Source organism: Bacillus sp. FSL R5-0443, assembly GCF_038608285.1.
GTDB classification, from domain to species: Bacteria; Bacillota; Bacilli; order Bacillales; family Bacillaceae; genus Bacillus; species Bacillus velezensis.
In genome coordinates, this window is the sequence record NZ_CP152013.1 from 2204614 (window position 1) to 2430178 (window position 225565).

Genomic DNA, 225565 nt, shown 5'->3' on the forward strand with positions numbered 1-225565 from the left:
GGACGCAGTTTACAGAGAACATAAAAAGCGACCTCCATCGGAAGCCGCTCTCAGCATCATTTATTTTTCAGGAGAATATAAATGCCTAATTCTTTATTCCAGATAAGATCATCCTTAGACGGTTTTCCCTTCGCCACCGCTCGCACCTCCCACCATATAAAAAGCGCCTTCCCATATGGGAAAGCGCCTGCCTGTTTATTACCTATTACCATAATACCTTATCTAAAACAAAATGGTGTGCCGTTATCGTGCCATAATCGTGCCATTTTTCTCATTCTAGATACTATTCTTAAATTCTTAACTCTAATTGGCTAACAACAACTACGATCTTTCTTAACGCTATTCAGAATAGTATCGCGATCTCCTTTCTTAATCCCTATCTTTTTAAGAGTAATACCCGTAACCTCGTCCCAACCAATATTGTGATGAGTCTCTGAATAAAACCTATAGGCTTTTTTATACCTTTTAGGTTTAATCCCCATATTTTCTAATACAAAAGTTAATCTTAATCTATCCATTATTTCCGTACTTGGACCATAGCGAGTTGCCAGAATGCGCCATATAAAATAAAATGCTCTATATCTTTCTAGTACTCTTTTACTTTCATCATCATCTATTATCTTAAGTTTTAAAACTGAATTTAACAGTTCTTCAACTAATTCAAGCAATCTTTCTTCTTTCAATGTTCCTTTTCCGTCCTCTATAAATTTCAAGCTTTCTATTGACTCACAGATTGAAAGTATTTTAGGCGTCGCATATTTCAAATTATTTCTTGTATGGAAGTATATATCTTCTAACCAATGTTTATAAATTTGTTCCACTGAAATATCACGTCTAAATAAAGAATTGTATTCATAAAAACTAAAGATCTTATAAAGAATAGGCGAATATAGTTTTTCATATGTATTCCTTTTAGAAGCAGAGCTCTCTCTCCTTAAAAAAAAGAAGTGTGCTAAAAACCCGCCCAAGCCTGCAGAAAGTAAAGTTCCTACAGAAGTTATAAATGGTTGCCAAAAAATTAAATCATCCACATGTTTACCCCCTCTAAAAATCAATTATAACATTTTCCAATTAATCATAACTTATATTGTGTCCAATTCCCCGAATCGCTGAATCCTTTGCCATCACTATGTTTAATTCATTTCTCTAAAATGAGTTTGACATTTTCTCAATATGGTTTATTCATAGGAAAAGGCATAAAAAAAGCCCGTCTGTTTTTTAAACAGATGAGCTTATAAGCTGAATGCATCCATTGTTTGATCCATGGTGTCTTGAGTAATTCCAATGTATCTGAGCGTAATGTCAGGACTTGAATGATTAAATATCTCCTGCAGCAAGGCAACGTCTTTAAATTTCTTATAGTGCCAGTATCCGAAGGTTTTTCTCATTGTATGGGTCCCGATACCATCAAGACCAACATAATCAGCCGCTTCCCTTAAAATATTATATGCCATACTGCGGCTTATCGGTTTATTTAGTCCTTCGCGGCTTTTGAATAAGAATTCTTGATCGTCCTTGTCCTTGATATAACCGGCAAAAGCCTTCCTTAATGCTTTATTGATTTTGATTCGCTTTTGTTTACTGGTCTTTTGCTCTCGCAGGTCGATATACATGCGCTTCACGTCCCTAACCCTTAAAAGCCGCAAGTCTGATATACGCAGACCTGAATTAATTCCGGCCACAAAAAGAAGGTGATTCCGTTCGCTCCGTTCTTTCAGGTACTTTTTAATATAATAAATCTGATCTAAATCCCTTATAGGTTGAACAAAATTCATTACGACGCGCCCCCATCCTTATAGACTTCCGCGCGAAGGGCAAAGGCCAACCGGTAAAATGCTTTTGCTTTCGTCCGGTAGTAGCTGCGCTGGCTGATTCTCATTTCTGCATAGACTTCATAATCATACATCTCTTCATTCTGCATGTAGAGCATGACAAGAATTTGCCGCTCCTTTTGAGAAAGTCGGTTAACCGCTCTTTGCATTCTCTTTAAAAACCGTTCCCTTTCAATCTCCCAATCCATGCGTTTTATTGCTGCGTCTTCTGTGGAGGAATGAAATTCATTCGAAAAGCTGGGAGGGACAAGGCTATATGTTGCGGTCACTTTCGGCAAAAAATCTTCCGGCACTTGTAGCAAGTACATGCGATATTTTTCGAGCAGCTCTTCTGTCTTCGTTTTCGTTGCTTCTTCGTCAATTTGAGGTATGTTCAGTGTCATTTGATTCATCAAAATCCCTCCCGTTATTATTTCTGTCTAAAAGCTCCGCCACGGCCTCTTTTGTAGGTCGGTCTGTTTACCCCCATTAGGTCTTCTAAATCGCGCTTGCTGAGCTTCTGCGATTTTTCAGATGGCTTTAAACAACATTCTTTATTAATAATCGACTTAGGTTTGGGTAAACACGTTCCGAATTTTCTTAGGTTTTCCCCCAGTTCTTCACACGCCCGTTGCATTGTTTTCATTTTTTAACCTCCATTCAAATAAAAACGGACACCAACCAGAGCACAGTGATTCTGTGCAATGATCAGTGTCCGCAGGCTCTCCGTCTTGGACATATTGTTTTTTGATTACTTCACGTAAAATTTTGCTGATTCAAATGTTCCTATATAGTTCCGCTTGCTGGAATCAGCATAGCGATTCAGATCATTGATAAACCTTTTTTTTTCATTTCCATCATAGGTATCTGATTCACATCTAAATAATCATGAAATAAAAAACAGACACCAAACAAACAGCGCTAAAGCTGTAAGTTCAGTATCCGCAGGCTTTCCGTCTTGGATTTTTAATTGGATTTATGGTCCTTTAAATTTTCAATTGCTGCTTGTATCAATTCCTCTAAAAGTTTGTTTCGCTTGTTATTAGAATAAAACCCAATTACAGCTATAGACACAAAAAAGATAAACATAGTAAAAATTGTTATGATTGTTGTTATGTCCATAACAACTTCATTCGCCCCAGATTGATTTACTTTTAGAGCGTCAACAATAGCTGGGTTTCTGATAACAAATAAAAATATAGGTCCAGATAATATTGTCAGGATAGTTCGGAGTAAGATTTCATAGCTGCCTTCTGTACTCCTGGTTTTAATATATCCACCTAACATTCTTAATTTTGCTAACTCAAAATTACAATACACTAGTAGAGCTACTTGTAACCTTTCCAGATTTGTTATTAAATCTTTAACATCTAATTTTTTCAGATCAGTTAAAAATCCTTCACCTTCACAAATAGGATTGTCCAACCATTCCTCTAAGTTGTTTGGTTTTTTCTTTGAGGAAAACGCAGATTTATGGACTATTAAAATCGATATCCAAACTATTAGGTTTGATCCTATAACATAAACATCAGCACTTATACTTTTAAGGCCAAGACTATCTAAAAACGAACATATAATCGAAACTAGCAGAAGTAATCCAGTAAAAATCCCCAGAATCTTCAATGGAATTATTAAGTTCCTCCTAAAAAAACTCATCATAATTGCACAGATCCTAGGTAATTTAATGGTTTCAATTGAATTTTTCGAAGTGGATTCCTTAGTTCTATTCCTACTTCAATTTTATTAATATCTCCAACATTTTCGACTAGTACTAAAACATATTTATCTCCAAATTCTTCAGCAACAAGTCTTTCTCGTTCTGACAAATAAAAAGTGCAGTTCTTATTTTTGAATTTGGTTCCTTTAACCTCGATAAACTTCTCTGTGCCATCAGGAAAATAAGATTTAATATCATAGCCATGTCCATCTTCTCTGCTAGAAACCCAGTCAACCATCTTAGCCAGATCACTTTTTCCTGACGTTCTTAAATACTCTTTTTCATAATTATAAACAAACTCTTCGGCAATTTTCCCAGTGATTTCATTTTCAATTTCTTTTTCTCGACGAAGTTGTTTATATTTATCTACGTTAATTACTCTTCTAGGCAGCTTCTTTTTTGTTGATTTTGATTCACCAATTAGAGCTTCGACTTCTGTTAAATAGAACTCATAAACATAATCATAAAATAGATTATTTAATGCCACTAAATCATTTAGCATTTGATTTTCATCAAATGTGAATAAATTATATTTCTTGTTAATAAGAGCACTGGCAGCATACTTTTTGGGCCTCTCAGATTTACCCAAATAAAATTCATTTGTATTAAAACCTAATAACTCATCATTCAATTGAATTTGTTTTGCAAAAAATTCTCTACCTTGTTTAGCTTGTTCTCTAATTTTTGATAGACTGAATTTTTCAGTGCCTGTGGCAATGCTCAAATAAAAGTTTTGACCGTCTTCTGAAAACAAAATAACAATATAAATCCCTACTTGTGTTGATACTCTATTCCCTTTAGTTGTTAAACGATCATCAAGAAAAGCAATCCAAAATGAATCTGAAATTCTACCAGTACCTGTAGAGGCTTTTATGCTGATATGGTCTAGATTTTTGAATTGCCTTTCCTTTAAGGCTTTTTCAATAGATGCTGGAATTTCGTTGCGAAACAGTTGAAAAAAATCATGTTCTCTGTTGTCTACTTTGAGCTTTTTATAATCATTAAAACCTCTCCAAAATCGATCTACATCAAATAAGGTATATTTAAAGCTATCCAAAATAATACTCCTTTTAATCTAGGACTTAGTAATCACATTATACCTCATTCTTCTAAAATTTTCATAATTAATCAACACCTTAAATTTACCCTGTAATCCAATAAGGCATAATAGCTATAACAAAAAAAACACCTATTACAATCAATAATATAAGCCAGATATTTGTTTTATCCCGTTTAGCGATAATGGTATCGCCGATCATTTTCAGATCGTCAGACCGAGCGACCAGCGTCGGAATGTAGTCCGGGTGAACCTTTAAAAGCTCGGCCGCCTGCTCGACGGTCATTGCTTCGTCCTTCGTGGCCTTCACGTTCCGTTGTAGTTCTACTTGTAATGGCATCATTTTTCTTCCCCCTCGCAATGGCATTCACTTTTTTCATGACCGCATTCTTCGCATATTTTTTCAACCTGCCAACCCTCAAAGCGATATTGGGGCATTGAATAATATTCTTTGTAGCAACTCGTACATGTTACGATCCCGTCGCTGTCTGAATCCCAGTTAGAAAAGGATGCTTCTTCTGTGCAATAGCAATACGGACAAGTTTGTTCTTGGGATAATTCGCTCATTCCGCGTCACCTACAATCTGAAGATTTTTATAATGAGCTACATGTCCGCAGGGATTTTTCCAAATATGAACCTGTCCAAAGAATCCGTCTTCAGCGTGCTGCGTGAGCTGAGGATTTCCCATTTCCCCGCCACAAGTAGGGCATTCCCAAAGTGCATTGACTTCCTTGAACCCGATCAGGAAACCATTGGTATCGTGGGCGGGAATCGTTACTTTTTTTGTCTTCATACCGCCGCACCGCCTAACAATTCCGGATTTTGATATACATTGCCGCTGATCTCGCATTCTTCCCAATCTATACAATCATCAAAATAAGCATGATTATCGAGGAATTTAAGACCAAACCGGCCATCTTTAAAGACAACAATCATTGGTTCATGGTCTGTCAAATCAATATCGCCTTCATAAATCTCTTTGCCGTTTTTGTCCTTCGTGCCGGTATATAAATCGCGGCTGATCAACTCGTAACCGAACTCTTCACAAAAGACGGGAGACAGTTTGCGCGCCGGGCGTTCTTCAAGCTGACTGATAAAGTATGTTTTCAATTCGACATTGCCTGTTTCCTTATGTCGGAACACATACCGGATTTTTATGTTATTCATTCCGCATCCCCCTCCCATTCAGCAGGAAACTGACCGTTTAAGGCCTTGCTTACCACTCCGAAAGGGTCGTCCTCTTCATCGGTGAATGTAGCAAGCAACCTTCTGAAATTGTCATTCTCGTATTTAAGCCGCTGAATCTCTTCTTGAGCCTGCCGAAACTGAATGACCGTGACTTCCTGCTGGCGTTGGTGTTCCTCAATGATTGCCTGCTGTTTTCTCATGTAGCCGATCATTATGTCTTTGACATAACTCTGCTCGATGATGTAGCAAGGTCCTGCATTTATATCGAGTGGCTTCAATTCCTCTTTTGAAGCTAAATGCCACAATGACAAGTCGCTTATAATTTCCTGTAATTTATCCATGTCCGTTCCTCCCCCGCAGGGGAAACCCCTGCTATTTGAATTTATGGCCGATCTCGTAATCACAACGAGCCAGGCCGCCTTTTATTGTTTGAATGATTGTTTTACCGTGTTCGGGTGCCTCAACGACATACGCGGCGTTTTGGTTGCCGTCTAACACGATGACGGACACCTTTCCAGGCTCAATAAATTGAGAAACACTTGTATTTTGATTGAGTGATATATGTTTTGGCTGCATGTTCAAAGCCTCCGTATGGTATAATAAAAGTGTCGAGTTTTTATTTACCATACGGTGGCGGTTGCTTTAGCGGCCGTCCTTACATCCAATAGTTTGACGGGAAGAGCTGCATACCAGCCTTTGGTTTTTCCGTCGGAATGATTGGGTGTTTTTTTATATACTCAAGGCGTTCCTCTTTGCTCATCACCCGCGTTGTAACTTCTCCGTGCCGACGCAAGTTTTTGTTTTCTGTCATGGTGCTGTCCTCCTATTCTTTATTCATGCCTTTGATTTGAAGATTATATAAGCGCTCAAGCTCTTCATCTGTCTGGCGGTTTAAAAAATCTCTGCCATAAGAACCGATAAGCAAAAGCCATTCCATTAAATGCTTTCGTTCTGCCTGTCCCAACGTCTGCCACTCCCTTCATAATCAGCATTTGTAAAGCCGCGTTCCGCACCTCCGGGGTACAGTCTTCATAACGCACGATGACCATAAGTTGCTGGACGGTTGCTTTTTCAAAATGGAAGCTTTTGTTTGTTGCGTTCATCTTCTAACGCTTCCTTTCCTAGCAAGCCGGATTCCCGAGGCTCTATGAGGTCTTTTTTTGCTTGGTCGATGATAAGAAATAATGTTTCGTCTTCATTCCGTTTCAGCTCTTTTGCTATGTTCAGATAAGACTCATTTGCCGCCCATAGCTCCCGGAAACGCCTGATTTCGCTGTCATAAAACATGAAGTTTAGCTCCTGAAATGGGATATACACCGGGCCTTCTTCAAACAAATAGCGCAGCCGAATCATTTTCTCTTTCATCGTTTTCTCGGATATTCTAATTCTTTTGTTAGCGCGTAAACCGTTCTTACGGGCCGGCAGGATGTTTTTTCTTGCAAAATCCATGACCAACAAAATGATTTCATCCGAATCCCTGTTTAATAATTCCGACATATCAAGAATTGATTTCCCATCATGCCAGTATTGAACGACCTTTTTCAGCTGGACCATTGACCATTCATAATTCATATTTTCTAAAGCTAGTTCAAACCGTTCGGCATTGACTGCCTGACTCATGCTAAACACTCCCTTTTGTAATTCATATAGCGGTGAACCAGTATGAGACGGTGCTCGTGCTGCAAGTGCTCCAAGACAAGCCAGTTCTCAATGGTCAGGCCGTTTGCCTTAATGATTGCCTTTTGCGCACGCGTCGGAGATTTGCCTCGTTTCACACTGCATTCCCCCTAAAGTTCTGGTAATCTGCTATTTTTTGATCAAGAACCTTGATAAGCTCGTCTATTTCTTTTTTGCGCTGGTCATCCGTTAATTTGCGTTCAGGGACGATCTGCAGCACGCCGGGCATGATTGCCTGTATCAACTGTTTTCACCTCCTTAAAAGGACAGGGCGGGCGCAGTACGGCCTTTTCTTTCCTTCTGCTTCTCTTCGAATTTGACTGTTTCCAAGTGTGCCGTGAGCCGGCTTACGACTTTCTTGTCATAAAGTTTAGTGAGAGCCACGCCGGATAGATTAGTTGTAACGATCGTGAATTTGCCTTGTCGCCCCGTAGAGACGCCGTACCATACGCGATGAATAAAATCATTTGCCGCCCTGTTTTCGTTGTCTGTGTCGCCCACCTCAGCCCCCAGATCGTCGATGACAAGGTAATCAACCCGTGTCAGAAGTTCGATCGCGAAAGCTTCCGTAAGCTTCTCTGAACTATCCTTGAACGAATTCTTTATTCGTCTCATAAGGGCGTCACTGTTTACAAACAACGCTGATTTAGCGTATCCTTCGGCGTCCCTCTTGTTCAGCTCTTTAATGGCTGACATAGCAAGATGGCTTTTTCCTGCGTTAGATTCACCCGTTAAGAAGATATTCATGACGGCTCCTGCCTTCACTTGATTAACAAGCTCCATCATCCGGCGCTTGTTCCGCTCGTCTTCATGGTTATAACTTTGGAATGTTGAGAATGTCGCTTCTTTGAGTGTTGGATCAGCGATTAATGAATACATAGATAAAACCTTTTGATCCATCCGGCGGCGCCATTCCTCGGTTTCATGCTCAATCTCCTTATTGCGCTGTTCCCGTTCGCACATAGGACACTTTACAGAGCCGTCCCGAAGTTCCATGAGCTGAACTGGATACGGTTTTTCTTCTCCGCCGATTATCCGTGTGTGTTTGTCGCAGTAAACAGGGTTGCCGTGCTCATCAGTATGGAATGTCATCCTCCGAGATATTTCGCCCTTGACCGCGGCTGCTCGCTCCCTTGTGAAGTCCTCCATGTGATAAGCCTCCTTTTTGGTTTAGGTAAGATTCAAATTTTGTCCCGAACAATGTTTCAGGGCGCAAAAATCTATTCATAGCAGGATCATTGAGCCATTCCTCAGTTTTTACTAGAATGACATGTTTAAAATCTTCAAAGCGAAAACCTTCGTTCCAGCGTGCCTTGATGTCTTTTTTTGTTTTTGGTGTAGTAGGTCGGTATCGTTTGCCCGCTACTTTGTTCAGTAAATCAATGATCAGTTTGTAAGGAATCTCGTCCTTTTCGTTTTTGGAAGAAGATGCGTCGTCGGGTTTACCCGACAATATATCTTTTAATTCTTTTTCTTTATCTAATTCTTTATCTATATCTGTACCGTCACGTGACGTCACGCTAACGTCACTCTCTTTTTCTGGTGCAGAAAGTTGCAATTGCTTCTTTCGTTCCCTGTATTGTCTGTTTCTTTCAGCAGCTAATTTCCTTACCCTATCCATACCTTCTACGTTCTGATGTTTCTCCCAATTTGCGATGGAAATAAATTTATTTTCGTCAACTTCAATCATCCCAAATTGTTGAAAGGTGTTGAGAGCCATTCTAACGATTGGCAAAGGCCTGTTGAAAATAGTTGCCAGCATCTCATCTGTATACGGAATATTTTGATTCAGGTAAATGTAACCTGATGCATTGGTCTTACCGGCTTGAGCAAGGAGTTTAACCCAAATAATTAGGATCGTGTCTGACTCTGGCATTTGCTCAATGAGCTTGATTTTTTCATCCTCGAACATCTTGGTACTTAACTTGATCCATTTAACCTCAGACAATAGGATCAACTCCTTCCGCCTTCGTCAAAGGCCATACAGACCGTTTGCCGTTTACAATTACAGAGCCGAGGGTGTTTTGCTGACATTGATCAGATATGCAGGCGCCGCCTTGAGCTTTTAGTTCGGCAATAGCCCTTTCATGAGTATTAACAGACTCACTTATAACTACGTGAATTTGATTATGTAGCCGGATGCGGCTTTCTAAAATCACATGTATTCTCCTTTCCGTTATTTGTTGAAAATCTCAGCAAAGTGTTTATCTAAAAAGGCAGCCATTTTAGAAGCTTGAAAGCTCCAGTTTTGCCCTTTAGCTTGCGGATAAAATACAAAACCCCCGTTTGCTGAATCTAAAAATTTGCGGAACCGACTTGGGTATAAAATGTTTTCTTTAATCCACTCGCTTTTGCGCGCTGTCTTTTTCTCAAGGTCTTTCATGTTCCAATAGACCCCGGATAACGATTGTTCTCTTAGTTCCTGAAGTTCCACCTTGCTGATGAGAATTTTGTCAGCAGGGATCGGAATTGACAGGCTAACATCAAGAAGTTGTTCCATAAGTTTCTCCTCTCATGTTTTTTAAAAATTTTACTCACTTTCATTTTGTTCCTGTCAGTACCATTATTATTCAAAAAAAAATCGGATTTTAATATTAAGTTTCTTCGTGACCTTTTCAATCGCCTGCATAGAAAGATTCGCTTTCCCTCTCTCAACTCTTGAGATGTATGAAGCTGTGTACCCTAAGAATTGAGCGAATTCGATTTGAGACATTTTCCGCTTTTTTCTGATTTTTTGGAGCAGACGTCCAAACTCTTTCAGATCGAACATTTGTTTTAACACATCCTTTTTGTACCTGAAAGGAACAATTCGATCTTAACATAGCGATTTTTTTTACACAAGTGCTTTTTAAAAGAATTTTCTCGTGAGGTACACGATATGGTATAATTACCTATGAGGAATAAGGTTAATTTTTCAAAAGAGCAGGTGTTATTATGGGAAATATGAAAATGGGAGAAGCGATTCGGCGTATTCGTAAGGAAAAGAAAAAAACATTAGATGAAGTTGCCGAAGCTGTGGGAATTACACACAGCTACCTTTCAAGAATAGAAAGAAATTTACAACAGCCATCAATACAAGTAATAGAAAAAATCGCTGACTATTTAGGCGTTCACAAATCATACTTATTTTTTGATGAAGAGAGCCTAGAAAAGTATTCAGAACCAGAGAAGCAACTTCTTTCACAGAAGAGTATAACAATAGATGATCTCAAGAAACTAAACATTGTCCACGATAACGGAAGTAAGATAACAGAAGAAGAATTGCAAATGGTTATAAATTATTTAAAGGAATTAAGGGAATTAAAAGAACGACATTTGAAAGATTTAAATTAACCAACTTTAAGTTTTTTTGTGTCCACATTTTTCTCCTTTTCAATTTCCTTTTTTAGATTCCCGATGATGTTCTCGAATGTAATATGCATGATGTGTTTCCCCTCTCGAAATAGAACGTTTGTTCCTATTATATTTAATAACAATTTTAAAATAAATACTTTTTCAGGAATTTCCTATTTTCGTTTTTCCGGAAAACAGGAAATATCCCCGAAAAGTACGAAAGACGTTGCCAGTCACGGCAGCGTCTTTGTGTTTTTTTATGTACTTTTCGGGAGTCAGATATACTACATGCCTACTCTTATCTCAGTCGTTTGAAAACTTCCGCCTGCTTCAGAATGGTTTAACGAAACACCCACAAAAGCAGTAGTCAGTATACCGAACGCTAAAACTAAGGTCAATGACATTTTTCTCATCTGCAACACCTCCCACTTCTAAATATTAAAATTAAATCCTAATTTTATCAAGTCAATTTTAGGAAGAGTTGCTCTAAATTGATCTTGCTGTTGAGAAAAATAATAAAGGGATAGCAATAATTTTTCAGCGTTTTCTTCTCTTTTCCCATCAAAAAGAAGAGCATATTTTTTATAAAAGGAATCCGAATAGAAAGAGTTTAATGGCTCGGATCTTCCTAAAGCCTTTGCGAATTCAGTCACTTGAAACTCCTTTGAAATTTCTTTGTTCCAATAATATTGTAATATGGCTATTTCCTCTTTATTCTGGACCATTTCCTCACTGCGATCAGGGAAATTTGCAAGTAAGTTCAAACACCTCAAATAGTACCTATAAGAATGGCAATATGATTCATTCATATAAGACAATGCCAATATGTACAAAGCTGTCATATTCAAATTGATACTGAGGTCTTTTTCAAGGAGAGAGAATGCCGCCTCTCTCGCCTTATTAACATCGTTGTTTTGTTTTAAATATATATTCACTAAGACTTCTTCTATACGAGCAGTAAATGCGATTTTCAAAAATGGATCTGATAGATTTTTAATAAGACTTCGAATGGATCGAATATGGTATAGAGTGATCTCATATCTGCCATTATAAAAGTACCCATACATTTCTAGTATACTCAACAACGTTCTCATTTCGTCACAAGAAGGACTAAACTTCTTTAATCCTTCGGTATACTCAATATTCCCAAAAGAGAATCTTGAATTAAGAATAAATCTATAAATATTAGACCATAGATCGTATTTGCCATCCCTTTCAATCTGGGCGCTTATCAATGCCTCTATAACAGAATATAATTGCTTAGTGTAGCAATATTCCAAAGCAGAAGCATAATTTTTCTTTTTCACTCCAGTTAAGCAGTGCTGTTCCATCAATGCAGTTTCATTTTCTGGATCAACATACCTTATGATCTCTCGAACCATCCAAAAATTAATTTCTTTTCCGCTAAGAAACTTACTTAAATAGCCTTCGCTAATCCCGATTTTAGCAGCTATAACATTCTGCTTTTCATCAGAGGATTTTATTAATTCTTTTAGATGAATCCTTATATCTCTAGTTGCTACTGTTTCCATATGATCACCTTTTCACCTCAAATTTAACATAATCACAAAGAAAATTTTGTCGAACGATGGCGATAAGATTTAGAATTTTTTGATTTTTTACGTTATAATTTATTCCTTCTAATACTTATTATACCTTATTTTACAATGGTTAACTAAACGAAAAGCCTTATTTGGAACAATCTTTTAAATAAATTAAGATAGTGCTATCCTATTATTGGAGAATTAAAGTTCCCCCTATAGGAGTGAATGAAATGGCTAGTTTCTTAAAACGCGGTAAAACGTGGCAGTATTGCGTTAGCGCTAAACCCAAGCCCATCAGGAAAAGCGGATTTAAAACTAAGAAGGAAGCTCAAGTGGCTGCCGCAGAGGTTGAAGAAAAATTGAGGAAATATAAAACGCCGGGCACAAAAAAAGTCCTCTTTGATGAATACTTTAAAAGTTGGGTAAATGTTTATAGAGCTGATATTGGTGCCATCACTCGTGAAGGTTACTATATTACACTTAGAGAAATTTCAGAGAATTTTGCAGGAAGATATATCAATGACATCACTAAACGAGAATATCAAGAGTTTTTAAATAAGTTTGGATCTGAACACGCAAAAGAAACTGTTAGAAAAATAAATACGCACATTAGAGCTTGTGTACAAGAGGCAATTGAAGAAGGGATTATTTCGTTTGATTTTACCAGGAAAGCAAAATTGATTGGAAGCGTGGAATCAAAACGCCCGGAAGAAAAACACTTGAATTATGTTGAGAGTCAAAAGCTTTTAAATGAATTATATGTGCGCAAGGATCAGTCTATCGGATATTATTTATTAATACTGGCCCTCACTTCAGGAATGCGGTTTTCTGAAATGTTGGGATTAACACTCGAGGATTTCAACTTTGAATTAAATGAGATTACAATCAACAAAACCTGGGATTATAAAAAAGGAACGGGTTTTGCTAAGACAAAAAATGCGTCTTCAAATAGGACCATTAAAATGGATTCTAATACAATGGATTTATTCAAAAAGTTGTTTTCCGAAATGCCTGATAACATACATAATCTTGTATTTTATAGTCCTCGCAGTTCTAGAAAAGTCATCACTAACGAATTTGTCAACAAAATATTGAAAAAGACATTGACAGACTTGAAAATAGAACCAATTTCGATACATGGGTTGAGACATACACATGCCAGTGTGTTGCTCTATAAAAAGATTTCAATTTATTATGTCTCGGAGCGTTTAGGTCATGCCAAGATAGATACCACGCTTAATTATTATTCACATATAATTAAAGAACTCCGTGAAGAAGATACACGAAACACCCTTGATCTGTTTGAAAAAATGCCTGACGTGAAAACATCTGTTTAAAAATGTGCAAAATTTGTGCAAAAAAAAATAAAATCACATCGTTTTTCAGCGGGTTCTTACACAAATAAAAAACTTAAAAAAACGACAAAAACCCTTGTTACACAAGGGTTTTTCTGTTTTGCCGACATTATTAATCTGCGCCTATCTTATACAAAAAACGCTCTAGGAGAGATTCGAACTCCCGACCTGCAGTTTAGGAAACTGCTGCACTATCCGCTGTGCTACTAGAGCCTGCTTCTATTATAGTAACGCTGGCGGCCGTTTTTTTCAAGTCTACAGCCCTCCGAACACTTTATAGGCGGCTCTCGTCGTATCTTCATCTATTCCGATATAACGCATTGTAATAGACGGAGAAGAATGATTCAAAATCCTCTGCAGTTCAGCAATGTCTTTTGTCCTCTGATAAAAATGATACCCGAACGTCTTTCTAAGCGTATGCGTCCCGATTTCCTCCAATCCGCAAGCGGCAGCCGCTTCCTTTAATATTCTGTATGCCTGAATCCGGGATATGGGCTTATTCGTCCGTTTCGATTTAAACAAATAGTCATCTTCTTTCATGTCTTTTGTATAAGCGTATATGTCGGCCTTTAAAGACTCCAGTATCAGAATTTTTCTTTTCTTTCTCGTTTTGCTTTCGGTTGCCCACACGTGGTCTTTGTTCCTTACATCCCTCACGCGAAGCGGCAGAACATCTGAAATCCGCAGTGCGCTGTTCATGCCGAAAATAAATAAAAAATAATCACGATCACTTTTCTTCATTAAATACTGTTTGACTTCCTGGATCTTCTCCAAACTTCGGATCGGCTGTACGATATGCATCAAAAAACCCCTTATAATAGTAAAGTAACATATTGAGCTTTATGTTACTATTATAGACGAAACCCGTTGAATGATAAAGGATAAAGGGTCTTATGTAACATAATATACATAGTGTTACATAAGGTGAATCAGATACGCAGTTTCAATAAATTCCTCAAAAACATCATTTTAAGCCCGGTGACAAGCTTTTAAACAAATAGAGACCCAAGGCATTAAAAAATGAAAACAACGTCCTTAAAAGGAAATCTGAGCATCCGTTTTTTTGTGAGCAACCGAAAAAAATGAAAAAAAAGACACAATATGAAATTGTGTCCTAGTCTTCATCTTTTACATCAATGTCTTCAGGAAGCGGCTCATTTAAAAACTCTTGAATCATTTCCTTATATTTTTCCAGCTGTTCGAGATGGGTTTGAAATTGTTCCTTGTTGATTAAATATTGCTGCCCGTCATGGACGGCCCTTATTTTATTCGTCAAAACAAGATTGTGCACATATTCTTCAGGAAGACTGGTAAACTCAGCTGTCTCTTTGATCGTTAAATACATGGCTCACGTTCCTTTCATATGTCATGTGAGTGAATTCTGTTTTGTTTATTGTAGCTTATTTTTTGTCTTTATGCTTGTTTCACAGCTTTTTCAGTCCGGTTTCCCATTTAGCCTATTTGCGACTGATTACATTCACACAGAAACTCCGGCTTTTTACGCACCGGACTATTCCGTTTGTCACTTGTGAAAACAGCACATTTTACTTACTCTATAATTGTAAGCGGAAAACAAAGGAGGCAGACTATGAAAAAGAAAAAGTTTATGAATCTCTGTTTTATCGTTCTGCTCAGTACGTTGCTCGCGGCCGGAAGCATCCCTTATCACGCTCAGGCTAAGAAACACCCGTTTTCCTATGACGACTACAAACAGGTAGATGTCGGCAAAGACGGCATGGTTGCCACCGCCCATCCTCTCGCTTCGCAAATCGGTGCAGACGTGCTGAAAAAAGGCGGCAATGCAATTGACGCCGCGGTTGCCATTCAATTCGCATTAAACGTAACTGAACCGATGATGTCGGGAATCGGCGGCGGCGGATTTATGATGGTTTATGATGCGAAGACGAAAGACACCACCATTATCGACAGCCGGGAACGCGCACCGGCAGGCGCAACACCGGATATGTTCCTTGACGAAAACGGCAAAGCCATCCCTTTCTCCGAACGCGTTACGAAAGGGACTGCAGTCGGTGTTCCGGGAACATTAAAAGGACTTGAAAAAGCGCTCGACAAATGGGGCACACGCTCCATGAAACAACTCATCACCCCTTCCATTAAACTTGCCTCAAAAGGCTTTCCGATCGATTCGGTTTTAGCTGATGCCATCTCAGATTATAAAGACAAATTATCACACACTGCTGCAAAAGACGTGTTTCTTCCGGACGGAGAACCTCTGAAAGAAGGAGACACACTCATCCAAAAAGACTTAGCCAAAACATTTACAGCTATTAAGTACAAAGGCACAAAAGCATTCTATGACGGAGCATTCTCCAAAAAGCTTGCGGAAACAGTGCAGGAATTCGGCGGCTCAATGACAGAAAAAGATATTAAAAACTTCAATGTGACGATTGACGAACCGATCTGGGGAGATTACCAGGGCTATCATATCGCAACTGCTCCTCCTCCAAGCTCGGGCGGTGTTTTCCTGTTGCAAATGCTGAACCTCCTGGATGATTTTAAGCTTTCTCAATATGATATCCGTTCTTGGCAAAAATATCAGCTTCTCGCAGAAACGATGCATTTGGCTTATGCTGACCGCGCCGCATTTGCCGGGGATCCAGAATTCGTCAACGTCCCTCTCAAAGGCCTCTTGAATCCAGATTATATCAATGCCCGCAGACAGCTGATAGATATTGATAAAGTCAATAAAAAACCGAAAGCCGGCGACCCTTGGGCCTATCAGGAAGGTTCTGCAAACTATAAACAAGTGGAGCAGCCGACTGACAAACAAGAAGGCCAAACGACTCACTTCACGGTAACTGATCGCTTCGGCAATGTCGTATCTTATACGACAACGATTGAACAGCTGTTCGGTTCCGGCATTATGGTTCCCGGATACGGCGTTGTGTTGAATAATGAGTTAACAGACTTCGATGCGGTGCCTGGCGGCGCAAATGAAGTGCAGCCGAATAAACGTCCGCTCAGCAGCATGACTCCGACTATTTTATTCAAAAATAACGAACCTGTCCTGACTGTCGGCTCCCCCGGCGGAGCAACGATTATTTCTTCCGTCCTGCAAACGATCCTGAACAAAGTTGAGTACGGCATGGATCTGAAAGCGGCGGTCGAAGAGCCGAGAATTTACACAAACAGCATGACATCCTATCGATATGAAAAAGGAGTGCCGGAAGAAGCCCGCACAAAACTGAACGAAATGGGGCATAAATTCGGCAGCAGCCCGGTTGATATCGGTAATGTGCAAAGCATCCTGATCGACCGTGAAAACGGCACCTTCACCGGAGTCGCCGACTCAAGCCGAAACGGAGCCGCAATCGGCGTAAACTTGAAAAAACATACAAAATAACAAGATAAAAAGCCTCGTTTCTCAAGCTGAGAAACGAGGCTTTTGTTTATTCTGCACTGTATTCAGATGAGGTTTTTTCAGACGTTAATGACGCAAGCGAAAGCACACCGCACATCGCGATGACAACACCCGCTGATCCGATCCATGTCACTGATGCAAGAGACAGATGAGTGACAACAATGCCCCCGATGCCCGCCCCGGCCGCCATAGCCAGCTGCATCACAGACTGGTTGAGGCCAAGTAATACACCCGATGATTCAGGCTCCATCGTTGCCAAATGATACTGCTGAGCAGGCCCAGATGACCAGGCGGCGAAGGACCAAAACATAAGCACTGCCGCCGCTCCGAAAGCAGAATGTGTGACAAACGGCAATAACATGAGCATGATAGCATGAAGCGCCATTCCGCCGGTTAATGTCATACGCGCCCCCCATTTGTCTGCGCTGAAACCGCCTGCTTTAGAACCGGCAAGACTTGCAACACCGAAAATAAGCAGCAATGTACTCAGTATTCCGCTGCCGATATGAGTGACGTTCAGTAAATACGGAGAAAGGTACGTATACGCAACCGAATAGCCTCCGAGCCAAAAAAACGTAATGGCCAGCCCGACAGCCACCTTTCGTTTCTTCAAAAGAGAAAATTGCTGAATGAGCGGCACCGGTTTATCTCCTTTTATCTCAGGCAACGCGAAACGTATAATAAGCATGGCAATGATTCCGATTGCCGCAATTCCGGCAAAAACCACCTTCCACCCAAAAGCTTCAGACACGGTTCTTCCGATCGGAACACCGATAATGAGCGCCGCCGTAAACCCCATAATGACGGTTGCGAGAGAACTTGCCTGTTTTCCCGGGGGAGCGATTTTTGCTGCGATCGTAAGCGCGGTGACCACCACGGTTCCTGCTCCAAGCGCCATGATCACCCGCGCTCCCGCAAATAAGCCGAATCCCTGCACAAGGAAAGAAATGATATTCCCGATAACAAACAGCCCAAGAGCATAGATCATAAGCTTCCTTCTATCCAGTTTTGCTGTAAGGGCCATCATGACAGGCGTTCCGATTGCATAAACAAGTGAAAAAATCGTAATCAGCTGCCCTGCCGCTGCCACAGTAACTCCCAAGGAACCTGCAATTTTATCAAGCATCCCTGATATCACATATTCAGACGTCCCCACTAAAAAACTGATAATTGCCAAAATGTAAATCTTCCAGGTATTTTGCACCTGACACACTCCTTCATTGATGATTTATATAAAGATATATTGTGATATATCGATATAAAGAGTTGAACAAACAGAAACAAATCGCAATATGTCGATGTGTAGTCGGAAAAAGAAACTGAATCCCTCTTCTAAAGGATTCAGCCCTACATTTCGCGCTGAAAATAATCGGCCATCGCCTTTATCGCGTCTTCATCTCTTTTATAATAGGTGTATTTGCCAATCCGTTTTGTTTGGATAAGGCCCGCCCGCTGAAGGATGGAAAGATATTGAGACGCCGTTGACTGTGTCATCTGAAGCTTATCGGTGATCTGGCTGACACATACTCCGATCTCATTCATATCAATGCCATCATGCGGGGCGAAGTGACGGTCCGGCTCTTTCAGCCATTGCAAAATCTCAAGCCGTGACTCATTAGACAACGCTTTAAAAACATCAATAGGTTTCATACGCTTTATTATATCGTGATTTTACGATATGTCAATATTGTTTTTATTAAATCTCTATTTTTTGTTTTGCCTCTCTTATGATCCGGGAAATAAAATCACTCACATTCTCTTCAAATGTGTCTTCCCGCCCGTATTGCCTTACATGTACAGATTGATGGCGGCACTCTCGATCTCCCACAACAGCAATATACGGTATTTTTTTCATTTGTGCTTCTCTGATTTTATAGCCGAGTTTTTCATCGCGCTGATCAAGCTCAGCCCGGATACCCGCTTTCTTCATTTGCCGGTGCACCTGTTCTGCGCAGTCCCGGTGTGCGGTGTTTGATACTGGGATGATTTTTGCCTGTACCGGTGCAAGCCATAAAGGGAACGCTCCCCCGAAATGTTCTGTAATGATTCCGAGAAATCTGTCGAGAGATCCGAATACCGCCCGGTGAATGACAACAGGACGGACTTTTTGGTTTTTTTCATCAATATATGTTAAATCAAATTTCTCCGGCATTTGAAAATCCAGTTGGACAGTGGCGCATTGATGGCTCCGGTTCAGCGCATCTTTTATATGAATATCAATTTTCGGTCCGTAAAATGCACCATCTCCCCGATTAAACCGAAAACGATATCCCTGTTCTTTTAATACTTTTTCTAATGCGCTCTCAGCCCTGTCCCACAAGTGTTCGCTTCCCATGTAATCTTCCGGTCTTGTTGACAGCTCAATATCATAGGAAAAACCAAATGCGGTGTACACCTCGTGAATAAGCTGCAGCGCCGAAGCGATCTCACTCTCGATTTGATCCTGCGTTACAAAAATGTGTGCGTCATCCTGGCAAAAAGATCTGACGCGGAGCAGGCCATTAAGCGCCCCGCTGAATTCGTGACGGTGCACCTGACCGAACTCAGCCATCCGAATCGGAAGATCACGATAAGAACGAAGCTTTTCTTTAAATATGAGCATGTGGCCGGGGCAGTTCATCGGCTTTAACGCGAAGCGCTGATGATCGGCTTCTGAGAAATACATATTCTCTTTATAATGTTCCCAGTGACCGGATTGCTCCCAAAGACGCTGGTTCATCATCATAGGGGTGCGCACTTCCTGATAATGATAGGCATCCTGCTTTGAACGCAGAAATGATTCAAGCGTGTTTCGGATAAACTGACCGTTCGGCAGATAAAAAGGCATACCCGGCGCTTCTTCCGAAAACATAAAAAGTTGTAACTCCGCTCCCAATTTCCGATGATTTCTCATCTCCGCCTCTTTCAACAGCTGAAAATGTCTGTTCAGCTCCTTTTCTGAGGAAAATGCTTTTCCATAGATACGCTGGAGCATTTTTTGGTTGCTGTCGCCGCGCCAATAAGCCCCTGATACATGAGTGAGCGAAAAAGCTTTTATCTGTCCGGCAGACGCCAAGTGCGGACCCCGGCATAAATCAATGAATTCGCTCTGGCGGTATATACTGATTGTATCAGTCTGCGGAATACCGGCTAAGAGCTCAAGCTTCAGCGGTTCATGAGCAAACAGCTGCTCTGCCTCTTCTCTGGAGATTTCTTCTCTGATAATTTCCGGATTTTCCGAAATGATTCGGTTCATCTCTTTTTCAATGACGGCCAGGTCTTTTTCAGTAATTGTTTCATCCATATCAAAATCATAATAAAAGCCATTTTCAATAACGGGTCCGATCCCTAAACAAACCTTCGGATACAGACGTTTTACCGCTTGCGCCAATACGTGTGCTGCTGTGTGTCTCATCACTTCCAGTCCCGCTTCAGACTGAAAACTGCACAGTTCAATCGCCGCGTCAATCTGAATGCTTCTTCTAAGGTCAAATAACGATCCGTTTATCTTTCCGGCGGCAGATGCCTTTTTCAGACTCGGACTGATTGATTGTGCGATCTCTTCTAACGTAACGTCTTTCCGGTATTTTTTTTGTTTCCCATCAGGAAAAGTAATCACAATGTGTGGCTCCTTCACGGTCTGATCTCTCCTTTATTTTTAATAAAATAAAAAACACACTCATCCCAAAGCAAGGGACGAGTGTGTGTCAGACCCGCGGTTCCACCCAAATTCCCGCCACTTCAAGTGACGGCTCATTTTTGCCGTAACGCGGCTATACGGTATCGGCTGCTTTCGTTCACCGATACAGCTCAAAAGGCGGTAAGCCCATTCTTCGTGCCGGGAAGGTCTCAGCCGCGCCCTCCCTCTCTGTATGGCCGGTTAAAATGTCTCATGTCCTTATCATTGCCATTTTTCTTATATAAACATAAAAACACACTCATCCCAAAAGAAGGGACGAGTGTGTGTCAGACCCGCGGTTCCACCCAAATTCCCGCCACTTCAAGTGACGGCTCATTTTTGCCGTAACGCGGCTATACGGTATCGGCTGCTTTCGTTCACCAATACAGCTCAAAAGGCGGTAAGCTCATTCTTCGTGCCGGGAAGGTCTCAGCCGTGCCTTCCCTCTCTGTATGGCCGGTTAAAATGTCTCATGTCCTTATCATTGCAGATACTTTATCCGAAAAACTTTCTTTTATTATACATAAATTTTCCGAAAAAGAAAGTTTTTTTAAGAAAAACCAGAACGAAAAAATTGGCGTACACAGCTGTCCTGTTTTCTCATCTTCCGTTCGGTAATGCTTTTAATCCATTCAGCAGTTCTTCAAACGCCGATGTCAAAAATAAATCACTCCGGTAGATGAATGATATATTCATATCCCGAAACTGTTCAGGAAGCTCATGAAGAAAAAGATTTTTCCTGTTTTGAAAATAACGGACGGCTGATGTAGGCAGAAAGGAAACCCCCATCCCCGCCTGCACCGCCCCAATAATGGCTTCCAACGTACCGAATTCAATGATTTTATGTGCGGGTACTGCTTCTTCTTTCAGTATGTTTTTTATTTTGCGGCGGTGCGAACAGCCCGTGGCAAAATACAGAATCGGCTCTCGCAACAAGTCTTGCAAACTGCCTTCCCGCTTATTTGAAACCAAGACCAATTCTTCTTGAAATACAGCGACTTGCTCAAGATCCTCGTATTCGACCGGACCATAAACAAAAGCGCCGTCCAGCTCATAGTGTAAGACGCGCTGCACTAAGGTATGTGTATCACCGGTTGACAGAGACAGCTGTACTTTCGGGCAGCGGCTGCAATACTCCGTGAAAAATTGAGGGAGATGGACGGCTGCCGCCGTTTCAAGAGAACCGATTCGAAGCGGGCCGTTCGGATCGCCTGCCTCTTGCGCCGTTTTTTGCGCCTCATGCAGCAATTGAAGGATTCTGTCTGCGTCTTTCAATAAGTTTTCACCTGCGGGCGTCAGCGTCATCCCCCGATTTGTGCGGTAAAAAAGCTGTATTTGCAATTGCCGTTCCAGCTGCTGAATCCTGTTTGTCACATTTGATTGAACATAATGCAGGCTTTCTGCCGCCTTTGAAATACTTCCTTTGCGGGCGACAGCCTGAAAAATCTTTAAGTCTCCGCTTTCCATGTAAGGGCACCTTCTTGCTATGATTTTTATTGATAGCCGGCTATCAATTTTCATTTATTTACTGCAGCTGATCCAGCCTGTAAAATCTTTCTCATCAATCATAAAGGAGAGAAGAATGATGAATGCCCTTATCATACACGAAAATGGCTTTGATTTCAGGCAGGCACCTGACAAAAGGCCGGGAAACGGCGAAGTAAAAATAAAGCTGAAAACAGCCGGATTAAACCATCGTGATTTGTTTTTAATGAAAAACCACGAAACCGGAAACCATGAATTTACTCTCGGTTCAGACGGCGCGGGAATCGTAACCGAAATAGGACACGGCGTCCGGTCTCATTTACTGCATGCAGAAGTCATCATCAACCCGGTGCTGAATTGGAAGACTGTTGAGGACGTACCGGCCGTCCCTGACATTTTAGGCGGTCCGAGCGACGGAACATTTTCACCTTATGTCATCGTTCCTGAGGAAAATGCCGTTTTAAAACCCGAACACCTGACTTGGGAGGAAGCGGGCGTGCTGCCGTTATCAGCATTAACCGCTTATCGCGCCTTATTTACAAAAGGACAATTAAAAAAAGGCGAACATCTTATCCTTCCGGGCATCGGAAGCGGCGTGGCAACATACGCTTTATTAATGGCAAAAGCTATCGGAGCGACAGTCAGCGTCACCTCCCGCAGTGAAAACAAAAAACAAACCGCACTGTCATACGGTGCAGACCGGGCGATTGACAGCTACGGTGACTGGAATGAGGCGCTGAATGGCGAAAAAGCAGATATCATACTTGACGGTGTAGGCCCCGCCTTGTTTCAACACTATCTTGACATTATGAAACCGAATGGCCGGATCGTAACATTCGGCGCCAGTTCAGGCGATCAGCTCGGATTTCCTATTCGCTCGCTGTTTTTTCCGCAGATTCATATTCTCGGTACATCAATGGGAAGCAATGAGGAATTTGCGGATATGCTGAAATTGGTAAACCGCTGCGGCATCCGTCCCCTTATCGACCGCATGTACCCTCTCAGTGAAGCAGCTGCCGCTTTTAACAGAATGCGGGAAGGACGGCAGTTCGGCAATATCGGCTTTTGTTTGGATGTCTAAAAAAGAGGAGCGGACCCGTCCGTTTCCTTATTTGTTTATAAGCGTTTCCGCTTGAAATTCAATATGTTTTTCTTCATCAATTAAAATCTGCCCGCAAATCGACTGCATACACACAGAGCCCGTCAGCAGCACCGTGGTCGACTGCTCAAGGCTTGCAAATCGTCTCAGTCTGCGGAAGAAAACAATCTCTCCACTCTGTAAAACAAAATTCCATATATTATCTTCCACGTTACCTTTATATGACCAATAAAGGAAGAAGGAGGTTTCATTTCAATACGAAAAACCGGCTGATCCCAGCCGGTTTTATAAATAAACCCCTTTATTTACGGTAAAACAGTGCTCCCCATTAAATAACTGTCGACTTCGCGCGCTGCTTCCCGGCCTTCATTAATCGCCCATACAATCAGGCTTTGGCCCCTTCTCGCATCCCCTGCGGCGAAAACACCGTCAACATTCGTTTTATAATCCCCATATGCCGCCTGAATTTTATGATTTGCCGAATCGACACCGAACTGTTTCAATAATGGCTGTTCCGTCCCTTCAAAACCGATGGCGATGAACACCAGCTGAGCAGGCCATACTTTTTCTGTCCCGGGCAGTTCATGAAATTCATACTTTCCGAATTCGTTTCTGACTTTTTCCATTTGAATGGTGTGAATCTCTTGTAAGCGGCCCTGCTTATCGGCCACCATTTTTGTCGTCTGAATTGAATATTCTCTCGGGTCTTTGCCGAACTTTGCCTGCGCTTCTTCATAGGCGTATTCAAGGGTAAAGACGTGCGGCTGTTCAGGCCACATATTGTCGTTCGTGCGCGTTTGAGGAAGTTTAGGATGTTTCCCGAACTGGTGCACGCTGCGCGCTTTTTGGCGCAGCGCGGTTGCCACGCAGTCAGCTCCTGTGTCTCCTCCGCCGATTACGATGACGTCTTTCCCTTTAGCGTCTATATATTGTTTGTCTTTAAAGTTGGAATCTAAATAGCTTTTCGTCGCCAGTGTTAAATAGTCCATCGCATAATGGACGCCTTTTGCTTCCCGGCCTTCAATCAGCAGATTGCGCTGCTTTTGGGCGCCTGTGCACAAAATGACGGCATCAAATTGATCTTTCAGCTCATCTGCCGTTATGTCAACGCCGATTTCGGTATTTGTTACAAAATCTATACCTTCCTGCGTCAAAAGTTTAATACGGCGTTCGACGACACTTTTCTCAAGCTTCATGCTCGGAATGCCGTACATCAGCAGGCCTCCCGCTCTGTCAGCACGCTCATAGACCGTTACGGAATGACCGGCTTGGTTCAGCTGATCAGCGCTTGCCAGACCTGCCGGGCCTGAACCGACGACAGCGACTTTTTTACCTGTGCGTTTCGCTGGAATTCTCGGCTGAATCCATCCATTTTCAAAACCTTTGTCAATGATCGTCCGCTCGATGTTTTTAATTGAAACAGCCGGATCTGAAATAGCCAGCGTACAAGATCCTTCACAAGGAGCGGGACAGACCCGCCCTGTGAATTCAGGAAAGTTATTCGTTTTCAGAAGGCGCTCCAAGGCTTCTTTCCAGCGCCCCCGATAGACGAGGTCATTCCACTCCGGTATCAGATTATAAATCGGGCAGCCGGACGTAAAACCGTTGATATCAGCGCCGATTTGGCAAAACGGTGTGCCGCAATCCATACACCGCGCCCCCTGCCGCTTTGACGCTTCATCTGAAAACGGAGCCGAATACTCTTTCCAATCCTTTAAGCGAGTGAGAGGGTCCCGCTCAGCCGGTTTTTCTCGTTTTTCTTCCATGAATCCAGTTGGTTTCCCCATGTTCCTCTCCCCTTTCTTACTGTACTACCGCTTGTTTTTTATCTTTGGCAGGCGTTTGGAGGACCTTTGTATTGGCTTCAAAAGCATACATAATTGCGTCTTCTTCTGATAAACCCGCCGCTTTTTGTTCTTCGATGCTGAGGAGCATTTGTTTATAGTTTTTCGGAATGACTTTGATAAAGGTTTCTGCGGCTTTTTCCCAATTGTCCAGGAGATCTGCGGCTTTTTTGCTGTTTGTCAGCGCCGCATGCCGTTTGACCATTTCTTGCACTTCTTTGATTTCCGCCTCATCCATCAGCTTTTCAAATGAAATCATTTCCATGTTGCATTTGCGTTTAAATGCTTTGGCATCATCACTCAGGACGTATGCGATACCGCCTGACATTCCCGCCCCGAAGTTTTTGCCGACTTCGCCGAGGACAACAACCCGGCCGCCTGTCATGTATTCACAGCCGTGGTCTCCGATACCTTCTACAACGACATTGACTCCGCTGTTACGGACTGCAAAACGTTCACCTGCGCGCCCGTTAATGTACGCTTCCCCGCTTGTTGCTCCGTAAAATGCGACGTTCCCGATAATAACGTTATCGTGTGTTTCACAATTGAAGGCATCAGGCGCTTTCACGATGATTTTTCCGCCTGAAAGCCCTTTGCCTACGTAGTCATTTGAATCCCCGTTCAAATGAAGCGTCATCCCTTTAGGGACAAATGCTCCGAAACTCTGTCCGGCTGATCCGGTAAAATGAAGTCTGATCGTATCATCCGGCAGGCCTTCCGCTCCGTAGCGTTTAGAAATTTCACTTCCCGTCACGGTTCCGGCTACGCGATTTGTATTATTGATCTTGATTTCAGCTTCCGCTTCCTGACCGGCTTCAATTGCAGCCTGCACCGCCGGAAGAATAACCGTCATATCAAGCGACTCGTCGATTTTATGATTTTGCGCCGTACGGAAAGTGCGTACGCCTTCAGGCTGGTACAGCAGTGTGGATAAATCAAGCTGGCCCGCTTTCCAATGCGCTTTCGCACGTTCGCTGACATGAAGAACGTCCGTGCGTCCGATCATTTCATCAAGCGTCTTAAAGCCTAACTGCGCCATATATTCACGCACTTCTTCTGCGACAAACAGCATGTAATTTACGATATGGTCAGGATCGCCCATGAATTTTTTGCGAAGCTCCGGGTTTTGCGTCGCGACACCTACAGGACATGTATCTAAATGGCAGGCGCGCATCATGACGCAGCCGAGAACGACAAGCGGCGCTGTAGCAAAGCCGAATTCCTCCGCACCGAGCAAGGCGGCCATTACGACATCTCGGCCTGTCATCAGCTTACCGTCCGTTTCCAATACCACGCGATCCCTTAAACCGTTCAGCATCAGCGTTTGGTGAGCTTCTGCAAGACCAAGCTCCCACGGAAGACCCGTATGTTTAATACTTGTTTTCGGCGACGCGCCCGTTCCGCCATCGTAGCCGCTGATGACGATGACATCCGCAGTGCCTTTTGCCACACCGGCCGCAATCGTGCCGACGCCGGCTTTTGACACGAGCTTGACGCTGATTCGCGCGCTTCGATTTGCATTTTTCAAATCATGAATCAGCTGCGCCAAATCTTCAATTGAATAAATATCATGGTGAGGAGGCGGTGAGATCAGCCCTACACCTGGTGTAGAACCGCGGACATCCGCGACCCAAGGATATACCTTGTTGCCCGGAAGCTGACCGCCTTCTCCCGGCTTCGCCCCTTGCGCCATTTTGATCTGCAATTCATCCGCATTGACGAGATAATGGCTCTTTACGCCGAAACGGCCGGAAGCAATCTGTTTAATCGCACTTCTTCTGTCGTCGCCATTTTCATCCGGAACGAAACGTTTCGGGTCCTCGCCGCCTTCTCCGCTGTTGCTTTTTCCGCCAAGCCTGTTCATCGCTATCGCTAAAGCCTCATGGGCTTCCTTGCTTAATGAACCGAATGACATCGCTCCTGTTTTAAAACGTTTCACGATGGAGGCAGCTGATTCAACTTCCTCTAATTTTAAAGGCTTGCGGTCTTCTTTGAAGGCGAACAGATTGCGTAAAAATCCGATTCGTTCTTCATCCGCTGCATGAGAATACTGCTTAAACAGGCTGTAATCATTTTTGCGGCAGGCCCATTGCAGCGTATGGATGGTTTTCGGGTTGAAAGCGTGGTGCTCTCCTCCGTTCCGCCATTGGAATTCACTTCCCGGATCAAGGGTTTGGCTGTAATCATCCTTGTACGCCGCTTGATGGCGCTGTTTCGCTTCTTGCGCAATCGTCTCGATATCGATTCCGCCAAGCTGAGATGCAGTACCGGTAAAGTATTTAGCGATAACGTCTTCACCGATGCCGACCGCTTCAAAAATTTGGGCGCCCCTGTAACTTTGCACAGTTGAAATCCCCATTTTTGACATCACTTTCACGACGCCTTCTGTTACGCTCTTTCCGTATTTGCTGACAGCTTCTTCATACGGAATATCAAGCCGGCCTTCATCGATTTCCTGCTTGTACGTAGCGTAAGTCAAATACGGATTGACAGCATCGGCACCATATCCGATGAGAGCCGCAAAGTGATGAACTTCACGCGCTTCTCCGGATTCAACGATAATGCTTGCTTTTGTTCGCAGACCTTGGCGGATCAAATGCTGATGCAGCGCACTGACGGCCAAAAGTGGCGGAATCGGTGTCAACTCTTTACTCATTGCCCTGTCAGATAAAATTAACAGAGATACGCCTTCCTTGATCGCTTTTTCCGCCTGCTGAAACAAATCCTTCAGGCCTTTTTCTAGGTCATCGGAAAACAGCGTGCGGATGTTCTGGCTCTTAATGTCAGGATGCACAAGTGTTTTCAGCGCATAAAACTGTTCGTTTGATAATACAGGAGTATAAAGCTTTATGCGGCGTGCATTTCTTTCACTCGGATGCAGCAGATCACCTTCAGCTCCAAGCCAGGTCACCGTAGAAGTTACCAGCTGCTCGCGGATCGCATCAATCGGCGGGTTTGTGACTTGCGCAAACAGCTGTTTAAAGTAATGAAACAGTGATTGGGCGCGGTCGGATAAAACGGCGAGCGGCGAATCATTTCCCATAGAGCCGAGCGGGTCCTTGCCTTCTTTAATAACAGGGATTAAATATTTCTGAATATCTTCATACGTATAGCCAAACGCTTTTTGACGGACGAGAAGATCATCGAATTGTTCCTCTTCCCGGATTTCCGGGTCAGGATTCACTTGAACCAATTCTTCTTCAAGCCATTTTTGATAAGGGAATTCATTGGCAATTTCTGTTTTCACTTCTTCATCTGAAATAATCCGGCCTTCTTCTAAGTCAATGAGCAGCATTTTTCCGGGCTCCAGACGTTTTTTATGAAGAATGTTCTCCTGCTCTACTTCAATAACGCCGACCTCAGATGAGAAAATAATATGGTCATCTTTTGTCACATAGTAACGTGCCGGACGCAAGCCGTTACGGTCAAGGATGGCGCCGATCTGTTTTCCGTCCGTAAACGAAATGGCGGTCGGCCCGTCCCACGGCTCCATTAAAGAGCTGTGATATTCATAAAAAGCCCGTTTCGCTTTAGACATGTGAGTGTTTTCCGTCCATGGTTCCGGAATCAGCATCATTGCCGTATGTGCCGGTTTCCGCCCTGCCATCACGAAAAATTCAAACGCATTATCAAGAATGGATGAGTCACTGCCCTCAGCATTTAGAATCGGCAGCACTTTGTGAAGATCGTCTCCGAAGCTTTCTGAAACGAACTGCTGCTCCCTCGCTCTCATCCAATTGATATTGCCCCGGAGCGTATTGATTTCTCCGTTATGAATCAGATAGCGGTTCGGATGGGCACGTTCCCAAGTAGGAAAGGTATTTGTGCTGAACCTTGAATGCACAAGTGAGAATGCAGATACGAAGGTTTCATCCTGCAAATCCAAATAAAATGCGTCAACCTGCTCAGGCGTTAACAAACCTTTATAAACAATAGTCTGGCTTGACAGGCTTGCGAAGTAAAAATCAAGCTGTTCTTGAACGCCCCAATTTTCCGCCTGCTTCCGGATGACATACAGTTTGCGTTCAAAAGCAAGGCTGTCTTTCAAATCGTTTGCGGCGCCGATGAATACTTGACGCACATATGGGCAAGTGCCTTGTGCCACTGTTCCGATTTTTCCGACATTTACAGGGACGGTTCTCCAGCCGAGAACGATCTGTCCTTCCTGCTCAATGAATGCATTCACCTGTTTTTCGATCTTTTTTCTTTCCTCTTCATTTTGCGAGAAAAAGACCATTCCTACCCCGTAACGGCCTTTTTCCGGCAGTCTCATTTCTCCGCACTCTTTCTTAAAAAAAGCATCAGGGATCTGAACCATCAGGCCGGCGCCGTCACCCGTATTCGGATCACTGCCCTGTCCTCCTCTGTGATCCAGCTGGCAAAGCATCTTCAGTCCTTTTTTGACAATGTCATGTGAAGGTTTCCCTTTTAAATGGGCATACAAGCCGATTCCGCATGCATCGTGCTCAAATTCCGGACGGTAGAGACCTTGTGCTTTCGGCATTTGATTGTAAGTCATAATTCCTCTCCCCCGATCAGTTTCCGTTAATTATCGGTCATAAAATCTGACAACTTTAAATTAATTGTAAGTTTTCAAAACAATATAAACAATATATAATTTAGATCAAATACATCTCAAAATGAGATAGATAGGTGTGAACGCAATGGAATTACGCCAGCTTCGGTATTTTATGGAGGTAGCAGAACGGGAACATGTGTCAGAAGCGGCTGATCATCTGCATGTCGCACAATCCGCCATCAGCAGGCAGATTGCAAATCTTGAAGAAGAGCTGCAAGTCACTTTATTTGAACGGGAAGGCAGAAATATTAAATTAACGCCGATCGGCAAACAATTTTTAGAACATATTAAAACGGCGATGAAAGCAATTGATTACGCGAAAGAACAAATTGATGAATATCTTGATCCGAATCGCGGAACCGTCAAAATAGGATTTCCGACGAGCCTTGCAAGCCAGCTTTTGCCGACGGTGATTTCGGCGTTTAAAGAGGAATACCCGAACGTTGAGTTTTTGCTCCGCCAGGGTTCTTATAAGTTTTTAATCGAAGCGGTAAGAAACAGGGATATAGATGCGGCGCTGCTCGGCCCCGTTCCGACGGAATTCCCCGACATAACAGGCAATATCTTATTCACGGAAAAGATTTACGCGCTTGTTCCGCTGCATCATCCGCTTGCCAAACAGAAAAATATTCATTTAATTGATCTGCGCGGCGACCAATTTGTTTTATTTCCTGAAGGGTTTATTCTCCGTAACATGGCGATTGACGCTTGCAGACAGGCCGGCTTTGCGCCGCTAGTATCGACGGAAGGCGAGGATTTAGATGCCATTAAAGGATTAGTCTCCGCGGGGATGGGAGTTACTTTATTACCTGAAAGCACCTTTGCAGAAACCACACCCCGGTTCACGGTCAAAATTCCGATTGAATTTCCTCAAGTGAAGCGCACCGTAGGCATTATTAAACCAAAAGGAAGGGAACTTGCTCCGTCTGCAAATGATTTCTATCATTTTGTCATTCAATTTTTCTCCAAACTTGAACAATATCAATAAAAAACAAACCCGAGCTTCAAAACGAAGCCTCGGGCTTTTTCATATTTTTATAGATCTTTCTCAGCCGATCGGAATGGATAGTTCAACGTGGCAGACAAAAGCTTCCGGATCAATGACTGATTGATCGGTCTGTTTGGGCGGCGTTTCTTTAAATGTCTTCAGCTGGGCTGAGGAATAGTTGACGATGCCGAGTCCGAGCTCTTCTCCCTGCTGATCAAGCAGCCTGACAACCGCTCCGCTGCTGAATCTGCCCTTAATCTGCTCGATGTCCTGCGGTGACAGCTCCATATTTCCGTTCGCGACATCGCGGCTGCTTTCTTTTTCCATCACAATTTCGCCTTCGGGGCCGGAATTAAATGCAAGCCATTGTTCTTTGTGGTTTAACGGCAGGGTTCCTTCCGCTTCAAAATAAGTTCCTTCAGCCGCCTCATCTACCGCTTGAAGCAGAATGTCCGGAATGTTAGCCTGCCCGAGAAAGCCTTTAATACCGGAGGCCATCACAATTTTAAAAGCATCCAGTTTCGAACGCATTCCGCCGGTTCCCATTTCACTCCCGGCATCTCCCGCGCTTGCTTCTATTTCCGGAGTGATGTCACTTACATGACTGATTCTTTTCGCTTTCGGGTTGCTGCGCGGATTATCATCATATAAACCGTCAATGTCTGATAAAATCACAAGCATGTCGGCATCAATTAAACCTGCCACCTTCGCTGCGAGTGTATCGTTATCTCCGAATTTCAGCCGGTTGACTGTGACCGTGTCATTTTCATTAATAATCGGAATAATGCCTCGTTCCAAAAGGACGTTCATCGTATTGCGCACATTATGGTAGCGGCATTCATCGGAAAAGTCGCTTCTTGTAATTAAAATTTGTGATGCGACATAACCGTGCGCTAAAAACAGCTTTGAATAAGCCTCCATTAATAATCCCTGCCCGATGGAAGCAGAAGCCTGTTTTTCAGGGAGGCTTTCCGGTTTCTGAATAAATCCGAGCTTCCGATAACCTGCCGCCACTGCGCCGGAAGATACTAAAATCACTTCATAGCCGCTGTCTTTCAGCTGTGCGATTTGATCCACCAATGCTTCCAGCTTTCTTCTGCTGATTTCCCCGTGCAGGCTCGTCAGTGAGCTGCTGCCGATTTTCACCGCGACTCTTTTGATCTTCGTCCGAGACGTCACTGTATCACTCCTGTTTTTTAACGATTATAGTGCTGCCGTTTTTTCAATTGTTTTGCTGATCTCAATAGAACGTTCGGTCGCGTGTTTAATGGCTTTGGCAATGGCTTCTCCGCCGCCTTCTGACCTGAGCGCATCGAGGCCGGCTTCCGTCGTGCCGTTTGGAGAGGTGATGTTTTCCCGAAGCACATCCGGTTTTTCACCCGTTTCCATCAGCATTTTAGCGGCGCCCAATAACGTTTGCGCGCCGATTTTGCGGGACAGCCGTTTGTCTAAGCCGGCTTCTTCACCTGCTTTTTCAATAAACTCCATTAAATAATAAAAGTACGCCGGTCCGCTGCCTGCGATACCGGTGAAAATGTCCATCTGATCTTCCTTGATCACGTACACTTCCCCGAGGCATTCCAAAAGGGATACCGCGGTTTTTGCTGAACCGTAAGAGACATGGTCTCCGAAAGCCGCAGCTGTTGCCGATTCGCCGATCATGCTGGATGTGTTCGGCATCACTCTTACAACTGGCTGACGATCATGTAATGATTGTTGTATAAATGAGGTTGTTATGCCTGCCAGAACAGACAGGATGATTTGATGAGGTTGAATACGCCGTTTCAGCGCAGCCAGAGCGATTTCAGCATCCTTCGGTTTCATGGCTAAAATAAAGACATCAATGTCTTCGGTTTTCATGCTGTCAAAAGCAATGCCCTGAATACCGTATTGATGTTCCAATTCAGCGAGTCGCTCTGTATTGCGGCGGTTTGTCACGCAGATGTTTTGGTTGGGAATTTTTTTTGCGCGGACCATGCCTGATATCATTCCTTCAGCCATTGATCCTGCTCCGATAAAAGCAACTTTCTTTTGATCTAAGATCGGTAACATCTCCCTTGTTCGTATTTTGTTCGTATTTTTCACACGTTTTTTATGTTACCACTTCAGGAGTTGATGTCAAGTTTGAAGGTATTATTGATATGTATTGTTCCAAGCCTGCTATTATGTATAATGAATCACAGAACAAACCTTTTGAGCCCGGGAGGCCGGGGGCGTTCCGGCCGGATTTAAAAATTATCTGAAATGGCTTTTTCTATCAGCTTTTTGCAGCGGTCAAGCTCTGTCTTCAGCTGTTTTTTGTAAAGCTTCGCAGCCTCATAGTCTTTAAATTGATAGAGAACGACTTCCTGGAGTTTGGCTCCCTCTTTTTTCACTTTTACTTGCTTTAAAATCCCGTCATCCAATAGTTCGTGAAGTGAACGGTACACCTCGGTATGATTCGGCTTAAAACCGATGGGTTTAAATTCCGAACGCAGCACCTCGAGAAGCTTCAGTCCGTAAAGCCGTTCCTGCTCTGTCATTGTAATCATGTAAAGCTTTAAAAAAGCTCTTTGTTTCACTAAAAAACCGGTTGAACTTCTTTTTTCTTCTTTCAATATGTGCACACCCTTTCCTCTAACAAATAATTCCATGTACTAAATATTCTCTATAGATGCCCTTTTCCCTTTTTATATGCTGTATCAGTTTTATTTGTATCTTGTTGTTTTTATGGATAGAGGGAAAAATTGAATAACTGAACATTTGGTACATAGTTTATTTAGTATAATTATAACCTGTTTGTGCCGATATTTCATTCTTCCGTTCAGGGGTAGTACCACATCACTATCAAGTTAAAAAACAAAATACCCCCTAAAATGAAAAAATACTGTAAAGTAATAATAAAGATTTGATATTATAATCAAATTATCGAAATGTTTATTTGGAGGTTTTATTAATGAACATTTTAAGTTCGTGGTTATATAACATGAAAATCATAAAATACTTATTGGGAAGGAGTTGATAATTTAAAACTAAAGGAGAGATATTAATGATATATAGAAAAGCAAATCAGAAAGATTATGATACAATTTTGAATATATGGGAAGAGTCGGTTTTAGCTACTCATCATTTTTTAAGAGATACCGATAGAGAAGAGTTTAAAAAAGAAATACCCTCATATTTCCCACATCTTAATGTCCAGTTATGGTATGAGAAAGAAGATTTAATTGGCTTTTCTGCTATAAATAAACAACACTTAGAAATGTTATTCTTAAAACCTAATAAAATAGGTAAAGGATATGGTAAAGCTATTATTAATTCTTTAATTAAAGACTTTGATATTACAACAGTTGATGTAAATAAAGACAATAAGAGTGCAACTAAATTCTATATTAATAATGGCTTTTTTATAGTAAGTGAAACGGAAACAGATTCTTCTGGACGTCCATACCCTATACTAGAGCTAAAGTTAAAATAAGGTAAAGGTGAAAATCCTCCCTTACCTTTGATTTTTGCACTAAACTGAACGTTAGTCCAATAAGAATTAAACAACTTTATTGTCACTTAAAAAATACGCTATTCTTTTCGTAGAATTATAGGAAAGGATGGCGTATTTGTATGTCTATTTCTATATCTGATGAATTACAATTATTTGCTCAAGAAATTCAAAGGTTTTTATCTCCAAACGCCTTACAGAATCTTGCTAGGGATGTTGGGTTTGTTCAGCGATTGAGTAAGTACCAAGCAAAGGATTTAATCGCTTTATGTGTGTGGTTGAGCCAAAAAGTTGCTACGACTTCTTTAACTCAGCTATCTAGCTGTTTAGAAGCATCAACTGATGTGCTTATCAGTCCTGAGGGACTGAATCAACGATTTAATCAGGAAGCTGTTCATTTTTTACAACAGATATTAGCCAAACTACTAAACCAAAAATTAGCTTCATCTGTATCGTTTTCTTCTCCCTATACTTCTGTTTTCAAACGTATTCGTATTTTAGATTCAACTGCATTTCAACTACCTAATTCCTTTTCAAGCGTTTATCCAGGTGCTGGTTTTTGTGAATTGATAGCTTTTAATCTTGGCAAAAGCTACTTCCCTTGACCGTGACTGTCTACACATACACAGCTTTTAAAGCTGTATGGTACCTACTGACCTATATAGGTTATTTCTTACGTAACCTGGGTGAAATAAATTAAAGATTTTGAATAATAAAAAACAAACATGCTATAAATTCTTATAAAAATCTTTAAAAATGCATATTTCACACAAAGAAAGCTGCTTAAAATGAAACCGTATTATAAACCTTTGTTATTGACTAACATGCTGCTTAATCGATTTTAAAGTATTTGTTAGCAAAGAAGGAGAAGATAGAATGGAAAAATTAGTTGGGAAAGTAGCCGTTATTACAGGAGCTGGCGGCGGATTAGGTAAATATATTGCACTTCGCTTCGCAGAAGAAGGTGCTAAACTAGCATTATGTGATATCAATGCAGAAGGGCTTAACGAAACAGCTGAATTATGTAAAAGCAAAGGTGCAGATGTATTTGCAAAAGCATTTGATGCTACTGATATTAAGCAGTCAACAGAATTTATTTCGGATACGGTTGTACAATATCAAACCGTAGATATTTTAGTAAATTTAGCGATGGCGATTGAGCCACCTCATTCATTTTTGGATCATACAAGAGAGACACTTGATAGAAGTTACCAGACTGGTCTCGTTACAACATGGGATTTTATGAAACTGTGCTATCCATACCTTAAAGAAAATGGTGGTAAAATCATTAATTTTGGCTCTGGAAGTGGTAATGAAGGACAGGAGGGCTATGCAGCTTATGCAGCGATCAAAAAGAGGGATATTGTATGCGTCATAAATCAATTGAGAGATATATTCTAAGTTGTTTTTCATTTTGCCACTCCTGATATATCAAATTTATAAAGCGCCTTCATTTTTGAATTAAAAATAAAGATGCCCCTGGATTGATGAGAGACTGTTCCTTAGAATTCATAGCAAGGTTAAAGTTGTAAAATATTTGGCGGTGTACGCAGGTGAAAAAATTGCTATACATTGTGCCATCACCAAGTTAGATAGCTACTTAGAATTGTAGTGATTATAGTAAAAATAAAAAACAACAGGATAATCATAAATGTATGTTATCCAACTTTTTTTATATTATCGCAGGATTGAATGTTTATATTATTAATTGTAATTTCCAAAGTTCCCAAAGCGTCTTTTGGGAACTTTATTTGCTTAACGTTGTAAATCCGCATTTTTCTGACGCTACCCCAATTATAACTTATTTTAATCTTGATATTTCCTTATTTCGGGTTGTGACAGCTTCGCTGGTACTCCCCCGTTCACGGAAATTCAGAAGACGAATCTTTTGATCTATTAACATTCCCTTCAAAAGATAATCAGAAGCGCCGATGGACCGTTTCGAATGGAATAAAAAAGACCCGTCATGAAGACAGGTCCCCTTTTGTTTAAGGATTGGTTGACCACAAACCGGCAGTTTTGATGAAAATGCGCGGATGTAATTTCAATTGAGCAACCATATATTCTGCAAGATCCTCAGGCTGCATGACTTTTTCCGGATTGCCGTCTGTCAGATTTAATTCAATAGACATGTCGCTGGCAACCGTGCTCGGAGTCATTGCGCTGACACGGATATTGTGTTTTCTGACTTCCTGCATGAGAGATTCAGTCAGACCGAGAACGGCAAATTTAGAAGCGCTGTACGCACTTGTCGCCGCGGCGCCTCTTTGGCCCGCCGTAGAAGAAATATTAATGATATCTCCTGATTTTCTCTCAATCATTTCAGGTAGAACGGCGCGTGTCACGTGGTATACACCCATTACATTCACTTGAATGATGTCTTCCCACTCTTCAGGCGTAAGATCCAAAAATCCGCCGAATTTGCTGATTCCGGCATTGTTAATCAAGATGTCAATCTCACCGAGTTCTTCTTTAATAGAGGAGACGGCTTGCTCTACCTCTTTTTGGTTTTTTACATCGGCAGCAGCGAATGATGCCTTTACACCAAGGGCTTTCACTTCTTCCGCAACCTTTTCGACATTTGCTTCTGTGCGGCCGATTAAACCGATATTGACTCCTTCTTTGGCTAAAGCGATAGCGGCGGCGCGGCCGATTCCTCTGCCCGCACCCGTGATAAGAGCCGTTTTGTTTTGTAAACTTTCCACGTCTTTCACCCTTTCTGAATGTCCTTATGTACGATTTCACATTATAAGCAGAAAAAAAACAATTAGCAAATAAAATGATTCAACACGATCCGTAAAGGGTACCTACTGAAAAAAAGGAGTGAAAAGCAGATGATCATCATTTTGTATATCAGTGCTGCCGTTGCGGCTGCCGCATTAATTTATGCAGCCGTATCCGCCGCGCATTTTAAAAGAAACACAGCGCCTGATATAAAGAAGATTAACGCCGCGACAGCGTCCATGCAGACGGCCGTTGATGAAATCAAAACAGAAACCGATCTGTTATCGCAAAAGCAGAAAGAGCTGAAAGAAGATTTTCTCACTAAAAAAACAGCCGTGCAAACGACGGCGGCCGAAGTTAAAGGAACGCCTCACGTCCTGAAGATGCTCTGGAACGCCGGTAAAAGTGATGTATGAGCCTGCATGTCATCCGACGTTTTTGATGACACTAAGAGAAACCGGCGGATTCAAGGAGGCATAACATGATTTGCGATCGTGAGCGGCTTGCGCATTTTTTGCAGCAGCTTAAAGCACTATCTTCTTCGGTAGGGTTTACAAAATCGGATTTGCTGACTCCGGCTTTCCATTTAGCTAAGGACGGAGATCTGGATTTGTATTATTCGCCTCATAATGAATATATTAACCCTTATGCAGTCGTTGCCATTTCCGGAATCACACCCGGTTTTTTTCAAATGCAGCTGGCTTACAAAAAAGCGGCACAGCTTTTAAAAGATGGCGAAACTCTTGAAACGATAGCCTATGAAACAAAAAAAGCGGCCGGACTTTCCGGTTCAATGAGACAGAACATCATCGAAATGCTTAATGAATGCGGTCTGCCGGCCGCGCTTCACGTTGAGGATTCATCCCGGTTATTTGATTCAAAACGGGAGCTTCTTCATACAACGTCCGTTATCAAACACCCTGTTTTTTATAAACAGAAAAACTATACGGGACATCGGCCGGCAATCAGCAGGTCAGCTCTTCTATGCCGTTACGCGCTGACATGTTTTCCGGATGAAATAGAAATGATGAAAAAGGACATTCTGCTTATCCCTCTCGGCAAAGCAGCAGAATCAGCCTGCCGCATGCTGAAGAAGAACGGCAGAATGGGTCATGCGGTCATTCTGGAAGGCTTCCCGCATCCGTCCGGAGCAAACGGACATCGTTTCAAACAATTTCACGAAAACAAACAATCGTTACGTGAACAAATTCAGCGCTTTGCCGGGTTTCTTCAGCAGCTGTAAAAAAACGCCCCGAATTTTCGGGGCGCTGCTGTTAAGAAGCGTATTCAGGCAATGCTTTATTGTGTTTTGCCGTTTTCTCTTCAGGTATTTTGATTTGATTTGTCAAGATTGCACTTACGAAATAGAGCGCTGCGAAAATCCATACAACGCCTTGTGCGCCGACAAGTCCGATGAACGCCCAGGCAAGCGCAGGGCCGACAAATGCCGACAGGCCCGCAGCCAGATTTAACACAGACATGGCAGCACCTTTATCGCTGCCGGCCGCCGTCGGCACGATAGCCCCGATCGGAACGAACCCGGCGAGGAGCCCTCCCCATATAAAACCGACAATGCTGACGAAAAGCAAGTTCCCATGTGATACAACAGGAGCATAATATAATAAAAGAGTAAAAATGCCGCAGCCCACTCCCCCGAACCACATGACAGTCTTCTTCCAGCCGAATGCATCGCCGACTGCGCCGAAGATTAAGTTAAAGACGATATTTCCGAGAAAGATCGTTCCCCAAATTTGAAGCCATACATTTGTAGAAATGCCGTGCTGCGCCATATGCATCGGAAGAAATACCGGAAATCCGTATGTACCAATGCTGTTAATGATCCGAATGATCCCCCCAGAGAGCACACGCGGATTTTCAGCAAGGATGGTGATTCCCTTCATTAATTCCTGCGCCTTTTCCCGCTTATCTGCCTTTTTCTTTTCAAAGCGGTCCCTATTTAAAATCAAAGCAAAAAACGCGCCGAGGCAGACCCAGAAAATTGAACTCCACAGTGTATTCAAATAGCCGAAGGATTTGATGGCCCAGCTTGAATACCAAGCACCGAATACAAACATCCCGCAGCAATATGCAATCCAGAACCAGCCGACCGCCGTACTGAGCCTGTTTTTCGGCGACCGGTAAATCACCCATGTCAAAAAAGAATAGGCAAACAGCGGATAACCCAGCCCTTTAATAAAATACGTGACATACATCACCGACAAATTAAGATTTTCAAATCCGTATGCGATAAACGCGGCTGTTCCGATAACGTAAAACAACAGCCCCATAAACATCGTCCGCTTTGCGCCGAAGGCTTCGAGGCAGACCCCTGAAAACCAAGACGCCACAGCGAGAGAAATACCGTAAACCGTAAACAGGGATGCTGATTGCTGTACCGTCAAGCCGTTTTCAACTAAAAACGGGCTGAGCCAGCCTTGTTCAAGGCCGTCCCCCATCATAAACAGCACGACTCCTAAAAATCCCCATGCGAGCTGTTTCGGAATTCCTATTTTATTAAGCATTTTTGTTCCTCCTCAGCAATCTTTCATGTTGTCATCTCATCCCCAAGTCAGGCTTTCACCGCCGGCTGAAAATGAGTAAATAATTTTTGCGTATATTTCCATTCTTCATATAGGAAGAGATCCGTCTGATCCGCTTCCGGCTCAATTACCTTTGTGCGGCTCGAAAGCTCTGCTTTCACACCGAGAGCTTCGTTGCAAATCATCGCCGCTCCCATTGCGGATGCCTGGCTGAACCCCTCTCTCTTATAGATTTTCTTTTGGAGAAGGTTAGCAAGAAACTGCGTCAAAGCATCACTTTGGAAACCGCCGCCGCACACCTTCACATCATCTTGTGAAAAGGAAGCCACCTCTGTTAACGCCTCATAGTTCCATTTGATTGAAAAAGCGATTTCCAGCAGGGCGGCTTTGACAAAATGGGCTCTGCTTAAGTTTTGGGACAGCGGAGCGTCAAAAATAAATCCGCCTTTTGCCAGTGCGTTTTTCTCAGGCGATAAATAGGAGCCTAACGCAGAAATACAGGCATGATCATGTTTCGGCAGACTTGCGATTTCCCGTTCCATAACGCCGTAGGATTCATTCGGATAAAAAATGGATTTTAATTTTTGATAATTGAGTCCTGTTACACCCGGATTCGTTTCAAGAAGCCATTGACCTTCTTCTGTATGGCAATTCAGCCATGCATTCTTTAAACTTTCGGTTCCGGTCTCCGCTGTTATCTTTGTAATCGGCGTCGTCGTGCCGGATACGATGACGATATCTCCCGGCTTTGCATCCGCACTTTTGATGGCAAGCTGTGTGTCTCCCCCGCCTGCAATCACAGGCACTCTTTCAGATAGACCGAGGACCGCCGCTTTCTTAAACGTTAACATTCCGACAACCGTCCCAGATCGGACGAGTGAAGGAAGAATGGCAGAAGGCACACCGAAGATGTTGCATAATTTCTCTGACCACGCCTTTTTCCTTACGTCAAACAGCAGTGTTTCAGCAGCCTGTGACGGTTCATAGCTTAAAATACCGCTCAGCTCAAATGTCACCCAGTCACTGATGCTTGTGATGTACTTCACTTCTTTCCATAAAGACGGCTGTCTAGCTTTTAATCCGACAAGTTTCATGGCGGAAAATAAAGCGCTCGGAAGACGTCCGGTTTGCTGATGCACTTCTTCTTTTGTCTCAATCCCGTCTTCCCATTCACGGCCTCTGTTATCAATGTTGGGCAGACCGAGAAATGCCTTTTTATCTTTATTGATCAGAACAATTCCCTGCCTCTGGCTCGTTGAGGTGATTCCGATTAATGTAATATGAGGGCTTTTGCCAATAACTTTCCTTGCCATAGCGCTGATTTGCTTCCATAACCCTTCCGGTGAGAAATATCGTCCGTCCGGATAAAGCGGATCCGTCACATATTCAATGTCTTCCCTTTCAAGCGCGGTCACTTCGCCGCCGGCAGTCACGACCGCGACTCGCGCATTCCCCGTCCCGATATCAAATACAAGGTAGCCTTTTTGTTCAGCCATTACAGCCTCCTCCTTCCGTTTCAAGTTCTCTTTTGTTATAAAGTTCACGTATTGAGCAGGTTTGATCTTGTTTCCATTTGAAAAGCGCTTCATTTAAAATCTTCACATGATGATCTTCCACTTCAAATGTTGCGCCCGCTAAATGGGGAGTCGCTAACACATTCGGCAAAGAGATCAATTCATAATCAGAAGATTCAGGCGGTTCGTGATAAAACACGTCAAGGATCGCTCCCTTAATCCGCCCTTCTTTCAGCACCCGCAGCAGCTCTTCCCTGTCTGTAACCGCCGCTCTTGACGTATTGACAAAAACAGCTTCCTGTTTCATCAATTGAAAGTGCCGGGCGCCGATAAGGCCGATGGTTTCTTCTGTGCGCGGCAAGTGAACGGAAACAATATCACTTTCAGAAAATACCCGTTCAATCGTCGTTTTTTCATACTCCCGGTTTTCATGACGGACAAATGGGTCATAGTAAAGCACCTTGCAGTCAAAGGCGGCCAATAGCCGGGCGATTCTCTGTCCGACAGCTCCGAAACCGATAAGGCCGACTGTTTTCCCTGTCAGCTCATTTCCTCTGAATTTGACGTAAGCCTGCAAATAATCACCATTCCACTTCCCGTCCTTCAGCCACTGATGGGAAGAATACGTATGACGCAAAAATGAAATCACATTTCCGATAAACATTTCAGCAACAGCCTGGGCATTGCGGGCCGGTGTAAAGAAAACGGGGATTTTTCTTTTAGTCGCCGCCGCAATATCCACGTTAGACGGCATTCCTCTGCAGACACCGATAAAAGCGGAATCGGGCAATATGTCAATAACACGCTCAGACACCTCATCAAGTTCAGTAATAAGCCCCGACGCGTTTGTCTCTTGAATCATTCGGATTAATTCATCTTCCCGATAGGCCCGGCCGTGCTTCTTCCACGGCCGGTGCACAGTCCGGCCGAACAGCTCAGTCAGCTCCTTCAGCCCCTCGTCGTGATATGGTGCGGTAATTAAAACCGTCATGGTGTAAAACATCCTTTTCACATAAATTTTTTCATAAAAAAATCTCTTTCCCCAAAGAAGGAAAGAGATTCATATACCGTCTTTATGCGCTTGAAGCGCACAAATATGTATAGATCATTCTTTCCTATCTTTCAAGCATACGCTTGCTGGAATTGGCACAATAAATGTTGCCGAGGTTTCGTAGGGCCAGTCCCTCCACCTCTCTGGATAGAAAATAAAATGATGAAATTGTCAGGCTGTTTAAAAGAATAAACTCATCATAGAAAAGTCTTTCCGTGATGTCAACACTTTTTTTCTGAATTGACGTTCGATTTTGAAATGTTATAATGCTTACAATATAAACAAAGAGGAGAAATGGGCTATGAATTCTGCTGCAACACAGCCGAACGGGGTCTTTAAGTCGGTATGCTCACTAGACTGTCCCGATCAATGCGGCTTGCTTGTGACAAAAAAAGACGGAAAAATCGTTAACATTCAGGGAGACCCCGATCACCCGGTCACATCAGGGAATATTTGCAACAAAGTCAGACACATGGCTGAGCGTATTTATGATGAGAAGCGCGTAACCGTTCCGTTAAAACGGATCGGTAAAAAAGGTGAAGCCGCGTTTGCGCCTATTTCTTGGGAGGAAGCTATCAATACGATCAGTGCGCGCTGGAAAGAGCTCATTGCCGAAGAAGGAGCGGAAAGCATTCTTCCGTACAGCTTTTACGGCAATATGGGAAAACTGGCGGCAGAGGGAATGGACCGCCGTTTTTTCCATCGTCTCGGAGCGAGTCATCTCGAACGGACGATCTGCAGCAAAGCCGGATCTGAAGGCTATAACTATACAATGGGTGAAGGAGCGGGTACTGATCCGGAGGAGACCATACATACAAAGCTCTTTATTTTTTGGGGGATCAATGCCGTCAGCACGAATATGCACCAAGTCATGATTGCTCAAAAAGCCCGGAAAAAAGGGGCTAAAATTGTCGTTATCGATGTACATAAGAACCAAACCGGCCGGCTTGCCGATTGGTTTATTCCCATTCGCCCCGGCACAGATGCCGCACTCGCCCTCGGTATCATGCATGTCTTATTCGACGAAAACCTTCACGATGAAGCATTTCTCACAGAATACACCGAAGGCAGTGACGAATTAAAAGCGCATGTCAAACACTATGATCCGGAAACAGTTTCTGCTATTACAGGCGTTAAAGCCGACGATATCAGACGCCTTGCGAGAATGTACGGGGAAACCTCCCCTTCCCTTATCAGGATCGGAAACGGCATTCAGCACCATGACAATGGCGGAATGATCGTCCGCACCGTCGCCTGCCTCCCGGCTGTTACAGGACAGTGGCTCAACACCGGAGGAGGCGCAATCAAGCACAACAGCGCGGTATTAAACTATAACAGACAAGCGCTTCAGCGGCCTGATCTGCTTTACGGCAGGAAGCCACGATCATTTAATATGAACAGGCTCGGAAGCGTTCTTTTAGAAACAAAACCGCCCGTGCGCTCCCTGTTTATTTACGGTACGAATCCCGCAGTGGTTGCGCCGGAAGCGAATAAAGTCAGAAAAGGCCTGCTGCGGGAGGATTTATTTACAGTCGTTCACGATCTGTTTTTAACGGAAACCGCCAAATATGCGGATATCGTGCTCCCTGCTGCATCCGCTTTTGAAAACACGGATTTTTACACGTCTTACTGGCATCATTTTATTCAGCTGCAAAAACCGGTGATCGAACCCTACGGGGACAGCAAATCGAATACGGAAGTGTTCCGTTTGCTTGCCGGAGCAATGGGATTTACCGAGCAGGAGCTTCAGGATTCCGATGAAGAATTGATCAGACAGGCGCTGGACTTTCCCGACAATCCGTATATCGAGGATATTGATTACGAATCGCTCTCACGCCATTCCTTCATGAAAGCCAAACGGAAAAAACCGCTTTTTCCGGGACAGCTCAAGACACCGAGCGGAAAAATTGAATTATATTCTGAAAAGATGAAACAAGACGGTTATCCGGCGCTGCCGACGCACATCCCTCTTGAGAGCGATGGCGATTTTCCGCTTTTATTTGTCCCGGGACCGAATCATAATTTTTTAAATTCGACATTTTCGAATAATGAAAAACACGTAAAACTGGAAAAAGCGCCAAAGCTTTTTATTCATACAGAAGATGCTGTACGCCGGAACATAGAAGACGGGGAAACCGTTAGAGTTTGGAATCACCGCGGAGAGTGTGAATTGACAGTTTCGGTCGGCGAACAGGTGCTTCCCGGCGTTGCAGTCAGCCAAGGTCTTTGGGCCGATATGGATGATAAAAAACAGCTCGTCAATTCGCTCACGCCCGATCGGCTGGCGGATATGGGCGGAGGCGCTGTTTTCTTCTCCGGAAAGGTGCAGGTGGAAAAGCTCAGCAATCAAAACCGCCCGCGTAAACGCCCGGCGGCCTTGCTGAAGGCTGAATCCTTTCGGCCGGCTTCACCGTATAAAAAATGATAACGTTTATTGGAGGTTTGCTGTATGGATATCATACCGGCATCGGAATCGCTTTAGCCGGATATTTCATCGGAGACGGATTGAAAAACTTTAAATCACCTGATCCTCATGAACACACTGACCACATTCTCATTAAAGAAAAAGATTTACACTTCTATATTGGTATTATTTCGGAGTTACCAAGGAAGAAGCGAAACAAATCGTGCCCGACACCTCCGACATTCCGCATATCACGAGAAACGGAAAGCTGTATGTACAGAAAACTGCATTAAGAGAATGGCTGACTTCCATGCTGGAAAAAGAATAACAGCTGCCATGAAAAGCGGGAAGAGTTTTTCTCTTCCCGTTTATTAAGATTCGCCGCCCTGCCTCTCTTCAACCCCAAACATACGAAGGATATCGTTCTTACGTAATGAAACATCCCCTTCTTTAGATTTCAAATAAAACCCTTTCTTATATAACCGTATGACTTCCTCATATGTAAGTTCATGACGAAGGAGCGCCATTAAACGCCCATCTTTTTCATCTTGTTTATTGAACCATTCATACTGTTCTGACCAGTTCACTTTCTGCATGTCAAACACCTTCTCACTTTGGATTAATGCCCTTTTCGCATTTATTATACTTATTTCCCCTTTTGTAAACACTCCGACTGCCTGTGACATTTTTGAAAACAGCCGCACCCGCTACTATTAGTCACCATATTGACTTGTTTCCCATTTCGTTGTATATTATAATTGTCAACATGGTGACAATTATAATAGGAGATACCTTATGGATATTAATTTATTAATGAAGGAACTGCATGTCATGCAACAAAGTTACGCATCATTATTTTCGGTTGTCAATAAAGTGCAGGCTCGGGGGGACGAATACTTAGAAATGTTGACTTCCCGACAGCACATGACTCTTATTGCTATTGCCCATTTACCGACGGAAGATACCACACTTATGAATATCGCTAAAAAGCTGGGCACAACAAAACAAACCGCTAACAAATTAATTTCAAGCCTCGCGAAAAAAGGATATGTTCACACTGTGCCAAGCAAACTGGATAAACGTGCAATCAATATTGAGATTACCGCTGAAGGAAAAAAAGCGTTAATTTCCTGTTCAGAAAAATCCACCTATTTTTTAGCGGATATGTTTCATGACTTCACAACTGATGAAATTGAAACATTCTGGAGGCTATTGCAAAAACTTTATCGTTTTGATGGTGAAGAACAGGATGGTTTTGAAGAAAAAGCACATTTGAAAGTTGAAGATCAGGCACAATTCATCTCAGATGACTATGAAGAAAAAATCATGACTGAATTTTCAAAACGGCGATATGGGAGTGCAGACGATGAATAATATGCTTTATCGAAAAGTAAAAGAAACAGAGGATAAAATGAAGGAAAAATGCTATGAGCTGAAAGATAAAATTGATCAATTTATTTCTCATACTAAATACAAAATTCATTGCAACCGTAAACTGGACCGAGCCGGCAATTATATATCAATTGCCATTGGACTCTTTATCCTAACTGCCTCATGGCTGACCGCAACACAATGGCTGCTTTGGATAGGCGCGGCGAGTATTTTGAGTAATGCCTGTTTGCTCATTATAAAGCCTGTTAAAAATTGAAAATCTGAAAAAAGCTCTCTAAAAGAGAGCTTTCTTTTATTAATCGTCCCAGTCTTCATCTTCTTCCCAGTCATCTTTCGCTTCCTGAATCTTATTATAAAAAAATTCGATAAAGCTTTCTGCAGCGATATCTTGATAGCCAATTATCCTATCCCATTCCACTACAGGGCATTCTCCGTCTTTCATTTTATTCGTATCTAGACAGTAAGCAAAGAAATCAACATCTTCTATGACAACAAGACCATCAGCAAGTCCATAATGTTGTTTATATTCTTTAGTTTTATCTGCAACTGACGCATGATCGAAGTTATAGCCTAAAACCAAAACCCCAAATAAACCACCAGCACCGTATTTTTCTAAGAACCATTTATAGCTAATAGGAAGTTCGCATTGGAGGATTTCTTCAATGCGAGTTATGTTTTCATGGCTTGCACCCTCTGTGAATATAGCATTTTGCTTGTTTTCATTAATAAAGTTTTCAACCTTTGAATAAATCATTTAATTTAAACACCTCAATTCTCATTCTCAAATTGTTTCGCTCTCCACTTCCAATATCTCTTTCGAAAGCTTCCATATTGTGCTTTTAAAACCTTATCATTTCTAAAACTTTCACCATCAGTCTTAAGCTTATGAATAACATCACTATATTTTGTATGTAAACTGTTTGGAATTTCAAGCATTGGCCCAGGTTCTTCTTGAATCAAGTGATGTAAATTAATCTGTGTGCCATCTTTTGCATAAGGAGCATTACCGTTTTTCGTAAGCTGAAGATTTGTTACGCCAAATTCTGTTTTTTGGTTCATATCAATATCTTTTATAGTATACACTCTGCGGCTTATGTCTTTAACTTTTCCCTTTGCTTTTACCTTGCCCTTAACCTCAAAGGCACCATACTTTTCTTTATTTAACCAAGGAAGGTTTATTTCTTGACCAGTAGACGGCTTTCTCGTTCCATCCGGGATTTTCTTTGCATTGGTCAAAAGTTCATTTTTAAGGTTTTGGCTGTCAACCACATTGTATGGTACGTCACCCGACAGAGCAAGATCATATTTAGAGTTATAAGGAAGGAGTTCTGGAAGTTTAACGTCTTTAATTTTCTTCCCTGCCTGCCCTGCCTTGTTTATGACTTTCCCCGCCGCATCAGCTTTGTTAACGGCTCCTGCGCCTTTCGTTCCGACGACAGCCACAGCTGCTGAACCGACCGCATATGTCACCCATCTTGATCTGGAATACGCATCTCCATTTACCATATCCTTTTGATACGATTCCTCGATTGCTGCTGAAACAGCATCATATGTTTAACAGGATGAAGTACTGCATTCCCCAGTGCTGACAAGGTTTCTCCCGGATCGGTTATGAAGTCCCATAGACCGGTTACCGTGTCTTTCCCGACATCATATAAACCAACGCCAGCTCCTTTTAATATATCCCAAGTCACTTCTCCGGCTTCTTCCAGCTGTTTTGCTTGTTCAAGCTGAATGACATATTGCTGCTGGGAAGGTTCAAGGTTTTCATAGCCGATCTTCTTCACAATTTCCAAATATTCATCCGGATCGGTCACACCGTCGGCGAGTTTTTTCTTCAGATCCTTGATTTCCCGCTCTTTCGCTTCTTCCTTTTTAAACGTTAAATATGTGTCTGAGTGTCTTGCAATCTCGTCTTTTTTCTTATGTATGTCGCTTTCTCGGTATGCCTTGGCGTTGTAATAAAGCGGAGTGGCGTTTTTTCCTTGGCCTGTTGCGTTTTGGAGCTGCTGAAAGTCGGCCTGAATGAAATGTTCATTTGCCTCGGTTTCTGCGTATTCTTTCGTTAGATCGTGATCAAGCTTTCCGAGTTTATGTATGGTATCGTTCCTTTTTTTATCTGCTGAATCCAGCTTTTGATCGACATCTTCTGTCGAGAAAACATCAAGATGAATGATATCACTGATTTCATCAAGGATACCTTTCATTTCATTGCGCTGCTCCTGCATGATGGCTTGTGATTTATTCTTCGCATGAATCAGCTCGTGTTCTAAAAATGACTCTTCCACAAACGAATCGGCCAGTCCCGCATCAGCTACTTTTCCAGAAATACTGTTAAGAAACGCAATCTTCATATCGATCAGATCAAGCCAGCTGTCTGTGACACCGGCGTGATCTTGAAAGAATGCTTTAATGTTGTCGGCGCCTTTGCCTGAAAACTCACTGTCATCTAAATCAGCCATTCCCTGAAATGCTTTTCTGAGATTGATAAATTGTTCTCTAATCTGATCGTATTGTTTTGCCCGCTTTTCTGCGGCTGAAATGAACGAGGCTGCTTCAAATACTTTCATTTGCGGCTCCTTTCCGCTTCTTTATTCCTAAATTTTACCACGGGATATAAGATTAAATGAATCTCTTGCATTTGTCGAACTGCTTTATTCAAGATCATAAAATTTCAAACAAAACCTTACACGAAAGATCGGGGATCGGCAAAACAAAGCCAGATATAACATATATTAAAAAATCTCTTGCATTTCTACACCCGCCATGCTATATTGATATAGCGATGAGCTGAATTGTGTAAGCCGATGCACATGCCCTTGCGGCACACACGAATGTGGCGTGTGGTGTATCGCCTCAATACGCAAAAGACGTTTGCTTCTGCAAACGTCTTTTTTTATTATCCGATTTTCGTTCCGTTCGGTACTGTCTGCTCTGGCGTAAGCAGGACAACGTCTCCTTTTTCCGGGATGCCGCCGAGAACGAGAACTTCTGACTTAAATCCGGCGATCCGCCGCGGCGGAAAGTTGACAATAGCTGTCACCTGTCTGCCCGTCAGATCACCCGGTTCGTACCGTTTTGTAATCTGGGCGCTTGATTGTTTCATGCCGATCTCTTCGCCGAAATCTATTGTCATCTTAATGGCCGGCACCTTTGCTTCCGGAAATACTTCCGCTTTTACGACCGTTCCTATTCTGAGATCAAGCTTGATAAAATCTTCAATGACTGCCATATCAAAAACTCCTTTTTTACAATCATGTTACCAAAAAAAGAAGCAGTTTATTTAACCGATTTTCAGGATTATTTATCAGATTGAAAGGTGTTTCGGAAGACACGCGGCGTTATTCCCTTATGTCTGACAAACCATCTGGTAAAGGAAGACAAATTTTGAAAGCCGACCTCCTGACTGATGTCTGTCAGCCGGCATTTTGTTTCAATAAGCATTTGTTCCGCTTTCTTCATACGGAGCTCAGCAATATAAGCTTGCGGGCTTTTCCCCGTCTGCTTTTTAAACCAGTCGGAATAATACGCCGGGTGGTAATGTTCCATTGCGGCAAGCTCTTTAATTGTAAAAGTCTTTGATAGATTTCGGCGGATATACGCAATTGAATCATTCGTACGGTTTACTTGTATCTTTTCAGCAATATATTTTGCAAGCAGACTCAATGAATGAGCCGACTGCTGCTTTGTCTCTTCTGTCAGCAGAAACCGAATCGATGTCCAAAAAGGATCAAGCTTATTCAGAACGCCGGGGGCAAATGAACCTTTGAAAAAATATGCCGGTATGTCGAGAACGAGACATTCATTTCGCTCCAAAGAACGGAACCGATGTTCATGCCCGGGCGGAATATACAGCATTTGATCAGGTTTTAATCTAATTTTACGTCTTTCTGTCTCCAGGTCCAGCTGTCCTTCGAGCGGAAAGAGCATTTGGCAGTATGTGTGTGCATGAGAATCAAAAATATGTGAATAGGTGCGCCGCTCACAAATGATATGTTGTAATGAATCCATTTGTCCCTCCTTTTTACATGATGCGTCTTTTTATTTAGTTTACATAATAATATTATTGTTCCCTCTCCTGCAAACCTCTTAGAAAAGCAACAACTGCAAACTTCCGGCTTTCCTTAATTGATTCGGTTAATTCAAATGCACTCTGTTTTCTCAACACGGCAAATCCGTGAAGAAGGCTCCTCAGTCCTCTCGCAGCATGAATCGCAGTGTCAGACTGTGCATATCCGTTAGCTGTCAGCTGCCTGACAACAAGCCCTACAAGCAGGCTTGACAGATTCTCAATCCGGCCATCTTTTATCTTTTGAAATGTTGCGTCATATAATCCGGGATTGGCTTCGGCGAAATTGATATAGGCATCGGCGAGAGCAAGCAAAGCCGTTTCGCCCGTCAGTCCTTCTGCAGAGGCCGCCATTTTTTCATATAACATAGTTAAACCGGAGACAGCCAGCTCTGTTTTAATTCCTTGAAGGCCATTGACAAAATTGTAAAGGGAAGGCGGTTTTACGTTTAAGGACTTTGCAACAGCCGCAAGCGTCACTTCGTTCAGCCCTTTTTCGTCAGCGATGCCTGCTGCAGCTCTCAATATCATGTCAAGGCTCATTCCGACTCTCGGTGACATTATGATCGGCCTCCCGGCAGGCTTCGTTCGGCTTCCTCAACAGCCTCAGCCATCATTTCAACGGGATTGCAGAGAACATTTCCATGTCCGGCGGCCAGACTGCTTGGTTGATGAGCGATAAGTGTTCTTGCTGTTTTTACAGCTTCTTCTTTATTCCACGTAGCAAAAGCCGGAAACGGAAATTTCCATTTCAGCTTCCCAGAAACAGCAAGGCCGCCCCGTACTTGAAAGGCATCTCCGACGATCAGCATATCATTTCTCATATCTTTAAAAGCGAGGCTTCCCGGCGTATGACCGGGAGCGGGAATGACAAGTAAAGATCCGATCCGCTCGCCGCCTTTCAGCAGGCGATCAGGTTCGGTCTGAACATTTTTCGGCACTCCCCCCTTTATCGGCGTTTGTGCTTCATGCTCAAATAATGAAGTGTCACCTTTCAGCAAGAAAGAATCCCGCTCAGAAATACAGACGGAAGCATCCGGAAATTCCGCAGCTAATGAGTCAAGCGAACCGATGTGATCCCCGTGCGCGTGGGTGAGTAATATGTCATTCAGCGGCTTCCCAAGCTGCCGCAATGCTTGTTTGATTCCTTTATGACTGTTAGGCAGTCCGGCGTCAATCAGGGTTACTCCTTCTTCTTCTTCAACCAAATAACAATTCACCGGGAAGAGCGCGGGAAAAAAAGTCAGCTGCCAAACGGTTCCGTATTGTAAGATTCTCATCAACATCCCCCTAAAAACTAATATCATTAGTTTTATTATAACTAATACCGTTAGTTTATCAAGAGTTTTCTGTTTAAATCCTGAATAAGGCGCGGGCGCTTCTCTTATGCAAAAAAAAGAAACGTGCATACTGTGATAAAAGATGCTTTCAGCCTGCGAATAAATCAGACTACTAAAACCAGCCGGATAAGCATACACTACTCAACGGAGGGGGAGTTCCACACCATGCATATCACACTTCAAAGCATCTGCCCTGTCTTAATGATTGCCTTTTTTCTGTATAAAAAGGTGAAACGGTCCGTCGGCTTTCAGCCTTTGAAACCCCGCTGGCTTTATACAAGAATGATTTTGTTTTCATTGCTGGCCGCAGCTCTGGCGTTTTTCAGCATCACACACCCGGCTTTATACGGCCATCTTATATTCGGCACTTTTTGCGGCTGGCTTCTGGTCCTGTTTGCAAAACGGAACATTTCATTTGAAGAACGCCGCGGAAAAATGTATTTTCGCACTCACCTGTGGATTGAACTTATTCTATTAACGTTATTCCTATCGAGATTTGTTTATCGCGTTATTGAAATGTACCGGATCACAGCGGACTTTACCCATCCGGAGGCATACAGCCAAACGGTCGGGGCCGATCCGCTGACCATCAGTATCTTTTATTTCATCGCAGTTTATTACAGCGGCTTCTCTTTTTATGTTTTAAAAACGAGCAGAGACCAAACCAATAACAGTCAGTACGGCTGACATCCCTGTCTAAAAAGCAGGGATGTTTTTTAATCGTGCCGCGTATGGTGAATCATTTGCTGAAGCACATCTAACACATGTTCATCCTCAGGAGAATAATAGATGGATGTTCCTTCTCTGCGTGATTTGACGAGGCGCAGATTTTTAAGAAAACGCAGCTGATGAGAAACGGTAGACTGCAGCAAATTCAGCTTTTCTGCGATATCATTTACCGCGTGCTCACCCTGTGACAGCAAATGGAGAATTCTGATTCTGGTCGGATCAGACAGCGCCTTAAAAGTCTGGGCAACCAAAAATAAAGTTTCCTCATCTAAATCGACAGCGGGGTCATTTTTGTTTCCGGATTCGTGAAATTCAGTCATATACCTCACCCTTCTTTTCTCAAGTAGCCCAATTATACCAAATGTCAATTGATGCAGATACATCCTGCGCCTGACAAAAGAACCGTTATTTTAAATTTATGTTTCAAATACGGGTTTCCGCTTGGTTTCGCGCATTCATCTGTGTCATAATGAAAAAGTCATAATGCTCCTGAAATTGAGGGTGAAACACAGTGGAGAAAAAGAAAAAAGGCTGTTTCGCTGCCGCGGGTCTTATGATGATATGTGTTTTTGTCATGGTTTCCTTCTTCCTCATTCTGTTATTTTCAAATAATGAATGGCTCAAAAGTCTTCCGTTTGATGTCAAACCGATCGTCCTTGAACGGCTGACAGATTACAAACCGCTTGTTGAAGACGAACTGGATGAAAAAGGACTCACCAAATATACATCGCTTGTACTCGGCATGATATATCAGGAGTCAAAAGGAAGAGGAAATGATCCCATGCAGTCTTCAGAATCTCTGGGTTTAAAGCGAAATGAGATTAAAAACCCTCAAACCAGTATCAAACAGGGAATCAAACAATTCACTCTCATGTACCAAACAGGCAAGAAAAAAGGCGTAGACTTGGATACGATTATACAAAGCTACAACATGGGAGCCGGCTATATTGATTTTGTGGCTGAACATGGAGGATCGCATACTGAGGAACTGGCAAAACAATACTCCGAGCAGCAGGTCAAAAAGAATCCGAAACTTTACACTTGCGGAGGGAACAAAGACAATTTCCGTTATCCCTACTGCTATGGTGATTACACGTACGCAGAAAAAGTAAAAGCAAAAACAAAAACCGTTGAACAATCCTTAAATGTAACAACACTTGAAACGCTTGAAGAGTAAAAGGCGCCCTGATGAGGCGCCTTTTTCAATCAATAGAAAAAAGCCGCGCAGAGCACGGCTTTTTTTAATAATACGGTGAGATCATTAAGTATACAATGACACCCGTCAGACTGACATACAGCCAGAGCGGCATCGTCCATCTCGCGATTTTTTTGTGGCGCTCCACCTGCATACTGAATCCTCTGATCAGCGTAAACAGCGCAAGCGGCACGATAATGAAGGAAAGGCAAATATGCGTAATTAAAATAAAGAAGTAAATCCCGCGCATGATGCCGTGGCCGCCGAATAAAGTATTCTCAGCTATCGAGTGGTACACGACATAGCAGATCAAAAACAGCAAAGTCGTCGTAAACGCCGCTAAAATAAAGCGTTTGTGCGCTTGAATGTTTTTTTGCTTAATCATAAAGAGCGCTGCCAGCAAAAAGATAAACGTGAAGCTGTTAAAAATGGCATTTAACATCGGCAGAATATGAATATTGGCAATGCTGACCTGTCCCGATTTCGGCATAAAAAACAGCACCGCAATTAATCCGTTGATCAGAACGGTCAATGTCAGCACGACACCGGTATAACTTTTAGGTTTGTTTTCTGTCTGATTCATCTTATGACCTCTCTCAATTTTACTGACTATCCAAATGGTATGAGAATTCAGCTTTGATGTCAACGGTTTCGCCCGCTTCGTCAGAAATTAGACAAACTTAAGCCCTAAAAAGACCGGGTGTTTGAGACCCGGCCTTTCGTCATATTATGCTTCCTTCAACAGTTCTTCTATCACCTTATGTTCGTTTTCATTCAACAGATTTTTTGGAATGATCCGATCAATCGGTTTATTCATGTGCTGATCGAGAATATCGGCTGTTTCTTTGTCCCCTGCGATTACGAGACGCTCCCATTGGTGTGAAGCGGCCTTCTGATCAAGGTTCGAAGCCAATCGTTTATACAGCCTGTTTTGGTTTTCTTCGACGTGGGCTTTGGCGGCGTCTTCGTCCATCGACGCGGAGCGGCTTCCGCTTACATCCTGCGGTTTCCACGATTCATTGATGACGTCGTAATGATAATGCTCCACTCCTTCAATTTTTCCGAGTACGGTTTCTATGATCTTCACTTCATTCTGCTGGGTGAGAATAAAAGCCGTGCTCGGAAATTGTTCACGAAGAATTTCTAATTGATCAAGGACAGCCGTCTCTTCCCAATAAAATCGTGTTTCAACAGGCACCTGCAATTCAATCGTCTCCCAAATACCGCCTTCTCCCGACGCAAAAAATACGAGACTTCGCGGCATCTCTTTACCAAGCCCATCGATATATTGATAGACACGTTCCATGATGCGGACGAGAGATTTTTCTTCTTCCGGATCACTGGCAGACAGATACTCTTTTAATCTCCGAAAACCGGTTTTCAAGGCGATTTTCCACTCTCCCCCCTGCTGATCCGGATTTCTCATATCCGTATTTACATATAAGGAAAGCATTTTATCAGGAGATTCCGTCATTACGTACTTCAATTTGCCGATGAGTGAGTCAATTGCCATTATAGATTCCTCCTTTTTCCGCTGCTCACTGTTCCTTTCCCTATCCGCACCGCCTTAAAAACGTCAATCCACATATAAACGGCAGACTTTTCTAAAAAAGTTTTTGCAAAACCCATTTACAAACCAAGACATCATTTACTACAATGGATACTTGTGTTTAACTAAGACTTTTACGCTGTGAAAGGAGTATGATTTTGTTTACTGCAGAAGAAAGAGATCAGAAAGAGCTGGAAAAAGAGCTTCATAAACTTGAATTTCAGATTTTCAGAATGCGGGAAAATCTGATAGATGTATCAAAAGACGCGCGAGTGCTTGGTATTGATCAATCGAACAATGACGATTGGATCATTGTTTCCTCGATTGATGATGGCCAAACATGTAAGATTATGCTGACTGATTGTGAATCAGCCTACCGGGGAAGAGGCTGTTTTTCACTGATCGCCTCTTATTATGACAATGCCATTCATATCGGGGACATTAAAGGCCCGCCGAACCATGGCTACGGCTCGATCTGCATGAAATTTTTAAAACATATCGCCAGAGAGCAGAATATCCCGAAAGTGACGGGCGACATCGCTAAGCGTGATTGGGATCATGTCGACAGACTCGTTCATTTTTATGAAAAGCATCACTTTGATGTCTGGATTGACAATGATACGCAATCAGGCGGCATTAAATGGGTCGACCTGTAAAAAATAATAGAGAAACCCTCTTTTATATGGTGTAATAGATTAAACCATATAAGGAGGGCTTTTTTTGTATCCGGAAAAATTGAAAAAAGGTGACGGCATTCGTATTGTGTCTCCGGCCACAAGCATGTCCGTTATGTCAGATGAAAATATAAATGCCGCGAAGACAAAATTGGAGGAGCTGGGCTTTTGTGTCTCTTTTTCAGAGCATGCGAAAGAAATAAATGAATTTGATTCATCATCCATTGAATCGCGTGTATGGGATCTGCACGAGGCTTTCGCTGACCCTGACATCAAAGCGATTTTGACGACACTCGGCGGGTTCCAATCAAATCAGCTGCTCCGCTATCTTGATTATGAAAACATCAAGCGGCATCCGAAAATTCTTTGCGGCTATTCAGATATTACCGCTCTCGGCCATGCCATATATCAAAAAACCGGCCTTATTACATATTCCGGTCCCCATTTTTCTTCATTTGCCATGAAAAAAGGGCTGGACTATACGATTGACTCTTTCTTGGCCTGCTGTGCTTCTGACAACCCGTATGAGGTAAAGCCTTCATCCGAGTGGAGTGATGATAAATGGTATTTGAACCAGGAGGACAGACGTTTTTATCGTAATCCGGGACCGCTCGTTATTCAACCCGGATATGCGGAAGGAACACTGATCGGAGGAAATCTATGCACACTGAATCTTCTGCAGGGCACCGAATACTTTCCGGAGATGGAGCAAGTGATTCTGTTTATAGAAGATGATCATATGTCGGACATTCATATGTTTGACCGGGATTTGCAGTCACTCATCCACCTTCCCGCTTTTTCAGCCGTGAAGGGAATTGTCATCGGACGTTTCCAGCATGCTTCAAATGTGTCTGAGGAGGCTCTGCGTGCCGTCATCCGTACAAAAGAAGAACTGTCATCCATGCCTGTTATCGCAAATGCTGATTTCGGCCATACCTCCCCTTTGATGACATTCCCGATCGGAGGAACATGCAGGATAGAAGCCGGCTCAGAAGGCGGACGGATATGGATCGATCGGCATTAATACATAAAGACGGGAAAACCGCCCCGTCTTTTTATTTTGACGCCTTATGCCGCGGCGTGCGCGGAGCGATCATAATTCGTCCGCCAGCCGCTGCCGTCACCCATACGGAAGCTCCTTCATAAAAACGGCTGATCTCTTCATTATATACGGCATGTGTCAGTTCACGTTTATCATGCGTTCCGTCTTGGTTTTTTACGTTTAAAATAAGCACAAGCTCGTGCCTGCCATTCTTCATCACGCCAGTACGTCTCACCTTTTCAATAACGGCTGGCCTTCCTCTCCCTCTGTCAAGCGCCTGAAACAGCCTGACAGCAGGCATAGACAGTCCGATAACGAGCACAATGGCGAAAGCGGTGCATATACCTGCTTGAAACACCGGTGATTCTGTGAAGGCATTCCATAAACATATAAATTCCGGCTCCATCAAATTCATACATCCCTTCAGATTCCGTTTTCACATCCATTCCTTATTATATTAGAGAAACGCTTTTTCTTTTTCCGCATATAACGATTATATACAGTCAAAAAAGGGAAGAAAAAAAGAACACAAAGCATTTCGCCTTGTGTTCTTCATCTCTATATGAAACTAGTCTAATACTTTAACATTTACTGTTCTGACGCCCCAGTTGTTAGCGTCACTTTTCTTTGCAACAAATACGTCAATTTTATTTCCTTTAATTGCGCCGCCTGTATCTGCTGCTGTTGCCACTCCGTAACCTTCAACATAAACCTTAGAGCCAAGCGGAATGACACTAGGGTCTACCGCGATGACTTTTGCATCAGGGTTTTTGTTTAAGTCAACACCGGTTGCCGTTACACCGGAAATGCCGCCGTCGTTAGCAGAGTAAGCAGTTGCAGTCATTGTCAGCTGCTTTTTAGGCTCTTGTTGGTTTGTATTTGATTGAACAGGCTGCTGTTTTGCTTCGACAGCCTTCGCTTCTTGTTTAGGTTGTTGTTCTTGAACAGGTTCTTGTTTAGGCTGCTCGTTTTTGACAGCTTCTTGTTTCGGCTGTTCTGTCTCGGCAGCTGGTTTTTGTTCAGTTTGCGGCTGGCTGGCTTCTTGAGCCGGCTGTGCAGCCTGAGCCTGACCTTTCACATTTAACGTTGTGCCTGCGTAAATTATATCTGATTGCAAGTTATTCAAGCTTTTCAGATTGCCGACTGATGTTCCGAATTTCTGAGCAATTTTCCAGAGGCTGTCGCCCTGCTTCACTGTGTACTGCCCAGATGTGGTTGTTTCTACTGAAGAAATAGTCAGTTTCTCTCCTTCAATGATTAAATCAGAAGATAACTGATTCCATTCTTTTAAGTCCTTTAGGTTCACTCCGTTTTTTTGCGAGATCCCCCAGAGCGTGTCACCCTTTTGCACCGTGATTTCTTTAGCAGAAGCGTGAGCTCCAAATGCAGTTGTTGAAATTGCTGCAACTGCGACAAAGGACATAATCGTCTTCTTCATAAGTAAATCCTCCCTTGTTAGCTTTTTATTGGCGGCTAACAGGTGATATCGTAACATATGAAAATGTCAGTTCAATAACAAAACGATTTGAATTAGATTACAGTTCCTTTACATGAAACATTTCTCTCGCTTGGTAAGTCTTGCTGAAACCTTGATACAGCAAGGGTTTTCAAGCTTCTGATTTTTCCGGCGCCAATGAAAAACACAATGTGCAAATTTCTAAAAAAACTTTTTTTCACTCTGTTTCTCTTACATAATTTCGGATTTCTTCTAAAAAAACCGCTCCGTATTTCAATCTTTTTTGTTCCCCGACCCCTTTTACGGAAAGAAGATCCTGATCCGTTTTCGGAAGTTTCGCCGACATTTCTTTTAACGTCTGATCTGAGAACACGACAAATGGAGGCACGCCCTGTTCAGCTGCAATCTCTTTGCGGAGACGCCGGAGAAGCTCAAATAATTCATCATTTTCGGTAACGGCGGCGGCCTGTAAGGCTTCTTTTCTCGCGACTGCGCTTTTTCCAAGCAGAACGTCCCTGCCTTTTTGGGTGACCATAAGCGTTGGAAATGTGCCGTCCGCCATTCTGATATATTCATCTGAAATAAGGAATTCGATAAAATCACTGATTTCCGCTGCGGATTGATGCTTCATAATGCCGTAAGTGGACAGGCTGCTGAAGCCGTTTTCCAGCACTTTTTTATTTTTTGACCCGCTAAGCACCTGCGCCACCATCGTTTTTCCGAAACGCTCATTCATTCTGATGATGCATGATAATACCATCTGCGCTTCTTTTGTGACGTCATGGGCGGTCCTTGTATCAGTGCAATTGCCGCATGCTTCGCAAGCTTCCGCCTCATTCTCGCCGAAATACTTCAGAATAAACCGTTGCAGGCAATCTTCCGTATGACAGTAATCCACCATCTGTCTCAGTTTTTTGAGATCCTGCTTTTGTTTTTCTTCTCCGGCGGCCGATTGGTCTATTAAAAAACGCTGCACCATAATATCCTGCGGCGAAAACAAGAGCACACACTCGCTGTTAAGACCGTCGCGCCCGGCCCGTCCGGCTTCCTGGTAATAGCTCTCCATATCTTTCGGAATCTGCGCGTGTAAAACGAACCTGATGTTGCTCTTATCGATTCCCATTCCGAAAGCGGACGTAGCTACCATCACTTGTATCTGATCGTTAAGAAACCGCTCCTGCTGGTCTTTTCTGTCATCATCCGCCAATCCGCCGTGATAACGGCCGGCATTGATGCCGCCGCGTTTTAATTTCTCATATAAACGGTCGGTTTCTTTTCTTGTCGCTGTATATATAATGCCGGCTTCGTGTTTATTTTTTTCGAGGTACCGCTCGATAAACCGGTCTTTGTTTTCGCCCTTTACTACTTTAAACGTTAAATTCTCTCTGGCAAAACCGGTATATACAGTTTGTTCTTTCTTAATATGAAGCTGCTTGCAGATGTCATCATGAACCTCAGGCGTAGCCGTCGCCGTTAATGCGATGATGACGGGCGGTTCTTTTAATTCATTAAAAAGGATTTCGATATTCCGGTAACTCGGCCTGAAATCATGTCCCCATTGCGATATACAGTGAGCTTCGTCAATGGCGACAAGAGGAACCGTAATATTCTGCAGGATGTGAATGAATTCAGAAGAAGTCAAACGCTCCGGTGTGATGTAAAAGAGCCGGTAAGCCCCTTGTTTCAAACCGGTCAGGCGCTCATGAATGTCACGGCTTGTCTGGGTACTGTTAATATAAGCTGCCGCGATACCCGCTTCTTCAAGCGCGTCGACTTGATCTTTCATTAAGGAAATAAGAGGGGAAATAACGATTGTGGTTCCTTCAAACAGCAGTGCGGGAATCTGATAGCAGATTGATTTTCCGCCCCCCGTCGGCATAATGCAGACCGTGTTTTTTCTCTCCTCTGCAACTGATTGTATCGCCTGCTTTTGGCCCGCGCGAAGACTGTCGTAGCCAAAATAATGCGCCAGAAGGGATTGGGCTTTCTCCAGCATATGTTGTAAAACCTCACTTTGTCTTTGATTCTTTCATTTTATCATACTGATAAAGTACGCTGCTCAATGGCAATTCAAAATAAAAAGCCATCTCCGCAAGGGAAATGGCTTTCGCTACGTATGCCGTACGCAAGTAAGAAAGTTTTAAACCACCACTCCTCAAAGTGGGTGTTTGCAGAAGCGTTCCTGTCGTCCTCTGCAATGGAGGCATGACATTCCGGCTTCGATATAAAACTCCCTATTACAGCTTAAAGGTTAAAACTTAATTAACAATACGAACAATGTAGCTTCTCTTATATCCTACACCATCAGTCGTATTTTGGCAAGAGGGTTAATTCTTTTACAGAAAACCTTTTTTCTTTGTGAAAAATGCTTTATTCTACATAAAAATTGTTTTTTCGACAAAATTTCAATATATCAATATAAGATCAGATCGAAAGCTGCCGCCAGTTTCTTCTATAATAGAAAAAACTCTCACACCCTGTAGGGGCGCAAGAGTTAATGGAAATTAGAATTTTGCAGCCAGATCTTTCGCTTCTTGCAGTCCTTTTTCAATGATCGCTTGAGCGTTATCCGGTGCAGCATTATGGCCTTCAACGACAACAGTGTGAAGATCTTGGACACCCCAGAAACCGAGAACGGTTTTCATGAAGTTTAATGACATTTCAAGAGATGCCATCGGTCCTTCAGAATATACGCCGCCGCGTGCGTTTAAGAGCGCTACTTTTTTATCTCCCATCAGACCTTTAGGGCCTTCAGGCGTGTATGTGAAAGTAACTCCTGCACGAGACAGGTAATCAACATAAGTATGAAGCACAGCAGGCACTGTGAAGTTCCAAAGCGGGAATGCAAACACGACTTTGTCAGCTTTGACAAATTGATTTAAGTAAATGTCAGCAGTTGACGCTTGTTTTTTCTCTTCGTCTGTCATTTCAATTCCTTTTGAAGCTTTGAATGTTCCGTTAATCATATCTCTTCCGAGGTAAGGAAGGTTTTCTTTATGAAGATCAAGTTCGATCACTTCATCATTCGGATTGTTTTCTTTATAAGCAGCCAGAAACGCTTCGTATAATTTTACGGATACGCCTTCTTCAGCCGTACGGTCACTTGATTTTACAAATAATACTTGAGACATTCTAAATTCCTCCCGGTAATCTTTTAATATTTACTTACAAATAGTATGTTACTTTCTTTTTTATATAAAGTCAATGATTTTATTTCGATTTTGAGATTTTTTATGGAATAAAAAAACAGGTACATATGAATGTACCTGCTGCTATTATTGTGAATCCTGCTCGCGATCCAGGATTTCGTAAGTTTGTGAGCTTTTTTGATCAACGGTTTCTTTATTTGAGAGGTCTTTCACCTGCTCGTGAAATTCCCTTTCATATGACGGAGCGTCTGTTTTCACATCCCCTTCTGTTTCTCGCTGCGCTTCGACGGTCATTCTGGCGTACGGCACGGCTTCAAGTCTTTCATAAGGAATTTCTTTTCCTGTTTTCTCGCAAATCCCGTATGTTCCTTTATCCATTCGTTCAAGCGCGGCGTTCACCTCATCTAAAAGATTCTGATCGACACCGTCCAGCGTCTGATTCGTGACCCTGTCCAAATAAATGCTTCCGTGATCAGCTAAGTGATTATCTACTCCGTTCGACAGTTCTCCTGTGTCTTCACTCATTGAATGATTTTCTTTTGATTCTCCCTGGAGACTTTCCTTTAAATCGATTAATTTATGATAAAGGCTGTCCTGCTGTTCTTTTGATAATGACATATTCATCATCTCCTTTTTCGTCTGTATTCTTCGCTGCATCTGTTAATACATACCCTCGAAAAAGGAGGCTGAAACAACGGGGTCAATGCTTTCTCCCCCTGATGGTGACATTGGGTGTCTGCTGCTTTGTCTGTCTTTTTTCTTTCGCAGCATCATTTTGCGGGTTGTCCCGAAATTCTTCAGCGCAGGCTTGTTTGAGCCTGTGCGCCGGTGTATGGTAAGTGGCGCCGATATTCAGCATACCGCTCAGCTCTTCTATACTCAGCTTTTCAAAATCAATATTGTACTCAACCTTGTCCACTTTGACGTGCTCAATATGGACATATGTTTTTTCCCCTTCCACCGTTTGCGGCTCAAAATGACACTTATCCTGAAGCTCATCAAGCTGTTGTTCCACTTTCTTAAGCCGGTCTAATTCTTCTTCACACACTTTTTTGAAAATCTCTTTCATTATTTTTTTCAAAGAAAATCACTTCTTTCCCCGTCACTCTTGGAAAGTTCTATGCGTCCCGCATTGCGAATATATAAACATGATATACAAAAAGGAGGCGAATCATGATGTTTTTTCCATCCGTTATCAATTTTGAGTATATAAAAATGAACGGAATAAGCGGCGGAGCAACTTTTAACACCGGCTCTTCCGTTATGGTGAGAAACACAGCAGCCAATAAAAGAAATGAAGGGTACGGTGAACAAAACGGTGATTGCACCGTTGTCGTCATCCCTATCATGAGTATCGATGATTCAGATCTGATAGATGGCACAGCAAACAAGATCAGCCTTCGATAATGATCTGGCTTGCATCCCCCAGATGTTTAGCAATCGATATATATAAAATCCCGTCTTTGAATACCGCCTGCATTCCCTTCGTACCTTGAGCGGAATGCGGAAGGTCGAGTTTTTTTTCAAAATCGCCGTATTTTCCGGTCTTCTGTTTAAAATCCTGTTCATTGAAAAAGGATTTTCTCGTGCCTTTTACGACGATATATTCTCCGTAGGACAGCAGCTGAACATCTTGTTTCCGGTAGCCGGGCAGATACAGCAAAAATTGGAGCTCATCATGGGTTTCCACAATATCTATAAGAGGAAAAGCACCCTCATTTCTACTCATTTGCCCATCTCCCTGTTGAAAGGGAAAATGAGAATGGCCGTTTTGAAATGATTTCAGTTGTTCATCATCAAAAACGTTTTTCCAAAAGTCGCCGCCGGACATGTTTTGCGCCATTTCCATCCATTGCTTCATCTTATCGAAATCCATTTTTATCGCCCCCTGTCTAAGCATACGGTCATAACAGCCGGCATACACCTGTATTAAAGGAGGTTTGCCTGTGGTTCAACCAACTCCATATATCAATATTAATATTTTCATGTTGAAAATTAATTCCTTTGAAAATGCTTCAGCGGTGAATGTCGGACAAAATTTACTGGCGGAATGGCAGAATTCTGATAAAAAGAATCAGGGATACGGACAGAACTTCGGAGATGCAAGCGGCTTCATCGGCACGAACGGCAAAGTGGATGACCGGGATCAAATTGATTCTCCATCTACCTTTGAGTCTGCATGCGATAAAATCCCTGCCGGAAAAGGAGGCCCATTATGATGTTTTCGCCGGTTTTGGTAAATGTAGGAGGCTTTAAAGTAAATGCAGTCGACCGCGGTTCTTCCATTACGATCGGCCCGTATCAGCAAATCGATTATTTTTTATCCAATAAGATCAACTACGGATTCGGTGAAGAGAATGGTGATTTGGCGCCGATTTATATCCCCATCAGTTCTATTGCTGATCCGGATCTCATTGATTCGAACTCCGGAAAAACAAGCATTATATAATAAAAAGGCCATCCGCATGCATTCGGATGGCTTTTATGTGATATTTAACTGCATAAGTATTTTGTTAAGATGGCTTGAACCTCAGTCAAGTCCGTTTCTTTTGCAAATTCCAATTCGAAAGTTTTTCCCCTTGTCATTAATACAAGCCCGGTATCTGGATCAAACATCCCCGCTTCTTGAATGGCGAAGCTTTCAATTGTTTTATATGGAAGAAATACGCGCACTTTCTTTTTGGAGAACATTTTATTATCAAAGAAAATCACTCGTTTATTCGTAAAGCATATTTGGTCAACCCGCAGTTTATAAATCGTTTCGATCCGTTCTCCCTCAACGAGCAAAGCCTCCAGCTTTTTTGTGTCGGTTGATCTGCTGACAGAAAAAATTCCCAATGAAGAACCCCACTTTCTGCTTCTATACTATTGTTTTATTACAATCATAAAAAAATAAGTTCTTTATCCCTATATAAGAATACGACATAGACGGCATTTAAACCATTACGAACAGATTACATTTTTAGAACGTTCATCAAAAAAGCCCTTCGCGAAAGGTGCCGCTGTTATGAAGTAGTACGGTTCAGCGAAAGAAAAGGTTTCAAGAAAACGGTATTTTTTTCGAAAAGTCAGTTTTTTATTTTCGCCATAAAAAACCGCGGCTTCTCCAATGCCGCGGTTTCAACAAAACATCAACGATCCGTATCTTCAATTGTTCCTTCTTTATAGGTATCTGAAATTTGTTCCATCGTCGTGTCGGTGCCTTCTTCAGTTTGCACTTGCTGAAGCTGATCTGATGTTTTATTTTGTTTGTCTTGCTCTGTTTTTTTCATTTTGCAGCCACCTTTTATATGTAGTCTTTTTTAGTATGGCTCAGGCAAAATGAATTCATTCAGCTTTAAACTTCTTCAAAATACTCTTTGTAGAAGCCTCCGACTTTGTTTGTATTGTCTACAACAAAAATGAATTCTTCTGTTTCATTTTTGACTTCATACTCTTTACCCGGCGTCAGCACATTTTTGACAATGTATTTTTTCGCATCTGTATGTACGCATTTGACCTTTTTGACGCTTTCTTTTGTCTGCCAATTATTATGAATCATTTATAAAACTCCTTTTCTTAATCGATAAGCTTATTGTAGCCGTTTTTTCTTGTGAATTGCAATAACGGTTATCGATTGATTTTACCGGAGGTGTTATTATAAAATGACTGTATGCGCTTACTTTGCGCGGACATCAAGATGCTCAAAACAGACCATAAAAAAATTTCGGGAGGTTTGTTACGAATGAGTTCTTTAACGATGCAGATCACAAAAAGGCTGGAAACATTTTTGCAGGGCACGAAAAAACTTTATATTGACGGAAAATTTGTTCCGAGCGCTTCAGGATCAACATTTGTCACACCGAATCCGGCAACCGGAGAAACGCTGATGACGCTTTACGAGGCACAGTCAGAAGACATTGACAGTGCAGTGAAAGCGGCACGCAAAGCCTTTGATCACGGCGAATGGCGCACTATGCCGGCCGCTTCCAGAAGCAGGCTGATGTATAAGCTTGCCGATTTAATGGAAGAGCACAAAACGGAACTCGCGCAGCTTGAAACACTTGATAACGGAAAACCGATTAATGAAACGACGAATGGGGATATCCCGCTTGCAATTGAGCATATGCGTTATTATGCCGGATGGTCTACAAAGATAACCGGACAAACAATTCCGGTCGCCGGCTCATATTTTAATTACACCCGCCATGAGCCTGTCGGCGTCGTGGGGCAGATCATCCCTTGGAACTTCCCGCTCCTTATGGCGATGTGGAAAATGGGCGCCGCCCTTGCCACAGGCTGCACAATCGTTTTGAAACCGGCCGAGCAGACACCGCTGACCGCCCTCTATTTAGCGGAATTAATAGATCAGGCGGGCTTCCCTGACGGCGTCATCAATATTGTTCCAGGGTTCGGCGAGACGGCCGGGGAAGCGCTGACCAACCATGACGATGTCGATAAACTCGCTTTTACCGGCTCTACAGAAATCGGCAAAAAAATCATGGAAAAAGCCGCAAAAAAAATTAAACGCGTGACACTGGAGCTTGGCGGAAAGTCACCTAACATCATTTTACCTGACGCCAATTTGAAGAAAGCCATTCCCGGCGCTTTAAACGGGGTCATGTTTAATCAGGGGCAGGTATGCTGCGCAGGCTCCCGCGTCTTCATTCACAAAGACAAATATGATGAGGTCGTCAGCGAAATGGTTTCATATGCGAAATCGCTTCAGCAAGGCGCCGGCCTTCACCAAGATACACAAATCGGCCCGCTCGTCAGTCAGGAACAGCATGAGCGCGTGCTTTCATATATTGAAAAAGGAAAAGCGGAAGGAGCCAAAGCTGTCGCGGGCGGCAGCTGCCCGTTTGAAGAAGGGTATTTTGTCTCCCCGACTGTATTTGCGGATGTGGATGACAGCATGACCATCGCAAAAGAAGAAATTTTCGGCCCTGTTTTAGCCGCCATTCCGTATGATACGGTAGATGAAGTCATTGAGCGGGCGAACCGCTCGGAATACGGCCTTGCAGCCGGACTTTGGACTGAGAATGTGAAAAACGCCCATTACATTGCTGACCGTCTCCAAGCCGGCACCATTTGGGTCAACTGCTACAATGTTTTCGATGCGGCATCTCCTTTCGGCGGCTATAAGCAGTCCGGCCTCGGGCGGGAAATGGGCTCTTACGCGCTGAATAATTATACAGAAGTGAAAAGCGTCTGGATCAATCTGGAAGATTAAATCAAACAAGAAACTGCTGCCTGTCAGCAGTTTCTTTCTTTTGTCATGCCGACTTTTACATATGAATATATATGCTTCTGAAGGAGTTGAGCGAGTGTGAGCACAATTCATGAAAACGTCAAAAGCCGCCAAAAGAAAACCATCTCTCTATTAAGAGAAACGCAAAATGCGGACGGCTCATGGTCATTTTGTTTTGAAGGACCGATTTTGACAAACGCCTTTCTGATCCTCCTCCTCACTTCTCTTGGAGACAATGATAAAGAACTGATCGCTGAGCTTGCAGAAGGCATTCGCGCTAAACAGCGCCCGGACGGAACTTTTGCCAACTATCCTGATGACCGGAAAGGAAATGTGACCGCCACTGTACAGGGCTATGCCGGCTTGCTGGCTTCCGGTTTATATAGCCGTTCTGAGGCGCATATGATTCAGGCCGAACGCTTTATCATCTCAAATGGCGGCTTGCGCAACGTACACTTCATGACAAAGTGGATGCTTGCGGCAAACGGCCTTTATCCATGGCCCGCGCTGCATCTGCCATTATCTTTCTTAGTCATTCCCCCATCCTTCCCGCTGCATTTTTACCAGTTCAGTACATACGCCCGTATTCATTTTGTACCGATGGCCGTGACGCTTAACAAAAGATTTTCGCTGAAAAATCCCAACGTTCCGTCTCTCGCGCATTTAGATCGGCATATGACTAAAAATCCGTTTACATGGCTTCGTTCCGATCAGGATGAGAACAGAGACCTCTCTTCTCTTTTCGCGCACTGGAAGCGGCTTTTGCAGATTCCTGCCGCTTTTCACCAGCTCGGTCTGCGTACGGCCAAAACGTATATGCTTGACCGGATTGAAGAAGACGGCACATTATACAGCTATGCGAGCGCCACTATTTTTATGGTGTACGGCCTGCTCGCTCTCGGTGTATCGCGCCACTCCCCCGTTATCAGAAAAGCGCTTGCCGGCACGAAAGCTTTGCTCACGTCTTGCGGCGATATACCGTACCTGGAAAATTCAACGTCGACCGTTTGGGATACGGCGCTTCTCAACTATGCGCTTATGAAAAGCGGCATCTCAGATAACGATCAGATGATAACCAGCGCCGCCCGGTTTCTGCGTGAACGGCAGCAGACGAAAGTCGCTGATTGGGCCGTTCACAACCCGCATGCTGAACCGGGAGGATGGGGTTTTTCAAACATCAATACAAATAATCCTGATTGTGATGACACAGCCGCAGTGCTCAAAGCCATTCCGCGAAAACTTTATCCCGCCTCATGGGAACGCGGACTGAGCTGGCTTTTGTCCACGCAAAACAGTGACGGCGGCTTCTCTGCTTTTGAGAAAAATGTCAATCATCCGCTGGTCCGCCTGCTGCCGCTGGAATCGGCTGAGGAAGCTGCCATCGATCCCTCAACAAGCGACTTAACCGGACGGGTGCTGCACTGTTTAGGAGAAGCGGGGCTTTCTTCTGATCACCCTCAGATTGAAAAGGCCGTCCAATGGCTGATCCGCCATCAAGAAGAGGACGGATCGTGGTACGGCAGATGGGGTGTCTGCTATATTTACGGCACATGGGCAGCGCTGACAGGAATGAAGGCTTGCGGCGTGAGCCAAAACCACCCGGCCGTGAAAAAAGCGATCCGCTGGCTGAAGTCCATTCAAAACGAGGACGGAAGCTGGGGGGAATCCTGTAAAAGCGCAGAAGAGAAAACCTATGTTCCGCTTTCTTACGGGACGCTTGTCCAGACGGCTTGGGCGGCCGAAGCTTTGCTGCAATACGAAAAAACTCATCATCAAGCCGTCACAAAAGGCATATCTTTTCTTATTGAAAACAGGCATTACGAAGGCGCCGCTTTCAGCTATCCGACCGGAATCGGCCTGCCGAAACAGTTTTACATCAGGTATCACAGCTACCCGTATGTGTTTTCTTTGCTTGCGCTCAGCACTTTTATGAAAATGAGTGAAAAGGAGGAAGAAAAATGAAACGGCACGCTTATCAAACCGAGATGCTGAATTGGTGTGAAACCTTGAAGGAACAAGTTATTCAGCAAGGTCGGTTCGATCGCTTCGCGGCACAAATCGACCGGATTTTTCACACCCTTCAGGATGATGGATTAACGGAGGCGGAATGGTACGAACAGGCATCGGCACTTTACCGGGACATTACTGAACCCGAAGAGCCCGATGAGCGCAGAGCTTATGTGCCGATCGGCAAGCATGTCCTCCCTAAACTGCCTTACAGTTATTCCGCATTGGAACCGTATATTTCAAGAGAGATTATGAAACTTCACCATACCAAACACCATCAGAGCTATGTTGACGGTCTGAATAAAGCAGAACTGGAGCTCAAAAAAGCGAGACAGACGAAACAGTACGACTTAGTGGCGCATTGGGAGCGGCAATTGGCGTTTCACGGCGCGGGCCATTATTTGCACAGTATTTTCTGGTTTTCGATGAATCCAAACGGAAAAAGACGGCCGACGGGGGCGCTCTTTCAAATGATTGATGTGTCATTCGGAAGCTACTCCGCTTTTAAAGAGCAATTTTCTCAAGCGGCGAAAAAAGTCGAAGGAGTCGGCTGGGCTATCCTAGTCTGGGCGCCGCGCGCCGGGCGGCTGGAGATTTTGGCCGCTGAGAAGCATCAGCTCTACAGCCAGTGGGACGTCATTCCTTTGCTTCCGCTGGATGTGTGGGAACACGCTTATTACTTACAATATAAAAACGACCGAGCGGCTTACGTGGATCAATGGTGGAATGTCGTTGATTGGCGGGAGGCGGAGAAACGGTTCGAGCAAGCGCACCGCGTGATATGGCCGCTTTATTAAAAAAGCCCCCGTCTTGAACGGGGGCCTGGTTCTTTTGGTTTAAAAAATACCAAGCACGTGCAGAAAAACGATAATAATGGCTACAGGAGCCACATAACGGATTAATAGGAGCCAGACTGCAAACCATTTTCGTTTTATACCGGAACCGCTTTTCAGTTCGTCAAACAGCATCTGTTTCGGGATTTTCAGCGGTACGAAAACGGCAATTAAAAGCGCGCCCAGCGGCATTAAGACATTGCTGACCAGAAAATCCGCAGCGTCAAAAATACTGCGGTGAAAAATAGAAACATCACTCAAAATTCCGTACGACAGCGCCGAAGGGACCCCGACAATAAATATAGCAAGTCCCCCGATCCATGCATACCGCTTCCGTTTTGCCGAATCGCCTTTTGACAAAACAGCAACTAAAATTTCAAGCATTGAAAAAGCCGATGTCAGCGTCGCAAATAAAAACAGCAGCAAAAAGGCGAGCAAAAACACGATGCCCAACGGCATTTGGTTAAAGACGGTCGGCAGCACGTTAAATAAAAGCTGCGGGCCTTGATCCGGCTTGAGGCCGAATGCAAACACCGCCGGAAAAATCGCCACTCCCGCCATCACAGCAACAAGGACATTTAATACCGTCACCGATACGGCGGATTGAACAATATTTTCTTCTTTTTCTAAATATGCGCTGTATGTAACCATTACGGACACTCCGACGCTTAACGAGAAAAATGATTGTCCCATCGCATATAAAATAGTATTGGCATCCATCGCGCCAAAATCAGGCATAAAAAAGAATTTTAATCCTTTTGCTGCATCATGCAGCGTAACGGAGCGGATCATTAAGAGAATAAACAGAATAAACAGAGCCGGCATCAGCACCTGGCTTACCTTTTCGATTCCGCTGCTCACCCCTTTTGCCACAACTAAAATCGTCAGCACGATAAACAGCAGCTGACCGAAAACGGCTGCATAAGGATTTGAAATGGTATCGATAAATAACGTATCAAATCCCGAAGAAAGCGATAAGCCGCCTGTAAAGCCTTTTATAATGTAGATTAATATCCATCCCCCCACTACGCTGTAGAAGGATAATAGAATAAAACACGTAATGATTCCGAGATATCCGATCCAGTGCCACTTTTTCCCCGGCGCGAGCGCCTTATAGGATTCAACGGCGTTTTTTTGTGTTTTTCTGCCGATAATAAATTCAGCAAGCAAAAGCGGCAGTCCGATTAAAACAGTAAATAAAATAAAAACAAGCAGAAAAGCGCCGCCTCCGCTGGTTCCCGCTACGTAAGGGAACTTCCATATTGCGCCGAGCCCGATTGCAGAGCCGGCCGTAGCTAAAATAAATCCCAGCTTAGATGACCATTGATTAGCTTCTTTCACTTCAGCACTCCCAATTCATTTCAGTATAAAAATCAATTGTAAGAATATATGTCTGAATAGTCAAGAAGATGTTAGTTTACATAATAATTTTATTGAAAACTTATATTTAATATTGAATTATTCAGAAAATTATTTATAATGGAATACAGAAAAGTCAGTCATATTTTCTGACTGATTGATTGAATGTAAAAGGAGCTGTGTTTATGGAATGGCTGAAAAAAATAAGCGGGTTTGCGGGCCAAACCTTTGGCTTGTGGGTTATCGTCTTTGCCGGTTTAGGATTCGCCTACCCTGATTTATTTTCTTGGATCAGTTCTTATATGACGATTTTCCTTGGTATTATTATGTTTGGGATGGGGCTTACTCTTCAAGCAGACGATTTTAAAGAATTAATCAGAAAGCCTTGGCATGTCGTGATCGGAGTCGCTGCCCAGTTTACGATTATGCCGCTTACGGCTTTCTGTTTATCAATCGGGCTCCGCCTCCCCGCAGAAATCGCCGCGGGCGTCATTCTGGTCGGATGCTGTCCGGGCGGTACGGCATCAAACGTCATGACGTTTTTGGCGAAAGGCAATACTGCGCTTTCTGTTGCGGTCACCACGATCTCAACATTGCTTGCTCCTATTGTAACGCCGGCACTTATTATGCTGTTTGCGAAAGAGTGGCTCCCCGTTTCTTTCGGTTCACTGTTTGTTTCCATAATGCAAGCCGTGCTTTTGCCGATCGTTCTCGGGGTGATTGTGAAGCTGTTCTTCAAAAAACAGGTCGGACAAGCCGTGCACGCGCTTCCTCTCGTGTCGGTAATCGGCATCGTAGCGATTGTATCCTCTGTCGTCAGCGTAAATCGTGAGCATCTGCTTCAATCAGGACTGCTGATTGTGTCTGTCGTCATCTTACATAACGGAATCGGATATTTGTTAGGATTCCTGACTGCAAAGCTGTTCAAAATGGATTATGCTTCACAAAAAGCGATTGCGATCGAAGTCGGAATGCAAAACTCCGGACTGGGCGCAGCGCTTGCGACAGCGCATTTCTCCCCTTTGTCAGCCGTGCCGAGCGCAATTTTCAGCATATGGCACAATCTGTCGGGGTCTGTTCTTGCCACCTACTGGTCTAAGAAAAAAGAGAAAAACAGCGCCGAAGAAGAAGAAACGGCAAAGATTCCGTTTTCATAACTGAACAAGGATAGGATAGGCTGCTGCCGCTCCTATCCTTGTTTATTCTGCAGATCACGAAACAGACGCAAAAGCGCTTTTTTTACATCCCCCTGAAATAAACCTCCATGATAACAAATCAATTGGCGGATATCGTAATCGAGCAGCCGCTGCACAGAACGGACCGCATCATCCATATGTAACGTATAGCCGGGATTAGCAAGGTTCAGCTTTCCGTCTTCAATGACGACCGCATCACCTGTGACCATAGTTTTTTCGGCAGGCAGATAAAGACTGATATGGCCGGGTGTATGACCCGGCGTGGCTACAACGCGAATGCCTCCGCACCAAGGCAGCAGCTCGCCGTCAGTAACTGTCCGGTGAACTGGAGCCGATTCGACTGATTGAAGCGAGCGGATGAACTGTTTTGCATAAGGCTTTGCATCCTCCGGCAATGAACAAAACGTTGATTCAGCCTGCTCAAGCCGTAAAGATTTTTTAGAGCCGTCAATATACGGCGCTTCACGCTCATGTACTGTCACGCTGACATCCGGGTGCAAACGGTGTAATGCAGCGAGTGAACCGATATGGTCTATGTCGTGATGCGTTACAATGATTTTTGTCAATGAATGAAGCGACATTCCATGCCGGGCAGCAGCATGTTGAAGATGGTTTGTAAAACCGGGATATCCGCAGTCTATTAATATCGTGTCATGTTCGTCTTGCAGAAGTACCGGAGTGATAGAATGCAATTCTTCATTATATTCAAATTCGATCTCAAGCGGATGACAGCTTTTCATATAAATTCTCCCCTTCTCTCAATAAAAAAAGTACACTGCTTGTAAGGGCAGTGTACTTTTTGTCTGTCTCAAATTATCCTTCCAGCAACAGCTGTTCCGGATCTTCAAGCAGGTTTTTAATGGTGACAAGGAATCCGACCGCTTCTTTACCATCTACAATTCTGTGATCGTATGATAAAGCGATGTACATCATCGGACGGTTTTCAGAGCGCTCCGCATCAATCGCTACTGGGCGCAGCTGAATTTTGTGCATACCTAAGATCCCAACCTGAGGGCTGTTTAGGATCGGTGTTGACATAAGCGATCCGAATGTACCTCCGTTTGTGATCGTGAAGGAGCCTCCTTGCAGCTCACCTAATGTTAATTTATTGTTTCGCGCTTTCTTCGCAAGTTCGCCGATCTCTCTTTCAATGCCGGCAAACGTCAGGCGGTCAGCGTCACGCACGACTGGGACGACAAGCCCTTCTTCAGCCGCGACAGCAATACCGATGTCATAGAATTTTTTCACGATCAGCTCATCGCCTTGAATTTCAGCGTTAAGGAGCGGGAATTTTTTCAAGGCAGCCACGACGGCTTTTGTAAAGAACGACATGAAACCGAGTTTTACTTCGTTTTGCTCAAGGAATTGGTCTTTACGGCGTTTTCTTAGATTCATAACGGCCGTCATATCAACTTCGTTAAATGTAGTCAGCATCGCAGAAGTCTGCTGCACTTCAACCAATCGTTTCGCGATCGTCTGTCTGCGGCGGGACATTTTTTGCACTTCGACAGGTTTGTCAAAGCTTTGCTGTGTTTTTGGAGCCTGCTGTTTCGGCTGTGCCGCAGGTTTTGAAGCCGGTTTTTCATAAGCTTCCACATCTTGTTTGCGCACGCGGCCGAGCGGGTCTCCCGTCGGAATTTGTGATAGATCAATTCCTTTTTCCCTTGCCAGCTTGCGTGCAGCCGGAGACGCTACCGTTCTGGATTTCGCTTCTGATTGTGCTTCCTGGCTGACTTCTTGTGCAGCAGGTTCAGCTTTTGCTTCCTCTTTCGTTTGTTCATTGGCTGGAGCACTTTCTGAAGGGGCGGGTGCAGAACTTTCGCCAGCGCCTTCTGTAATGGTACCGATAATTTCTCCTACTTGGACGGTATCACCCGAATCTTTCAATACCTCTTTTAGAACACCCGATTCTTCTGCTGTCAATTCAACATTTACTTTATCCGTCTCCAGTTCAAGCAAGTACTCACCCTGTTCTACATAATCACCGGGCTGCTTTAACCATTGGGCTATCGTTCCTTCTGAGATTGATTCTGCTAATTCAGGTACCTTAATTTCCGCCATTTTTTCATTTCCCCCTTAGTTTTTGCGAGTCAAGCTATCAGATACAATGCGTTCCTGTTCTTTTTTGTGGACTGTCGGATCTCCTTCTGCGGGACTGGATCGTCTTCTTCGGCCGATGTATTGGACATTTACTCCTTTTGGCGCGATTTCCGTCAGATACGGGCTGATATAACTCCATGCCCCCATGTTCTGCGGCTCTTCCTGAACCCAAACGATCTCTTGCAGGTTCGGCAGTTTGGCGAAAAGCTCCTTCGTATCTTTTGCCGGGAACGGATACAGCTGTTCGATTCTGGCAATATGAAGCCAATCCTTATCGCCTTCCATTTTGTTGAAGTGATCGCTGATATCAATTGACACTTTTCCGCTTGATAATACGACGCGAGTCACTTTTTCGTAAGCATGGGAAAGACCGGACTGCTCATAGACAGGCTTGAATCGGCTTTCGCTCAGTTCCTGCACTTCAGATACCGTATTCGGGTTGCGCAGCAGGCTCTTCGGCGTCATGATCACAAGCGGGCGGATTTCCTCACGAAGCAGCATTTTCGCTTGTCTTCTTAAAATATGGAAATACTGAGCCGCACTTGTCAGGTTGGCCACCGTCCAGTTGTTTTCCGCCGCCAGCTGCAGGAACCGCTCGACGCGGCCGCTGGAGTGTTCAGGGCCCTGCCCTTCGTAACCGTGAGGCAGCAGCATGACCAGTCCTGATTTTTGTCCCCATTTTGCCCGTCCTGCAGATATGAATTGATCAAAATAGACTTGAGCCGCATTGGCAAAATCCCCGTACTGCGCCTCCCACATCACAAGCGTTTCAGGCGAATACACGTTGTATCCATATTCAAAGCCGAGAACCGATCCTTCAGAGAGCGGGCTGTTATGCACCGTAAATGAAGCAGCGCAGTCGTCTAAGTGATGGAGGGCAACAAATTCTTCTCCTGTTTCGCTGTCATGCAGCACAAGGTTTCTTTGAGCGAACGTTCCGCGCTCTGAATCCTGTCCGGTCAGCCGGATCGGCGTGCCGTCTTTCAAAATGGAAGCAAACGCAAGCGATTCAGCCAATGACCATTCAACTTTACGGTCATCATCAAACGCTTTTGCACGTCTTTCCAGGATTCTTTTCAGCTTGCCGAACACGTTAAAAGATTCCGGCCAGTTGATAAGTTCGCCGTTCAGCTTGCGGAGAACATCAAAATCAATGGCTGTGTCAACGTCTGGAAAACCGTTGGACACCGGTTCCGGCAATTCAATTTCCCGTACGGCGTCTTCTTTTTTGGCGGGCACCTTTTTATAGGCGTCTTCAATTCGTTTTGTCACTGCCGTTTCGATGTTTTGCGCTTTTTCCTCGCTGATCAGTCCTTCACTTACGAGTTTTTCCGCAAAGATCCACTTGACAGTCGGGTGTTTTCTGACGGCTTCATACAGCATCGGCTGTGTCGTTGACGGCTCATCCATTTCATTGTGGCCGTACCGTCTGTACCCGATTAAATCGATTAAGAAATCTTTATTGAACCGCTTCCGGTATTCAACCGCAAATTTAACGGCTGACAGGCATGCTTCCGGATCATCCGCGTTGACGTGAACGATCGGAATTTCATAGCCCTTCGCCAAATCACTGGCATATTTCGTGGATCGTGATTCATCGCTTTCAGTTGTAAAGCCGATCATATTATTGGCGATGATATGAATGGCCCCGCCGACCTGATAGCCTTTCAGAGAGCTTAAGTTCAGCGTCTCGGCGACAATGCCTTCTCCCGGAAACGCTGCGTCACCGTGAATTAAAATGGCGAGCGATTTTGTTTCGTCTTGAACCGGGTACCCCTTTTGCGTTCTTGTTTCCTGTGCCGCCCGCGTGCTTCCTTCAACAATCGGATTGATGAATTCCAAATGGCTCGGGTTGTTTGCAAGCGTAATCCGCGCGCTTTTGGTTTCAGCATCCTGAAGCTGTCTGTCTGCACCGAGGTGGTATTTTACATCGCCCGTCCAGCCGTAGCTGATGCCGGTCGATCCTTCAGACGGCACAAGGTCTTTATTCGGCGCGTGCTGGAATTCTGAGAAAATAATCTCATACGGTTTGCCGAGCACATGCGCAAGCACATTTAAACGGCCTCTATGCGCCATTCCGATATTGACATTGGTTGTGCCCGCTTTCACAGACTGGGCGATAATGTCGTCAAGAACCGGCACAAGCGCGTCTAATCCCTCAATTGAAAAACGCTTCTGACCGACGAATGTCCGGTGTAAAAATTGTTCAAATCCTTCTACTTCCGTCAGTCTTTCTAAAACGGCTGACAGTTTTTCCGGTGAATTTTTCCGGAACAGTTCTCCGGATTCGACCATTTTTGTAATCCATGCGCGCTCTTCGAAATCATGCACATGGTCAAACTCGAAGGAGATGGTTCTTTTATAGGTATTGCGTAAATGCTGGATGGCTTCTAAGCCGTTTGTTATATTGGCAGGTGCGTCTTTACAGATGACAGACGCGGGTATTGCTTTCATTTCTTCTTCTGTAAGCCCGTACTCGGATAACGGAAAGAGCTCGCTCTTTTTCGGATCCTTTCTGAGCGGATTGACGGAAGCGTTCAGATGGCCATAGGTTCGAATATCTTCTGCAAGTTTAACTGCTGCTGCGATCTTTTGAATCAGATCTGCGGTGACGCGTCCCTGTTCCTTTGTACCCGATGCCTCTTTTATTTGGCTTGGCGGAGCGCCGAGTTCGTCAAACATGTCTTTCAGATCCGGATCAATGCTGTCTGGATCTTCAGCATATTGGTCGTACAGCTCCAGTGCGTAGCCGAGGTTCGGTCCGTAAAAATCTTCCCAATTCATTCTTTGTTTCATATTATTTTGAAACATTTGAATATTACCCCCAACCTAGATAATCAAGTGATCAATTCACTATCTTGAAATAACTTTTGAACGCTGTGCCCAAAATTATGTAATAAAAACGCTTCCAAGGATATTTTACCACTGATTGCGTTTGGATTCTACCTTGATTGTTCACAAAATAGTAAAAAAAACAGATCAATACCGAAAAAATTAAATCATTTTAAAATAAAAAGCGAAAAAGCATAGGAAAAAGCCTATCCTATGCTTTTATGAAGCAGTTTTTTCAAGAGCGGATACAGCACATCGGGCAGCTGATCGACATCCGGAACAAAAATACTGTACTTTCCGTACATATCCTGAATGGTTTTCATCTGTGATTCCTCTATCGCAGTATTGGACAGAAAAACATTTATGACTTCTATCCCTTTTTTTCTCGCTTCGATGACAGCCTCGCTCGTATCGACGATGCCGTTTTGTTCGTATCCGAATGCTGCCGGCTCTCCGTCTGAAAACACGATTAAAAATTTTTGCGCCTCACTCCGCCGCATCAGCTGTTTCGTCATTTGTCTGATGGCGTATCCGTCTCTGTTATCTTCTTCAGGCGCAAGCTGCATGATCAGCGGACCCGCCGCCTGCAGCAGCGACTCTTCAAACGGAATGACGGTATTGAAGAAATTCGGCTGGCTCGTTTCAGTCGCTTCGTTCGTATCCTCCCAAAATCCGACGATCTGGTGCGGTACGGACACTGATTTCAAGGCTTCATGAAAAAGAACGATCCCTCTTTTTGTTTCATCCATTTTGTCGAACATGCTGGCCGAACAATCGACAAGCAATGTAAAAACGGCGTCAATGTCTGAAGACGGGTCCTGCTTTTTAAAGAAAAGGCGCGGGTTCCGCTCCGTAAAATAGCGGATCAGTTTGCGATTCAGCCGGCCTGCGTGAAGGTCGGTCCGCGGGAGCGTCTTTTTGTGCTCAAGTGTTTTTTGTATCATCTGCTTCAGGCGTTTTTGATATGATTCTATCGTTTTTGCCTGTTCTTTATAAGACTGCTCCTCTTCAGGAGACGCTTTATGAGGCGTTTGATAAACCGGGAAGGCAAATTTGTTTTCTTTTCCGTCAGCCAGCCCCGCGCCCTCATGTTCATCCTGAATGGATTCAAGCGCTTCCAGTTTGGAGTAATCCTCTCTTTTCGTCTGACGTGCGGAACCTTGAACGGAGCCGAGCGCCTGGTCACCGTCATCGCCTTCTCTGGCCGCGTCTTTCCCAAGATCTGATTTCGCGCCGTGCTCAATATCAAATTGAAGGAAACTTTTTGACGGCGCTTCGGTTTCCCGGTGCCACGTATTCATTTTCTCTTCAAGGATTTCTTCATCTCCGTCGGAAGACTCAGGGAGCGTGAGATCGTCACTTAACGAAGGCGCTTTTTTTACACTTTCGAATAAAGGCTCTTCAGCCGCTTTTTCGTAATCAAGTTCCGGCAGAAAAAAGTACGTGTTCAGCATATCTTTCTCAAGCACTTCATCAAGGCCTTCCATGAGGTCTTCCGTTATTTTTGCGATTTGTTCCGTAGAATCCGCCTCATACACCCGGATGAGCTGACGTTCAATATACGGTATCATCATATCAATATGTTCATGCATGGAAGGTATGCCTTCAAGCGGAGACTCAGCCGTCAGCTTGACAAACATCGCGCAATACAAAGCGTCGGTGAAAATGCTCCGTTCTAAATTCAATGTCAGCTGCGTCGTGAAATATTTCCTGTACATCTCCCTCCGCTTCTGAAAAACACGTTTCGTTCCCGGCCGTTCTTTTTTGATCAGCTCTTCAATTCTGATATCCTCAAGCAGCATAAACAGCTGCTTGGCAAAGCTTTGGCGGGTGAAATGCCGGTGAACGTCATTTAAAAACCCCGCAAATTCCCGAAATGAGCTGCTGCGTGTTCCGACAGCGCGCAAATAGACATCGCTTTTCAGGCCGGCTTCCATATCCCCGGCTGATCGGTCTTTCCAAAAGTGGCTCATGTAAATTTTCTTTTCAAAGGGATTGTAGTAAGACTGCACGCCGTATTCCACTTCAACTTCACTGCTTCTGGTCAGTGTTTTGGCCAGATCAGTCAGCATCATGAACAAAAACGAATCAATCGTGCTGTCATTAAATTTGATAAACTTCATTGTATATCCCTCATTCGAACAGCGTTTCTGCAATATTTCTGACAGCGGCTTTTTCCCTGTCATCGTCAAGTTTTTCTACGATGCCTCTTTCAATCGCCCGTTTCGGCGGGATGTACGCAGCCAAGTCGCACGTATCAATGAGAGCCCTGATGGACGCCGCTTCTTCTGACACTTGTCCGTTATGCGCTTGTGCGATTAAATCAGAAGACAGCGTCATAAAGCGCTCAATTAATTTCTCATCTTTTAAGACAGACTGAGAGGTCAGCACCTGCTTCAGGAGGCTTCCTTTAATATACGGAACATCAATGATGACAAAACGGTTTTTAAGGGCTTCGTTCAGCGGAACGGTGCCGACGTAGCCTTCATTAATCGCGGCGATAACACCGAATCCTTCGCTTGCCTTAATCACTTCTCCTGTAAAGGGATTTGTCATCATTTTTCTGTAATCTAGCACGCCGTTTAGAATCGGAAGGGTTTCAGGCTTTGCCATATTGATTTCGTCAATGTATAAAAAATGTCCCTCGTTCATTGCGGTTGTTACAGGTCCGGGAACGAATTCAATTGTCGCCTGTCCCTGTTCATTTTCAATCGTTTTATAGCCGACAAGCGCTTCTGCATCGAGGTCTACGGAGCAGTTGACGCTGTGCATCGGTTTATGAAAATAGTTCGAAAGCGTTTCCGCCAATTTTGTTTTCCCTGAACCCGTCGGTCCTTTTAATAAGATATTTTTTCCCATAGTCAAAGCAATGACGGCATCGAATACAATCGCTTTATCTTCGGCCTCATAGCCTGATGATCCGATTAAATCCCGGAATTCTTGGGAAACGGGATGATTTTGATAAGCCTGCAGTTTGTTTTGTATATCTTCCGGAAGTGATAGGTGCTGTAATTCTGAAGTCATAGGTGATGTTTCCTTTCCATTTGTATTCCATAACCGAGTATACTAAAAAAGCCCTTGTATACTCAATACAAAAGGGCTCATTCCCTGCGGGCGCTTTTTGTCAGGGGAGCGCAGGCGATTCTGGCTCCGGAATTTCCGCTCGGGTTTGTCAAATAATCGTCCGTATGTTCATGAATGACGAACGCGCTTCCGTCCCGGTCGAGCAGGCTGAGTCTGCTCCCTTCTTTTAATGAAGTTTGCGGCGCGTTCATAATGACATCCACTTTACCATCAGCCCCCACTTCAAGATTGGGGAGATCCCCGGCGTGATGACCCATCGGATTGTTGAAGCCGTGTTCTTTGTTCAAAGGGTTGAACGGACCGCCGGCTGATTCGAAATCAGGTGCCTGACATGTCCCTTTTTCATAAATATGAAACCCGAGAGAAGTGCCGGGCGGCAGATGCCCCGCTGATATATGAATGTCTGACCCTTCATCATCAGATTCCCTCACTTCGATATATCCGATCGTTTTTCCGTTTTGATTGATGAGTCCGGCATGCTCACGGTATGCAGATGCTTCCAATGCGCGGCTTTCCCCATGTTTTTTGGGCGGAACAGGAGCGGGTCTCCCCCCGCAGCCGCAAAGCGTAATTGATGCGAGCATGAGAAAAAGCAAGAGACGATTCATGCTTCCTCCCCCTTATTTTTTACCCATCAGTCTTGTCAAAACGTGAAAATGGTAAACAAAAAAAGCCCCGAAAGGCTTTTTTTAAAAATAACTGCGCGCTCCTAAATAAGCTTTTTTCCAATACGGATTGCTTAAGTTTGAAACTTCAACCCCGGAGGAGCTTGCGTGAATAAAATCTCCTCCGCCTAAATACATCCCCATATGAGAAGGGCCCGCTTTATATGTCGTAAAAAAGACAAAGTCGCCTGCTGACGGCTGGCTGATATGTTTCATCGTATTCCAATATCCGGCTGTGCTCAGACGGGAAACAGAGCTTACCTTATTTAAAAGGTAATAGATGTAACCGCTGCAATCGAAGCCCGCAGGCGTATTGCCTCCCCAGCGGTAAGGCACGCCGACATGTTTTTTCGCCTCGCCTATCATTCTGTCAATCTTTGACCCTGTCACCGGAGGTTCGGGAGTATTCGGCTTGTTTGGTTTTGCCGGTTTGTTATCCGGCTGCCGCACAGGATCTTCTGTTTTTTCCGTTCCGTTAATCACCAGAACTTGTCCGATTTGAAGCACATCAGTTGTCAATTTATTTTTTTCTCTGATGAGCTGAGCGGTGATGCCGAACCGATTAGCAATTTTCCAGAGGGAATCGCCTGCTTTTACTTTGTAAGTGGATGGCTTCTCAGAAGGGTTTGAATGAGATGGCGGTGTTGTGCCGCTGTTTCCGTTATGTGAAGAACCTTTGATCTTTAACACTTGATTCGGATACAGCATGTCTGATGTTAATTGATTCAGCTTTTTCAGTTCGGCGATGGTGATCCCGGTTTGATTGGCGATTTTCCACAGCGAGTCACCCGGCTTCACAGTGTAAGTCCCTGATGCGCCTTTATAAGGCTTTGTCTGTCTGCCGCCTCCGTCCGTGCCGCCGGCAGACCCTTTAATTTTCAGTTTCTGGCCCGGATAGATGACATCTGAACTCAAACGGTTCAAGCTTCTCAGCTCAGAAACGCTCATTTTGTATTTTTTTGCGATCACCCATAATGAGTCTCCGTATGTAACTGTGTAGGCACCCGTGCTTCGTTTTCCCTTTTGCCCCGTTTTATGTGTGCCGCTGCCGTCGGGAATGTGCAGCCGCTGTCCTGGGTGGAGTATCGTTGATTTCAGTTTATTTTCCGCCTGCAGGGCTGAAATACTTGTATGATATTGCCGGGAAAGCTTCCAAAGAGAGTCGCCGCTTTTTACTTGAATGGTTTTTGCTTCAGCGGGATGCACGGCGAAGGTTGAAGTCATTACTGCAGATACAGCCAGTCCGGCTGCGATTTTTTTCTTCATATAACGAAAAACCTCCTATTTATCATTGCTGAAAGGGACGTTCCTTTTCTTTGGACGCCGCCTGTTATGCAGGATTCATTCAGAAGTCGACATTAATTCCGATTCATTTGGCCTTAGATCATCACCAATGCCACACATTTTACATAAATTGAGAACATTTCACAAAAGACTTTGGAATCATTTTCATAACATGGCTTTTTTCCGCGACATTCCACCTTTCTTGTCTGTTTTTCATACAATTCTCTTTACGGCGTGAAAAATCCTCCCGAAAAACAATCAAAAAAAGCCCGCTTCCTTTAAAGGAAGCGGGTGAGGGCTGATTACAGAACCCGGGTCTCGGCAGTTTTCACGTCTTCTGCTATCAATTCCGCTGCACGCTGTGCTCCGCCGGCCGCTTTCAGGGATTCTCCGATTTCAGAAGCTTTTGTCTGATATTCAGGATTTTCGCTCAATTCTTTTATTGCTTCAGTAAGCAGTTCCGCTGTTACATCTTCTTTTTTAAACATTTTGCCCGCGCCCGTGTTTTCCACTTGGCTTCCGACAGCGAACTGATCTGCGCCCATCGGAATGACGATCATCGGGGTTTTGTAGTAAAGCCCTTCGCTCGTACTGTTCATTCCGCCGTGAGTGATAAATAAGTCCGCTCTCTTCAGGATCTCAAGCTGCGGAACATAAGGCTTTACAATGACATTCTCAGGAATTTCATCAAGCTCCGCAGGATCAAGATGTTTGCCGATTGACATGACGGCTTTTCCGTTAAAGTTTCTGACCGCTTTTAAGCATTTATTAAACAATTCCTTCTGATTGTTAAAAATCGTGCCCATTGAAATAAACAGGACGTTTTCTCCTTCAAGCTGTTCAAACGGGAAATCTTGAGCTGCCGCCCTTTCGGTTATGGACGGACCGACAAAGAGATAAGAATCGCCAAACTCTTCTTCTTTCGGCTGAAACGCTCTTGAAGTAAATACGATGGTTTTTCTGCCGTCATTTGAGAAAATATCATACGGCGTTTTAATGTCTGCGCTGAATTCTTCATTGAGCCGGCTGACCGCTTCGGTATAAGCCGGATAATGAGATGATTCCTCTGATACAAGGTTTGTATTTGAAAACACTTCTTTAATAAATGCTTCATTCATTGCAAATGTCGTACAAAGTGAATATGCCGGCAGTTTCAGCTGGTTTCTCACAAGCCTTCCTGCCAGAAAATGATGATCATACAGGATGTAGTCGTAGGATTCATCTTTTACTTCCTCAAGAATACGGAGTGCGGCTTTTTTGGAAGTCTCAATCATTAATAGCAAAAACTCGGTAGCGTCCCGCTGTTCATCACCCGTTGCGTTTTTTCCGAATTCATCTTTACGGAAATCTTCATATTCACGGAATTCCGCTCCGCTTGACGCGATTTTGTTCTCATATTCCTTCACGCCGTAATATACGACATGTTCCCCTTTTGCCTTCAGTTCTTTTACGACGCCTAAAGACGGATTGATATGCCCTTCTCCCGGAAAGCCGATCATCAATACATTTGCCATCTTTCCACTCCCTATTCTTTTAAATTTTATGTATATTTAAACGATAACATCAATACAGAAAAAGGTAAAGATGTTCACCTTATTAATATTAAATGGGTACAATATTCCCATTTTCTTATTATTTCGTATGAAGCGCCCGCGTCGAAACAAGCGGATACAGTCCGCCGTCTTTAGCAAAGGACATTTTTCCCGTTTCTTCTGAAACAACGAGCACGAGTGCATCAGTCACGGCCGAAAGTCCCATCGCGGCCCTGTGGCGCGTCCCGTATTTGAGATCGACATGTTTTGTTGTGAGCGGAAGCACATTGGCTGCTGATACTACCCGGTTTTCTCTGACCAATACGGCTCCGTCATGAAGCGGATTGCCGGGATAAAAAATACTCTCAATTAAAGCTGCACTGATCTCGGCATGCAGGCTGGTCCCTTTTTGTATCATTCCGTCCAGCGGATCTGCACGTTCAATCACAATCAGCGCTCCGTGTTTTTCTTCCGCCAGATGCTGCACGGCCCTCGCCAGCTCTGTATAAGAAGGCGTAAAATGTTCGATATATGACTGCAGGTAAAACGACGAAGCGACAGCCTGCATTTCCTGAAACGTATGTCCCAGTTCATCTAATTCGCAAAGAAGGCATTGGTCTTTTTCATCCAATGTCCGCAGTATCATTCCGGCATCCTCCGTAATTTGTTTCAAATACGTTTGAACGGCAGCGGTAAACGCGCTTTCCGTCATTTGAGTGTGGCGCATGTCACATCAGCTCCTTTCCCTTATTTTCTGCATCGCGCGCATGGATATGCGCCGCTGTGTGCACCATAATCATGAAAGGAGGCGCACATCATATGGAATTCGCACGGCTGATGCAATATATCTGCACCTTTTTAGGGGTCATTTCACTTTCATTCATTTATGCCAAGATGTTTAAAAAGCCGAAACCGGACAAAAAAGAGTAGGCCGGCTTTCATTGCTTTTTATACATAAAATGTTATAATTTCTCTCGTTAAAATAAAGAAACGGGGAACCTAACTTGAGAGAAACGAACACGATCGGCCAAAAGGTCAGACAGCTGTTACATATCTTCATTCCGATTTTAATCACACAGGCGGGCCTTTCCCTGATCACCTTTTTGGATACGGTGATGTCAGGGAAAGTGAGCGCTGCCGATTTAGCCGGGGTTGCAATTGGTTCAAGCCTGTGGACGCCGGTTTATACGGGCCTGGCAGGAATATTAATGGCCGTTACGCCCGTTGTTTCGCAGCTGTTTGGAGCCGGCAGACAAAAGGAAGTGCCGTTTTCCGTCATCCAGGCCGTTTATGTAGCGGCCGTTCTCAGTGCGGCGGTTATCCTGATCGGCTTTTTCACCGTTGATATGATCTTGGGACATTTGGGCCTGGAACCTCGTGTCCGGACGATCGCCAAACACTTTTTAGGATTTTTATCCCTCGGTATTTTTCCTTTGTTTGTGTACACCGTTTTGCGCTCGTTTATTGATGCACTCGGCAAAACGCGAGTCACTATGCTTATTACGCTTTGCTCATTGCCTATTAATTTTGTTTTAAATTATGTATTTATTTTCGGGAAATTCAACATGCCGGCATTGGGAGGAGTCGGGGCGGGGCTCGCTTCCGCCCTGACTTACTGGTGTATTTGCGCCATCAGCTTTTTTATCGTCTGCAGATTTGAGCCGTTTGCCGGGTACTCTGTATTTCGGAAACTGTACCGTTTTTCTCCGTCTGAATGCAGAAAGCTTTTGAAAATCGGATTGCCTATCGGTTTTGCGGTATTTTTTGAAACGAGCATTTTTGCGGCTGTCACACTGCTTATGAGCCATTTTCAGACGGTGACGATTGCAGCCCACCAAGCGGCAATGAATTTTGCTTCCCTCTTGTATATGCTGCCGCTCAGCGTATCCATGGCCATGACCATTTTGGTCGGCTTTGAAGCAGGCGCAAATCGCTACAGGGATGCCCGCTCATACAGCTATATCGGGATCGTGATGGCACTTAGTTTTTCTTTATGCACGGCGGCTTTCATTTTACTGTTCAGACCGCAAATCGCCGGAATGTATACATCAGATCCGGCTGTGCTCATGTTGACACAGCACTTTTTAATCTATGCGCTGTTTTTCCAGCTTTCTGATGCCGTAGCAGCTCCGATACAAGGCGCTCTGAGAGGATATAAGGATGTCAACTATACACTCGGCGCGGCTTTTGTGTCGTATTGGATTATCGGGCTTCCGGTCGGTTACTCAGTCGGCACTTATACGGGCCTCGGGGCATACGGCTACTGGATCGGGTTAATTGCAGGACTTGCCGCAGGAGCTGCCGGTTTATTCTTCAGACTGATGAAACTGCAAAAACATTATGTGAAAAAAATGATTTCATAAAGGAGGAGCAGCAATGCCAAAACATAAACTGCTGTACGATTATTTAACTGAACGGGCGGAGGACATCAGTCAGACATGGTTTGATACCCTTCATGATACGGATCCTGATTCTGTTTATGCTTCTACTGACCCGGCTGTACTCACGAATCTGAAAAAACAAAATCTGGCGTTTAATTATCAGCTCAATCGGATTTTTTCTGAAGAGAAGGAAGTATATACAGCGGCATTGGAAAAGTGGGCGTTCGAAGCCGCACGGGATGAAGAACATTTAAAAACTCCCATCCATTATATTATTCGGGAGTTTATCAGAGTTCGTGATTTGTATGTCGGCCATGTCAAGCAGTTTACCAGACTTCATTCAGACACCGTGACAGAAGAAGATGCCGAAAATATATTCCATACGCTGATTAAATCGTTTGATGTGGTGATTCATATTTTCATAGAGGAAATGTATAAAAACACAAACATTCAGCTTGAAGCGCAAAAAGAATTGATCACCGAGCTGAGCTCGCCGGTAATTGTGCTTTTTGATAATGTCGGACTGCTGCCGCTGATCGGGGATATTGACACGGCAAGAGCCAAAATGATTTTAGAGAATACGCTGCAGCAGTGTTCAGAGAAGCGCATCACGCAGCTGTACATTGATTTATCGGGCGTAGCCATGATTGATACGATGGTTGCCCAACAGCTTTTCACCTTAATTGAATCACTCGGAATGCTCGGCGTGAAAGCGACATTATCCGGAATCCGTCCTGAAATCGCCCAAACCGCGGTGCAGCTCGGACTGAGTTTTTCAAATTTATCAATACGGTCTTCGCTTGCGGAAGCGATCGCTTCCGATCTGACACAAAAAAAGGGATAAGGCATTTCAGCCTTATCCCTTTTTTTATCAGTCTTTCCACGGATATGTCCAATACACTTCTTCTTCAAACCATGTCTGAAGAACCGGCTCGTTATTTTTTATTTTTTCTTCCAGCTCTCTCAGCATGCCTTCCGTTTGGGTGCGGTGCGCTTTTAACGCATTCATTTTAATATCGGCAACCTCTTTAATATCAAGAATGACATCAGGCTTGCCGACGGCTTCCTCCCTGTTGCGGGTGATTGCCATGCAAAGCGTACGCGGGCGGTCCTCTTTTTTCTTTCTGTAAAGCGCTCTGATAACCGCTTCGCCGCATGCATCATGATCCGGATGGACGCCGTGCTCCGGATAGAATGTGACAATCAGACTCGGTTTTACATCGTCGATAATCTCTTCCATCATATCCGCGAGCCACTCGTCATCTTCAAATTCAAGTGTTTTATCACGAAGCCCGAGCATTCTCAGGTCAGTAACGTCCATTGCTTTGCATGCGTCGATCAGCTCTTGTTTTCTTAACAGCGGCAGTGTTTCACGGTTCGCGAAAAAAGGATCTCCCATGTTCCGGCCCATTTCGCCAAGCGTTGCGCATGCATACGTAACGGGAATATCTTTTTGTCTGTGTAAAGCAATCAGCCCTGCCACTCCGTATGATTCATCATCAGGGTGAGGCAGGATGACGAGTACATGTTCTTTCATGATTTTCACCCTTTTCTTTAAACTGTAAACGGCTTTTCGCTGATTTGAAGCGAAATCGCCAATTTTCCGCCCGGCAGATGCCCTGCCATTAACAAGCGGTTTTCGTCATCTACTGTATATTCAGTCAGACCTTCTGCGTAAATCCAGCCTTCTTCCGTTTTCAAACCGACGCGGTACGGGCCGTTTCCTTTGATTTTCGCCTGATGGTACGTCACTTTTGCATTGCGTATATAGGCTACAACCGTCATGTTTTTCTCATTCAGATGCGCTGAATAAGAACCGGTCGTTGTTTCCAAATGGATATATACAGGACGATCGGCATATCGCTCTAAAGAAGTTTGCACATCTTCTTTTATGATCGCTTTCATAGCTGCTCCCCTCTTTCTTCTTTTAAAAATTGCAAACGCTTCGTATGTAGTTCAACCAATTCATATTTCTCAATCGGCCGCAGCCGGGAATCTACAATTCGCTGCACCGCCAGAGCAAACTTTTCCTCGGGTGACTTCCGGAGCCTCGGATGTGTTCTTTGATCAAGCAGTTCCAGATCAATTGCCTTCTCCGCTTCTTCAAGAGTTGAAGCCGGGAGAGTGCGGTTATTCCACAGTGCCTGATAGGCTTTTGCTATGTCTTTATCAGTGCCCATTGTACAGCTCCTTTACATACTCGTAATGATTATACATAATTTAAGCTATCGCTGGAAAGCGAAAGGCTTAGCGGCTTTTTATCGGCCGCTTCCATTTTATCTGTGAAAAGGTAAACAAAAGCAATGCTGCCCATATACAAATGAAGGTAAACGCTTTTTGCCCGGAAAACGGTTCATGATACACAAATACGCCGAGCATAAGGGTAATGGTCGGCGCTATATATTGCAAAATGCCGACTTGATACAGCGGCAGACGCTTTGCCCCCTCTGCAAACAGCAACAGCGGCAGGGCCGTAAATACGCCTGCGAAGAATAGGAGCGCCCATGTTCCTGCCCCCAAGGACCCGGAAGTGCTCCCGTCAGCTGTATATCCTAAATAAATAAGTGCAGCCGGGGTAATCAAAAGCGTCTCCAGCGTCAGTCCGATCGTGCTGGACATGCGGGTTCTTTTTTTACATAAGCCGTACAGGCCGAAGCTGAATGCAAGCAGCAATGCTATATAAGGAACCGCGCCATATTGAAACGCAGATATGATCACGGCCGCCCCGGCAATAGAAACGGCTGCTGTTTGCATCTTGTTAAGCTTTTCTTTTAAGAATAGGATGCCCAAAAGAACGGAAACGAGCGGATTAATGTAGTACCCGAGACTTGCTTCAAGCAAAAAGCCGTGATTGACGGCCCATATGTACACAAACCAATTAACGGAAATTAAAACGGAAGCGAAAAAAAGCGCCAGCAGGCCCCCTTCCGATTTCAAAAGACGCAGTTCACGCCATCCGGTTTTCCACTTCTTAAGCACAGTTAAAAGCACACACATGAAAACAAATGACCATAAAATCCGGTGAGCTAAAATGTCCAATGCGGGTATTTGTTCAAGAAGTTTCCAGTAGACCGGAAACAGCCCCCACATGGCGAAAGAACAAGCGGTATAAATGATTCCTTTTCTTGCGTTATTCCCTTGCACGGCCTTCCCCTTCCTTTCTGTAAACAGATTATATTATATCACGGGAAGCTTCCGGCGGGCATATACTATGTTGTCCGTTAAGAAAGGGTGAGATGCCGTGTTTGATTGGAACAGATATTTTCCCTTCCAAAATCAGTTCTCTAAAGAAACGTTTAAAAATGCTGATCCGAAAGATGTCGAGACATATGTCAACCGAGTGATGGAAAGCGTATTCGGCGCCGGTTATGCCGGACAATTCCCTTTTCGCGATCCCATGTCCAAAAATGCCGAGCCGGTCGAAGCGGAACCGCCCAAGCCGGAAATTGACCTGTTTGAAACATCCGATCATGTTTTTGCGAAAATTCCCGCCGAACAAGAGGAACTCGACCGTATCAGGATTAAGCATACATCACACAGCCTCGTTGTAGAGAACAGCAGTCTGGGAGAAGGAAAAAAAGAAATCGTCCTTCCGAGCCTCGTCAAACGGAAAGGAACAAAAGCAGTCTATAAAGACGGGATGATTGAAGTTATGTTTTCAAAACAGGAAGACTACAATCTATCGGAAGTGGAGATTTTAAGATAAAAAAAACGGCCCGCGCGATGCAGGCCGTTTTTTCTTTAATAAAATGGCGGATAACCGCCGGCTCCCGGCCCGAAACCGCCGTATGGGACGCCTCCGTATCCGTAACCGGCGAACCCGTACGGATAGCGGGGTCTTGTAAAGCCTGTGGCAATCACGCCTCCGAGAAGACCGCCTAAAAATCCGCCGAATAAAGGAGCGCCGAACAAAAAAGGACTTCTCGCCGGAAATCCGGCAGGACCGAAATTCCCGCGATACAATGCATGACGAGGGTACATGTTTTTCCTCCTTTATGTCTGCCTATTCTTAAGCGTATTCATAAAATGAGGAAATTGATTGGGCGATTGTAACAACATGTGCCTCTCTGTGATATTGCATTAATGTATAAATTTTTTGGTTATAATTTGATTACATTTTGATTAACTGTTATACTTTTTTACAAGTTGCGACATGATAAAAAACCATCAGGGGGAATAAAATATGCCATTACTTCGTTTTGACGTTATTGAAGGCCGGGATGACGCAGCATTAAAAAAATTACTGGATACCGCCCATTACGCCATGGTTAAAGCTTTTGACGTCCCTGTAACGGACCGTTATCAGATCGTTCACCAGCATCGGCCTCATGAGCTTATCATTGAAGATACCGGGCTCGGTTTCAAAAGAAGCAAAGATCTTGTCATCATCAGCATTGTCAGCAAAGCGCGCACCGAACATCAAAAAGAAACGTTATATCAACTGATGGCTGATCAGCTTAAAACAGAATGCGGCATATCACCCGAGGACATCATGATTTCCATTACAGAAAACGGGAACGCCGATTGGAGCTTCGGGCTTGGTGAGGCTCAGTTTTTAACCGGGAAACTGTAAAAGGCCTCCCCGCTTGTTCTGAATGATTGCAAACTGAATAAAAGAGGGATGTATGTTGGTTAGTGAGTTGTATCCTTGTTTGATATGCGGATTTAAAGGATTAGAGACAAGTCCCGTTTATAACGGCGAATATCAAAAAACATTTGATATTTTCCCCTGCTGCGGGTTTGAATTCGGCTACAGCGAGGACCATGACGTAAGCTTAGAGTTTATTGTAACGCCTGATCATTTAATTGAAGCGGCATTTCAGTTATACCGGAAACAGTGGATTGAGGGAGGAATGAAACTATTTTCTCCAAATGATGTCCCGGCGGAATGTAAAAATGATCATTTCCTTACATTCGATGCTCTATTAAAGCAATTAAAAGGCTTGAACCTCAATCTGAACAATTTTGATATTAATGGTTTTTATGACGAGTAAACATGATCATTAAGAAAAGGCTGCCTTGGGCAGCCTTTGTTATTCATCACATGTGTCGTTGGCAGATCCCCTGGGCTCGCAAAAACTGTCTGCCCATTTTTGCATTTCCTGAAAAACGGCTTGCAGGGCCAAGCCTTTATCAGTCAGTTTATAAATGACTTTGACAGGTGTTTCAGGCAGCACCTGACGCTCGACGATTTCATTTTGTTCCAGCTCTTTGAGCCGCTCCGCGAGCATTTTTTGGCTGATTGTCGGTATCGTTTCGGTCATATCTTTAAATCGTTTCGGCCCGTCCATCAGTACATGGATAATGAGGCCGTTCCAGCGCTTTCCCAAAAGAGAAAAAGCGGATTCCATTTTAGGACACATTGTATATCCCACGTGAGTTCATCCCTTCATCTATGAATTGACAAGTTTTTTGTGATCCATTAAAATTAGTTTTCGAGTTACATTTAGTAAGCTTCTAACTTTTCTATTATGATAACACGTTTATCCGAAGGAGGAAACATGATGACATCCGTATTAGACGTTTTAAAGGAACGCGCATCTGTTAAAGAATACGATAAAGACGCGGTCATTACAAAAGAGGAATTAACAGAACTCCTTGAAATCACAACGCAAGCGCCTTCCGCCTGGAACCTTCAGCATTGGCATTTTCAAGTCTTTCACAGTGATGAAGCAAAAGCTGCCCTGCTTCCGGTTGCTTTTAATCAAAAACAGATTATTGATTCATCAGCAGTTATTGCCGTATTAGGTGATTTAAAAGCAAATGAAAATGGTGAAGACGTTTATGCTGAACTGGCTGAGCAAGGCAATATCACAGAAGAGATTAAACAAACGCTTTTAGGCCAGATTAACGGTGCATACCAAAATGATCAGTTTGCCCGTGATTCAGCATTTTTAAACGCTTCTTTAGCAGCGATGCAACTGATGCTTGCCGCTAAAGCAAAAGGCTACGACACTTGCGCGATCGGCGGATTCAATAAAGAGCAATTCGTTAAGGAATTCGACGTGAGCGAGCGTTTCGTGCCCGTCATGCTGATTTCAATCGGTAAAGCCGTTAAACCGGCGCATAAAAGCAACCGGCTGCCTGTATCTAAAGTGTCAACTTGGCTGTAAGATGAAAGAAACCCTTAGTCCGCTTAAGCAGACTAAGGGTTTTTTATAGGAATCGCTCACTGTACCAGGTTCGTGCCTGCTCTGCTTCCTGCTGTGTGAGCTGATGACCGCCCTCCTGCCAAACAAGAGAAACGGATGCATGGGCATCTGTCAGATACTGATAAAGCTCCTCCGATTCTTCTTTTGTACATAGGGGATCGCGTTTTCCCGCACCGATAAACACAGGCAGCCCTTCCATATCAGGCAGCTTCACTCCGCGTATCGGCACCATCGGATGATGCAGAACCGCTCCTTTCAGTACATCTTTATAATGAAACAAAAGACTTGCTGCAATATTGGCGCCGTTTGAATAGCCGGCAGCAATCACGTTTTCTCTGCTGAATCCGTACATTTGCGCCGCTTCATCAATAAAATTCTTTAATTCTTCCGTCCGTTCAATTAAATCTTTCTCGTCAAATACGCCTTCTTTCAGCCGCTTAAAAAAACGGGGCATGCCGTTTTCCGACACTGATCCTCTGACCCCGAGCAGACTTGCGTTCGGATCGATAAAACGTCCGAGCGACAGAAGATCATGTTCATTTCCTCCCGTTCCGTGCAAAAGCAGCAGAACATTTTCTGACGTTCCCTGTTCAAACACATGTTTCATCATCATTCTCCTTTCTCCATTTTGGGCAGAACAGCTGTAATCTGGCTGCGATGCTCTTCCAGCCATTCCGGAAGCTTCAGCTCTGTTCCGAGATTTTCAAAGGATTCATCCGTCATAAACCCCGGTTCATCGGTTGCCATTTCAAATAAAATGCCGCCGCTTTCTCTGAAATAGATTGAAGTAAAGTAAGACCTGTCAAGAATGTCAGATGAAGCAAGATGAGAATCAGCAAGAATATCCTTCCATTCCGCCTGCTCTTTTTCGCTAGTGCGGAAAGCGACATGATGAACCGTCCCGTAACCGCCGATACCTGCTTCTTTCGGCGCGAGATCAACATCTATAATATGTCCGATCCGCGCCTCCGATTGCAGCCTGACAATCTGATGTTCTTCTCCTGTCTTTGAATAACCGAAGCGTTCTATGAGAAATTGAATGGTTGCTTCAGGACGGTACGAGTACAGAAGAACACCTCTCATGCCTGTGATCGCTTCTTTTTCAGTAATGCCCGCAGGAGTCCATTCACTCTGTCCGCTTCTTTCATCTTCCATTATGGCAAGCGGCAGGTCTTCTGTATCATTAAAGAGAAGGACTTGTTCAGACAGCATGATCTGTTCTTTTACAGACAAGCCATTTTCTTCAAGCCGGCGCTTCCAAAACGCGAGTGCTCCTCTCGGCACGGAGAAATAAATTCTTCCGGCCTGCCCTTTTCCCACGGTTCCCGGGCGGCTTCCCTGAAAAGGAAAAAATGTAATGATCGTGCCCGGCTCTCCGTTTTGGTTGCCGAAATAAAAGTGATAAGTGGCCGGGTCGTCAAAATTAACGGTTTTTTTAACGAGCCGCAAACCCAGCACTTCAGTATAAAACCGAAGATTTTCAGCAGGATCTTTTGCAAATGCGGTAACATGGTGCAATCCTTGCGTATTCAATGTATTCACTCCTAAATATCTTGATTTCGAGATATTAACTATTTTAATTTAATATGAATGAAGATGCAACTAAAGTGTTTCAGTTAAAAAAGTAATAAAATTCTTTTTTTTCTGAAAAATATCTTGTGATCTTATCTGACACCTGCTATGATAAGGAGCATTATCAAGTTTCAGGAGGAAAGTAAATGGTCAGAAAAGCACTAATTTTCGTTCTCATCTTAATCCCTTTCAGCCAGCTGGCCCTGCTGTCAGTCGCTAATCGGGTTCATCCGATCATTATCGGGCTGCCTTTTTTTCATTTCTGGCTGCTTTTATGGATCGCAGTCACTCCATTATGTTCGTTTCTTATTTATAGGCTGCAGAAGAAACAAGGAGGACTGGACTGATGCCCGCAAATATAACAGCATTGATCATTACAGCCGTCATCGTTTTAACCGTTGTCTGTATCGGCTTTATAGCCGGGAGAGACAAATCATCACGCACTTCTGTTGAGGAATGGTCTGTCGGCGGCAGACGGTTCGGGGGGCTCCTCGTCTGGTTTTTAGTCGGCGCGGATCTCTATACGGCTTATACGTTTTTAGGCTTAACAAGCACAGCCTACACAGGGGGAAGCGTTGCTTTTTTTGCAATCCCGTATTCTGTTTTGGCGTATTTTATCGCTTATTTCTTTTTGCCGAAGCTGTGGAAGGTGGCAAAAATACACAAATTAACGACGCTTGCCGATTATGCCCGTGAGCGTTTTGACAGTAAACTTTTGGCCAGTCTTGTCGCCATTGTCGGCGTTCTTATGCTCATTCCTTATATTTGTCTCCAGCTGAGCGGAATTCAAGATACGCTTCAGGTGGCCGGAACGGGTGTCATTAATGTCAATATGGTCGTCATCATCTCTTTTATTCTTGTAGCGCTGTATACTTTTTTCAGCGGAATTAAAGGGCCGACGTTTACGGCGATTATTAAAGACATTCTCGTGTGGGTGATTATGCTGTTTATGGTCGTGTCACTCCCGCTGATCCATTTTCACGGCTGGACGCCGATGATTCACACTTTGGCTGAAAAAGCGCCGCAAATGCTGACGATCCCGGGCTCGGGGCCGAAAGGAATTCCTTGGTTTATCACAGCTTCCATCGTATCTGCGCTGGCGCTCTTTATGTGGGCGCATGCGGCAACCGGCGTATTTACGGCAAAAAGCGCAGATGCCGTCCGCAAAAACAGCATGTTTCTGCCGCTTTATAATATTGTTTTGATTCTTGTTATTTTTCTCGGCTTTATCGCGTTTCTTGTCCTGCCGGAAGATACCAATCCGCGGCTTGCTTTATTGAAGCTGATTCAAACGTCTTACGGCGGAGTCGCGCAGGGCTTTGCTTACTCCACGATTGCCCTTGCGTCATTGATTCCCTGCTCTATCATGGCCATCGGAGCATCAAACTTATTTGCGAATAACTTATATCGGGATTTGATTCACCCGAATGTGTCACCAAGCAAGCTGACGATGATCACCCGTTCAATGGTATTTGTCGTCATCGGACTCGCGCTTTTATTCGGCATGCTGTTCCCGACTGCGCTCGTTACCCTTCAGCTTCTCGGTGTTTCCGGCATGGTTCAGATCTTTCCGGCTATCGCCGTCAGTCTGTTTTGGAAGAATCAAACGAAAGAAGCGACAATTATCGGTCTTCTCGTCGGTCTTATCGTGACATTCACGGTAAATATCACCCAATCCGCCCACGGTATATATGAAGGCTTTTGGGGTTTGACCGCTAACATGGCAGCCGTTATTATCCTTAACCCGTTTTTTGTAAAAAAAGCGGCTTCAAACGCCGTCAAAGACGGTTTATTCAATAAAGCGCCTTCTGATCAACTGAACCAAAAAGGCGCTTAACAGAAAGAAGCCGGCACGTAAATGTGCCGGTTTTTTACTTTTTTCACTTCCATTTGTAGGTAGCCACAGTTTTAGCCGGGATGACAGCTTCAAACTGCCGATTTTCTGAAACGACATGGAATTTTTGATCGGCGGATGTCTGGTTGATTATGACTGTCACAATGGATTGATCAGGATTAAGGAACGATACATTCGAGACTGTGTTTTTGGAGCCGTAATTACTTTCTATCCGCTTTGCTCCCCGGTCGATAAATTTTGAAAAGTTGCCTGTCATATGAAAGATCGGGATATTCCAATAGCGGTCAGGGTTTTTAGCATCCTGAATAAACAGCGTCGGGTCTGGGGTGCCTATCCAATGATGCGTCTTGATTTGACTGTCGAGCATCGTCACCCACGCATTGTAGCTCGACGCGCCGTTGCGGAAATACTGCGCGATCCGGTCCGCCCCTGCCGTCCCCCAGACAGACCGCTCCGTTAAGTGAATAGATTGATCAGGATATCTCTTTCCGATTTCCGACATGACGGAAAGGTCACCGTCATAATCGTGAAAAGCGATACCGTCTGCGGCCCGGTTTCCTTTTTTATCATCTAAAATCGGCGGAATATAGTTCCACGCCCCGCTCGCATTGTGATCATAAATCCAAATTTTCGTGTCAATTACATGTTGTTTCATTTCTTTTTTTAAGGCCAGTGCCAGTTTGCGCTGCTGAGACGGCGGCATATACATGCTCGGATAGTCGATTTCCAGCAAAGGTTCATTTTGAAGGGTCATGGCATAAATCGGAATTCCTTGCTTTTCGTACGCCTCAATAAATTTGCGGAAGTAAACGGCCAGTGCGCCGATATATTTATCTTTCAGCTTTCCCCGCTTGAGGTTTTCATTCGTTTTCATCCAAGCCGGCGGACTCCACGGTGAGGCAATGATTTTCAGTTCCGGATTTATCGCCAGCGCTTCCTTGATGGTTGCTGTAATGTGTAAATCAATATCCTTTTGGATCGAGAAATGACGGAGCTTAGGATCTATTTGGCCTTCAGGCATATCATCATACGTATAAAACTCCTGTGCCGTAAAATCAGATGTCCCGATCGTTATGCGCATAACGTCCATTCCGATACCATCTTTGGGATCAACCAGTTTTTTCAGCACTTCTTTTCTTTTTGCGGGTGTCATTTTTGATAAATTATGGATTGTGGATTCTTCCAGGGACGATCCTATGCCTAACACACTTTGATAGCGGCGCGACGGATCAATATACACAGCGGCGGAGTCAGAAGCCTTCTTTTTTGTCAATGCAAGCGGTGTTTGTTCGTCTAAGGCGTATTTCACTTCTAGCGGCCCGTCATACCACGTACGGGAAGCCGGGTCTTTTTCAGAACTGAACCACACCCTTACTTTGTTTTTGTCTGAAGCCTTCCGATCAGCCGCATACACTTCGGTTTCCATGCTGCTTGATATGAAAAAGAAAAACATAAGAAAAACCAGCGTCATGTGCAGACCTTTTTTAAAAAACATGAACCACCATCCCTTTCCTTATTTTTATAAGCGATTCTAAATGAAAAGCCGGACACTCACCTCCTTCCCGCTTGAATGAATACGCTTTCAAAATTACTGATAAAAAGCCGGCTTCACACAACGGTGAAGCCTTCCCTTTTTACACCTTTAGGATACATATGAGCCGTTTGTTTCAATCACTTTTTTATACCATTCAAATGAGTCTTTCTTAAGCCGCCTCATTGAACCGTTGCCTTCATTATCCCGATCAACATAAATCATGCCGTAGCGTTTTTTCATTTCTCCGGTTGTAAATGACACGATATCAATAATTCCCCATGGTGTATAGCCCATTACATCCACACCATCATATGTGATTGCTTTTTTCAAAGCTTTTATATGTGACGATAAATATTCAATTCTTGAAGTGTCATGAATTGAACCGTCCTCTTCTAATGTGTCGATGGCGCCGAATCCGTTTTCCACGATAAATAATGGAATCTGGTAGCGGTCGTATAAGCGGTTTAATGTGTACCGTAAACCGGTCGGGTCAATCGCCCAGCCCCAATCACTCGCTGTAATATAAGGATTTTCCACGCCGTTTGGCAATCCTCCGTTTACGACATCCCCGGTATTATCGTTTGATACATCACTTTTTACAGTTGTAGACATGTAATAGCTGAATCCGAGGTAGTCCACTCGGCCGTTTTTCAAAATCTCTTCATCACCGTCTTCAAAGTGTATCTGATAGCCTTCTCTTTCAAACTCTTTTAACGCATAGCTTGGATAATATCCGCGAACCTGCACGTCCGGGAAGAAAAAACGCTGTCTCATCGTTTCTTCAGCCAGCATCACATCATCGGGGTGAGATGAGTACGGGTAAATCGGGACATGTGATACCATCGCGCCGATCCTGAACTCAGGATTGATGTCTCTTCCCTTCGAAACAGCCAATGCGCTTGCCAGCAGTTCGTGATGGCCGGCCTGATACATGACTTCTTTTGCGTTTTCGTTTTCTTTGACGGCGACGCCCGAGTTCGTCCATAAAAAGATCGGATTATTCACATCCATCTTATTATTGATTTCGTTAAACGTCATCCAATACTTCACCTTATGTTTATAGCGTTCAAAACACACTTCAGCGAATTTTACAAAAAATCCGACTGTTTTTCTGTTTCTGAAACCGCCGTATTCTCTCGCCAAATGCAGCGGCATCTCAAAATGTGACAACGTGATTACCGGTTCAATCCCATGTTTCAGCAATTCATCAAACACCCGGTCGTAAAAAGCCAATCCTTCCTCATTGGGCTCGGCTTCATCACCTTTAGGAAAAATTCTGCTCCAGCCGATGGACGTTCTTAAACATTTCAGACCCAGCTCGCTGAATAATGCGATGTCCTCTTTATAACGATGATAAAAATCGATCGCTTCATGATTCGGATAAAATTCCCGCTCTTCAATTGTATCTGTTATTTTCCGGGGCACACCATGCGCGCCTGCCGTCATGACGTCCACTACACTCGGCCCCTTGCCGCCTTTATTCCATCCCCCTTCAAATTGGTGGGCGGCCAGAGCGCCTCCCCATAAAAAATCTTTTGGCAATGTCCCCATCGTTTATATCCTCCTTTATTTGACTGCCGCTTGCATGCCGAATAAATGCACTGCAGCCGCTTCAAGCATCCGCTTCGCAAGTGCAGAAGAATGCCTGCCTTTATTTTCATATTATACGTTTACATTATAATTGTACCGGTATAATTTATCAATACATAAACAATTATAGATAATTTACGAAATGGCTTTTAAAAACGATTATGCTATAATTCTGAAAGAAGCGGGACAATAAATGAATGAGGAATGTATATGTTAAAATACCAGCAAATCGCGATAGATATTGAAAAATACATAGAAGAACATCAGCTGCAGCAAGGGGATAAACTGCCTGTGCTGCAAACCTTAATGAGCCGGTTTAACGTGAGCAAAAGCACGATCACCAAGTCCTTAGATTTATTAGAAAAAAAGGGGATTGTGTTTCAAGTGAGGGGAAGCGGCATTTTTGTCAGACGGAATAAAAGAAAAGGGTATATCAGTCTGCTTTCTAATCAGGGATTTAAAGAATCACTTGAAGATTTTAATGTCACTTCCAAATTATTAGCGCTGGAAGTGAGAAAACCCACGCCTGAGGCTGCCCAAAATCTGAATATGCCGCCTGACGGCGACGTGTATTATGTCAAGCGAATCCGATATATTGACGGGCTGACATTGTGTATCGAAGAGTCATTTTACAACAAATCGATTATTACGTATTTGAATAAAGAGATCGTGGCAGAATCAATATTTGATTATATTCGAGAAGGTCTCGGGTTAAAGCGCGGTTTTTCAGATTTATATCTGTACGCGGGGATGTTAAATGAGGAAGAAGCGGAGTACTTAGGTCTATTTACAGGAGCGCCTAAGCTTTGTGTTGAAACGATTTTTCATTTAACCAACGGCCAGCCGTTTGACTTCTCAAAAGTCACCTATCACTATGAGCAATCACAGTTTTTCATTCAGGCGAACAGCCACCTTTTTGAACAGGAAACGACATAAGACGGGCTTTTCGCAAACAAAAAACACCCAATGCGCGAGCGGCGCATTGGGTGTTTTTTACTATTTCATATTCTTATTTAATGTTTCAACGGCTTTTTTCATTTGTGTATCGTTGTCCGCAAGCTGTTTTTGCAGATCCGTCATCAATTTTGCCGTTGTGTCACCCGTTATAATGCCTGTTTGTTTCAGTTTCTCTTTTGCTTGGAATTGTTTAACGGCTTGTTCAAATGCTTTATCATACGTGCCGTTTACTTTCACGCTGTACCCCAGCGCTTTCAGCATTTTTTGCGCATTGGTGACGGTGGTTCCGGAATCCCCGTATTTGTATGTTTTTTTCGCATCTAAATACGGCAGGTTCGCATATTCAGGAAGCTTAACCTGATATTGCGGTTTGATGCCTCTTTTATGAATCCACTCTCCGTCCGCTGTCAGCCATTTAGCGATTGTCAGTTTAACGGTAGAACCGTCGCTGTAATCTTTTGCCGTCTGCACGGTTCCTTTTCCGAACGTTTTCTCGCCGATCAGCGGAATGCCCGATGATTCATGCAGCGCAGCCGACATGATTTCCGCGGCGCTCGCGGTGCCGTCATTGACGAGGACGACTGTCGGTTTTGTCACTTTGCGCTCTTTCGTCGCTTTCATGACCTCTTTCGTGCCGTCTTTGTATTCGACCTGCATGATATTTTTCCCTTTATCGATAAACATGTTGCTCATTTTGATGGCTTCATCCATCAGTCCGCCCGGGTTGCCCCTTAAATCGAGAATGTATCCTTTCGCTCCTTGTTTTTCGAGGCTGTCAATGGCTGAATTCAGCTCTTTTGCCGTCGATTCGGAGAAGGATGTGATTTGGATTTCGCCGATGTCTCCTTTTTTCATTTCAGAGTACACCGTTTCAACCGGAATGGTGTCACGTTTGATCGACAGGTTCAGATCGCCGACACCCGCTCTGTGCAGCACAAGCTTGACGTTTGTTCCCTTTTTGCCGCGGATTAATGCGACGGCTTCGTTTACATTAAGGCCTTTAACGCTTTTGCCGTTGACCTTCAAGATCTGGTCATTCGGTTTAACCCCCGCTTTTTCCGCGGGTGACCCTTTAATCGGCGATACGATCAGGATGCTGCCGTCCTTTTCTTCCACTTGTGCGCCGATGCCTTCAAACGAAGCGGAAATGGTTTCTTCAAAAGACTTTCCTTCCTGCGGGTCCATATAAGAAGAATATGGATCATCCAGGGAACTGATCATGCCTTTTATCGCTCCGTCTACTAATTTGCTGTCATCTGTTTTTTGATAGTAATCACTTTTAATCTGCTCGTAGGCTTTATTGAATTTCTCAAATTTGCTGTTCGTCAAAGCAGCCGAGCCTTGTCCGAAAATGGTCGTATTGCCCGTGATAAACAGCGTAAGCGCCGAGGCTGCGACCGCGGTGATCAATATAATAAAAAACAGTTTAAATTGCCGCTTCAAGAAAACACCACCTTTTTATTCTTACATTATTATCATAGACGAACGCTCATTCGTCAACTTCAAACGTGAGGCGCCCTTCTTTCCCGTTTACCCAAACCTATGCTTTTCTCTCAACATATGCTGAGGAAAAAGGAGGATTCGGCCTTTGAGCAAATATTTAGAAATGCTGTCCTTATTCGGAGTCGGAGGGGCTCACCCCGGCGGGCTCGCTTTTTCCAAAGCCGTTCTCACAAAAGCGGCTCCTCCTCCTGGCGAACCGATTCTTGACGCCGGCTGCGGAACGGGACAGACGGCCGCTTATCTCGGCCACCTGCTGTACCCCGTCACCTGTGTTGATAAGGATCCCCTTATGCTTGAAAAAGCAGCAAAACGATTTGCCGCTGAAGGCTTAACCATTCCGGGCTATTTGGCGGAGCTTGAGCGGCTCCCGTTTGCTGAAAATCATTTTTCCGCCGTTCTTTCCGAATCAGTTCTCACCTTTTCAAATCTTGATTCATCGCTGTCTGAAATCCTGCGGGTCCTTAAACCCGGGGGTATGCTGATCGGCATTGAAGCTGCTTTACAAAAGCCCATGCCGGAAAACGCCATCACGCAGATAAAAGACTTCTACGGTTTTACCGTATTGCAGGATGAAACGGCATGGAAACAGAGATTGCTTCAGCAAGGCTTTCAGAAAGCGGATTTCATTCCCGCTGTCTTTGAAAACAATGCGCAGGAGCCGACTACAGAAATGGATTTATCGCCCGTTATTCAGCCGGTTCACTACGATACGCTGACGGCTCATTACGAGCTTATGCAGACGTACCGTGAATATATGGGACACTGCGCTTTTGTCGCTTACAAGTAAAACGGCGATTGTCCTCCTGTTTTCGTCCAACCTTTTTACCGCACTCTATCATAAGCTGACATAGAAAGATAGGTTGGATAGGAGGAGAAAAGATGCAAAACTATTATCATCTTTGCCGGCAGCACCAGGGAAAAGTAGCAAGAATTACAGAACGAAACGGCAGAGTCCACGTCGGAAGAATCGTACGGGTGACTAACAGCAAAGTGTATATCGCCCCTGTCGGCGGCCGTCACAGAGGATACGGGTTCGGCTATTGGGGAGGCTGGGGAGGCTGGGGAGCAGCCTACGGTATCGGCCTTGGTTTAATTACCGGATTTGCGCTTGGAGGTTTACTCTTCTGGTAATAAAGAAAGCCCGCTTTCTATTTTTCAAGCGGGCTTCTTCTTATTACACTTTCTTTACTTCATTAAAATATTCTTCAAGTGTTAATTGATGGTCATGGATGGCTTTTGCCGCTTTTTTGCCTACATAGCGTAAATGCCATGGTTCATACTCATACTTTGTGACATTTTCTTTGCCTTTAGGATAGCGGATGATAAAGCCGTATTCATACGCATGGTCTTTCACCCATTTGCCGTCCGCCGTGTTTCCGAACGCTTCATTCAGCTCATATCCGTTGCTTTTGCTGGAAATGTCCATGGCAAGCCCCGTCTGGTGTTCGCTTTGCCCCGGATATGCGACGGCTTCTTTCGCCTTTTTTTCACCTTTCAGACTGACTTCATTATCGAAAATAACTTTCTGTCTGTCATAAGAGCGGTATCCTGAAACGGCAACCAGGTCATAACCTTCTTTTTTCCCGGCGCTGAATAGTTCCGCCAAAGCATCGGCGGCAGGTTTGCGGATATATCGTTTCTCGATTTTCTCAGTAAAAGAAAATTCGACTTTCGGGATCACGAGATCATTCGGTTTATAATCTCCCGGCAGCGTGTATGTCTTATTCACGAGCGCAAGTGTATTTGTCGGGTTTTGAATGGTCTCAAGCCCGTTCACTTCTTTAATATCATTAAAATATTTGCTCTCCAATACAAAATCGCTGTTTTCTGCCTTCGTTGTTTTTTTGCTTGATGTGTCATCTGATTGTTTTGTTTCAGCTGCTGTTTTTGTGTCCTTGTGGCTGTCGCCGCCTGAAATGCTGCAGCCGGTTCCCACGATTGCGGTTACGCTGAGAGCGGCAGCGAGCGAAAACCATTTAGTGGATTTCTTCATTTTACACTTACCTTTCTTTTTTTGAATCAGGGCGATGCATAAAGAAGAGGGCTGCTTTAATCAGCATAACCCTCATCTCAAGTTTACGATACAGTATGCAGCGCCAGTTTAATCATATCATGAAAAGTCGTTTGACGCTCTTCTGCCGTTGTTTCTTCTCCCGTTAATACGTGATCGCTTACAGTCAGGATAGACAGCGCTTTTTTGCCGTATTTAGCGGCAAGCGTATATAAAGCAGTCGTTTCCATCTCTACGCCGAGAACGCCGTATCTGGCAAGCTTTTCGATTTGGGAGTCTTCATTGTAAAACTGATCGGCGGTGAATACGCTTCCGACCGCTACGGGAAGATTGTTTTTTTGCGCTTCCTGGTACGCTTTATGAAGCAGTTCGAAGTCTGCGCAAGGAGCATAATCTACACTGCCGAAGGCGACACGGTTCATCTGTGAATCCGTTGAAGACGTCATAGCCAAAATCACGTCACGCACCTTCACGTCATTACGGATGGCTCCGCATGAGCCGACTCTGATTAAGTTTTGAACATCATAGCTTTGAATCAGTTCATTCACATAAATAGAGATAGACGGAACACCCATGCCGGTGCCTTGGACTGATACTTTTTTGCCGTTATATGTACCCGTAAATCCGTACATTCCTCTGACTTCATTATAGCATTCCACATTTTCAAGATAAGTTTCCGCAATAAATTTCGCTCGGAGCGGATCTCCCGGCAAAAGCACTGTATCCGCAATTTGGCCTTTTTCTGCGTTTATATGTACACTCATTTCCTTTTCCTCCTGCCTATTCAAACTCCCACCCATTGTACACTGAATAACGGTAAGAGACAATCATCAGCATGATCAGGGCGATCTTGGGCAGAATATGCGGGATGACAAGCCTAAAGAAAAAGGAGTGAACATAATGGGCAAAAAACAGCGCAACCGGGTGACCGGCCAGAAAAAGAACAATCACGTGCCCGTTTCAGACGTCATTGCAGCTGATGAAGCGCATGGAAAAGAGCATTCCGCCGCTAAACGGAAGCCTTAACACTGTCTTTCCCAGACAATACGGAAGCCGGCTGAAGATTCAGCCGGCCCCGTCTTACCTCGGCTGGACGAGCAACCGGTTAATTTTGCTCCATCCCGCAGGGTTAAGCCTGTAATAGGTCTTTCCTTTTCTTCCTTCGTCTATGAGTATGACATCTCCGGTCGCTATGAATCTGGCTTGATAGTCGTTTGGGACCGTATCAGGCACATTAAAAACAGAAAATGCCCTTTCCAGTGCGTCTTGATGATTGTCAGCGGCCAGCTCTGTCCGATAGACGACCCTGTATCCCTTTTTCTCGCCGTAGCGGGGTGTTTGAAAAATCGTCACATCATAGGCGCAAGTCTTTTTTTTAAACACGGGCAGCGATAACAGCATCAAGATCCCTCCCTCTTATTTCTTAATAGTATTAGCGTTTTTTCTCATTTCTCCTGTCTCTATTTTTGTCGAAACGGATGATACTTTTCGTCAAAGAGCGCAAAAAGCGAAACGAGGCAAAGTCCGAGACTGAATCCGGCAAGCACATCCGTCGGAAAATGCGCGCCCAAATAAATTCTGCTGAATCCGATCAGAATGACGAGAACCCCGGTAAAAACGGTGACGGCCCGTTTTCTTTTCGTGAAAAACGGAACATGCTTGATCAAAAAGTAAGCGATGACGGGATACATCACTGCCGAATTCATGGAGTGGCCGCTCGGAAAACTGTATGAGGTTTCATGGACGAGCGGTTCAAAAGCGGGTCTGGCTCTTTCAATCAATTCTTTTATTTTTATGTTTACAATCCGTTCAATGAGAAAGAGAAGCGGCAAAAAAACAACATCCGGCGTTTTTTTGTACATATACAGAGCCGCGCCTGTCAAAAGAAGAAGCGGCAAAAGCACCGCGGTCGTGCCGAGCTCCGTTATCCATAACATCAATTCATTCAGCCAGGGAGCCCTGATCCTGACAGCCGCTTCTATGAGACGCTCATCAAAAACCTGGACGGCTTCTATCCGGATCGCTGCTGCGAGCAGAATAAACAATGCGAAAAGACTTGCTGGCTTGTACAACGTTTTCCCCCCATGTTTCATTCTCCCGAGCTGATTGAAAAAACCGAAGCTTTTTCACTTCGGTTCCGCAGTTTCAGTCTTCATCAAGCTCTTCGTCTATCATACATTTTTCTAATAAATAATCAAAGGTGATGTCGGCTATTTCGAAGATTTCCTCTTCACTCGGTATGTACCCGCGCATAGCAAGCTGACTGTAAAAATAATCAGCTATTTCTTCTGTGTCAATCACAAGATCTATTTCTTTCATGCAAACACCGCCTCCTTTTTTATGTTTTATGAAAAAACCGTTCAAATTATACCCGAAAGTTCTAAACGTTTTGTCCGCTCATATACTTTTAAAAAACAAGCCCCGGAGGGAGAAAAGATGATGACGAAAATGATGGCTTTATTGGACGGAGATGGATTTGATATCGTATTGGAAAAAGTGCTGAAAGGAATGTCGTTTGTAATCTTTGCCGGCTGTCTGCCCTGGTTTTTATATGTCACCGTCCGTTTTTTTGCCGGCTAGCTGAAATGCTCCCGCAGGCTTTCCAGCACAAAATTCATCATATCTTTATATTCTTCGTCACCGAACAAATGATAAAGAATCTTATAATCGTTATAAATATCAAGCAGCTCATCTACAATCGATACCGCCAGCACATGCAGGGCATCGGGATCATCAGCATCGCCTTCAAACTGAAGAAGAGCAGACGCGACGGTATCCTCGCCGATCTCATGAGATGCTTCCCCAACATAGTGGACAAACAGCAGCTGATGTACAAACTGATCCATTTCATATTTTCTCAGAACCAGCGTGAGATCCTCTTCCTCCGTTTCAAGCCACTCTCCGTCTTTCAGCCGAGTCAGCTCATAAATAATATCCTCCCAGCCATCCTCTAAATATCTCCATATTTCAGTTCTGTGGCCGATGACACGGAATAATTCCTTTCCGTAGTCCTTTACATATACTACGTCGCCGATCAGAAATTCATATTCAATATCCAATTTTTCCATATCGACGATCACGCCCTCATAATCTTTATAAAGCTGGATGGACGATTCAAAATAAAGCACTTCATTATGATTGACTTCGTAAAGATAATGTTTATCAATTTGATGAACCTTCGTAATGGTGCCGACGGTTCCGTACATCACGACGACCACGATGTCTCCCACTTGAAATTTCGGTTTATCTGGCTTCATGCTGTCTCCCCCTTGCCGCGGACTGTCATACGCTATCGTATGCCGGCCGCCATCATTTCGCATGGGCATGAAAACCACAGGAAATATCTATTTCTGAACCTGTTCAAAATGTCAAAAAGCGCAACATGCTTGTGCGTTTTTTCGCTTACCGTAACAGAAGCGTCCGATGACATTCCGCTCTCGATCGAATGAGCAGTAACAATGCTGAGACAAAAAGCTTCTATTTTTTATGAGTCTTTGTTTTTTTCTCTATGACGCAAAGGTAAATACCCGGCCCGAAGGCATGTTGACAATATCACCGCCGTGATGTTCAAGATTTGCCGTGAAACACATCATCGAAGGTGTATGGAGATTCAATTCAGGCTGCATATTTGCAACAGAAAAAAACCGCACAATGTGCGGTTTTTCGTCAGGCGTGATGCACCTCGGTCTCATATTTTTCCCAAGCTTCATCAAATGTCGCCATCGTTTCTAAATAGTCGGCGCTCAGTTCTAAATAAGAACTGAGCTCGTGATAATCGCTTGACGTTTTCGGAAAGCCGTGATCTTCGTATGCCTGATTCGCAAACTGGCTGATTGCGTCCTGCGGCTTGGGATGCCTGTATTTCATCAAATAGTGATAAAAGGATTTCATGGGTTTCCCCTCCTGATGACTGTCTTTTGTTGTACTATTATACAATTCAAGTGTGAAATTACAACAAAAGAAGACTAGGAGAAGTCAAAATAATTCCGTTTCAAGATCCGTTCTGTCTCCATCAGCTCTTGATATGTGAGTGTTTCCGGTAATTTTTTTGCATTGACTAAAAAAAGCTGATTTTCGATTTCCGCTATGACCGCTTCCTCCTGATAAGTCATGCCGCAGGAGGAACAGGCGAATGCGGGTGTTTCTGTAATTTCTATGGCCCTCGTACCGTCAGGAAGCTCCCAGTACACAGCCGCCTGACAAGCTGATGCCTTCTGATTGCCGCACCACTCGCATGGCTTCACGGCGACTCACCTCCGACTTCCGATCCTGCTTTTTGCTCTTTCTTTTGCTGTGCAATAAATTTCTTTTCTTTCAATTCATCTCTCTTTTCCCTGCGGTCTTTCAGCGTTTCATGATCAGGGTTTGATGTAAACGTTTTCCTCCTGTCGATCCTCGATACATTTTCCGGTGTGAACGAAACCTCTTTGTCCGCGAAAATGGCGCTCAGTCCGACCGGCTCGTGTTTGGCCATCGTTCCCGGAAAAACAGATTCAAAATAGTCGTCGGCTTGATTCGGGATATAGTTTTCCGGCTCGGGATAAGATGTAATCACCCCTTCGAAGTTTCTGATCACAACTTTCTCCGGACTTTGGGAGAGCAAGTAGTTCGGCTGCAGGGCGATTTTACCGCCTCCGCCCGGGGCGTCGACGACAAAGGTCGGCACGGCAAAGCCCGTTGTGTGGCCCCTCAGTCCTTCAATGATTTCCAGCCCTTTTGACACAGGCGCTCTGAAATGGCCGATTCCCTCTGACAAATCACATTGATAAATATAATACGGACGCACACGGATTTTCACTAAATCATGCATGAGTTTTTTCATAATCGGCACCGAATCGTTAATGCCTGCTAAAATAACGGCCTGGTTACCGACCGGAACACCTGCGTTAACGAGCTTTTCACACGCCGCAACCGATTCTTCCGTCAGTTCGATGCTCGTATTAAAATGAGTGTTCAGCCAGACCGGATGATATTTTTTCAAAATCTCACAAAGGTTATCCGTTATCCGCTGCGGAAATACAACGGGCGCTCTCGTTCCGATCCGGATAATTTCAAGATGGGGAATGTCACGCAGGTTTTTCAAAATATATTCCAGAATCTGATCGTTGATTAAAAGCCCGTCTCCGCCGGAAATCAGGCAGTCACGGATTTCCGGCGTTTCCCGGATGTAAGCGATTGCCGCATCAAGCTGTTTTTTCGGCACCCCCATTCCGATCTGTCCGGAAAAACGCCTTCTTGTGCAATATCGGCAATACATCGAGCATTGATTTGTCACCAGAAAAAGAACGCGGTCGGGATAGCGGTGCGTAAGACCGGGAACCGGTGAATCTTCATCTTCAAACAGCGGATCTTCAAGGTCATATTTCGTTTTGTGCATTTCTTCTGACAGCGGCACGGACTGCATGCGGATCGGACATCTCGGGTTATCGGGATCCATTAAAGAGGCATAATAAGGCGTAATATTCAGGGGAATGGTTTTTACAGACATCCTGACGCCTTCTTCTTCCTCTTCGGTCAAATGAATGACTTTTTTCAGGTCATCAACGGTTCTTACAGTATGGGTGAGCTGCCACAGCCAATCATTCCACTTGTCTTCCGGCACATCTTTCCACAATTCAATCTCCTTCCAATGACGCTTCGGCTGAAACCATTTGTTTGTCAAACGAATTCCTCCTTATGAATGGCCAAACGTAAAGTCTTGCACCATATATTCATATTTTCGAGCCCTTCTGAAATGCGGCAGTTGTTCAAAAGCCTGCCTCTGTAGCCGTATCCGGCATGATACAAAACGGTATTCATCCCGTAAGACGCTGCACGGGCCAAGGAAAAAAGATGGATGATTCCCCGGTCCGCGAGTTCCTGCTCCAACGCTTTAAACAAGTGTGCCGTTACGGAGTTCCCCCTGTAATCTGACAGAACCGCGCAATCGGTCATTTCAGCGTGCCCCAATACCGGATTGATATCTGCGCTTGCCGCCCCAATGAGACGATCCTGATCGAATGCGGCATAATAGATGGTGTTTTCTCTCATTGTTTTTTTAATATAAAGGGGATTAAAGACAGGAGTCGGATAGGTAAGAAAAACATGTTTATATAAGTGCGTTAAACGGTCTGCATCATCTTCGTCCGCTTTTCTGAACATCAGCGCGCTTTCTGTCTGAGTCAGTCCCCGCCGCGGTGTCTCATGTAAACGGTCAACAGTCGAATCTTCTGATACATATGAATCTGACCGTCTCCGTTCCTCTGCTAAATAGCGCACCATCACAACAGCCTCATGCCCGTTGTAATACCCGTCTATGACACCCTCAACAATAAAAAGATGCTTGACAAATTCCGGCTCATCGCCGCGCTTGGCAAAGAAAATTACCTTTTGGGCTCCTTCTTGCTTTGCTTCTGCCAAAACGGCCGGAATAAGCGCCGTGATCTGTCCGTCATAATGAATGACTCTGAGCCGCTCATTGAAACGGTCTGCATCAATCTCGGCCGCTCCCTTTTCAGCCCTCAGTTCCTTTATCAGCTCCGTCACCCCCATCTGCCACCCCGCACCATTCCATGATAAAAAGAGAAATGATTTTGACGGCATCGATTAACGCCCGGATTTCAATGTATTCATTCGCCTGATGCGCCGCCTTGACTTCTCCCGGCCCGAAGACGATGACCGGCGTCTGTCCTGCGTGCTGCAAAAGCCCTCCGTCCGTTCCCCACGGGGACGCTTCACGAACCGGTTTTGCCCCTTTCATTTTCTCAAAAGAAGATTCCAGAGCGGAAATCAGCGGATGCTCATCCGGGAGATCATTCGGAAGCCACTGAGCCCCAAACCATTCTATTTCCGCGGGGTGGTGTTTAAACCATTCATCCCGGTACTCCAAATCTTTCAGCCAGCTTGCCAGCTCTTCTTTTACTGCTTCGGGCGTTTCATCCGGAGCTATTCCGCACCTGCCTTCTATCACCACACGGTCAGCTACCGATGATGGCCACGTTCCCCCTTGGACGGTGCCGATATTAATGGGAACCGGGATCGGAACGTCCCGATAAAGCGGGTCTGTGATACGGGCGTTGCGGACGTGTTCAAGCTCTTTAAGGGCTGTGATGACATGCAGGCTTTTTTCAATTGCGCTCACCCCTTCATAGCGGGTGCCGCCGTGTGCGGACAATCCCCTTACCGTAATGCGGAACCACATAGACCCTTGCTGCTTAACAAACAGCTTTAAATTAGTCGGTTCGGGAATAAGCGCCCCGTCAGCCTTGTAGCCCCTCATAACAGCCGACAGCGTTCCCGCGCCGCCGCACTCTTCATCTACGACACTTTGAAACAGGACATCTCCTTTTAACGTAATCCCGCAGGCTTCAAGCGCTTCTAACGCAAACAAGAGGGCTGTATTGCCGCCTTTCATATCCGTTGAACCGCGGCCGTAAACTTTGCCGTCCTTTTCAACAGCGGTAAACGGTTCATACGTCCATGCGGCGGGATTTCCTTCCGGGACAACATCAATATGTCCGTTCAGTATCAGTGATCTTCCGCCCCCGGCCCCTTTCTTTACGGCTGTGATATTCGGGCTTTCATGGAAGTCTTCGCGTTCCGATACAAAATAAGGATGCTCTTTCAAATGTTTGACACTCGGCTCCCATACATCAATATCCATGTCAAACTGTCTCAGTTTTTCTAAAACGACTGCCTGTGCGTTAAATTCATGGCCGAACGTGCTTTTTTCCCCGATCAGCCGTTTCAGCAAGCTTACCGCTTTTGCTGTGTTTTCTTCCGCCCACTCAGTGACTTTCTTTTCTAATTGATCCATGGACATGCCCCCTTTTAAGAAAACATTCTCCCAATCTGATCTCGGCATCCGTTGTTTGAATGACATCGTCTATGGTCGTGCCATTCAGCAGTTCCTCAAGAACAAAAGCCCCATCATCTATGCTGATGACGGCTTTCTCTGTAATGATGAGATCTGCACAGCCCGCTGCTGTAAGCGGCAATGAACAGCTTTCGACCAGCTTCGGCCGTCCTTTCTGATCGGTGTGGCTCATGACGACAACTACTTTTTTCGCGCCTTGGGCAAGCTCCATCGCCCCGCCCATTCCAGGCACTTTTTTTCCCGGCACGAGCCAATTGGCGAGATCACCTGTCCTGCTGACTTGGAGCGCGCCTAAAATGGTAATATCTATCAGCCCTTTTCTGATCATGGCAAAAGACAGAGCTGAATCAAAATAGGAAGCTCCCTTAACTGTACTGACAGGAAATCCGGCCGCATTGCATAAAAGCTCATCCTCCTCTCCGCGCTCCGGACTGCCGCCGATCCCGAGGACGCCGTTTTCCGCCTGCAGCATTACCTCCATGCCGGCCGGCAGAAAGTTCGGCACTAAAGAAGGAATGCCGATCCCCAGGTTGACAATCATACCTGAGGTAACTTCACTGGCGGCCCGCCTCGCGATACTCTCTCTTTCCGCTATTCCCAAGCCCATTTCCACTTCACTCCTTCACTTTGCACGACACCCTCCACGAAAACGCCCGGCGTTACAATATGCTCGCTGTCAAGTTCGCCGGCAGGCACAATCTCTGCCGCCTCAGCAAATGTTCTTTCGGCCGCCGCAGCCATCAGAGGGTTCATGTTGCGCGCCGTTTTGTCAAACGTCAGATTCCCGAATTCATCAGCAGTATGTGCGGACACAAAAGCGAAATCAGCCGTCAGCGCTTTTTCAACTAAATAGGACTTTCCGTCAATCGTTACGGTTTCTTTGTTTTCACAAACGGTTGCGTTATCAATGCCGATATCAGTTAATATACCGCCTAGCCCCGCTCCGCCTGCGCGAATCCGTTCAGCAAGCGTCCCTTGCGGCGAAAATTCCACCTCAAGCGCTCCGTCAGTCATTTGTCTGCCCGCGACAGGATTTGAGCCGATATGGGAAGCGATCAGCCTTTTTACCCGCTTATGAACGATAAGCGGGCCGATGCCGATTTCCGGAAATCCGGCATCATTGCAGATGACGGTCAGCTCTTTAACGCCGCTTTCCAAAATCGCTTCGATTAATGACGGAGGTGAACCCACTCCCCCAAAACCGCCGAACATGATGACAGATTCGTCCTTGACATCGGCAATTGCTTCATGAATATCGATTTTTTTATGAAAAATAGACATATCAGCTCAATCCTTCTTCATCATTTTTTCAACTTCTTCTGCTGCCTGGGAAAATAGATCTGACAGCTCATCCAGCTCGGCATATGAAATCGTGAACGGCGGGGCGATGATGACGGCGTCTCCTTCTCCGCTGTCAATACCGGGCTTTGCAGGGTAAATAAGCAGGCCCCGTTTTTTTGCCGCTTTAATGATTTTTTCGGTGAAGGCCTGTTTTTTCGAAAAAACGTCCTTCGTCGTTTTATCCTTAACGAATTCAACCCCGATCAGGAGGCCTTTACCGCGGACATCCCCAATCACCCCGCTGCGCTCTTTGATTTCTTCTAATTTCCGCTTCAGCATTACGCCTTTCTCCTCTGACTGCCGAAGCAGCTCGTGTTTCTTAACATAGCGAAGCACTTCAAGCGCCGCTCTAGCACAGTATGGGTTGGCACTGTACGTATGTCCGCTCATAATGACCCCGGAGCCCCGCTTGATCGTTTCAATGATGTCATCAGACGCAACGGCTGCCGCTATCGGAGCGTAACCGGCGCCTAACCCTTTTCCGAGCACCGCGATATCAGGTGCGATCCTCCAATGCTCAGAAGCAAGCATCCGCCCTGTTCTCCCGAGCCCCGTCATGACTTCATCCGCGATAAACAAAATACCGTGCCGGCGGCAGACATCCTCAAGCGCTTCATAATAACCTGCCGGCGGAGTGATGGCCGCCCCGGCTGCTCCGACAATCGGTTCTGCGACAAATCCCGCGATAAATGAGGGACCGATCCGCTGAACAGCCGTTTCCAGTTCAGCCGCCGCAGCTTTCACAAATTCCTCTCCCTGCAGCTCTGAACGATACATATTAGGCGCTGAAACGGCAGGAAACCGTTCGAGCAACTGGGTGAAGCGGTATCTCCGTTCGTAGAACCCCGATAATGAAAGCGCTCCCAAAGTAATGCCGTGGTAACTGCCCCATCTTGATAGAAAGACGGATTTTTGGTATTGCCCTTTTTCCTGCCAATATTGAACGGCCATTTTCATCGCTGTTTCGACTGCCTCTGATCCGCTGTTTACAAAAAATGACCAATTCAGCCCGCCCGGCAGATGATCCGCCAGAAATAAAGCGAGTTCTTCTGCCGGAGTACTGGTGAATTGCGAGCGATACACAAACGAAACGGAGTCAAGCTGCTCTTTTAAAGCTTGTATAATATCCTCCGTGCCGTGGCCGATATTGCAAGTGACCGCCCCCGATGCTCCGTCAAGATACTTGTTCCCCTCCTGATCATACACATATGATCCCTTTCCATGACTGACTGACGGATAATTCCCGTCAAGCTCCGGTTTGATTAAATAGCTCCCCATATCTTTCCACCTCGAAAACCCATTTGCTTCATTGTATGAACAGATGAATAACCGCATTCTTATCCTTCAGAAAGTTTTTTGCAGAAAATACCTTTCTGTAAAACAGGCTGCCGGAGATGTCCCGACAGCCTGAAGAGCGTTCTGGAAATTCTATTCCTATTGTTGATTTTATTCTTTGCTCAGCTCATCATCCATCATTTTTGATCTGAATCAGTATAAGCAGAAGGCGGAAAATTCCCGTCTTCTTTACCGTATGGGAATCAATATTTCACACAAATGATGATTCACCTTTTGTAAAGTATACCTTTCGATAATGGGCTGCTCTCTGATTGATAAATTATTTTTTTCGATCTCAGAAAAAACAGTGTTCCAAAATCCACTGACTGCCTCTTTTGTATGATCAAGCAAGAAAACAGCGTACTTCCCTCCGGAAAATGTACCAATCCGGGCTGGTTCAGGCACATGGTCTTGATTGATAACAAGACAAACATCATAGCGGCATTTCTCTTTAGGAGTACGATTCGGATGATCTTGCGGAATTCCTAAAATGACAGAATGACAAAGCAGACCATTCAATTGCGCCCAGTTTTTAAATGACCTCCATCAGTTCTTTGTTTTGCTTTCCGCCATACTCTCCGATGTTTCGGAAATAAGCAATTTTTGATTCAGGTAATTCTTCAATCGTTATGTTCACATTTTCGCCCCCTTCTCCAGAAAGGTAGTATGTATTAAAATGTTTTTCAAGCTGATTTTTCAGCATGGAAATAACAAAAAGCCTGCAGAAAGTGATGTTCTCTGCAGGCTGATTTTCATTATAGGATTTTTTTCAGTCTAACAAATAAAAGCCGCACCGACGATGATTAATAAAATAAACAATACCACGATCAGCACAAAAGTGCTGGTTCCGCCTCCGCAGCCGCCGTGCCCGTAACCATAGCCAAAACTGCCGCAACCGTAGCCATATCCGTATCCGTACATGCGCAAATCATCCTTTCTTCTTACGATATACGGCATTGTATGCGGGCCAACTCCCAATTGGTTTATGCGAATGCCCAACTATGTAAGAAAATAATGAAAAATTGTATGCACGCGCCGAAATCTTTTGAAGCCGAGTTTTTCATAAAAGCGGTTTACACCGTCCATCCCGGACGTCACAAGGTATACGGTTTCCATGCCGTTCAGCTTTGCCGCCGCCATCAGCTCATTCATCAATATCGATCCGTAGCCTTTTCGTTGGAATTGGTCCAGAATTGCGACTTCTTCTATTTTTGCGGTTTTATCTGCTTTGTTGATGAAAAGCTCTCCGCAGCCGATCGGAATCGTTTGCGAGGCGTCGCTGTAGCACACGACAAGCATAACCGTTCCGTCCTTATACAAAGGATATTTCCGCTCAAGCTTTTGTTCGGCCGCCGCCTCGCCAATGTAAAGGGCATCATAGATGTTCATAATAGACGACCCGTCGGCGAGGCTTTTTTCCGTCCCCCAAGCAGTGAGCGGGTGTCCGGCCTGCAGGTCCCCATTTTCCAGTTTCCTTGCAAAAAACAGCTCATCTTCCACTACGCAGCCCTGCTTTACGAGATTTTGTTTCAGAAGAAGCGGAAACGCGTGCTCCGGAGCCGCTTTCACATGAATATAATTGGCTTGAAGCAAGCCCGGAACGGACGAAAAAAACGGCAGCAGTTTGTCTAACGGAAATGTACGGTGCAGCTGAACAAAGTTATGCGAAAAAATCTGCGGCAAAAAAGGGTCCGTATATACACTGAAATGCTCGAACCTCTGAATGCCGGAAGTAAGCTCTATATACTGCTTCTCGGTTTTATCAAATTGATCGGTCATAAAAGCTCTCCTTTTCCTTACACATCCAACTGCATCCCTCAACCTTTTGTTATATTGAGATTTCTCATAATTTCATCGTACACCGGATAGAACGGCATTCCAATTGGTAATTGTTTAATTTGCTGAAAGGAAATGGGTATCGCCTTCTGATTCGCAAAAAAGCGTTTCGCTACGTCATGACTGATCGGATGGAGAACCCCTCTCAAATAAACATAAAATTCCCGTTCAATGCGAAACAGCATTCTCCCGGGCAGATGTTGAATACAGCCCGATGTCCCCCGGCTGATCGGCGGACCGTCCGGAAGCGATTGTATTTCGGCCCGCTCTAAAGCCGGGATGTCATGCCGTTTAAATCGGTAAAAGCGAAATGCGCTATGATCAACCAGTCTTTTCTCCCCGTCTTCTATAAAATAAACATGAAACTGATCCCTGACGAGCTGAAAATTCGGAATACTGACGGAGTTCTCTTCCTCATATTGAAATAAAAACGGATCCGGAATGACGACGGTTCGCCCTTCATATAACGTATGCCAGCGCTCGTTTACAGGCTTCCTTTTATTTCGGTCAAGCTGATATACTTTCTGATCCGTCCCCTTTACAAAGGATCCGTCGATCAGGACAGACGGAAGCGATTGATACGTGTTTTGAAATGAGTGGGGTGTTTTATAGGTCGTATCCAACACTTCTTTTATCGGCAGAAATGATGTAAATGTGTTGAGCCTGCTCCAAAAAACAGAGTCTCCGTGATTCCAATGCATAACATCTTCGTCCCAAAAGCTGCCGAACTTCTCTTTCACACGCTCAAGCAATGATCTCCGGTGCATCACTGAACAGTGATCAACGAGAAAAGCGGCCTGATCAAGCACCTCTTCAGCAAAACGATAGAAGTGGAATTGTTCTGTTCCGCGCCCGTTTACATGTATCACCTTCTGGCTGGAATAGACGGCATCAAACTCGCTGTATTGATTAAGCGCTTCCGCCATGCGGCTGAGCCTATCCGGATGAAATACGGTGTCGTCTGTCAAATAAGTGATGTATTCGCCTTTAGCCCGTGAAAGCGCATCATTAATCAAAACGGCATACCGGGTGGACTTCAGCCGTTCGGCAGGATTGATAAAACTGTTGTCATAATATATGCGAGGATCTTTTATATACGTACTGATGGCAGCCGAGGTTTCTTCATTTGAATGATCATCCATTACAAACAGCTCCCAATTGCTGTAGGTTTGATGCAAAACACTTTCAATCGCCTGTTTCACAAGATCCGGTTTGTTGTAACTCGTTAAGATAATTGAGATCTTCTTTTCCATCCCATCACCCCTTCTGTAAAACATAAAAAACGGCTCCGAAAGAGACAGAGCCTGATATCCGTTATTAAAAAGCACCCCAGCTGACGATGCTTGAAATCGCGACGTTTGATCTCGTATTATTGAGCGGATTTTGAAAAACGGCCAAATCTGACAGCACTTCTTTGACAATTACGTTTTGCAGTGTGCTGCCGTTAATCAGATTGACGCGTGATACAGGAACCCCAAGCTCTTTTGCCATTACAAGCTGACGCCGCAAATCTGAATGATCTCCGGACGGCTGACGGGATAACAAAAGAAGAAGAAGCAGTACGAGCTGAAAGTCCTCCTCAAAACCCCCGTGTTTTACAGTTTCTTCTGAATCCAAAGTATTCCTCTCCTTCATTTTTTAATCTATACAACGTATGTCATACTCTTACAAACCGCATAGGCAAACAAAGCCTGATTCGAAAATTCAGCTGTTTGATTAAATATTGAAAAAAACACAAGCAAAACGGCATTCGACTTATACCAATCTCTTCAATCAGGAATATGAATAAACGTGAGGTTGAAATTGTTAAAGGAGGTGTATGTCCGCATGAGCGAAGATCGTTTGGAGCTTAAAAAGAACTTATTGAAAACTCTTTTAGCCCCTGTATTTGACAACAGCGCTTTATCTGGCGGTACAGATGGAGGAGATAACGTGAAAAACAGCGTAAAAGAATTATTGGAAGCGGCAATTGATGCAAAAGTAGATGAAGCAGCGGTGAAAGACAGTCTCAGCGCACAATCTGTATTGGGAAGCGGTATTTCATTAGCGGCGAGATGGATTTTTGCAAGAATTCAGCCCGGCACTGTCATCAGCATTGTGATGGATTCAGGAGACATGATCGGCCCGGTTCAATTTGTTGCCTTTGACGAAATTCACGGAATCGTTTTTGTTACGCAGGAAAATTCCGTTACACCGGCAGGCTCTGCTACAACATTGCTTGACGTCGACAAAGTTGAAAGTGTCACGTTCACTTCGTAACAGCATATGAACGTTTTATATATCCGTTCAGGATATAAAGGCATATACACGTATTTTGACCGCTGGATCGAGGAAGGCTTTTTACAATCTTCCGTCCGCTTTTTTTCTGTTTCTGAGTTTGAGGAAGATACCATCCGCAGTATACGGGCATTCAAACCAGACATCAGTCTGATGATGACGGGAGACCGTATTCCGTCTGAATGGCTTCAATGGCTGAAGACAGAACAGATTCCCGTTTATCTATGGATGACGGAAGATCCTTTTTATTTCGATGTGAGCATGACAATCGCCCCTTTCGCCGATGCCGTTTTAACGATAGAACAAAACGCGCTTGATGCTTACCGGCAAATGGGCTTACAGCACGTATATTATGTCCCGATCCCCGTTAATCAGCGGCTTTTTAAGAAACAACCTGCTGAAGCTTCTCTTCACACAAATCTGCTTCTGATCGGATACCCGTACCCGAACCGCGTTGAACTGGTGAAAGCAGCGGCGAAGCTTCCGTATACGCTTCGTATCATCGGTAAGGGATGGCGCAGACATCTGCCTAAAAAAATCGCCAGGCAGCAAAATGTGCTCGTAATGGATGAATGGATTGCACCCGAACGTGCCGCATTATATTACAACAGCGCAGACGTGGTCTTAAACCCTCACCGTTCTTATCGGTTTGCGCTCAATCAGAACGGACGCGGCATCGAAAATATCAGTTTAAATACGAGAAGCTTAGACATTGCGGCTTGTCAGGCCTTTCAGCTGACAGACCTTTCTCCCGCGCCCCCGTTTTCATCCTTTGTTTCTTACAGCGGGCTTGCGGATTTTGCGGATAAGATCCATTTTTATATGACAAACCCGGGTGAACGTAAACAAACCGCGGCGCTTAATTATCAAGAGACAGTCCCGGCGTACACGTATGACCAGATTCCGGCTGTGCTTGCGGCTATCCGTTCCAAGACTTTCTCATGAAACGCTCTTCACATCAAAAAGCAGCTTGGATAAGCTGCTTTTTTCATGTTTATTTTCCGCTTCTGTCAGTCAGTTTTCTCGGGTCAACCTGTTTATTGACCTGCGGGTGAAAGCCGATTTTATCAGCGATTCTTTCCCAAGGCACCATTTTAAAATTTTGATTGGCCTTTTGGCCGTGATCTATATTTTCTCCGTCCTGTGTGACAAAAAGGCCGAACGGATATTCAGGTCCCAGCCCGAAACCCAGAACGTCAATTCCGTCTGTATCGCTTGTGCCGTCTGTCTCAGGCCCGTCTGTTATCTGAAAGTCCGCAACATATTTGTTCTGTCCCTGTCTTTCATAAATCGCGTAGCTGCTGTTACCCTGGCTTGATGCAAGCAAATAACCTTTCCCGTCAACAGCGTAGTAAATCGTCAGTCCTTCAATATCAGGGGTTAAATGCCTGCCGTCGGCACGATCGATAACCGTTCCGTTACTGCCGCCGTCCGGCTCAGCGCTGAACTTCCAGATGGCCTCATCTTCTTCTGCGATATAAAGACTGCCGTATTCATCGTCTGCTGCCATCCCTTCTGTCTGAGAATTCATTTTAAACGCCCTTACCTTTTTGCCGGATATGTATCCATTTTTATCAGCATTTAATTCGTATTGTTCAAATTCGCCTTCTTTCCCTGTCACCATCGCGTAATATTTTCCTGTTTTTTGACTGTGGTACAAGCTGAAACCGTATACTTCATCAATTGCTGACGCAATCGGGCGGTCTGGGTTCGTAATGCTTTGTAATGTGCCGTTTTTCCCGTCAATGGCGTAAATCTCAATGGTATTCTTTCCTTCAGACCGATTGGATGCCGCCGCAATATCGACTTTTTTTCCGTTCAACGGAAAATCATAGCGGATATCAACATTGTTCAGCTTCCCGGTAGGATAGGAATGAAGCATCTTTCCCTCTAGGCTGTACACGACTAAGCCTGATTTTTTATTGGTTGTGATCAATTTGCTGTTCTGAGGATTCTTGGGGTCCAGCCAAATCGCAGGATCATCAGCTGCATCACCTGCTGTATCAACCGGTTCCGTTTCCGCCGCCGCATTCACGGTAAAATGATAAGGATCAGACAGCTTATGCTTGGCCTGGGAAGAAACCGCACCGCATGTGAGCATCAATCCGGCTGCCGCGGTTAACAAAAGTGTTTTTGAATGATTCATTTTCCTTCCTCCTTTTATGAAAGTGTACTTTAATTGTAAAATACATACAGGAATGTCAGTGTTAAGTTTTTGTGAAGATTGTCCGCATGTGAGAATTTATGAAGAGAAAAAATTGACGTGAGCAAATATTTAAAATGAACATTTAGTACAATGTTTTATTTGTGATTTCTAGTCTATTAATCGGGTAAAGCGATATGAAAGCGCATCAGATTAATGTTTTTCTCTAATTTTTGATTTATTGGTTTCTTTCATTAACTCGCTGAAATTGTTCAACATATGATGCATGGTAGAGAAACGAGAGTTGGAGGATAAGCCATGCCTAAACAGCAAGCAGTAGAGCTACAACCGTTTTTTCACGATAAAACTGTTCTCGTCACAGGCGGGACAGGATCAATCGGAAGCCAAATAGTAAAACGCCTTTTGCTCTTAACCCCTAAAGAAGTCATTGTGTTCAGCAAAGATGACAGCAAACAATATGTGATGAAACAAAAATACGCGGATGAACAAAGACTGTCGTTTGTGCTCGGCGATGTTCGTGACTACAGAAGAGTCAACCAAGTGATGAAAGGTGTTGATATTGTCTTTCACACAGCTGCGCTGAAGCAGGTTCCGACATGTGAGGATAATCCCTTTGAAGCCATTCAAACCAACCTTATCGGCGGACAAAATGTCGCAGAAGCCGCTTTGCTGCAAGAGGTGACGCATGTGATTAATATCAGTACCGATAAAGCCGTTTCCCCGGTAAACACAATGGGAGCTACGAAGCTGTTGTCCGAAAAGCTGTTTCATCAGGCAAATCATCATGTTCAAAACCGCGGTACGGTGTTTTGTTCGGTCCGCTTCGGCAATGTGCTCGGTTCACGCGGTTCCGTTATTCCTATTTTATTTGAGCAGTTGATGGCAGGCGGTCCGCTCACCATTACGGATAAAAACATGACGAGGTTTTTTATGTCGATTGATGATGCCGCAACGCTCACCCTGCAATCTGCGGCGATTACAAAGGGCGGAGAAACATTTATTTTTAAAATGGAGTCCCTGAGGCTTGAAGAACTGCTTCACGGATTTGAAGAATATGCGTTCAGGCACGGACTGCCTCGCCCCGCCGCTGTTGAAGTAGGAAAACGCCCCGGTGAGAAGCTTCATGAAGAACTGACCTCTCCTCATGAGACGGAATCTTTATATGAATGGGGCAATCTTTACGCAATATTGCCGGAACCCGCCAAACATCCGGAATTTCGGAAGGTCAATCTCCCCAGATATCAATCCGATCAGGCGCCGCTCATCACAAAAGACACAATCGTAAAGATTATTGAACGATTACATGAAGAAAAAAAAACATAGAAAAAAGGCCTGTCTGATAGGCAGGCCTCATTGCTGAGCTCTATTTTTCAAATAAATGCAGGCAGGCTTCATAGCCCTCTTCCTTCAGCTTGTCTTTCGGAATAAACCGGAGTGCCGCAGAGTTAATGCAATAACGGAGACCGCTTGGCCCCGGACCGTCATTAAATACGTGGCCTAAGTGGGAGTCAGCTGTTTTGCTTCTCACTTCCGTCCGGATCATCCCGTGGCTTGTGTCCAGTTTTTCGTCAACCTCTTCTTCCTCAATCGGTTTTGTAAAACTGGGCCAGCCGCAATGAGAATCGAATTTATCCAGAGAAGTAAACAAGGGCTTTCCCGATACGATATCAACATACAGCCCCTCTTCTTTGTGATCCCAGAATTCATTTTGAAACGGCGGCTCCGTTCCGTTATTTTGTGTGACTTCATATTGCATGCGGTTTAATGATTTGATTTTTTCTTCCTTATTAAAAGCCATCTTATCTGTCCCTCCAATGCTCATCAAGAAAGCCTTGACGTCCGGAACCTACACGGTAGCGCCCGTAGTGATCAGGATTTTTCTTATAAAAGTGCTGATGATAGCCTTCCGCTTCATAAAAAGGCTCAGCCTTCAAGATGTCTGTCACGATCGGCTTTTTAAATATGCCGCTTTCTTCAAGCTGTTTTTTTGAGGCTTCAGCGATTTGTTTTTGTTCATCATTATGGTAATATATCGCCGCCCGATATGAACTTCCGCGGTCTGCAAACTGGCCGCCTGCATCAGTCGGGTCGATCTGCTGCCAAAACAGCTCGACAAGCTTTTCATACGGATAAATGTCAGGTTGAAATGTGATTTGAACGGCTTCTCTGTGTCCGGTCGTTTCACTGCACACTTCTTCGTAAGTCGGATTCTCAGTATGACCTCCTGTATAGCCGGACACCACCTTTTCAATCCCGGGCTGTTCGTCAAACGGCTTCACCATGCACCAAAAACAGCCGCCTGCAAATGTGGCGATTTCTTTTTTTTCTGACATACGGGTGCCCTCCTTTGTTCATACGTGGTATTATTATATTATAGCATGTATAAACAGAATAAAAATAATTCTGCTTTCAGGGGAAGCTAAACGAATGCCACGCTGACTACATATTGGAGGTTCATGATTTGAAAGTAAGGACACAAATGATGTATGATATGGAAGCTTTGCTTCGAAAAGTGTTTAAACAAATCAGAAATGAAGTTAATGAAATTCTAGATAAAGAGCTGTCCAGGAATGAATTTATCATTTTGCGGATTCTCAGTGAACAAGGACCTAAAAAAGTAACGGAATTCGCCCCCATTCTTGAGGTCTCCGCAAGCCACATTACCGCAGTGACCGACGCTTTAGTAGAAAAGGAATGGATCACCCGCATCCGTTCTAAAGAGGACAGACGAATTATCAGAATCCATATTACGGAAGCCGGGGAGAAAATTGTCGATCATTTCAACCAGAAAAAAACAGAATACTTTTTTAAACGGTTTGACTGCTACTCTGATGAAGAGCTCGCAACGTTAATCAAACTGTTCAGCAAGCTGGACAAAAAACGCTGACACGAAAAAACACAAATCCCTGAAAGGATCTGTGTTTTTTTTATGAAAACTTATTGTTTCGGATGATAATAGGAAAATTCAATTTCATCCGTGTCGAGATTGATTTTATCCGCTTTTACATACATGCCGTTGTCTAAAGGCATTTCCGACAGACGGATCTCGATGCTTTTATCCCCGGAATGAACGTGCACAAATGACGGGAGTTCATAAAAGCTGTCCATATAATTCAGCACAAAGCTGATCGGCAGGCTTAATTCGCCTAAGGAAAACTTCGTCACTTTCAACATCACATCTCCGTTCTCCTGTACGGACGGTTCAAATGTGACGACCGCGTTAATGGAGGTTGAGAATGCTTTGATTTTACCTGCCACGTGCACATCGTTATTGATGTCCACTTTGTAGTCAAGCTGATTCGATGCCTTCTCTTTTAAGTACGCATTCACAAACCTGGCAAGAGATTCTTTCGAGCTCGTGATATGAAAGCCGTACTCACTTTTTGTCTGATCTTGTATTTTCGCCTGCTCTCCCGGCATAACCAATAATGTCACAATTACCGCGGCGGCAATCACATTGAGTGCGAGAAGAACAAAAAACAGCGATTTCCACTTTTTCATCATTTCACCCTATTCTGCTGGTAACCCTTGTTTTTCAATGATGCCGTACAATCGATCGGCGATGAGTGCATATCCTTTTGCGTTCGGATGAAAATCATCATCCTTTGAAATCCGTCTGCTGCCGCTTTTTTGACTGAACAAGTCTTCAACATTCACCGCAGCGGCGTGGGGATCTTTTTCCAGCTCTTTTGCGGCGATCTTGTTCCAATCCGTTACAACCCCATTAATTTCTTTTAATTCAGGCAGCGTAAACGTGAATGGATTATACATGCTGACATACACCAGCTCTGCGTTTTCATTATATTTGCGGATTTTTGAAACGATCGCCTTGAATCGTTTTTCAAAAGGTTTCTCTTCCTTTTGGAACGGCTGAACCGTCAGCTGCATCATATTCTGGCGGAGCACCTTCATTAAGTCATTGCCGCCGATGGTAAAAAAGATATAGTCGGCGCTCTTTAATGATTTCTGAACTTTTTTATTATCAAGCTTTTCCAGCAGGTCCGACGTTTTGTCACCCTGCACCGCATAATTTTTAATATCTACCGTTTTCACATGTCCCTTTTTCTTAAGAGACTCCGCTGCCCTGCCGACGTATCCTGAACCGTCAGGATCTCCTACTCCTTCAGTCAATGAATCACCGACCGCAGCTATGACAATATGATCTTTCGTTTTCGGTTCTTCAGCGTCAGAACCGGTGCGCTGGACAGAACAAGCTGATAAAAGCAAGGCCAGTCCGGCGATCAATGAGAACATTCGCAGCTTCAATCTGGTTGCTCCTTCCCCGTCTACTAGTGGAAAGTGTAACATGTTTTTTCAGATTTGAAAATGTCTAATCTGCCAGTTTACTTGAGCTCCTCAGCCGCTCTGACATCTGAGAGGATGTCATCATACGGAACTTTCTGCACGCCGTCATAATCTTTAAGCACCTTCCCGTCAGGTCCGACTAAATAAAAAGAGGTTTGATGTATGACCTGATCCTCTCCCTCCGGCTTTTTGACGATTGATTTAAAGCTGTTCAGCGCAAAATCTTCAATGTCCTTTTGGCTGTAACCGGTCAGAAAATCCCAGTTGCGAAGCGAAAGCGGATATTTGGAAGCAAATGCTTTCAGCTGTTTCGGCGTATCCTTTTCAGGATCTACACTGAACGACACAATCCGCACGTCCAGATTCTCAGCCTTCAGTTTTTTTTGCAGTTCGGTCATGTGGGCCGTCATCGGCGGACAGACCGTATTACAATTTGTAAACATAAAGTCGGCAATCCAGACATGCCCCTTCAGGCTTTTCAGTGACACTGTTTTTCCATCTTGGTTTTGATATGAAAACGGTTCAATCTGATAGTTCAGCGGGTCTTTTATCGTTTTCCCCCCGCAGGCGCACAAGAGCAGCAAACAAAAGACGGCAGCGAAGATTTTCATTTTTTTCATTTCCATTCCCCCCCATGGATAAAACGCTTACAGCATTCATCATAAAAAAATTCCCGCACCCTCCCTTATCAAAAGGAAGGCGCTAAGGAATATGCACCGTTATGCGTTATGTTTTAAAATCTCTTGGTTGAAAACGGCCTCGTAATCTTTCCACTTCATACGGCGCTTGACATATTGTCGGAATGAATACACTGTTCTCACACTTTGTGAAGCAAAAACCTCTCTCAAATAAAGCTCAAGGTGCTGATGAATTTGAAAAAAATAATGTTCACCTTCCGTGACAACCGGTATTTCTGTCACTTTTACCTGAATCCCGTCCTGTCGTTTGAACTCTAGGCTTTTGAGTAACAAGATATCAATCCTTCTTTTTCGATTGTTTTCTTTTTATTATATACAATCTGAGAAAGCGTGTCTGTCATTTTGCGCGTCGTTCTAAAAAAAGTCAGATTAACAGGTGGAACAGATCCTGATCTTTATTCACCTCTACGTAATGAAATCCTTTTTGATTCATCCGGGCAATGAGCGCGCCGTAATCTTCCCGATGCTTAAGCTCAATGCCGACCAATGCGGGGCCGCTGCTTTTGTTATTTTTTTTCGTGTATTCAAACCGGGTGATGTCATCATCAGGCCCAAGCACTTCATCTAGGTATTCGCGAAGCGCTCCCGCCCTTTGCGGGAAATTAACGATAAAATAATGCTGCAGCCCCTCATAAATCATGGAGCGCTCCTTCATCTCCTGCATTCTGCCGATGTCGTTATTCCCTCCGCTGACCATGCAGATGACGTTTTTCCCTCTAATCTCTTCCTTGTACAGATCAAGTGCTGACACGGACAATGCCCCCGCCGGCTCCGCTACGATGGCGCATTGATTATATAATTCGAGAATCGTGCTGCACACTTTTCCTTCCGGGACAAGCACAACGTCATCGACGACGGTTTCGAGCGTTTGAAAGGTTTCCGCGCCGATTTTTTTTACAGCCGCCCCATCGACAAATTTATCAATTTTCTCAAGTTCAACCACTTGTCCGGCTTTTTTCGATTCAAAATAGGAGGCTGCGCCCTTCGGCTCTACCGCTATGATTTTTGTATCCGGCGAGATGTTTTTCATGTACGTGCCGAGCCCGGACAGGAGTCCTCCTCCCCCTACGCTTGCAAAAAGAAAATGCGGTTCAACGTCAATGTCATTTAAAATTTCGATGGCAGCCGTTCCCTGTCCGGCCATGACATCGGGATCGTCAAACGGATGAATAAACGTGCGGTTTTCTTTTTCACAGCATTCCGCAGAACTCTTATACGCATCATCGAAAGTGTCACCCGTCAATATGATTTCAACAAATTCTTTTCCGAACAATTCCACTTGGGATACTTTCTGTCTCGGTGTGGTTGACGGCATAAAAATCTTGCCGTGAATGCCGAGGTGTTTGCATGAAAACGCAACCCCCTGCGCATGGTTTCCCGCACTTGCGCATACAATTCCGTTTTCAGTCTGCTCTTTTGAGAGCTGCCTCATTTTATTATAAGCCCCTCTGAGCTTAAATGATCTGACCACCTGCAGGTCTTCTCTTTTCAAATAGATGTTGCAGCCATACCTCTCAGAAAGTCTGTCATTCCTCTGCAAAGGCGTATGTATCACAACGTCCTTTACATTTTGGTGCGCTTTTAAAATGTCTTTTACCTGGATGAGAGAGTCTTCTTTAAGCAACGGTTTCATTTACAGAGTCCTTTCTTATTTAAATCCCTATTTAATATGCCATTATAACATGAATATTCAAATAATAAGACAATTATTTTAATTTTGTAAATAAAATTAAATGAACCGATACAAGAGAAAAAGATATTTTCGATCGCATAAACGTGTTATACTTAAACCAATTAGAACCAAAAGGAGCCAATTCATGAGTGTAATTGAACAAACTGATCCTTTTTATCAGCTAGCCGGCGAACATCACACCTTTTCAGAAGCGAAACGATTGGCCTCGCAATTTGCCTTATCTGATTTGCCAGTCTTCATAACGGGTGAAGTCGGAACCGGAAAAAAACAAATGGCCAAAGCGATCCACCATAAATCCCGCAGAAACAGCGAACTATTTATTACCGTTCACTGCAGCCAAAGCGAAGAGCGGCTCGAATATGAACTGTTCGGCGCTGAAGGCGCATTAAACAGGGCCAGCCGCGGAACATTATTCTTATATGAAATCGGAGACATGCCGCTCTCGGTACAGGCCCGCCTTCTTTCCGAGCTGGATGCCGGGCTTTCCGCCCGCATCATTGCAAGCAGCACGGCGGATCTTGGCGATACCGGCGCAGAAAATACGTTCAGCCAAGATTTATTTTACAGGCTTCACGTGTTATGCCTTCCGCTCCCTGCTTTATCTGAACGAAAAAGCGATATACCGCTTCTTCTGCAGCATATGCTGACAGCCACGGGGCAGCATGTTCATATCGATCCGTCCGTTTATCCGCTGTTGGAGCGGCACACCTTTAACGGCAACCTCAGAGAACTTCAAAATGCGGCGTACTATATGGCCGCGGCAGCATCCGGCAGCACGATTTATCCCGATGATGTCCCGCTGTATATCAAAAACAGCCAGAAAGCGAAAACAGCTAAGAAAAAAGAAAAACGGCTGACATTGATGGAGAAAGAAGAGTTTTTGTTTATTTTGGAATCAATTAAAGACTTAAATACAAAAGGCGAACCCGCCAGCAGACGGAGCATATCCGAATTAAGCGAAAACAGCACAATGACATTATCGCCCCAGCAGGTCAGAAACAGGCTTGATTACTTAGAAAAGATGAACTATGTGACAAAAGGCCGAGGACGCGCTGGAACAAAAATTACATTAGAAGGGTTGAGCTTTTTGCAGTCACTGCAAAAACAAATCCTTTAAAAAGGAGGACATTTGATTGTTCACAATAAAAGAAGAAATCGCAAATGCCGTCACACACGGAATCGGTGTATTGCTGTCGATTCCGGCGCTTATTTTTCTCATTATCTTCGCGGTGAAATACGGCTCGCCGACAGACATCGTCAGCTTTTCAATCTTCGGCGCTTCAATGCTGCTGCTGTATCTCAGCTCGACTCTTTTGCACAGCATTCAGCATAAAAAAACGAAAGACATTCTTGAGATTGTGGATCATTCCGCGATATACGTATTAATAGCCGGAACATATACGCCATTTTTATTAGGACCCCTTAAAGGGGCGCTCGGTCTGACCCTTTTAATTATTGTTTGGTCGCTTGCCATCGGAGGCATCGTGTTTAAAATCTTTTTCGTGAAGCGGTTTATCATTTTTTCAACGCTTGTCTATTTAATGATGGGCTGGCTGATCATCGTCGCCATTAAACCGCTGTATGCTTCGCTGTCAGGCCCCGGTTTCGGCCTTCTTCTTTTCGGCGGCTTATTGTATTCCGCCGGCACAATATTTTATATTTGGAGAAAGGTTCCGTATCATCACGCCATTTGGCACAGTTTTGTTTTAGGCGGCAGCGCCTCGATGTTTTTCTGTATTTTATTTTATTGCGTCAAAGTCCCCTTTATCTGAAATAAAAAGCACAGCCTCTCTATGGGACTGACCCCATAATATGAGACAAACAAAAAACACCTTCAAGTTTGAAAACGGATCGTTGTTATCCGAAATTAGACTTGGAGGTGTTTTTCTATGAGGGCAAGAGTGAGTTATCCGGTTGAAGTCAAACAGAAGGCTGTAGAAATGAGATTGGCGGGCGTGCCTGTGAAGGAGATCATGCAGGAATTGAATATAAAGAATAAGACGCAGGTGCAGACATGGGTCAGGTGGTATAAAGCTGGGGACACACATCGATTCGAACAACCTGTCGGAAAGCAATATTCTTATGGAAAAGGTCCAGAGTATTCTTCCGAATTAGAGAAACTGCAGGCAGAAAATCGTTATCTGAGACAACAGAATGAAGTGTTAAAAAAGTACAACGAATTGGAAAGGAAGCTGATAGCGAAACGCCAGTCGAGCTTGTAGAAGCATTGCGCAGCACAATGACCATAAAGGATATCTGTATTCATTTAGGTATCTCACGAGCATCTTATTATCGTTGGAAGAAGAATCTGATGAAAGATAACCCTAAATACCATTTAGAAAAACAAATCGGCACGTTGTGCCGAGAACACAAGTATCGATATGGCTATCGGAAAATCACAGCCATATTAAAAAAGGGAATGCGTATGAATCATAAAACGGTTCAGCGCATTATGCAGAAGAATCAGTGGCAATGCCGGGTTAAGGTGAAAAAGCGTAAGAAGAATGGGCAGCCATATGCCGTGGCCGAGAATATATTGGATCGGAACTTTCAGTCTGATCGCCCTCTGGAAAAGCTAGTAACGGATATCACATATTTGCCTTATGGGCAGAAACAATTGTATCTTTCCAGTATATTGGATTTATACAATGGAGAAGTGATTGCTTTTACGATTGGCGATAGACAGGACACAGACTTTGTCTTACACACACTTGATCAGCTGCCCGCACTGCCAGAGAACTGTGTGTTACATAGTGACCAAGGTTCTGTTTATACATCTTATGAGTATCAGAAAGCTGTTAAAACAAAAGGCATTACCATGAGCATGTCCCGCAAAGGGACGCCCGCTGATAATGCCTCCATCGAATCGTTTCATTCCTCACTAAAGTCTGAAACGTTCTACCTCGACAGGTTGGAAAGCACTACGACGACCATCGTAGAACAAACTGTCGAAACCTATATACACTATTATAACAACATTCGTATTCAAACGAAACTAAACAACCAGCCGCCGGTCACATACCGACAGCTGGCTGCTTAAAGGTGTTTTGATCCCTGTCTCAAAAACGGGGGTCAGTCCCCTATAGAGACTGTGCTTTTTTTATGCACGGAGCCGTTTCTGACCGGCCGGATAATAAGCGGGCTTTATATGTAATTCAATGTCAGCCGGTTTCAGCCGTTTCAGTAATCTGCCCCGCAGCAGCCGGTCTGTTCCCGAAGTGCTGACAGGCACAATCGGGAGATCGAAACGAAGGGCCAGTTCCTCCGGATTGATTTTGCCGTCTTCGGACAGAATCAGACTTTGACCTTTTTGCAGACGGACTTCCGCCTCCTGAAACACGGCATCCCGGCTGTCTCCGTCACAAATGACACCCATCAGCCGCAGCCAATTTCCGAGAAACGGCATCCGGAAAGCTTTCTCGCCAGCGATAAAACCAGCCGGCTCTTCAAGATGTCCCGCAAGCAGCAGAAGATCAGCCGGGCGCAATCTGGGATGCACATACAATACGGGGCCGTCCGGTATCGGCTGATCATGATGAATGCCGATTGCCGATCCCGACACGTCAATGCAGCCTCTCATAAAGACTTTCGGCCGCTCATACACCAGCCTCATCTGTTTTTGAAAAGAAAGCCGCGGGTCAAGCTCTTTTTGATTGATATATTCCTGAATATTTTTCATGAACATAAATACAACGTACATCACAAGGCAGCCGTAACGAATCAATTCTTGTCCCCCTGCTTAAACTCAATTCTTTTTCTCGTATACAAAGTACTCATAATCGTAAGGGTTTTTTTCATCTTTTACTCCCTGTTTGCGGGATGTCAATTCCCATTCAGCTTCATTAAATTCCGGAAAAAAACGGTCTCCTTCAAAGACATGGTGAATTTTTGTCATGTAGAGTCTGTCCGCATAAGGAAAGAGCGCACTGTACAGCTGGGCGCCGCCGATCACAAAGCATTCTTCATCGGCCGGGATCAGCTTGAGCACTTCCTCAGCCGAGTCGGCGGTAATACAGCCCGGGAATAAAGATTCGTCCCGTGAGGTTACAACGATGTTACGCCGATTCGGAAGCGGGCGTCCGATTGATTCAAACGTTTTCCGCCCCATTACAATGGTGTGGCCCGTCGTCACTTTTTTGAAATATGCGAGATCATCGGGAAGGTGCCAAGGCAGATCGTTATCTTTTCCGATCAGCCGGTTTTCATCCATCGCAAAAATAAACGAAATCATACGCTGACAGCTCCTTTTATGTGCGGATGCGGGTCATAATCCTCAATGATAAAGTCTTCAAACGTAAAATCAAAAATAGAATCAACATTTCGCGCAAACCGCAGTTTCGGCAGCGGACGGACATCCCTTGTCAGCTGCAGATTCACCTGCTCCACATGGTTTTGGTAAATGTGGACGTCTCCGAATGTATGAACAAACTCACCCGGTTCAAGTCCCGTCACATGCGCGATCATCAATGTTAAAAGCGCATAAGACGCAATATTAAACGGCACGCCGAGAAAGACATCCGCTGAGCGCTGATAAAGCTGACACGACAGTTTTCCGTCCGCGACATAAAACTGAAACAGGCAGTGGCAAGGCGGAAGCGCCATATGATCAATTTCGCCGACATTCCAAGCGCTGACGATTAAACGTCTGGAATTCGGGTTTGTCTTGATGTCATGAATCAGCCGGGAGATTTGATCAATGGTCTCGCCGTCCGCTCCGCGCCATGAACGCCATTGAGAACCGTAAACCGGTCCGAGTTCTCCGTTTTCATCTGCCCATTCGTTCCAGATGCGGACTCCGTTTTCCTGAAGGTAGCGGACATTCGTATCTCCTTTTAAAAACCATAGCAGCTCATGCGCGATGGATTTAAAATGGAGCTTTTTCGTCGTAAGCATCGGGAAACCTTCCTGAAGGTTAAACCGCATTTGGTAGCCGAACGTGCTGATCGTACCCGTTCCCGTACGGTCTCCTTTTTTTTCTCCGTTTTCTAACACATGACGGCACAAATCTTTATATTGTTTCATTTTTTTCATCCTTTTAAAGTAGTCTTTTAGTAGTGTAACACAATAAAAAATCATTTCTGCAAAATTTCTCAGAAATGATTTTTTTATTTCTTCTCGCTATTACACGCTCATCCAGTCAGGCGGCGTATTGCGGTCCCAGTAAATGCTGCCGAGCTCATGATGTGACTGAAATCCGTCTTCAGCGGTATGGTAATGAAAATTAAACCAGTAGCCGTCTTGCGGGGGATGATCCCGGCGGACGTGGAACCTTAAAAGATCTTCACCCGTCAGCCTGTTATACACATGAAAAATTTTTTCGGTTTTTCCGGCCGACGGTTTGCTGGAAATAACCACATCCTGATACGCTTCATCATCTTGAAACTTGGCTAAATGTCCTGTGATCACATCTTCGATTTTCGGCAGAATTTCACTTCTGTAATCATCTTCAATGACCGGAGAGATTTTGCTGCCGAATTTTAAAAATGATTGATTTTCAGCATCACCGAGAAGCTGCTGCTGATACGATTGAAACAGTAATTCAGGCTCCCGCCCTGCCTTCTCTTCTCCCGGCAGGGCGTGTTCATCATAAAAAGCGGTGTAATCATTCTGCTCAAGACTGCTCGACTGTCCTGAAGGCTTGTCTGTCATCAAAGCAGCCGGAGGAGACACGAGTCCGAACGTTACAATGGTAAACAGAACCACAAGGGTCTTTTTCATCCACAATTTCATGACAGATTGTTCCCCTCTGTTTTATTGTCCTCTTTTCCTTTATTTTAGCATAGATGAAAGCGCGGCGTCATGTCCGGCAGCGTATTATCATGCAATATGGGAAATTGGTAACTGTGACCGAGCGGATAAACCGCTTACAATAAGAAGGAGAAAAAGGAGGGGATGAGATGATTAACGCTTTATTTGCGACAGTATCACTTCTCACGCTGCTTTATTTTGTCGTTATGGAAATCACTGATTAACGAAAAAGAAGCCCATGATATCATGAGCTTACATGGATGACACCGAAGTGGAAAAGCGCCGTCTTTCTTTTCAGCACCTTGAAGCCGTATCGTTCAAACCGCGGGCTTTTCCAATGGTCTTTAAGCACTACGCATTTTTTCGCCGCCCGGACGGCTTGCGTGATGCACTCTTCGTTAAAACCCTCTTCTGCCAGCGCGCGGAGCGGTGCAATGCCGTCTGACGTTTCAACAGGTTCGTGAAACATCGGGTCAAAATAAATGACATCTACCGATGAATCAGGAAGCTCCCGCAAATAATCGGCGCAGTCGGCATGTTTGACCTGAATGCGTTTCATGGCGGTTTGGAGCTGCTCCATTCCGGTTTCCCACGTTTGAAGTCCTGTTTCAACAAGCAATGAGACAAGCTTGTTTTTCTCCAGGCCGATGACTTGTCCGCTTTTTCCGACTGCCAGGCTTGCCAAAATCGCATCGGATGCCAGGCCGAGCGTACAATCTAAAAAGGAATCCCCTTCGCGTAATCCGGCTGCTTTTAACAACGGCTCGGCTTCCCCTCTCAAAAACCGCTTTGCGCGGAACATCGCTGTATTCGGGTGAAAAAAGAACTTCTCCCCTTGCTTCGTGTAAAGTTCGAACCGTTCCTTTCCGATGACTAAAAGATCGCTAGCCGCTCGTTCCAGCATTTTTTCAATGGGCTGTTTATTGCGGCTGCAGTAAGTGTCACCCAGCTTGACACTGAGCGACTGCGCTGTGTGTATCGTATATTCGCTTGGTCTGTAACTCGTTGTGATCATCTTTTTCTCCAAAAAGAAAATGCCCGGAATTCGGGCATTTCAGCAGTGCGCATCGAAGGCATCCGTCAGATTTTTCATAATTTCCTCCATGTCATGCCCTTCGATTTCGTGGCGGGGAATAAAATGAACGACCTCTTTCCCTTTTAACAGCGCCATTGAAGGCGAGGAAGGTTCCTGCCCCGTAAAATATTCACGCATTTTTGCAGTTGCGTCTTTATCTTGACCGGCAAATACGGTAACCGTATGATCAGGCGCTTTTTCATGCTGTAAAACAGCCTGAGTCGCAGCCGGACGGGCAAGACCTGCTGCACAGCCGCACACGGAGTTGACAACGACCAATGTCGTGCCCTCTGCCTGTTCCATAAAGCTTTCTACTTCTTCAGCAGTCGTTAATTCCTGAAAACCCGCACCCGTCAGCTCACGGCGCATCGGCACGACCAGCTGGCGCATATATTCTTCATAAGCCATTGACATAAAAAAGCCCCCTCTAAAATCCTTATATGAAGTCAAGGATACTATAGAGGGGGCCGGAATTCAATTGTTCAGGCCTCTGTTTTATATTTTCATGATTCCGCCCGTATTGGCGCTTGTTACGAGTTTGGAATACCGGGCCAGATATCCTGTTTTTACTTTCGGCTCGAAGCCTTTCCATTCGGCCTTGCGTTTTTCCCATTCTTCTTCAGGCACTTGTACGTCCAAAATCCGTTTTTCTATGTCAACGATGACATGGTCACCGTTTTCTACGAATGCGAGCGGGCCGCCTTCAGCCGCTTCAGGCGATACGTGCCCGATTGAAAGGCCCCGGGACGCTCCTGAAAAACGGCCGTCTGTAATAAGCGCCACTTTCGGGCCAAGCCCCATTCCGACAATCTGAGACGTCGGAGCGAGCATCTCCGGCATGCCCGGGCCGCCCTTTGGCCCTTCATAACGGATAATGACAACATCTCCTTCTTTTACTTTGCGGTTTATAATGCCTTCAAGCGCGGCATCCTGGGAATCAAAGACGACAGCGGGACCTTCATGTCTTGTAATCCCGTCCTGTACGCCGCCTGTTTTGATAATGGCGCCGTCCGGAGCCAGATTCCCAAACAGGACGGCCAAACCGCCTTTTTCGGTAAACGGATTGTCAAGCGGATGAATCACGTCATAATCCTTTACTTCATGACCCGCAATTGTTTCTCCGAGTGTGCGGCCTGTTACAGTCAGCGCGTCAAGATGAAGCGCCCCTTCTTTTTTCGCTAATTCATTAAGGGCCGCCGAGACTCCGCCCGCTTCGTGCAGATCTTCAATGAAGACGTCCGAGGCCGGCGCCAATTTCGATAAGTGAGGCACTCGTTCAGCCACTTCGTTAATGCGTTCTAAAGAGTACTCAACCCCAGCTTCATTGGCAAGCGCAAGCGTATGTAGCACTGTGTTGGTTGAGCCGCCGAGAGCCATGTCTAACGCAAATGCGTTGTCAATCGCTTTTTCGGTGACGATATCGCGCGGCTTAATGTCTTTTTTGATGGTCTCCATCAATTGGGCCGCTGATTTTCTCACAAACTCTCTTCTTTCCGGTGAAGTTGCAAGAATTGTTCCGTTGCCCGGAAGCGCCAGACCGAGCGCTTCAGACAGACAGTTCATGGAGTTTGCCGTAAACATGCCCGAACAAGATCCGCACGTCGGGCAGCCGAACTGTTCCAGCTCCTGCAGGTCGCTTTCACCGATTTTCCCGGCTTGATATGCGCCGACGCCTTCAAATACTGAAGAAAGCGAAATTTTGCGGCCGTCGCTTGTGCGGCCGGCTGCCATCGGCCCCCCGCTGACAAAAATGGTCGGAATATTAATCCGCATAGCCGCCATCAGCATTCCCGGCGTAATTTTGTCGCAGTTCGGAATGCAGACCATTCCGTCAAACCAGTGCGCCGAGACGACCGTTTCAACTGAATCGGCAATGATTTCGCGGCTCGGCAGCGAATATCTCATGCCGATATGCCCCATTGCGATTCCGTCATCTACTCCGATCGTGTTAAATTCAAAAGGCACACCGCCCGCTTCCCTGATTGCTTCTTTTACGATTTTTCCAAATTCCTGCAGGTGAACATGCCCGGGAACGATATCGATGTATGAATTACAGACCGCGATAAACGGCTTGCCGAAGTCCTCTTCTTTTACGCCGGCAGCGCGAAGAAGGCTGCGGTGCGGCGCTCTGTCAATTCCCTGTGTGATCATGTTGCTGCGTAATTCTGCCATGGTGATCCCCCTACTGTTTTTAGACTGTGCACTATTTTTAAAATTTTCAGTTTATTCTAGGGCGCGTTCTGCAAATTTTACAGTGTCTTTGCCCTGTCTCGCTTTTCTATTCTTTCTGTATTTCGATAAAAACCCTCCAACAATTAATATTGTACTTACTATATAGAGTTTTGAATCATTTTTCAACAATATTCTAAATAATTTTTATAAAAAGTGAATTCAAATAAAAAAGGTGCATGGGCGCACCTTTTTGTTATAACTGTTCTTTTTTTCTGCTTTCAGTCATCTGTTTCCAGACTGAACCTTTCGCCTCTTCTCCGTGCTCAATCCGTTCAATCGCCATTTTGACTTGCAGGCTGACTTCGAATTCCGGATCGTCTTCCGCCGCTTTTAATGCTTCCAGCGCGCTTTCATCGCCGACTTCATATAAAAACATGGCCGCGCGCCAGCGCACGAGCTTACTTGAGTCACTGAGCGATTTTATCATGGCCGGGATGGCGCTCGCATCGCCGAGATCCGACAGACAGTCACCCGCCGTCCTTCTGACCGTCACCGTTTTGTCTTCAAGCGCTTTGTATAACAGCGGAAGCACAGACGGCTTTTCGATCATTCCCAAATAAACGACGGCTTGTCTTCTGATCGAAGTCTTCGGATCATGCAGCGCCTTTTCCAATACTGGTAAATCGTCTTCATCCGGATCCATTTGCTCAAGATGGGCATAGCGCTGTTTCCAGTCTTCATCATCAAGCATGTCCAGTGTCACTTTATAAGCTTTCCGCTGCACTGCCGGTTTGGCCTCACCCTTTTGCTGTGCGACTGCTTCTGTCAGGCGTTTGAGCCGCTCATCACTGTAGGCGGCCTGAAGCTCTTCTGTGACATCGTGTCCGATTTCGGTAAAATCTCCGAAGCGCACGCCTTGTTCTTTCCAAGTCCGCTCAAATACAACATTTGAAGCTTCGGAACGCAGCTTTAAAATGGCTTCTTGGAAACGTTCCGGAAGGCCGAAGCGTTCTTCACGTTCGCCGTCCGTCAATTTGACCTGCATCGGGATTCCGCTGAACATTTGTACGAAAACTTTCACTTCACCGAACGATTCCTGTTCAGAACGGCTCTCAGACTGCTCCGTATGTTCCATTCCGAAGGCGGAACGGACCTGAGGCAGAATTTCCTTCCAGTCAAAACGTGCGTTTCTCTCCACAGCCAGGAAATCGGCAACGTGATAAACGCCCTTTACTCCTTCAATGTTTAAAATATCACGTACGACAACCGGAGCATCATCTGCCTGATCGGGCTTGTAATTGTTGCTTTTCCCTGCCGGAAGCTCTTCAGTCAAAATCACTTTCATCGTGTTCGGACTCGGCGTCGGTTCTATTGATTTAATCTTCATATTGGTCCTCCTATGCGCAATCTGACACTTATTCTAACATAGTCGGCACAAGCGTTCTATTGCACCGCTTAGCTTTTGCAAATGCCGGCCTCTTTTTGGATACGGGCGGCGAACTGTAAAAGAAATTGATGCCGCTCCTCTGCTAAACCGGCCCCCGCTTTTGTATTCATTAAGCCTTTAAGCTTGATTAATTTATCCTCTATATGGGCCAGCACACTTGTTTGAGTTCCGTACATCGGATGACCCTTCGCCCCGGCAAACATAAAAGCCCTGCCGATGCCCGCTGCGCCGATCGCATCAAGCATGTCTGCATCCTGAACAACTTTCCCCTCCAATGAAAGCGGCCGCTTTATCAGCAGTTCCCTGTGTCTGAATGACATTCTCGTGATAATATCCGTGATCTCCTGAATGGAGTCAGCCGCGATGTTGAAAGCAGCCAGCCGTTCTGTCACTTCGCCCGCCGTCAGCCTTTCGCTTTTTTCGAGCTTGGCGTCAATCAGATCATGAACCAGCGCGGCCGTCTCAGTGATAAATAAGTCGGCGCCTTCTTCTTTTGCCATATAAACAGAAAGTGTTGCGACCCGGGAAATATGAAGCCAGTCATGGCCCGTTCGTTCATTGATAAGCTTGTCTCTGACCCAATTCCTGACGCTTTCCAGCTGCTCTTTTTCGTTCACCGTATCACCTCTTATCGGGCCAAAAGCCTCTGCACCGTATCTTCAAGCTCTTTTGGGTTGACGTTCGGTGAAAAACGCCCGGTGACTTCACCGTTTCGGTCCACGATAAACTTAGTGAAATTCCATTTGACCGCTTTTGTGCCGAGCATCCCCTTCGCCTGTTCCGTCAGATATGTGAAGAGAGGATGAGCGTCTGCTCCATTGACATCAACTTTCGCAAACATCGGGAATGTGACTCCGTAGTTTTTCACACAGAACTCTTGAATTTCCGCTTCGTTTCCAGGTTCTTGGTTCATGAATTGGTTGCAGGGAAATCCCAATATTTCAAGACCTTCCTCCCGATATGTATCATAGAGCTCCTGAAGCTGCTTGAGCTGGGATGTGAACCCGCATTTGCTTGCTGTATTCACAATGATCATCACCTTGCCTCTGTAAGCCGATAGCGTCATGTCTTCGCCTGTTATGGTCCGTACGTTTATATCGTAAATTGTCATCTGCGGCCCTCCTTTTTACATTCTCCATTTATTTTACCTGTTTTACACTGCAAAACAAACGGAAACCGCTTTTTCCTTCCACTTAACGGAAAACGTTTTTTTCGAGGAACCAAACGGCTCTTTACCCGTCATAATAAAGAGCCGCTCCGAATTTATGCCCATTTGCCGCTTTTATCCCTGTCATTATGCGTTAAATGCGGTTTATTACGCCGGGATGGATTGAAAAATGGCTTAAAAATTTCTATAATGAAGAAAATTAACGGGGAATAACGGAGGTGGCATGTTGCCTATTAATATACCAAATCACCTGCCCGCTAAGCAGGTGCTTGAAAGTGAACACATCTTTGTAATGGATGAAAGCCGGGCTTTTCATCAGGATATCCGGCCGCAGAAGATCGTGATTTTAAATCTGATGCCGAAAAAAATCCAAACGGAAACCCAGCTCCTCAGGATGCTTGGGAATTCACCTTTACAAGTTCACTTTACGTTCTTAATTCCGAGCACACATACTCCAAAAAATACGGCAAGGCAGCATCTGGATGAATTTTATACGGATTTTTCCAGCATCCGCCACAAACGGTTTGACGGAATGATTATTACCGGGGCTCCGATTGAGCACCTGCCGTTTGAAGATGTTTCTTACTGGGAAGAATTGAAGGAAATCATGGAATGGAGCAAAACGAATGTCACTTCAACCCTCCATATCTGCTGGGGCGCTCAAGCCGGTTTATACTATCATTACGGCATTGAGAAAGTGGAGCTGCCGAAAAAAATCTTCGGTGTGTTTGAGCATACCGTTCTTAAAAAACATGAGAGATTGGTAAGAGGATTTGACGAGCTATACTATGTGCCCCACTCACGGCATACAGATATTAATACGGAGCAGCTGCAATCGGCTTCGGATCTGGATGTGCTCAGCGTTTCAGAGGAAGCGGGGGTCTGTTTAATCGTTTCAAAAGACGAAAAACAGATTTTCTTAACGGGTCATCCGGAATATGATACCGATACGCTACTTCAGGAGTATGAGAGAGACATAGAGAGAAATCTTTCAAACGTAGAAGCTCCTAAGCACTATTTTGCGCCCGGCGGGAAAGAACCTGTTAACCGCTGGAAAGCTCATGCAACGTTATTGTTTATGAATTGGCTGAATTATTACGTATATCAGGAAACCCCGTATGAATGGGATTAATTTTTGTTTTGAGTGATACGGTGACAAAAATATGATAAAATACTCTTGATTCAGTATGCGTATAACAAAACTTTAAAATAATGGAACATATCAATTAAATTTAGTTTAAATATGTTGCCGCGCTTATTATAAAATGATGCACTTGTGTTATGTTTATCTATAGACAATAACTCCTTACGATGCATGAAGCTTGCTTGTTGTTGATTACATTGAGGTGAATTTACTTGAATACCAATAAAAAAGTATTAATTTTGACTGCAAATTACGGAAACGGGCATGTTCAAGTGGCCAAAACGCTCTACGAACAGTGTCTGCGTCTCGGCTTAGATGTGACGGTTTCCAATTTGTATCAAGAGTCAAATCCGATTGTTTCAGAGGTTACTCAATACCTTTATTTAAAAAGCTTCTCAATCGGGAAACAGTTTTATCGTTTGTTTTATTACGGAGTTGACAAAATCTATAATAAACGCAAATTCAATATTTATTTTAAAATGGGAAATAAACGTTTAGGCCAGCTCGTCGAAGAGCATAAGCCGGACATTATTATCAATACATTTCCGATGATTGTCGTACCGGAATACAGACGGAGAACCGGAAAAGTGATCCCGACGTTCAACGTTATGACCGATTTCTGCCTTCACAAAATCTGGGTTCATGAAAATGTTGATAAATATTATGTCGCCACAGATTACGTGAAGGAAAAACTGATTGAAATCGGCACTCACCCGAACAACGTAAAGATCACGGGCATTCCCATCAGGCCTCAATTCGAGGAATCAATGCCGAAAGAGCCGATTTATAAAAAATACAATCTCTCTCCCGACAAAAAAGTTCTTCTTATTATGGCGGGAGCGCATGGTGTGCTGAAAAACGTAAAAGAACTGTGCGAAAATCTCGTTCATGACGATCAGGTGCAGGTTGTGGTGGTATGCGGCAAAAACAGCTCGCTGAAAGAATCCCTCAGCAGCTTGGAAGGTGACAATGCCGACCGGCTGAAAGTTCTGGGCTATGTAGAAAGAATTGACGAGCTGTTCCGTATTACGGACTGCATGATCACGAAACCGGGCGGCATCACACTGACGGAAGCGACGGCGATCGGAGTACCCGTTATTTTGTACAAACCAGTTCCCGGGCAGGAAAAAGAAAACGCCATTTTCTTTGAAGATCGCGGTGCGGCTGTCGTGGTCAACCGCCACGAAGAAATTTTAGAGTCTGTCACCTCCCTTCTTGCGGATGAGGAGAAGCTGAACCGGATGAAGGACAATATTAAAAGCCTTCACCTCCCCAACTCTTCTGAAGTCATTTTGCAGGACATTATAAAAGAATCTGAAATGATGGCCGGGAAGGCGGATATGGCATTATCGTAAAAGAAAAGCACACGAATGATTCGTGTGCTTTTTGTTTTTTCCGGTTAAGCTTTGTTACTGGAAAAATAAAGATAAAAAATAGGGAGCGGCCGCTTGACGTCCGCTCCCATATGGTGTATAGTTGAACCATCATTTAACAACGTTTACATACGTACGGTTGGATGATGACAAAATTTTTTTTAGCACGAAGGTGCTACAGTACTAGGAGGAATTAAGCAATATGCAAAACGGTAAAGTAAAATGGTTCAATAACGAAAAAGGATTCGGCTTCATCGAAGTTGAAGGCGGAGACGACGTATTTGTTCACTTCACTGCTATCGAAGGAGAAGGATACAAATCATTAGAAGAAGGACAAGAAGTTTCTTTTGAAATTGTCGAAGGTAATCGTGGACCTCAAGCTTCTAATGTTGTAAAACTCTAAACTCAATACATGTTGATCAGATGACAAATAGAGGAGAGGCGTATGCCTCTCCTATTTGATTGCCGTCTGAATCTCAATTGCGACAAGATTCTGCTTGCAGCGCTGCTCGATTTCTTCAATTTGTTTCTCCATTGACGGCATTCCTTTTTTTGCCATTTCCGCTAAACTTCCCAAATCACCGTATATCTCTTTAAATGTCTGCTGAAGGATTGTTTTTAAATCTTTATCATTCACGGCTGGTTTTTCCCTTCTCTCCCAAGATACCCTGAATAATAGTAAATAAGCCCTAATTAATCAGGTTCAATAGTTATATCGGCTTATTTTCTATATTTTTTTCTATTTTCCGTACATATTTCTAAAAAAAAATCTCCAAACTATTTGCGGAGGTGTTTTTTAATGGACTCTGAATTTTTTCCAAACGGACTGACGGATAAACGCCAGCTTGAATTAGCGGTGGAAACGGCCCAGAAAACAACGGGAGCGGCTACCCGGGGCCAAAATTCAACTTTGGTGGAATCTGCATACCAGGCGATTCAGGATGCCAGAACGATGTCACAATCCAGTGAACTGCAGGCTCTCGACCAGGATTTTCTGCAAAAGCAGCGAATGCTTCTCGACGATTGCCAGCATCAGCTTGATGAATTCGAAAAATAAAACCGCAGAAGCTGCGGTTTTATTTTTTATTGATTTGTCAGCTCCTTGCCGTAGGCTTTCAGCTTCTCCCCCACCGTGCATTGGTTGATGCAGAAAGAATGAGCGTGATTTTTTCCAAACTCTTTGCGGAAATGCTTTTTTACGAAACAGTCTTTGCAATATTCATCCTGAAGCTCTGTCAATTCTTTATAAATGCTTTTTTTATCCAATATCAGTCATCTCCGTTACCTTCTAATGTTATACGGCTTTCAATCTGCCGGTCCGAGAGAATTTTTCTGGCAAGGTCATCCGCTTCTTGATTTTCCTTTCGGTTTACGGCTTCATATGTCGGTGTCAGCTTTAAGGATTCGAGCAGCGCTTCAATTTTATCCAGCCATTCGTTTTGCGTTTCATCATAACACGGCCAGCTGCCGTCAAGCTGATGTAAAACGACGAGGGAATCCCCTCTTATCGTGATTGAATTTCTGCTTGCGCCAAGTTCCTGCACTTCCTTAAGCGCTTCGTATAAAGCGGCATATTCCGCCTCATTGTTCGTCTGAAGCGTTAAGCTTTTGTTTTTCCGTATGCGGTATCGCTTGCCGCCGATAGAATAATACACGACAATTCCGAGTCCGGCGCGTCCGCTTGTTTTGTCAAAGCCGCCGTCGAAATACACTGTAATGTCGTCAGGTTCGTGCGCAAGCTCTTCAGTAAGCTTTTCTAATTCTTTAAGCGTCCAGCTCGCGCCTTTTTCATCCTCAAAATAAATGTCTTTTATATAAGGAAAGCGGCTGACTTCTCTTGCAAGCATGCGCGCTTTCGGAACGGTCAGCCAATCTTCGGAAAAAAACGCGACAGGGCCTGTTCCTTTTGCTTCTATTTCGATATACGGCTTAAGATTCATTGAAATCACCTTACCATTCATTAGTTGACGGGCGTGTGCTATAATCAAACCATTCTCAAATTGAAAGGAAGTCAGCAGGTTTTGTTTAACGATGTGTTATGGATCTTATTTGCGGTCATTCATTTTATCATTGTTCTTCTGTTTTATAAAGGATTTGGCAAAACGGGCCTATTCGTATGGATCGGTTTCGCCACGGTGTGCGCCAACTTGCAGGTTGTCAAAACAGTCGAACTGTTCGGGCTTACGGCGACACTGGGAAATATCATGTACGGCACCGTTTTCTTCGCAACGGATGTGCTGAATGAAAAATACGGTCCCAGGGAAGCGCGCAAAGCCGTCTGGCTCGGGTTTTCCACTCTGCTCGCTTTGACATGCGCCATGCAGGGGGCTCTTTTATATAAACCGGCTGCGTCAGATATCGCACAGCCTGCCCTTGAGACGATTTTCGGTTTTCTGCCGCGTGTTGCGCTCGGAAGCCTCTTGGCTTTTATTTTCAGCCAAACGATAGATGTTTATGTATATTCAGCCATTCGGAGAATCTTTCCTTCAGACAGGCTTCTCTGGCTCAGAAACAGCGGAAGCACGGCGCTCAGCCAGCTGCTGGATACATTTATCTTCACTGCCGTGGCCTTTATCGGCGTTTATTCCGCGGGAGTATGGTTCAGCATCTTCATTTCAACTTACCTGATTAAATTTGCGGTATCACTCATTTCTGTCCCTTATGCGTATGCGGCAAAACGAATGACACCGAATGGAGAGTGACGGATGATGCCCGCTGAAATTTATGTAGACGGTGCAAGCGCCGGAAACCCGGGCCCGTCCGGTATCGGTATTTTTATTAAACATGACGGGGAAACAGAATCTTTCTCAATTCCGATCGGCGACCATTCAAATCAGGAAGCTGAATTTCTCGCTTTAATTGAAGGAATGAAGCTGTGTGCCGCCCGCGGATTTGAGTCCGTGTCATTCCGGACGGATTCGGATATCGTGGAGCGGGCCGCAGATCTTGAAGCGGTTAAAAACAAGGCTTTCCAGCCGTTTGTTGACGAAATCATCCGCTTAAAGGCCGAATTTCCATTGTTTTTCATTAAGTGGATTCCCGGCAGACAAAACCAAACAGCCGATCAGCTCGCAAAAAAAGCGATTCGGCTGAATAAATAACCGGAATGAAATTGCGTCTCACTGTTCATCCTACAAATGAGGTGAACAGCTATGAGAAAGGAAAATAAAGGCCGGCTGACCGGGGGCGTGAATCCTCAGGGAAATATGGAAGGAAATGCGCATAAAGACCCGAAATCAGCCCTTGAAAACAACGCAAAAAAAAGCAATACAAAACGCTAGAGGGATCAGCTGATCTCTCTGGCGTTCAGCTTTTCGAGCATCCTTTCAATTCCTTTTATCTGATGACGTCTGAGCATTAATGCCGCCTCTTCCATCTTTAATGAAAAAAGCGCTTCTTCAAGCGTACAGACTAACGGCACCTCGCAATGTATTTCAGCAAGCTGCCTTGACAGCTCCAATTCTTTCAAGCTTTGCTGAATTTTCGTTTGCTGGCCCTTCGGCAAGAGAGCGAGGCTTTCTAATAACCGGTCTATGTTTTGGTATTCACGGATCAGCTTGTACGCCGTTTTTTCCCCGATCCCTTTAACGCCGGGATAGTTATCGCTCGTGTCTCCCATCAGCGCCTTAATGTCAATCAGCGCTTTTGGCGGAACTCCCGTTTCTTCTCTGAATATCTCATCTGTATATACCTTATAATTGCCGATACCCTTTTGCAGCAGCGCTACTCGAACTTGATGATTCAGCAATTGAAGCAGATCTTTATCACCCGTTACAATCGTAATTTCCGCTTCCCCGGAAAATAGGGCAGAAAGCGTACCGATACAGTCATCCGCCTCATAGCCTTTTATGCCGATGTTTAAAAAACCGAGCTCTCGCGCTGCTTCTTTCGCTAGATCAAATTGCGGAATCAGCTCTAGCGGCGGTTCACTTCTGTTGGCCTTATAATCTTGAAACAAATCATTGCGGTACGTTTTGCTTCCCATATCCCAGCAGCAGACGACATGTGTGGGCTGAAACGTATCAACCGCCGTAATAAGATGCTTTAAAAAACCGTTGACGCCGTTTGTGGGAATTCCGTTTTCATTTATCATAAAATTGCGATGAACGGCCGTCGCGAAAAACGAGCGGAACAAAAGCGCCATGCCGTCAACGAGCAGTAATTTATTATTCATATATCGAAACTCCTTTTTATTCAATGTTCCTATTTTACCAAAGAAGGCGGTAAAAAAACAGCATCCCCCCATTTGGAAGATGCTGCCGTCACGTTATTCACCGTGTCTTTTATTGCTTGCCATCAGCTTTTCAGCTTCACGGCCGGCATAAGAATCAAATTTCTGTCCGAAGCCGTTTTTCTTTTTGGCATTGTTATTCTGCTGAGCATTTCTGTTTCCCAGTTTTGTTCTGCCCATGGTCATATCCCCCTTTAGAGAAGATACGGATAGTATGTACAGCAAGCGCTGATGACACACGCGGCAGGTTCATCCATTACTGTCTGCTGACGAATTCTTTCACCATCTCTTCACTTACGAATCGTCTTTGCGGCACGATGCCCTTTTTCGCCAGCTGGTTCATTTTTGCGGTGATGCCATTGATGGCATCTGTCGTGAACGGTTTATTCTGTCTGCATTTTACAATGGCTTCTTCAATGGCCTGTTCACGCTCATAATCAAGCTGTACAAATGTTTTGACATGCTGATGCTGTTTTGCGGAATGTGCTGAAATTGCTTTATGGACTTCTGACATAAAAGGTTTCATCTCGCTTTTTTTCATTTTAGTCTACCACGACTGTTATCTGCCCGCCAACCGGATTTTTAAATTTTCAGCATTTCATCTTTCTTTTTCCATGCTTTTTCGGCTTCGTAAAGGTGTTCAATTTCCCTTGCACTCGTATTTTCCGCAAGACCTTGTAAATAAGTGTCCCGCTGCTCGCGGATCTGGGACAGGCTTTTATCCGCCATGTCTTCTTGCAGACGGCGCACCTGCTCAGCATATCGCTCTGAAAGGCTTTCTTTCTCCTGCTCAAGCCACTTTTCTGTCACTTTTTGCAGGCTGAGCCTGAGCCCTTCTACAAACGCTGCTTTTCCGTTCTCTTCAAAAAACTGCTTCGGTGATTTAACTTCCTTTACGTGATGTGAGAATGCCGAGACGTCAATGACCGGAGCGACCTCTTTCAGCTGAACGGCAAATTCGTTTTCACCGCTCACATAAATGGAGAAATCTCCGTCTTCCATAAGCTTCTTCTGACAGTTTTCCATCCATTCCTCAGTCATATGGCGCTCAATAAAACCGGTCATCCGGATATCGAGCGTTTTCAGCTCTTGAATATATTCAAAACGGAATTCCTTGAGCGCTTCATTCAGCGCCGCTGATATATTTCGTTTCCAATCACCGTTTTGAAGACCCGGATGGAAGGCGGTTTTCAGCATATCATTCGCATAAAACGTCAGGCGATGTTTAATGTGATAGAGCTGTTCTTCCGTATCTTTCATCACTTTTCGAATGATGACCTCAGACGTACGGCGCTTTGAAATGTCAGCGAGAGCTTTTTCATAGGAAGACTCCAGACGCTGTTTCTTTTTCTCTTTTTCTTCTGCCGACTGGTGAAGAGATTCGTGAAGCTGTTCCACCATATCGCACAATTTGTCCGCCTCTGTTTTCAGCTGGGCGCAGCTGGCCCTCATTACATCTTCCTCAATAAAGTGCTCAAGCCCGGTTCTTACATCAGAGAACCTGTTATAAAAAGCTTCTTTTTTACCCGCAAGCTCTTCTTTACTTGAAACATGATATAATTTCGGCCGGTTAATTCCCTCTTTTGAGAGTTCTGAGCGGACATAGTCTTTGACGGTTTCCAGCTCGCTTTCGGTTTTGGCCAGATCGGCGGCGTTAATGACAAAAAACATTTTATCCATGCCGAATGATTCTTTGACGAGGCCGAGTTTCTTCAGAAAAGACCTGTCTCCTTTTGAAAAAGAATGCTGATAGTACGTCATATAAAAGAACGCGTCAGCATCTTTTATATATTGAAAGGCAAGCTCCGTATGGCGCTTGTTTATACTGCTGGCTCCCGGCGTATCAACAATGGTGATGCCTTTTTGCGTGAGAGGCGAATCATAATACACGGTGACTTCTTTTACGCAGCAGGCCGTTTTTTCTTCGGCTGCGTACGGTTTTAAATCTTCAACCGGCACCGTCAGTGTCAGCCTTTGACGGATCTGTTCTTCATACGCATCAAACGCCTGCAGCATCGTCTGAATCACCGGGATGAGTTCATCCGGAACTTTTCCCTTTTTAATGGCATAATTCCATCTCTCTTTCAGTGAACGCCCCTTTACATCAGCATCTTTCAGCTCAGTCAGCTGAAGCATTTCAGCGTCCAGCTCCTCCTCCGTTTTAAAAACGATCTCCGCAGATTTATGCGGTTTGCCGTCTTGCGGTTTCGTTATTTTGTTGATCGTAGCCGTTGTGGGCGTCGGTGATGATGGAAGCACGAATTCACCGACAAGCGCATTTGCAAATGATGATTTACCGGAACTGAATCCGCCGAATAACGCCAAGGTAAACTGGCGGTTTTCAAGCCGCTCAATCCTGCTTCGAAAGGCTTCTGCCTGTTTTCCTAATATGCTCGAGGATTCAAGAATCCCGGCAAGCTCATAGAACCGATCAGTCTGCTCTTTTATAGGAAGTTCCTTCATCGCATTTTTTTCGGGCTTGCTTACTTCATGCTGTACAGCCTCTTTTGGTTTCTCTTTTTGGACGGGCACTTTCGCAAGGCGTTTTTTTCGCGTATACCAGTCGCCGCTTCCCGTATCACAGGTCAATTCTTCTTCCCACAAAGCAAGGACGCGGGCTGCTTTTTCCAAGGCATTGCGTTCTTCTTTTGCCGATTGCGCGAGCTCATCCCTTATTTTCTTTTCTTTTTCGAGCCGGTTTTTCAAGTTCTCAATGAGCGGTCCGTTTTTTGTCTGAACATAAGCGGTCAGCTCCTCAATGAGTTCCGCTGTCTGTCTTTTGGCTTCCCTTCTGATCATTTCAGCGAGGTCTTTCGTATAAGTTAATACGTATTCAGATGAAAAGGCCGCTCCCTGCTTAAGGGCCTGAGCGGTGATATCATCAGAAAGCGGTGTGCGGTACGCCTGGATTTTCTTGATCAGTTCGTCCGAATCCGCTTCATACCGCTTGGCCGCTTTCGTAAATGTGTCGATAATATGCCAATCCGCTTCCCCTTCCGTTCTTTTTTTAATATCGGCAAAAAATTCAGCACGCCTTCTTTCTTTTTCCGAAGCCGTTTTCGCTTTTGAAAAGAATAATCCGGTTTTAAATGAGGGCTGCTGTGATTCAATATAAGCAGATGCAAGCTCCCTCATCTCAAAGGGTGTCAGATTAGCGTTTTGCAATATGTTCTGCACGTCTTTTCTGATGTCTTTCTCTGCTGTTTCAGTCTGTTGAACGGCTTTTTTAAGCTCATCTTCAACAGAACGGACAAGTGCTTCTTGTTTGTCAAACTGCTCTCCGCTGCCGTTTTTATCATCTTTTACGAGCAACTCTGTATGCTCTTTGACTAAGTGTGCGACTTTTCTCTCCGTTAAGGACCATAAATTTGTTTTTGCCTGCTGTTTCAGCTTCTGCAGATGTTTTTTCAGCTGTTCCATGCCGTTTAAAGGATGGTCAGGCTCAGTGACAGACGTAAAGAAAAGCGATTCTTTCGGTATTCCTGTGCCTTCAAGCATGTCTTCCACCTGCCTGCGGTACTCTTCAAACTTCGTTTCAGTTTCATCATGTCTGTCAATTTGGTTGACGATCAGAAACAAATTCGGGATACGGTCTTTGATGGAGCTGAGAAACAGCATATTTTCTTCTGAATGGACGTGATTATAATGAACGACGTAAAATAAAGCGTCAGCCTGATGCAGAACCGAAGCGGCAGATAAAAAATGCGCTTCGTCCGTCGAATCAATTCCCGGTGTGTCAATGTAGGCCGCATAAGGCTCTGACTCCTTAAAGCCGGCATAGACTTCCACCGTTTCAATTTGCTCACCGTCTTTACAGAATTGCTGCACTTGTTCTTTATCGTAACTTCCTTTAATTTCTGCATAAGCCCCGTCCGTCGTATGAAGCACGACTTTATCTTCACCGTGCCGGATGACAACGAGGTTGGCGCTTGTGGGAATCGGGCTTGTCGGCAGTATGTCTTCACCGAGCAATGTGTTTAATAAAGAGGACTTTCCGGCCGAATAATGCCCGGTAAACGCGATATAAACCTCTTCATCAGCCGCTTTTTTCATAATGGCCGCGAGCTGATCGGCCCGTTTTTCATCCTGATGATCCAAAAACTGTGCGTATAAGGCACCCGTTCTGCTGAAAATCTCCCTGTTATGGCGTTCTTCTTCTGTCATGTGTCTTTACCCCTTTGTGTCTGTCGCATCAAATGACGTTTTTCATTTTTAGAAAGCTCTGAAAAAAACCTCTCCCCCATTTTACACAAGAATGGCTCACTTTTCTTCAGGAAACGCAAAAAAGCCGCCGATATCGGCAGCTGATAAAGAAAAAACACCCGCGGCAGGAAAAACCGCAGATGTTTAAGAAGACATCGATTTATTCGAAACTTTTTTCAATACGAAACCAATTAAAACACTGTATGTACAAACGGCTGCAAATAAAAATAACATTGTCATTTTCGGCACCACCTTGAATGAGAATCATTTTCATATTTATATCTTATCATGAGTGAGAATGATTTTCAATCTCTATTTTGCGGTGTTTTCTTCTAGCGCTTTCTCTTCGGCGCGAATCCTCACAGTGAGCATGCAGGCATTGAGAATCGAAAAGAGAAACAGTGTCCAATACGCTCCGTATAACAGCGGCAGAAAAATAAATTCTAAGATGACGACCGCGTAGTTCGGGTGCTTCATCCACCTGTACGGCCCCTTTCTGACAAGCTCCGCATCCGGCACGACAAGAATTTTCGTATTCCAATACCGCCCTAATGATAATCGCGCCCAATACCTGATCCCCTGTACAAATAAAATAATACATATAATGGCGGCCCACCTTGGAGAAAGCGTTTTTTGAAACGCCGCCACCTCAGCTGTAAGAGAGACAAAAAAGAGCACGTGCATTAGGACGAGAAAGGGATAATGTCCTTCTCCGTATTCGACTGCGCCTTGCTTTTTCACCTTTTGCTCATTGCGCCGGGCCACGATCATCTCCGCAATCCGCTGGGCCGCAAGCAGCATGATAAACAGCCAAAACATTAAGAAGCCCCCTTTTCCCAGCTGAACAGCAAAAGCTCAGACGAAAATCCCGGCCCGAGAGCGCCGATCAGCCCTTTCTCGTTTTCTTTCTGCCGTCCGTGGAGCAACTGTTCTTTTATCACATGAAAAATAGTTGCGGAAGACATGTTCCCGTGTTTTTGCAGCACCTTCCGAGATGCCGCAAGCTGACCGGTGCCCATTGAAAGACTCGTTAAATAGGCGTCAATGACCTTTTTCCCGCCTGGATGGGCAAGAAAGGTTTTAATGTCGTGAGGACTGACACCATATTCAAATAAAAATTCATCAACATTGTTCTTCAGCCACTGTGAAACCAGGGTGGGAATGTCTCTTGAAAAAATGACTTGAAAACCGCTGTCCGTGAATTCCCAGCCCATCACATCTTCCGCATCCGGCATCATCACCGATTGAGTGGCGAATATCCGCGGAAGAAGCGGCTGTTTGACGTCGTTTCGGTTCGCCTTTTCTCCTCCGATTAGTACTGCGGCAATTCCGTCCGCAAACAGGGAAGTTCCGATTAAGTTGCTTTTTGACTTGTCGTTCGGCTGAAACGTTAAGCTGCAGAGTTCAGCCGCGATGACAAGCACGTATGCTTCAGGATACGCGCGGCAGTATTCGTACGCCCTGGACAGGCCGGCCGCTCCGCCCGCGCATCCTAAACCCCAGATCGGTATCCGTTTTGTTTTCGCAGAAAACGGAAGCTGATTCATCACTTTCGCTTCAATGCTGGGTGTCGAAAGCCCGGTGCTGGAAATAAAAAAGATCGCATCGACTTTTTCATATGGAAAGGGATTTGTTAAACAATCCGGGTTTGTTAAACAATCAAGTGCCGCATCCGCACTGTGCTTGACGGTTTCTTCCGTATACAGCCGGTTTTTTTCTGAAAAACCCCGTGCCGTTTTATACCATTCAATCGGCCGGACAAACTGCCTTGATTCAATTTCGCCGTTTTGAAAGGCTTTTAACAGCCGGTCAATATCCTTAAATGAATCGGCAAACATCCCTCTCGCAAAATCCGCCGCCGTTTCTTGCGAGACATGATACTTCGGAATGCTCGTTCCGACAGATAACACATATGCCATGCCCATCACCTCTTTACATAAAGGTTCCCGCTTTTTTCCTGAATGTATGCATAAGTTTGAATCGAGGATTTCACTGACATGCCATTTTAATAGGAAATTGGCCCTTTTGAATAAGAAACCCTTCGACTATACTTGATCCATTCATAAAAAAAGGTTGTGATTGGGATGCTGACACCTGTCATTCTTAGAGGGTCACTCGTTCAGTTAGAGCCGATGACGATTGATCACACTCAGGCACTTTGTGACGCTGCTTCAGAAAATAGGACGACTTACGCTTACACCCATGTCCCTGACGGAATCGAAGAAACAAAGCGTTATATTGAGCGCGCGCTTTCCGATTATGAAAAAAGACCTGCATTGCCTTTTGCAGTACGGAGTCTTGAAACAGACCGAATCGTCGGAAGCACGCGGTTTATGGATGCGGAAGTGTTTACGCGGCCGGCGGACGCATCTCCGGAAGTGTGTGAGATCGGCAGCACATGGTATGCCTCTGCCGTGCAGCGGACTGGTGTCAATACGGAATGTAAACTTCTGATGCTGACTCATGCGTTTGACGTGTGGCAAGCTGTCAGGGTGACGCTGAAAACCGACGTTCGCAACCAGCGCTCACGGACTGCGATTTTGCGGATCGGAGCCCAATTTGAAGGGATCCGCCGCGCACACATTCCGGCTGTCGACGGCGGTCTCAGAGATACCGCCTACTACTCCATCCTTCGGGAGGAATGGCCTTATATCCGGCAAAACCTTTCTGGCCGGCTCAAAGCATATAACTGAAAAACCTGCCGATATACGGCAGGTTTTTTTACATATTCGGATCATGGACGTATAAATTGAGATCGATCCGTCCGTCTGACGTGACCGCTACCCCCTCAGCTTCAAGAGACAGCTTCTGTACAGAAAACATCTCTTCGTCTCTCAATCCGATTTCGCCCTTTGCATTGATGACCCTGTGCCAAGGAAGACAATGCTTTTTACTCATGGAGTGAAGAATCCTCACAACCTGCCTCGCTCCCCGCGGACTTCCCGCAAGATCGGCAATTTGACCATACGTCATCACTTTTCCTTCAGGAATCTGTTTAATAATGGCTACCGCCCGTTCCGTAAATGTCATGCAACTCCTCATTTCGACTAAAAATGATTTCCCTAGTATCATACAACAGTTTTGACGTCATATGATGATGCCTTACTCTGGAGGCTTAAAATAAGATGATACGAGTTAATAAAACTCATGGGGGAAAATACTTTCTTATATTCACAAAAAGTTAACATAAGTTTATATGGACAAATTTTACATACAGTTATATAATACAGTTGTATCAAATAAAAAAAGGGAGTGTTTTAAATGAAATTTAAAAAAGTTTTAACCGGTTCAGCTCTATCACTTGCTTTACTTGTTTCTGCTGCTCCTGCTTTTGCAGCAAGCCCGGCTGCAGATGGCGGGAGTCATAAAACTGCAGCTCCTCAGGCAGTGTTAAAAACTATATACATCAATGCTAATACACGTGGAGAACTTCTTAATGTAACAGTATTTGCTGGAGTTAAATACTATTTAAAAGATGCCAAGCAGAACAGTGATGGTACATGGACTGGTGAATACCAAGGTTGGTTTTAAGATTATCTAAGGGATAAGAGATTTTTCTCTCATCCCTTTTTTCATAGTTGTTTTCCCTACTAACCTCCTAAAAAACACGATCAGCGAAGAGCGTTGTGCGGCGATCCTAAGCAACCGTATTTCAAGCTCTGTCTCAGCAGCAGATCGGTGTTCCTCAATGCATTTTAGCAGGATGTCTCAGTATGCATCCTTTTTTGTTCCCAACCATGCCGCTTTTCCTATGACTTAATTGTGTTAATTGACAACTCGTTTTTCTTGGCAAGGTTCTTCTATTTCATGCCTTTACGCACTCCTTATACTCCTTGGTGTGCTTTTCAGCCACCAATATTCACCGCCGCCTCTTGTATTGGAGATTCCGAAATGAATTCACCCTCGCAGAATAGTTTCTCCAGTTAGAAAAACACCTAAAATGAATAAAATTAAATGTAAGGGCAATAATTTTTCGTGAGCAAGTACACATAAAACCTCTTACTTGCTCTTTTATTTTTGATAAAACACAATCCAGGGTGATAACATGAGATTTGCTTGGGAAGAATTAATTATAATTGCATTCGGAATGATTTTACTGAGAATTTCAGGGAGAAAATCCATTGCACAAATGACCATTGCACAGACAATGGTCATGATTTCAATCGGTACGATTATCGTTCACCCCATTTTAGAAACCAGTTTATTGAAAACATTAATCGCTGCGTCTATCCTTTTTAGCGCTTTGATTTTGATGGAATGGTTTCAAGTAAAAGTAAACTGGATTGAATCTTTTTTAACCGGAAAATCTAAATTCGTTATAGAAGACGGCCAACTCAATATAGAAAACTTAAAGAAGCTGAGGCTGACAGCAGATCAACTCGAAATGCGTTTAAGACTTCTTGGCATTTCAAACATAAACACAATTAAATATGCCACTTTAGAAGCTAATGGACAATTAGGTTACGAATTAAAAGATGACTGTAAGCCTTTAACCATCAAAGATCTTAAAAATGTGATCGATCCAAAATGTCTTAACAAAGAGCCTCAGCCTCAAAAAGATGATCAAGCCAATATATTCGAGGAAATCAAAAGTCGCCAGGCCCAGCACAAGCCAAAAAATCTTGAATAATTCGCTGATTAGTAAAGCCTTTTGTTATTCAAAACCGATGCCGAATCAGACCGTTAACCGCCAATCATTTTTTACCGAAACCGGTTTACAAGAAACAAAAAAAGCATCTGAAGCAGATGCCTTTTTTCAATCGATATTGCGACGATGAAAAAAGTCGGCAACCCCCGTATTTTCCGACGAGGTCCTTGTATGAGCCTGAATTTCAGCCGCCTATCTCTACCGCCGGCCTTAGCCATAATGTTAATCAGTTTGTTTTTATAAAATCATTGATTAATTGATCAGTCGTTAATATTGTGGCGAATTCATCATGCAATGTTGCCAGAGATATATTGTGAATAGTCTCTGCATCATAATATGTATCATTTTTATCTCTCATTCCGAAGGCTGCTGTTGCATCTGAAATCAGGTATGTATCAAATCCTAAATTACCGCTCATCCTTGTGGTTGTTGAAACACAGTGCGGCGTAGTCAAGCCAGTGATTACGACAGTTGTTATATCATTTGCTTTTAAAAGCTCTTCTAGATTAGTCCCAATAAAGCTGCTGTTTACTTTTTTGGTTATAATGACTTCTTTTTCCATAGGTTTAACGATTTCCTTTATAGCAACCCCCTCATTTTTTGGATAAAATAAAGAACCAGGTTTATCAGAAATATGTTGTATGTATATGACTGTCCATCCTTTTTCTCTCCATAATTTCAGTATTTTGCTGATATTTTCTTCCGCCTTTACGTTATTTCGGTCTCCCCACTTTTTATCATCAAAGGCTTTTTGTACATCCACAATGATTAAAGCTTTTTTCTTTTCTGCCATCAGATAACCTCCTATATTGAAAATCCGTGTTTATAACATTTTAAATAAAGATTTTACTTTTGTACAATTGTTTCAGTGTTAAATTTCATATCGCACCTTCCCCGTTGGAAAAGCATTGAAATATCTAAAGCTAGCACTCACTCAAAAGCTGCAGATCACCAGAGGCCAGCAATATTCAACTCTTTTTCTCTATATACTTATCAATATCCTGAAATAAGCCGCAACAGTGAATGAAAAGATTGCCCCTAACTAAATTCACGCTCGCAAAATATTAACAAAAAAACCCTTGGTTATTTTTGTATTGTATGTAATAATACAAATGTATTAAAAAACAAAGGAGTGTTCAAAATGAAATTAAAAAAAGTTTTAACTGGTTCTGCCTTGTCTCTCGCTTTACTCGTTTCCGCTGCCCCTGCTTTTGCATCTAGCCCTGGCAATACAAATAGCGACTCAACTCAAACAAAAATTTCGACACAAGCGACCAAAGATTCTTTTACAATGGATTACCTTCATAGATGGGATATCCCAAATACAACTGTTAAGAATGGTGTTACATATTACCTTAAGAAAGTAGAGATAATCGAAGGGTTCTATCGCGCAACTTTTGAAGGATGGATTAATTAAAAGAAGGGGCTTTCCCTTCTTTTCACTCTCATTTGTAAGGATCCGTGCACAAGATACTCGTTCACGTACATATAGTCCGGGACGGTTTTCGGCGAAATAAGGCGGATGCCCCATCACTCAATTTGTTTCTTTTCAAACAATGAAACTAATAAAAAAAGAGGATGCCTCACAAAAAGTTCAGCAAACTTTCGGAAGCATCCTCGATCTGGATAAAATAAGATGTTATTTTAAAGAAAACGGATCACTAACCCTCTTGAACCCTTGTCACATCAAGGGTTTTTTTCGTTTTAGGAATCATATTATAAATAATATTCAAAAGGACGGCGGTAAAGCTTCCGGCGACGATTCCGTTTGTGGTCAGCAGATTTAAGTAAGACGGCAGGTGCTTAAACATATCGGGAACGACGGTTACACCGAGTCCCAATCCGACCGAACACGCGACGATCAGAAGGTTTTCCTGCTTTTTAAAGTCAATTTGACTGAGCATTTTAATGCCGTAGGAAATGACCATGCCGAACATGGCCACCATCGCGCCTCCCAGTACCGAAGACGGGATGATGGTCGTGAAGGCTGCGATTTTCGGAAAAAGGCCGAAGAGCATTAAAAGTGCGCCCGTGACACCGATAACCGCGTTTTTCTTAATTCCTGTCAGCTGCACGAGGCCGACGTTTTGGGAATAGGCCGTATACGGAAAAGCATTGAAAATGCCGCTGATGAATACCGCCAGGCCTTCCGCGCGGTAGCCTTTTGCTAAATCACGTTCAGACAGGCGCCGGTTTGTCAGGTCACCGAGAGCGAAATAGACGCCTGTTGACTCAACAAGGCTGACAATGGCAACGATGGACATCGTGATAATCGGTGCCGCATGAAATGTCGGCGTCCCGAAGTAAAACGGTTTAATCATTTGAATGGCATCAGCATTCGCCACATTGTCAAATTGCACTTTTCCCATAAAATATGCGATGGCCGTCCCGATGACAATGCCGATTAAAATCGAAATGGATTTCAAAAATCCTTTTGTAAACCGATAAAGCAGCACGATGATGACGAGCACCGTAAATCCGAGGGCAAGGTTAGCCGGATCACCGAAATCCTCGCTGCCTTCCCCGCCGGCAATATGATTCATCGCGACCGGCATTAAGGTCATCCCGATAATCGTCACGACAGATCCGGTTACGACAGGCGGGAAAAAGGATACGAGCTTGCCGAAGAAAAACGACAGCAGAATGACAAGCAGACCCGATGCCAAAATGCTCCCGTAAATGGCTGAAATCCCGTACTCCTTACCGATGGAAATAATCGGCGCTACCGCGGTGAACGTACAGCCGAGCACAACAGGCAAGCCGATGCCGAAACATTTATTCCTCCATACTTGAAGCAGCGTAGCCGCCCCGCACATAAAAATGTCAATTGATACGAGATATGTCAGCTGTTCTGCGTTCAGTCCCAATGCCGCTCCTACAATTAAGGGAACGACGACGGCGCCGGCATACATGGCAAGCACGTGCTGGATACCGAGGGAAAGTGTTTTGGCATAGCCGTTTTTCATGAACGGACCTCCTGTACAAATGTCACTTTTCCGTCTTCAAGCGATTGAATTCTCGCCAATGATTCGACCCGGCATCCTTTTTTCATCAGCTCATCTCTTCCCGGCTGAAATGACTTTTCAATGACGATTCCGATCCCGCAAACCGCTGCGCCTGCTTGTTTTACGATGGATAAAAGTCCTTCTGCCGCCTGTCCGTTCGCTAAAAAGTCGTCAATGATTAACACGCGGTCATCTTTCGACAGATGATTTCCGGAGATTGCAATCTGACTTTCTGTTTTTTTCGTGAAAGAATAGACGGATGCCGTCAGCAGATCATCCGTTAATGTGAGAGACTTCCTTTTTCTCGCAAAGATGACGGGAACGCCGAGTTCAAGGCCGGCCATCACCGCAGGGGCAATGCCCGAAGATTCAATTGTGACGATTTTGGTTATCTCGTCTTTTTCAAAACGGCGCGCAAATTCCCGGCCGATCTGCTGCATGAGAACCGGATCAATTTGATGGTTTAAAAAAGAATCCACTTTCAGCACTTGATCAGAAAGAACAATTCCGTCTTCTGCTATTTTTCGTTTTAATGCTTCCACAATGATTACCCCCGCTTATAAAAAATAAAAAAAGCATTGCCCGCTCTCCAAAAAAAGAGCAAGCAATGCCGAATGATCTACACGCAACGGCCGAATAAAGCCGTTCCATTGCTCACTCATAGTCGGACATTTACGGTGACCGGTAGAAACTTGCGTGCCATATCCACGCGATTATATGAGTGTTCGTATGATATTAATCAAATTATAACAAGATACACTTCTTTTGCATAGCGAAATTTGAATATTTCCGAACTTTTACAAAGAATTGATTTTCGATTATTCGTGTTTTTAGAATTTTTAGAAAAACACCCGGTGTATGCCGGGCGTTTCGTTTATAAATATAAATTTGAATATTTGCCGACGAGATACTCAATGAGATATTGAACGTTCAGCTCTTCTCCCGTTGCATCTTTTATGATGTCAAGCGGCATTTTGCGTCTTCCGTGCTGATGAACCTTTTCTGTCAGCCATTGTTTGATCGGCTCAAAATCGCCCCGTTCTATTAATTGGTCAAATTCAGGCAGATCCTCAAGCATGGTATGCTTCAGCTGTGCCGCATACATATATCCGAGCGCATAGGAAGGGAAATAGCCGAAATCGCCGCCCGCCCAATGTACGTCCTGCAAAATGCCTTTTGCGTCAGATGGCGGCGTAATGCCTAAATAATCATGATATTTTTGATTCCACAATGCAGGCAGTTCTTCCACTGTCACTTCATTGCTGAAAATCGCTTTTTCAATTTCATAACGGATAATAATATGAAGCGGATATGTCAGCTCATCGGCTTCAATTCGGATAAATGTCGGTTTCGCCTCATTTACGGCGCGTACAAAGTCCTCTCTTTTCACATCTTGAAATTGATCAGGCGAAGCCTCAACCATTTTTTCATAATAGGCGGTCCAGAAATGTTGATTTCTGGCGATAAAGTTTTCATAAAATAACGATTGGGATTCATGAATTCCCATGGATGCGCCGTCAGATAAGTTCGTTCCGCTCAACGCTTCGTCAATATTCTGCTCGTAGATCGCATGCCCGCATTCATGAATCGTTCCGAAAATCGCCGTGCGGAAATCGTTTTCGTCATATCTGGTCGTTACCCGCACATCGCCCCGGTTGATTGTCGTCGCAAACGGATGCACCGTCTCGTCCAGGCGGCCGCCGTCAAAATCATACCCGAACTCTTTTAAGAAATACAAGGAGAGGGCTCTTTGTTGTTCTTTCGAAAACGTTTTCGTTATAAAGGAAGTGTCCGGTTTATTGCCGGATTCCGTCACTTTTTTGATAAGCGGAATAATCGCTTCCTTCAATTCAGAAAACAGCTGATCCAGCACCTTTACCGTAACACCCGGTTCGAAAATATGGAGCAATGCGTTGTATGGATGATCTTCATAGCCCCAATACGAAATAAACCGCTTATTAAAATCAATCAGCTTCTCAAGGTACGGAGCAAACATAGAAAAATCAGAGGCAGCCTTTGCATCCTCCCAAGCCGTTTCAGCTTTCGATGTTAAAATGACATATTCTTTATACTCATCTTCAGGAATTTTTTTATTATGATCATAATCTTTTTTCGCAAGTTCCGCCGCTTTCACTGTATCTTCAGGCAGCTCTTCTGCATGCGCGAGAAGGATGTCGATCAGCTCTTTCATCCGGTCGGATGTCTGGATTTGAAAAACGTCAGCCGACAGCTGTCCGATGCTTTCCGCCCGGTCATCAGAGCCTTTTTTTGGGGCTCCCGTTCTTAAGTCCCAATGCATAAGTGCAATGGCTTCGACATAGTGGGATACTCTTTTTAACAGATCAAAAAACTCTTTTTCATATGTATGTAAATCCATATCCGTTCCCCTCCCTTTTCACTATCAATTACAGGCTAATGGAATGCCGTGATAAAGTCAACTTCCCGGATTTAAAAAAGCCGCAGGATAAGAATCCTGCAGCTTTTGTTTTTATACGATTTTCGGTGTAACAGGCAAGATCTTTTTGACTTCGGCCAAGACCCGTTCACTTTCTCCGCCCGCATAAATGGATATGGTTCCGCTGTCCTGATTAGAACGGATGAGGCGGCCGATTCCCTGGCGGACTCTCAAGAGCATGTACGGCAGATCAACTTCCTCAAACGGATCTTTTTTCGCTCCGTTCCGCTTTGCGGTAAACACGGGATCATGAGGCGGATACGGCAACGCCCAAATGGTCACATTCCGGAGCGAGTCACCGGGAATGTCAAGACCTTCCCATAAGTGGACGGAACAAAGCACGGATTCTTCATCCCGCTGGAATTTTTCGACCAGACTGGAGATCTCTTCGTCACCTTCGTAGTATATCGGATACGGCAGCTCCCACGCGGCAGCCTGTTCTTTAAATTCCTTCATGTCTTCAAAGGAAGGGAAAAGAACGAGGGTGCGTCCTTCATTCTTCTTAATGGTTTCAATCGTTTCGGCTGTTTTCTGCTCAGACGTCATGTCACCGTGAAGCGCAACAGACATTTGCTCCTCGTAATCGTACGGAGATTCAACGGTGAATGATAAAGGATCACGGATTCCGAGGCTGTCAGCGATATAATCAAATGAACCGCCCTCAGAAAGAGTGGCCGATGAGAAGATATAAGGAATCTTTTTAGAAAAGACCTTTTCTCCCAAAACTTCGGCTACAGTTCTCGGCATAACAACAAACGTTGAGTCTGTATCCCGCGTTTCAAGCCAGCTGATGGCATCCTTTTGATACAGCGACAGCGAATATGCCATTTGTTCGACGTATTCTTCTACAACTGACAGCTCGTACTTATCGATCGTATACATTTCCGATTCAAATACGAGCGCCTCGCCGATTTTATCGAGCAGACGGCACAGTTCGTCAGCCGCACGCTTAACACGCTGGTCGTTTTGGATGTCCAATCGGTGAGAGCCTGCGATTTCCTTCGATTCCTCTGACAGCACATAGAAAAACTCATCGTTTGCGGCAAGGGCATCTTCAATCAGTTCGGCGAATTCCTCTCTGATATCATTTTGAAGCAGACGCTCTAAAAACAGCTCAAGCGTCGACTGCTTCACGCGATACGTTAACGCTTTTTGCGCGGCGAATTCCAGCAGATGTCCTTCATCAAACACGACGGCGCTGTGATCCGGCAAAAGCGGCAGCTGTCCTTCCCTTTTGCGTGATTCTTCCGTCCATACATGCTCCATGTAGAAATCATGGGAGCAAACAATCAGATCCGTTGATTTTCTGTAATGATCTCTCGAAAGTGTTAAACCGCATCTATGTCTCATATCACAAGTTAAACAATCTTGGAAGGAATCATAGCTGACGCCTGCCCACTCTTCATTCGTCAAATCAGCGTACTGTTTGCGGTCGCCGTACGGATAAAAGCGCTGCATCGCTTGTGATTCGTGTACGAATGAAGGCAGCGACTCATAAAGATCCAGCCACTTTTCATCATCAGAACGCTGCATCGTTTTCTCAAGCTTTTTCAGACACAGATACTGCTCATGGGATTTGGACAGCCGTGTATCAATCTGCAGATCCAAATGTTCTGTCAGCTTGGAAATGTCGCCTTCTTTTTTGACAAGCTGTTCAATTAACGTTTCATCGGCACATGCGATAATGGCCGGTTTACCCGTATATCTGGCATAACTGATGGCAAACAGCAGATACACCAGCGTTTTCCCCGTACCGACTCCTGCCTCAGCGAACATGACTTTTTTCTCTTTAAATGCCCGTTCAAGCTGAAACGCCATAAATACCTGCTCATCCCGAAGGTCAAAGCCTTTCTCGGGAAGGATATCGTAAAACACGTCACCAATCCAATTGTTCAATTCTTCGTAAAAATTCTTTTCTTTTGTTAAAGCAAAAGGCAAACGTGATGTTGTCACCCAACTCCAACCCCTAACTATTCGGCATTCAGACCATCTATAATATCATTTAACCCTTTTCAATACAACAAAAAAACTTGGCCTCGCCAAGTTTTTGCCATTATCATTTCCGGTTAATGATATGTGTACATAGGAACGGATGGTCTGTTGAATGTGTATGTTTTACCGCATTTTCAAGTTCTTCCTGTGCGTGTGTCATGGCGGAAGGACCGAACTCCGCTCCGGCTTCCTCCAGCCGGAAAGCAGTTGCGTCTAACGCCTTTTGTATTTTACTGAAGTGCTCGCTGTTCAGCATAAAATAGATCACCTCTCAAATAGAAATAATCATCATTCTATGCCGATGCTTCACTTTCTATACATGCCATTCTGAATGATCCGCACCTGACCTGCACAAACTACAACAGATATTCGATCGAATATCCATCTTCACAAAATTATTCTATCCGGGAGTGATGGTTACATGAGTTATAAAGATCGATTAGATCAGCATTCTGAATTGTTTCATCACAATTGGACGCGGCCGAAACGCTCTAAATCGCAAGTGAACGGCCACACCGAAATGTCCCAGACCAACATTATTTTACGGAGCAACGCAAAAGCGCACCGCTGGTAATGGCAGAATAAAACGTAAAGATGCCGGAGAAGACGCTGTTTCAGGCGTCTTCTCTTTGTTGCGGCTTTTTCCGCTGCGGCCGCACTTTAGCCCAATACTGATAATAATCCGTTTTGATAAAACCGTTAAAGAGCTTCCGTTTTTTGATTGCTTTTCTTCCGTAGACCTCTTCAAATTGTTCATTTGACGTTAACATGTAGACAGACCATGTATCAAGAGATTCAAATGCCCGGCCCATTTCTTTATACATCTGCTCGACTTCCTTTTTTTCGCCGAGCCGTTCGCCGTACGGAGGGTTTCCGACGATTACGCCGTATTCGAGTTTCGTCGTAAAATCCTGCACCCGCATTTGTTTGCATTCGATCAGGTCACCAAGTCCCGCTTCTTCTGCGTTTTCTTTGGCGATGTTTACCATCCGGTGATCTACGTCACTGGCAAAGATCTGCAGCGGCTGATCATAGTTCGCCTTTTCTTCCACTTCAAGACGCGCCTTGTCCCACAGTTCTTTTCCGATCCATTCCCAGTCTTCTGAAACAAAATCACGGTTAAAACCGGGAGCAATGTTTTGTCCGATTAAAGCGGCTTCAATGGCGATCGTGCCGGAACCGCAGAACGGATCGACGAACGGACGGTCAGGCGTCCAGTTGGTTAACTGAATTAACGCGGCAGCGAGCGTCTCTTTAATCGGAGCTCCTCCCTGATCAACCCTGTATCCCCGTTTGTGAAGGCCTGTTCCTGATGAATCCAGTGTAAGCACGGCTTTATCTTTTAAAAGGGAAATCTCCACCTTATACTCGGGGCCCGTTTCTTCAATCCATTCATTTTGTTTTCCTGATTGAAGTTTCAGCTTTTCCGCTATCGCCTTTTTGACGATCCGCTGGCAGTCAGGCACACTGGCAAGCACTGATTTCACGGACTTTCCGATAACGGGGAACTTTGCGTTTTCCGGAATGTACGCGCGCCAGTCAATCGCTTTTGTTTTTTCAAACAGCTCATCAAACGTTTTCGCCTGAAACTCGGCGACCTGTACTTTAATGCGGTCAGCCGTCCGCAGCCATAAGTTAGCGCGGCAGATCGCAAGCGCATCTCCTTCAAAAATGACTTTTCCGTTGTCTACTTTGCATTCATAACCTAAATCACGCACTTCTTTGGCGACGATCGCTTCGATTCCCATCGGCGCCGTCGCTATTAGTGTGTACTTCTTCATCGTATCACCCTGTCTCTTTTAAGCTTTCGTTTCATTCAAGATAAAAGCTCCCCTTTTAAGGAGAGCTCTAATTTGTCATATCAATAATGTTTAACGTTCTGTAAGCCATGTTTTGTTCCGTCGTACTGCAATCGGCTCATCACCTCGTACTCAGGCGGCAATCATCTATCTACAGAAAGCATTCTGTCCTTCTATCTGTTCAATTCCTTCAAGAAGGTTCCCCTACCAAAATTTGGGTTTCTCGCTCGAGGGGTTTACCGCGTTCCACTCTCACCATTTCTGATGAGACTTCGTCACTGTGGCACTTTCAAGGATACTCAGCCATATCCGGAGACGTAGGCTTTTTTCCTGCCGTCAGCCTATCAAGGCTGCCCTAGCTTATTTCTTCGCTAGGCACGAACACTACGGGCATCTCAGCACCGTGCGAGCATGGACTTTCCTCTACAGATTCAAAGATCTGCAGCGATTACCCGAACGTTAAGAACACTTGTTCATTATAAAGCAACTTGTCTCATTTGACAAGTGCATCTGCCCTATTCGTCATAAAGTTTGCTTCCGAATACATGTTTCTCAAGGTTGGACAGCCTTTTCAGAATGTCAAAGTTGGTCGTATTGGACTGCACCGGCTGTTTTTTGCTTGCTTCTTCAAGCTGTTTTTTCAGCTGCAGATTTTCTTGCTGCAGTTCTTCAATTTCTTGATGAAAGGTTTCATAATCCTTAATAATCATATCTAAAAATTTGTCAACGTCTTCTTGTCTGTAACCTCTAACGCCTGTTTTAAATTCTTTTTCCAAAATGTCTTTCGCAGAAAGCTTTACTTTATCAGCAAGCATCTTTTTCACCTCATATCGTGAATCATCATGTTATATTTTATTCAGAAACACGTCCCGTTGTCAAATATTCTCTGACGTGTTATGTAAAGAAATCCTCTTCTTCAACGGCGGCACGGAGATCATCCATCGTGATCGAATAAATCGGATATCCGTCTGTTTCACGGCGTTTTTCTGCCTGCTGCAGCATATATTTCGGCGATCCTTCCATTTCAGGATCATATAAAAGCAAAAGCGCATCTGACTTTTCAATAAAGAACGCGTTTTTCTGCCGGAATTGGAGCGGACTTTCGTACGGCCGATGCGTCAGGCTCTCCTCATAATCTGCCTGAGCAAGCACCGCTTCATACATTTCTTTATTCGGTTCCTTCCACTTTTCCTCCTGGCCGTAGAAAGGCGTGATAACGGCAACCTTTAATTCCGGATACTCTTCCCTGAGATCGTACGCCGTTTCTGCCGCCCAAAGCTCAGTCCCCAGCTGTCCGGATATGAGAATCCATTCCAAGCCTTCGTCAATAAAGCTTCTGAGTCTGGTTTCTATCGCCTTTTTTATATAAACAAGCGCCCGGTCATCCTGTTTAAAAATTCCGAGTTCAAACGGCTTGTATCCTGTTACGGCTAATACTTTCAATTGATCACCTGCTTAAAAAATGGGGCTCCCCATCGGGCCCCATTTTGATTTGCTGATATCCTAACCGATCTTGCTTAAGCGTTCAATACTAATGATCGCAGCAAGGGCTTCCGCACTGAAAATGCTGGTGAGTTGTCGGGTCAACATTTGAAAAAGTGTGCGGATAGTAATGAACGTGCTCAAAGTTGTGGTGATTTACGTTAGTTGTATGTTGCGGATGAATATGCGGCACAACCGTGTTAGAAAAGCAATGGTGTTCACAGCAATGAGTCGGATGGACAATCGGCGGCATCACGTTTGGTCTGCAACAATGATGATGAAACATGCTAAATCCCCTCTCCATTAACTTTTATTACACTGTTAGGTTATGAAGAAAAGAGGGTGCATGTTCTAATTCAATCACCCAATTTAAAAGTGCGTCAGCAAACTGTCTTTAAAATTCGAAAATACAAACGCAATCAAAAAAACCACGACAAAGAACAAGTAAAAAACACCTTTATACATACCAACTCTCCCCTATAAATAACTAACGCTATTTTACAAGATGCGGCACCATTCTACAACAAAATCGATGCGGATTCAGAAAAAAATATTTTTGGCGAAACAGCTCGGCTTTTGCGCTTTCCCGGGCAATATTTCAAGAGGAATATTTCCTCTTGAGCCGGGCAATTCTCACATGGAGCTTCTCGGCTTCTTTTTCCGATATTTCCCCGTCTTCTGCCGCCTGCTGCGCGGCCTGCAGAGCTTTTTTGTAATCTTTTGCGTGATGCTCAAAATAGATCGACAGCTCTACCGCTGATTGGTGTCTGCATATGTGAAGAGCAGAGCCCGTCAGTTTCTCCCAAAGGGGCACGGCGTCTTGCCTGCGGTTTTGTTTTTTATAAAGCATTGCTAAGTCAAAAAGGGCCCGATCCGAATCTTCAAAGGCTTTGCCTTGCAGCGCTTCCAGCTGTGAAACAGCCCGATCGGTTTCTTTATGAGCGATAAACCATTTCGCCATGGCGTATGCTTCCTGACGTTCTGACGTTTGATCAGAAGATGCAAAAATCTTTTTTGACATATGGATGTAAAGAGCGATGAGGGAAAGCACATCTTGTTCATTATGTGAGAGCACTCCCTTTAAAAGAGCCGGGTCCTCCGCCTTTAAAAATTGAAAATACAGCATCGGCGCCAAATAACCAGGGGTGTCTTCGTCCCTTTTAAAAGCAAGCTCTTCATTTTCAACCGCCGAAAGCGATACACGCTCTAATTTATGTTTCCAAAGCCGTCTCGCCCCGTGCAGAAGATCAAAGTGACCGAAGTCAGGAAGTTTCGGAAGCCTGTCCCGGAGCAATGTATGCCTAGTTTTTACCTGCGGCCAGTCAAAGGCTTTTCCGTTATACGTAACAAGGGACGTAATGTCAACCTCACTTAAAAAGCTTTTGTAAAGAGCCGTCTCGTTTCCCGGTTTAGGAAGCAGATGCTGTTTAACCGCGACACGGTCTTCATACACTCTTGCATGACCGAGCAAAAAGATCATATTGCCGGCCCCGCCGCCGAGGCCGGTCGTTTCAGTATCAAAGAAGAACAGCTGGCTTTTTTCGTATCCTTCTGCTGATAAAGTATGTGTCAATCCGCCTTTATTCCATAATGCCATGACGTCATCAAGTTCACTGAAGCTGTACCGTCCGTGGCAGTGCGAAAGCGGATAGACGGTTTCGCGGATAAGACAGTATTCATCCTCAAAAAAGAAAGGCTTCACTCCGAATGCCTCCCATTCTTCTCTAAATGGGACTTGAATATCCGGGACCGAAAGTTGTGAAGCTGCCGGCTTTTTTTCAGCTTCCGGCACATTCAGGTGGTTTTTCATCCGCTTTAATTTATTTTTCAAGGACATCTTTCGTCCCCCTTTTCTTTTACACGTAATTCAAGAGCCGGAGTATCGCTTTCTTTGCATCTATTCCTTCTATTTCGGAGCCGATGCAGGAAGGACATCCGTCTTGACATGGACATTGTCTGATCAGGCGCTCAGCCCCTTCATTGATTTCATCAAATCGCTTATATACTTCATCAGCAAGTCCGATTCCGCCCGGATAATGATCATACAGAAAGATTGTCGGAAGTCCGGTATGTGCGGCTTTGATTTGCGGCACGACATGCACGTCATTTCGGTCGCACATGACGTATACAGGCACGATATGCTGCAGGACGTGGGCAATGCCTAAAAGCAGCTGTTCAAGCGTTTTTTCGCCGATCTCCGAATCCGTCTCTTTCAATTCAAGCCAGGCAGCACTGGTATGCAGTTCTTCTTCTGGAAGATGAATCGGCCCTGATCCTATATTTTCAAATGTCGTCATTTTAATTTTTTTAAATATTGTCGGAAGTGCGTTCACGGTTACATCGCCGAAATGTAAGGCTGTTTTCTTTCTGCTGTCCGTTCTGTCAATGTCCAGCACTTTCAGCTGCACCGCTAAATTGGCATCTGTATAATATTCGACATCGACCTTTCGCACGTACGCTTTTTTATGATCCCAATCAAGCTTTTCAACCTGGTACTGCACCCCTTCATGAAGATAAATCGCTTCATCATGAAGAAGCGTCATCGCGCTGAAGCGGTCCATTTCTCCGATGATTTTTACATCAGCCGTCTCTGACCGGTCAACGATGACCACGTTTTCCTGTGACGCCGAACGGAGACTGATGTTGGAGGCGGGAAAAGATTCGCTCGCCCAGTGATAGCGTTCGCGGTTTTCGTGAAGCACCCCTTCTTCTTCTAAATACTCGAGAATATCTCTTGCATCATTTTCTCCGAATGTTTCATCGGCTCTGAAAGGCAGCTCATACGCGGCGCATTTCAGGTGATCGACCAATATAATGAGATTATCGGGATTGATCCTTGCAGATTCAGGCGAGCGTTTAAAGAAATAATCAGGATGGCGCACAATATATTGGTCAATCGGATCAGAGTTCGCCACCATCACGATAAGCGCCTCTCCCTGCCGCCGCCCGGCTCGGCCCGCCTGCTGCCATGCGCTCGCGACACTGCCCGGGTACCCCGTCATCACGCAGACCTGAAGCTGGCCGATATCAACGCCGAGCTCCAGCGCGTTTGTGCTGACAACGCCGAGAATGCTGCCGTCTCTTAACCCCCGCTCTATTTCTCTTCTTTCTTTCGGAAGATATCCGCCGCGATAACCTCTGACAGACTTTGAGCCGATTTCTTTTTTTACGATCTCCTGAATGTGGCTTAAAATAATTTCAACCCGGACACGGCTTCTGGCAAAAACAATCGTCTGGATCTTATTTTTCAAAAAAGTTTTAGCAAGCTCGTTCACTTCCACGGTGGCACTTTTTCGAATATGCAGCGGTTTATTTACAATCGGAGGGTTGTAAAAAGCAAAGTGCTTTCTTCCGGCCGGGGCGCCGTTATCGTCAATCAGGCGCACTGATTTTCCCGTCAGCTGCTCCGCCAATTCCCTCGGATTGGCGATTGTGGCGGATGTGCAGATAAATGACGGCGTGCTTCCGTAAAAAGCGCAGATTCTCATTAAACGGCGGATGACGTTCGCCACATGGCTGCCGAATACGCCCCGGTACGTATGTAATTCATCAATGACGATATATTTCAGGTTTTCAAACAGACTCACCCATTTTGTATGGTGGGGAAGAATGGCTGAATGAAGCATATCGGGATTTGTGATCACAATATGCCCGGCCTTTCTGACTTTCTGCCTGATGGCCGGAGACGTATCTCCGTCATAGGTGAAGCTTTTAATGTCCATGCCCGTCTCGTCTATGATTTCGTTCAGCTCGCTTTTTTGATCCTGCGCGAGCGCCTTTGTCGGAAATAAATAAAGCGCGCGGCTTGAGGCATCTTCCGCGATAGACTGAAGAACCGGAAGATTATAACACAGTGTTTTTCCGGAGGCCGTCGGTGTGACGGCCACAATGCTTTCTCCGTTTTGAACCGTCTGAAAAGCGGAGTATTGATGTGTAAAGAGCCGCTCGATCCCCCTCTTTTCGAGAGCCGCCCGAATGTTCGGATCTACTTGCTCCGGCATCGGCATGGTTTTCGCCTCCCGCGGTTCCTCTTCATGCCAATGCACAATATTTTCATGATTTTTTAATTCCTGTATCAGTTCGCTCAGTGATTTTTTCTTCATCGTTCACACCTCTTTATGAGGTACAGTTTACCGAATATTTGTTTGCCTGGCTAGATGAAAATCCTGTACAAGAAAAAAAGCAGGGAATCAGCCCCTGCCTACTTCATTTTTATCGTAAAAAGCTCTGTTTGTCCTTTTTTCGCTTCATTTGCGCCTGCAAATTGCAAAGGTTCTGCGGCATCGCCATTCATAATCACCATAGGGATGACGGTGCTGCTTGCTTTTTCTTTTATTAAATCCAGCCGGCACGTTAAAAGCAGATCGCCTGTTTTCACTTTGTCTCCTTCTTTTACATGCGCTTCAAAGCCTTCGCCGTTCATATTGACAGTATCCAAACCGACATGTATCAAAAGTTCCGCTCCGGAAAGGGTGCGGATGCCGACAGCATGTTTTGTATGGAACAGCTGAATCACTTCTCCCTCAACCGGTGAAACAATGTCTCCGTTTGCAGGCTCGACGGCGATCCCGTCCCCCATCATTTTTTGTGAAAATACGGGATCCGGCACTGAAGCCAAATCCATCACCGCTCCGTCAGCCGGAGAAAAGATCACTTCCTCGGCCGGCTTTTTCCGGCTGTCTCCCAATCCGAATAATTTTTTCAGCAATGTGTTGTGCTCCCCTTCCTAAATGTGAATCCGTTACCAGTTTATTCTCCACTATTTAACCATACTTTCTTTTTTCCTTCAATTCTTAACCATACGGCATAACATCGCATAGTCTGTTTGTAAAAAGGCGGTGGTCATATGGATCAATCACAAAACGATAAACTTGATCCGCAAAGAAATGAGGACATCATCAGCCATGCGATGGACCAATTTTTTCACTCAGGTCCCTTCGCAGAATTGATGCAGGGTTTTCAGCACCTTGTCAATTCGGCTTTTACTGAAGCGCAAGTGACGATTGACGTCAGAGAAGAGCCGACGGGCCTCGCGGTTGATATCAGCGTTCCCGAGACATTCCGTGACGGTGATATGCTGGTGGAAACGAAGGGGTGCTACCTTCACGTTACAATCCGCTACGATCATAAACAGGCTCATTCCTCCCATGTGTCTTCAAGCATGACAAGAACCGTTGTCCTCCCGTATAAGGTGAGTGAAGAAGATATGGAAACATCCTGGAATGAACAGACGCTTACCCTCTTTTTCCCTAAAAAATAAGCATGAATGATGGATATCATTCATGCTTTTTATTTGAAGATACTGGTGAAGCCTTTCACCAGCGATCCGACCTGATTTACGGCGCTTACCATCTGCCCCGTTGTATCTATCATTTTATTAAAGTCAAACTGTCCGTTCGTTTTTTTAAACTGGGAGAGTATGCCTGAGAATTGGGAAGACTGCTGCTGATTCGGTCTGGGAACGGGGTAAGGATTCACAAACCCCGGCTGCCCCCCGGGCATGGCTGCCTGAGGAGGAGAGGGAGCAAACGGCTGCTGCATATGACCGTATTCCTGATTCGGATAAAATTGCTGCGGGTACTGCCCTTGCTGATGATAGGGCGGCTGCTGCAATGGCTGTATCTGCTGCGGATACGGCTGCTGTAATGGCTGTATCTGCTGCGGATACGGCTGCTGTAATGGCTGTATCTGCTGCGGGTAGAAATATCCCGCCGGCTGCTGGTACATATTTTGATATGGCTCTGCTCTCCATTGCATATGACATTCCCCCTTGTCTCTCACTAAGTTTCTGCTATATATGTATGAATTCCGCCGTGGTTATGTGCTTTCGGTGATTCTGATTTTTGTCAAATGCTGTCGAAAGTCTTAATTTTTTAAAAACAGAAAAAAGTCGAATCGTTATGTTACCATAATCTCAACATACATGAGAGGGGATGCACCATTATGAACGTATCATACTTAAGAAAGCGTTTTGCTGAAGTGAAAAAATATGAAACAGATTGTGCAGATAAACTGATGGACTTTGCAAAATTCCTCTATATTCAAGGCCATCTCACCGCAACCGAATTTCGAAACAGTATGAAGGTTCTCGAAGCAAGTGGAGCAGAAAACCCGGCGTATGAATAACATACCCGACCCCTTTATATAAAAGAAGGCAGCCGTTTTCAGCTGCCTTCTTTTTCAATTTCATCCCTTAATATACGAAGCGTATATAAAACAGATTCAGTTAAATCCCTGTATCTTTTTTTATGAATATGATGAACATATGATTGGAGCATCAGCTCTCCGAAATTTTCTGTAACGGCCTGAATTTGTGCGTGATGAACGTATTTCGGACGGTTTTCCTGAATAAACGCAAGCGCTGCTTCTGTCCAAAGCGCGCAAAGCCGGTCTCTTTTTTCAACATCGGGTTTAATAATCTCAAAAAAATCATATGAACGGCCTGACTCTTTTCCATCCTGATACCTTTTTTCGGCTTCCAGAACCGCCTCTATCATTTGTTCTGTCAGCTCCAATAACGACTGTGTCTGCAAACGGACTCACCTCAGTACATATGGTACCAAAGTTTTTGCATAAAATCAGCTGATCCGGCAGGCTTTCGGCAAATCCTTTTTACGCCGGTCAGCCAAAAACAGGTCATCAATACAAACATGAAGCTCCCGCGCCTCTTCCTCAAGGCGGGAAAGTTTCTCCTGTCTGATTTCTTCAGCTTCCGCCTGACAGGATCTGACTGCTTGGGTAAGCGTCTTTTCAGCAGCAGAAATCCGGAATTCGATATCAGAAAGCAGACGGAGAATATCAGCCTTGCTCGTGTAAACAGACATTCATGTTCCTCCCTTTTATCACTTGCGTCTCTTTAGAATATAATTCTCGTTTTCATACCGCTCTCCTCTGCACATGACAAAACTAGAAGCAGTTCGGCAAACAAACAGAGATTATCCTAAAAGGCGGGCCTTTCGACAAAAAAGTGCCGCAAACTTTGTATGAACCGGCACGTTAATGCAAACGATACAGTTGAGGAGGTGCCGTATGAAAACGAGACCGAAAAATGCAGGTAAACAGCAAAAAACCGAAGCAAAAACGACTGATACGCTTGATAAAAAATTAGGCGGCCCAAACCGCCCTTCCACGTAACACATCAGCAGCCCGAAACCCCAGCGAACGGTTTCGGGCTTTTTCATTTCTTCAGCCACTCTTTAACCGCGAAGAGCGCATGGAGCTCCCGTCTTTTCTGGAAGTACCAGTCCGTCAGTTCAAGCTGTTTCGGCATTTTCTCCTGTAAGAAAGCCCCTTTTCTTAACCTTTTTTGAAACCAATCCGCCCTTTCGCCGTCTAATGGATGGGCAACAATGGGATAGGTTGTCCTCAGCATCGGTGATGTTCTTTTTTTGATGCCGATCATTTTCTCCATATCAAAGCGTGAACCGGTATGAGGAACGGTATCAAGAAAACGGTAAAAAGAAGCGTGCAGATCAGGGCTGAACAGAAGACGGGCCAGCTGTTTTCCGAGCGTAATTCTTTCTTCGGTTTTCGAAAACCGTTTGACGGAGATTCCGTATAAATGTCCGTCAAATGAAGGGAATATCACCGTATTAAAGTGAAACCAATCACTTAAATAAAAAGGAATCGTGCCAAAAACATTCTTTTTAAACGAAGGATTTTGTATAATAGGTGCTTGGATAGTGTTTTGTTCATTTATAATAAGAGCATACATGAGCCGTTCCGTATCTCCGTCACGCCAAAAGCGGAACCATTCTTCCTGCATAAAAGCCGAGACGCGGAAATGAGGAAGATGACGGAAAAGAGGTTCGCCGATTTGTTTTGACCACTGGTAGACCAGAAGCTGAGGATAGGCATCAGAAAAAATCAGCCAATTCGCCCTTTCATACGAAAGGAAAAACCAGTTTTTCTGACTGCTGTCAAGGCCCTCCTGATAAAGGACGCCTCTTAAATCAGTCATCGACCAGCCCGCATTGCGGGACACAAACGATGCCAAAAGCGGCCACTTGATCTCAGGATGGCGGTCATAATATGCTTTATAGGCATTCGTCCGGGAAATATTATCGGCATTTTTTATTTTCGTCTCTTTTTCGATCAGGCGAAGAATGGCGGTTACGGTCTGTCGTTTATGCACGTTCATTCACTTCCGTCACTATTAGTTTGATAAGGAGGATGGAAAAAGTGATTCGGTACCCGAATGGAAAAACTTTTCAGCCGAACAAAACGGTTTCATCCCAAAACAGCCAGAAACGGTCTCATTCATACAGTAATCGCGGCATGACCCTCGAAGACGACCTGAATGAAACGAATAAGTATTATCTGGCTAACCAAATTGCTGTCATTCACAAAAAGCCGACACCCGTCCAGATTGTAAACGTCCACTATCCGAAAAGAAGCGCCGCAGTCATTAAGGAAGCTTATTTTAAACAGTCTTCCACAACTGACTACAACGGCATTTATAAAGGGCGCTACATTGATTTTGAGGCAAAAGAAACAAAAAACAAAACGGCATTTCCCCTGCAGAATTTTCATGATCATCAGATTGAGCATATGAAGCAGGTGGTCAGACAAGACGGCATTTGTTTTGTTATTATATCCGCTTTCGGAAAGGTTTATTTCCTCGAAGCCGACAAGCTGTTTGTCTTTTGGGAGAGAAAGGAGAACAATGGCAGAAAATCGATTCGCAGAGACGAATTAGAAGATGCTTCCTTTCCGATTTCCCTTGGATACTCACCGAGAATTGATTATATTAGTATTATTGAACAGCTTTATTTTTCGCAGGAACAGTAGACTGAGCGAAAGGTTGATAAACGAAAGGTTGAGATGTTATGTCAGATCAATTTACGAGCCGTGAAGAACGCCGTAAGGCAAGGCAGACGAAAAGCACTAAGCCCTCTTCACCGAAAAAAGGCAAGAAACAGCGTAAAGGCGGTTTATTCAAAAAGATTGTGCTGTCCTTGGTTATTCTGTTTGTCCTTGGCATAGTCGGCGGAGCGGCGGCATTTGCCGTTTTGGTTTCCGGCGCGCCGTCTTTGGACGAAGCCAAGCTGAAAACGCCTTACTCTTCAACGATTTACGATAAAAACGGCAAAGAAATCGCGGAAGTGGGCGGTGAAAAACGAACCTACGTCCCGATTAAGGATATACCCGATGTTGTGAAAGAAGCATTTATCGCAACTGAAGACGCCCGTTTTTATAAGCACCACGGTATAGACCCGATCCGGATCGGAGGCGCCTTGGTCGCCAACTTTACGGATGGATTCGGTTCAGAGGGAGGAAGCACAATCACCCAGCAGGTTGTGAAAAACTCGCTTTTGACCCATCAGAAAACGATTAAACGGAAAGCACAGGAAGTGTGGCTTTCACTGCAGCTGGAGCGCCATTATTCTAAAGATGAAATCTTAGAAATGTATTTAAACAGAATTTATTTCTCACCGCGCGCCTACGGCGTCGGTAAAGCGGCTGAAGAATTCTTCGGCGTAAAAGACTTGAGCAAGCTTACGGTTGAACAGGCGGCGACGCTTGCCGGAATGCCGCAAAGCCCGACCGGATATAACCCGGTTAAAAATCCGAAGGCTTCCGAAAAACGCCGAAACATCGTTCTCAGCTTAATGGAAAAACAAGGATTCATTTCAAATTCTGACTACCAAAAAGCAAAGAAAGTGTCCATGAAAGATGAAGGCGTCGTCAGCCAAAAGGAATACGATAAAAAGGACACAAATAAATACAGCGCTTTTGTCGAAGAAGTTATGAAAGAAATTGAGACAAAAGAAAAGAAAGACGTCGATATTTCAACTGACGGATTAAAAATTTACACGACTCTTGATACGAAAGCACAAGATTATCTTGATCAATTGATGAACGGAGATACAGCCGGCTTTTCGGAAGGCATGCAGGGCGGCGTCACCCTCCTTGATACGACAAACGGAGAAATCCGCGCTATCGGAGCAGGACGGAACAGAACTACCGGGGGATTCAATTATGCAACACAAGGTAAAACCCAGCCCGGTTCAACGATAAAACCTATTCTTGATTACGGGCCGGTCATTGAAAATAAAAAATGGTCGACGTATGAGCAGATTGATGATTCGGCTTATACGTACTCTGACGGCACACCGATTCATGATTGGGACAATAAATACAGAGGGCAGATATCTATGCGAGAGGCCCTCGCAGACTCACGTAATATTCCTGCTTTAAAAGCATACCAAGCAGCAGGAAAAGATAATGCCGTCGACTTCGCAAACGACTTAGGATTGGGATTAAACAAAGATCAAGTATATGAACCCTACTCTATCGGGGGATTTGGTGAGGGTAACCGCGGTGTATCTACTATGACCATGGCAGGCGCCTACAGTGCGTTCGGAAATAACGGAACGTACAACGAACCGCACGCGGTCACATCGATTGAATTTAATGACGGCACTAAGCTTGATTTAACACCGAAACCGAAAAGTGCTATGAGCGACTACACAGCGTTTATGATTACCGATATGCTCAAATCAGCTGTCGAATCAGGAACAGGTAAACTGGCTCAGGTGCCGAACGTGGAAGTCGCCGGTAAAACGGGTACGACCAACTTTACTAAAGAGGACATTCAAAAATATAACATTGCTCCGGGCGGAGTCCCAGACTCATGGTTTGTCGGATACACCCCTCAATATACAGCGGCGGTTTGGACCGGAGTTGAGTCTGGCAACAAAGCAGGCAAGAAATCACTGTCTTCTGCTGACCAGCAAGTCGCAAAACGGATTTTCCAAAAGCTGATCTCATACGTTGATGACGGTAAAGGAAGCTTCAAGCAGCCTGACAGCGTCGTCAAAGAAACAGTTGAGAAAGGCTCGAATCCTGCCGCTTTAGCCGGACCGAATACGCCGGATGATAAAAAAGTGACGGAGTACTTCGTGAAAGGAACGCAGCCAACTGCCGTTTCTAAAACGTACACGAAAGAAAAAGCCGATAAACCGACAGGATTGCAAGTGAAATACGACAAAGATAAAAAATCATTAACTTTAAGCTGGAATTATGACGGTGATGCAACATTCAATGTCAAACAATCCGTTGACGGCGGAAGCTACAGTGACATTCAAAACAGTTCGGCAAAAGAAGCCGTCGTCTCAGATGTCACACCAGGCTCCACATACAGCTTCCAGGTGACAGCGGAAAACGATGACGGAAAAAGCGATACGGCATCAGCTTCTTTCAAAGTCCCGAAAGATGAAGAAGACGATGCGGATAAAGATAAAGCGACTGACGATGAACAGAAGTCTGATGAAGATAAAGACAAAGACAAAACGCAAACCGATGATTCAAACACAGATGACAATCAGACAGATACGTCTGACGGATCGGATCAAACACCAACTGATGACCCGGATAAAAATCAGGATCAATCCGATAAGGATCAAACAGATAACAACAATCAGAATCAGCCCGGTAACGGGACCGATAACAACGGACAGCAAGATAACGGCTCTGATAATGATTCCGATTCCGGTTCAGACGGCTCAAATAAACCTGACAGCGGTCAAACGGACAAAAACCAAGACTCATCTTCAAATATCAACGGGCAGTCAAATTCGTCAACCATCCAGTCAAATTCCGCTCATTAGCGGACGAAATCCTTCACCTCAACCAGGTGAAGGATTTTTTTCATACAAAAAAACCTCCTTATGAGAAAAGGAGGTTTTTAACCTTTGTTCATGGCTTCATATTTATGATATTGTTTCTTCATCTCCGTCATCAATTCATCAAGCTGAATAAACGAGTGATATTGAGTCGGTTTCGTTAAAATAAACGCCATTCGCTCCGCCCAATTGATCGGTTCGGCGGGAAAATGCTTTGTTTCAAGCACAGTCCAGTCGAGTGATGTGACCCGCTCCCCTGCCGTCCAGTGAAAAGCGGCAATCAGACAGGCAATTCCCTTCAGCATGTCATTTTGATCACATCTCGATTTTCTTGTTTGAAAAACGGGAAGCAGCGTTTCTTTCGTTTCATTCCAAATCTGAAACAGAAACGGGACATATTCGCCCCTTTCCCTCCATGGCTGCACGGTTGGCTGACCGCTGAAATCCATATACAGAGGATGGCGGCGCAGCGCCGTTTTGATCTCAAGGCTTTCCAAGTCCGTAAGGCTGCGCAGGTATGTTTCATAGCCTGCCAGAATGTCAATCGCCGTCACCGTTTCACCAGCCCTTTTTTGTCACGCTTCTGCCCTTCTCTGCACAGCGGAAGCAAAGGACATTCCGCACAGCGGGGAGATTGCGCTTTACAATGATACCTGCCGAAAAATATTAATCTGTGATGCGTAACAGACCAATCCTCTTTCGGCACTTTTTTCATTAATGTTTTCTCTACTTCCAAAACAGAGTCCTTCCAGCGGCAGATACCGAGCCGTTTAGAGACCCGCTCCACATGAGTGTCTACTGCGATCGCAGGTACGCCGAAAGCAACAGACACGACCACATTTGCCGTTTTCCGTCCGACACCCGGCAGATTCACAAGCACATCCCGGTCTTTCGGCACTTCTCCGCCGTACTCTTCGATGATCATTTTGCTCAGCTTTTGAATATTTTTGGCTTTATTACGGTACAGACCGATTGATTTAATATCCTGCTGGAGTTCTTCCAGCGATACGGAAAGATAATCTTCGGGCCGTTTATATTTTTGAAATAGCGTTTTTGTCACTCTGTTGACGAGAGCATCCGTACATTGCGCGGATAGTGCGACTGCCACAACCAGTTCGAAAGGATTTGAATGGACAAGTTCACATTCTGCGTGCGGAAACATATCACCGATTTTTTCAAGACAATATTCAATCTGCTTTAAATTTAACACGTTTCTCCCCTTCTCATGTTATTGTTCCAGCCAATTGTAAAAAGGCACCTGCCTCGTATACTCTTTTTGCGGATCATTTTGTTTTGTTTGAACACGCCGGAATTTTTGGCTGTGCGCCTTCGCCTGCTCAACCGTTTTAAAGCCGTTCTTTTTCCATTCAAATAAAATCCGGTCAATATAGCGAAAACTGAGTTTCCCCGATAAAACGGCTTCTTTTAAGGCGTGTTTAATCAGAATCGCATCATGCTGATCCTGATCCTGCCATATGGCCAGCGTCTCGCATTCAAGCGGCGACAGCGGTCTTCCGAACTCTTCTTCAAAGATGGTATACAGGCTTTTTTGTTCTCTTTCTGACGTTCTTTCCTGCGTTTCGTTTTGTGAATGCTGCATGTAATCATACAGCTTCGCCCATAACGGCTGCAGAGAATATTTTTCAAACTTTATGCCGTTATGGTCTTCACATTCTTCAATAAACAGAAAACCTTTTTGAATAAACATCCTCAAGCAGCTTGTACATTCTTCAGCAGAGATGGACATGCCTGATTGAAGTTCAAACGGCGTCGGAAAATAAGAGCCCTTTTCCAAATGCATTTTAATCTTCAAAAGCAGGATCAATTCGGTTTCATTCAGCCCGAGCTGCCGGTAATGTGTCAGCAGCAGGTTGGGAATGCTTGAAATGCCGAGTTCCTGCATATCTATAAATTGCTGTTTTTTCATCCTTACACCTCTTACTGTAAAAAGGTTATCTCCGGGAGCTTTCCCCTTTACTTAGAAAAAGTCTCCCTTGCAGGAGACTTCGTTTTTCATAACTATTACGGATACAGACGGTTCAGAAGTCTCGGGAACGGAATCGTTTCACGCACGTGAGGCGCTCCGCTGATCCAAGCCACTGTCCGCTCAAGTCCGAGGCCGAAACCGGAGTGCGGAACAGAACCGTATTGTCTAAGTTCAGCATACCATTTGTAAGCATCTGAATCCAGACCGTGTTCTTTTAATCTTTCTTCCAATAAATCCATATCATGAACGCGTTCTGAACCGCCGATGATTTCCCCGTAGCCTTCCGGAGCGATTAAGTCGGCACATAACACGACATCGTCACGATCTTTGGCAGGCTGCATATAAAACGGTTTTAATGACGTCGGGTAATGAGTGATAAACACCGGTTTGTCATAGCTTTCTGCGATCGCTGTTTCATGCGGCGCACCGAAGTCATCTCCCCACTCAATATCGTCAAAGCCTTTTTCTTTCAGGAATTCGATCGCTTTATCGTACGTAATGCGCGGGAATGGCGCTTTGATTTGTTCAAGCTTCGATGTGTCTCTACCTAATGTGTTCAGCTCGATCTTACAATGTTCCAGCACACTTTGTACGATGTATGCAACATAATTCTCCTGAACTTCAAGGTTTTCTTGAAATTCAACAAATGCCATTTCAGGCTCAATCATCCAGAATTCGATGAGATGGCGTTTCGTTTTCGATTTTTCCGCTCTGAACGTCGGTCCGAAAGAGAATACTTTTCCGAGCGCCATTGCAGCTGCTTCCATATACAGCTGGCCGCTTTGAGACAAGAAGGCGTCTTCATCAAAATATTTCGTCGCGAACAGCTCAGTCGTGCCTTCCGGAGCGCTTCCCGTCAAAATCGGCGGATCAACTTTCACGAAGCCTTCTTTGTTGAAAAACTCATAAGTCGCACGGATGATTTCGTTGCGGATTTTCATAATTGCGTGCTGGCGTTTCGAACGGAGCCATAAATGTCTGTGATCCATTAAAAATTCCGTACCGTGCTCTTTAGGCGTAATCGGATAATCAGTCGCTTCGTGAATGACTTCAATGGATGTAACAGCAAGCTCATAGCCAAGCGGTGAACGCTCGTCCTCTTTCACAATTCCTTTTACATAAAGTGACGTTTCCTGTGTCACTGATTTTGCGATTTGGAAGATGTCTTCTTCTACTTCAGCTTTGACGACAACTCCCTGAATGAAGCCGGTACCGTCTCTCAGCTGTAAAAATGCGATTTTACCGCTTGAGCGTTTATTAGCGACCCAAGCTCCAATCGTTACTTCCTCGCCTGTGTGTTTATACACTTGGTTGATTGTTGTTTTCAAACTCTTTCCCTCCAGAACAAGAAAGACATTCAGGAATCTGCCTGAATCTCTTTTTTCATCACTTTATTATACCCGTTCTACTCTAACGGGGTCAATGCAAGTGAAAAGCGGCTTTAAAAGCCGCTTTTTCAGAATCAGCTGTGTTTTTCCGTGAAGCGGCGGATTCTTTCGACCGCTTCTTCTAAAAGATCGAGTGACGTTGCGTAAGATAAGCGGACGTTGTCCGGTGAACCGAAACCCGAGCCCGGCACGATGGCGACTTTTTCTTCTTCCAGAAGCGCCTTGACGTATTCATCGACATCTTTGAATCCGCAGTTTTCTGCGGCCGCTTTGGCGTTAGGGAACAAGTAAAACGCCCCTTCAGGTTTGACACAGGTGAATCCGGGAATCTCACTGAGCTGAGCGTAAATGGTGTTCAGTCTGTGCTCAAATGCCTGTCTCATCTCTTCCAGCGGCTCAGCCGGACCGTTATAGGCCGCAATAGCGCCGTATTGAGCGATAGACGTCGGATTTGATGTGCTGTGGCTCGCAAGGCTCGTCATCGCTTTAATAATCGTCTCCGAACCCGCCGCATAGCCGATCCTCCAGCCCGTCATGCTGTGAGATTTCGACACGCCGTTAATGATGATCGTCTGCTCTTTCAATTCATCTGAAAGCTGTGCGATTGAGACGTGTTTTTTTCCTCCGTATGTAAGCTTCTCATAAATCTCGTCGGAAACGATCAGAATGCCATGCTCCAGACACACTTTTCCGAGTTCCGCAAGCTCTTCTTTCGTATACATAACACCTGTCGGGTTGCTCGGTGAATTGATAATGAGCGCTTTTGTTTTCTCGGTGATAGCCTGCTTCAGCTGCTCCGGTGAAATTTTAAACTGATTGGATTCCAGCCCTTCTGCATAGACGGGACGCCCCCCTGCCAGTTTCACCTGCTCAGGGTAGCTGACCCAGTAAGGAGTCGGTATAATCACTTCGTCCCCTTCATCAAGAATAACCTGAAATAATGTATACAGAGCGTGTTTCGCTCCGGTGCAGACAATGATTTCTGACGGCTTATATTCAATCCCCTGGTCGTTTTTGAATTTTTTTGCGATACTGTCTTTCAGCGCCGGCAGACCGCCTGAAGGCGTATATTTCGTATGGCCTTCATTCATGGAACGCACCGCGGCATCTATAATGTGCTGAGGCGTATTAAAATCCGGTTCTCCTGCTCCGAGGCCGATGACATCATGGCCTTCTGCTTTCAGCTCTTTCGCTTTTGCAGTAATTGCAAGTGTTGCAGACGGTGTTAATGCGGATACTCTTTTTGCCAATTTCAACTTGAACTCCCCCTAATACGTCTCACGGTGTGATGTTTTTGAGAATCTTGCCGCTTGTAAAGTCCACATAACTAAAGCTATACTGCCCGCTTTTGTTGATATAGGTCACTTCCCATAACGGAACATTGTTTTCTCTCGCCGGGTGAACGCCATTCAGCTTGGAAACAAGCCCTTCGTCCCGGACGATCTTGGCAGCCTTGCCGCTTGAAATGCCGTCACTGGCTTTTTTTGAGAGAATTTTTGCTTTTTTGTCGGCCGGAACCCATACATACATATCTTTTCCATGTTTATCCGTTCCGGTAACAACATAATATTTCTGTTTGCCGACAAAGGTCTCCACTTTCTCAGCATCTGTCAAATCCGTTTTTTCTTTAGCGGCTGCGGCAGCTGTTTCGTGGCCTTCTTCTTTTTGGGCCATTGCAGATTTAAAAATGCTGGCCGAAAATAAAAGAACTGCTAAAAAAATAATACCAAATACGGCTGTAAATATTAATGCTTTTTTTCTCATCTTTTTCACCTATGTGCGATAAATGGTGAAGACCGCTTCATTTTGATTTTCTTCGTCGAGCGCAAGCCCGAACATCAGATTGTCCCGTTTCAAAGTCCGGTTTAATGTATCGACGATTTTATATAAATCATCTGAATGCTCCACATTAATCGTTGACAGAATTTCAATTTTGCTTTCCATTTTTATACCCTCCATCGGTCGAACAAATTTTGTTAGTCATAACGGGATGCGCCCGCGGCATAATAAAATCACAAGGCGGCATGAACCCGCTTTTACTATAAAAACAATTCCTCATCCCACACCACGAAAGCCGCGATTATGCGGCTTTTATTCCGTTTGGCTGACATAAGCCCCGAGTTCGGCATCCGTCAGCTCCAAAAGGGATGAAGTCGGGAGCGCTTCAAGAAACAGCCGTCCGTATCCCGCCGTCTTTACACGCTGATCTAAAAGAACGATTGTTCCCTTGTCTCCCGCCGTACGGAGAAGGCGCCCGACCCCCTGTCTGAACGTTAACACGGCCTCAGGCAGGGAAATCGTCTGAAACGGATTTTTCCCCTGCTTCTTGGCAAATTCGCATTTTGCGGCATGAAGCGGATTGTCAGGCGCCCTGAAAGGAAGTCTTGCGATCATGACGGTTGACAATTCATCCCCCGGAAAATCAACGCCTTCCCAGAAATGATTTGTCCCGAGTAAAATCGCCCGGCTTGCCGTTTTAAAGGTTTTCATTAATTTACCGGGACTCCCGCCCGAAATACCTTGGGCGAGAAGCTGAATGCCTGATATCTCCATACTGAGTTTCAGTTCCTGATACACTTTTTTCAGCATATCATGAGACGTAAACAGGACAAGGATCTTCGGCTGTTTTCCCTTTGACATGATTTCTGCATACTTGGCAATATGCTCAATGACTTCCCGCTCTCCGTCATATTTAACGGATTTCATCTCTTTCGGAATGATGACGTTCATCTGATCATCGTAAGAAAAAGGAGACGGGATGCTTTTGGTGCGCGGATAAAAATCCGCAAGTCCGAGCCTTTCAATCATAAATTGAAAAGAATGCTCCACCATTAAGGTCGCTGATGTGAGCACAACGCTTTTTTTGCGGGCGAAAAACTGGTCTGCCAGCATTTCACCGGGCTCCAAAGGCTGCGCATAGATGCTGACGGCATTTTTTGCGCCCTTCGCGTCAATTTCAACCCAAACGGCTTCTTTCTCATCATTTTCAAACAGCAGCCTGCTGAACGTATCGCGATATTCTTTCAGCCCCCTGATACACTTTACATATTCGGCCGCTAAAAAAGCCGCTCCGCTTTTCATCTGATCAAGCTTTTGATGTAACAGTTTCTCCTGTACTGAAAACATGTCAAGCAGCTGATCCAGCATCGCACAAAGCCGCTCCGCTCCGTCCGTTATCATGTGAAACCCTTTATCCTGGCTTTTATGATTGAGACTATAAACGAGACGGTTCAGATCGTCTTTAGGTTTTCTTCGTTTGACAAAAGAATGCACCGAACTGAAAAATGCGTCGCTTTCCGATTGAATATGCTTCATCCACTCATCGGCGTCAAAAAAACTTTCCGCCGGCAGTTCATACGTATAAAACAGTTTTCTCATCCGCTTTAACAGTCCGTGTTCCTTTAAGGTTCCGATTCGGCTGAGCTTTGTGTGCAGTCCGATGTATGAAGCTCTCTTCCCCAGGTGCTCGCTGGCAGCGCGTTCGAAATGATGCGCTTCATCAATGATGACCGTTCCGCTTGCAGGCAGTTTTTTCGTTTCACTGCTTTGATCTGAAAACAGCAAAGCATGGTTTGTGATAATCAGATCTGCGGCCTGCGCCTTTTCTTTAGCCCGTTCATAAAACCCGGCAGCCGAGTCCTTCCCTTTTTTAAAAAAAGAATTCTCATCGTAAGCCATGCGCTCCCACAGCAATCTGCCGCCTGATGGAAGATTCAGCTCAGCGGCGTCGCCCGTTTCAGTCTCCGTCAGCCAGACGAGAAGCTGCGCTTTCGTCAAAACCGCATCATAGTTGTCATCTTCCTCATGCAGAATATGTTCAAACTTAGGCAGGCACAAATAATGTGATTTCCCTTTTAAAATAGCGGCTTTGACCGGCCAAGGAAACATACGCTCCAAAAGCGGAAGATCTTTAGACATGATCTGCTGCTGCAAAAGAGTAGAGTACGTGCTGATAATCACGGGAGTTTGCTCCGCTTTGGCAAATAAAACAGCCGGAACGAGATAACCGATCGTTTTTCCGATGCCGGGCGCCGCTTCAATCAGCGCATGCTCCCGATTGCGGAAGGCGCCAAGCACTTCATCCATCATCGAAAGCTGCCCTTTCCGCTTTTCATAGCGGGGGATGATGCCGGAAAAGATCTGTTCTTTTTCTTCGTTCCACTTTTCAAGGTCAATGGCTGCATTCACCGGACGGGAAACCGGAATGTGATCGGGCTCTTTAATTGAAAAAGAGGCGTATGGAATGCAGCTCTTTTCTTCCGCCGGCCTGCTTTCATGTATAAAAGAATCCAAAAGCAGCGTCAAATCGCTGATAAAATGCTGTGAAAGCCTTCTAAGCTGCTTTAATGTCGGTAAAGGCAAATGTTTCAGTTTATGTAAAATGTCTAAAAAGACCAGTCCCGTAACCTCCGCATCGCTGTCTGCGCGGTGAGGTCGGTCATGAACAATATTCAGCTCCGCGCACAACTCACCGAGCTTATATCCTTCAAACCCCGGGAAAACAATACGCGAAAGCTCAACCGTATCAAGCACTTCACAATCCGGCGGCTCATAGCCCGCTTCGCTCAGTTCATGCCGGACAAATCCGAGGTCGAAATGAATATTGTGGGCAACAAAATACGCGCCGTCAAGCAGATGAAAAATCTCCTCCGCGACCGCTTCAAACGGCAGTTCATTTTCAACCATTCCGGACGAAATTCCGGTCAGCTGTTCAATAAACGGCGGGATGGCCTGATTCGGATTGATATATTTTGAAAACCGCTCAGTTATTTGTCCATTTTCAATGACAACCGCTGCGATTTGAATGATTTTATCGCCCTTTTTCGGCGAATTTCCTGTTGTTTCGACATCTATGACAACGAACCGTTGTTTGTTCATTAAAATGGACACCTCAATTCTTGCATACGAGAAAAGTGTAACACGTTTTGTTGAGAAATGGAGCGGAAAAACAGCTTTTGCCCCTAAATCTTAAAAGAAAACCCCCATGAAGGGGGCTCTTTTACAAAATCGTGTGTGCCAGCTCCTGACCCAGCATCTGCTCGATTTTATTCTGATCATCCAGAACGGCCACCTTCGGCTGATGGCTTTTTGCTTCCTGATCAGACATCATTTGATAAGAAATAATAATGACTTTATCTCCTTCTTGGACGAGACGGGCGGCTGCTCCGTTTAAACAGATGACGCCGCTCCCCCGCTTACCGGGAATAATATACGTTTCAAGTCTCGCTCCATTATTATTATTCACAATCTGAACTTTTTCATTAGCGAGCATTCCGACGGCATCTAAAAGATCTTCATCAATCGTAATGCTGCCGACATAGTTTAAATTGGCTTCCGTCACGGTAGCGCGGTGCAGTTTTCCGGCCATCATAGTGCGGTACATATTATGATCTCTCCCATTCATCAATATCAATAATGATATTATCAATCAGTCTGGCTTTAGAAAATTGGACGGCACAGGCCAGAATGACCTTGCCGTTTAATGTTTTAAGCGGAGTCAGCTCCGGATAAGCGTACAGTTCGGCATAATCAATGACGCCGCTTGTGTTTTCGATGATATCGGTGACGGTTTTTATAACGGTTTCCGGATTTCTTTCACCGTCTCTGATCAGTTCGGCACCTTGCTGCAATGCTTTATAGATCATCGGCGCTTCTTTGCGTTCCTGCTCAGTCAGATAGACGTTGCGAGAGCTTTTGGCAAGTCCGTCTTCTTCTCTGACCGTGTCCACTGCAACCAATTCGATATCCATAAAGAAATCCTCAATCAATCCGTCCACAACCGCTGCCTGCTGGGCATCTTTCAGGCCGAAGTAGGCGCGGGTCGGTTTAACGAGATTGAAAAACTTCGTCAGCACAGTGGCCACTCCGTCAAAATGGCCGACGCGGGAGGCGCCGCACAACACGTCAGTTCTCCTTTTCACTTGCACGGCAACATTTTGCTCGCCTTTGTACATATCACTTGGAGACGGCGTAAACAAAACATCTGCCCCCGCCTGTTCTGCAAGCCGGGCATCGCGCTTTAAATCTCGCGGATATGCTTCGTAATCCTCGCCCGGTCCGAATTGAGTCGGATTGACAAAGATGCTCATCACGACAATATCGTTTTCTTTGCTTGCTTTTTCAACCAGTGTCAGATGTCCTTCATGAAGAAAACCCATTGTCGGGACGAATCCGATCGTCCGGCCTTCTGAGCGGTATTGTGCAATTAATTCTTTCAGCTGTTGAGTTTCTGTCAGTTGTTTCATCGCTTACTTTCCTCCGTACAAGCCTTGCAGCACAGTTTGGTTTATCTGAAAGGAATGCTTTTCTTCCGGGAAAACCCGTTCTTTCACATCACGGACGTAACCGCTGAGGGCCGACTCAATCGTGCCGTCGATTTTGGCGTATTGCTTCACGAACTTCGGTGTTCTGTCCACGCCGTGGCCGACGACGTCATGATAGACAAGGACTTGGCCGTCCGCTTTTGAACCGGCTCCGATTCCGATGACGGGAATGGATACTTCTTCTTTTATTTTAGCAGTCAGTTCAGCAGGCACGCATTCAAGCACGAGCATCATCGCTCCCGCCTGCTCGCATTTGATGCTGTCTTCAATGAGCTTTTTCGCGCTTTGCTCATCTTTTCCCTGTACTTTATATCCGCCTAATACGCCGACAGACTGCGGTGTGAGGCCTAAATGGCTGACGACGGGAATTCCGCCGAGAGTCAGCGCGCGGATGGATTCGAAAACGCCGTCTCCGCCTTCCAGCTTTAACGCGTCCGCGCCGCTTCCCTGAATAATGGCCGCGGCGTTTTTCAATGTATCCTCTTTTGAAAGGTGGTAAGACATAAACGGCATGTCAGTTACGATAAACGTATTTTTCGCACCGCGTTTTACCGCTTTTGTATGGTGAATCATGTCACTGACCGTTACGCCGACTGTTGAATCGAGTCCGAGCACGACCATTCCGAGCGAATCCCCGACTAAAATCATGTCGACTCCCGCCTGCTCCGCAAGCTTTGCCTGCGGATAATCGTAAGCGGTCAGCATTACGATCGGCTCTCCGTTTTCCTTCATTTTCACGAAATCCAGTTTTGTTTTCATTCTGTTTCTCCTCCTCTAAACGGTGAGGAGATGAGCCGCCAATTCTTCGCAAGCAAAAAAGCCTTCTGTAAAATAAGAAGGATTCCCACTTGTTTAACGTTCGGCGAATGTCATCCCTCTGTCCCAGTCCTTTTTTGGATCAAGGCAGACTTTTCGTAATCTCTGTTCTGCTGATCGGGTGCAGTTCATTATGATACTGCCCATAGGAAGTATACCAAATTCACGAGGCTTGTACCAACTAAGATTAATTGAGCTCAATATCGGCAGAATAGATCTTCTTTATACCATCTCTCGTTTCCAAGAGAAGAACTCCCTCATCATCAATGCCGAGCGATTTCCCGTAAAACGTCCCTTGCAGCGTTCTCGCTCTGAGCTCGTTCCCCAGTCCGACCGCATAGCTTTCCCATAGCAGCTTGATCGGTGTAAAGCCGTGCTTCAAGTAATCCTGATAGCGTTTTTCAAAAGTCAGCAGAATCTCTTGTATCAGACCCGCTCTGTCAATTTTCTCGCCGGCTTCCATGCTCAGGCTCGTCGCAATGTCCTGAAGCTCGCCGGGAAAATCGGTTTCCTGCTGGTTCACGTTGATCCCGATCCCGAGAATAACCGAACGGACACGGTCTTCTTCCGCCTGCAGCTCAGTTAAAATCCCGACGGCTTTTTTGCCGTGAATCATTAAATCATTCGGCCATTTAATGGCGGGCTGTACACCTGTAAAAGCCTCGATGGCCTGTACGACCGCAACGGCAGATAACAGGGTGAGCTGCGGCGTTTTTTGCAAAGGAACGTCGGGTCTCAGAATGAGGCTCATCCAAATCCCGTTTCCCTCCTGTGAATGCCATACTCTGGCCATTCTTCCTCTGCCTGCCGTTTGTTTATCGGCGACTACGAGTGTCCCTTCCGGCGCGCCGTCATTGGCAAGTTCATGAGCGGTTTTTTGGGTGGACGGCAGGACGTCCCGGTAATGAAGCTGTTTGCCCAAAACCTCTGTTTTCAGCCCGAAACGGATTTCGGACTCACTGAGTTTCCCCGGTTTTTTAATGAGCCTGTACCCTTTTCGCCTGACCGCCTCAACCTCATAGCCCTCTTTGCGGAGCTCCTCTATATGTTTCCAAACGGCGGTTCTCGAGCAGCCGAGCGCGTCACTTATTTTCTGCCCGGAGATAAAGCCGTCACCCGCTTCAGAAAATAAATCAATTAATCGGGTTCTTAATGTTGATCCCATGATGCGAGCCACTCCTTTATGTCATGTTTTCGGTTAGGGAGCTTCCCTGCCAATACCGCTTCTTCGATCCGGCGAAGTTCTTCGGCCACCCATTTACCCGCGCGGCGGTTTCTGAGCTCCATCAGATCAGCGCCTGAAATGTCGAGGTCTCGAAGGCTTTTGATCGGCAGCTGCTCATACAGGCTCTGAACCTCTTTCAGCTTTTGTTCATCAATCGTCTTATGCTTTTTCAGCATCCCGATTTTAACGGCTGAAAACAGCGCCTCTCCCGCCCGGTACATCGCTTCCGCTTCCAGCTGCGCCGGATAAACGCTTATGATCTGCACCGCTTTTTTTATGACTTTTCCCGGCAGTTTCCATTGTTTTAAAAACGCCTCGGCGCTTTTCGGACAAAGACCGAGAAACAATAACAGCGCTGCCCAGCGTTCTTCGCGTGCATCTAAAGAAGAAAAGGGAAATCCGCTTGCTTCCAGCATTTGCTGCTCATAACCGGAAAGGCCGGGCAGCTCTTGTATCAGACCTGTCTGCACCATCGTTTGAATTGCTTCCTGTGAGAAAGCGCCCTGCAGCAGCTTTTCAAACTCGACGGTCTTTCGTTCTACTGATACATGTGCCAAAAGCTCCCTGTCTTTTATGACGGCCTCTCTTGTTTCTTTTTCTAACAGAAAGCCGAGCTGACTCATAAAGCGGACGGCTCTCATCATCCGCAGAGCGTCTTCCCGAAAACGGTCTTCAGGATTACCCACCGTACGGATCAGCTTTTGTCCGATATCATGTGCGCCTCCGAAATAATCAAGCAGCTCTCCTTCGGCAGACATCGCCATCGCATTAATCGTTAAGTCTCTCCGCTTTAAGTCTTCTGATAAAGAAGTAATGAACCGCACAGCTTCAGGGCGCCGGTAGTCCTTATATTCTGATTCGGCACGAAAAGTGGTGACTTCATAGGTTTCATCTTCCCACAGGACGATGACGGTGCCGTGCTCTTTTCCTACATCGACAGTCCGCTTAAAGAGACGCTCCACCTCATTCGGCGAAGCGCTGGTTGCGATGTCCACATCACCTATTTTTCGTTTCATATAGCTGTCTCTGACGGCTCCCCCGACAAAGTACGCCTGATGGCCCGCCTTCATCAGGTGATGAAGGATGGGGAGGGCTTTGACAAATTCCTGTTCCATAAGATCACTCCGGTCCTGCCAATTCGTCATAAATCCGTTCATACTGACTGACGATTCTTTGCGAAGAAAAGGCGGTCTCCACCATTTTCAGCGCATGATCAGTCAATCGTTTGCTGAGCTGTTTATCTTCTAAAACGGCAAGCGCCTTTTCAGATGCCGTCTGAATATCGCCGACTTCCACCAGAAAACCGCTTAATTGATCTTTAATCACTTCCGGGATTCCGCCGATATTTGTTCCGATGCACGGCACGCCGCAGGCCATCGCCTCCAGAAGTACGAGTCCGAAACTTTCTTTTTCAGAAAGAAGGAGCTTAAGGTCACTGATGGAATACAGCTCTTCCACCCTGTCCTGATTTCCGAGGAGCAGCACTTGATCCTGCAGGCCGTATTTTTCGACTAGCTGCCAAGCGACGCACTTTTCCGGTCCGTCGCCGACAAGCAGGAGCTTCGCCTTTGTTTTGGCTGCGATATTACGGAAAACGCGGATGACATCTTTAACACGTTTTACCTTTCTGAAGTTCGAGACATGGATGACGACTTTTTCATCCGGCAAAATGCCATGTTTCTCTTTTATACTCTCTGTATTTTTCTTAAGATAAACACGTTCATCAATAAAGTTGTAGATGGTCTCAATTTTTTTATCCGGCTTGATTAAGTCATATGTTTCTCCGGCAAGCGCGGTTGATACCGCCGTCACTCTGTCGGACGCTTCGATGGCAAAACGGATTAAATCTTTTAATGACGGATCATATCCTAAAACGGTGATGTCCGTACCGTGAAGCGTCGTCACGATGCCGATGTCGCGCTTGAGCATCTGTTTGGCAAGATAAGCGCATACCGCATGCGGCAGCGCATAATGCGCGTGAATGATATCAAGATTTTCCCGCGCGGCAACCTCGGCGATTTTGCTCGCCAGCGTAAGATCATAAGGCGGATATTTAAATACCGCGTATTGGTTGACTTCCACCTCATGAAAATGAATATTCGGATGATATGTATTTAATCTGAACGGGATGCTTGATGTGATGAAATGAACCTGGTGCCCTTTTTCCGCAAGCAGCTTGCCGAGTTCCGTCGCAATAATACCCGAGCCTCCGACACTCGGGTAGCATGTAATCCCTATTTTTAATGGTCTCATTGTCCGCCCCCAAAAACATCATCATTCAAAACGGGAAGCTGTTTTGAAAAGAAGCCTTCGGCATACCCCGTCCCGGCTTCTTTGCCATACAGTTTTTCCCGCGCTTCCACCATTTCGATATAACCGTTGGTCAGCGGTGTGTTCACTGACTGCGCCGTAGGAATAAACTGGCTTTGATAGGCGTGCAGGCTTTCTTTTTTCAGATCGATGGTTTCCGTTATGTCGATTACAAAGTCCGGACGGTGAAACCCGTTGATCATATAATAGTATACGCGCTGAGCCTTATGAGCCGGCAGTTCCTGGTGATCTCTGTATTTATGAATTCCCGCCGAGAACACCGCTTCTTCGACCAAAGCCGCCGCATTGCCGTGGTCAGGATGGCGGTCTTTCGGATAAGGCATGAAAACGGTTTTCGGCCGGCAGGCTCTGATGACACTGACAATCCGGCGGATGCCGTCCTCACTTTTCAAAAGCCCGCGGTCGGGAAGCGTAAGCTGGATTCTCTCTTTTACGCCGAGAATTCGGGCCGCCTTTGCCGCTTCTTCTTTTCTTATCCCTACCGTTCCGTTGGATGATAGTTCGGCCTCGGTCAAATCGCATATCACCGCGGTTTTTCCTTGAGCCGTAAATTTTGCGATCGTGCCGCCCATACCGATCTCGACATCATCACTATGGGCGCCGAACGCCAGAATATCAACGTGTTCAGACATTCGGCTCTCCTCCGCGCACAAGATTGCGGAAATCAAATGCCCCGCCGTCCAGCGTCCGGACGAGGATTTCCGCTGTCCCCATATTTGTGGCGAGCGGGATCGCGTATACGTCACACAGCCGGATCAGCGCCGAGACATCCGGTTCATGAGGCTGCGCAGTTAACGGATCGCGCAGAAAAATGACGAGATCCAGGGCATTTGCCGCAATCAATGCGCCGATTTGCTGATCCCCGCCGAGCGGGCCGGATTGAAAACGTTCAACAGACAATCCGGTCGCTTCCTGGATTTTCAGGCCTGTCGTACCTGTCGCGTATAACTCATGATGGCTCAGTATATCTTTATATGCGGTCGTAAACTGAACCATATCCTGCTTTTTTTTATCGTGAGCAATCAAAGCGATTTTCATTTGATGTTCTCCCCCTTGCCGATTCAGTCGATAATATTTTCGAGTCCGTATACAAGCTGGTCGATTTTCATCACTTGCTCCACTGACAGCTTCACTCCTGACATAAAGGAAGCCCGGTTATAGGAGTCATGGCGCAGTTTCAGCGTCTGGCCGTCCATGCCGAACATGACTTCCTGGTGGGCGATAAGGCCCGGCAGACGCACGCTGTGAAGGCGGATGCCGTTTAATTCAGCACCGCGGGCGCCCGGCAGAATTTCTTTTTCATCAGGATGGCCCTGCTGCTTTTCTGTACGGACGCTTGAGATCATTTCCGCTGTTTTCAGCGCCGTTCCGCTCGGGGCATCCAGCTTTTGATCATGATGAAGCTCAATGATTTCTACATCTTCAAAATAGTTGGCGGCCATTTGTGAGAACTTCATCATCAGCACCGCGCCCAATGCAAAGTTCGGAGCGATGATGGCGCCGATTCCTTTTTCTTCAGTCAAGGCTTGAAGCTCCTCTAAATCCGCTTCAGAAAATCCGGTCGTTCCCACAACGGGGCGGACGCCGTGTTCAAGAGCGGCTTTCGTATGTTTTTTGCCGATTTCAGGCGTTGTCAAATCGATCAGCACATCCGGTTTTGTTTCTTGAAAACATGCGCGGATATCCGTATAAATAAGAGCGTCTGAATCAGCTGACATCACTTCCCGCAATGTTTGCTGATCGTATGTATGGTCAATGGCGCCGACAAGCTCAAAATGAGGCGTGCGGACGGCAAGTTTTACGGCCTCCTGGCCCATTCTGCCTCTCGGTCCTGCAATGACGACTTTAATGGTTTCATTTGACATGGTTTCTCCTACTTTCCTTCTTCTTTTCTAGTCCAGCGGTCTTTATCACGTGTATTAAATTTATGCATGACGCGGTTATGAGCTTCCACCAATGAAATATCAAGGGAGTTGGCGAGGCAGATCAGGACGAACAGCACATCGCCCATTTCCTCTTCCATGCTTTTCTCATTTTCCGTCGTTTTCTTCGGCTTTTCCCCATAATAATGGTTGACTTCTCTTGCAAGTTCGCCCAGTTCTTCCGTGAGACGGGCCATCATGGCAAGCGGGCTGAAATAGCCTTCTTTGAATTGGCCGATATATTCATCGACCTCAGCTTGTAAGTCTTTCATCGTTTTGTCACTCACTGTGCGAATACCTCCTGTCATCTCTTCCATGTTAGCTAATTCAAGTACATTTGACAAATGTTAAAAACGGCAGTTTGCTGTTTTCTTTTGTATCCACTATAATATTTACGCAATCTTATGGAAGGAAAAGGGGTTTGATGCAATGCTTGGAGAAATCAGAATCAAAAACATTTGCTTTATTTTAATCGGCGCCGCTGTTTTTTCATTCGGACTGGTTCACTTTAATATGCAGAACAATTTGGCGGAAGGCGGATTTACCGGCATTACGCTGCTTTTATATGCGTTATTCCACATCAGCCCTTCTATTTCCAACCTGGTATTGAACATTCCTATCTTTTTCATCGGCTGGCGTATGCTCGGCCGGACGATGTTTGTCTATACCCTGATCGGCACCGTCTCTCTTTCCGTTTTTCTGAGTGTTTTTCAGCGCTACGAAATTCATATGCCGCTGTCGCATGATTTAGCGCTGGCCGCCTTATTCGCCGGTGTATTTATCGGCGCGGGTCTCGGCATTATTTTTAAATACGGCGGCACGACGGGCGGGGTCGATATCATCGCCAGGCTGATCAACAAATTTTTCGGAATCCCGATGGGCCGGACGATGTTTGCCTTTGACGCCTGTGTCATTTTGCTTTCTTTGTTTACGTATCTTTCTTACAAGGAAGCGATGTACACGCTTGTAGCCGTTTTTGTCGCTGCGAGATTGATTGATTTTATCCAGGAAGGCGGCTATGCCGCAAAAGGGGCAACGATTATTTCTTCGAAAAACGATTTGATCCAGCAAAAAATCATTGAAGAGATGGAGCGCGGCGTCACTGTTTTAAAAGGACAGGGATCATATACAAAAGAAGACAGGGACGTTCTTTACTGCGTCGTTCCGAAAAACGAAATTGTGCTTTTGAAAAGCGTCATCACTTCCGTTGACCCGCACGCCTTTGTTGCAGTAAGCGACGTTCATGATGTGCTCGGCGAAGGATTTACGCTTGATGAAAATAAAAATCCGATCAGACGATAATAAAAAGGCGGCTTTTGCCGCCTTTACTGTTTGTGTTTCCATTTGACAACCGGTGATTTTTTCTTTTTTAATCGGCGGGCGAATGCCGGACTGACATTGAGCGTCTGTTCGACGAAGCGCTGCGGCGTCAGTGCCAGCCATTGGTTTAAGGAGACGTCTTCGAAACGGTCGCTTTTGAAAATTTCCAGAAAGCGAAGTACGGTGTCACCGGTATTCTGAACATAATGTCCCATTGCAAAAGGAACATATCCTACGTCACCTGCTTGATAGTTAAATGTCCGCGCTCTTCCCTCCGCCGCAAACACCGTCATTTTCGCTTCTCCTGAAAGATAATACTGCCACTCGTCCGAATTCGGATGCCAATGCAATTCTCTCATGCCTCCGGGTTCGACTTCCACGAGAGCTGCGGCAATCGTTTTTGACACCTTAAACGTTTTTGAATCGACAATCTTTACTCTTCCCCCGCTGGTAACAAGGGGCTCCTGCCGGGAAAGCTTGTAGCTGAACGGCTCCAAAACGGTGCCTTCCGGGGAAGAAACTGCTGCCTTTTCAATCGGGGGAGGCGGTTCCAGCTGGAACATGTAACGCTCTTTTTTATGGATGTAAGCCAAATCATACCCGGGAACACCGAAGTTCGCCTCCAGCACGCTGCGCGGGGTATGGGCAAACCAGTCCGTTACTGAAAAGGTGCTGTTTTCTGAAAAAGAGCCGTCATCAAAGACGAGCAAAAACTCACTGCCCTGCTCTAATCCTTGAATGGAATGAGGAATGCCGGAAGGAAAATACCACAGATCCCCTTCACTTACGTTGTCAATAAAATTCCTTCCATTTTGATCGACCGCAGTTAAACGGACTCCTCCGTTAATCACATATCCCCATTCGGCTTCTTTATGCCAATGAAGCTCCCGCACAGCTCCCGGCTTCAGTCTCATGTTCACCGCCGCGATGTTTTTGGATACCGGCAGTTCCCTGACCGTCACCTCTCTGGACCATCCGCCGTCTTCAAGCCTCATATGCGTATCAGAAAATGAGAATTTCAAGTTTTGAACCGTTCCTGCATCCGTTGAAGGCGGAACGAGCATGTCAGGATTCTGGAAGTCACGCGCGAGGTTTCGCGGTCCTTCGTCAGTCGCCCCTTTTCTGCCTCTGATCGGCTGCGGGAGGTGTTTTGAAGCCAATTGCTGGATGAGTTTTTTCACTGCCTTAGCTCCTTTACAGCAATTTGTGTTTATTTAGACTTAGGATACTCACGCTTTTTCTCTTTCTTTTTTTCCGCTCTGTATTTTCGGTAGCCGACATATGTCAGCGCAGTAATAATGATACCGCCTGTTGTCAGAATGACCCAGAGCAGCGAAGGGTCAGCGTCATCCCGCTCCACCTTGTCAAAAACCCGCTTTAAATCCTGCTGCAGGAGCGTCAGACGCTCAAGCTTTGTTCCTTTTGTCATCTGCTGAAACCCGTCCTGCTCAATCACCTCGATATGTTTCGCCACCGTATCAAGCTGGCCGGCCGACACATCCATTGTCAGGCTGGGATAAATTAAATCATATAATGATATAAATTCATTCCACTTTTCATTGAAATTTTCACTTCCGTTTCCGCTGACATCTTCTTTTAAGGCGCTGAATGTCGCCATAATCGGTCTTTCAAGCGAACCCCACAGCGGATCGGAGTGGTCTTCCATCGCATCCATTACCAACCTGAACTGGGCGGCTGCCCGGATTTTTTCGGTATCTGAGGCGTCTGCCTGTTTCAGAACGCGCACTAAATCATTGAAACCCAGAGTAACCTGCCTGACTTCGGCGCCGCTCAGTGAGTTTACGTGTGTCATTTTTTTCTTAAAGTAGCCAAGCACTTGCAGAGCCTCATCATACTGCGAATGCCGCGTCATTTGGAAAACGGTATCCGAAAGGTCGTTCAGTTCCTTGAGACCGCCCTCATCTTCAGCTTTGGCAGTTGTGATGAAACACATAAGAGCAAGTAAAAGACAGATCGTCAGCTTTCGTTTCATAGAGGTCCCTCCCACTCCTTCTCTTTACAGAATATGAGGAGCGGGACAAGGTTAGACCAAGATTCTATCAGTGTAAGTCAAGCTTTATCCGTCTTTTAGAAATCACCAAATAGTATGCAAGGCCGAGTGAAAATATGCTCAGCCAGAATGTAGCATAGCCGATCACTTGCATATAGTCATTGAGCATTGAGTAGCGAGGCATCATGCCGAAAAGATAATCAATGACATCATTATGAAGCGTCCAAACAGCGGCAACGGCAAGATGCCATAACCGGAACCGAAAATACGGGCTGTATAAAACGCCTTGAACGGCCATGGCAAAATGTGAAGCAATCAGCATGTACCCTTCCCAAGGCATCTGCCCCATTTTGACCAGCACAAAGACATTCATTCCGACCGCCCACAGCCCGTATTTTACAAGGGTTACAAGAGCCAGCGCTTCAAACAGCGGCGCGTTTCTTCCCATGAGAAATGCCAGAAGCACGAACAGGAAGAAAAACGTCGCCGTCGGGCTGTCAGGCACAAATATCAGAAATCGGAACGGCGTGTCCGCAAGCTGAGGCACATACCAATAATAGCCGTACACCGTACCGATAAAATTAACGGCAAGAACAAGCAGAAGCATGCCGCGCAACCCTAAAAGATAAGAAATCCACCTCATACCATCAACTCTCAGTCCGTAAAAAGTATGTATCATGCAAAAAAAGCTGACATCCGGTCAGCTCTTTTCATAAAAGTATATCCTGCTATTGTCTACTTCACAATACGTTATTTCGCTGTCGTTTCAGAAATGAACTTCGCCAGCTGATCAAGCTGTTTGTCATTCCCTTTAAAAATACCGGCTGGCATCTGCCCTTTCCCTTTAACGGCGATTTTTTTAATTTCTTCCGGGCTCAGCCCGTTATCGACCAGGGACGGACCGGCGCTCCCGCCTTGAAGATTATCCCCGTGACAGGAAATACAGCCTTGTTCTTTAAATACCTTATAACCGTCTGATTCAGTATCAATGGCGGCTTCTTTTTTGATTTTCCCTTGCTCCTCCGCCTTCGCCCAGTCATGCGTCGCGACTGACTGCCACGTTAAAAAGACCGTAGCGCAAAGCGCCAAAAGCATCATGCCGACCGCAACCGGACGCTTCCACGGCCTTCTTTCAGACCCCCTGTCGAGAAACGGCGCCAAAAGCAGCGACCCGAAGGCAAGACCCGGTATAATCATCGCGCCGATAACGGTGTAGCTCCCTGCGGCATATTCATATTTTAATAGCTGGTATAAAAATAGAAAATACCAATCCGGCAGCGGAATATACCCTGTATCCGTCGGGTCCGCCACCCGTTCCAAAGGCGGCTCGTGCACAATCGTTAAAACGAGAAATCCGACGAGGAAAACGGCCCCGACCATCCATTCTTTCAGCAGGAAGTTCGGCCAAAACGCCTCTGTCTTTCCAGGATACTCTGAATAGTCTTTCGGTATATTCGGTTTTTTTTCAGCCGGTATCCTTGAATCTCCTACAAACTTCATTCCTTTCCCCCGGTGCATGTCATCCCCTCCCTTTTATATCAGATTTGTATTAAAGCGGTCCTGAAATTCCCTGCTTGCGGATCATGACAAAGTGGGCGCCCATGAGCGCAAACAAAGCGGCAGGGAGAAAAAATACGTGAATCGCAAAAAATCTCGTCAGCGTTTGGGCGCCGACAATATCGTGGTGGCCGGCAAGAAGAGTTTTCACCTGCGCTCCGATCAATGGCGTCGCCTCCGCAATCTGAAGACCTACCTTTGTCGCAAACAGCGCCTTCATATCCCATGGAAGCAGATACCCTGTAAAACCGAGACCGAGCATCACAAAAAAGATCAGAACACCGACGATCCAGTTCAATTCCCGAGGCTTTTTATAAGCTCCCTGAAAGAAAACCCGCAGCGTATGTAAAAACATCATCACAATGACTAAACTTGCACCCCAATGGTGCATACCCCTTACAATCTGCCCGAAAGCGACTTCATTCTGCAAATAATACACAGATTCCCACGCGTTTTTTATATCCGGCACATAATACATCGTTAAAAACATCCCGGACAACACTTGGATAACGGTTACAAAAAACGTCAAACCGCCGAAACAATAGACAAAAGCCGAGAAATGGTGAGCGGGATTTACATGTTCCGGCACTTCATGGTCGGCGATATCCCGCCACATCGGCGTAATATCGAGACGTTCATCCACCCAGTCATAAATTTTGTTCAGCATGTCACCCTTCCCCCCTAGGCTTTGCTTTTCCAAGATACAAAAAGCCGTCCTTTACTTTTTGCTCATAACGGTCAAGAGGCGCGAGCGGCGGCGTGCCCGGAACGTTCGTGCCGTCTTTTTCATACAGCCCGTAATGGCAGGGACAAAAGAACTTGTTCGGATTTTTAGGATCATTGTTCCAGTTTACGGTGCAGCCCAAATGCTTACAGATCGGAGAAAGCGCTATAATTTCATCCCCATGCTTGTAAACCCAGGCTGACCTGGATTCTTCCGATTCGTACCAGGCGTCGACTTGATGAATTTTAAAGTCAAACCGCTTCGGCTCCTTCGTCAGCTCATCCACACTGACAACCTGCACCATTTTTTGATCTCCCGTCGGTTTTAATACCGGGTCCAGCGCAAAACGGACCATGGGCATAAGCGCACTGGCGGCCATAAATCCCCCCACGCCGGTGAGCGCATAGTTTAAAAATTGTCTTCTTGATATATCTTGTTTTCCGCCCATCTCTTCCCCCCCTAAAGATTGACCAAAAATTAACTAAAATAGAAAATAATTCTGAGATTTGACACCCTCATAATATATGAATCTTTCAGCAAGGTCAACAGAGGCAAAACGGGTGTTTTGCGGGATGCCTGGTGTTTTTAAGAATTGTTCCACTTCTGTAACAAAACGTTCAAAATTTCTCCGCACTTGTCATCCGCAATTTTTCTCTTTAAAGAGTCTTTCATATGTTCAAACGGAACGGCAGGTATGTATATGACATCAGACCCTATTTCAAAATCCTTCCATTTTTCGTCTGCCGTCAGGAACAAGACGTGCCGAAAGTTGGTCATCACCTCGTCTTTGAGTTTTTGAAGCAGGGCGATTTGTGATTGGTCTATATCAACATATGTATAAGAGGGGAATAAATATACCCGTCCCTTCAATTGGCGCTCAAGCTCTTCAGAAAGCAATTGGGTGCTTTCCCCCTGTTCAACGGCCTCTTTTAAGCCTCCTGAAGATGTTATGGAAATTAACGGAATGACAGCGGTATCAATGTAATCCGCAGATTGTAAATAGGCATCGGCATCAGCGGCCCTCCATCTCATGTCTCGTTCCTCCTCTTTACGCAACAAGCCTTGCATATTCTGCAAGGCTGTCATTTATGTGAGCTGATTCAATTGGCGGGAAAGCTTTTCAAATGTTTCTTTGTCGTGGCGGTCCAGCGCCTCGTCGATATCTTTAAGCAGCTTTTCCCGCCGGAAAGTGGAGATGGCATGTTCTAATATTTTTTCGGCCATCCCCTGATCCTGTTTATTTTCAAACAGGTCTTTCGGCAGATGCGGATTTGATTCAAGAACAGCGGCATATTCCGGTGAGCTGTAGGCCGAACGGAAATTCAGCTGGATAAATAAATCCTGCTGTTTATTTAACCGGATGTCGTGAAAAGATTTTTCCGCGTCCGTAGTCATGACATTTTCTTTGTAAAACCTAAACGGCACCTCATCAACGCAATGAGTAGACATGATAATGCCTCTCGGGCAAAATTCGGCTTGTTCTACAAAATGGACTTTTTCCATTAATGAATCATGACTCATTAAATAATTTAAAATCCAGACGCACTCCCGGCGTTTAAGCTGATAATGATTTAAAAACCAACGGATAAAATCCTTTTTTTCATTGACAGAAACAGGGGTCTGCATGTAATTCCCTCCTCTATCGATCGTATAATCTGACATCACTTATACATTCAGCAAGCATGGTCCAAAATCCTGCTTATCTTAAAAATTCATCCTCTATCCGTAAGATTGTTTCTTCAAGCTCTTCGTTTGTTCCATCCATTGAAAGCACTTGTTTTAAAAGCGGCAGCGCTTCTTTCTGGAGACCCTCTTCCAATAAGAAGTGAGCGTATTCATATAAGAAATCCCGATCATCCTGATAATGGAGATACGCAGCTTCGAAGCTTTTTTTCGCTTCAGCGTATTGCTCAAGGCCTGTATAAGCACCCGCCAAATACCAATTGTATTTCGGATCTTCTTCTCCGTAGCCGCGGACTTCCTGAATCAGATCAATAATCTCTTCAAAGCTTTCTTCTTTATGATAGACGGCTAAAAGCGTATGGAGCGCTTCCACGTAACCCGGATCGAGCGCCAGCGCTTCCTGAAGAAGCTTTTTGCCTTCCTCTTCGTTGCCGAGCTTTAACGCCATTTTCGCCGCATAGAGAAAAAGCTCTTTATTGTATTCATCGTAAGTAATACCTTCTTTAGCGGTTTTTAATGCATCTTCATACATGCCTTCTGCCTCGTAGCTTTTTGCAAGCGGCATATAAAGCGATGAATAGGAAGGATCAAGCCCTTTTAAATCAGACAGCTGCTTGATGGCTGTTTTGACCATTCCCGCCTGATAGGCTGTGAACCCGTACCCGAAAATCGTATTCGGTTCTGTATGTTCTGCCGCCGCTTTTTCATACCATGAAATCGCTTCCTCAAATTCACCCGCCGCGCTCAATGACTCAGCCAGCCTCTGATGAACATTTACGCCGCCGATTTCGTGCCGTTCTTTTGCCGTCTCTTCATAGTAAGGAACGGCTTTTGCATATGATCCCTGAGTGAAGTATAATTCCCCCAGAGCGAAATCAATAACAGGTTCATCTTGTAACATCGCTTTCGCCTGTAACAGCTTTTGCTCACTTACTTCAAATAAGCCCTGCATCTGATACAGATCAGCCATTAAAAGAAGGCTTTCCGCGTAAGACGGGTCTTCCGGAGAAATTGTCTCCAGCACCTCTAGAGCTTTTTCTTCTTCATCAATATCTATTAACAATTCGGCGTAAAAATTCGTCAGCTCAGACTCATCCGGATAAAGGTCATGCAGATCACTGATCAGCGCTAACGCTTTTTCGGCGTTTCCCCATTCATAGTAGAGCTGGGCTGCAATGGCTTTGTCTTCGTCATGAAGCTGCGTTTCAGCTTTTGAAAGCGCTTTGAGTCCCTTTTCGGTTTCACCTGCTTCAACTAATTTTATGGCTTCTTGGATCAATGTATTCAAATCAGACCGGTCCTTTCTTTTCCTATACCTCATCAACCAATGAAAAGGGTTTTTATTCGGGTTATTCTTATCATAATTCAGACAGGGCCTGCCCGCAAATAAGATGCTTCACCCGGCATTATAGTTTATCAGAAAATGGTTAACAGGAAAACGGCAAAAAAGGGGACGGCATCTTTATACGCAAACAGCGCAATTTGTTCCGGCTGTTTCTGTAACGAAAACGCATTCCCCCTTTCTGTTATTTTCTGTTTAAGACAAGCTATGTCAAAGCCCAAAGTTTTATGACACATGAAGAAAAAAGCCCGAAGAATCGGGACTGACCCCATAATATGAGACAAACAAAAAACACCTTCAAGTTTGAAAACGGATCGTTGTTATCCGAAATTAGACTTGGAGGTGTTTTTCTATGAGGGCAAGAGTGAGTTATCCGGTTGAAGTCAAACAGAAGGCTGTAGAAATGAGATTGGCGGGCGTGCCTGTGAAGGAGATCATGCAGGAATTGAATATAAAGAATAAGACGCAGGTGCAGACATGGGTCAGGTGGTATAAAGCTGGGGACACACATCGATTCGAACAACCTGTCGGAAAGCAATATTCTTATGGAAAAGGTCCAGAGTATTCTTCCGAATTAGAGAAACTGCAGGCAGAAAATCGTTATCTGAGACAACAGAATGAAGTGTTAAAAAAGTACAACGAATTGGAAAGGAAGCTGATAGCGAAACGCCAGTCGAGCTTGTAGAAGCATTGCGCAGCACAATGACCATAAAGGATATCTGTATTCATTTAGGTATCTCTCGAGCGTCTTATTATCGTTGGAAGAATAATCTGATGAAGGATCATCCCAAGCGCCATTTGGAAAAACAAATCGGCACGTTGTGCCGAGAGCACAAGTATCGATATGGATATCGAAAAATCACAGCCATACTAAAAAAGAGAATGTGTATTAACCATAAAACGGTTCAACGTATTATGCAGAAGAATCAATGGCAGTGTCGGGTTAAGGTGAAAAAGCGCAAGAAGGATGGGCAGCCATATGCCGTGGCCGAGAATATATTGGATCGGAACTTTCAGTCTGATCGCCCTCTGGAAAAGCTAGTAACGGATATCACATATTTGCCTTATGGGCAGAAACAATTGTATCTTTCCAGTATATTGGATTTATACAATGGAGAAGTGATTGCTTTTACGATTGGCGATAGACAGGACACAGCCTTTGTCTTAGACACACTTGATCAGCTACCAATGCTGCCTGAGAACTGCGTGTTACATAGTGACCAAGGTTCTGTGTATACATCTTACGAGTATCAAAAAGCTGTTAAAACAAAAGGCATTACCATGAGCATGTCCCGTAAAGGGACACCCGCTGATAATGCCTCCATCGAATCGTTTCATTCCTCACTAAAGTCTGAAACGTTCTACCTCGACAGGTTGGAAAGCACTACGACGACCATCGTAGAGCAAACTGTCGAAACCTATATATACTATTATAACAACATTCGTATTCAAACGAAACTAAACAACCAGCCGCCGGTCACATACCGACAGCTGGCTGCTTAAAGGTGTTTTGATCCCTGTCTCAAAAACGGGGGTCAGTCCCAATCGTCTTCAGGCTTTTTTGGCTAATTGATCTAAATGCTCAAAAAATGTCGGATATGAGACATGGATTGCCTCAGTATCACGGATGTCAATCGGCTCTTCTGTCAGGCATGAAGCGATACCGAGCATCATGCCGATGCGGTGGTCACCGTGGCTTGACACATCGGCTCCGCCCGCAAGCGTTTTTTTGCCGTGTATTTTCATGCCGTCTTCAGTCGGTTCAATGTCTGCGCCGATTTTCCGGAGCTCTGATACGACGGTGTCGATCCGGTTCGTTTCCTTCACCTTCAGCTCCGCAGCGTCTTTAATGACAGTTGTGCCTTCAGCCTGCGTTGCCAAAAGGGCGATAATCGGGATCTCGTCAATTAAACGGGGAATGATTTCTCCGCCGATTTCTGCCGCTTTCAGATCTGAAGTTTCAATAACCAGGTCTCCGTAAGGCTCCGCGCTGTCCGCTTCTGAAGGAATCACTTCAAGTGAAGCCCCCATTTGCTTTAAGACATCAATCATTCCCGTGCGTGTCGGGTTCAGGCCGACGTTTTTCAGCACAATCCGGCTTCCGGGAACGACAGCGCCTGCCGCGAGGAAAAAGGCTGCTGAAGAAATATCGCCGGGCACGAAAATATCAGCCCCCCGAAGCTTCTGACCGCCCGTTACGGAGGCGCTCGTCTCCGTTTCCGCAAGCTCGGCGCCAAAAGCGTTCAGCATCCGTTCCGTATGGTCTCTTGATTTATGAGGCTCAGTGACGGTCGTCGTCCCTTCAGCCTGCAATCCGGCAAGCAGCACGGCGGATTTGATCTGCGCGCTTGCAACAGGGGAGACGTAATCAATGCCTTTCAATTGTCCGCCTCTTACGGATAAAGGCGTAAATCCTCCGTCCGCTCTTCCGTCAATCGCGGCTCCCATCTGTTTTAAAGGCTCCGTCACCCTCTTCATCGGGCGCTTTGCAATACTTTCGTCGCCCGCTACCGTACTGTGAAATGGGCGTCCGGCTAAAATGCCGAGCATCAGGCGGATGGTCGTGCCGGAATTTCCGACATCAAGAAGGCTGTCAGGCTCACAAAGTGCGTCAATGCCCTTCCCGTATATCGTTACATCACTTCCGTTTTGTTCAATGGAGACACCCATTTTTCTGAAGCAGGCAATGGTGCTCAGACAATCGGCTCCGGGCAAAAAGTTTTTTACCGTTGTGGTTCCTTCCGCAAGCGCTCCGAACATAACAGAACGGTGGGAGATGGATTTATCCCCCGGAATATGAATTTCACCGTTTAAAGACGTCACTTTTTCTCTTTTCAATGTTTTCCACCTCAGTCAGCGTAAAATGTGTCATATTTGGCGCGGGATTGAATGCAGGTTTCCGCACGCTTCCGGTCATCATCAGTCTGGAAACTGATTCTGAGAATTCCGTTAATATCTTCTCTTGTTTCGATAATGCGGATGTTGGTGATACTGATTTTTTCTTCTGCCAATATCGCCGTAATTTCCGAAATGACCCCCGGATGATCGGGAACATCGACATAAAGATCATAAAAGGACGGGATCGCTCCTTTTTGACGGAGCGGCAGACCGTCGCGATAATCTTTCGCTTTTTTAAAATATCCGAACAGGCTGTCCGCATCTTCATTTTCTACATAAGATTCGATCGTGTCAATCTCCCGTTTCCATTCTTTGAAGCGGTCAAGCAGTTTATCTTTGTTATGAAGAAGTATGTCCCTCCACATCGCCGGGCTGCTTGAGGCGATCCTGGTGATGTCCCGAAAACCGCCGGCTGCGAAACGTTTCAAAAACGGATAATCTTCTTCAGCATGATGAGCCTGATGTACGAGGCTTGCAGCAACGATATGAGGGAAATGGCTGATGACGCTCGTTACGCCGTCATGCTCCTCGGGGGTCATCTCCACAAAGTGGGCGTTTGCCGCTTTCAAAAGTTCCTTCAGATGCGTTACTGACTCTTTAGAAGTTGATTTTCCGGGTGTTAAAATATAAAACGCATTTTCGAATAAAAATTCTTTCGCTGCAGCGGCCCCGGATTTATGAGATCCCGCCATCGGATGACCGCCGACAAATTGATAGTGAGCCGGAAGCACTTTGTCGGCGTAGCTGACGACTTTCTGTTTCGTGCTGCCCACATCCGTAATCAGGAGTTCATGGGTGATGTCTGATGCGGCCAGCACATCGAGCATTTTCAGCGTTTGGGCGACAGGCGTGGCGATAATGACAACAGACGCTTGCTGCACACCTTCCGTAAATGAGCCGGCCCGCTCGTCAATAATTCCGAGCTTCAGCGCGGCAGTGAGTTGTTCTTCCGAAATATCCACACCGATAATCCGTTTATGCGGATGCTCCTTTTTGATGGCCAATGCGATCGATCCGCCGATCAGCCCGATCCCCGCAAGCAATATAGTATCCTTCATTTCACTCATTTCCTTTTTCAACTATTTTAATAGAGCAAAGAGGTGATGCCTGATCACCTCTTATAATATTTCAGCTAAAATTGTGAGAATTTCCTCATTCTGCTCTTTCGTACCGACCGTAATCCTTAACGCTGTCGGAAATCCGAGCGCCTGTCCTGAGCGGACGATATATCCTTTTTCCAACAGGGCTTGGAACAGTTCATCCGCCGGGCGGTTAAAATCAATGAGCACAAAGTTGGTTTGTGAAGGATAACAAGTTAATCCGTGAGTTTCTGCAAAATCATAATACTGCTTAAGGCCTGCTTTATTTTTCTCGACGCATTCCTGAATAAATGTCTGGTCATCAAGCGCTGCCAGTGCCGAAGCCTGACCGATTCTGCTCGTATTGAACGGCTCTCTCGCCGGTTCAATCTGGCGGATCAGTGCTTCGTCCGCAATGCCGTATCCGACGCGCAGCGCGGCAAGTCCGTACGCTTTAGAGAAGGTGCGGAGGATCATAACATTCGGATATTGCTTTAAAAGAGGAATGCTTTCTGGGTAATCTTCCGCCGTAACATACTCGTAGTACGCTTCATCAAGTACAACGAGTATATGCTCGGGAACTCTGTTTAAAAAGGCAATTAGCTCTTGCTCAGAAGTATATGTCCCCGTCGGATTATTGGGATTGCATACCCATATGACTTTCGTCTCGCCGTCAATTGCTTCCAGCATCCGGTCCAAATCATGAGCGCCGTCACTGCGGAGCGGAACCTCGCGCACCTCAGCGCCTTCAATCACCGCATTGTGTCTGTATTGCGGGAAAGTCGGGGCGGCGGTAATCGTGTTTGCCTGATCATTTAATAAAGAACGGCAGATAATCTGCACAAGCTCATCAGAGCCGTTGCCGAAAATGATCGAAGATTCACTGACCTGCAGATGCTCACTGAGCCGTGTTCTCAAAGCGGCACTGTAACCGTCGGGATACAGCGCAAGCTGCTCAATCTCCTGATGCAGCGCATCTTTAGCGACCTGTGAACAGCCGAACGGATTTTCGTTAGAAGCGAGTTTTACTACTTTCTCAAGCCCGTATTCCATTTTCACTTCTTCTATTGGTTTGCCCGGCTGATACGGTTTCAGCTGCCGCAGCTGTTCTTTAATCTGCAAATCCAGTCACCTCATTTTACACTGTACAGTCGTCCGAACGTCTTTGCGTATTCTTCAAATTCAAGAAGCGCATCAGCTCTTGTTCCGGGATTCACAAGCTTTGTTTTAAGCTCTTCAACTTTTTTGACAAGCGCGCTGCCGACAACGACACCGTCAGATATTTCATTCATCCCGTCAACCTGTTTGCGGTTTGAAATGCCAAAACCGACCGCCACCGGAACAGAGCTGAATTCTTTCACCTTACGTATGAAAGAGTATACAGACGGATCGAATTCGCTGCGTACGCCCGTCACTCCTAAAGAGGATACACAATACACAAAGCCGCAGGCCTGTTCAGTAATTATTTTCAAACGGTCTTCACTTGTCGGCGCAACCAGTGAGATATAAGCGATGTTCTCCTTTTTGCATGTCATTTGCAAAAGGGCGCTTTCCTCTAATGGAAGGTCGGGTACAAGCAGACCGTCTATGTCGTTTTCCCGCAGTAAAGCGAAAAAGTATTCTTTTTCTAATTGTAACACAGGATTATAATACGTAAAGAGGATAATTGGAATATGAACGCCGTTTTTTTTCATTTTGCCGCCAAGTTCAATTGCTTTTACGATATTCATTCCGTTTTCCAGAGCCCGTTTTGAAGCCCGTTGTATGACGGGTCCGTCCGCAAGCGGATCTGTGTAAGGAACGCCGATTTCAAGGGCAGAAGCGCCTGCATTCTGCAATGATATTGCCAGCTCAACAGAAATGTCAGGAAGCGGATCGCCAGCTGTAATAAAAGGGATAAATAATTTTTCGGAATCTCGCAGATTAAACATGTGTCTCCACCCCGTTTTCCAAAACATTCATCAGCGTATGAACATCTTTATCTCCTCTTCCCGATAAACTGACGAGAATGATTTTGTCTTTATCCATGTCTTTTGCCATTTCAAACGCTTTTGCCAGGGCGTGGGCAGATTCAATAGCCGGAAGAATACCTTCTGTTTCAGAAAGCAGACGTAACGCGGCAATCGCTTCATCGTCTGTCACGCTTTCGTACGTTACACGGCCGCTTTTATGCAGATAGGCGTGCTCAGGGCCGATCCCCGGGTAATCAAGGCCGGCTGAAATGGAATACGGTTCGATAATCTGCCCGTATTCATCTTGTATTAAATAGGTCATTGAACCGTGAATCACCCCGAGTGTCCCTTTTGCGATCGTTGCCGCATGCAGCGGCGTATCAATTCCTTTTCCGGCAGCCTCGGCGCCGATCAGCTCAATATCTTCGTCTAAAAAGGCCTGAAATATGCCCATCGCATTGCTTCCGCCGCCGACACATGCAACAACCTTGTCCGGGAGCGTTCCTTCAACCCGGCGGAGCTGTTCTTTCGCTTCCTCGCCGATGATTTTCTGAAATTCGCGAACGATATACGGATACGGGTGCGGCCCCACTACAGAACCGATAAGGTAGAAATGATCTTCACAATGCTGGACCCAATACCTGATCGCCTCATTCGTCGCATCTTTCAGCGTGCCGTTGCCGCTTGTGACCGGCACCACTTCCGCGCCGAGCAGTTTCATCCGGAATACGTTCAGCGACTGGCGTGCAACGTCTTCTTCACCCATAAAAACCGTACACTTAAAACCGAATTTTGCGGCGGCTGTTGCGGCAGCCACACCGTGCTGTCCCGCACCGGTTTCGGCGATGATTTTCGTTTTGCCCATCTTTTTAGCAAGCAGAATCTGGCCTAACGCGTTGTTAATTTTATGAGAGCCGGTATGGTTTAAATCTTCTCTTTTCAGATAGATTTTCGCCCCTCCCAAATACTCTGACACCCTGTCTGCGAACGTTAATGCGGTCGGTCTTCCGGAGTAATCAAACAGTAGTTTTTTATATTCGGCATGAAAAACGGGATCATTCTTTAATTCTTTGAAAGCCGTTTCGATTTCCTCAAGTGGCCGCATCAATGTTTCAGGGACAAATTTGCCGCCGAATTCGCCGTATCTTCCGATTTCATTTGGATATGGATACATAGTGGTTCATCCTTTCTTCTAAAAGCCGGATCAGTGTTTGATCCTTTTGTCCGTTTTTTTCAATTCCGCTGGCAAGATCTATACCGCACGGACGCGATCTCAGTAAGCCGGTAATCGTTTCAGGATTAACGCCGCCCGCAATAAAACAGCGCTTGCTTGCATTTTGAGCCTGCTTTCGGTACAAGGGGACACGAGCCCATGAAAACGCGATTCCCGTGCCGCCTCTCATTCCTTTTACTGAAGAATCAATGACATAGCCGTCGACAGCAGGTGCAAATTGAGCCATCTGACGAAGCGTCCCTTCCCCGTGATGGAGCGCTTTCCATATTTCCGAGCGCACAAGCGGACGGAGGCGGCGGGCATCCTCAGGCGATTCATCACCGTGAAGCTGGATGGCGTCAAGTGCCAGATCAGAGGCGATTTGCGCGATGTTTTCTATCGTTTCATTTACAAATACTCCGACATGTTTCTTGTCTGTCCAGACCTGCTCTTTCCATTTCCGGACCTCATCCGGCGTTACTCTCCGTTTGCTTGCGGCAAAAACAAATCCCAGATAATCCGCTCCTGAAGCTGCCGCAAGTTCGTAATCACGCTTCGATCGTATTCCGCAGTACTTTACCTCAGGCTTTTTCATATCGTCACTCCCCGAACAGTCCGCGGATCGCCTTTTGCTGCGAATCCTCTCTCATTAAGGATTCTCCGACCAATACAGCCTGCGCCCCGTGCTTGTTGACGAATTGCAGGTCAGCCAAAGAACCGATGCCGCTTTCGCTGACCAGCAGACAGCCGTCCGGTACAAGCTGCGCTATTTTTTCCGTTTGCGAAACAGAAGTACGGAACGTTTTTAAGTCCCGGTTGTTTATGCCGAGAATGTCCGGCTGAAACACTTGTAAAATCCGTTCAAGCACAGTTTCATCATGGACTTCAACGAGAACGTCCATGCCCTTCTCGCGGGCTTCCAGATAAAGCTCATGAAGCTCTGAAGGTTCCAGCGCTTCCCCGATCAGCAAAATGGCATCGGCGCCGATCCTGAACGATTCCTCCACCTGAAGGGAATCAATAATAAAATCTTTTCTCAGCACGGGAAGAGACACGGTTTGTTTAACATCTGTCAGAAATTGATTTCTCCCCTGAAAAAAACGGGTATCCGTGAGAACCGAAAGGGCGTCGGCTTTAGCCGCTTCATAATCCGCCGCAATCGTTTCCGGAACAAAATGCTCTTTAATCAATCCTTTAGACGGCGAAGCTTTTTTCACTTCGGCAATCAGCCCGATAAAACGGTTCGGGTTCTGGAGCGCTTTTTTAAAGGATCTCCGTTCAATTTGACAGGTTTCCGGCAGCACGATGGATTTGATTTCTTCTTTTTTCTGCTGAATGATTTGATCAAGCATACATTTCTTCCTCTTTCTGTTTCAGACGTTCGAGCTGCCTTTTGGCATCTCCGTTTTGAATCGCTTCTAAGGCGGTTTTCGTTCCTTCTTTCAGATCGTTTGCAAGACCTGCCGTATAAATGGCCGCGCCCGCATTTAAGGCGGTAATATGCAGAGCGGATGACGGAGCTTTATTTGCAAAAATATTCTGAATGAGGAGCGCGCTTTCTTCCGATGAACTCACTTGAATATCCTTTAGTGAACCTTCTGTAAAACCGAATTGTTCAGGTGAAACGGAATATTCCAGACGTTCACCGTTTTTCAGTTCAATGATATCGGTCGGTGCTGAGAGGGACAATTCATCTAATCCGTCACGGGCCGACACAAGCATGACGTGTCTGACATCAAATTGTTCCAGAGCGCTTGCCATCAAGCGCGCTTTATCAAATGAATAGACGCCGATCACCTGCCGCTTCACCTGCAGCGGGTTGCTGAGCGGGCCCAGCAGATTAAATACGGTTCGGAAGCCAAGCTCTTTTCTTGCGGCGGCGACGTGCTTCATTGACGAATGAAACAGCGGCGCAAACAAAAACCCCATTTGTTTCATTTCAATGCTGCGTTTAACGCTTTCTGGAGTGGCTTGAATGGAAACCCCCAGTTTTTCCAGCACATCCGCGCTGCCGCTTTTAGACGAAACGGAGCGATTTCCGTGCTTGGCAACTTTAGCTCCGGCAGCAGAAGCTGTAATCGCCGCTGCCGTGGATATGTTAAACGTAGAAATCCCGTCTCCGCCTGTTCCGCACGTATCAACGACATCCGCCAAGCCACCTGATGTCTGTGCCCGCGCCCGCATCACTTTTACAAATCCGGCAAGCTCCTCCGCCGTTTCACCTCGGTGGGCTAATACCGATAAAATCCCGCCGATCTCAGACTGCGACATGTCCCCGTTCATCATCATCTCCATCAGCTTTTCGGCTTCTCCAGTTTTCAGCGTACGGCCATTAACGCACGATTGCAGAAATTTGTTCATCCGTCTTCTCCTCCCCGCCAGAAAAGATGTCTTCTGCGATTTGAATCGTTTTTAAAAGCGCCCCCGCTTTATTACAGCTTTCTTCATATTCGGCTTCCGGGACGGAATCGGCGACTATTCCCGCGCCCGCCTGCACCGACGCCGTACCGTTTTTGACACTCATGGTGCGGATGGTAATACACGAATCAATCGACCCGTCAAATCCGATATAAGCGATACATCCGCCGTAGGTTTCTCTGGAAGTCGGTTCTAATTCATTTAAAAGCTGCATCGCGCGGATTTTCGGAGCGCCCGTGAGTGTTCCTGCCGGGAATGCTGACATCAGCGCGTCAACGGGATGGACGCCCTGTTTTAAACGGCCGGTTACAACAGAGATGATGTGCATCACATGTGAAAAAGAAACGACCTTTGTGAATTCCGGAACGGCTACGGAACCGTACTCCGCAACTCTGCCGATGTCATTGCGCGCAAGATCGACGAGCATGTAATGTTCAGCTTTTTCTTTTTCGTCATTCATCAGCTCTTTTTTCAGGCGTTCATCTTCTTTTTTTCCGGCGCCCCTTCTTCTCGTTCCGGCAATCGGATGAATTTCCAGGTGCCTGTCATGCACGCGGATCAGACGTTCAGGCGAACTCCCGACAATGTCTCTGTCAGGCAGTTTGATATAGTACATATAAGGTGAAGGATTGACGATGCGGAGCACCCTGTACAGCTCAAATGAATGTCTGGATACCGGAATGTCAAACTTTTGCGAAAGCACCCCTTGAAAAATGTCTCCGGCTTTTATATATTCTTTCAGTTTATCGACGCCGGCCATAAACTCTTCTTTCGTATAATTGGATGTCACAGCGGCAAAACTTGGCGTGTCAAACGTTTCTTTAGAAAAAAACGGCTCTTTCATATCTTTCGATTCTGTCAAAATACTGATAAGCTTACGAAGCTCCGCGCAATTTTCTTTAAAAACGGCCCGCTTTTCTTCCTCCGTCTCCCGGCCGTTAAGCTCCGCATATTGAATGAAATGCACTTGTTTCGTTTCGTGGTCGTACGCGATGATTTTCCGGCAGACAAACAGCATGCATTTTTCGAAATCTGTTACTTTCGCGTGGCTTGGCACGGAAGGCTCAATCAAAGGAATCATGTCATAGCTCAGATAACCGACCGCCCCTCCCGAAAATGGGATATCAAGCTCGGGTGTTTTAATGCGGAAGCTCTCATTCATCCAGTCAAGCACGGCTTTTAATTCTCCGGCTTCAAACAGCGTATGCCCGTTTGGATCAGCGGCAGTGAATGTGTTATGACTCTCTTTAATCGTGATAAAAGGATCGAGGCCGATAAAAGAGTATCTCGACCAGCTTGACGACTCATCCTTGCTTTCTAAAAGATACGTAATGTTTCTGTCCAGTTTTTCAACCATCTGAATGGGTGTGATCGTGTCGACCGTAAAAGTCTCTGCGATTGGAATGGTGCGGTGTGTCAGACTGTCCTTTAAAAATAAAGAAACATCCGATTGTAAATTCATGATTCTCCTCCTTACGGTAAGGAGAATGAGATGAAGAGTGAGAGGAGTCTTGCGTATAAGAAATAAACCCAAAAGAAAGGCTTCTTTTGGGCAGAATAAAAACGTGTTTATCTCAGCTCAGCTAAACTCATTCTCTGCTACCCTATTCTAAACTCAACTGTTCAATGTCTTACTTACCAGCTCTATACACACTCTTGTGTATTTCTAAGCTTTGTTTATCGTATTACATGTCAGTATTTTTTGTCAATGATAAATCCGGCCTTAACACAACGGCTTTTTCTAAATAGACATGCTTGATTTCATCCTGAGGCGTATCCGTCTGAACCGTCATCAGGACACGGATACACTTTTGCAGAGCGCCGGTAACATCCATTTCCTGCATGCACGTCACCGGGACGTACTGCCACCCGGAAAGGCGGCGGACCGCTTTTGCCGGAAATACGGAATGGATATCAGGCGTGGCGGATAACAGGATCTGTACAACGTCTTCCGGCTTGCATCCATTTTGTTCAATGATTTTTTCAAGCAGCTGCTGTGTTTTTTCTAAAATTTCTTGTTCGGTGTCTTGTTCCACCGTTGTTGCTCCGCGAATGCCGCGTATCATCATGCTGTTTCCTCCATTCGCCATTTGTTCAGCAAATTTTCGAGCTCATCTTTTGAAAGCATGCAGTCCCGCGCTTCGCCTAATTCCTTTAACACGATGAACTGTGTCATGCCTCCGCGCGTTTTTTTATCATTCATCATCCGGGCGGAGAGAACCGGCGTTTCAATATCTTGTCTGATGCTTCCCGGGTAGCCGAGCCCAATCAGCCATTGTGTGAGTTCTTTCCTGTTCATCTTGCAACGTGCAACCTGTTCACTCACGTAAAGGGCAAACTGCATGCCGAGGGCGACCGCATCTCCATGTGTAATCCGTCCGTAGCCGTATTCCGCCTCAACGGCATGGCCGAGCGTATGGCCGAAATTCAGAAAAGCTCTTATCCCCTCTTCCTTTTCGTCCTCACGCACGACGGCCGATTTGATTGAAATTCCTTTATAAATCATTTCATTCAGCTCAGCGCTTGTCAGTCCTTGCAACGTGTCAAACGTGAGAAGTTTTTCTAAAAAAGCATAATCGGCGATAAACGCGTGTTTGATCACTTCAGCCATGCCCGATCTCAGCTCTTGTTCCGGCAGGGTTTTCAGAAGCTCCGTATCGTAAATCACCGCTTTCGGCTGATAAAACGCACCGATTAAGTTCTTTCCGAGTTTATGGTTGACGGCCACCTTGCCGCCGACCGCGCTGTCATGGGCAAGCAGTGTTGTCGGCATTTGAATGAAATCAATTCCGCGCATAAAAGTTGCTGCGCAAAAGCCGGCCAAATCACCCGTCACGCCGCCTCCGAAGGCGATCATACATGAGGAGCGGTCCATATGGAAAGCGATCGCTTCCGTTTGAATCCGTTCATACTCTTTTAGAGATTTCGCTTCTTCTCCGCTTGGAACGATCACTTTTTTCACGGGCCATGTTTCGTTTAAAAGCCGGAACATCTCATCACCGTAAAGCCGGTCAACTTCAGCATCGATGATGAGAAGGATCTTTGTCAGCGGCCTGTTCAGTGAAGACAAAAGGGCAGCGGCCTGTTTCCTTATACCTTCACCGATATACACGGGATATGCGGAGGAAGCTGTCCGAACCTCAAGCTCTTTCATCAGAATTCCCTCGATAATTTTTTCATGTTTTCAACATTTTCTTTAATTCGGTCGATCTGGTCAAGCCCGAATTGTTCTACGACGGCATTTGCGATTTCCCAGGCCACTGCTGCTTCAGCCACTACACTTGCTGCCGGAACCGCGCAGCTGTCTGAACGTTCAATGCTCGCTGTAAACGGTTCTTTCGTTTCAATGTCGACGCTTTTCAGCGGCTTGTACAAAGTAGGGATCGGTTTCATAACGCCGCGGACGACAATCGGCATTCCCGTCGTCATACCGCCTTCTAATCCTCCGAGCCTGTTTGTGGCGCGTGTATAGCCTTTCTCTTCATCCCATACGATTTCATCATGAACTTCACTGCCGTTTTTGCCGGCCGCTTCAAAACCGATGCCGAACTCTACGCCTTTAAACGCGTTAATCGACAGAACGGCAGCAGCGAGCTTGCTGTCCAGCTTACGGTCATAGTGGACATAGCTTCCGACACCGACCGGCATGCCTTCGACGATCACTTCAACGATTCCGCCGATCGAGTCGCCGTTTGCCTTCGCTTCATCAATGGCTGCCATCATTTGACGGCCTGCTTCTTCATCGTAGCATCTGACCGGTGATTCTTCCGTTACCCGTTTGAGATCCTCAATGGATGTGTAATCGGTTTTCTCTGCTTTTACGCTGCCGATTTGAAGGACATGTCCGGCGACTTTAATGCCAAGCTCCGCTAAAATCTTTTTAGCGACGGCTCCGGCAGCCACGCGAACCGTTGTCTCACGCGCGGAAGATCGTTCTAACACATTTCTCATATCACGGTGATTATACTTAATAGCACCGTTCAAATCTGCGTGTCCCGGTCTCGGTCTTGAAATCTGGCGTTTCATTTCACTTTCTTCTTCTTCTGTAATCGGTGCGGCGCCCATGATTTTTGTCCAGTGAGTCCAGTCTTTATTTTCTACAACGAGCGCGATCGGTGAACCGAGTGTCCGGGCATGCCGCACGCCGCTTGTGATCTTCGCTCTGTCCGTTTCAATCTGCATGCGGCGTCCGCGGCCGTGCCCTTTTTGACGTCTGGCAAGCTCAAAATTAATGTCTTCTTCAGTTATATAAAGCCCCGCAGGCACACCTTCTATAATTGTCGTCAGCTGCGGACCGTGTGATTCTCCGGCTGTTAAGTATCTCATTTCTTTCTTCTCCCTTCATCGCATTAACGCTTTTAAGTAAAACTATACCACAAGTTTTCATTAAATGTCTTCTATCTTTTTTGATAAAAAAATGTATCAGTGCTCTCAAGGCCGAATTTTTCCGGGCTGAAAATCTGTTCTGTACTGCCGACAAACAGAATTCCGTTCTTTTTCAGACTGCCCGCCATTTTCACATACAGCTCTTCTTTTGCTTTTTCAGTAAAATAAATAAAGACGTTGCGACAGACAATCAGATCAAAATCCTGTTCATAGCTGTCGGCAAGCAGGTTGTGCCGCTTAAACCGGATGTTTTTCTGAATCTCTTGTTTTACTTGATAACTGTTGTCAGCCTGCTTAGTGAAATAACGGCTTTTCACGGAAGCCGGCACCTCTTGCAGCGAGCGTTCCTGATAGATGCCCCGCTTGGCTTTGCTTAGCGCCTTTTCATCAATATCTGTCGCCAATATTTCAAATCCGGCCAGTCCCGTCTGCTGATTGAGAATCATCGCCAAAGTATAGGGCTCCTCTCCCGTTGAACAGGCCGCACTCCATATTTTTAACGGTTTGTTATGCTTTATTAATGGGAGAATTGAGGTTTCAAGAACTTCCCACCGTTTATAATTTCGGTAAAATTCAGAAACATTGATCGTCATTCTGTCCAATGTTTCGTTTAATAAAAGCTTGTCCTTTTCCAAAGCGGCGGCAAATTCCTGAAAATCTCTGAACCCCTTCTTTTCATAAAGGGACGTCAGCCGCCTTTTCATCTGTGCTTCTTTGTATAAAGATAAATCAACGCCGGTTATTTGTTTCCACTTGGTGATAAAAATTTCGTAAGGCTCCATTGCTTCTCTCCCAATCTCGCTGTCTTTTGTCCTAGTATAGCCTGTTTTCTGTCGAAATTGTACGATTTCAATAAAAAAATCAGCCCGCGGGCTGATTTGTGAGAAACGAAAAGACAGGGCAGCGCAGCCTCTGTCTTTCATAAATGATGTAAACCTTTTCATAATACGAGAAAAAGAAAGGCTGACGGCTTAGTACACCCAGTCGGCCATTAATTTTTGATACGGTACAAGCTCTTCCTGTTTAAAGAAAATATGAATTTCCCGCTCAGCGCTTTCTAAGGAGTCTGAACCGTGAATGATATTTTTGCCGACAAACATGCCGTAGTCACCGCGGATTGTGCCCGGCAGTGCATCTTTCGGGTTCGTTTTTCCGATCAGCTGTCTTGTGATCTCTACTACATTTTCCCCTTCCCATACCATTGCAAATACGGGTCCTGATGTAATGAATTCCACAAGCTCGCCGAAAAACGGCTTCCCTTTATGTTCAGCATAATGGGTTTCAGCCATCTGTTCTGAAACTTGCATTAGCTTGGCTCCTGCCAATTGTAAGCCCTTACGCTCAAATCTGGATAAAATCTCTCCGATCAGCTGGCGCTGTACGCCGTCCGGTTTTACCATGATAAAAGTTTTTTCCATAAGATTCTCCACCCCATCATTATGTATAGGCTTTCAAGTTGCACACCGAAATCGTAACATCTTTCTGACAATTAATCAATCCAGGGCGGAGAATGTTCACATCTTGTTCGTAAAAGGAATTTAAAATTTCCGTTTGCCGATATATTTTGCGATGGCGGCCAATGATGAGCGCGCACGTCCTCTCGGCAGTGTATTCAGTTTTTCAAACGCTTTTTTTAAGTACCTGTCACTGACGGCCATTGATTTTTCAATCGCGTCTGTGCGTTTAATATTTTCAATAATGGGGGCGAGCTGCTCCTGTGTTGTTTCACTGTTAATTAATTTCAGCTGATTTTTCAATTCAGGCTGACGGAGCGCGTACAAAACGGGCAGAGTGACATTTCCTTGCAGCAGATCCCCTCCGACCGGTTTTCCCAGTTCCTCTTCCGTTGAAGTGAAATCAAGAATGTCGTCAATAATCTGATAGGACATGCCCACGTAATAACCGAACCAATATAATGCTTTGTGAATCTTCTCATCAGCTCCCGAAGCGATGGCGCCGAGCTGGCAGCTGACGGCAATGAGAAGAGCCGTTTTCCGTTTGATGCGGCGCAAATAGGTTCTGAGGTTTTGTTCCATATTGTATTTATCTCTGATCTGTTCAATTTCTCCGAGGCATACTTCTACGATGGTTTTGGACAGGATCCGGTGGGCTTTCGGCTCATCCAATCTCGTCATCATCTCAAGTGAGCCCGCAAGCATATAATCACCGGTATACATGGCGATGCGGTTGTCCCACTTGGCTTTGATGGTCGGTTTTCCCCTCCGCAGCTCGGCGTCATCAATGACGTCGTCATGCACGAGGGACGCCATATGAATCATTTCCAGCGTCACCGCAACATATTTTATTTTATTAATGTCATAGTCGCCGAACATGCCGGAAAGCAATACGAAAACAGGGCGGATCCGCTTGCCGCCCGCCTGGAGCAGGTGGAGCCCGGCTTCACTCAGCAAGGGATAGTCTGACCGCACCGTTTGCTCAAGCTCCCTTTCGATCACATCAATATCGTCATTTAAAAAAGAATAGGCCATTTTAAATTTCATATCATTCACCCAAACATCTGTATATTCATCATTTCCAACCGATATGCGTAGCAGCCACTCCGCCGGTAAACGAATGGTATTTGACATTCGTTAGGCCCGCTTCTTCAAACAGACGGGCAAGTTCTTTCATACCGGGAAATTCTCTTGCCGATTCTTGAAGCCAAGAATATTCTTTATAGCTCTTCGCAAACATTTTTCCGAAGAAAGGCATGATGTATTTAAAATAAAGAAAATATGCCTGTCTGAATCCGAACATTTCCGGCTGGGATGTTTCCAGACATACGACCTGTCCGCCCGGTTTGACGACCCGCCGCATTTCTTTCAGCACGGTCAGATAGTCGGGAACGTTCCGCAGCCCGAAGCCGATGGTGACAAAATCAAAAGAATCATCAGCGAAAGGAAGCTCCATCGCATTTCCGTGCAAAAGCTCAATTTGGCTGTAACCGCCCTCTTTCACTTTTTTCTCACCGATGCTCAGCATATTTTTGCTGAAATCCAGTCCTTTGATTTCGCCGCTTTTTCCGGCCGCTTCTGCGAGGGCAATCGTCCAGTCAGCCGTTCCGCAGCAGACATCAAGCGCTTTTGCGCCTTCTTTTACATTCATGATCTGCATCGTTTTATCGCGCCATTTTTTATGCTGCTGAAAACTGATGACAGAGTTCATTTGGTCATAATTTTTATAGATTTTTTCAAACACGCCGTGTACGCGCTGTTCTTTTGACTCCTGCATGTTGATTACCCTTCTTCCACTTTCTGATGATATGTTTTGTCCTGGCTGATCGCTTTAAGCCGGTTCAGCATGAGGTTTTGGATTGGTGAATTGAGCGGCAGCAGCGTTTCAATGCTTTGCTTTGCCTTTCGGAAGCTATCTTCCATTATGTCAGCCTTTGATTTCCCTGACTTTACAATATTGCCGATGACATCGAGAAATATAGCATTGCCGTTCATCAGCCGCTTATATACAAAAAAATCACTCGCCAGCTCTTTCCAGCGCGGAAGATTAAAGTGGTCTGACACTCTGTGAAACAGGGCCGCTTCCACAATCGCCATGCTTTCGATCAATTGATTCAAGTCATTGACAGACCGATCGTACAGACGGATTTTATGCTCATTGATTTCTTTAATTGCCGTAGCGAGCGTCCGAATCATATAGATATCCTTCATTTCAGATAAAAGCGAATAATACAGTCCGCTGAAATAGTCGCCGGCAAGCACGGTGAGCTGCCGGTTTTTATTTTCGTCTCGCTTTAACGCTCTGGCTGTTGTCACTTCATCGTGGGTATCAAGGGCGCTTTGGACAAGCATCGCAGTTACTATGTAATTTTCTCTGTCGTTGTTCTTAATGTCCGCCTCTTCAAACAAAGCGTGAAAAAGAAGAAGCTTATCCTCATCGATTTTAGGCGCAGAAATATGTTTCGCTAAATAAGGATGAGACAGCTTTTGTTTTAATTTCATATTTAGATTCGCTAAAGTTCCGTAGATGTCTTGCAAAAATATCACCCTTGTCCCCAAATTCACATTTATTCTAATATGTATGAGATTTACTCGTCATTATTATACGCAGGTATCATTATAGCATAAAAAAAAGAAATTGGCTGTATTCTCCCGCCGTTTGCGGGCATTTGGCAAAAGCGGGAAACAGCCGGCTTATTTTTTTTCGCTGTTCATTTCTCCGTAAGCGGTCTGGATGAGGGCGTTGCCTCTCACTTTGATGGCAGAGGTATGCTCAGTAAACTGAGCGATAATCACTTCGCCTTTGTCCAGTTTTTCGGAATGGTGAAATTTCGTATCCGTTCCTCTCGTTAAACCGATGACGTTCACGCCGTCCTCGACCGCTTTAATGACGACAAAATCACTTGAATGCTTTGAATTCATATCTGCACCCTCTATCATTATTAATCCGCACGTTTAATATGTTCTAACACTTCGGAACGCGCCGCTGCGTCATCTTTAAAAATACCTCTTACAGCGGAAGTCACTGTTTTTGCACCTGGCTTTCTTACGCCCCTCATTGTCATGCACATATGCTCAGCCTCGACGACAACCATGACGCCGTGGGGATCTAAGGTCTCTACGATGCTTTCTGCAATCGTTGAAGTGATGCGCTCCTGCAGCTGCGGGCGTTTTGAGACGGCTTCCACCGCCCGCGCCAATTTACTCAGGCCCGTCACTTTGCCGCCGCGCGGAATGTAGGCAATATGCGCTTTTCCGTAAAAAGGAACAAGGTGATGTTCACACATGGAATGAAACGCGATATCTTTTACAAGAACAAGCTCCTCATGGTCTTCTCCGAAAACGGTTTTAAAGTGTTCTTTCGGGTCTTCATTTAATCCCGAGAATACTTCCGCGTACATTTTCGCCACGCGTTTCGGCGTATCTAAAAGCCCTTCCCGGTCCGGGTCTTCTCCAATCGCCTCTAAAATCTGGCGAACCGCCTGTTCAATCTGTTCTTTATTAACTTCTTTCATTGTCTGTGTCCTCCACCATTGAATACATTTAATTTCGATTCTAGCACATTTGCCGCGCCAAAAGCAAAACGAAAGTCCTGCCCGGTGACCGAGGCTGCTTAAATATGAAAAGCCCCTTTATCAAGGGGCTTTTCTGTGAAGAAACAAAGTGTATGTATCAGATGCATACACGATCTATATTCACAATTATTTTCCTGCAACAGCGTCTTTAAGAGCTTTACCTGGTTTGAAAGCAGGTACCTTGCTTGCAGGGATTTCGATTTCTTCACCAGTTTGCGGGTTACGTCCTTTACGTGCAGAGCGCTCGCGCACCTCAAAGTTACCGAAACCGATCAGTTGGATTTTATCACCGTTTTTAAGTGCATCTAAAATCGTATCAAAAACAGAATCAACTGCTTTTGTAGCGTCTTTTTTAGACAATTCGCTTGCTTCAGCAACCGCATTGATTAGTTCTGTCTTGTTCATGCCTTTCACCTCCTCCCAAAAGGGTATCAAATCAGCAGTTTATTATCATTTCTTCACAGTTCAGCCTGATTCTAAACCTGTCTGATAAAAAATCAAAGCAGGGAAGAACAGACAAGTAAACGGCTTTTCAAAAGAAAACAGACACTTTGAGGAATGTTTGTCCAACAAAGTGAAGATTTTCTGTATGTAGAGTAACACATATAAAAAGCCATATCAAGCATTTTAAAGCCTCAATCCCTTGCTCGTCAAGGTTTTCACGTGTTTTACCGAACAAATATTCCTTTTTTTGCTTTTTTCCTCCTAATCCTTGATTGATTTCCAGTATCTAAAAAGAATAAAAAAAGACCCCCCATTTCAGGAAGAGGTCCTTCAGCTTACAAAATAATGGCGATCAGGCCGCCTGAGCCTTCGTTAATAATTCTCTCCAGCGTTTCTTTCAATTTATATCTCGCATTTTCCGGCATGAGTGACAGTTTTGCGGAGATTCCTTCTCTTACGATAGAGCTCAATGATCTGCCGAAAATATCGGAGTTCCAGATAGAAAGCGGATCATCTTCAAAGTCCTGCATTAAGTAACGGACAAGTTCTTCACTTTGTTTTTCCGTCCCGATGATCGGCGCGAATTCACTTTCCACATCCACTTTGATCATATGAATGGACGGAGCGACCGCTTTGAGCCTTACTCCGAATCTTGATCCCTGTCTGATGATTTCCGGTTCATCAAGGCTCATATCGGCTAAGGCCGGGGCGGCAATGCCGTAGCCGGTCTGTTTCACCATTTTCAGCGCATCTGATACCTGATCATATTCTTTTTTCGCGTGGGCGAAGTCCTGCATTAATTCAAGCAGGTGGTCTTTCCCGCGGATTTCAACGCCGACCACTTCTTTTAAAATCTGGTCATATAAATGATCCGGCGCATACAAATCAATTTCTGCGACACCCTGGCCAAGTTCGATTCCGGCCAATCCGGCGCTTTCAATAAACTCAAATTCACTGAAGTGGCCGACAACCCGGTCGACATCGCGCAGGCGTTTAATATCTTTTACGGTTTCTTTCACTGATTCCTGGTAGCTCTCTCTGAGCCAGTGATTTTCTTTCAGCACCATGACCCAGCTCGGAAGGTTGACATTGACTTCCAGCACAGGGAACTCGTAAAGCGCTTCTCTGAGGACGCTTAACACATCTGTTTCCCGCATGCTTTCAACACTCATGGCGAGGACGGGAATATCATATTTCGCGCTTAATTCAGCTCTGAGCGCTTCTGTTTCCGGGTGGTACGGTTTTACCGAGTTGATAACCATAATAAACGGTTTGCCGACTTCCTTCAGCTCGTCGATGACTCTTTCTTCCGCTTCCACGTAATCGCCCCGCGCAATATCGCCGATTGAGCCGTCTGTCGTAATGACGACCCCGATTGTGGAGTGTTCCTGGATGACTTTTCTCGTACCGATTTCCGCTGCCTCATGAAAGGGAATCGGTTCTTCGTACCAAGGTGTATTGATCATTCTCGGGCCGTTTTCATCCTCATATCCCTTCGCCCCGGGAACCGTATATCCCACACAATCCACAAGACGGATGTTGACATCAAGTCCTTCCGCGACATGAACGGACATGGCTTGATTCGGGACAAATTTTGGTTCTGTGGTCATTATCGTTTTTCCTGCTGCGCTTTGCGGAAGCTCATCCTGCGCCCGCGCTCGGTCGGCCTCATTGCTGATATTCGGGAGCACCACGAGCTCCATAAATTTTTTAATGAATGTAGATTTCCCTGTACGGACAGCGCCAACGACTCCTAAGTATATATCGCCCCCTGTTCGTTCAGCGATATCCTTGAAAATATCGACCTTTTCCAAGTGATCCCCTCCCGGACTTCCTATCCTTATCATTTTTCATTCACCATTCTCCAATCAAATACAGGACACTATATGTGTATGACGTTGTCCTATTTCAATATGACATCTTTAGAAAATTTTCAGGCAGTCTTTTCTATCAAAATCAAAAAAACCTTTCTCCCTATTTGTATGCGCGGGAAAAAGGTTCATTCCTGTTTCGTTTGACTTTCTAAAAAAACGGGTTCCTGTTTTTCATTTACGGTGTATGTGACTGAAAAGGCCGGGACGAAAGGAGTCTCTTTCCATAAAATATCCTGAATTTCTGCGCCCGGTTTGATTTTCTTTTTGTTTTCCTTCAGGCAGCGGGCGAGATCGACGCGATAGTCGGCATAGATTTCTCCGTCAGCACCGATTAAAAGCGGCAGAGACGTGCCTGAAACCGGACTTTTGACTGAAGGAGAGTCTTTCATGCCGAGCTTTTTTTTATTTAAAGTGAACAGCCCTTGTGAAACGGCGTCCTCATAAGGAGGATATGTATGCTTTTCCTGATACATTTTGACACGCAGCTTCATGTCGCGGATTGCTTCCGCCATTTGGAGATCGACCAGCTTGACGGTCGGCTTATTTTCCACATCGACAAGCACGTATTGGTACATTCCTCCGCTTTCATAAGCTGAGGCCGGCGGCTCCTCTATGTATCTGGGCGCGAGCCGCTTAAAATCTATCGGATATTTTTGATAGAGCGGTGTTTTCATATCTTTTGTCTGAATCGGCAGAAGTCCGCCGTTCGCCTTTTTAAATTCATCCACTGCCGCTTGCACCTGCTGAAGCTGATGTTTGTAAGATACTTTATTTTCAGTTTTTTTTGCTTCAGGGTACAGACAGCCGGACAGCAGAAGCACCGCCATTGCCGTTATGACGGCCATTTTTAACTTATGCATTCCGCGCCCCCTTTTTGCTTTATTCATTGACAGGCCCGCTGAAAACGACCATTAACACGATCAATCCCGAGATGACCATGCAGGCATAAGCGAGTGAAGAAACCGCTGCTTTTATCAGTTTGTTTTTCACTTTGTACCTGCTGACATAAATAGAGGCCACCGCAACAAACATTAATCCCATAGCACCAAGCGCAAACCACATTTTCATTAATGCCACACTCATGTTCGTGCCCCCCGTTCCATCATTGTAAGCGTTATATTTCATTTTAATATACAAATGTTGAAAAGATCAACAGGTTTTCCATCTATTGAAAAAACAAAAAAACTGAAGCAAAGAGGGGGACTTTGCTTCAGTCAAGTTGACTATATTCACCTGTACGTCTGAGATACACTCTCTTGGACTTCGATGCTATAGTATGCGCAGATGCATACGTCTGCATCCTCTTCTGCCTAAATCAGCAAATGTTTTAAGCGATTTCAGCCGGAGAGTTCTGCGTTTTGGACTTTCGTCACTTCAGAATATGCTGACGGCATGTTATTGTCACTTCACCCGGTTTTCGAATGTGTTGACCAAGTCTTCCATCTCATGGGTTTTCACTCTGGCCATTAAGGATTCTACGGCCGTTTCTACCTTCTGCCCGTTAAATAATACTTGGTGAAGCGCCTCTGTGATCGGCATTTTCACTTGGTATTTTTGAGACAGCTGATACGCAGCTTTCGTCGTCCGCACGCCTTCAACAACCATCCCCATCTTATCCAGGACAGCTTCCAGCTTGTATCCTTTGCCGAGCAGGTTGCCGGCGCGCCAGTTTCGGGAATGAACGCTTGTACACGTCACGATTAAATCGCCTACGCCGGTCAGGCCGGAAAAGGTGAGCGGATTTCCGCCCATCTTTGTGCCGAGTCTGGCGATTTCAGCAAGACCTCGGGTGATTAGGGCCGCTTTTGCATTATCTCCGTATCCCAATCCGTCTGTAATCCCCGCTGCAAGAGCGATGATATTCTTTAACGCTCCCCCTATTTCCACACCGATCATATCCGGATTGGTATAGACGCGGAAATGCTGGTTCATAAATAAATCCTGAACCGCTTCTGCAGCCTTGATATTTTTTGAAGATGATGTAACAGTCGTCGGGTGTCTTAATCCGACTTCCTCAGCGTGGCTCGGCCCTGAAAGCACGACGATGTCTTTTCTGTACTCCTCAGGCAGCTCCTCTTCCATTAATTCTGAAATTCGGAGAAGCGAATCCGGCTCAATTCCTTTGCTGACATGAACAAAAATCGATTGTTTCGGGGTGTACGGCAGAGCCTTTTTCAGCACTTCCCGAATGGCTTTTGTCGGAACTGCCACAATGATGAAGTCAGCTCCTTTTAAAGCCTCGCTTAAATCAGCTGTACCGATGATAGAACTTGATAGCTCCACCCCCGGCAGGTAATCTTTGTTTTCATGCAGTTCGTTGATTTGATCGATCAATTCGGCACGGTGTCCCCACATCATGACTTGATGTCCGTTATCAGCCAGCACTAAAGAAAGTGCAGTGCCCCAGCTTCCCGCTCCAAGCATTGCCACTTTTTTCATCTCTGTATCACACCTTTTTATTTTCTTGCTCTTGCAAATATTTTAATTGGCGTACCTTCAAATCCGAAAGCGTCCCGGATTCGGTTTTCTAAAAAGCGTTCATAAGAAAAATGCATCAGTTCCGGATCGTTGACAAAAACAACGAAGCTCGGCGGCTTAACAGCGACTTGAGTCGCATAATAAATTTTCAGACGGGAGCCGTTGTGCGTCGGAGTCGGATTCATGGCGACCGCATCCATAATGACATCATTTAAGACATTTGTCTGTACGCGGAGAGAGTGGTTTTCACTCGCTTTAATAATCGCAGGCATGAGTGTATGAATCCGCTTTGTCGTCAGTGCCGACATAAACAGCACCGGCGCGTAATCGAGAAATTGGAAATGTTCCCGAATATTCTGTTCAAATTCTTTCATCGTGCGTTCGTCTTTATCAACGGCATCCCATTTGTTTACGATAATGACGACGGCTTTCCCGGCTTCATGGGCGTATCCGGCGATCCGCTTGTCCTGCTCAAGGATGCCTTCTTCTGCATTCAGCACAACGCCGACGACGTCTGAGCGGTCAATGGCTTTTAACGCCCGAAGCACACTGTATTTTTCTGTTGTTTCATATACTTTACCCTTTTTTCTCATTCCCGCCGTGTCAACGATTACAAATTCCTGCTGATTGTAGGTGAACGCCGTATCCACAGCGTCTCTAGTCGTTCCGGCTACGTTGCTCACGATAACCCGCTCTTCGCCGAGCATCGCATTGACAAGGGATGATTTTCCGACATTCGGGCGGCCGATCAGGCAGAATTGAACGACATCATCACTGTACTTCGTCTCCGGAATGTTTTTAAAATGCTCGGCACAAGCATCGAGCAAATCTCCCAATCCTAAACCGTGTGTGCCCGAAATCGGATACGGTTCTCCAAAGCCGAGCGCATAAAAGTCATAGATGTTCGCTCTCATTTCGGTATTATCTAATTTATTTACGGCTAATACGACCGGTTTTTTCGTCCGGTACAGTATTTTTGCCACTTCTTCATCCGCAGACGTCACACCTTCGCGGCCGTTCACCATAAAGATGATCACATCAGCCTCGTCCATGGCGATTTCAGCCTGCTGGCGGATCTGTGTCAGAAACGGTTCGTCTCCGATATCAATTCCGCCCGTATCAATCAGGTTAAAATCATAATTCAGCCATTCCGCCGAACTGTATATCCGGTCCCGCGTCACTCCGGGGGTATCTTCTACTATTGAAATTCTTTCACCCGCAATCCGGTTAAAGATTGTGGATTTTCCCACATTCGGTCTTCCGACAATGGCTACGACAGGTTTACCCATAGTACCCTTCCTTTCAATCCAGCCGCTTACATTTTCACAAAAAATTGTTCAACCGGTTATTAAAAATCATCTTCGCTATGAAAAGAACCCTTCAAACAGAAGGGC

254 protein-coding genes, 1 tRNA gene, 2 other RNA genes, 7 pseudogenes and 2 riboswitches are annotated in these 225565 nt (G+C 44.9%); of the genes and pseudogenes, 65 read left to right on the plus strand and 199 right to left on the minus strand.

The annotated features are described in order from the left end of the window. Window positions 1–311 precede the first annotated feature (311 nt). The 21 genes from NYE28_RS10820 to NYE28_RS10920 form a co-directional block, all read right to left on the minus strand. Complete coding sequence (locus tag NYE28_RS10820) at window positions 312–1031, minus strand: hypothetical protein (protein WP_342490059.1); 720 nt, start codon at window positions 1029–1031, stop codon at window positions 312–314. 201 nt (window positions 1032–1232) lie between these two features. Further along, window positions 1233–1775, minus strand: a complete 543-nt coding sequence (locus NYE28_RS10825; protein WP_342490060.1) for a site-specific integrase — start codon at window positions 1773–1775, stop codon at window positions 1233–1235. Beyond that, on the minus strand, window positions 1775–2224 hold the full coding sequence (locus NYE28_RS10830) for an ArpU family phage packaging/lysis transcriptional regulator (RefSeq protein WP_061521148.1): 450 nt from the start codon (window positions 2222–2224) through the stop codon (window positions 1775–1777). Before NYE28_RS10830 ends, NYE28_RS10825 begins: the two co-directional genes overlap by 1 nt. A 17-nt stretch (window positions 2225–2241) precedes the next feature. After that, window positions 2242–2457, minus strand: a complete 216-nt coding sequence (locus NYE28_RS10835; protein WP_061521147.1) for a hypothetical protein — start codon at window positions 2455–2457, stop codon at window positions 2242–2244. 320 nt (window positions 2458–2777) lie between these two features. Then, window positions 2778–3470, minus strand: coding sequence for a hypothetical protein (locus NYE28_RS10840; protein WP_061521146.1), 693 nt, complete (start codon window positions 3468–3470; stop codon window positions 2778–2780). Further along, window positions 3467–4585: a DUF3578 domain-containing protein gene (locus NYE28_RS10845; protein ID WP_061521145.1), complete on the minus strand. Its 1119-nt coding sequence runs from the start codon at window positions 4583–4585 to the stop codon at window positions 3467–3469. Before NYE28_RS10845 ends, NYE28_RS10840 begins: the two co-directional genes overlap by 4 nt. 85 nt (window positions 4586–4670) lie before the next feature. Then, window positions 4671–4928 carry a hypothetical protein gene (locus tag NYE28_RS10850; RefSeq protein WP_342490061.1) on the minus strand — a complete coding sequence of 86 codons (258 nt, stop codon included), beginning with the start codon at window positions 4926–4928 and terminating at the stop codon, window positions 4671–4673. Window positions 4929–5148: 220 nt separating this feature from the next. Continuing rightward, window positions 5149–5379 carry a hypothetical protein gene (locus tag NYE28_RS10855; protein ID WP_332286654.1) on the minus strand — a complete coding sequence of 77 codons (231 nt, stop codon included), beginning with the start codon at window positions 5377–5379 and terminating at the stop codon, window positions 5149–5151. Continuing rightward, window positions 5376–5753 carry a YopX family protein gene (locus NYE28_RS10860; RefSeq protein WP_332286655.1) on the minus strand — a complete coding sequence of 126 codons (378 nt, stop codon included), beginning with the start codon at window positions 5751–5753 and terminating at the stop codon, window positions 5376–5378. Before NYE28_RS10860 ends, NYE28_RS10855 begins: the two co-directional genes overlap by 4 nt. Continuing rightward, window positions 5750–6115 carry a hypothetical protein gene (locus NYE28_RS10865; protein WP_332286656.1) on the minus strand — a complete coding sequence of 122 codons (366 nt, stop codon included), beginning with the start codon at window positions 6113–6115 and terminating at the stop codon, window positions 5750–5752. The genes NYE28_RS10860 and NYE28_RS10865 overlap by 4 nt, the downstream gene beginning before the upstream one ends. Window positions 6116–6146: 31 nt before the next feature. Beyond that, the gene (locus NYE28_RS10870; RefSeq protein WP_151280831.1) at window positions 6147–6350 is read right to left on the minus strand and encodes an XtrA/YqaO family protein; all 204 of its coding nucleotides are present in this window, start codon (window positions 6348–6350) and stop codon (window positions 6147–6149) included. A 79-nt stretch (window positions 6351–6429) separates the two neighbouring features. Continuing rightward, entirely contained in the window at window positions 6430–6585 is a 156-nt protein-coding gene (locus tag NYE28_RS10875; RefSeq protein ID WP_342490062.1) for a hypothetical protein, read from the minus strand. 12 nt (window positions 6586–6597) lie between these two features. Beyond that, on the minus strand, window positions 6598–6738 hold the full coding sequence (locus NYE28_RS10880) for a BH0509 family protein (protein ID WP_015387918.1): 141 nt from the start codon (window positions 6736–6738) through the stop codon (window positions 6598–6600). 107 nt (window positions 6739–6845) lie between these two features. After that, entirely contained in the window at window positions 6846–7394 is a 549-nt protein-coding gene (locus NYE28_RS10885; protein ID WP_342490063.1) for a hypothetical protein, read from the minus strand. After that, window positions 7391–7549, minus strand: a complete 159-nt coding sequence (locus NYE28_RS10890) for a hypothetical protein (protein ID WP_165458406.1) — start codon at window positions 7547–7549, stop codon at window positions 7391–7393. The genes NYE28_RS10885 and NYE28_RS10890 overlap by 4 nt, the downstream gene beginning before the upstream one ends. Then, window positions 7546–7695, minus strand: coding sequence for a hypothetical protein (locus NYE28_RS10895; protein ID WP_024085441.1), 150 nt, complete (start codon window positions 7693–7695; stop codon window positions 7546–7548). The genes NYE28_RS10890 and NYE28_RS10895 overlap by 4 nt, the downstream gene beginning before the upstream one ends. A 14-nt stretch (window positions 7696–7709) precedes the next feature. Then, entirely contained in the window at window positions 7710–8600 is an 891-nt protein-coding gene (locus tag NYE28_RS10900; protein WP_342490064.1) for an ATP-binding protein, read from the minus strand. Continuing rightward, window positions 8527–9399: a phage replisome organizer N-terminal domain-containing protein gene (locus tag NYE28_RS10905; protein ID WP_251248373.1), complete on the minus strand. Its 873-nt coding sequence runs from the start codon at window positions 9397–9399 to the stop codon at window positions 8527–8529. Before NYE28_RS10905 ends, NYE28_RS10900 begins: the two co-directional genes overlap by 74 nt. Next, window positions 9392–9610, minus strand: a complete 219-nt coding sequence (locus NYE28_RS10910; protein ID WP_061046703.1) for a hypothetical protein — start codon at window positions 9608–9610, stop codon at window positions 9392–9394. The genes NYE28_RS10905 and NYE28_RS10910 overlap by 8 nt, the downstream gene beginning before the upstream one ends. A 17-nt stretch (window positions 9611–9627) precedes the next feature. Continuing rightward, window positions 9628–9951: a DUF771 domain-containing protein gene (locus tag NYE28_RS10915; RefSeq protein ID WP_014305165.1), complete on the minus strand. Its 324-nt coding sequence runs from the start codon at window positions 9949–9951 to the stop codon at window positions 9628–9630. Between the two features lie 66 nt (window positions 9952–10017). Beyond that, a complete protein-coding gene (locus NYE28_RS10920) occupies window positions 10018–10221 on the minus strand; it encodes a helix-turn-helix transcriptional regulator (RefSeq protein ID WP_061046702.1) in 204 nt (67 codons plus the stop codon). Window positions 10222–10385: 164 nt separating this feature from the next. Here NYE28_RS10920 and NYE28_RS10925 point away from each other — a divergent pair, with 164 nt between their 5' ends. After that, window positions 10386–10784, plus strand: coding sequence for a helix-turn-helix transcriptional regulator (locus NYE28_RS10925; protein WP_014305167.1), 399 nt, complete (start codon window positions 10386–10388; stop codon window positions 10782–10784). A 431-nt stretch (window positions 10785–11215) separates the two neighbouring features. Here the strand turns inward: NYE28_RS10925 and NYE28_RS10930 are convergent, their stop codons facing one another. Then, window positions 11216–12316: an AimR family lysis-lysogeny pheromone receptor gene (locus NYE28_RS10930; protein ID WP_208480348.1), complete on the minus strand. Its 1101-nt coding sequence runs from the start codon at window positions 12314–12316 to the stop codon at window positions 11216–11218. Between the two features lie 242 nt (window positions 12317–12558). Between NYE28_RS10930 and NYE28_RS10935 the strand changes: the two genes are divergently transcribed. After that, a complete protein-coding gene (locus NYE28_RS10935; RefSeq protein ID WP_064115614.1) occupies window positions 12559–13665 on the plus strand; it encodes a tyrosine-type recombinase/integrase in 1107 nt (368 codons plus the stop codon). A 158-nt stretch (window positions 13666–13823) separates the two neighbouring features. Here the strand turns inward: NYE28_RS10935 and NYE28_RS10940 are convergent. From NYE28_RS10940 to NYE28_RS10950, 3 genes are all read right to left on the minus strand, one after another. Next, window positions 13824–13896 (minus strand) — tRNA-Arg (locus tag NYE28_RS10940). A gap of 42 nt (window positions 13897–13938) precedes the next feature. Continuing rightward, window positions 13939–14484: a site-specific integrase gene (locus tag NYE28_RS10945; RefSeq protein WP_003153850.1), complete on the minus strand. Its 546-nt coding sequence runs from the start codon at window positions 14482–14484 to the stop codon at window positions 13939–13941. Between the two features lie 313 nt (window positions 14485–14797). Beyond that, window positions 14798–15028 carry an excisionase family DNA-binding protein gene (locus NYE28_RS10950; protein WP_003153848.1) on the minus strand — a complete coding sequence of 77 codons (231 nt, stop codon included), beginning with the start codon at window positions 15026–15028 and terminating at the stop codon, window positions 14798–14800. 243 nt (window positions 15029–15271) lie between these two features. Here NYE28_RS10950 and ggt point away from each other — a divergent pair, with 243 nt between their 5' ends. Continuing rightward, complete coding sequence (gene ggt, locus NYE28_RS10955; RefSeq protein WP_060562920.1) at window positions 15272–17047, plus strand: gamma-glutamyltransferase; 1776 nt, start codon at window positions 15272–15274, stop codon at window positions 17045–17047. Between the two features lie 46 nt (window positions 17048–17093). Here the strand turns inward: ggt and NYE28_RS10960 are convergent, their stop codons facing one another. The 4 genes from NYE28_RS10960 to NYE28_RS10975 form a co-directional block, all read right to left on the minus strand. Continuing rightward, a complete protein-coding gene (locus NYE28_RS10960; RefSeq protein WP_063095091.1) occupies window positions 17094–18269 on the minus strand; it encodes an MFS transporter in 1176 nt (391 codons plus the stop codon). Window positions 18270–18412: 143 nt separating this feature from the next. Beyond that, window positions 18413–18715 carry a metalloregulator ArsR/SmtB family transcription factor gene (locus tag NYE28_RS10965; protein WP_003153841.1) on the minus strand — a complete coding sequence of 101 codons (303 nt, stop codon included), beginning with the start codon at window positions 18713–18715 and terminating at the stop codon, window positions 18413–18415. Window positions 18716–18761: 46 nt separating this feature from the next. Beyond that, the gene (gene thrS / locus NYE28_RS10970; RefSeq protein WP_342490065.1) at window positions 18762–20681 is read right to left on the minus strand and encodes a threonine--tRNA ligase; all 1920 of its coding nucleotides are present in this window, start codon (window positions 20679–20681) and stop codon (window positions 18762–18764) included. 642 nt (window positions 20682–21323) lie between these two features. Next, window positions 21324–22190, minus strand: a complete 867-nt coding sequence (locus tag NYE28_RS10975; RefSeq protein ID WP_342490066.1) for a LysR family transcriptional regulator — start codon at window positions 22188–22190, stop codon at window positions 21324–21326. Window positions 22191–22308: 118 nt separating this feature from the next. Between NYE28_RS10975 and NYE28_RS10980 the strand changes: the two genes are divergently transcribed. Continuing rightward, complete coding sequence (locus tag NYE28_RS10980; protein ID WP_052827521.1) at window positions 22309–23289, plus strand: zinc-binding dehydrogenase; 981 nt, start codon at window positions 22309–22311, stop codon at window positions 23287–23289. Window positions 23290–23612: 323 nt separating this feature from the next. Here the strand turns inward: NYE28_RS10980 and gltD are convergent, their stop codons facing one another. Next, window positions 23613–25094, minus strand: a complete 1482-nt coding sequence (gltD, locus tag NYE28_RS10985) for a glutamate synthase small subunit (RefSeq protein WP_012117713.1) — start codon at window positions 25092–25094, stop codon at window positions 23613–23615. 16 nt (window positions 25095–25110) lie between these two features. Next, a complete protein-coding gene (gltB, locus tag NYE28_RS10990; RefSeq protein WP_342490067.1) occupies window positions 25111–29670 on the minus strand; it encodes a glutamate synthase large subunit in 4560 nt (1519 codons plus the stop codon). Between the two features lie 145 nt (window positions 29671–29815). Between gltB and NYE28_RS10995 the strand changes: the two genes are divergently transcribed. After that, complete coding sequence (locus tag NYE28_RS10995; RefSeq protein WP_015239986.1) at window positions 29816–30718, plus strand: LysR family transcriptional regulator; 903 nt, start codon at window positions 29816–29818, stop codon at window positions 30716–30718. A gap of 60 nt (window positions 30719–30778) precedes the next feature. Here NYE28_RS10995 and proB read toward each other — a convergent pair whose 3' ends face one another. The 3 genes from proB to rtp form a co-directional block, all read right to left on the minus strand. Then, window positions 30779–31897 (minus strand): glutamate 5-kinase, encoded by a 1119-nt coding sequence (gene proB / locus NYE28_RS11000; protein ID WP_007407346.1) that lies wholly within the window; start codon window positions 31895–31897, stop codon window positions 30779–30781. Window positions 31898–31921: 24 nt separating this feature from the next. Beyond that, window positions 31922–32770, minus strand: coding sequence for a pyrroline-5-carboxylate reductase (gene proC, locus NYE28_RS11005; protein ID WP_069007403.1), 849 nt, complete (start codon window positions 32768–32770; stop codon window positions 31922–31924). Window positions 32771–32946: 176 nt separating this feature from the next. Beyond that, window positions 32947–33315 carry a replication termination protein gene (gene rtp / locus NYE28_RS11010; RefSeq protein ID WP_003153833.1) on the minus strand — a complete coding sequence of 123 codons (369 nt, stop codon included), beginning with the start codon at window positions 33313–33315 and terminating at the stop codon, window positions 32947–32949. Window positions 33316–33746: 431 nt separating this feature from the next. Between rtp and NYE28_RS11015 the strand changes: the two genes are divergently transcribed. The 3 genes and pseudogenes from NYE28_RS11015 (at window position 33747) to NYE28_RS11025 (ending at window position 35594) form a co-directional block, all read left to right on the plus strand. Then, entirely contained in the window at window positions 33747–34175 is a 429-nt protein-coding gene (locus tag NYE28_RS11015; protein ID WP_000640391.1) for a GNAT family N-acetyltransferase, read from the plus strand. Between the two features lie 140 nt (window positions 34176–34315). Beyond that, a pseudogene (locus tag NYE28_RS11020) lies at window positions 34316–34750 on the plus strand (IS4 family transposase); the annotation flags it as partial. A 319-nt stretch (window positions 34751–35069) separates the two neighbouring features. Continuing rightward, window positions 35070–35594, plus strand: coding sequence for an SDR family NAD(P)-dependent oxidoreductase (locus NYE28_RS11025; protein WP_254061205.1), 525 nt, complete (start codon window positions 35070–35072; stop codon window positions 35592–35594). 587 nt (window positions 35595–36181) lie between these two features. Here the strand turns inward: NYE28_RS11025 and NYE28_RS11030 are convergent. Continuing rightward, window positions 36182–36898: a 3-ketoacyl-ACP reductase gene (locus NYE28_RS11030; protein ID WP_007407344.1), complete on the minus strand. Its 717-nt coding sequence runs from the start codon at window positions 36896–36898 to the stop codon at window positions 36182–36184. Window positions 36899–37027: 129 nt separating this feature from the next. On the opposite strand from NYE28_RS11030, the gene NYE28_RS11035 reads away from it, so the two are divergent. Together NYE28_RS11035 and NYE28_RS11040 are read left to right on the plus strand one after the other, a co-directional pair. Beyond that, window positions 37028–37333, plus strand: coding sequence for a hypothetical protein (locus NYE28_RS11035; protein ID WP_032869927.1), 306 nt, complete (start codon window positions 37028–37030; stop codon window positions 37331–37333). 65 nt (window positions 37334–37398) lie between these two features. Continuing rightward, window positions 37399–38160 (plus strand): hypothetical protein, encoded by a 762-nt coding sequence (locus NYE28_RS11040; protein ID WP_342490068.1) that lies wholly within the window; start codon window positions 37399–37401, stop codon window positions 38158–38160. A gap of 31 nt (window positions 38161–38191) precedes the next feature. On the opposite strand, the gene NYE28_RS11045 is transcribed toward NYE28_RS11040, so the two are convergent. From NYE28_RS11045 to NYE28_RS11055, 3 genes are read right to left on the minus strand one after another with little or no spacing between them, the layout of a single operon-like run. Further along, the gene (locus NYE28_RS11045) at window positions 38192–39439 is read right to left on the minus strand and encodes an RbtT/DalT/CsbX family MFS transporter (RefSeq protein WP_023356946.1); all 1248 of its coding nucleotides are present in this window, start codon (window positions 39437–39439) and stop codon (window positions 38192–38194) included. 47 nt (window positions 39440–39486) lie between these two features. Continuing rightward, the gene (locus tag NYE28_RS11050) at window positions 39487–40953 is read right to left on the minus strand and encodes an FGGY-family carbohydrate kinase (RefSeq protein WP_342490069.1); all 1467 of its coding nucleotides are present in this window, start codon (window positions 40951–40953) and stop codon (window positions 39487–39489) included. Further along, the gene (locus NYE28_RS11055; RefSeq protein ID WP_015239990.1) at window positions 40946–41962 is read right to left on the minus strand and encodes a 2-hydroxyacid dehydrogenase; all 1017 of its coding nucleotides are present in this window, start codon (window positions 41960–41962) and stop codon (window positions 40946–40948) included. Before NYE28_RS11055 ends, NYE28_RS11050 begins: the two co-directional genes overlap by 8 nt. A 121-nt stretch (window positions 41963–42083) precedes the next feature. Beyond that, window positions 42084–42176: riboswitch (SAM riboswitch) on the minus strand. Window positions 42177–42323: 147 nt separating this feature from the next. On the opposite strand from NYE28_RS11055, the pseudogene NYE28_RS11060 reads away from it, so the two are divergent. Both NYE28_RS11060 and NYE28_RS11065 read left to right on the plus strand, forming a co-directional pair. After that, window positions 42324–44363, plus strand: a pseudogene (locus tag NYE28_RS11060) (molybdopterin oxidoreductase family protein); the annotation flags it as partial. An 80-nt stretch (window positions 44364–44443) separates the two neighbouring features. After that, window positions 44444–44754 (plus strand): annotated as a pseudogene (locus tag NYE28_RS11065) (hypothetical protein). A gap of 43 nt (window positions 44755–44797) precedes the next feature. Here NYE28_RS11065 and NYE28_RS11070 read toward each other — a convergent pair. Beyond that, window positions 44798–45022 (minus strand): hypothetical protein, encoded by a 225-nt coding sequence (locus NYE28_RS11070; protein WP_094031769.1) that lies wholly within the window; start codon window positions 45020–45022, stop codon window positions 44798–44800. A 199-nt stretch (window positions 45023–45221) separates the two neighbouring features. Between NYE28_RS11070 and NYE28_RS11075 the strand changes: the two genes are divergently transcribed. Further along, on the plus strand, window positions 45222–45800 hold the full coding sequence (locus NYE28_RS11075; protein WP_052827535.1) for a MarR family transcriptional regulator: 579 nt from the start codon (window positions 45222–45224) through the stop codon (window positions 45798–45800). Next, complete coding sequence (locus NYE28_RS11080; protein WP_061581688.1) at window positions 45793–46074, plus strand: hypothetical protein; 282 nt, start codon at window positions 45793–45795, stop codon at window positions 46072–46074. The genes NYE28_RS11075 and NYE28_RS11080 overlap by 8 nt, the downstream gene beginning before the upstream one ends. A 39-nt stretch (window positions 46075–46113) precedes the next feature. Here NYE28_RS11080 and NYE28_RS11085 read toward each other — a convergent pair whose 3' ends face one another. From NYE28_RS11085 to NYE28_RS11110, 6 genes and pseudogenes are all read right to left on the minus strand, one after another. Further along, window positions 46114–46572, minus strand: coding sequence for an SMI1/KNR4 family protein (locus NYE28_RS11085; RefSeq protein ID WP_014418100.1), 459 nt, complete (start codon window positions 46570–46572; stop codon window positions 46114–46116). Between the two features lie 14 nt (window positions 46573–46586). Further along, window positions 46587–48388 (minus strand): annotated as a pseudogene (locus NYE28_RS11090) (T7SS effector LXG polymorphic toxin). Between the two features lie 329 nt (window positions 48389–48717). Next, entirely contained in the window at window positions 48718–49050 is a 333-nt protein-coding gene (gene csaA / locus NYE28_RS11095) for a chaperone CsaA (RefSeq protein ID WP_007611940.1), read from the minus strand. Window positions 49051–49118: 68 nt separating this feature from the next. After that, a complete protein-coding gene (locus tag NYE28_RS11100) occupies window positions 49119–49829 on the minus strand; it encodes a helix-turn-helix domain-containing protein (protein WP_342490070.1) in 711 nt (236 codons plus the stop codon). Window positions 49830–49881: 52 nt separating this feature from the next. Further along, a complete protein-coding gene (locus NYE28_RS11105; RefSeq protein ID WP_138092462.1) occupies window positions 49882–50448 on the minus strand; it encodes a TetR-like C-terminal domain-containing protein in 567 nt (188 codons plus the stop codon). Further along, window positions 50448–51167, minus strand: coding sequence for an MBL fold metallo-hydrolase (locus NYE28_RS11110; RefSeq protein WP_020955928.1), 720 nt, complete (start codon window positions 51165–51167; stop codon window positions 50448–50450). Before NYE28_RS11110 ends, NYE28_RS11105 begins: the two co-directional genes overlap by 1 nt. Before the next feature lie 225 nt (window positions 51168–51392). Here NYE28_RS11110 and NYE28_RS11115 point away from each other — a divergent pair, with 225 nt between their 5' ends. Beyond that, window positions 51393–51914 carry a kinase gene (locus NYE28_RS11115; RefSeq protein ID WP_168985348.1) on the plus strand — a complete coding sequence of 174 codons (522 nt, stop codon included), beginning with the start codon at window positions 51393–51395 and terminating at the stop codon, window positions 51912–51914. Window positions 51915–51943: 29 nt separating this feature from the next. Here the strand turns inward: NYE28_RS11115 and czrA are convergent, their stop codons facing one another. Beyond that, window positions 51944–52276: a Zn(II)-responsive metalloregulatory transcriptional repressor CzrA gene (gene czrA / locus NYE28_RS11120; RefSeq protein ID WP_012117736.1), complete on the minus strand. Its 333-nt coding sequence runs from the start codon at window positions 52274–52276 to the stop codon at window positions 51944–51946. A 191-nt stretch (window positions 52277–52467) separates the two neighbouring features. Between czrA and NYE28_RS11125 the strand changes: the two genes are divergently transcribed. Further along, window positions 52468–53133, plus strand: coding sequence for a lysozyme family protein (locus tag NYE28_RS11125; protein ID WP_003153802.1), 666 nt, complete (start codon window positions 52468–52470; stop codon window positions 53131–53133). 64 nt (window positions 53134–53197) lie between these two features. Here NYE28_RS11125 and NYE28_RS11130 read toward each other — a convergent pair whose 3' ends face one another. Both NYE28_RS11130 and NYE28_RS11135 read right to left on the minus strand, forming a co-directional pair. Continuing rightward, window positions 53198–53734, minus strand: a complete 537-nt coding sequence (locus NYE28_RS11130) for a DUF420 domain-containing protein (RefSeq protein ID WP_015239997.1) — start codon at window positions 53732–53734, stop codon at window positions 53198–53200. A 144-nt stretch (window positions 53735–53878) separates the two neighbouring features. Next, window positions 53879–54664: a VLRF1 family aeRF1-type release factor gene (locus NYE28_RS11135; protein ID WP_072589162.1), complete on the minus strand. Its 786-nt coding sequence runs from the start codon at window positions 54662–54664 to the stop codon at window positions 53879–53881. A gap of 194 nt (window positions 54665–54858) precedes the next feature. On the opposite strand from NYE28_RS11135, the gene NYE28_RS11140 reads away from it, so the two are divergent. Next, window positions 54859–55356 (plus strand): N-acetyltransferase, encoded by a 498-nt coding sequence (locus NYE28_RS11140; RefSeq protein ID WP_007407988.1) that lies wholly within the window; start codon window positions 54859–54861, stop codon window positions 55354–55356. Window positions 55357–55420: 64 nt separating this feature from the next. Next, entirely contained in the window at window positions 55421–56398 is a 978-nt protein-coding gene (locus NYE28_RS11145; protein WP_284646860.1) for a S66 peptidase family protein, read from the plus strand. Window positions 56399–56429: 31 nt separating this feature from the next. Here NYE28_RS11145 and NYE28_RS11150 read toward each other — a convergent pair whose 3' ends face one another. The 7 genes from NYE28_RS11150 to gerPC form a co-directional block, all read right to left on the minus strand. Next, window positions 56430–56822 carry a hypothetical protein gene (locus NYE28_RS11150; protein WP_025284849.1) on the minus strand — a complete coding sequence of 131 codons (393 nt, stop codon included), beginning with the start codon at window positions 56820–56822 and terminating at the stop codon, window positions 56430–56432. A 162-nt stretch (window positions 56823–56984) separates the two neighbouring features. Continuing rightward, window positions 56985–57854, minus strand: coding sequence for a 3D domain-containing protein (locus NYE28_RS11155; protein WP_007407985.1), 870 nt, complete (start codon window positions 57852–57854; stop codon window positions 56985–56987). A 235-nt stretch (window positions 57855–58089) separates the two neighbouring features. Further along, the gene (gene recQ / locus NYE28_RS11160; RefSeq protein WP_015240002.1) at window positions 58090–59868 is read right to left on the minus strand and encodes a DNA helicase RecQ; all 1779 of its coding nucleotides are present in this window, start codon (window positions 59866–59868) and stop codon (window positions 58090–58092) included. Between the two features lie 107 nt (window positions 59869–59975). Then, a non-coding RNA gene (ssrS, locus tag NYE28_RS11165) (6S RNA) lies at window positions 59976–60161 on the minus strand. Window positions 60162–60376: 215 nt separating this feature from the next. Next, window positions 60377–61003: an FMN-dependent NADH-azoreductase gene (locus NYE28_RS11170; protein WP_003153791.1), complete on the minus strand. Its 627-nt coding sequence runs from the start codon at window positions 61001–61003 to the stop codon at window positions 60377–60379. 144 nt (window positions 61004–61147) lie between these two features. Next, window positions 61148–61639 carry a TraR/DksA C4-type zinc finger protein gene (locus NYE28_RS11175; protein WP_003153790.1) on the minus strand — a complete coding sequence of 164 codons (492 nt, stop codon included), beginning with the start codon at window positions 61637–61639 and terminating at the stop codon, window positions 61148–61150. A gap of 82 nt (window positions 61640–61721) precedes the next feature. Continuing rightward, window positions 61722–62102: a spore germination protein GerPC gene (gene gerPC / locus NYE28_RS11180; protein WP_032866235.1), complete on the minus strand. Its 381-nt coding sequence runs from the start codon at window positions 62100–62102 to the stop codon at window positions 61722–61724. Between the two features lie 92 nt (window positions 62103–62194). Here gerPC and NYE28_RS11185 point away from each other — a divergent pair, with 92 nt between their 5' ends. Next, the gene (locus NYE28_RS11185) at window positions 62195–62428 is read left to right on the plus strand and encodes a hypothetical protein (RefSeq protein WP_012117743.1); all 234 of its coding nucleotides are present in this window, start codon (window positions 62195–62197) and stop codon (window positions 62426–62428) included. Here the strand turns inward: NYE28_RS11185 and NYE28_RS11190 are convergent. After that, the gene (locus NYE28_RS11190; protein ID WP_032866236.1) at window positions 62415–62897 is read right to left on the minus strand and encodes an Hsp20/alpha crystallin family protein; all 483 of its coding nucleotides are present in this window, start codon (window positions 62895–62897) and stop codon (window positions 62415–62417) included. The genes NYE28_RS11185 and NYE28_RS11190 overlap by 14 nt on opposite strands. A 70-nt stretch (window positions 62898–62967) precedes the next feature. Here NYE28_RS11190 and NYE28_RS11195 point away from each other — a divergent pair, with 70 nt between their 5' ends. Both NYE28_RS11195 and NYE28_RS11200 read left to right on the plus strand, forming a co-directional pair. Further along, the gene (locus tag NYE28_RS11195; protein ID WP_003153786.1) at window positions 62968–63240 is read left to right on the plus strand and encodes a hypothetical protein; all 273 of its coding nucleotides are present in this window, start codon (window positions 62968–62970) and stop codon (window positions 63238–63240) included. Next, window positions 63237–63470: a hypothetical protein gene (locus NYE28_RS11200; protein ID WP_003153785.1), complete on the plus strand. Its 234-nt coding sequence runs from the start codon at window positions 63237–63239 to the stop codon at window positions 63468–63470. The genes NYE28_RS11195 and NYE28_RS11200 overlap by 4 nt, the downstream gene beginning before the upstream one ends. 44 nt (window positions 63471–63514) lie before the next feature. Here the strand turns inward: NYE28_RS11200 and NYE28_RS11205 are convergent, their stop codons facing one another. From NYE28_RS11205 to NYE28_RS11215, 3 genes are all read right to left on the minus strand, one after another. After that, window positions 63515–63859 carry a PH domain-containing protein gene (locus NYE28_RS11205; protein ID WP_003153783.1) on the minus strand — a complete coding sequence of 115 codons (345 nt, stop codon included), beginning with the start codon at window positions 63857–63859 and terminating at the stop codon, window positions 63515–63517. Between the two features lie 293 nt (window positions 63860–64152). Next, window positions 64153–64293 (minus strand): DUF4025 domain-containing protein, encoded by a 141-nt coding sequence (locus NYE28_RS11210; RefSeq protein WP_192452614.1) that lies wholly within the window; start codon window positions 64291–64293, stop codon window positions 64153–64155. A 65-nt stretch (window positions 64294–64358) separates the two neighbouring features. Further along, on the minus strand, window positions 64359–64562 hold the full coding sequence (locus NYE28_RS11215; RefSeq protein ID WP_007407979.1) for a DUF6501 family protein: 204 nt from the start codon (window positions 64560–64562) through the stop codon (window positions 64359–64361). Between the two features lie 183 nt (window positions 64563–64745). Between NYE28_RS11215 and NYE28_RS11220 the strand changes: the two genes are divergently transcribed. The 3 genes from NYE28_RS11220 to NYE28_RS11230 all read left to right on the plus strand — a co-directional run bounded on the left by NYE28_RS11220 (window position 64746) and on the right by NYE28_RS11230 (window position 69055). Continuing rightward, window positions 64746–66233, plus strand: a complete 1488-nt coding sequence (locus NYE28_RS11220; protein WP_007611960.1) for an aldehyde dehydrogenase family protein — start codon at window positions 64746–64748, stop codon at window positions 66231–66233. 96 nt (window positions 66234–66329) lie between these two features. Continuing rightward, window positions 66330–68213: a prenyltransferase/squalene oxidase repeat-containing protein gene (locus NYE28_RS11225; protein WP_342490071.1), complete on the plus strand. Its 1884-nt coding sequence runs from the start codon at window positions 66330–66332 to the stop codon at window positions 68211–68213. Further along, window positions 68210–69055, plus strand: coding sequence for a superoxide dismutase (locus NYE28_RS11230; RefSeq protein ID WP_007611962.1), 846 nt, complete (start codon window positions 68210–68212; stop codon window positions 69053–69055). The genes NYE28_RS11225 and NYE28_RS11230 overlap by 4 nt, the downstream gene beginning before the upstream one ends. Before the next feature lie 39 nt (window positions 69056–69094). Here NYE28_RS11230 and NYE28_RS11235 read toward each other — a convergent pair whose 3' ends face one another. Continuing rightward, on the minus strand, window positions 69095–70432 hold the full coding sequence (locus tag NYE28_RS11235) for a sodium-dependent transporter (protein WP_007407975.1): 1338 nt from the start codon (window positions 70430–70432) through the stop codon (window positions 69095–69097). A 203-nt stretch (window positions 70433–70635) separates the two neighbouring features. Here NYE28_RS11235 and NYE28_RS11240 point away from each other — a divergent pair, with 203 nt between their 5' ends. Next, window positions 70636–71607: a bile acid:sodium symporter family protein gene (locus tag NYE28_RS11240; protein WP_059368399.1), complete on the plus strand. Its 972-nt coding sequence runs from the start codon at window positions 70636–70638 to the stop codon at window positions 71605–71607. Window positions 71608–71639: 32 nt separating this feature from the next. Here NYE28_RS11240 and NYE28_RS11245 read toward each other — a convergent pair whose 3' ends face one another. The 9 genes from NYE28_RS11245 to cdaS form a co-directional block, all read right to left on the minus strand. After that, complete coding sequence (locus NYE28_RS11245; protein WP_337681059.1) at window positions 71640–72386, minus strand: MBL fold metallo-hydrolase; 747 nt, start codon at window positions 72384–72386, stop codon at window positions 71640–71642. Between the two features lie 73 nt (window positions 72387–72459). Further along, window positions 72460–73707, minus strand: a complete 1248-nt coding sequence (gene odhB, locus NYE28_RS11250) for a 2-oxoglutarate dehydrogenase complex dihydrolipoyllysine-residue succinyltransferase (RefSeq protein ID WP_007407972.1) — start codon at window positions 73705–73707, stop codon at window positions 72460–72462. A gap of 15 nt (window positions 73708–73722) precedes the next feature. Then, window positions 73723–76557, minus strand: coding sequence for a 2-oxoglutarate dehydrogenase E1 component (gene sucA, locus NYE28_RS11255; RefSeq protein ID WP_337681058.1), 2835 nt, complete (start codon window positions 76555–76557; stop codon window positions 73723–73725). A 227-nt stretch (window positions 76558–76784) separates the two neighbouring features. Next, complete coding sequence (locus NYE28_RS11260; protein WP_012117751.1) at window positions 76785–78701, minus strand: VWA domain-containing protein; 1917 nt, start codon at window positions 78699–78701, stop codon at window positions 76785–76787. Window positions 78702–78711: 10 nt separating this feature from the next. Then, complete coding sequence (locus tag NYE28_RS11265; RefSeq protein WP_003153758.1) at window positions 78712–79602, minus strand: MoxR family ATPase; 891 nt, start codon at window positions 79600–79602, stop codon at window positions 78712–78714. Between the two features lie 77 nt (window positions 79603–79679). Continuing rightward, window positions 79680–80270 (minus strand): superoxide dismutase family protein, encoded by a 591-nt coding sequence (locus tag NYE28_RS11270; protein ID WP_007407968.1) that lies wholly within the window; start codon window positions 80268–80270, stop codon window positions 79680–79682. A gap of 81 nt (window positions 80271–80351) precedes the next feature. Then, complete coding sequence (locus NYE28_RS11275) at window positions 80352–81593, minus strand: LysM peptidoglycan-binding domain-containing protein (protein WP_342490072.1); 1242 nt, start codon at window positions 81591–81593, stop codon at window positions 80352–80354. Between the two features lie 320 nt (window positions 81594–81913). After that, the gene (locus tag NYE28_RS11280; protein ID WP_007611974.1) at window positions 81914–83125 is read right to left on the minus strand and encodes a macrolide family glycosyltransferase; all 1212 of its coding nucleotides are present in this window, start codon (window positions 83123–83125) and stop codon (window positions 81914–81916) included. A 118-nt stretch (window positions 83126–83243) separates the two neighbouring features. Beyond that, window positions 83244–83870: a sporulation-specific diadenylate cyclase CdaS gene (gene cdaS, locus NYE28_RS11285; RefSeq protein ID WP_160223478.1), complete on the minus strand. Its 627-nt coding sequence runs from the start codon at window positions 83868–83870 to the stop codon at window positions 83244–83246. Window positions 83871–84147: 277 nt separating this feature from the next. Here cdaS and NYE28_RS11290 point away from each other — a divergent pair, with 277 nt between their 5' ends. Both NYE28_RS11290 and NYE28_RS11295 read left to right on the plus strand, forming a co-directional pair. Continuing rightward, the gene (locus NYE28_RS11290; RefSeq protein WP_160223479.1) at window positions 84148–85506 is read left to right on the plus strand and encodes an MATE family efflux transporter; all 1359 of its coding nucleotides are present in this window, start codon (window positions 84148–84150) and stop codon (window positions 85504–85506) included. A gap of 13 nt (window positions 85507–85519) precedes the next feature. Next, the gene (locus tag NYE28_RS11295) at window positions 85520–86368 is read left to right on the plus strand and encodes an STAS domain-containing protein (RefSeq protein WP_043021820.1); all 849 of its coding nucleotides are present in this window, start codon (window positions 85520–85522) and stop codon (window positions 86366–86368) included. A 27-nt stretch (window positions 86369–86395) separates the two neighbouring features. Here NYE28_RS11295 and bshB2 read toward each other — a convergent pair whose 3' ends face one another. The 4 genes from bshB2 to rarD all read right to left on the minus strand — a co-directional run bounded on the left by bshB2 (window position 86396) and on the right by rarD (window position 88668). Then, window positions 86396–87061, minus strand: a complete 666-nt coding sequence (gene bshB2 / locus NYE28_RS11300; RefSeq protein ID WP_007407961.1) for a bacillithiol biosynthesis deacetylase BshB2 — start codon at window positions 87059–87061, stop codon at window positions 86396–86398. Window positions 87062–87078: 17 nt separating this feature from the next. Beyond that, window positions 87079–87429 carry a YojF family protein gene (locus NYE28_RS11305; protein ID WP_007407960.1) on the minus strand — a complete coding sequence of 117 codons (351 nt, stop codon included), beginning with the start codon at window positions 87427–87429 and terminating at the stop codon, window positions 87079–87081. Further along, window positions 87426–87704, minus strand: a complete 279-nt coding sequence (locus NYE28_RS11310) for a hypothetical protein (protein WP_003153742.1) — start codon at window positions 87702–87704, stop codon at window positions 87426–87428. Before NYE28_RS11310 ends, NYE28_RS11305 begins: the two co-directional genes overlap by 4 nt. Before the next feature lie 67 nt (window positions 87705–87771). After that, window positions 87772–88668 (minus strand): EamA family transporter RarD, encoded by an 897-nt coding sequence (rarD, locus tag NYE28_RS11315; protein ID WP_012117756.1) that lies wholly within the window; start codon window positions 88666–88668, stop codon window positions 87772–87774. A 97-nt stretch (window positions 88669–88765) separates the two neighbouring features. Between rarD and NYE28_RS11320 the strand changes: the two genes are divergently transcribed. Next, window positions 88766–89230, plus strand: coding sequence for a hypothetical protein (locus NYE28_RS11320; protein WP_043021821.1), 465 nt, complete (start codon window positions 88766–88768; stop codon window positions 89228–89230). Between the two features lie 35 nt (window positions 89231–89265). On the opposite strand, the gene NYE28_RS11325 is transcribed toward NYE28_RS11320, so the two are convergent. Further along, a complete protein-coding gene (locus tag NYE28_RS11325; protein ID WP_003153736.1) occupies window positions 89266–89505 on the minus strand; it encodes a hypothetical protein in 240 nt (79 codons plus the stop codon). A 202-nt stretch (window positions 89506–89707) separates the two neighbouring features. Between NYE28_RS11325 and NYE28_RS11330 the strand changes: the two genes are divergently transcribed. Together NYE28_RS11330 and NYE28_RS11335 are read left to right on the plus strand one after the other, a co-directional pair. After that, window positions 89708–90097 (plus strand): tautomerase family protein, encoded by a 390-nt coding sequence (locus NYE28_RS11330; protein ID WP_015240015.1) that lies wholly within the window; start codon window positions 89708–89710, stop codon window positions 90095–90097. 52 nt (window positions 90098–90149) lie between these two features. Continuing rightward, on the plus strand, window positions 90150–90518 hold the full coding sequence (locus tag NYE28_RS11335; protein ID WP_160223480.1) for a hypothetical protein: 369 nt from the start codon (window positions 90150–90152) through the stop codon (window positions 90516–90518). A 39-nt stretch (window positions 90519–90557) separates the two neighbouring features. Here NYE28_RS11335 and NYE28_RS11340 read toward each other — a convergent pair whose 3' ends face one another. Further along, complete coding sequence (locus tag NYE28_RS11340; protein WP_160223481.1) at window positions 90558–90899, minus strand: winged helix-turn-helix transcriptional regulator; 342 nt, start codon at window positions 90897–90899, stop codon at window positions 90558–90560. Window positions 90900–91028: 129 nt separating this feature from the next. Here NYE28_RS11340 and NYE28_RS11345 point away from each other — a divergent pair, with 129 nt between their 5' ends. Beyond that, window positions 91029–91637, plus strand: coding sequence for a nitroreductase family protein (locus NYE28_RS11345; protein ID WP_003153727.1), 609 nt, complete (start codon window positions 91029–91031; stop codon window positions 91635–91637). A gap of 43 nt (window positions 91638–91680) precedes the next feature. On the opposite strand, the gene NYE28_RS11350 is transcribed toward NYE28_RS11345, so the two are convergent. Beyond that, window positions 91681–92283 carry an alpha/beta hydrolase gene (locus tag NYE28_RS11350; RefSeq protein ID WP_052827554.1) on the minus strand — a complete coding sequence of 201 codons (603 nt, stop codon included), beginning with the start codon at window positions 92281–92283 and terminating at the stop codon, window positions 91681–91683. A 2-nt stretch (window positions 92284–92285) separates the two neighbouring features. Next, entirely contained in the window at window positions 92286–93209 is a 924-nt protein-coding gene (locus NYE28_RS11355) for a ring-cleaving dioxygenase (RefSeq protein WP_122504068.1), read from the minus strand. Window positions 93210–93394: 185 nt separating this feature from the next. On the opposite strand from NYE28_RS11355, the gene NYE28_RS11360 reads away from it, so the two are divergent. Both NYE28_RS11360 and NYE28_RS11365 read left to right on the plus strand, forming a co-directional pair. Continuing rightward, the gene (locus NYE28_RS11360) at window positions 93395–93595 is read left to right on the plus strand and encodes a DUF3311 domain-containing protein (RefSeq protein WP_003153716.1); all 201 of its coding nucleotides are present in this window, start codon (window positions 93395–93397) and stop codon (window positions 93593–93595) included. Continuing rightward, window positions 93595–95085 carry a sodium:solute symporter gene (locus NYE28_RS11365; RefSeq protein ID WP_160223482.1) on the plus strand — a complete coding sequence of 497 codons (1491 nt, stop codon included), beginning with the start codon at window positions 93595–93597 and terminating at the stop codon, window positions 95083–95085. The genes NYE28_RS11360 and NYE28_RS11365 overlap by 1 nt, the downstream gene beginning before the upstream one ends. Before the next feature lie 43 nt (window positions 95086–95128). Here the strand turns inward: NYE28_RS11365 and NYE28_RS11370 are convergent, their stop codons facing one another. Together NYE28_RS11370 and bglA are read right to left on the minus strand one after the other, a co-directional pair. Beyond that, window positions 95129–96598 (minus strand): glycoside hydrolase family 30 beta sandwich domain-containing protein, encoded by a 1470-nt coding sequence (locus tag NYE28_RS11370; protein ID WP_160223483.1) that lies wholly within the window; start codon window positions 96596–96598, stop codon window positions 95129–95131. A gap of 147 nt (window positions 96599–96745) precedes the next feature. Beyond that, window positions 96746–98188 (minus strand): 6-phospho-beta-glucosidase BglA, encoded by a 1443-nt coding sequence (gene bglA / locus NYE28_RS11375; protein ID WP_012117765.1) that lies wholly within the window; start codon window positions 98186–98188, stop codon window positions 96746–96748. Window positions 98189–98437: 249 nt separating this feature from the next. Between bglA and NYE28_RS11380 the strand changes: the two genes are divergently transcribed. Further along, window positions 98438–99163 (plus strand): GntR family transcriptional regulator, encoded by a 726-nt coding sequence (locus NYE28_RS11380; RefSeq protein ID WP_007407949.1) that lies wholly within the window; start codon window positions 98438–98440, stop codon window positions 99161–99163. A gap of 60 nt (window positions 99164–99223) precedes the next feature. On the opposite strand, the gene NYE28_RS11385 is transcribed toward NYE28_RS11380, so the two are convergent. Then, entirely contained in the window at window positions 99224–100627 is a 1404-nt protein-coding gene (locus NYE28_RS11385; protein WP_342490073.1) for a S41 family peptidase, read from the minus strand. A gap of 145 nt (window positions 100628–100772) precedes the next feature. Between NYE28_RS11385 and NYE28_RS11390 the strand changes: the two genes are divergently transcribed. Together NYE28_RS11390 and NYE28_RS11395 are read left to right on the plus strand one after the other, a co-directional pair. Continuing rightward, window positions 100773–101474, plus strand: coding sequence for a class I SAM-dependent methyltransferase (locus NYE28_RS11390; protein WP_076425292.1), 702 nt, complete (start codon window positions 100773–100775; stop codon window positions 101472–101474). A 92-nt stretch (window positions 101475–101566) separates the two neighbouring features. Beyond that, window positions 101567–101818 (plus strand): hypothetical protein, encoded by a 252-nt coding sequence (locus NYE28_RS11395; protein WP_007612011.1) that lies wholly within the window; start codon window positions 101567–101569, stop codon window positions 101816–101818. A 43-nt stretch (window positions 101819–101861) separates the two neighbouring features. On the opposite strand, the gene NYE28_RS11400 is transcribed toward NYE28_RS11395, so the two are convergent. Both NYE28_RS11400 and deoD read right to left on the minus strand, forming a co-directional pair. Beyond that, entirely contained in the window at window positions 101862–102680 is an 819-nt protein-coding gene (locus NYE28_RS11400; RefSeq protein WP_007407945.1) for a M15 family metallopeptidase, read from the minus strand. Window positions 102681–102763: 83 nt separating this feature from the next. Next, entirely contained in the window at window positions 102764–103462 is a 699-nt protein-coding gene (gene deoD, locus NYE28_RS11405; RefSeq protein ID WP_003153702.1) for a purine-nucleoside phosphorylase, read from the minus strand. Between the two features lie 136 nt (window positions 103463–103598). On the opposite strand from deoD, the gene NYE28_RS11410 reads away from it, so the two are divergent. Continuing rightward, window positions 103599–103724 (plus strand): hypothetical protein, encoded by a 126-nt coding sequence (locus NYE28_RS11410; protein ID WP_003153701.1) that lies wholly within the window; start codon window positions 103599–103601, stop codon window positions 103722–103724. A gap of 54 nt (window positions 103725–103778) precedes the next feature. On the opposite strand, the gene NYE28_RS11415 is transcribed toward NYE28_RS11410, so the two are convergent. From NYE28_RS11415 to NYE28_RS11425, 3 genes are all read right to left on the minus strand, one after another. Then, complete coding sequence (locus NYE28_RS11415) at window positions 103779–104099, minus strand: YodL domain-containing protein (RefSeq protein WP_003153700.1); 321 nt, start codon at window positions 104097–104099, stop codon at window positions 103779–103781. 59 nt (window positions 104100–104158) lie between these two features. Then, a complete protein-coding gene (locus NYE28_RS11420) occupies window positions 104159–104770 on the minus strand; it encodes a phosphatase PAP2 family protein (protein ID WP_099566845.1) in 612 nt (203 codons plus the stop codon). Between the two features lie 73 nt (window positions 104771–104843). After that, window positions 104844–105017: a YozD family protein gene (locus tag NYE28_RS11425; protein ID WP_003153696.1), complete on the minus strand. Its 174-nt coding sequence runs from the start codon at window positions 105015–105017 to the stop codon at window positions 104844–104846. A 117-nt stretch (window positions 105018–105134) separates the two neighbouring features. Between NYE28_RS11425 and NYE28_RS11430 the strand changes: the two genes are divergently transcribed. Further along, window positions 105135–105278, plus strand: a complete 144-nt coding sequence (locus NYE28_RS11430; RefSeq protein ID WP_012117771.1) for a hypothetical protein — start codon at window positions 105135–105137, stop codon at window positions 105276–105278. Here the strand turns inward: NYE28_RS11430 and NYE28_RS11435 are convergent. The 14 genes and pseudogenes from NYE28_RS11435 to cgeC all read right to left on the minus strand — a co-directional run bounded on the left by NYE28_RS11435 (window position 105275) and on the right by cgeC (window position 116700). Next, complete coding sequence (locus NYE28_RS11435) at window positions 105275–105955, minus strand: hypothetical protein (protein WP_003153690.1); 681 nt, start codon at window positions 105953–105955, stop codon at window positions 105275–105277. The two genes, NYE28_RS11430 and NYE28_RS11435, sit on opposite strands and share 4 nt — an antisense overlap. 409 nt (window positions 105956–106364) lie before the next feature. Then, window positions 106365–106589, minus strand: a complete 225-nt coding sequence (locus NYE28_RS11440; protein WP_007407941.1) for a YozE family protein — start codon at window positions 106587–106589, stop codon at window positions 106365–106367. 74 nt (window positions 106590–106663) lie between these two features. After that, window positions 106664–106942: a YokU family protein gene (locus NYE28_RS11445; RefSeq protein WP_012117773.1), complete on the minus strand. Its 279-nt coding sequence runs from the start codon at window positions 106940–106942 to the stop codon at window positions 106664–106666. Then, complete coding sequence (gene ablA / locus NYE28_RS11450) at window positions 106939–108360, minus strand: lysine 2,3-aminomutase (protein WP_007612018.1); 1422 nt, start codon at window positions 108358–108360, stop codon at window positions 106939–106941. The genes NYE28_RS11445 and ablA overlap by 4 nt, the downstream gene beginning before the upstream one ends. Then, the gene (ablB, locus tag NYE28_RS11455) at window positions 108357–109229 is read right to left on the minus strand and encodes a putative beta-lysine N-acetyltransferase (protein WP_342490074.1); all 873 of its coding nucleotides are present in this window, start codon (window positions 109227–109229) and stop codon (window positions 108357–108359) included. Before ablB ends, ablA begins: the two co-directional genes overlap by 4 nt. Next, a complete protein-coding gene (locus NYE28_RS11460; protein ID WP_095272795.1) occupies window positions 109192–110499 on the minus strand; it encodes a peptidase in 1308 nt (435 codons plus the stop codon). Before NYE28_RS11460 ends, ablB begins: the two co-directional genes overlap by 38 nt. Continuing rightward, window positions 110465–111160 (minus strand): 3-oxoacid CoA-transferase subunit B, encoded by a 696-nt coding sequence (locus NYE28_RS11465; protein WP_025284875.1) that lies wholly within the window; start codon window positions 111158–111160, stop codon window positions 110465–110467. The genes NYE28_RS11460 and NYE28_RS11465 overlap by 35 nt, the downstream gene beginning before the upstream one ends. Further along, entirely contained in the window at window positions 111145–111834 is a 690-nt protein-coding gene (locus NYE28_RS11470) for a CoA transferase subunit A (protein ID WP_015240035.1), read from the minus strand. Before NYE28_RS11470 ends, NYE28_RS11465 begins: the two co-directional genes overlap by 16 nt. Window positions 111835–111840: 6 nt before the next feature. Next, complete coding sequence (locus NYE28_RS11475; protein ID WP_015240036.1) at window positions 111841–113172, minus strand: aspartate aminotransferase family protein; 1332 nt, start codon at window positions 113170–113172, stop codon at window positions 111841–111843. A gap of 246 nt (window positions 113173–113418) precedes the next feature. After that, window positions 113419–113866: pseudogene (locus NYE28_RS11480) on the minus strand (GyrI-like domain-containing protein). Window positions 113867–114003: 137 nt separating this feature from the next. Then, entirely contained in the window at window positions 114004–114150 is a 147-nt protein-coding gene (locus NYE28_RS11485) for a YjcZ family sporulation protein (RefSeq protein WP_014418145.1), read from the minus strand. Between the two features lie 78 nt (window positions 114151–114228). Continuing rightward, window positions 114229–115008 (minus strand): GNAT family N-acetyltransferase, encoded by a 780-nt coding sequence (locus NYE28_RS11490; RefSeq protein WP_015240038.1) that lies wholly within the window; start codon window positions 115006–115008, stop codon window positions 114229–114231. A 38-nt stretch (window positions 115009–115046) separates the two neighbouring features. Beyond that, the gene (locus NYE28_RS11495; RefSeq protein ID WP_025284879.1) at window positions 115047–116318 is read right to left on the minus strand and encodes a glycosyltransferase family 2 protein; all 1272 of its coding nucleotides are present in this window, start codon (window positions 116316–116318) and stop codon (window positions 115047–115049) included. Window positions 116319–116382: 64 nt separating this feature from the next. Then, window positions 116383–116700 carry a spore maturation protein CgeC gene (cgeC, locus tag NYE28_RS11500; RefSeq protein ID WP_099566850.1) on the minus strand — a complete coding sequence of 106 codons (318 nt, stop codon included), beginning with the start codon at window positions 116698–116700 and terminating at the stop codon, window positions 116383–116385. 192 nt (window positions 116701–116892) lie between these two features. On the opposite strand from cgeC, the gene NYE28_RS11505 reads away from it, so the two are divergent. Further along, window positions 116893–117324 (plus strand): hypothetical protein, encoded by a 432-nt coding sequence (locus tag NYE28_RS11505; RefSeq protein ID WP_012117783.1) that lies wholly within the window; start codon window positions 116893–116895, stop codon window positions 117322–117324. Between the two features lie 6 nt (window positions 117325–117330). Then, entirely contained in the window at window positions 117331–118287 is a 957-nt protein-coding gene (locus NYE28_RS11510) for a DUF3880 domain-containing protein (protein ID WP_020955955.1), read from the plus strand. Window positions 118288–118336: 49 nt separating this feature from the next. On the opposite strand, the gene phyC is transcribed toward NYE28_RS11510, so the two are convergent. Continuing rightward, complete coding sequence (gene phyC / locus NYE28_RS11515; RefSeq protein WP_059368416.1) at window positions 118337–119488, minus strand: 3-phytase; 1152 nt, start codon at window positions 119486–119488, stop codon at window positions 118337–118339. Window positions 119489–119803: 315 nt separating this feature from the next. On the opposite strand from phyC, the gene NYE28_RS11520 reads away from it, so the two are divergent. After that, entirely contained in the window at window positions 119804–120829 is a 1026-nt protein-coding gene (locus NYE28_RS11520; RefSeq protein ID WP_014418151.1) for an SDR family NAD(P)-dependent oxidoreductase, read from the plus strand. A 40-nt stretch (window positions 120830–120869) separates the two neighbouring features. Here the strand turns inward: NYE28_RS11520 and msrB are convergent, their stop codons facing one another. Further along, window positions 120870–121304 (minus strand): peptide-methionine (R)-S-oxide reductase MsrB, encoded by a 435-nt coding sequence (msrB, locus tag NYE28_RS11525; RefSeq protein ID WP_007409536.1) that lies wholly within the window; start codon window positions 121302–121304, stop codon window positions 120870–120872. A gap of 1 nt (window position 121305) precedes the next feature. Then, window positions 121306–121839 carry a peptide-methionine (S)-S-oxide reductase MsrA gene (gene msrA, locus NYE28_RS11530; protein ID WP_003153641.1) on the minus strand — a complete coding sequence of 178 codons (534 nt, stop codon included), beginning with the start codon at window positions 121837–121839 and terminating at the stop codon, window positions 121306–121308. A gap of 128 nt (window positions 121840–121967) precedes the next feature. Here msrA and NYE28_RS11535 point away from each other — a divergent pair, with 128 nt between their 5' ends. After that, window positions 121968–122393, plus strand: coding sequence for a MarR family transcriptional regulator (locus tag NYE28_RS11535; RefSeq protein ID WP_012117803.1), 426 nt, complete (start codon window positions 121968–121970; stop codon window positions 122391–122393). A 50-nt stretch (window positions 122394–122443) separates the two neighbouring features. Here the strand turns inward: NYE28_RS11535 and NYE28_RS11540 are convergent, their stop codons facing one another. From NYE28_RS11540 to ilvA, 5 genes are all read right to left on the minus strand, one after another. Beyond that, window positions 122444–123007: a DUF2140 family protein gene (locus NYE28_RS11540; RefSeq protein WP_007409535.1), complete on the minus strand. Its 564-nt coding sequence runs from the start codon at window positions 123005–123007 to the stop codon at window positions 122444–122446. Window positions 123008–123016: 9 nt separating this feature from the next. After that, a complete protein-coding gene (locus tag NYE28_RS11545) occupies window positions 123017–123772 on the minus strand; it encodes an SGNH/GDSL hydrolase family protein (RefSeq protein ID WP_003153635.1) in 756 nt (251 codons plus the stop codon). 77 nt (window positions 123773–123849) lie between these two features. Next, the gene (locus NYE28_RS11550) at window positions 123850–124431 is read right to left on the minus strand and encodes an SCO family protein (RefSeq protein ID WP_072589818.1); all 582 of its coding nucleotides are present in this window, start codon (window positions 124429–124431) and stop codon (window positions 123850–123852) included. Between the two features lie 99 nt (window positions 124432–124530). Next, on the minus strand, window positions 124531–124782 hold the full coding sequence (locus NYE28_RS11555; RefSeq protein ID WP_007409532.1) for a DUF2535 family protein: 252 nt from the start codon (window positions 124780–124782) through the stop codon (window positions 124531–124533). A 91-nt stretch (window positions 124783–124873) separates the two neighbouring features. After that, window positions 124874–126142, minus strand: coding sequence for a threonine ammonia-lyase IlvA (gene ilvA, locus NYE28_RS11560; RefSeq protein WP_025284892.1), 1269 nt, complete (start codon window positions 126140–126142; stop codon window positions 124874–124876). A gap of 184 nt (window positions 126143–126326) precedes the next feature. On the opposite strand from ilvA, the gene NYE28_RS11565 reads away from it, so the two are divergent. The 3 genes from NYE28_RS11565 (at window position 126327) to NYE28_RS11575 (ending at window position 129242) form a co-directional block, all read left to right on the plus strand. Further along, the gene (locus NYE28_RS11565; protein WP_160223134.1) at window positions 126327–127319 is read left to right on the plus strand and encodes a sigma 54-interacting transcriptional regulator; all 993 of its coding nucleotides are present in this window, start codon (window positions 126327–126329) and stop codon (window positions 127317–127319) included. A 16-nt stretch (window positions 127320–127335) separates the two neighbouring features. Then, a complete protein-coding gene (locus NYE28_RS11570; protein WP_007409529.1) occupies window positions 127336–127974 on the plus strand; it encodes a hemolysin III family protein in 639 nt (212 codons plus the stop codon). Window positions 127975–128091: 117 nt separating this feature from the next. After that, a protein-coding gene (locus NYE28_RS11575) for an IS3 family transposase (protein ID WP_094031235.1) occupies window positions 128092–129242 on the plus strand; the annotation gives its coding sequence in 2 pieces (ribosomal slippage) (window positions 128092–128365 and window positions 128365–129242; 1152 coding nt in all). Window positions 129243–129302: 60 nt separating this feature from the next. On the opposite strand, the gene NYE28_RS11580 is transcribed toward NYE28_RS11575, so the two are convergent. From NYE28_RS11580 to NYE28_RS11625, 10 genes are all read right to left on the minus strand, one after another. Beyond that, window positions 129303–129926, minus strand: a complete 624-nt coding sequence (locus NYE28_RS11580; RefSeq protein ID WP_043021188.1) for a lysophospholipid acyltransferase family protein — start codon at window positions 129924–129926, stop codon at window positions 129303–129305. Between the two features lie 21 nt (window positions 129927–129947). After that, window positions 129948–130433, minus strand: a complete 486-nt coding sequence (locus tag NYE28_RS11585; RefSeq protein ID WP_032870014.1) for a dihydrofolate reductase — start codon at window positions 130431–130433, stop codon at window positions 129948–129950. After that, window positions 130430–131224: a thymidylate synthase gene (locus tag NYE28_RS11590; RefSeq protein ID WP_025284896.1), complete on the minus strand. Its 795-nt coding sequence runs from the start codon at window positions 131222–131224 to the stop codon at window positions 130430–130432. The genes NYE28_RS11585 and NYE28_RS11590 overlap by 4 nt, the downstream gene beginning before the upstream one ends. 99 nt (window positions 131225–131323) lie before the next feature. Continuing rightward, window positions 131324–131932: a YpjP family protein gene (locus tag NYE28_RS11595; RefSeq protein ID WP_007409526.1), complete on the minus strand. Its 609-nt coding sequence runs from the start codon at window positions 131930–131932 to the stop codon at window positions 131324–131326. Between the two features lie 262 nt (window positions 131933–132194). Next, window positions 132195–132965 (minus strand): class I SAM-dependent methyltransferase, encoded by a 771-nt coding sequence (locus NYE28_RS11600; RefSeq protein WP_032870018.1) that lies wholly within the window; start codon window positions 132963–132965, stop codon window positions 132195–132197. A 39-nt stretch (window positions 132966–133004) separates the two neighbouring features. Further along, window positions 133005–133439, minus strand: coding sequence for a BrxA/BrxB family bacilliredoxin (locus tag NYE28_RS11605; RefSeq protein ID WP_003153619.1), 435 nt, complete (start codon window positions 133437–133439; stop codon window positions 133005–133007). An 81-nt stretch (window positions 133440–133520) separates the two neighbouring features. Beyond that, a complete protein-coding gene (gene ilvD / locus NYE28_RS11610; RefSeq protein ID WP_007409524.1) occupies window positions 133521–135197 on the minus strand; it encodes a dihydroxy-acid dehydratase in 1677 nt (558 codons plus the stop codon). A 253-nt stretch (window positions 135198–135450) separates the two neighbouring features. Then, the gene (locus NYE28_RS11615; protein ID WP_160223135.1) at window positions 135451–136584 is read right to left on the minus strand and encodes a conserved virulence factor C family protein; all 1134 of its coding nucleotides are present in this window, start codon (window positions 136582–136584) and stop codon (window positions 135451–135453) included. A 68-nt stretch (window positions 136585–136652) separates the two neighbouring features. Then, complete coding sequence (locus tag NYE28_RS11620) at window positions 136653–137261, minus strand: HD domain-containing protein (protein WP_099566863.1); 609 nt, start codon at window positions 137259–137261, stop codon at window positions 136653–136655. An 11-nt stretch (window positions 137262–137272) separates the two neighbouring features. Next, on the minus strand, window positions 137273–137755 hold the full coding sequence (locus NYE28_RS11625; RefSeq protein ID WP_007409521.1) for a glutathione peroxidase: 483 nt from the start codon (window positions 137753–137755) through the stop codon (window positions 137273–137275). A 283-nt stretch (window positions 137756–138038) separates the two neighbouring features. Between NYE28_RS11625 and metA the strand changes: the two genes are divergently transcribed. The 4 genes and pseudogenes from metA (at window position 138039) to cspD (ending at window position 140732) form a co-directional block, all read left to right on the plus strand. Continuing rightward, window positions 138039–138944 (plus strand): homoserine O-succinyltransferase, encoded by a 906-nt coding sequence (gene metA, locus NYE28_RS11630; RefSeq protein WP_003153608.1) that lies wholly within the window; start codon window positions 138039–138041, stop codon window positions 138942–138944. A gap of 224 nt (window positions 138945–139168) precedes the next feature. Next, window positions 139169–140311, plus strand: a complete 1143-nt coding sequence (locus NYE28_RS11635; RefSeq protein ID WP_007409520.1) for a diglucosyl diacylglycerol synthase — start codon at window positions 139169–139171, stop codon at window positions 140309–140311. A gap of 93 nt (window positions 140312–140404) precedes the next feature. Then, window positions 140405–140516, plus strand: a pseudogene (locus tag NYE28_RS11640) (hypothetical protein); the annotation flags it as partial. 15 nt (window positions 140517–140531) lie between these two features. Beyond that, the gene (gene cspD / locus NYE28_RS11645; protein WP_003153604.1) at window positions 140532–140732 is read left to right on the plus strand and encodes a cold-shock protein CspD; all 201 of its coding nucleotides are present in this window, start codon (window positions 140532–140534) and stop codon (window positions 140730–140732) included. Between the two features lie 51 nt (window positions 140733–140783). Here the strand turns inward: cspD and NYE28_RS11650 are convergent, their stop codons facing one another. Continuing rightward, window positions 140784–140966 (minus strand): hypothetical protein, encoded by a 183-nt coding sequence (locus NYE28_RS11650; protein ID WP_012117812.1) that lies wholly within the window; start codon window positions 140964–140966, stop codon window positions 140784–140786. 162 nt (window positions 140967–141128) lie between these two features. On the opposite strand from NYE28_RS11650, the gene NYE28_RS11655 reads away from it, so the two are divergent. Next, window positions 141129–141386, plus strand: a complete 258-nt coding sequence (locus NYE28_RS11655; protein WP_007409519.1) for a DUF2564 family protein — start codon at window positions 141129–141131, stop codon at window positions 141384–141386. Between the two features lie 26 nt (window positions 141387–141412). Here the strand turns inward: NYE28_RS11655 and NYE28_RS11660 are convergent, their stop codons facing one another. Both NYE28_RS11660 and NYE28_RS11665 read right to left on the minus strand, forming a co-directional pair. Beyond that, on the minus strand, window positions 141413–141595 hold the full coding sequence (locus NYE28_RS11660) for a zinc-finger domain-containing protein (RefSeq protein WP_015240062.1): 183 nt from the start codon (window positions 141593–141595) through the stop codon (window positions 141413–141415). Between the two features lie 2 nt (window positions 141596–141597). Further along, on the minus strand, window positions 141598–142269 hold the full coding sequence (locus NYE28_RS11665) for a ribonuclease H family protein (protein ID WP_076425341.1): 672 nt from the start codon (window positions 142267–142269) through the stop codon (window positions 141598–141600). 81 nt (window positions 142270–142350) lie between these two features. Here NYE28_RS11665 and NYE28_RS11670 point away from each other — a divergent pair, with 81 nt between their 5' ends. From NYE28_RS11670 to sspL, 3 genes are read left to right on the plus strand one after another with little or no spacing between them, the layout of a single operon-like run. Then, complete coding sequence (locus tag NYE28_RS11670; RefSeq protein WP_012117815.1) at window positions 142351–143031, plus strand: queuosine precursor transporter; 681 nt, start codon at window positions 142351–142353, stop codon at window positions 143029–143031. Between the two features lie 6 nt (window positions 143032–143037). Then, window positions 143038–143430 (plus strand): reverse transcriptase-like protein, encoded by a 393-nt coding sequence (locus NYE28_RS11675; RefSeq protein WP_015240064.1) that lies wholly within the window; start codon window positions 143038–143040, stop codon window positions 143428–143430. A gap of 51 nt (window positions 143431–143481) precedes the next feature. Further along, entirely contained in the window at window positions 143482–143610 is a 129-nt protein-coding gene (sspL, locus tag NYE28_RS11680) for a small, acid-soluble spore protein L (protein ID WP_003153575.1), read from the plus strand. A gap of 5 nt (window positions 143611–143615) precedes the next feature. On the opposite strand, the gene NYE28_RS11685 is transcribed toward sspL, so the two are convergent. The 7 genes from NYE28_RS11685 to NYE28_RS11715 all read right to left on the minus strand — a co-directional run bounded on the left by NYE28_RS11685 (window position 143616) and on the right by NYE28_RS11715 (window position 150682). Further along, a complete protein-coding gene (locus tag NYE28_RS11685; RefSeq protein WP_025284902.1) occupies window positions 143616–144503 on the minus strand; it encodes a 5'-3' exonuclease in 888 nt (295 codons plus the stop codon). Between the two features lie 93 nt (window positions 144504–144596). Beyond that, window positions 144597–144740 (minus strand): hypothetical protein, encoded by a 144-nt coding sequence (locus NYE28_RS11690; protein ID WP_003153570.1) that lies wholly within the window; start codon window positions 144738–144740, stop codon window positions 144597–144599. 76 nt (window positions 144741–144816) lie between these two features. Further along, window positions 144817–145074 (minus strand): YpbS family protein, encoded by a 258-nt coding sequence (locus NYE28_RS11695; RefSeq protein WP_012117818.1) that lies wholly within the window; start codon window positions 145072–145074, stop codon window positions 144817–144819. A gap of 68 nt (window positions 145075–145142) precedes the next feature. After that, a complete protein-coding gene (locus NYE28_RS11700; RefSeq protein WP_100001525.1) occupies window positions 145143–148724 on the minus strand; it encodes a dynamin family protein in 3582 nt (1193 codons plus the stop codon). A 183-nt stretch (window positions 148725–148907) separates the two neighbouring features. After that, window positions 148908–149003, minus strand: a complete 96-nt coding sequence (gene fbpC / locus NYE28_RS11705) for a Fur-regulated basic protein FbpC (protein WP_025284905.1) — start codon at window positions 149001–149003, stop codon at window positions 148908–148910. A 72-nt stretch (window positions 149004–149075) separates the two neighbouring features. Further along, entirely contained in the window at window positions 149076–149582 is a 507-nt protein-coding gene (locus tag NYE28_RS11710; RefSeq protein WP_342490075.1) for an isoprenylcysteine carboxyl methyltransferase family protein, read from the minus strand. Continuing rightward, window positions 149582–150682: a 3-oxoacyl-[acyl-carrier-protein] synthase III C-terminal domain-containing protein gene (locus NYE28_RS11715; RefSeq protein ID WP_100001527.1), complete on the minus strand. Its 1101-nt coding sequence runs from the start codon at window positions 150680–150682 to the stop codon at window positions 149582–149584. Before NYE28_RS11715 ends, NYE28_RS11710 begins: the two co-directional genes overlap by 1 nt. A 165-nt stretch (window positions 150683–150847) precedes the next feature. Here NYE28_RS11715 and NYE28_RS11720 point away from each other — a divergent pair, with 165 nt between their 5' ends. After that, complete coding sequence (locus tag NYE28_RS11720) at window positions 150848–151456, plus strand: GNAT family protein (protein ID WP_100001529.1); 609 nt, start codon at window positions 150848–150850, stop codon at window positions 151454–151456. A gap of 28 nt (window positions 151457–151484) precedes the next feature. On the opposite strand, the gene NYE28_RS11725 is transcribed toward NYE28_RS11720, so the two are convergent. Beyond that, window positions 151485–151793, minus strand: coding sequence for an MGMT family protein (locus NYE28_RS11725; RefSeq protein ID WP_015240072.1), 309 nt, complete (start codon window positions 151791–151793; stop codon window positions 151485–151487). A gap of 231 nt (window positions 151794–152024) precedes the next feature. On the opposite strand from NYE28_RS11725, the gene NYE28_RS11730 reads away from it, so the two are divergent. Next, entirely contained in the window at window positions 152025–152294 is a 270-nt protein-coding gene (locus tag NYE28_RS11730) for a hypothetical protein (protein ID WP_015240073.1), read from the plus strand. Window positions 152295–152808: 514 nt separating this feature from the next. Continuing rightward, a complete protein-coding gene (locus tag NYE28_RS11735; protein WP_072589190.1) occupies window positions 152809–153393 on the plus strand; it encodes a YetF domain-containing protein in 585 nt (194 codons plus the stop codon). A 244-nt stretch (window positions 153394–153637) separates the two neighbouring features. Here NYE28_RS11735 and NYE28_RS11740 read toward each other — a convergent pair whose 3' ends face one another. Continuing rightward, complete coding sequence (locus tag NYE28_RS11740) at window positions 153638–154204, minus strand: cysteine hydrolase family protein (RefSeq protein ID WP_100001531.1); 567 nt, start codon at window positions 154202–154204, stop codon at window positions 153638–153640. Window positions 154205–154552: 348 nt separating this feature from the next. On the opposite strand from NYE28_RS11740, the gene NYE28_RS11745 reads away from it, so the two are divergent. After that, window positions 154553–154828 carry a hypothetical protein gene (locus tag NYE28_RS11745; RefSeq protein ID WP_007409505.1) on the plus strand — a complete coding sequence of 92 codons (276 nt, stop codon included), beginning with the start codon at window positions 154553–154555 and terminating at the stop codon, window positions 154826–154828. A 244-nt stretch (window positions 154829–155072) separates the two neighbouring features. Here NYE28_RS11745 and pbuX read toward each other — a convergent pair whose 3' ends face one another. From pbuX to NYE28_RS11770, 5 genes are all read right to left on the minus strand, one after another. Beyond that, on the minus strand, window positions 155073–156377 hold the full coding sequence (gene pbuX, locus NYE28_RS11750; RefSeq protein ID WP_160223139.1) for a xanthine permease PbuX: 1305 nt from the start codon (window positions 156375–156377) through the stop codon (window positions 155073–155075). Then, window positions 156374–156958 carry a xanthine phosphoribosyltransferase gene (gene xpt, locus NYE28_RS11755; protein WP_007409503.1) on the minus strand — a complete coding sequence of 195 codons (585 nt, stop codon included), beginning with the start codon at window positions 156956–156958 and terminating at the stop codon, window positions 156374–156376. The genes pbuX and xpt overlap by 4 nt, the downstream gene beginning before the upstream one ends. A gap of 99 nt (window positions 156959–157057) precedes the next feature. Further along, window positions 157058–157157: riboswitch (purine riboswitch) on the minus strand. 133 nt (window positions 157158–157290) lie between these two features. After that, the gene (locus NYE28_RS11760; protein WP_094031794.1) at window positions 157291–158793 is read right to left on the minus strand and encodes a carboxypeptidase M32; all 1503 of its coding nucleotides are present in this window, start codon (window positions 158791–158793) and stop codon (window positions 157291–157293) included. A gap of 111 nt (window positions 158794–158904) precedes the next feature. After that, window positions 158905–160824 carry an ATP-dependent DNA helicase gene (locus NYE28_RS11765; RefSeq protein ID WP_012117827.1) on the minus strand — a complete coding sequence of 640 codons (1920 nt, stop codon included), beginning with the start codon at window positions 160822–160824 and terminating at the stop codon, window positions 158905–158907. Window positions 160825–160927: 103 nt separating this feature from the next. Next, window positions 160928–161119 carry a hypothetical protein gene (locus NYE28_RS11770; RefSeq protein WP_003153550.1) on the minus strand — a complete coding sequence of 64 codons (192 nt, stop codon included), beginning with the start codon at window positions 161117–161119 and terminating at the stop codon, window positions 160928–160930. A gap of 165 nt (window positions 161120–161284) precedes the next feature. Here NYE28_RS11770 and NYE28_RS11775 point away from each other — a divergent pair, with 165 nt between their 5' ends. Next, window positions 161285–161437: a YpzG family protein gene (locus NYE28_RS11775; RefSeq protein ID WP_003153548.1), complete on the plus strand. Its 153-nt coding sequence runs from the start codon at window positions 161285–161287 to the stop codon at window positions 161435–161437. 40 nt (window positions 161438–161477) lie between these two features. Here NYE28_RS11775 and NYE28_RS11780 read toward each other — a convergent pair whose 3' ends face one another. The 9 genes and pseudogenes from NYE28_RS11780 to NYE28_RS11820 all read right to left on the minus strand — a co-directional run bounded on the left by NYE28_RS11780 (window position 161478) and on the right by NYE28_RS11820 (window position 168852). After that, window positions 161478–162644, minus strand: coding sequence for a class I SAM-dependent RNA methyltransferase (locus NYE28_RS11780; protein ID WP_160223140.1), 1167 nt, complete (start codon window positions 162642–162644; stop codon window positions 161478–161480). Window positions 162645–162740: 96 nt separating this feature from the next. Continuing rightward, an RNA gene (gene rnpB, locus NYE28_RS11785) (RNase P RNA component class B) lies at window positions 162741–163122 on the minus strand. 55 nt (window positions 163123–163177) lie between these two features. Then, a complete protein-coding gene (gpsB, locus tag NYE28_RS11790) occupies window positions 163178–163477 on the minus strand; it encodes a cell division regulator GpsB (RefSeq protein WP_003153541.1) in 300 nt (99 codons plus the stop codon). Between the two features lie 79 nt (window positions 163478–163556). Continuing rightward, window positions 163557–164105, minus strand: coding sequence for a DUF1273 domain-containing protein (locus NYE28_RS11795; protein ID WP_007409499.1), 549 nt, complete (start codon window positions 164103–164105; stop codon window positions 163557–163559). An 88-nt stretch (window positions 164106–164193) separates the two neighbouring features. Next, window positions 164194–164430, minus strand: coding sequence for a spore coat protein CotD (gene cotD / locus NYE28_RS11800; protein ID WP_003153539.1), 237 nt, complete (start codon window positions 164428–164430; stop codon window positions 164194–164196). A gap of 83 nt (window positions 164431–164513) precedes the next feature. After that, window positions 164514–164621 (minus strand): annotated as a pseudogene (locus NYE28_RS11805) (hypothetical protein); the annotation flags it as partial. Window positions 164622–164742: 121 nt separating this feature from the next. Then, the gene (locus NYE28_RS11810; protein WP_342490076.1) at window positions 164743–165981 is read right to left on the minus strand and encodes a ribonuclease H-like domain-containing protein; all 1239 of its coding nucleotides are present in this window, start codon (window positions 165979–165981) and stop codon (window positions 164743–164745) included. Between the two features lie 19 nt (window positions 165982–166000). After that, on the minus strand, window positions 166001–168247 hold the full coding sequence (locus tag NYE28_RS11815; protein ID WP_012117832.1) for a DEAD/DEAH box helicase: 2247 nt from the start codon (window positions 168245–168247) through the stop codon (window positions 166001–166003). A gap of 98 nt (window positions 168248–168345) precedes the next feature. Further along, window positions 168346–168852, minus strand: coding sequence for a PTS glucose transporter subunit IIA (locus NYE28_RS11820; protein ID WP_012117833.1), 507 nt, complete (start codon window positions 168850–168852; stop codon window positions 168346–168348). Between the two features lie 138 nt (window positions 168853–168990). Here NYE28_RS11820 and NYE28_RS11825 point away from each other — a divergent pair, with 138 nt between their 5' ends. Further along, window positions 168991–169404, plus strand: a complete 414-nt coding sequence (locus tag NYE28_RS11825) for a hypothetical protein (RefSeq protein ID WP_017418017.1) — start codon at window positions 168991–168993, stop codon at window positions 169402–169404. 29 nt (window positions 169405–169433) lie between these two features. On the opposite strand, the gene NYE28_RS11830 is transcribed toward NYE28_RS11825, so the two are convergent. Continuing rightward, window positions 169434–169901, minus strand: coding sequence for a YppG family protein (locus NYE28_RS11830; RefSeq protein WP_113629808.1), 468 nt, complete (start codon window positions 169899–169901; stop codon window positions 169434–169436). Window positions 169902–170087: 186 nt separating this feature from the next. Here NYE28_RS11830 and NYE28_RS11835 point away from each other — a divergent pair, with 186 nt between their 5' ends. Then, window positions 170088–170270: a YppF family protein gene (locus NYE28_RS11835; RefSeq protein ID WP_003153532.1), complete on the plus strand. Its 183-nt coding sequence runs from the start codon at window positions 170088–170090 to the stop codon at window positions 170268–170270. Between the two features lie 38 nt (window positions 170271–170308). On the opposite strand, the gene NYE28_RS11840 is transcribed toward NYE28_RS11835, so the two are convergent. Together NYE28_RS11840 and NYE28_RS11845 are read right to left on the minus strand one after the other, a co-directional pair. After that, the gene (locus tag NYE28_RS11840) at window positions 170309–170677 is read right to left on the minus strand and encodes a YppE family protein (RefSeq protein ID WP_007409492.1); all 369 of its coding nucleotides are present in this window, start codon (window positions 170675–170677) and stop codon (window positions 170309–170311) included. 45 nt (window positions 170678–170722) lie between these two features. Continuing rightward, window positions 170723–170968 (minus strand): DUF5446 family protein, encoded by a 246-nt coding sequence (locus NYE28_RS11845; RefSeq protein WP_015240083.1) that lies wholly within the window; start codon window positions 170966–170968, stop codon window positions 170723–170725. 205 nt (window positions 170969–171173) lie between these two features. Between NYE28_RS11845 and sspM the strand changes: the two genes are divergently transcribed. Next, entirely contained in the window at window positions 171174–171278 is a 105-nt protein-coding gene (gene sspM / locus NYE28_RS11850; protein ID WP_003153525.1) for an acid-soluble spore protein SspM, read from the plus strand. Between the two features lie 43 nt (window positions 171279–171321). On the opposite strand, the gene NYE28_RS11855 is transcribed toward sspM, so the two are convergent. Next, on the minus strand, window positions 171322–172284 hold the full coding sequence (locus NYE28_RS11855; protein ID WP_014418234.1) for a DUF2515 domain-containing protein: 963 nt from the start codon (window positions 172282–172284) through the stop codon (window positions 171322–171324). A 41-nt stretch (window positions 172285–172325) separates the two neighbouring features. Between NYE28_RS11855 and recU the strand changes: the two genes are divergently transcribed. Both recU and NYE28_RS11865 read left to right on the plus strand, forming a co-directional pair. Next, window positions 172326–172934: a Holliday junction resolvase RecU gene (gene recU / locus NYE28_RS11860; RefSeq protein ID WP_094031925.1), complete on the plus strand. Its 609-nt coding sequence runs from the start codon at window positions 172326–172328 to the stop codon at window positions 172932–172934. A gap of 38 nt (window positions 172935–172972) precedes the next feature. After that, complete coding sequence (locus tag NYE28_RS11865) at window positions 172973–175756, plus strand: PBP1A family penicillin-binding protein (protein WP_025284919.1); 2784 nt, start codon at window positions 172973–172975, stop codon at window positions 175754–175756. 77 nt (window positions 175757–175833) lie between these two features. Here the strand turns inward: NYE28_RS11865 and NYE28_RS11870 are convergent, their stop codons facing one another. The 18 genes from NYE28_RS11870 to NYE28_RS11955 form a co-directional block, all read right to left on the minus strand. Then, window positions 175834–176325, minus strand: coding sequence for a YpoC family protein (locus NYE28_RS11870; protein ID WP_032870046.1), 492 nt, complete (start codon window positions 176323–176325; stop codon window positions 175834–175836). Then, window positions 176322–176981 carry an endonuclease III gene (nth, locus tag NYE28_RS11875; protein WP_076425357.1) on the minus strand — a complete coding sequence of 220 codons (660 nt, stop codon included), beginning with the start codon at window positions 176979–176981 and terminating at the stop codon, window positions 176322–176324. The genes NYE28_RS11870 and nth overlap by 4 nt, the downstream gene beginning before the upstream one ends. Before the next feature lie 18 nt (window positions 176982–176999). Further along, complete coding sequence (gene dnaD, locus NYE28_RS11880) at window positions 177000–177698, minus strand: DNA replication protein DnaD (protein WP_003153516.1); 699 nt, start codon at window positions 177696–177698, stop codon at window positions 177000–177002. 95 nt (window positions 177699–177793) lie between these two features. Continuing rightward, window positions 177794–179086: an asparagine--tRNA ligase gene (gene asnS, locus NYE28_RS11885; RefSeq protein ID WP_060562796.1), complete on the minus strand. Its 1293-nt coding sequence runs from the start codon at window positions 179084–179086 to the stop codon at window positions 177794–177796. A 134-nt stretch (window positions 179087–179220) separates the two neighbouring features. Beyond that, window positions 179221–180402 carry a pyridoxal phosphate-dependent aminotransferase gene (locus NYE28_RS11890; protein WP_007612190.1) on the minus strand — a complete coding sequence of 394 codons (1182 nt, stop codon included), beginning with the start codon at window positions 180400–180402 and terminating at the stop codon, window positions 179221–179223. Between the two features lie 22 nt (window positions 180403–180424). Then, window positions 180425–180910, minus strand: coding sequence for a cell wall elongation/penicillin-binding protein regulator TseB (tseB, locus tag NYE28_RS11895; RefSeq protein ID WP_007409483.1), 486 nt, complete (start codon window positions 180908–180910; stop codon window positions 180425–180427). Between the two features lie 9 nt (window positions 180911–180919). After that, on the minus strand, window positions 180920–181090 hold the full coding sequence (locus NYE28_RS11900; protein WP_003153512.1) for a YpmA family protein: 171 nt from the start codon (window positions 181088–181090) through the stop codon (window positions 180920–180922). A 147-nt stretch (window positions 181091–181237) separates the two neighbouring features. Further along, on the minus strand, window positions 181238–184024 hold the full coding sequence (gene dinG, locus NYE28_RS11905) for an ATP-dependent DNA helicase DinG (protein WP_160223141.1): 2787 nt from the start codon (window positions 184022–184024) through the stop codon (window positions 181238–181240). A gap of 121 nt (window positions 184025–184145) precedes the next feature. After that, window positions 184146–184529: an aspartate 1-decarboxylase gene (panD, locus tag NYE28_RS11910; RefSeq protein WP_094031799.1), complete on the minus strand. Its 384-nt coding sequence runs from the start codon at window positions 184527–184529 to the stop codon at window positions 184146–184148. Between the two features lies 1 nt (window position 184530). Continuing rightward, window positions 184531–185391 (minus strand): pantoate--beta-alanine ligase, encoded by an 861-nt coding sequence (panC, locus tag NYE28_RS11915; RefSeq protein WP_012117844.1) that lies wholly within the window; start codon window positions 185389–185391, stop codon window positions 184531–184533. Between the two features lie 3 nt (window positions 185392–185394). Continuing rightward, on the minus strand, window positions 185395–186228 hold the full coding sequence (gene panB / locus NYE28_RS11920; RefSeq protein WP_094031800.1) for a 3-methyl-2-oxobutanoate hydroxymethyltransferase: 834 nt from the start codon (window positions 186226–186228) through the stop codon (window positions 185395–185397). 244 nt (window positions 186229–186472) lie between these two features. Next, the gene (locus NYE28_RS11925; protein ID WP_059368452.1) at window positions 186473–187450 is read right to left on the minus strand and encodes a biotin--[acetyl-CoA-carboxylase] ligase; all 978 of its coding nucleotides are present in this window, start codon (window positions 187448–187450) and stop codon (window positions 186473–186475) included. Then, window positions 187435–188625 (minus strand): CCA tRNA nucleotidyltransferase, encoded by a 1191-nt coding sequence (locus NYE28_RS11930; protein ID WP_059368453.1) that lies wholly within the window; start codon window positions 188623–188625, stop codon window positions 187435–187437. The genes NYE28_RS11925 and NYE28_RS11930 overlap by 16 nt, the downstream gene beginning before the upstream one ends. A 4-nt stretch (window positions 188626–188629) precedes the next feature. Continuing rightward, window positions 188630–189763, minus strand: a complete 1134-nt coding sequence (bshA, locus tag NYE28_RS11935) for an N-acetyl-alpha-D-glucosaminyl L-malate synthase BshA (RefSeq protein ID WP_100001535.1) — start codon at window positions 189761–189763, stop codon at window positions 188630–188632. Then, a complete protein-coding gene (gene bshB1 / locus NYE28_RS11940) occupies window positions 189760–190473 on the minus strand; it encodes a bacillithiol biosynthesis deacetylase BshB1 (protein WP_059368454.1) in 714 nt (237 codons plus the stop codon). Before bshB1 ends, bshA begins: the two co-directional genes overlap by 4 nt. Beyond that, complete coding sequence (mgsA, locus tag NYE28_RS11945) at window positions 190466–190879, minus strand: methylglyoxal synthase (protein ID WP_003153499.1); 414 nt, start codon at window positions 190877–190879, stop codon at window positions 190466–190468. The genes bshB1 and mgsA overlap by 8 nt, the downstream gene beginning before the upstream one ends. 23 nt (window positions 190880–190902) lie before the next feature. Further along, window positions 190903–191706, minus strand: coding sequence for a 4-hydroxy-tetrahydrodipicolinate reductase (dapB, locus tag NYE28_RS11950; RefSeq protein WP_003153497.1), 804 nt, complete (start codon window positions 191704–191706; stop codon window positions 190903–190905). A gap of 8 nt (window positions 191707–191714) precedes the next feature. Next, window positions 191715–192050 (minus strand): nucleotide pyrophosphohydrolase, encoded by a 336-nt coding sequence (locus NYE28_RS11955; RefSeq protein WP_059368456.1) that lies wholly within the window; start codon window positions 192048–192050, stop codon window positions 191715–191717. A gap of 142 nt (window positions 192051–192192) precedes the next feature. Between NYE28_RS11955 and NYE28_RS11960 the strand changes: the two genes are divergently transcribed. After that, entirely contained in the window at window positions 192193–193065 is an 873-nt protein-coding gene (locus tag NYE28_RS11960; RefSeq protein WP_003153493.1) for a YitT family protein, read from the plus strand. Between the two features lie 23 nt (window positions 193066–193088). Here NYE28_RS11960 and NYE28_RS11965 read toward each other — a convergent pair whose 3' ends face one another. The 9 genes from NYE28_RS11965 to NYE28_RS12005 all read right to left on the minus strand — a co-directional run bounded on the left by NYE28_RS11965 (window position 193089) and on the right by NYE28_RS12005 (window position 200346). Continuing rightward, the gene (locus tag NYE28_RS11965; protein ID WP_342490077.1) at window positions 193089–194264 is read right to left on the minus strand and encodes an oxalate decarboxylase family bicupin; all 1176 of its coding nucleotides are present in this window, start codon (window positions 194262–194264) and stop codon (window positions 193089–193091) included. 29 nt (window positions 194265–194293) lie between these two features. Further along, the gene (ypjB, locus tag NYE28_RS11970; protein WP_007612217.1) at window positions 194294–195076 is read right to left on the minus strand and encodes a sporulation protein YpjB; all 783 of its coding nucleotides are present in this window, start codon (window positions 195074–195076) and stop codon (window positions 194294–194296) included. A gap of 67 nt (window positions 195077–195143) precedes the next feature. After that, window positions 195144–195737: a DUF1405 domain-containing protein gene (locus NYE28_RS11975; protein ID WP_007612218.1), complete on the minus strand. Its 594-nt coding sequence runs from the start codon at window positions 195735–195737 to the stop codon at window positions 195144–195146. Window positions 195738–195844: 107 nt separating this feature from the next. Then, on the minus strand, window positions 195845–196612 hold the full coding sequence (locus tag NYE28_RS11980) for a menaquinol-cytochrome c reductase cytochrome b/c subunit (protein ID WP_007409471.1): 768 nt from the start codon (window positions 196610–196612) through the stop codon (window positions 195845–195847). 31 nt (window positions 196613–196643) lie between these two features. Further along, entirely contained in the window at window positions 196644–197318 is a 675-nt protein-coding gene (locus NYE28_RS11985; protein ID WP_003153485.1) for a cytochrome b6, read from the minus strand. A 1-nt stretch (window position 197319) separates the two neighbouring features. Next, window positions 197320–197823 (minus strand): ubiquinol-cytochrome c reductase iron-sulfur subunit, encoded by a 504-nt coding sequence (locus NYE28_RS11990; RefSeq protein WP_003153484.1) that lies wholly within the window; start codon window positions 197821–197823, stop codon window positions 197320–197322. A gap of 137 nt (window positions 197824–197960) precedes the next feature. After that, window positions 197961–198407: a YpiF family protein gene (locus tag NYE28_RS11995; protein WP_032866304.1), complete on the minus strand. Its 447-nt coding sequence runs from the start codon at window positions 198405–198407 to the stop codon at window positions 197961–197963. A gap of 54 nt (window positions 198408–198461) precedes the next feature. Further along, the gene (locus NYE28_RS12000) at window positions 198462–199001 is read right to left on the minus strand and encodes a ReoY family proteolytic degradation factor (protein ID WP_015417715.1); all 540 of its coding nucleotides are present in this window, start codon (window positions 198999–199001) and stop codon (window positions 198462–198464) included. Between the two features lie 73 nt (window positions 199002–199074). Further along, window positions 199075–200346: a tetratricopeptide repeat protein gene (locus NYE28_RS12005; protein WP_014418250.1), complete on the minus strand. Its 1272-nt coding sequence runs from the start codon at window positions 200344–200346 to the stop codon at window positions 199075–199077. 406 nt (window positions 200347–200752) lie between these two features. Between NYE28_RS12005 and NYE28_RS12010 the strand changes: the two genes are divergently transcribed. After that, a protein-coding gene (locus NYE28_RS12010) for an IS3 family transposase (RefSeq protein WP_342490078.1) occupies window positions 200753–201903 on the plus strand; the annotation gives its coding sequence in 2 pieces (ribosomal slippage) (window positions 200753–201026 and window positions 201026–201903; 1152 coding nt in all). A 48-nt stretch (window positions 201904–201951) separates the two neighbouring features. On the opposite strand, the gene aroA is transcribed toward NYE28_RS12010, so the two are convergent. From aroA to engA, 25 genes are all read right to left on the minus strand, one after another. Next, a complete protein-coding gene (gene aroA / locus NYE28_RS12015) occupies window positions 201952–203238 on the minus strand; it encodes a 3-phosphoshikimate 1-carboxyvinyltransferase (RefSeq protein WP_065180552.1) in 1287 nt (428 codons plus the stop codon). Window positions 203239–203249: 11 nt separating this feature from the next. Further along, entirely contained in the window at window positions 203250–204365 is a 1116-nt protein-coding gene (locus tag NYE28_RS12020) for a prephenate dehydrogenase (RefSeq protein WP_085342375.1), read from the minus strand. A 51-nt stretch (window positions 204366–204416) separates the two neighbouring features. After that, entirely contained in the window at window positions 204417–205499 is a 1083-nt protein-coding gene (gene hisC / locus NYE28_RS12025) for a histidinol-phosphate transaminase (RefSeq protein WP_094031803.1), read from the minus strand. Window positions 205500–205510: 11 nt separating this feature from the next. Continuing rightward, entirely contained in the window at window positions 205511–206308 is a 798-nt protein-coding gene (gene trpA / locus NYE28_RS12030) for a tryptophan synthase subunit alpha (protein WP_007612229.1), read from the minus strand. Then, the gene (trpB, locus tag NYE28_RS12035; RefSeq protein ID WP_020954213.1) at window positions 206301–207503 is read right to left on the minus strand and encodes a tryptophan synthase subunit beta; all 1203 of its coding nucleotides are present in this window, start codon (window positions 207501–207503) and stop codon (window positions 206301–206303) included. Before trpB ends, trpA begins: the two co-directional genes overlap by 8 nt. Further along, window positions 207484–208137 carry a phosphoribosylanthranilate isomerase gene (locus NYE28_RS12040; protein WP_160223143.1) on the minus strand — a complete coding sequence of 218 codons (654 nt, stop codon included), beginning with the start codon at window positions 208135–208137 and terminating at the stop codon, window positions 207484–207486. Before NYE28_RS12040 ends, trpB begins: the two co-directional genes overlap by 20 nt. A 4-nt stretch (window positions 208138–208141) precedes the next feature. After that, window positions 208142–208894: an indole-3-glycerol phosphate synthase TrpC gene (gene trpC / locus NYE28_RS12045; RefSeq protein ID WP_012117859.1), complete on the minus strand. Its 753-nt coding sequence runs from the start codon at window positions 208892–208894 to the stop codon at window positions 208142–208144. Continuing rightward, on the minus strand, window positions 208887–209903 hold the full coding sequence (gene trpD / locus NYE28_RS12050) for an anthranilate phosphoribosyltransferase (protein WP_160223144.1): 1017 nt from the start codon (window positions 209901–209903) through the stop codon (window positions 208887–208889). Before trpD ends, trpC begins: the two co-directional genes overlap by 8 nt. Beyond that, a complete protein-coding gene (trpE, locus tag NYE28_RS12055) occupies window positions 209875–211422 on the minus strand; it encodes an anthranilate synthase component I (protein ID WP_342490079.1) in 1548 nt (515 codons plus the stop codon). The genes trpD and trpE overlap by 29 nt, the downstream gene beginning before the upstream one ends. Before the next feature lie 223 nt (window positions 211423–211645). Beyond that, window positions 211646–212029, minus strand: coding sequence for a chorismate mutase (gene aroH, locus NYE28_RS12060; protein ID WP_003153463.1), 384 nt, complete (start codon window positions 212027–212029; stop codon window positions 211646–211648). Further along, the gene (gene aroB, locus NYE28_RS12065; protein ID WP_015240104.1) at window positions 212026–213114 is read right to left on the minus strand and encodes a 3-dehydroquinate synthase; all 1089 of its coding nucleotides are present in this window, start codon (window positions 213112–213114) and stop codon (window positions 212026–212028) included. The genes aroH and aroB overlap by 4 nt, the downstream gene beginning before the upstream one ends. Beyond that, window positions 213114–214286: a chorismate synthase gene (gene aroC / locus NYE28_RS12070; protein ID WP_003153459.1), complete on the minus strand. Its 1173-nt coding sequence runs from the start codon at window positions 214284–214286 to the stop codon at window positions 213114–213116. The genes aroB and aroC overlap by 1 nt, the downstream gene beginning before the upstream one ends. A gap of 71 nt (window positions 214287–214357) precedes the next feature. Beyond that, window positions 214358–215128 carry a protein-glutamate O-methyltransferase CheR gene (locus NYE28_RS12075; protein WP_132105285.1) on the minus strand — a complete coding sequence of 257 codons (771 nt, stop codon included), beginning with the start codon at window positions 215126–215128 and terminating at the stop codon, window positions 214358–214360. Window positions 215129–215317: 189 nt separating this feature from the next. Next, window positions 215318–215764, minus strand: coding sequence for a nucleoside-diphosphate kinase (gene ndk, locus NYE28_RS12080; protein ID WP_012117865.1), 447 nt, complete (start codon window positions 215762–215764; stop codon window positions 215318–215320). Between the two features lie 120 nt (window positions 215765–215884). Then, window positions 215885–216847, minus strand: coding sequence for a heptaprenyl diphosphate synthase component II (gene hepT, locus NYE28_RS12085; protein WP_003153454.1), 963 nt, complete (start codon window positions 216845–216847; stop codon window positions 215885–215887). A 28-nt stretch (window positions 216848–216875) separates the two neighbouring features. Next, entirely contained in the window at window positions 216876–217577 is a 702-nt protein-coding gene (gene menG, locus NYE28_RS12090; protein ID WP_003153453.1) for a demethylmenaquinone methyltransferase, read from the minus strand. Between the two features lie 5 nt (window positions 217578–217582). Continuing rightward, window positions 217583–218338 carry a heptaprenyl diphosphate synthase component 1 gene (hepS, locus tag NYE28_RS12095; protein ID WP_015240105.1) on the minus strand — a complete coding sequence of 252 codons (756 nt, stop codon included), beginning with the start codon at window positions 218336–218338 and terminating at the stop codon, window positions 217583–217585. 156 nt (window positions 218339–218494) lie between these two features. Beyond that, window positions 218495–218722 carry a trp RNA-binding attenuation protein MtrB gene (gene mtrB / locus NYE28_RS12100; RefSeq protein WP_003153449.1) on the minus strand — a complete coding sequence of 76 codons (228 nt, stop codon included), beginning with the start codon at window positions 218720–218722 and terminating at the stop codon, window positions 218495–218497. Between the two features lie 20 nt (window positions 218723–218742). Continuing rightward, on the minus strand, window positions 218743–219315 hold the full coding sequence (gene folE / locus NYE28_RS12105; protein WP_003153448.1) for a GTP cyclohydrolase I FolE: 573 nt from the start codon (window positions 219313–219315) through the stop codon (window positions 218743–218745). Window positions 219316–219501: 186 nt separating this feature from the next. After that, window positions 219502–219780, minus strand: a complete 279-nt coding sequence (gene hbs / locus NYE28_RS12110) for a non-specific DNA-binding protein Hbs (protein WP_003153447.1) — start codon at window positions 219778–219780, stop codon at window positions 219502–219504. A gap of 374 nt (window positions 219781–220154) precedes the next feature. Then, complete coding sequence (gene spoIVA, locus NYE28_RS12115; RefSeq protein ID WP_007409454.1) at window positions 220155–221633, minus strand: stage IV sporulation protein A; 1479 nt, start codon at window positions 221631–221633, stop codon at window positions 220155–220157. 185 nt (window positions 221634–221818) lie between these two features. Further along, window positions 221819–222553, minus strand: a complete 735-nt coding sequence (locus NYE28_RS12120) for a hypothetical protein (protein ID WP_039254695.1) — start codon at window positions 222551–222553, stop codon at window positions 221819–221821. Window positions 222554–222572: 19 nt separating this feature from the next. After that, complete coding sequence (locus tag NYE28_RS12125; RefSeq protein ID WP_003153435.1) at window positions 222573–222776, minus strand: DUF2768 domain-containing protein; 204 nt, start codon at window positions 222774–222776, stop codon at window positions 222573–222575. Window positions 222777–223094: 318 nt separating this feature from the next. Then, window positions 223095–224132 (minus strand): NAD(P)H-dependent glycerol-3-phosphate dehydrogenase, encoded by a 1038-nt coding sequence (locus NYE28_RS12130; protein WP_342490080.1) that lies wholly within the window; start codon window positions 224130–224132, stop codon window positions 223095–223097. A gap of 17 nt (window positions 224133–224149) precedes the next feature. After that, window positions 224150–225460, minus strand: a complete 1311-nt coding sequence (engA, locus tag NYE28_RS12135) for a ribosome-associated GTPase EngA (protein WP_003153433.1) — start codon at window positions 225458–225460, stop codon at window positions 224150–224152. Window positions 225461–225565 lie beyond the last annotated feature (105 nt).

What these genes read in the sequence shown, in the direction of transcription:
- NYE28_RS10825 (WP_342490060.1), bottom strand. Translation starts at nt 1,775, where the DNA reads ATGAATTTTGTTCAACCTATAAGGGATTTAGATCAGATTTATTATATT.
- NYE28_RS10830 (WP_061521148.1), bottom strand. Translation starts at nt 2,224, where the DNA reads ATGAATCAAATGACACTGAACATACCTCAAATTGACGAAGAAGCAACG.
- NYE28_RS10835 (WP_061521147.1), bottom strand. Translation starts at nt 2,457, where the DNA reads ATGAAAACAATGCAACGGGCGTGTGAAGAACTGGGGGAAAACCTAAGA.
- NYE28_RS10840 (WP_061521146.1), bottom strand. Translation starts at nt 3,470, where the DNA reads ATGATGAGTTTTTTTAGGAGGAACTTAATAATTCCATTGAAGATTCTG.
- NYE28_RS10850 (WP_342490061.1), bottom strand. Translation starts at nt 4,928, where the DNA reads ATGATGCCATTACAAGTAGAACTACAACGGAACGTGAAGGCCACGAAG.
- NYE28_RS10855 (WP_332286654.1), bottom strand. Translation starts at nt 5,379, where the DNA reads ATGAAGACAAAAAAAGTAACGATTCCCGCCCACGATACCAATGGTTTC.
- NYE28_RS10860 (WP_332286655.1), bottom strand. Translation starts at nt 5,753, where the DNA reads ATGAATAACATAAAAATCCGGTATGTGTTCCGACATAAGGAAACAGGC.
- NYE28_RS10865 (WP_332286656.1), bottom strand. Translation starts at nt 6,115, where the DNA reads ATGGATAAATTACAGGAAATTATAAGCGACTTGTCATTGTGGCATTTA.
- NYE28_RS10870 (WP_151280831.1), bottom strand. Translation starts at nt 6,350, where the DNA reads ATGCAGCCAAAACATATATCACTCAATCAAAATACAAGTGTTTCTCAA.
- NYE28_RS10875 (WP_342490062.1), bottom strand. Translation starts at nt 6,585, where the DNA reads ATGACAGAAAACAAAAACTTGCGTCGGCACGGAGAAGTTACAACGCGG.
- NYE28_RS10885 (WP_342490063.1), bottom strand. Translation starts at nt 7,394, where the DNA reads ATGAGTCAGGCAGTCAATGCCGAACGGTTTGAACTAGCTTTAGAAAAT.
- NYE28_RS10900 (WP_342490064.1), bottom strand. Translation starts at nt 8,600, where the DNA reads ATGGAGGACTTCACAAGGGAGCGAGCAGCCGCGGTCAAGGGCGAAATA.
- NYE28_RS10915 (WP_014305165.1), bottom strand. Translation starts at nt 9,951, where the DNA reads ATGGAACAACTTCTTGATGTTAGCCTGTCAATTCCGATCCCTGCTGAC.
- NYE28_RS10920 (WP_061046702.1), bottom strand. Translation starts at nt 10,221, where the DNA reads ATGTTCGATCTGAAAGAGTTTGGACGTCTGCTCCAAAAAATCAGAAAA.
- NYE28_RS10925 (WP_014305167.1), top strand. Translation starts at nt 10,386, where the DNA reads ATGGGAAATATGAAAATGGGAGAAGCGATTCGGCGTATTCGTAAGGAA.
- NYE28_RS10930 (WP_208480348.1), bottom strand. Translation starts at nt 12,316, where the DNA reads ATGGAAACAGTAGCAACTAGAGATATAAGGATTCATCTAAAAGAATTA.
- NYE28_RS10935 (WP_064115614.1), top strand. Translation starts at nt 12,559, where the DNA reads ATGGCTAGTTTCTTAAAACGCGGTAAAACGTGGCAGTATTGCGTTAGC.
- NYE28_RS10945 (WP_003153850.1), bottom strand. Translation starts at nt 14,484, where the DNA reads ATGCATATCGTACAGCCGATCCGAAGTTTGGAGAAGATCCAGGAAGTC.
- NYE28_RS10950 (WP_003153848.1), bottom strand. Translation starts at nt 15,028, where the DNA reads ATGTATTTAACGATCAAAGAGACAGCTGAGTTTACCAGTCTTCCTGAA.
- ggt (WP_060562920.1), top strand. Translation starts at nt 15,272, where the DNA reads ATGAAAAAGAAAAAGTTTATGAATCTCTGTTTTATCGTTCTGCTCAGT.
- NYE28_RS10965 (WP_003153841.1), bottom strand. Translation starts at nt 18,715, where the DNA reads ATGAAACCTATTGATGTTTTTAAAGCGTTGTCTAATGAGTCACGGCTT.
- NYE28_RS10975 (WP_342490066.1), bottom strand. Translation starts at nt 22,190, where the DNA reads ATGGAAAGCGGAGACTTAAAGATTTTTCAGGCTGTCGCCCGCAAAGGA.
- NYE28_RS10980 (WP_052827521.1), top strand. Translation starts at nt 22,309, where the DNA reads ATGAATGCCCTTATCATACACGAAAATGGCTTTGATTTCAGGCAGGCA.
- gltD (WP_012117713.1), bottom strand. Translation starts at nt 25,094, where the DNA reads ATGGGGAAACCAACTGGATTCATGGAAGAAAAACGAGAAAAACCGGCT.
- gltB (WP_342490067.1), bottom strand. Translation starts at nt 29,670, where the DNA reads ATGACTTACAATCAAATGCCGAAAGCACAAGGTCTCTACCGTCCGGAA.
- NYE28_RS10995 (WP_015239986.1), top strand. Translation starts at nt 29,816, where the DNA reads ATGGAATTACGCCAGCTTCGGTATTTTATGGAGGTAGCAGAACGGGAA.
- proC (WP_069007403.1), bottom strand. Translation starts at nt 32,770, where the DNA reads ATGTTACCGATCTTAGATCAAAAGAAAGTTGCTTTTATCGGAGCAGGA.
- NYE28_RS11015 (WP_000640391.1), top strand. Translation starts at nt 33,747, where the DNA reads ATGATATATAGAAAAGCAAATCAGAAAGATTATGATACAATTTTGAAT.
- NYE28_RS11025 (WP_254061205.1), top strand. Translation starts at nt 35,070, where the DNA reads ATGGAAAAATTAGTTGGGAAAGTAGCCGTTATTACAGGAGCTGGCGGC.
- NYE28_RS11035 (WP_032869927.1), top strand. Translation starts at nt 37,028, where the DNA reads ATGATCATCATTTTGTATATCAGTGCTGCCGTTGCGGCTGCCGCATTA.
- NYE28_RS11040 (WP_342490068.1), top strand. Translation starts at nt 37,399, where the DNA reads ATGATTTGCGATCGTGAGCGGCTTGCGCATTTTTTGCAGCAGCTTAAA.
- NYE28_RS11045 (WP_023356946.1), bottom strand. Translation starts at nt 39,439, where the DNA reads ATGCTTAATAAAATAGGAATTCCGAAACAGCTCGCATGGGGATTTTTA.
- NYE28_RS11050 (WP_342490069.1), bottom strand. Translation starts at nt 40,953, where the DNA reads ATGGCTGAACAAAAAGGCTACCTTGTATTTGATATCGGGACGGGGAAT.
- NYE28_RS11055 (WP_015239990.1), bottom strand. Translation starts at nt 41,962, where the DNA reads ATGACGGTTTTAATTACCGCACCATATCACGACGAGGGGCTGAAGGAG.
- NYE28_RS11070 (WP_094031769.1), bottom strand. Translation starts at nt 45,022, where the DNA reads ATGCAGAAAGTGAACTGGTCAGAACAGTATGAATGGTTCAATAAACAA.
- NYE28_RS11075 (WP_052827535.1), top strand. Translation starts at nt 45,222, where the DNA reads ATGGATATTAATTTATTAATGAAGGAACTGCATGTCATGCAACAAAGT.
- NYE28_RS11080 (WP_061581688.1), top strand. Translation starts at nt 45,793, where the DNA reads ATGAATAATATGCTTTATCGAAAAGTAAAAGAAACAGAGGATAAAATG.
- NYE28_RS11085 (WP_014418100.1), bottom strand. Translation starts at nt 46,572, where the DNA reads ATGATTTATTCAAAGGTTGAAAACTTTATTAATGAAAACAAGCAAAAT.
- csaA (WP_007611940.1), bottom strand. Translation starts at nt 49,050, where the DNA reads ATGGCAGTCATTGAAGATTTTATCAAGCTTGATCTCAGAATAGGAACG.
- NYE28_RS11100 (WP_342490070.1), bottom strand. Translation starts at nt 49,829, where the DNA reads ATGGATTCATTACAACATATCATTTGTGAGCGGCGCACCTATTCACAT.
- NYE28_RS11105 (WP_138092462.1), bottom strand. Translation starts at nt 50,448, where the DNA reads ATGTCACCGAGAGTCGGAATGAGCCTTGACATGATATTGAGAGCTGCA.
- NYE28_RS11110 (WP_020955928.1), bottom strand. Translation starts at nt 51,167, where the DNA reads ATGAGAATCTTACAATACGGAACCGTTTGGCAGCTGACTTTTTTTCCC.
- NYE28_RS11115 (WP_168985348.1), top strand. Translation starts at nt 51,393, where the DNA reads ATGCATATCACACTTCAAAGCATCTGCCCTGTCTTAATGATTGCCTTT.
- czrA (WP_012117736.1), bottom strand. Translation starts at nt 52,276, where the DNA reads ATGACTGAATTTCACGAATCCGGAAACAAAAATGACCCCGCTGTCGAT.
- NYE28_RS11130 (WP_015239997.1), bottom strand. Translation starts at nt 53,734, where the DNA reads ATGAATCAGACAGAAAACAAACCTAAAAGTTATACCGGTGTCGTGCTG.
- NYE28_RS11135 (WP_072589162.1), bottom strand. Translation starts at nt 54,664, where the DNA reads ATGGCAATTGACTCACTCATCGGCAAATTGAAGTACGTAATGACGGAA.
- NYE28_RS11150 (WP_025284849.1), bottom strand. Translation starts at nt 56,822, where the DNA reads ATGGAGCCGGAATTTATATGTTTATGGAATGCCTTCACAGAATCACCG.
- NYE28_RS11155 (WP_007407985.1), bottom strand. Translation starts at nt 57,854, where the DNA reads ATGAAGAAGACGATTATGTCCTTTGTCGCAGTTGCAGCAATTTCAACA.
- recQ (WP_015240002.1), bottom strand. Translation starts at nt 59,868, where the DNA reads ATGCTGGAGAAAGCCCAATCCCTTCTGGCGCATTATTTTGGCTACGAC.
- NYE28_RS11170 (WP_003153791.1), bottom strand. Translation starts at nt 61,003, where the DNA reads ATGTCTCAAGTATTATTTGTAAAATCAAGTGACCGTACGGCTGAAGAA.
- NYE28_RS11175 (WP_003153790.1), bottom strand. Translation starts at nt 61,639, where the DNA reads ATGTCATTATCAAAAGAACAGCAGGACAGCCTTTATCATAAATTAATC.
- NYE28_RS11185 (WP_012117743.1), top strand. Translation starts at nt 62,195, where the DNA reads ATGATGTTTTTTCCATCCGTTATCAATTTTGAGTATATAAAAATGAAC.
- NYE28_RS11190 (WP_032866236.1), bottom strand. Translation starts at nt 62,897, where the DNA reads ATGGATTTCGATAAGATGAAGCAATGGATGGAAATGGCGCAAAACATG.
- NYE28_RS11200 (WP_003153785.1), top strand. Translation starts at nt 63,237, where the DNA reads ATGATGTTTTCGCCGGTTTTGGTAAATGTAGGAGGCTTTAAAGTAAAT.
- NYE28_RS11210 (WP_192452614.1), bottom strand. Translation starts at nt 64,293, where the DNA reads ATGAAAAAAACAGAGCAAGACAAACAAAATAAAACATCAGATCAGCTT.
- NYE28_RS11215 (WP_007407979.1), bottom strand. Translation starts at nt 64,562, where the DNA reads ATGATTCATAATAATTGGCAGACAAAAGAAAGCGTCAAAAAGGTCAAA.
- NYE28_RS11220 (WP_007611960.1), top strand. Translation starts at nt 64,746, where the DNA reads ATGAGTTCTTTAACGATGCAGATCACAAAAAGGCTGGAAACATTTTTG.
- NYE28_RS11230 (WP_007611962.1), top strand. Translation starts at nt 68,210, where the DNA reads ATGAAACGGCACGCTTATCAAACCGAGATGCTGAATTGGTGTGAAACC.
- NYE28_RS11240 (WP_059368399.1), top strand. Translation starts at nt 70,636, where the DNA reads ATGGAATGGCTGAAAAAAATAAGCGGGTTTGCGGGCCAAACCTTTGGC.
- NYE28_RS11245 (WP_337681059.1), bottom strand. Translation starts at nt 72,386, where the DNA reads ATGAAAAGCTGTCATCCGCTTGAGATCGAATTTGAATATAATGAAGAA.
- odhB (WP_007407972.1), bottom strand. Translation starts at nt 73,707, where the DNA reads ATGGCGGAAATTAAGGTACCTGAATTAGCAGAATCAATCTCAGAAGGA.
- sucA (WP_337681058.1), bottom strand. Translation starts at nt 76,557, where the DNA reads ATGTTTCAAAATAATATGAAACAAAGAATGAATTGGGAAGATTTTTAC.
- NYE28_RS11260 (WP_012117751.1), bottom strand. Translation starts at nt 78,701, where the DNA reads ATGAAGTTTATCAAATTTAATGACAGCACGATTGATTCGTTTTTGTTC.
- NYE28_RS11265 (WP_003153758.1), bottom strand. Translation starts at nt 79,602, where the DNA reads ATGACTTCAGAATTACAGCACCTATCACTTCCGGAAGATATACAAAAC.
- NYE28_RS11270 (WP_007407968.1), bottom strand. Translation starts at nt 80,270, where the DNA reads ATGAATCGTCTCTTGCTTTTTCTCATGCTCGCATCAATTACGCTTTGC.
- NYE28_RS11275 (WP_342490072.1), bottom strand. Translation starts at nt 81,593, where the DNA reads ATGAAGAAAAAAATCGCAGCCGGACTGGCTGTATCTGCAGTAATGACT.
- NYE28_RS11280 (WP_007611974.1), bottom strand. Translation starts at nt 83,125, where the DNA reads ATGGCAAATGTATTGATGATCGGCTTTCCGGGAGAAGGGCATATCAAT.
- cdaS (WP_160223478.1), bottom strand. Translation starts at nt 83,870, where the DNA reads ATGCGCCACACTCAAATGACGGAAAGCGCGTTTACCGCTGCCGTTCAA.
- NYE28_RS11295 (WP_043021820.1), top strand. Translation starts at nt 85,520, where the DNA reads ATGCCAAAACATAAACTGCTGTACGATTATTTAACTGAACGGGCGGAG.
- bshB2 (WP_007407961.1), bottom strand. Translation starts at nt 87,061, where the DNA reads ATGAAAGAACATGTACTCGTCATCCTGCCTCACCCTGATGATGAATCA.
- NYE28_RS11305 (WP_007407960.1), bottom strand. Translation starts at nt 87,429, where the DNA reads ATGAAAGCGATCATAAAAGAAGATGTGCAAACTTCTTTAGAGCGATAT.
- NYE28_RS11310 (WP_003153742.1), bottom strand. Translation starts at nt 87,704, where the DNA reads ATGGGCACTGATAAAGACATAGCAAAAGCCTATCAGGCACTGTGGAAT.
- NYE28_RS11325 (WP_003153736.1), bottom strand. Translation starts at nt 89,505, where the DNA reads ATGTACCCTCGTCATGCATTGTATCGCGGGAATTTCGGTCCTGCCGGA.
- NYE28_RS11330 (WP_015240015.1), top strand. Translation starts at nt 89,708, where the DNA reads ATGCCATTACTTCGTTTTGACGTTATTGAAGGCCGGGATGACGCAGCA.
- NYE28_RS11335 (WP_160223480.1), top strand. Translation starts at nt 90,150, where the DNA reads ATGTTGGTTAGTGAGTTGTATCCTTGTTTGATATGCGGATTTAAAGGA.
- NYE28_RS11345 (WP_003153727.1), top strand. Translation starts at nt 91,029, where the DNA reads ATGACATCCGTATTAGACGTTTTAAAGGAACGCGCATCTGTTAAAGAA.
- NYE28_RS11350 (WP_052827554.1), bottom strand. Translation starts at nt 92,283, where the DNA reads ATGAAACATGTGTTTGAACAGGGAACGTCAGAAAATGTTCTGCTGCTT.
- NYE28_RS11360 (WP_003153716.1), top strand. Translation starts at nt 93,395, where the DNA reads ATGGTCAGAAAAGCACTAATTTTCGTTCTCATCTTAATCCCTTTCAGC.
- NYE28_RS11365 (WP_160223482.1), top strand. Translation starts at nt 93,595, where the DNA reads ATGCCCGCAAATATAACAGCATTGATCATTACAGCCGTCATCGTTTTA.
- NYE28_RS11370 (WP_160223483.1), bottom strand. Translation starts at nt 96,598, where the DNA reads ATGTTTTTTAAAAAAGGTCTGCACATGACGCTGGTTTTTCTTATGTTT.
- bglA (WP_012117765.1), bottom strand. Translation starts at nt 98,188, where the DNA reads ATGGGGACATTGCCAAAAGATTTTTTATGGGGAGGCGCTCTGGCCGCC.
- NYE28_RS11380 (WP_007407949.1), top strand. Translation starts at nt 98,438, where the DNA reads ATGTTAAAATACCAGCAAATCGCGATAGATATTGAAAAATACATAGAA.
- NYE28_RS11395 (WP_007612011.1), top strand. Translation starts at nt 101,567, where the DNA reads ATGCAAAACTATTATCATCTTTGCCGGCAGCACCAGGGAAAAGTAGCA.
- NYE28_RS11400 (WP_007407945.1), bottom strand. Translation starts at nt 102,680, where the DNA reads ATGAAGAAATCCACTAAATGGTTTTCGCTCGCTGCCGCTCTCAGCGTA.
- deoD (WP_003153702.1), bottom strand. Translation starts at nt 103,462, where the DNA reads ATGAGTGTACATATAAACGCAGAAAAAGGCCAAATTGCGGATACAGTG.
- NYE28_RS11410 (WP_003153701.1), top strand. Translation starts at nt 103,599, where the DNA reads ATGGGCAAAAAACAGCGCAACCGGGTGACCGGCCAGAAAAAGAACAAT.
- NYE28_RS11415 (WP_003153700.1), bottom strand. Translation starts at nt 104,099, where the DNA reads ATGCTGTTATCGCTGCCCGTGTTTAAAAAAAAGACTTGCGCCTATGAT.
- NYE28_RS11425 (WP_003153696.1), bottom strand. Translation starts at nt 105,017, where the DNA reads ATGAAAGAAATAGATCTTGTGATTGACACAGAAGAAATAGCTGATTAT.
- NYE28_RS11430 (WP_012117771.1), top strand. Translation starts at nt 105,135, where the DNA reads ATGATGACGAAAATGATGGCTTTATTGGACGGAGATGGATTTGATATC.
- NYE28_RS11435 (WP_003153690.1), bottom strand. Translation starts at nt 105,955, where the DNA reads ATGAAGCCAGATAAACCGAAATTTCAAGTGGGAGACATCGTGGTCGTC.
- NYE28_RS11440 (WP_007407941.1), bottom strand. Translation starts at nt 106,589, where the DNA reads ATGAAATCCTTTTATCACTATTTGATGAAATACAGGCATCCCAAGCCG.
- ablB (WP_342490074.1), bottom strand. Translation starts at nt 109,229, where the DNA reads ATGGGGGTGACGGAGCTGATAAAGGAACTGAGGGCTGAAAAGGGAGCG.
- NYE28_RS11460 (WP_095272795.1), bottom strand. Translation starts at nt 110,499, where the DNA reads ATGTCCATGGATCAATTAGAAAAGAAAGTCACTGAGTGGGCGGAAGAA.
- NYE28_RS11465 (WP_025284875.1), bottom strand. Translation starts at nt 111,160, where the DNA reads ATGGGCTTGGGAATAGCGGAAAGAGAGAGTATCGCGAGGCGGGCCGCC.
- NYE28_RS11470 (WP_015240035.1), bottom strand. Translation starts at nt 111,834, where the DNA reads ATGTCTATTTTTCATAAAAAAATCGATATTCATGAAGCAATTGCCGAT.
- NYE28_RS11475 (WP_015240036.1), bottom strand. Translation starts at nt 113,172, where the DNA reads ATGGGGAGCTATTTAATCAAACCGGAGCTTGACGGGAATTATCCGTCA.
- NYE28_RS11485 (WP_014418145.1), bottom strand. Translation starts at nt 114,150, where the DNA reads ATGTACGGATACGGATATGGCTACGGTTGCGGCAGTTTTGGCTATGGT.
- NYE28_RS11490 (WP_015240038.1), bottom strand. Translation starts at nt 115,008, where the DNA reads ATGACCGATCAATTTGATAAAACCGAGAAGCAGTATATAGAGCTTACT.
- NYE28_RS11495 (WP_025284879.1), bottom strand. Translation starts at nt 116,318, where the DNA reads ATGGAAAAGAAGATCTCAATTATCTTAACGAGTTACAACAAACCGGAT.
- cgeC (WP_099566850.1), bottom strand. Translation starts at nt 116,700, where the DNA reads ATGAAGGAGAGGAATACTTTGGATTCAGAAGAAACTGTAAAACACGGG.
- NYE28_RS11505 (WP_012117783.1), top strand. Translation starts at nt 116,893, where the DNA reads ATGAGCGAAGATCGTTTGGAGCTTAAAAAGAACTTATTGAAAACTCTT.
- NYE28_RS11510 (WP_020955955.1), top strand. Translation starts at nt 117,331, where the DNA reads ATGAACGTTTTATATATCCGTTCAGGATATAAAGGCATATACACGTAT.
- phyC (WP_059368416.1), bottom strand. Translation starts at nt 119,488, where the DNA reads ATGAATCATTCAAAAACACTTTTGTTAACCGCGGCAGCCGGATTGATG.
- NYE28_RS11520 (WP_014418151.1), top strand. Translation starts at nt 119,804, where the DNA reads ATGCCTAAACAGCAAGCAGTAGAGCTACAACCGTTTTTTCACGATAAA.
- msrB (WP_007409536.1), bottom strand. Translation starts at nt 121,304, where the DNA reads ATGGCTTTTAATAAGGAAGAAAAAATCAAATCATTAAACCGCATGCAA.
- msrA (WP_003153641.1), bottom strand. Translation starts at nt 121,839, where the DNA reads ATGTCAGAAAAAAAAGAAATCGCCACATTTGCAGGCGGCTGTTTTTGG.
- NYE28_RS11540 (WP_007409535.1), bottom strand. Translation starts at nt 123,007, where the DNA reads ATGAAAAAGTGGAAATCGCTGTTTTTTGTTCTTCTCGCACTCAATGTG.
- NYE28_RS11550 (WP_072589818.1), bottom strand. Translation starts at nt 124,431, where the DNA reads ATGAAAAAAATGAAAATCTTCGCTGCCGTCTTTTGTTTGCTGCTCTTG.
- ilvA (WP_025284892.1), bottom strand. Translation starts at nt 126,142, where the DNA reads ATGAAACCGTTGCTTAAAGAAGACTCTCTCATCCAGGTAAAAGACATT.
- NYE28_RS11565 (WP_160223134.1), top strand. Translation starts at nt 126,327, where the DNA reads ATGAGTGTAATTGAACAAACTGATCCTTTTTATCAGCTAGCCGGCGAA.
- NYE28_RS11585 (WP_032870014.1), bottom strand. Translation starts at nt 130,433, where the DNA reads ATGATTTCGTTTATTTTTGCGATGGATGAAAACCGGCTGATCGGAAAA.
- NYE28_RS11590 (WP_025284896.1), bottom strand. Translation starts at nt 131,224, where the DNA reads ATGAAACAATATAAAGATTTGTGCCGTCATGTGTTAGAAAACGGAGAA.
- NYE28_RS11595 (WP_007409526.1), bottom strand. Translation starts at nt 131,932, where the DNA reads ATGAAATTGTGGATGAAAAAGACCCTTGTGGTTCTGTTTACCATTGTA.
- NYE28_RS11600 (WP_032870018.1), bottom strand. Translation starts at nt 132,965, where the DNA reads ATGATCACAACGAGTTACAGACCAAGCGAATATACGATACACACAGCG.
- NYE28_RS11605 (WP_003153619.1), bottom strand. Translation starts at nt 133,439, where the DNA reads ATGTCAATGGCTTATGAAGAATATATGCGCCAGCTGGTCGTGCCGATG.
- ilvD (WP_007409524.1), bottom strand. Translation starts at nt 135,197, where the DNA reads ATGGCAGAATTACGCAGCAACATGATCACACAGGGAATTGACAGAGCG.
- NYE28_RS11615 (WP_160223135.1), bottom strand. Translation starts at nt 136,584, where the DNA reads ATGAAGATTAAATCAATAGAACCGACGCCGAGTCCGAACACGATGAAA.
- NYE28_RS11625 (WP_007409521.1), bottom strand. Translation starts at nt 137,755, where the DNA reads ATGACAATTTACGATATAAACGTACGGACCATAACAGGCGAAGACATG.
- cspD (WP_003153604.1), top strand. Translation starts at nt 140,532, where the DNA reads ATGCAAAACGGTAAAGTAAAATGGTTCAATAACGAAAAAGGATTCGGC.
- NYE28_RS11655 (WP_007409519.1), top strand. Translation starts at nt 141,129, where the DNA reads ATGGACTCTGAATTTTTTCCAAACGGACTGACGGATAAACGCCAGCTT.
- NYE28_RS11665 (WP_076425341.1), bottom strand. Translation starts at nt 142,269, where the DNA reads ATGAATCTTAAGCCGTATATCGAAATAGAAGCAAAAGGAACAGGCCCT.
- NYE28_RS11675 (WP_015240064.1), top strand. Translation starts at nt 143,038, where the DNA reads ATGCCCGCTGAAATTTATGTAGACGGTGCAAGCGCCGGAAACCCGGGC.
- sspL (WP_003153575.1), top strand. Translation starts at nt 143,482, where the DNA reads ATGAGAAAGGAAAATAAAGGCCGGCTGACCGGGGGCGTGAATCCTCAG.
- NYE28_RS11685 (WP_025284902.1), bottom strand. Translation starts at nt 144,503, where the DNA reads ATGAATAATAAATTACTGCTCGTTGACGGCATGGCGCTTTTGTTCCGC.
- NYE28_RS11690 (WP_003153570.1), bottom strand. Translation starts at nt 144,740, where the DNA reads ATGGGCAGAACAAAACTGGGAAACAGAAATGCTCAGCAGAATAACAAT.
- NYE28_RS11695 (WP_012117818.1), bottom strand. Translation starts at nt 145,074, where the DNA reads ATGTCAGAAGTCCATAAAGCAATTTCAGCACATTCCGCAAAACAGCAT.
- NYE28_RS11700 (WP_100001525.1), bottom strand. Translation starts at nt 148,724, where the DNA reads ATGACAGAAGAAGAACGCCATAACAGGGAGATTTTCAGCAGAACGGGT.
- fbpC (WP_025284905.1), bottom strand. Translation starts at nt 149,003, where the DNA reads ATGACAATGTTATTTTTATTTGCAGCCGTTTGTACATACAGTGTTTTA.
- NYE28_RS11710 (WP_342490075.1), bottom strand. Translation starts at nt 149,582, where the DNA reads ATGTTTTGGCTGTTTATCATGCTGCTTGCGGCCCAGCGGATTGCGGAG.
- NYE28_RS11715 (WP_100001527.1), bottom strand. Translation starts at nt 150,682, where the DNA reads ATGGCATATGTGTTATCTGTCGGAACGAGCATTCCGAAGTATCATGTC.
- NYE28_RS11720 (WP_100001529.1), top strand. Translation starts at nt 150,848, where the DNA reads ATGCTGACACCTGTCATTCTTAGAGGGTCACTCGTTCAGTTAGAGCCG.
- NYE28_RS11725 (WP_015240072.1), bottom strand. Translation starts at nt 151,793, where the DNA reads ATGACATTTACGGAACGGGCGGTAGCCATTATTAAACAGATTCCTGAA.
- NYE28_RS11730 (WP_015240073.1), top strand. Translation starts at nt 152,025, where the DNA reads ATGAAATTTAAAAAAGTTTTAACCGGTTCAGCTCTATCACTTGCTTTA.
- NYE28_RS11735 (WP_072589190.1), top strand. Translation starts at nt 152,809, where the DNA reads ATGAGATTTGCTTGGGAAGAATTAATTATAATTGCATTCGGAATGATT.
- NYE28_RS11740 (WP_100001531.1), bottom strand. Translation starts at nt 154,204, where the DNA reads ATGGCAGAAAAGAAAAAAGCTTTAATCATTGTGGATGTACAAAAAGCC.
- NYE28_RS11745 (WP_007409505.1), top strand. Translation starts at nt 154,553, where the DNA reads ATGAAATTAAAAAAAGTTTTAACTGGTTCTGCCTTGTCTCTCGCTTTA.
- pbuX (WP_160223139.1), bottom strand. Translation starts at nt 156,377, where the DNA reads ATGAAAAACGGCTATGCCAAAACACTTTCCCTCGGTATCCAGCACGTG.
- NYE28_RS11760 (WP_094031794.1), bottom strand. Translation starts at nt 158,793, where the DNA reads ATGGATTTACATACATATGAAAAAGAGTTTTTTGATCTGTTAAAAAGA.
- NYE28_RS11770 (WP_003153550.1), bottom strand. Translation starts at nt 161,119, where the DNA reads ATGCTGAACAGCGAGCACTTCAGTAAAATACAAAAGGCGTTAGACGCA.
- NYE28_RS11775 (WP_003153548.1), top strand. Translation starts at nt 161,285, where the DNA reads ATGAGTTATAAAGATCGATTAGATCAGCATTCTGAATTGTTTCATCAC.
- NYE28_RS11780 (WP_160223140.1), bottom strand. Translation starts at nt 162,644, where the DNA reads ATGAAGAAGTACACACTAATAGCGACGGCGCCGATGGGAATCGAAGCG.
- gpsB (WP_003153541.1), bottom strand. Translation starts at nt 163,477, where the DNA reads ATGCTTGCTGATAAAGTAAAGCTTTCTGCGAAAGACATTTTGGAAAAA.
- cotD (WP_003153539.1), bottom strand. Translation starts at nt 164,430, where the DNA reads ATGTTTCATCATCATTGTTGCAGACCAAACGTGATGCCGCCGATTGTC.
- NYE28_RS11810 (WP_342490076.1), bottom strand. Translation starts at nt 165,981, where the DNA reads ATGTCCTTGAAAAATAAATTAAAGCGGATGAAAAACCACCTGAATGTG.
- NYE28_RS11815 (WP_012117832.1), bottom strand. Translation starts at nt 168,247, where the DNA reads ATGAAGAAAAAATCACTGAGCGAACTGATACAGGAATTAAAAAATCAT.
- NYE28_RS11825 (WP_017418017.1), top strand. Translation starts at nt 168,991, where the DNA reads ATGGATCAATCACAAAACGATAAACTTGATCCGCAAAGAAATGAGGAC.
- NYE28_RS11830 (WP_113629808.1), bottom strand. Translation starts at nt 169,901, where the DNA reads ATGCAATGGAGAGCAGAGCCATATCAAAATATGTACCAGCAGCCGGCG.
- NYE28_RS11835 (WP_003153532.1), top strand. Translation starts at nt 170,088, where the DNA reads ATGAACGTATCATACTTAAGAAAGCGTTTTGCTGAAGTGAAAAAATAT.
- NYE28_RS11845 (WP_015240083.1), bottom strand. Translation starts at nt 170,968, where the DNA reads ATGTCTGTTTACACGAGCAAGGCTGATATTCTCCGTCTGCTTTCTGAT.
- sspM (WP_003153525.1), top strand. Translation starts at nt 171,174, where the DNA reads ATGAAAACGAGACCGAAAAATGCAGGTAAACAGCAAAAAACCGAAGCA.
- NYE28_RS11855 (WP_014418234.1), bottom strand. Translation starts at nt 172,284, where the DNA reads ATGAACGTGCATAAACGACAGACCGTAACCGCCATTCTTCGCCTGATC.
- NYE28_RS11865 (WP_025284919.1), top strand. Translation starts at nt 172,973, where the DNA reads ATGTCAGATCAATTTACGAGCCGTGAAGAACGCCGTAAGGCAAGGCAG.
- dnaD (WP_003153516.1), bottom strand. Translation starts at nt 177,698, where the DNA reads ATGAAAAAACAGCAATTTATAGATATGCAGGAACTCGGCATTTCAAGC.
- tseB (WP_007409483.1), bottom strand. Translation starts at nt 180,910, where the DNA reads ATGAGAAAAAAAGCATTAATATTTACAGCCGTATTTGGTATTATTTTT.
- NYE28_RS11900 (WP_003153512.1), bottom strand. Translation starts at nt 181,090, where the DNA reads ATGGAAAGCAAAATTGAAATTCTGTCAACGATTAATGTGGAGCATTCA.
- dinG (WP_160223141.1), bottom strand. Translation starts at nt 184,024, where the DNA reads ATGAACAAACAACGGTTCGTTGTCATAGATGTCGAAACAACAGGAAAT.
- panD (WP_094031799.1), bottom strand. Translation starts at nt 184,529, where the DNA reads ATGTACCGCACTATGATGGCCGGAAAACTGCACCGCGCTACCGTGACG.
- panC (WP_012117844.1), bottom strand. Translation starts at nt 185,391, where the DNA reads ATGAAACAACTGACAGAAACTCAACAGCTGAAAGAATTAATTGCACAA.
- panB (WP_094031800.1), bottom strand. Translation starts at nt 186,228, where the DNA reads ATGAAAACAAAACTGGATTTCGTGAAAATGAAGGAAAACGGAGAGCCG.
- NYE28_RS11925 (WP_059368452.1), bottom strand. Translation starts at nt 187,450, where the DNA reads ATGGGATCAACATTAAGAACCCGATTAATTGATTTATTTTCTGAAGCG.
- NYE28_RS11930 (WP_059368453.1), bottom strand. Translation starts at nt 188,625, where the DNA reads ATGGAACAGGAATTTGTCAAAGCCCTCCCCATCCTTCATCACCTGATG.
- bshA (WP_100001535.1), bottom strand. Translation starts at nt 189,763, where the DNA reads ATGAGACCATTAAAAATAGGGATTACATGCTACCCGAGTGTCGGAGGC.
- bshB1 (WP_059368454.1), bottom strand. Translation starts at nt 190,473, where the DNA reads ATGTCTGAACACGTTGATATTCTGGCGTTCGGCGCCCATAGTGATGAT.
- mgsA (WP_003153499.1), bottom strand. Translation starts at nt 190,879, where the DNA reads ATGAAAATCGCTTTGATTGCTCACGATAAAAAAAAGCAGGATATGGTT.
- dapB (WP_003153497.1), bottom strand. Translation starts at nt 191,706, where the DNA reads ATGTCAAATGAAACCATTAAAGTCGTCATTGCAGGACCGAGAGGCAGA.
- NYE28_RS11960 (WP_003153493.1), top strand. Translation starts at nt 192,193, where the DNA reads ATGCTTGGAGAAATCAGAATCAAAAACATTTGCTTTATTTTAATCGGC.
- ypjB (WP_007612217.1), bottom strand. Translation starts at nt 195,076, where the DNA reads ATGAAACGAAAGCTGACGATCTGTCTTTTACTTGCTCTTATGTGTTTC.
- NYE28_RS11975 (WP_007612218.1), bottom strand. Translation starts at nt 195,737, where the DNA reads ATGAGGTGGATTTCTTATCTTTTAGGGTTGCGCGGCATGCTTCTGCTT.
- NYE28_RS11980 (WP_007409471.1), bottom strand. Translation starts at nt 196,612, where the DNA reads ATGCACCGGGGGAAAGGAATGAAGTTTGTAGGAGATTCAAGGATACCG.
- NYE28_RS11985 (WP_003153485.1), bottom strand. Translation starts at nt 197,318, where the DNA reads ATGCTGAACAAAATTTATGACTGGGTGGATGAACGTCTCGATATTACG.
- NYE28_RS11990 (WP_003153484.1), bottom strand. Translation starts at nt 197,823, where the DNA reads ATGGGCGGAAAACAAGATATATCAAGAAGACAATTTTTAAACTATGCG.
- NYE28_RS11995 (WP_032866304.1), bottom strand. Translation starts at nt 198,407, where the DNA reads ATGAGATGGAGGGCCGCTGATGCCGATGCCTATTTACAATCTGCGGAT.
- NYE28_RS12000 (WP_015417715.1), bottom strand. Translation starts at nt 199,001, where the DNA reads ATGCAGACCCCTGTTTCTGTCAATGAAAAAAAGGATTTTATCCGTTGG.
- NYE28_RS12020 (WP_085342375.1), bottom strand. Translation starts at nt 204,365, where the DNA reads ATGAGTGAAATGAAGGATACTATATTGCTTGCGGGGATCGGGCTGATC.
- trpA (WP_007612229.1), bottom strand. Translation starts at nt 206,308, where the DNA reads ATGTTTAATCTGCGAGATTCCGAAAAATTATTTATCCCTTTTATTACA.
- trpB (WP_020954213.1), bottom strand. Translation starts at nt 207,503, where the DNA reads ATGTATCCATATCCAAATGAAATCGGAAGATACGGCGAATTCGGCGGC.
- NYE28_RS12040 (WP_160223143.1), bottom strand. Translation starts at nt 208,137, where the DNA reads ATGAAAAAGCCTGAGGTAAAGTACTGCGGAATACGATCGAAGCGTGAT.
- trpC (WP_012117859.1), bottom strand. Translation starts at nt 208,894, where the DNA reads ATGCTTGATCAAATCATTCAGCAGAAAAAAGAAGAAATCAAATCCATC.
- trpD (WP_160223144.1), bottom strand. Translation starts at nt 209,903, where the DNA reads ATGAACAAATTTCTGCAATCGTGCGTTAATGGCCGTACGCTGAAAACT.
- trpE (WP_342490079.1), bottom strand. Translation starts at nt 211,422, where the DNA reads ATGAATTTACAATCGGATGTTTCTTTATTTTTAAAGGACAGTCTGACA.
- aroH (WP_003153463.1), bottom strand. Translation starts at nt 212,029, where the DNA reads ATGATGATACGCGGCATTCGCGGAGCAACAACGGTGGAACAAGACACC.
- aroB (WP_015240104.1), bottom strand. Translation starts at nt 213,114, where the DNA reads ATGAAAGAGCTTGAGGTTCGGACAGCTTCCTCCGCATATCCCGTGTAT.
- aroC (WP_003153459.1), bottom strand. Translation starts at nt 214,286, where the DNA reads ATGAGATACTTAACAGCCGGAGAATCACACGGTCCGCAGCTGACGACA.
- NYE28_RS12075 (WP_132105285.1), bottom strand. Translation starts at nt 215,128, where the DNA reads ATGGAGCCTTACGAAATTTTTATCACCAAGTGGAAACAAATAACCGGC.
- ndk (WP_012117865.1), bottom strand. Translation starts at nt 215,764, where the DNA reads ATGGAAAAAACTTTTATCATGGTAAAACCGGACGGCGTACAGCGCCAG.
- hepT (WP_003153454.1), bottom strand. Translation starts at nt 216,847, where the DNA reads ATGAAATTTAAAATGGCCTATTCTTTTTTAAATGACGATATTGATGTG.
- menG (WP_003153453.1), bottom strand. Translation starts at nt 217,577, where the DNA reads ATGCAGGAGTCAAAAGAACAGCGCGTACACGGCGTGTTTGAAAAAATC.
- mtrB (WP_003153449.1), bottom strand. Translation starts at nt 218,722, where the DNA reads ATGAATTCAAAGCATTCAAGTGATTTTGTCGTCATTAAAGCGGTCGAG.
- folE (WP_003153448.1), bottom strand. Translation starts at nt 219,315, where the DNA reads ATGAAAGAAGTTAATAAAGAACAGATTGAACAGGCGGTTCGCCAGATT.
- hbs (WP_003153447.1), bottom strand. Translation starts at nt 219,780, where the DNA reads ATGAACAAGACAGAACTAATCAATGCGGTTGCTGAAGCAAGCGAATTG.
- NYE28_RS12120 (WP_039254695.1), bottom strand. Translation starts at nt 222,553, where the DNA reads ATGCATAAGTTAAAAATGGCCGTCATAACGGCAATGGCGGTGCTTCTG.
- NYE28_RS12125 (WP_003153435.1), bottom strand. Translation starts at nt 222,776, where the DNA reads ATGAGTGTGGCATTAATGAAAATGTGGTTTGCGCTTGGTGCTATGGGA.
- NYE28_RS12130 (WP_342490080.1), bottom strand. Translation starts at nt 224,132, where the DNA reads ATGAAAAAAGTGGCAATGCTTGGAGCGGGAAGCTGGGGCACTGCACTT.
- engA (WP_003153433.1), bottom strand. Translation starts at nt 225,460, where the DNA reads ATGGGTAAACCTGTCGTAGCCATTGTCGGAAGACCGAATGTGGGAAAA.